Annotated in this window: 222 protein-coding genes, 1 tRNA gene and 1 riboswitch (1 of these 224 cut by a window edge); of the genes, 96 read left to right on the top strand and 127 right to left on the bottom strand. The window is 66.1% G+C overall.

The window, feature by feature from the left end:
• The 3 genes in view from ACQR2C_RS13425 to ACQR2C_RS13415 are tightly spaced (each overlapping or abutting the next) and all read left to right on the top strand, a layout consistent with a single transcriptional unit that may run on beyond the window.
• A protein-coding gene (locus ACQR2C_RS13425) for an ABC transporter ATP-binding protein (RefSeq protein WP_316217427.1) crosses the window boundary here: on the top strand, positions 1-288 show its final stretch. Its footprint begins 705 nt before the window's first position; 288 of the gene's 993 nt are visible here — the last part of the coding sequence; its start codon lies beyond the left edge, outside the window; its stop codon occupies positions 286-288.
• Positions 288-1,217 (top strand): ABC transporter permease, encoded by a 930-nt coding sequence (locus ACQR2C_RS13420; RefSeq protein ID WP_315803411.1) that lies wholly within the window; start codon positions 288-290, stop codon positions 1,215-1,217. Before ACQR2C_RS13425 ends, ACQR2C_RS13420 begins: the two co-directional genes overlap by 1 nt.
• Positions 1,214-2,071 carry an ABC transporter permease gene (locus ACQR2C_RS13415; protein WP_315803410.1) on the top strand — a complete coding sequence of 286 codons (858 nt, stop codon included), beginning with the start codon at positions 1,214-1,216 and terminating at the stop codon, positions 2,069-2,071. Before ACQR2C_RS13420 ends, ACQR2C_RS13415 begins: the two co-directional genes overlap by 4 nt.
• Before the next feature lie 6 nt (positions 2,072-2,077).
• Here ACQR2C_RS13415 and ACQR2C_RS13410 read toward each other — a convergent pair whose 3' ends face one another.
• The gene (locus tag ACQR2C_RS13410; protein WP_315803409.1) at positions 2,078-2,245 is read right to left on the bottom strand and encodes a hypothetical protein; all 168 of its coding nucleotides are present in this window, start codon (positions 2,243-2,245) and stop codon (positions 2,078-2,080) included.
• A gap of 109 nt (positions 2,246-2,354) precedes the next feature.
• Entirely contained in the window at positions 2,355-3,248 is an 894-nt protein-coding gene (locus ACQR2C_RS13405; protein WP_434881314.1) for an NAD(P)/FAD-dependent oxidoreductase, read from the bottom strand.
• 225 nt (positions 3,249-3,473) lie between these two features.
• Here ACQR2C_RS13405 and ACQR2C_RS13400 point away from each other — a divergent pair, with 225 nt between their 5' ends.
• Positions 3,474-3,635: a hypothetical protein gene (locus ACQR2C_RS13400; protein ID WP_315714266.1), complete on the top strand. Its 162-nt coding sequence runs from the start codon at positions 3,474-3,476 to the stop codon at positions 3,633-3,635.
• Positions 3,636-3,923: 288 nt separating this feature from the next.
• Here the strand turns inward: ACQR2C_RS13400 and ACQR2C_RS13395 are convergent, their stop codons facing one another.
• From ACQR2C_RS13395 to ACQR2C_RS13375, 5 genes are read right to left on the bottom strand one after another with little or no spacing between them, the layout of a single operon-like run.
• Entirely contained in the window at positions 3,924-5,411 is a 1,488-nt protein-coding gene (locus ACQR2C_RS13395) for an ABC transporter substrate-binding protein (RefSeq protein ID WP_315803407.1), read from the bottom strand.
• Between the two features lie 34 nt (positions 5,412-5,445).
• Positions 5,446-6,480 (bottom strand): ABC transporter ATP-binding protein, encoded by a 1,035-nt coding sequence (locus tag ACQR2C_RS13390; protein ID WP_315803501.1) that lies wholly within the window; start codon positions 6,478-6,480, stop codon positions 5,446-5,448.
• A 14-nt stretch (positions 6,481-6,494) separates the two neighbouring features.
• Complete coding sequence (locus ACQR2C_RS13385) at positions 6,495-7,505, bottom strand: ABC transporter ATP-binding protein (protein ID WP_434881313.1); 1,011 nt, start codon at positions 7,503-7,505, stop codon at positions 6,495-6,497.
• On the bottom strand, positions 7,502-8,368 hold the full coding sequence (locus tag ACQR2C_RS13380) for an ABC transporter permease (RefSeq protein ID WP_316182444.1): 867 nt from the start codon (positions 8,366-8,368) through the stop codon (positions 7,502-7,504). The genes ACQR2C_RS13385 and ACQR2C_RS13380 overlap by 4 nt, the downstream gene beginning before the upstream one ends.
• A gap of 8 nt (positions 8,369-8,376) precedes the next feature.
• Complete coding sequence (locus ACQR2C_RS13375) at positions 8,377-9,327, bottom strand: ABC transporter permease (protein ID WP_315803404.1); 951 nt, start codon at positions 9,325-9,327, stop codon at positions 8,377-8,379.
• A gap of 212 nt (positions 9,328-9,539) precedes the next feature.
• Between ACQR2C_RS13375 and ACQR2C_RS13370 the strand changes: the two genes are divergently transcribed.
• From ACQR2C_RS13370 to ACQR2C_RS13360, 3 genes are read left to right on the top strand one after another with little or no spacing between them, the layout of a single operon-like run.
• On the top strand, positions 9,540-10,892 hold the full coding sequence (locus ACQR2C_RS13370) for a GH1 family beta-glucosidase (RefSeq protein ID WP_434881312.1): 1,353 nt from the start codon (positions 9,540-9,542) through the stop codon (positions 10,890-10,892).
• Positions 10,893-10,894: 2 nt separating this feature from the next.
• Entirely contained in the window at positions 10,895-11,875 is a 981-nt protein-coding gene (gene glk / locus ACQR2C_RS13365; protein WP_316217435.1) for a glucokinase, read from the top strand.
• Between the two features lie 6 nt (positions 11,876-11,881).
• The gene (locus ACQR2C_RS13360) at positions 11,882-12,820 is read left to right on the top strand and encodes a 1-phosphofructokinase family hexose kinase (RefSeq protein ID WP_315803402.1); all 939 of its coding nucleotides are present in this window, start codon (positions 11,882-11,884) and stop codon (positions 12,818-12,820) included.
• Here the strand turns inward: ACQR2C_RS13360 and ACQR2C_RS13355 are convergent.
• Positions 12,780-13,907, bottom strand: a complete 1,128-nt coding sequence (locus ACQR2C_RS13355) for an SbmA/BacA-like family transporter (protein ID WP_315803401.1) — start codon at positions 13,905-13,907, stop codon at positions 12,780-12,782. The genes ACQR2C_RS13360 and ACQR2C_RS13355 overlap by 41 nt on opposite strands.
• 174 nt (positions 13,908-14,081) lie before the next feature.
• On the opposite strand from ACQR2C_RS13355, the gene ppsA reads away from it, so the two are divergent.
• On the top strand, positions 14,082-16,535 hold the full coding sequence (ppsA, locus tag ACQR2C_RS13350; RefSeq protein WP_434881311.1) for a phosphoenolpyruvate synthase: 2,454 nt from the start codon (positions 14,082-14,084) through the stop codon (positions 16,533-16,535).
• Positions 16,536-16,548: 13 nt separating this feature from the next.
• Here the strand turns inward: ppsA and ACQR2C_RS13345 are convergent, their stop codons facing one another.
• Together ACQR2C_RS13345 and ACQR2C_RS13340 are read right to left on the bottom strand one after the other, a co-directional pair.
• Positions 16,549-17,982, bottom strand: a complete 1,434-nt coding sequence (locus tag ACQR2C_RS13345) for a lysophospholipase (RefSeq protein ID WP_434881310.1) — start codon at positions 17,980-17,982, stop codon at positions 16,549-16,551.
• Positions 17,983-18,205: 223 nt separating this feature from the next.
• Positions 18,206-19,231 carry a histone deacetylase family protein gene (locus ACQR2C_RS13340; protein WP_315803398.1) on the bottom strand — a complete coding sequence of 342 codons (1,026 nt, stop codon included), beginning with the start codon at positions 19,229-19,231 and terminating at the stop codon, positions 18,206-18,208.
• Between the two features lie 437 nt (positions 19,232-19,668).
• Between ACQR2C_RS13340 and ACQR2C_RS13335 the strand changes: the two genes are divergently transcribed.
• Complete coding sequence (locus tag ACQR2C_RS13335; protein WP_434881309.1) at positions 19,669-21,006, top strand: MFS transporter; 1,338 nt, start codon at positions 19,669-19,671, stop codon at positions 21,004-21,006.
• A 137-nt stretch (positions 21,007-21,143) separates the two neighbouring features.
• On the opposite strand, the gene ACQR2C_RS13330 is transcribed toward ACQR2C_RS13335, so the two are convergent.
• Both ACQR2C_RS13330 and ACQR2C_RS13325 read right to left on the bottom strand, forming a co-directional pair.
• Positions 21,144-21,389 carry a hypothetical protein gene (locus ACQR2C_RS13330; protein WP_316217440.1) on the bottom strand — a complete coding sequence of 82 codons (246 nt, stop codon included), beginning with the start codon at positions 21,387-21,389 and terminating at the stop codon, positions 21,144-21,146.
• A 274-nt stretch (positions 21,390-21,663) separates the two neighbouring features.
• Entirely contained in the window at positions 21,664-22,077 is a 414-nt protein-coding gene (locus tag ACQR2C_RS13325; protein WP_434881308.1) for a hypothetical protein, read from the bottom strand.
• A gap of 107 nt (positions 22,078-22,184) precedes the next feature.
• On the opposite strand from ACQR2C_RS13325, the gene ACQR2C_RS13320 reads away from it, so the two are divergent.
• Positions 22,185-23,120: a LysR substrate-binding domain-containing protein gene (locus ACQR2C_RS13320; RefSeq protein WP_434881307.1), complete on the top strand. Its 936-nt coding sequence runs from the start codon at positions 22,185-22,187 to the stop codon at positions 23,118-23,120.
• A gap of 11 nt (positions 23,121-23,131) precedes the next feature.
• Here ACQR2C_RS13320 and ACQR2C_RS13315 read toward each other — a convergent pair whose 3' ends face one another.
• The 4 genes from ACQR2C_RS13315 to ubiT all read right to left on the bottom strand — a co-directional run bounded on the left by ACQR2C_RS13315 (position 23,132) and on the right by ubiT (position 25,773).
• Entirely contained in the window at positions 23,132-23,287 is a 156-nt protein-coding gene (locus ACQR2C_RS13315) for a hypothetical protein (RefSeq protein ID WP_434881306.1), read from the bottom strand.
• Positions 23,288-23,360: 73 nt separating this feature from the next.
• Entirely contained in the window at positions 23,361-24,251 is an 891-nt protein-coding gene (ubiV, locus tag ACQR2C_RS13310) for a ubiquinone anaerobic biosynthesis protein UbiV (RefSeq protein WP_434881305.1), read from the bottom strand.
• 35 nt (positions 24,252-24,286) lie between these two features.
• Positions 24,287-25,264, bottom strand: coding sequence for a ubiquinone anaerobic biosynthesis protein UbiU (ubiU, locus tag ACQR2C_RS13305; protein ID WP_434881304.1), 978 nt, complete (start codon positions 25,262-25,264; stop codon positions 24,287-24,289).
• Positions 25,255-25,773: a ubiquinone anaerobic biosynthesis accessory factor UbiT gene (gene ubiT, locus ACQR2C_RS13300; RefSeq protein ID WP_434881303.1), complete on the bottom strand. Its 519-nt coding sequence runs from the start codon at positions 25,771-25,773 to the stop codon at positions 25,255-25,257. The genes ubiU and ubiT overlap by 10 nt, the downstream gene beginning before the upstream one ends.
• A 143-nt stretch (positions 25,774-25,916) precedes the next feature.
• On the opposite strand from ubiT, the gene ACQR2C_RS13295 reads away from it, so the two are divergent.
• Together ACQR2C_RS13295 and ACQR2C_RS13290 are read left to right on the top strand one after the other, a co-directional pair.
• The gene (locus tag ACQR2C_RS13295; protein WP_434881302.1) at positions 25,917-27,443 is read left to right on the top strand and encodes a UbiD family decarboxylase; all 1,527 of its coding nucleotides are present in this window, start codon (positions 25,917-25,919) and stop codon (positions 27,441-27,443) included.
• Positions 27,440-28,072 (top strand): UbiX family flavin prenyltransferase, encoded by a 633-nt coding sequence (locus ACQR2C_RS13290; protein ID WP_434881301.1) that lies wholly within the window; start codon positions 27,440-27,442, stop codon positions 28,070-28,072. The genes ACQR2C_RS13295 and ACQR2C_RS13290 overlap by 4 nt, the downstream gene beginning before the upstream one ends.
• A 168-nt stretch (positions 28,073-28,240) precedes the next feature.
• On the opposite strand, the gene ACQR2C_RS13285 is transcribed toward ACQR2C_RS13290, so the two are convergent.
• The 11 genes from ACQR2C_RS13285 to ACQR2C_RS13235 form a co-directional block, all read right to left on the bottom strand.
• Complete coding sequence (locus tag ACQR2C_RS13285; RefSeq protein ID WP_434881300.1) at positions 28,241-28,555, bottom strand: metal-sulfur cluster assembly factor; 315 nt, start codon at positions 28,553-28,555, stop codon at positions 28,241-28,243.
• Positions 28,552-29,061 (bottom strand): DUF2249 domain-containing protein, encoded by a 510-nt coding sequence (locus tag ACQR2C_RS13280; protein ID WP_434881299.1) that lies wholly within the window; start codon positions 29,059-29,061, stop codon positions 28,552-28,554. The genes ACQR2C_RS13285 and ACQR2C_RS13280 overlap by 4 nt, the downstream gene beginning before the upstream one ends.
• Before the next feature lie 10 nt (positions 29,062-29,071).
• Positions 29,072-30,463 carry a hypothetical protein gene (locus ACQR2C_RS13275; RefSeq protein ID WP_434881298.1) on the bottom strand — a complete coding sequence of 464 codons (1,392 nt, stop codon included), beginning with the start codon at positions 30,461-30,463 and terminating at the stop codon, positions 29,072-29,074.
• A gap of 295 nt (positions 30,464-30,758) precedes the next feature.
• Positions 30,759-31,364 carry a DUF2478 domain-containing protein gene (locus ACQR2C_RS13270; RefSeq protein ID WP_316217446.1) on the bottom strand — a complete coding sequence of 202 codons (606 nt, stop codon included), beginning with the start codon at positions 31,362-31,364 and terminating at the stop codon, positions 30,759-30,761.
• Positions 31,365-31,409: 45 nt separating this feature from the next.
• Positions 31,410-31,703 (bottom strand): hypothetical protein, encoded by a 294-nt coding sequence (locus tag ACQR2C_RS13265; RefSeq protein WP_315803383.1) that lies wholly within the window; start codon positions 31,701-31,703, stop codon positions 31,410-31,412.
• A gap of 11 nt (positions 31,704-31,714) precedes the next feature.
• Positions 31,715-32,527, bottom strand: a complete 813-nt coding sequence (locus tag ACQR2C_RS13260) for a peptidylprolyl isomerase (protein WP_434881297.1) — start codon at positions 32,525-32,527, stop codon at positions 31,715-31,717.
• A 15-nt stretch (positions 32,528-32,542) separates the two neighbouring features.
• A complete protein-coding gene (gene narI / locus ACQR2C_RS13255; protein WP_434881296.1) occupies positions 32,543-33,265 on the bottom strand; it encodes a respiratory nitrate reductase subunit gamma in 723 nt (240 codons plus the stop codon).
• Positions 33,266-33,276: 11 nt separating this feature from the next.
• Positions 33,277-33,990 (bottom strand): nitrate reductase molybdenum cofactor assembly chaperone, encoded by a 714-nt coding sequence (narJ, locus tag ACQR2C_RS13250; protein ID WP_434881355.1) that lies wholly within the window; start codon positions 33,988-33,990, stop codon positions 33,277-33,279.
• The gene (gene narH / locus ACQR2C_RS13245; RefSeq protein WP_434881295.1) at positions 33,987-35,507 is read right to left on the bottom strand and encodes a nitrate reductase subunit beta; all 1,521 of its coding nucleotides are present in this window, start codon (positions 35,505-35,507) and stop codon (positions 33,987-33,989) included. The genes narJ and narH overlap by 4 nt, the downstream gene beginning before the upstream one ends.
• A complete protein-coding gene (locus ACQR2C_RS13240; RefSeq protein ID WP_434881294.1) occupies positions 35,504-39,256 on the bottom strand; it encodes a nitrate reductase subunit alpha in 3,753 nt (1,250 codons plus the stop codon). The genes narH and ACQR2C_RS13240 overlap by 4 nt, the downstream gene beginning before the upstream one ends.
• A gap of 11 nt (positions 39,257-39,267) precedes the next feature.
• On the bottom strand, positions 39,268-42,009 hold the full coding sequence (locus ACQR2C_RS13235; RefSeq protein ID WP_434881293.1) for a nitrate/nitrite transporter: 2,742 nt from the start codon (positions 42,007-42,009) through the stop codon (positions 39,268-39,270).
• A 197-nt stretch (positions 42,010-42,206) separates the two neighbouring features.
• Here ACQR2C_RS13235 and ACQR2C_RS13230 point away from each other — a divergent pair, with 197 nt between their 5' ends.
• Entirely contained in the window at positions 42,207-42,905 is a 699-nt protein-coding gene (locus ACQR2C_RS13230; RefSeq protein WP_315803377.1) for a helix-turn-helix domain-containing protein, read from the top strand.
• 350 nt (positions 42,906-43,255) lie between these two features.
• Here ACQR2C_RS13230 and ACQR2C_RS13225 read toward each other — a convergent pair whose 3' ends face one another.
• From ACQR2C_RS13225 to ACQR2C_RS13205, 5 genes are all read right to left on the bottom strand, one after another.
• Positions 43,256-43,585, bottom strand: coding sequence for a hypothetical protein (locus ACQR2C_RS13225; protein ID WP_315803376.1), 330 nt, complete (start codon positions 43,583-43,585; stop codon positions 43,256-43,258).
• Between the two features lie 11 nt (positions 43,586-43,596).
• Positions 43,597-44,010 carry a DUF302 domain-containing protein gene (locus tag ACQR2C_RS13220; protein WP_316182405.1) on the bottom strand — a complete coding sequence of 138 codons (414 nt, stop codon included), beginning with the start codon at positions 44,008-44,010 and terminating at the stop codon, positions 43,597-43,599.
• A 104-nt stretch (positions 44,011-44,114) separates the two neighbouring features.
• Positions 44,115-44,654 carry a c-type cytochrome gene (locus tag ACQR2C_RS13215; RefSeq protein WP_315803374.1) on the bottom strand — a complete coding sequence of 180 codons (540 nt, stop codon included), beginning with the start codon at positions 44,652-44,654 and terminating at the stop codon, positions 44,115-44,117.
• Positions 44,641-45,918: a sulfite dehydrogenase gene (soxC, locus tag ACQR2C_RS13210; protein WP_434881292.1), complete on the bottom strand. Its 1,278-nt coding sequence runs from the start codon at positions 45,916-45,918 to the stop codon at positions 44,641-44,643. Before soxC ends, ACQR2C_RS13215 begins: the two co-directional genes overlap by 14 nt.
• 93 nt (positions 45,919-46,011) lie before the next feature.
• Complete coding sequence (locus tag ACQR2C_RS13205) at positions 46,012-47,385, bottom strand: PLP-dependent aminotransferase family protein (protein WP_434881291.1); 1,374 nt, start codon at positions 47,383-47,385, stop codon at positions 46,012-46,014.
• A gap of 85 nt (positions 47,386-47,470) precedes the next feature.
• Between ACQR2C_RS13205 and ACQR2C_RS13200 the strand changes: the two genes are divergently transcribed.
• The gene (locus ACQR2C_RS13200; RefSeq protein ID WP_434881290.1) at positions 47,471-48,460 is read left to right on the top strand and encodes a helix-turn-helix transcriptional regulator; all 990 of its coding nucleotides are present in this window, start codon (positions 47,471-47,473) and stop codon (positions 48,458-48,460) included.
• Positions 48,461-48,480: 20 nt separating this feature from the next.
• On the opposite strand, the gene ACQR2C_RS13195 is transcribed toward ACQR2C_RS13200, so the two are convergent.
• A complete protein-coding gene (locus ACQR2C_RS13195; RefSeq protein WP_315803498.1) occupies positions 48,481-49,446 on the bottom strand; it encodes an MBL fold metallo-hydrolase in 966 nt (321 codons plus the stop codon).
• 238 nt (positions 49,447-49,684) lie between these two features.
• Between ACQR2C_RS13195 and ACQR2C_RS13190 the strand changes: the two genes are divergently transcribed.
• The 3 genes from ACQR2C_RS13190 to ACQR2C_RS13180 all read left to right on the top strand — a co-directional run bounded on the left by ACQR2C_RS13190 (position 49,685) and on the right by ACQR2C_RS13180 (position 52,335).
• A complete protein-coding gene (locus ACQR2C_RS13190) occupies positions 49,685-50,584 on the top strand; it encodes an AraC family transcriptional regulator (protein ID WP_315803370.1) in 900 nt (299 codons plus the stop codon).
• Positions 50,585-50,773: 189 nt separating this feature from the next.
• Positions 50,774-51,595 (top strand): alpha/beta fold hydrolase, encoded by an 822-nt coding sequence (locus ACQR2C_RS13185; RefSeq protein ID WP_315803369.1) that lies wholly within the window; start codon positions 50,774-50,776, stop codon positions 51,593-51,595.
• A gap of 107 nt (positions 51,596-51,702) precedes the next feature.
• Positions 51,703-52,335 (top strand): response regulator transcription factor, encoded by a 633-nt coding sequence (locus ACQR2C_RS13180; RefSeq protein WP_434848662.1) that lies wholly within the window; start codon positions 51,703-51,705, stop codon positions 52,333-52,335.
• 142 nt (positions 52,336-52,477) lie between these two features.
• Here the strand turns inward: ACQR2C_RS13180 and ACQR2C_RS13175 are convergent, their stop codons facing one another.
• Together ACQR2C_RS13175 and ACQR2C_RS13170 are read right to left on the bottom strand one after the other, a co-directional pair.
• Positions 52,478-52,807 carry a hypothetical protein gene (locus ACQR2C_RS13175; protein ID WP_316182395.1) on the bottom strand — a complete coding sequence of 110 codons (330 nt, stop codon included), beginning with the start codon at positions 52,805-52,807 and terminating at the stop codon, positions 52,478-52,480.
• 244 nt (positions 52,808-53,051) lie between these two features.
• On the bottom strand, positions 53,052-54,041 hold the full coding sequence (locus ACQR2C_RS13170) for an alcohol dehydrogenase catalytic domain-containing protein (protein WP_316217457.1): 990 nt from the start codon (positions 54,039-54,041) through the stop codon (positions 53,052-53,054).
• Between the two features lie 134 nt (positions 54,042-54,175).
• On the opposite strand from ACQR2C_RS13170, the gene ACQR2C_RS13165 reads away from it, so the two are divergent.
• Positions 54,176-55,027 (top strand): LysR family transcriptional regulator, encoded by an 852-nt coding sequence (locus ACQR2C_RS13165; RefSeq protein WP_434881289.1) that lies wholly within the window; start codon positions 54,176-54,178, stop codon positions 55,025-55,027.
• 76 nt (positions 55,028-55,103) lie between these two features.
• Here ACQR2C_RS13165 and ACQR2C_RS13160 read toward each other — a convergent pair.
• From ACQR2C_RS13160 to ACQR2C_RS13140, 5 genes are all read right to left on the bottom strand, one after another.
• A tRNA-Met gene (locus ACQR2C_RS13160) sits at positions 55,104-55,180 on the bottom strand.
• 239 nt (positions 55,181-55,419) lie between these two features.
• On the bottom strand, positions 55,420-55,770 hold the full coding sequence (locus ACQR2C_RS13155; protein WP_434881288.1) for a hypothetical protein: 351 nt from the start codon (positions 55,768-55,770) through the stop codon (positions 55,420-55,422).
• A gap of 76 nt (positions 55,771-55,846) precedes the next feature.
• Entirely contained in the window at positions 55,847-56,482 is a 636-nt protein-coding gene (locus ACQR2C_RS13150) for a class I SAM-dependent methyltransferase (RefSeq protein ID WP_315803363.1), read from the bottom strand.
• A 27-nt stretch (positions 56,483-56,509) separates the two neighbouring features.
• Positions 56,510-57,706 (bottom strand): tRNA 2-thiouridine(34) synthase MnmA, encoded by a 1,197-nt coding sequence (gene mnmA, locus ACQR2C_RS13145; protein WP_315803362.1) that lies wholly within the window; start codon positions 57,704-57,706, stop codon positions 56,510-56,512.
• Positions 57,707-57,848: 142 nt separating this feature from the next.
• A complete protein-coding gene (locus ACQR2C_RS13140) occupies positions 57,849-58,076 on the bottom strand; it encodes a hypothetical protein (protein ID WP_315803361.1) in 228 nt (75 codons plus the stop codon).
• Between ACQR2C_RS13140 and ACQR2C_RS13135 the strand changes: the two genes are divergently transcribed.
• The 8 genes from ACQR2C_RS13135 (at position 58,063) to flbD (ending at position 66,410) form a co-directional block, all read left to right on the top strand.
• The gene (locus ACQR2C_RS13135; RefSeq protein WP_434881287.1) at positions 58,063-59,667 is read left to right on the top strand and encodes a flagellar hook-length control protein FliK; all 1,605 of its coding nucleotides are present in this window, start codon (positions 58,063-58,065) and stop codon (positions 59,665-59,667) included. The genes ACQR2C_RS13140 and ACQR2C_RS13135 overlap by 14 nt on opposite strands.
• A 12-nt stretch (positions 59,668-59,679) precedes the next feature.
• Positions 59,680-60,378 (top strand): flagellar hook capping FlgD N-terminal domain-containing protein, encoded by a 699-nt coding sequence (locus ACQR2C_RS13130; protein ID WP_315803359.1) that lies wholly within the window; start codon positions 59,680-59,682, stop codon positions 60,376-60,378.
• Positions 60,379-60,627: 249 nt separating this feature from the next.
• Complete coding sequence (locus tag ACQR2C_RS13125) at positions 60,628-60,903, top strand: DUF1153 domain-containing protein (RefSeq protein WP_002714638.1); 276 nt, start codon at positions 60,628-60,630, stop codon at positions 60,901-60,903.
• Between the two features lie 335 nt (positions 60,904-61,238).
• A complete protein-coding gene (gene fliF / locus ACQR2C_RS13120) occupies positions 61,239-62,837 on the top strand; it encodes a flagellar basal-body MS-ring/collar protein FliF (protein WP_315803358.1) in 1,599 nt (532 codons plus the stop codon).
• 44 nt (positions 62,838-62,881) lie between these two features.
• On the top strand, positions 62,882-63,976 hold the full coding sequence (gene fliG, locus ACQR2C_RS13115) for a flagellar motor switch protein FliG (RefSeq protein ID WP_315714167.1): 1,095 nt from the start codon (positions 62,882-62,884) through the stop codon (positions 63,974-63,976).
• Positions 63,976-64,599: a FliH/SctL family protein gene (locus tag ACQR2C_RS13110; protein WP_315803357.1), complete on the top strand. Its 624-nt coding sequence runs from the start codon at positions 63,976-63,978 to the stop codon at positions 64,597-64,599. The genes fliG and ACQR2C_RS13110 overlap by 1 nt, the downstream gene beginning before the upstream one ends.
• Positions 64,600-64,629: 30 nt before the next feature.
• A complete protein-coding gene (gene fliN / locus ACQR2C_RS13105; protein ID WP_015669138.1) occupies positions 64,630-64,977 on the top strand; it encodes a flagellar motor switch protein FliN in 348 nt (115 codons plus the stop codon).
• Between the two features lie 53 nt (positions 64,978-65,030).
• Positions 65,031-66,410, top strand: a complete 1,380-nt coding sequence (flbD, locus tag ACQR2C_RS13100) for a sigma-54-dependent transcriptional regulator FlbD (protein ID WP_315803356.1) — start codon at positions 65,031-65,033, stop codon at positions 66,408-66,410.
• A 444-nt stretch (positions 66,411-66,854) separates the two neighbouring features.
• Here the strand turns inward: flbD and ACQR2C_RS13095 are convergent, their stop codons facing one another.
• From ACQR2C_RS13095 to ACQR2C_RS13070, 6 genes are all read right to left on the bottom strand, one after another.
• On the bottom strand, positions 66,855-67,010 hold the full coding sequence (locus tag ACQR2C_RS13095) for a hypothetical protein (RefSeq protein ID WP_284421132.1): 156 nt from the start codon (positions 67,008-67,010) through the stop codon (positions 66,855-66,857).
• Between the two features lie 80 nt (positions 67,011-67,090).
• Positions 67,091-67,666, bottom strand: a complete 576-nt coding sequence (locus ACQR2C_RS13090; RefSeq protein ID WP_315803355.1) for a flavin reductase family protein — start codon at positions 67,664-67,666, stop codon at positions 67,091-67,093.
• A 14-nt stretch (positions 67,667-67,680) separates the two neighbouring features.
• Complete coding sequence (locus ACQR2C_RS13085) at positions 67,681-68,541, bottom strand: ATP-binding cassette domain-containing protein (protein WP_316217463.1); 861 nt, start codon at positions 68,539-68,541, stop codon at positions 67,681-67,683.
• A gap of 10 nt (positions 68,542-68,551) precedes the next feature.
• Positions 68,552-69,358 (bottom strand): aliphatic sulfonate ABC transporter permease SsuC, encoded by an 807-nt coding sequence (ssuC, locus tag ACQR2C_RS13080; protein ID WP_316182359.1) that lies wholly within the window; start codon positions 69,356-69,358, stop codon positions 68,552-68,554.
• Complete coding sequence (gene ssuD, locus ACQR2C_RS13075; protein WP_434881286.1) at positions 69,355-70,530, bottom strand: FMNH2-dependent alkanesulfonate monooxygenase; 1,176 nt, start codon at positions 70,528-70,530, stop codon at positions 69,355-69,357. The genes ssuC and ssuD overlap by 4 nt, the downstream gene beginning before the upstream one ends.
• A 35-nt stretch (positions 70,531-70,565) precedes the next feature.
• On the bottom strand, positions 70,566-71,522 hold the full coding sequence (locus ACQR2C_RS13070; RefSeq protein ID WP_316217465.1) for an aliphatic sulfonate ABC transporter substrate-binding protein: 957 nt from the start codon (positions 71,520-71,522) through the stop codon (positions 70,566-70,568).
• Between the two features lie 373 nt (positions 71,523-71,895).
• Here ACQR2C_RS13070 and napE point away from each other — a divergent pair, with 373 nt between their 5' ends.
• From napE to ppk2, 7 genes are all read left to right on the top strand, one after another.
• On the top strand, positions 71,896-72,081 hold the full coding sequence (gene napE, locus ACQR2C_RS13065) for a periplasmic nitrate reductase, NapE protein (protein WP_315803350.1): 186 nt from the start codon (positions 71,896-71,898) through the stop codon (positions 72,079-72,081).
• A 16-nt stretch (positions 72,082-72,097) separates the two neighbouring features.
• A complete protein-coding gene (locus tag ACQR2C_RS13060) occupies positions 72,098-72,418 on the top strand; it encodes a chaperone NapD (RefSeq protein ID WP_315803349.1) in 321 nt (106 codons plus the stop codon).
• Between the two features lie 15 nt (positions 72,419-72,433).
• Positions 72,434-74,938: a nitrate reductase catalytic subunit NapA gene (gene napA / locus ACQR2C_RS13055; protein WP_434863809.1), complete on the top strand. Its 2,505-nt coding sequence runs from the start codon at positions 72,434-72,436 to the stop codon at positions 74,936-74,938.
• Positions 74,939-74,961: 23 nt separating this feature from the next.
• Positions 74,962-75,414: a nitrate reductase cytochrome c-type subunit gene (locus tag ACQR2C_RS13050; protein ID WP_316237569.1), complete on the top strand. Its 453-nt coding sequence runs from the start codon at positions 74,962-74,964 to the stop codon at positions 75,412-75,414.
• Positions 75,411-76,073 (top strand): NapC/NirT family cytochrome c, encoded by a 663-nt coding sequence (locus ACQR2C_RS13045; RefSeq protein WP_316182347.1) that lies wholly within the window; start codon positions 75,411-75,413, stop codon positions 76,071-76,073. The genes ACQR2C_RS13050 and ACQR2C_RS13045 overlap by 4 nt, the downstream gene beginning before the upstream one ends.
• A gap of 287 nt (positions 76,074-76,360) precedes the next feature.
• Positions 76,361-77,470 carry an ATP-dependent DNA helicase gene (locus ACQR2C_RS13040; protein WP_315803345.1) on the top strand — a complete coding sequence of 370 codons (1,110 nt, stop codon included), beginning with the start codon at positions 76,361-76,363 and terminating at the stop codon, positions 77,468-77,470.
• Between the two features lie 146 nt (positions 77,471-77,616).
• Positions 77,617-78,774: a polyphosphate kinase 2 gene (ppk2, locus tag ACQR2C_RS13035; RefSeq protein ID WP_434845624.1), complete on the top strand. Its 1,158-nt coding sequence runs from the start codon at positions 77,617-77,619 to the stop codon at positions 78,772-78,774.
• Between the two features lie 10 nt (positions 78,775-78,784).
• On the opposite strand, the gene ACQR2C_RS13030 is transcribed toward ppk2, so the two are convergent.
• The gene (locus tag ACQR2C_RS13030) at positions 78,785-79,036 is read right to left on the bottom strand and encodes a hypothetical protein (RefSeq protein ID WP_315803343.1); all 252 of its coding nucleotides are present in this window, start codon (positions 79,034-79,036) and stop codon (positions 78,785-78,787) included.
• Between the two features lie 159 nt (positions 79,037-79,195).
• Entirely contained in the window at positions 79,196-79,453 is a 258-nt protein-coding gene (locus ACQR2C_RS13025; RefSeq protein WP_316237571.1) for a hypothetical protein, read from the bottom strand.
• Between the two features lie 1,032 nt (positions 79,454-80,485).
• Here ACQR2C_RS13025 and msrA point away from each other — a divergent pair.
• The 3 genes from msrA to ACQR2C_RS13010 all read left to right on the top strand — a co-directional run bounded on the left by msrA (position 80,486) and on the right by ACQR2C_RS13010 (position 82,361).
• Entirely contained in the window at positions 80,486-81,199 is a 714-nt protein-coding gene (msrA, locus tag ACQR2C_RS13020; protein ID WP_434881285.1) for a peptide-methionine (S)-S-oxide reductase MsrA, read from the top strand.
• A gap of 70 nt (positions 81,200-81,269) precedes the next feature.
• Complete coding sequence (gene msrB, locus ACQR2C_RS13015; protein WP_315803340.1) at positions 81,270-81,680, top strand: peptide-methionine (R)-S-oxide reductase MsrB; 411 nt, start codon at positions 81,270-81,272, stop codon at positions 81,678-81,680.
• Positions 81,681-82,076: 396 nt separating this feature from the next.
• A complete protein-coding gene (locus tag ACQR2C_RS13010) occupies positions 82,077-82,361 on the top strand; it encodes a hypothetical protein (RefSeq protein WP_315733902.1) in 285 nt (94 codons plus the stop codon).
• A gap of 100 nt (positions 82,362-82,461) precedes the next feature.
• On the opposite strand, the gene ACQR2C_RS13005 is transcribed toward ACQR2C_RS13010, so the two are convergent.
• Both ACQR2C_RS13005 and ACQR2C_RS13000 read right to left on the bottom strand, forming a co-directional pair.
• Positions 82,462-83,013: a DUF4112 domain-containing protein gene (locus tag ACQR2C_RS13005; protein WP_434881354.1), complete on the bottom strand. Its 552-nt coding sequence runs from the start codon at positions 83,011-83,013 to the stop codon at positions 82,462-82,464.
• A gap of 63 nt (positions 83,014-83,076) precedes the next feature.
• Entirely contained in the window at positions 83,077-84,036 is a 960-nt protein-coding gene (locus ACQR2C_RS13000) for a helix-turn-helix transcriptional regulator (protein WP_316177641.1), read from the bottom strand.
• 260 nt (positions 84,037-84,296) lie between these two features.
• Between ACQR2C_RS13000 and ACQR2C_RS12995 the strand changes: the two genes are divergently transcribed.
• Both ACQR2C_RS12995 and ACQR2C_RS12990 read left to right on the top strand, forming a co-directional pair.
• Positions 84,297-84,542, top strand: a complete 246-nt coding sequence (locus ACQR2C_RS12995; RefSeq protein WP_434881284.1) for a hypothetical protein — start codon at positions 84,297-84,299, stop codon at positions 84,540-84,542.
• 32 nt (positions 84,543-84,574) lie between these two features.
• On the top strand, positions 84,575-84,823 hold the full coding sequence (locus ACQR2C_RS12990) for a GCG_CRPN prefix-to-repeats domain-containing protein (protein ID WP_315803337.1): 249 nt from the start codon (positions 84,575-84,577) through the stop codon (positions 84,821-84,823).
• A gap of 28 nt (positions 84,824-84,851) precedes the next feature.
• On the opposite strand, the gene ACQR2C_RS12985 is transcribed toward ACQR2C_RS12990, so the two are convergent.
• From ACQR2C_RS12985 to ACQR2C_RS12960, 6 genes are all read right to left on the bottom strand, one after another.
• Complete coding sequence (locus ACQR2C_RS12985; protein ID WP_434881283.1) at positions 84,852-85,289, bottom strand: DUF5413 family protein; 438 nt, start codon at positions 85,287-85,289, stop codon at positions 84,852-84,854.
• Between the two features lie 54 nt (positions 85,290-85,343).
• Entirely contained in the window at positions 85,344-86,993 is a 1,650-nt protein-coding gene (locus tag ACQR2C_RS12980) for a hypothetical protein (RefSeq protein ID WP_315803335.1), read from the bottom strand.
• A gap of 36 nt (positions 86,994-87,029) precedes the next feature.
• Positions 87,030-88,322: an adenylosuccinate synthase gene (locus ACQR2C_RS12975; protein ID WP_315803334.1), complete on the bottom strand. Its 1,293-nt coding sequence runs from the start codon at positions 88,320-88,322 to the stop codon at positions 87,030-87,032.
• Positions 88,323-88,669: 347 nt separating this feature from the next.
• A complete protein-coding gene (locus ACQR2C_RS12970; protein ID WP_434881282.1) occupies positions 88,670-89,353 on the bottom strand; it encodes an ABC transporter ATP-binding protein in 684 nt (227 codons plus the stop codon).
• Positions 89,346-90,572, bottom strand: coding sequence for an ABC transporter permease (locus tag ACQR2C_RS12965; protein ID WP_315803332.1), 1,227 nt, complete (start codon positions 90,570-90,572; stop codon positions 89,346-89,348). The genes ACQR2C_RS12970 and ACQR2C_RS12965 overlap by 8 nt, the downstream gene beginning before the upstream one ends.
• On the bottom strand, positions 90,569-91,837 hold the full coding sequence (locus ACQR2C_RS12960) for an efflux RND transporter periplasmic adaptor subunit (protein WP_434881281.1): 1,269 nt from the start codon (positions 91,835-91,837) through the stop codon (positions 90,569-90,571). The genes ACQR2C_RS12965 and ACQR2C_RS12960 overlap by 4 nt, the downstream gene beginning before the upstream one ends.
• A 210-nt stretch (positions 91,838-92,047) precedes the next feature.
• Between ACQR2C_RS12960 and mgtA the strand changes: the two genes are divergently transcribed.
• From mgtA to ACQR2C_RS12945, 3 genes are all read left to right on the top strand, one after another.
• On the top strand, positions 92,048-94,609 hold the full coding sequence (gene mgtA / locus ACQR2C_RS12955) for a magnesium-translocating P-type ATPase (protein WP_434881280.1): 2,562 nt from the start codon (positions 92,048-92,050) through the stop codon (positions 94,607-94,609).
• 147 nt (positions 94,610-94,756) lie between these two features.
• On the top strand, positions 94,757-95,680 hold the full coding sequence (locus tag ACQR2C_RS12950; protein ID WP_316217476.1) for a DMT family transporter: 924 nt from the start codon (positions 94,757-94,759) through the stop codon (positions 95,678-95,680).
• 114 nt (positions 95,681-95,794) lie between these two features.
• Positions 95,795-96,727, top strand: coding sequence for a DMT family transporter (locus ACQR2C_RS12945; RefSeq protein ID WP_316177627.1), 933 nt, complete (start codon positions 95,795-95,797; stop codon positions 96,725-96,727).
• A gap of 24 nt (positions 96,728-96,751) precedes the next feature.
• Here ACQR2C_RS12945 and ACQR2C_RS12940 read toward each other — a convergent pair whose 3' ends face one another.
• The 6 genes from ACQR2C_RS12940 to ACQR2C_RS12915 all read right to left on the bottom strand — a co-directional run bounded on the left by ACQR2C_RS12940 (position 96,752) and on the right by ACQR2C_RS12915 (position 105,767).
• Complete coding sequence (locus ACQR2C_RS12940; protein WP_434840264.1) at positions 96,752-98,437, bottom strand: methyl-accepting chemotaxis protein; 1,686 nt, start codon at positions 98,435-98,437, stop codon at positions 96,752-96,754.
• Between the two features lie 118 nt (positions 98,438-98,555).
• The gene (gene ftsH, locus ACQR2C_RS12935; protein WP_316177624.1) at positions 98,556-100,412 is read right to left on the bottom strand and encodes an ATP-dependent zinc metalloprotease FtsH; all 1,857 of its coding nucleotides are present in this window, start codon (positions 100,410-100,412) and stop codon (positions 98,556-98,558) included.
• Between the two features lie 130 nt (positions 100,413-100,542).
• Positions 100,543-102,210 (bottom strand): mucoidy inhibitor MuiA family protein, encoded by a 1,668-nt coding sequence (locus ACQR2C_RS12930; protein ID WP_434881353.1) that lies wholly within the window; start codon positions 102,208-102,210, stop codon positions 100,543-100,545.
• A 192-nt stretch (positions 102,211-102,402) separates the two neighbouring features.
• The gene (gene serA, locus ACQR2C_RS12925) at positions 102,403-103,992 is read right to left on the bottom strand and encodes a phosphoglycerate dehydrogenase (protein WP_315803325.1); all 1,590 of its coding nucleotides are present in this window, start codon (positions 103,990-103,992) and stop codon (positions 102,403-102,405) included.
• A gap of 167 nt (positions 103,993-104,159) precedes the next feature.
• Entirely contained in the window at positions 104,160-105,332 is a 1,173-nt protein-coding gene (locus ACQR2C_RS12920) for a phosphoserine transaminase (protein ID WP_434881279.1), read from the bottom strand.
• 144 nt (positions 105,333-105,476) lie between these two features.
• Positions 105,477-105,767, bottom strand: coding sequence for a hypothetical protein (locus ACQR2C_RS12915; RefSeq protein ID WP_315803323.1), 291 nt, complete (start codon positions 105,765-105,767; stop codon positions 105,477-105,479).
• Positions 105,768-105,873: 106 nt separating this feature from the next.
• Here ACQR2C_RS12915 and ACQR2C_RS12910 point away from each other — a divergent pair, with 106 nt between their 5' ends.
• On the top strand, positions 105,874-106,860 hold the full coding sequence (locus ACQR2C_RS12910) for an aldo/keto reductase (protein WP_434881278.1): 987 nt from the start codon (positions 105,874-105,876) through the stop codon (positions 106,858-106,860).
• Positions 106,857-107,708, top strand: coding sequence for an amidohydrolase family protein (locus ACQR2C_RS12905; RefSeq protein WP_434881277.1), 852 nt, complete (start codon positions 106,857-106,859; stop codon positions 107,706-107,708). Before ACQR2C_RS12910 ends, ACQR2C_RS12905 begins: the two co-directional genes overlap by 4 nt.
• Here the strand turns inward: ACQR2C_RS12905 and ACQR2C_RS12900 are convergent, their stop codons facing one another.
• The 4 genes from ACQR2C_RS12900 to glmM all read right to left on the bottom strand — a co-directional run bounded on the left by ACQR2C_RS12900 (position 107,709) and on the right by glmM (position 111,803).
• Entirely contained in the window at positions 107,709-108,164 is a 456-nt protein-coding gene (locus ACQR2C_RS12900) for a GNAT family N-acetyltransferase (RefSeq protein WP_434881276.1), read from the bottom strand.
• Positions 108,165-108,192: 28 nt separating this feature from the next.
• Positions 108,193-109,020 carry an outer membrane protein gene (locus ACQR2C_RS12895; RefSeq protein WP_315803319.1) on the bottom strand — a complete coding sequence of 276 codons (828 nt, stop codon included), beginning with the start codon at positions 109,018-109,020 and terminating at the stop codon, positions 108,193-108,195.
• Between the two features lie 190 nt (positions 109,021-109,210).
• The gene (locus ACQR2C_RS12890; RefSeq protein WP_316217483.1) at positions 109,211-110,053 is read right to left on the bottom strand and encodes an outer membrane protein; all 843 of its coding nucleotides are present in this window, start codon (positions 110,051-110,053) and stop codon (positions 109,211-109,213) included.
• 397 nt (positions 110,054-110,450) lie between these two features.
• Positions 110,451-111,803, bottom strand: coding sequence for a phosphoglucosamine mutase (gene glmM, locus ACQR2C_RS12885; protein WP_315803317.1), 1,353 nt, complete (start codon positions 111,801-111,803; stop codon positions 110,451-110,453).
• Positions 111,804-112,207: 404 nt separating this feature from the next.
• On the opposite strand from glmM, the gene ACQR2C_RS12880 reads away from it, so the two are divergent.
• On the top strand, positions 112,208-113,344 hold the full coding sequence (locus ACQR2C_RS12880; protein WP_316237586.1) for an alpha-hydroxy acid oxidase: 1,137 nt from the start codon (positions 112,208-112,210) through the stop codon (positions 113,342-113,344).
• 57 nt (positions 113,345-113,401) lie between these two features.
• Here the strand turns inward: ACQR2C_RS12880 and ACQR2C_RS12875 are convergent, their stop codons facing one another.
• The 8 genes from ACQR2C_RS12875 to ACQR2C_RS12840 all read right to left on the bottom strand — a co-directional run bounded on the left by ACQR2C_RS12875 (position 113,402) and on the right by ACQR2C_RS12840 (position 122,180).
• Entirely contained in the window at positions 113,402-113,980 is a 579-nt protein-coding gene (locus tag ACQR2C_RS12875; RefSeq protein ID WP_315803494.1) for a hypothetical protein, read from the bottom strand.
• Positions 113,981-114,124: 144 nt separating this feature from the next.
• On the bottom strand, positions 114,125-114,967 hold the full coding sequence (locus ACQR2C_RS12870; RefSeq protein WP_316177613.1) for a shikimate dehydrogenase: 843 nt from the start codon (positions 114,965-114,967) through the stop codon (positions 114,125-114,127).
• 117 nt (positions 114,968-115,084) lie between these two features.
• Positions 115,085-116,848 (bottom strand): SulP family inorganic anion transporter, encoded by a 1,764-nt coding sequence (locus tag ACQR2C_RS12865; protein ID WP_316177611.1) that lies wholly within the window; start codon positions 116,846-116,848, stop codon positions 115,085-115,087.
• A 93-nt stretch (positions 116,849-116,941) separates the two neighbouring features.
• A complete protein-coding gene (locus tag ACQR2C_RS12860; RefSeq protein WP_315757334.1) occupies positions 116,942-117,244 on the bottom strand; it encodes a helix-turn-helix domain-containing protein in 303 nt (100 codons plus the stop codon).
• Between the two features lie 206 nt (positions 117,245-117,450).
• Complete coding sequence (locus tag ACQR2C_RS12855) at positions 117,451-119,499, bottom strand: elongation factor G (protein WP_434881275.1); 2,049 nt, start codon at positions 119,497-119,499, stop codon at positions 117,451-117,453.
• A gap of 175 nt (positions 119,500-119,674) precedes the next feature.
• Complete coding sequence (locus tag ACQR2C_RS12850) at positions 119,675-120,148, bottom strand: DUF992 domain-containing protein (protein WP_315803312.1); 474 nt, start codon at positions 120,146-120,148, stop codon at positions 119,675-119,677.
• Between the two features lie 183 nt (positions 120,149-120,331).
• Positions 120,332-120,856 (bottom strand): DUF992 domain-containing protein, encoded by a 525-nt coding sequence (locus ACQR2C_RS12845; protein WP_315803311.1) that lies wholly within the window; start codon positions 120,854-120,856, stop codon positions 120,332-120,334.
• 121 nt (positions 120,857-120,977) lie between these two features.
• A complete protein-coding gene (locus ACQR2C_RS12840) occupies positions 120,978-122,180 on the bottom strand; it encodes a pyridoxal phosphate-dependent aminotransferase (RefSeq protein ID WP_316177606.1) in 1,203 nt (400 codons plus the stop codon).
• A gap of 192 nt (positions 122,181-122,372) precedes the next feature.
• Here ACQR2C_RS12840 and ACQR2C_RS12835 point away from each other — a divergent pair, with 192 nt between their 5' ends.
• The 5 genes from ACQR2C_RS12835 to ACQR2C_RS12815 all read left to right on the top strand — a co-directional run bounded on the left by ACQR2C_RS12835 (position 122,373) and on the right by ACQR2C_RS12815 (position 125,680).
• Positions 122,373-123,605, top strand: a complete 1,233-nt coding sequence (locus ACQR2C_RS12835) for a glycosyltransferase family 87 protein (RefSeq protein WP_434881274.1) — start codon at positions 122,373-122,375, stop codon at positions 123,603-123,605.
• Positions 123,606-123,798: 193 nt separating this feature from the next.
• A complete protein-coding gene (locus ACQR2C_RS12830) occupies positions 123,799-124,449 on the top strand; it encodes a glutathione S-transferase family protein (protein ID WP_315803309.1) in 651 nt (216 codons plus the stop codon).
• A 194-nt stretch (positions 124,450-124,643) separates the two neighbouring features.
• Complete coding sequence (locus ACQR2C_RS12825) at positions 124,644-124,895, top strand: hypothetical protein (protein WP_316237589.1); 252 nt, start codon at positions 124,644-124,646, stop codon at positions 124,893-124,895.
• Between the two features lie 67 nt (positions 124,896-124,962).
• Positions 124,963-125,157: a hypothetical protein gene (locus tag ACQR2C_RS12820; RefSeq protein WP_434840259.1), complete on the top strand. Its 195-nt coding sequence runs from the start codon at positions 124,963-124,965 to the stop codon at positions 125,155-125,157.
• Between the two features lie 61 nt (positions 125,158-125,218).
• The gene (locus ACQR2C_RS12815; RefSeq protein ID WP_434881273.1) at positions 125,219-125,680 is read left to right on the top strand and encodes a GNAT family N-acetyltransferase; all 462 of its coding nucleotides are present in this window, start codon (positions 125,219-125,221) and stop codon (positions 125,678-125,680) included.
• Between the two features lie 264 nt (positions 125,681-125,944).
• Here the strand turns inward: ACQR2C_RS12815 and ACQR2C_RS12810 are convergent, their stop codons facing one another.
• The 4 genes from ACQR2C_RS12810 to ACQR2C_RS12795 form a co-directional block, all read right to left on the bottom strand.
• The gene (locus tag ACQR2C_RS12810) at positions 125,945-126,388 is read right to left on the bottom strand and encodes an endonuclease domain-containing protein (protein ID WP_434881272.1); all 444 of its coding nucleotides are present in this window, start codon (positions 126,386-126,388) and stop codon (positions 125,945-125,947) included.
• A gap of 103 nt (positions 126,389-126,491) precedes the next feature.
• Entirely contained in the window at positions 126,492-126,812 is a 321-nt protein-coding gene (locus tag ACQR2C_RS12805) for an antibiotic biosynthesis monooxygenase family protein (RefSeq protein ID WP_316217492.1), read from the bottom strand.
• 135 nt (positions 126,813-126,947) lie between these two features.
• Entirely contained in the window at positions 126,948-128,171 is a 1,224-nt protein-coding gene (locus tag ACQR2C_RS12800; RefSeq protein WP_434881271.1) for a DUF1501 domain-containing protein, read from the bottom strand.
• The gene (locus tag ACQR2C_RS12795) at positions 128,168-129,688 is read right to left on the bottom strand and encodes a DUF1800 domain-containing protein (protein WP_434881270.1); all 1,521 of its coding nucleotides are present in this window, start codon (positions 129,686-129,688) and stop codon (positions 128,168-128,170) included. Before ACQR2C_RS12795 ends, ACQR2C_RS12800 begins: the two co-directional genes overlap by 4 nt.
• Positions 129,689-129,833: 145 nt before the next feature.
• Here ACQR2C_RS12795 and ACQR2C_RS12790 point away from each other — a divergent pair, with 145 nt between their 5' ends.
• From ACQR2C_RS12790 to ACQR2C_RS12775, 4 genes are all read left to right on the top strand, one after another.
• Positions 129,834-130,055 carry a cysteine-rich CWC family protein gene (locus ACQR2C_RS12790; RefSeq protein WP_315803301.1) on the top strand — a complete coding sequence of 74 codons (222 nt, stop codon included), beginning with the start codon at positions 129,834-129,836 and terminating at the stop codon, positions 130,053-130,055.
• Complete coding sequence (locus ACQR2C_RS12785; RefSeq protein ID WP_315803300.1) at positions 130,052-130,735, top strand: HAD family hydrolase; 684 nt, start codon at positions 130,052-130,054, stop codon at positions 130,733-130,735. Before ACQR2C_RS12790 ends, ACQR2C_RS12785 begins: the two co-directional genes overlap by 4 nt.
• 342 nt (positions 130,736-131,077) lie before the next feature.
• Complete coding sequence (locus tag ACQR2C_RS12780; RefSeq protein WP_316217496.1) at positions 131,078-131,575, top strand: hypothetical protein; 498 nt, start codon at positions 131,078-131,080, stop codon at positions 131,573-131,575.
• Between the two features lie 15 nt (positions 131,576-131,590).
• On the top strand, positions 131,591-132,073 hold the full coding sequence (locus ACQR2C_RS12775) for a hypothetical protein (protein WP_316217497.1): 483 nt from the start codon (positions 131,591-131,593) through the stop codon (positions 132,071-132,073).
• On the opposite strand, the gene ACQR2C_RS12770 is transcribed toward ACQR2C_RS12775, so the two are convergent.
• Positions 132,048-132,677 (bottom strand): TetR/AcrR family transcriptional regulator, encoded by a 630-nt coding sequence (locus ACQR2C_RS12770; RefSeq protein WP_434881269.1) that lies wholly within the window; start codon positions 132,675-132,677, stop codon positions 132,048-132,050. The genes ACQR2C_RS12775 and ACQR2C_RS12770 overlap by 26 nt on opposite strands.
• A 96-nt stretch (positions 132,678-132,773) precedes the next feature.
• Between ACQR2C_RS12770 and ACQR2C_RS12765 the strand changes: the two genes are divergently transcribed.
• On the top strand, positions 132,774-133,562 hold the full coding sequence (locus ACQR2C_RS12765) for a crotonase/enoyl-CoA hydratase family protein (RefSeq protein ID WP_434881268.1): 789 nt from the start codon (positions 132,774-132,776) through the stop codon (positions 133,560-133,562).
• Here ACQR2C_RS12765 and ACQR2C_RS12760 read toward each other — a convergent pair.
• From ACQR2C_RS12760 to ACQR2C_RS12750, 3 genes are read right to left on the bottom strand one after another with little or no spacing between them, the layout of a single operon-like run.
• Complete coding sequence (locus ACQR2C_RS12760; RefSeq protein WP_434881267.1) at positions 133,559-134,254, bottom strand: glutathione S-transferase family protein; 696 nt, start codon at positions 134,252-134,254, stop codon at positions 133,559-133,561. The two genes, ACQR2C_RS12765 and ACQR2C_RS12760, sit on opposite strands and share 4 nt — an antisense overlap.
• A gap of 30 nt (positions 134,255-134,284) precedes the next feature.
• Positions 134,285-134,524, bottom strand: a complete 240-nt coding sequence (locus ACQR2C_RS12755) for a hypothetical protein (RefSeq protein ID WP_316177581.1) — start codon at positions 134,522-134,524, stop codon at positions 134,285-134,287.
• Between the two features lie 7 nt (positions 134,525-134,531).
• Entirely contained in the window at positions 134,532-135,293 is a 762-nt protein-coding gene (locus ACQR2C_RS12750; RefSeq protein WP_434881266.1) for a sulfite exporter TauE/SafE family protein, read from the bottom strand.
• Positions 135,294-135,383: 90 nt separating this feature from the next.
• Here ACQR2C_RS12750 and ACQR2C_RS12745 point away from each other — a divergent pair, with 90 nt between their 5' ends.
• The 4 genes from ACQR2C_RS12745 (at position 135,384) to uvrB (ending at position 140,541) form a co-directional block, all read left to right on the top strand.
• Positions 135,384-136,307, top strand: a complete 924-nt coding sequence (locus ACQR2C_RS12745; protein WP_315803292.1) for a LysR substrate-binding domain-containing protein — start codon at positions 135,384-135,386, stop codon at positions 136,305-136,307.
• A gap of 66 nt (positions 136,308-136,373) precedes the next feature.
• A complete protein-coding gene (locus ACQR2C_RS12740) occupies positions 136,374-136,586 on the top strand; it encodes a hypothetical protein (RefSeq protein ID WP_315803493.1) in 213 nt (70 codons plus the stop codon).
• Between the two features lie 203 nt (positions 136,587-136,789).
• On the top strand, positions 136,790-136,972 hold the full coding sequence (locus tag ACQR2C_RS12735; RefSeq protein ID WP_315714095.1) for a hypothetical protein: 183 nt from the start codon (positions 136,790-136,792) through the stop codon (positions 136,970-136,972).
• Positions 136,973-137,136: 164 nt separating this feature from the next.
• Positions 137,137-140,541 (top strand): excinuclease ABC subunit UvrB, encoded by a 3,405-nt coding sequence (gene uvrB, locus ACQR2C_RS12730; RefSeq protein WP_434881265.1) that lies wholly within the window; start codon positions 137,137-137,139, stop codon positions 140,539-140,541.
• 79 nt (positions 140,542-140,620) lie between these two features.
• On the opposite strand, the gene ACQR2C_RS12725 is transcribed toward uvrB, so the two are convergent.
• The 5 genes from ACQR2C_RS12725 to ACQR2C_RS12705 form a co-directional block, all read right to left on the bottom strand.
• Complete coding sequence (locus tag ACQR2C_RS12725; protein WP_434881264.1) at positions 140,621-141,223, bottom strand: hypothetical protein; 603 nt, start codon at positions 141,221-141,223, stop codon at positions 140,621-140,623.
• Positions 141,224-141,249: 26 nt separating this feature from the next.
• A complete protein-coding gene (locus tag ACQR2C_RS12720; protein WP_434881263.1) occupies positions 141,250-141,843 on the bottom strand; it encodes a papain-like cysteine protease family protein in 594 nt (197 codons plus the stop codon).
• Between the two features lie 344 nt (positions 141,844-142,187).
• Positions 142,188-142,361: a hypothetical protein gene (locus ACQR2C_RS12715; protein ID WP_316217505.1), complete on the bottom strand. Its 174-nt coding sequence runs from the start codon at positions 142,359-142,361 to the stop codon at positions 142,188-142,190.
• Between the two features lie 757 nt (positions 142,362-143,118).
• A complete protein-coding gene (locus tag ACQR2C_RS12710; protein ID WP_434881262.1) occupies positions 143,119-143,511 on the bottom strand; it encodes a hypothetical protein in 393 nt (130 codons plus the stop codon).
• A gap of 153 nt (positions 143,512-143,664) precedes the next feature.
• Entirely contained in the window at positions 143,665-143,886 is a 222-nt protein-coding gene (locus tag ACQR2C_RS12705) for a hypothetical protein (RefSeq protein WP_315714380.1), read from the bottom strand.
• Between the two features lie 328 nt (positions 143,887-144,214).
• Here ACQR2C_RS12705 and ACQR2C_RS12700 point away from each other — a divergent pair, with 328 nt between their 5' ends.
• The 6 genes from ACQR2C_RS12700 to ACQR2C_RS12675 all read left to right on the top strand — a co-directional run bounded on the left by ACQR2C_RS12700 (position 144,215) and on the right by ACQR2C_RS12675 (position 147,615).
• The gene (locus ACQR2C_RS12700; protein WP_316217508.1) at positions 144,215-144,661 is read left to right on the top strand and encodes a nuclear transport factor 2 family protein; all 447 of its coding nucleotides are present in this window, start codon (positions 144,215-144,217) and stop codon (positions 144,659-144,661) included.
• A 134-nt stretch (positions 144,662-144,795) separates the two neighbouring features.
• Entirely contained in the window at positions 144,796-145,062 is a 267-nt protein-coding gene (locus tag ACQR2C_RS12695; RefSeq protein ID WP_315803283.1) for a hypothetical protein, read from the top strand.
• Positions 145,063-145,254: 192 nt separating this feature from the next.
• Positions 145,255-145,695 (top strand): nuclear transport factor 2 family protein, encoded by a 441-nt coding sequence (locus ACQR2C_RS12690; protein ID WP_316217510.1) that lies wholly within the window; start codon positions 145,255-145,257, stop codon positions 145,693-145,695.
• A gap of 130 nt (positions 145,696-145,825) precedes the next feature.
• Complete coding sequence (locus ACQR2C_RS12685; protein ID WP_434881261.1) at positions 145,826-146,755, top strand: hypothetical protein; 930 nt, start codon at positions 145,826-145,828, stop codon at positions 146,753-146,755.
• A gap of 151 nt (positions 146,756-146,906) precedes the next feature.
• Positions 146,907-147,320 (top strand): hypothetical protein, encoded by a 414-nt coding sequence (locus tag ACQR2C_RS12680; protein WP_434881260.1) that lies wholly within the window; start codon positions 146,907-146,909, stop codon positions 147,318-147,320.
• Between the two features lie 157 nt (positions 147,321-147,477).
• Entirely contained in the window at positions 147,478-147,615 is a 138-nt protein-coding gene (locus ACQR2C_RS12675; protein WP_434881259.1) for a hypothetical protein, read from the top strand.
• Between the two features lie 56 nt (positions 147,616-147,671).
• Here ACQR2C_RS12675 and ACQR2C_RS12670 read toward each other — a convergent pair whose 3' ends face one another.
• From ACQR2C_RS12670 to ACQR2C_RS12660, 3 genes are all read right to left on the bottom strand, one after another.
• Positions 147,672-147,821: a hypothetical protein gene (locus tag ACQR2C_RS12670; RefSeq protein ID WP_315714401.1), complete on the bottom strand. Its 150-nt coding sequence runs from the start codon at positions 147,819-147,821 to the stop codon at positions 147,672-147,674.
• 109 nt (positions 147,822-147,930) lie between these two features.
• Positions 147,931-148,410 (bottom strand): MaoC family dehydratase, encoded by a 480-nt coding sequence (locus ACQR2C_RS12665; protein ID WP_434847890.1) that lies wholly within the window; start codon positions 148,408-148,410, stop codon positions 147,931-147,933.
• On the bottom strand, positions 148,410-148,871 hold the full coding sequence (locus ACQR2C_RS12660) for a MaoC family dehydratase (RefSeq protein WP_315803278.1): 462 nt from the start codon (positions 148,869-148,871) through the stop codon (positions 148,410-148,412). The genes ACQR2C_RS12665 and ACQR2C_RS12660 overlap by 1 nt, the downstream gene beginning before the upstream one ends.
• Positions 148,872-149,092: 221 nt before the next feature.
• On the opposite strand from ACQR2C_RS12660, the gene ACQR2C_RS12655 reads away from it, so the two are divergent.
• The gene (locus ACQR2C_RS12655; protein ID WP_315714083.1) at positions 149,093-149,383 is read left to right on the top strand and encodes a DUF4282 domain-containing protein; all 291 of its coding nucleotides are present in this window, start codon (positions 149,093-149,095) and stop codon (positions 149,381-149,383) included.
• Positions 149,384-149,397: 14 nt separating this feature from the next.
• Here the strand turns inward: ACQR2C_RS12655 and ychF are convergent, their stop codons facing one another.
• The 4 genes from ychF to ACQR2C_RS12635 form a co-directional block, all read right to left on the bottom strand.
• Entirely contained in the window at positions 149,398-150,495 is a 1,098-nt protein-coding gene (gene ychF, locus ACQR2C_RS12650; protein ID WP_315803277.1) for a redox-regulated ATPase YchF, read from the bottom strand.
• 38 nt (positions 150,496-150,533) lie between these two features.
• Positions 150,534-151,139 (bottom strand): aminoacyl-tRNA hydrolase, encoded by a 606-nt coding sequence (gene pth / locus ACQR2C_RS12645; protein WP_316177557.1) that lies wholly within the window; start codon positions 151,137-151,139, stop codon positions 150,534-150,536.
• A 72-nt stretch (positions 151,140-151,211) separates the two neighbouring features.
• Positions 151,212-151,901 carry a 50S ribosomal protein L25/general stress protein Ctc gene (locus ACQR2C_RS12640; protein WP_315803275.1) on the bottom strand — a complete coding sequence of 230 codons (690 nt, stop codon included), beginning with the start codon at positions 151,899-151,901 and terminating at the stop codon, positions 151,212-151,214.
• Between the two features lie 195 nt (positions 151,902-152,096).
• A complete protein-coding gene (locus tag ACQR2C_RS12635; protein WP_315714079.1) occupies positions 152,097-152,387 on the bottom strand; it encodes an accessory factor UbiK family protein in 291 nt (96 codons plus the stop codon).
• Between the two features lie 256 nt (positions 152,388-152,643).
• Between ACQR2C_RS12635 and lgt the strand changes: the two genes are divergently transcribed.
• The 5 genes from lgt to ACQR2C_RS12610 all read left to right on the top strand — a co-directional run bounded on the left by lgt (position 152,644) and on the right by ACQR2C_RS12610 (position 157,291).
• Positions 152,644-153,501, top strand: a complete 858-nt coding sequence (gene lgt / locus ACQR2C_RS12630; protein ID WP_315803274.1) for a prolipoprotein diacylglyceryl transferase — start codon at positions 152,644-152,646, stop codon at positions 153,499-153,501.
• A complete protein-coding gene (locus tag ACQR2C_RS12625; RefSeq protein WP_434881258.1) occupies positions 153,498-154,625 on the top strand; it encodes a class I SAM-dependent methyltransferase in 1,128 nt (375 codons plus the stop codon). The genes lgt and ACQR2C_RS12625 overlap by 4 nt, the downstream gene beginning before the upstream one ends.
• Before the next feature lie 20 nt (positions 154,626-154,645).
• Positions 154,646-155,392, top strand: coding sequence for a peptidoglycan editing factor PgeF (pgeF, locus tag ACQR2C_RS12620; protein WP_434881352.1), 747 nt, complete (start codon positions 154,646-154,648; stop codon positions 155,390-155,392).
• Between the two features lie 126 nt (positions 155,393-155,518).
• Positions 155,519-156,151, top strand: coding sequence for a hypothetical protein (locus tag ACQR2C_RS12615; protein WP_434881257.1), 633 nt, complete (start codon positions 155,519-155,521; stop codon positions 156,149-156,151).
• Positions 156,152-156,337: 186 nt separating this feature from the next.
• A complete protein-coding gene (locus ACQR2C_RS12610) occupies positions 156,338-157,291 on the top strand; it encodes a ribose-phosphate pyrophosphokinase (RefSeq protein ID WP_315803270.1) in 954 nt (317 codons plus the stop codon).
• A 1,008-nt stretch (positions 157,292-158,299) separates the two neighbouring features.
• On the opposite strand, the gene ACQR2C_RS12605 is transcribed toward ACQR2C_RS12610, so the two are convergent.
• Positions 158,300-158,830: an REP-associated tyrosine transposase gene (locus ACQR2C_RS12605; protein WP_434881256.1), complete on the bottom strand. Its 531-nt coding sequence runs from the start codon at positions 158,828-158,830 to the stop codon at positions 158,300-158,302.
• Positions 158,831-159,071: 241 nt separating this feature from the next.
• Here ACQR2C_RS12605 and ACQR2C_RS12600 point away from each other — a divergent pair, with 241 nt between their 5' ends.
• The 5 genes from ACQR2C_RS12600 to ACQR2C_RS12580 all read left to right on the top strand — a co-directional run bounded on the left by ACQR2C_RS12600 (position 159,072) and on the right by ACQR2C_RS12580 (position 164,869).
• Positions 159,072-160,304 carry a benzoate/H(+) symporter BenE family transporter gene (locus tag ACQR2C_RS12600; RefSeq protein WP_434840238.1) on the top strand — a complete coding sequence of 411 codons (1,233 nt, stop codon included), beginning with the start codon at positions 159,072-159,074 and terminating at the stop codon, positions 160,302-160,304.
• Between the two features lie 124 nt (positions 160,305-160,428).
• Positions 160,429-161,748 carry an ABC transporter substrate-binding protein gene (locus tag ACQR2C_RS12595; protein ID WP_316177548.1) on the top strand — a complete coding sequence of 440 codons (1,320 nt, stop codon included), beginning with the start codon at positions 160,429-160,431 and terminating at the stop codon, positions 161,746-161,748.
• Positions 161,745-162,680: a carbohydrate ABC transporter permease gene (locus tag ACQR2C_RS12590; RefSeq protein WP_434881255.1), complete on the top strand. Its 936-nt coding sequence runs from the start codon at positions 161,745-161,747 to the stop codon at positions 162,678-162,680. The genes ACQR2C_RS12595 and ACQR2C_RS12590 overlap by 4 nt, the downstream gene beginning before the upstream one ends.
• Positions 162,677-163,501, top strand: coding sequence for a carbohydrate ABC transporter permease (locus tag ACQR2C_RS12585; RefSeq protein WP_434881254.1), 825 nt, complete (start codon positions 162,677-162,679; stop codon positions 163,499-163,501). Before ACQR2C_RS12590 ends, ACQR2C_RS12585 begins: the two co-directional genes overlap by 4 nt.
• Positions 163,502-163,774: 273 nt before the next feature.
• Positions 163,775-164,869: an HWE histidine kinase domain-containing protein gene (locus tag ACQR2C_RS12580; RefSeq protein WP_434881253.1), complete on the top strand. Its 1,095-nt coding sequence runs from the start codon at positions 163,775-163,777 to the stop codon at positions 164,867-164,869.
• Between the two features lie 6 nt (positions 164,870-164,875).
• On the opposite strand, the gene ACQR2C_RS12575 is transcribed toward ACQR2C_RS12580, so the two are convergent.
• The 8 genes from ACQR2C_RS12575 to ACQR2C_RS12540 form a co-directional block, all read right to left on the bottom strand.
• Positions 164,876-165,691: an XdhC family protein gene (locus ACQR2C_RS12575; protein WP_315803263.1), complete on the bottom strand. Its 816-nt coding sequence runs from the start codon at positions 165,689-165,691 to the stop codon at positions 164,876-164,878.
• A gap of 214 nt (positions 165,692-165,905) precedes the next feature.
• Positions 165,906-167,111, bottom strand: coding sequence for a vWA domain-containing protein (locus ACQR2C_RS12570; protein ID WP_434881252.1), 1,206 nt, complete (start codon positions 167,109-167,111; stop codon positions 165,906-165,908).
• Positions 167,108-167,977 (bottom strand): AAA family ATPase, encoded by an 870-nt coding sequence (locus ACQR2C_RS12565; RefSeq protein WP_315803261.1) that lies wholly within the window; start codon positions 167,975-167,977, stop codon positions 167,108-167,110. The genes ACQR2C_RS12570 and ACQR2C_RS12565 overlap by 4 nt, the downstream gene beginning before the upstream one ends.
• A gap of 280 nt (positions 167,978-168,257) precedes the next feature.
• Positions 168,258-170,678, bottom strand: coding sequence for an aerobic carbon-monoxide dehydrogenase large subunit (locus ACQR2C_RS12560; RefSeq protein WP_434881251.1), 2,421 nt, complete (start codon positions 170,676-170,678; stop codon positions 168,258-168,260).
• Positions 170,675-171,175, bottom strand: a complete 501-nt coding sequence (locus ACQR2C_RS12555; protein WP_434881250.1) for a (2Fe-2S)-binding protein — start codon at positions 171,173-171,175, stop codon at positions 170,675-170,677. Before ACQR2C_RS12555 ends, ACQR2C_RS12560 begins: the two co-directional genes overlap by 4 nt.
• Before the next feature lie 285 nt (positions 171,176-171,460).
• On the bottom strand, positions 171,461-172,324 hold the full coding sequence (locus tag ACQR2C_RS12550; RefSeq protein ID WP_434881249.1) for an FAD binding domain-containing protein: 864 nt from the start codon (positions 172,322-172,324) through the stop codon (positions 171,461-171,463).
• A 328-nt stretch (positions 172,325-172,652) separates the two neighbouring features.
• Positions 172,653-173,861, bottom strand: coding sequence for an MHYT domain-containing protein (locus tag ACQR2C_RS12545; RefSeq protein ID WP_316177536.1), 1,209 nt, complete (start codon positions 173,859-173,861; stop codon positions 172,653-172,655).
• 295 nt (positions 173,862-174,156) lie between these two features.
• Positions 174,157-174,762, bottom strand: a complete 606-nt coding sequence (locus tag ACQR2C_RS12540; RefSeq protein ID WP_316177535.1) for a 6,7-dimethyl-8-ribityllumazine synthase — start codon at positions 174,760-174,762, stop codon at positions 174,157-174,159.
• A 77-nt stretch (positions 174,763-174,839) separates the two neighbouring features.
• Positions 174,840-175,033: riboswitch (FMN riboswitch) on the bottom strand.
• 394 nt (positions 175,034-175,427) lie between these two features.
• Between ACQR2C_RS12540 and ACQR2C_RS12535 the strand changes: the two genes are divergently transcribed.
• Both ACQR2C_RS12535 and proC read left to right on the top strand, forming a co-directional pair.
• Entirely contained in the window at positions 175,428-175,928 is a 501-nt protein-coding gene (locus tag ACQR2C_RS12535) for a YbjN domain-containing protein (RefSeq protein WP_315714059.1), read from the top strand.
• 163 nt (positions 175,929-176,091) lie between these two features.
• Positions 176,092-176,919 (top strand): pyrroline-5-carboxylate reductase, encoded by an 828-nt coding sequence (gene proC / locus ACQR2C_RS12530; RefSeq protein WP_434881248.1) that lies wholly within the window; start codon positions 176,092-176,094, stop codon positions 176,917-176,919.
• Positions 176,920-176,938: 19 nt separating this feature from the next.
• Here proC and ACQR2C_RS12525 read toward each other — a convergent pair whose 3' ends face one another.
• Together ACQR2C_RS12525 and ACQR2C_RS12520 are read right to left on the bottom strand one after the other, a co-directional pair.
• Positions 176,939-178,255: a TAXI family TRAP transporter solute-binding subunit gene (locus tag ACQR2C_RS12525; protein WP_434881247.1), complete on the bottom strand. Its 1,317-nt coding sequence runs from the start codon at positions 178,253-178,255 to the stop codon at positions 176,939-176,941.
• A gap of 309 nt (positions 178,256-178,564) precedes the next feature.
• A complete protein-coding gene (locus tag ACQR2C_RS12520) occupies positions 178,565-179,803 on the bottom strand; it encodes an MFS transporter (RefSeq protein WP_315803254.1) in 1,239 nt (412 codons plus the stop codon).
• A gap of 169 nt (positions 179,804-179,972) precedes the next feature.
• Between ACQR2C_RS12520 and ACQR2C_RS12515 the strand changes: the two genes are divergently transcribed.
• The 9 genes from ACQR2C_RS12515 (at position 179,973) to ACQR2C_RS12475 (ending at position 189,069) form a co-directional block, all read left to right on the top strand.
• Positions 179,973-180,437, top strand: coding sequence for a hypothetical protein (locus ACQR2C_RS12515; RefSeq protein ID WP_434881246.1), 465 nt, complete (start codon positions 179,973-179,975; stop codon positions 180,435-180,437).
• A gap of 70 nt (positions 180,438-180,507) precedes the next feature.
• Entirely contained in the window at positions 180,508-180,798 is a 291-nt protein-coding gene (locus ACQR2C_RS12510; RefSeq protein WP_316177528.1) for a hypothetical protein, read from the top strand.
• A gap of 10 nt (positions 180,799-180,808) precedes the next feature.
• Positions 180,809-182,221, top strand: coding sequence for a TolC family protein (locus ACQR2C_RS12505; RefSeq protein ID WP_434881245.1), 1,413 nt, complete (start codon positions 180,809-180,811; stop codon positions 182,219-182,221).
• A 13-nt stretch (positions 182,222-182,234) separates the two neighbouring features.
• On the top strand, positions 182,235-183,569 hold the full coding sequence (locus tag ACQR2C_RS12500) for a multicopper oxidase family protein (RefSeq protein ID WP_434881244.1): 1,335 nt from the start codon (positions 182,235-182,237) through the stop codon (positions 183,567-183,569).
• Between the two features lie 43 nt (positions 183,570-183,612).
• Positions 183,613-184,074, top strand: a complete 462-nt coding sequence (locus tag ACQR2C_RS12495) for a cupredoxin domain-containing protein (RefSeq protein ID WP_434840226.1) — start codon at positions 183,613-183,615, stop codon at positions 184,072-184,074.
• 132 nt (positions 184,075-184,206) lie between these two features.
• Positions 184,207-184,503: a copper-binding protein gene (locus ACQR2C_RS12490; RefSeq protein ID WP_434840225.1), complete on the top strand. Its 297-nt coding sequence runs from the start codon at positions 184,207-184,209 to the stop codon at positions 184,501-184,503.
• 164 nt (positions 184,504-184,667) lie between these two features.
• Positions 184,668-184,961 carry a DUF1330 domain-containing protein gene (locus ACQR2C_RS12485; RefSeq protein ID WP_434881243.1) on the top strand — a complete coding sequence of 98 codons (294 nt, stop codon included), beginning with the start codon at positions 184,668-184,670 and terminating at the stop codon, positions 184,959-184,961.
• A gap of 356 nt (positions 184,962-185,317) precedes the next feature.
• Positions 185,318-187,549, top strand: a complete 2,232-nt coding sequence (locus ACQR2C_RS12480; RefSeq protein ID WP_316237623.1) for a tetratricopeptide repeat protein — start codon at positions 185,318-185,320, stop codon at positions 187,547-187,549.
• A gap of 350 nt (positions 187,550-187,899) precedes the next feature.
• Positions 187,900-189,069 (top strand): TAXI family TRAP transporter solute-binding subunit, encoded by a 1,170-nt coding sequence (locus ACQR2C_RS12475; protein ID WP_434881242.1) that lies wholly within the window; start codon positions 187,900-187,902, stop codon positions 189,067-189,069.
• A gap of 83 nt (positions 189,070-189,152) precedes the next feature.
• Here ACQR2C_RS12475 and maiA read toward each other — a convergent pair whose 3' ends face one another.
• Positions 189,153-189,824: a maleylacetoacetate isomerase gene (gene maiA / locus ACQR2C_RS12470; protein WP_434881241.1), complete on the bottom strand. Its 672-nt coding sequence runs from the start codon at positions 189,822-189,824 to the stop codon at positions 189,153-189,155.
• 33 nt (positions 189,825-189,857) lie between these two features.
• A complete protein-coding gene (locus tag ACQR2C_RS12465) occupies positions 189,858-190,205 on the bottom strand; it encodes a MerR family transcriptional regulator (RefSeq protein ID WP_316177507.1) in 348 nt (115 codons plus the stop codon).
• An 85-nt stretch (positions 190,206-190,290) separates the two neighbouring features.
• On the opposite strand from ACQR2C_RS12465, the gene ACQR2C_RS12460 reads away from it, so the two are divergent.
• Positions 190,291-191,301, top strand: coding sequence for a zinc-dependent alcohol dehydrogenase family protein (locus ACQR2C_RS12460; RefSeq protein ID WP_434881240.1), 1,011 nt, complete (start codon positions 190,291-190,293; stop codon positions 191,299-191,301).
• Between the two features lie 225 nt (positions 191,302-191,526).
• Here the strand turns inward: ACQR2C_RS12460 and ACQR2C_RS12455 are convergent, their stop codons facing one another.
• Entirely contained in the window at positions 191,527-192,042 is a 516-nt protein-coding gene (locus ACQR2C_RS12455) for a cytochrome family protein (protein ID WP_315803236.1), read from the bottom strand.
• Positions 192,043-192,124: 82 nt separating this feature from the next.
• Complete coding sequence (locus ACQR2C_RS12450) at positions 192,125-192,292, bottom strand: hypothetical protein (RefSeq protein WP_315803235.1); 168 nt, start codon at positions 192,290-192,292, stop codon at positions 192,125-192,127.
• Positions 192,293-193,297: 1,005 nt separating this feature from the next.
• Here ACQR2C_RS12450 and flhA point away from each other — a divergent pair.
• Positions 193,298-195,430 carry a flagellar biosynthesis protein FlhA gene (gene flhA / locus ACQR2C_RS12445; RefSeq protein WP_434863796.1) on the top strand — a complete coding sequence of 711 codons (2,133 nt, stop codon included), beginning with the start codon at positions 193,298-193,300 and terminating at the stop codon, positions 195,428-195,430.
• 361 nt (positions 195,431-195,791) lie between these two features.
• Positions 195,792-195,992, top strand: a complete 201-nt coding sequence (locus tag ACQR2C_RS12440) for a hypothetical protein (protein ID WP_315803233.1) — start codon at positions 195,792-195,794, stop codon at positions 195,990-195,992.
• 131 nt (positions 195,993-196,123) lie between these two features.
• Here the strand turns inward: ACQR2C_RS12440 and ACQR2C_RS12435 are convergent, their stop codons facing one another.
• The 4 genes from ACQR2C_RS12435 to fliI all read right to left on the bottom strand — a co-directional run bounded on the left by ACQR2C_RS12435 (position 196,124) and on the right by fliI (position 199,780).
• The gene (locus tag ACQR2C_RS12435) at positions 196,124-197,173 is read right to left on the bottom strand and encodes an anti-sigma factor (protein ID WP_316237628.1); all 1,050 of its coding nucleotides are present in this window, start codon (positions 197,171-197,173) and stop codon (positions 196,124-196,126) included.
• Positions 197,174-197,226: 53 nt separating this feature from the next.
• Positions 197,227-197,775 carry a sigma-70 family RNA polymerase sigma factor gene (locus tag ACQR2C_RS12430; RefSeq protein ID WP_315714037.1) on the bottom strand — a complete coding sequence of 183 codons (549 nt, stop codon included), beginning with the start codon at positions 197,773-197,775 and terminating at the stop codon, positions 197,227-197,229.
• 153 nt (positions 197,776-197,928) lie between these two features.
• Entirely contained in the window at positions 197,929-198,348 is a 420-nt protein-coding gene (fliJ, locus tag ACQR2C_RS12425) for a flagellar export protein FliJ (protein ID WP_315714036.1), read from the bottom strand.
• A 109-nt stretch (positions 198,349-198,457) separates the two neighbouring features.
• Positions 198,458-199,780, bottom strand: coding sequence for a flagellar protein export ATPase FliI (fliI, locus tag ACQR2C_RS12420; protein WP_315803231.1), 1,323 nt, complete (start codon positions 199,778-199,780; stop codon positions 198,458-198,460).
• A gap of 440 nt (positions 199,781-200,220) precedes the next feature.
• Here fliI and ctrA point away from each other — a divergent pair, with 440 nt between their 5' ends.
• On the top strand, positions 200,221-200,922 hold the full coding sequence (gene ctrA / locus ACQR2C_RS12415; RefSeq protein WP_012046382.1) for a response regulator transcription factor CtrA: 702 nt from the start codon (positions 200,221-200,223) through the stop codon (positions 200,920-200,922).
• 1,312 nt (positions 200,923-202,234) lie between these two features.
• Here ctrA and ACQR2C_RS12410 read toward each other — a convergent pair.
• From ACQR2C_RS12410 to ACQR2C_RS12385, 6 genes are all read right to left on the bottom strand, one after another.
• Entirely contained in the window at positions 202,235-204,319 is a 2,085-nt protein-coding gene (locus tag ACQR2C_RS12410; protein ID WP_434881239.1) for a phospholipase D-like domain-containing protein, read from the bottom strand.
• Positions 204,320-205,067: 748 nt separating this feature from the next.
• Entirely contained in the window at positions 205,068-206,471 is a 1,404-nt protein-coding gene (hydA, locus tag ACQR2C_RS12405; RefSeq protein WP_434881238.1) for a dihydropyrimidinase, read from the bottom strand.
• A gap of 19 nt (positions 206,472-206,490) precedes the next feature.
• Positions 206,491-207,219, bottom strand: a complete 729-nt coding sequence (locus tag ACQR2C_RS12400) for a maleate cis-trans isomerase family protein (RefSeq protein ID WP_434847915.1) — start codon at positions 207,217-207,219, stop codon at positions 206,491-206,493.
• Positions 207,220-207,559: 340 nt separating this feature from the next.
• Positions 207,560-208,330 carry an ABC transporter ATP-binding protein gene (locus ACQR2C_RS12395; RefSeq protein WP_434881237.1) on the bottom strand — a complete coding sequence of 257 codons (771 nt, stop codon included), beginning with the start codon at positions 208,328-208,330 and terminating at the stop codon, positions 207,560-207,562.
• A gap of 2 nt (positions 208,331-208,332) precedes the next feature.
• The gene (locus ACQR2C_RS12390) at positions 208,333-209,142 is read right to left on the bottom strand and encodes an ABC transporter permease (RefSeq protein ID WP_316177492.1); all 810 of its coding nucleotides are present in this window, start codon (positions 209,140-209,142) and stop codon (positions 208,333-208,335) included.
• A 1-nt stretch (position 209,143) separates the two neighbouring features.
• Complete coding sequence (locus ACQR2C_RS12385; RefSeq protein ID WP_434881351.1) at positions 209,144-210,145, bottom strand: ABC transporter substrate-binding protein; 1,002 nt, start codon at positions 210,143-210,145, stop codon at positions 209,144-209,146.
• Between the two features lie 204 nt (positions 210,146-210,349).
• Here ACQR2C_RS12385 and ACQR2C_RS12380 point away from each other — a divergent pair, with 204 nt between their 5' ends.
• From ACQR2C_RS12380 to ACQR2C_RS12355, 6 genes are all read left to right on the top strand, one after another.
• On the top strand, positions 210,350-211,105 hold the full coding sequence (locus ACQR2C_RS12380; protein WP_434881236.1) for a GntR family transcriptional regulator: 756 nt from the start codon (positions 210,350-210,352) through the stop codon (positions 211,103-211,105).
• A gap of 69 nt (positions 211,106-211,174) precedes the next feature.
• Positions 211,175-211,579 carry a DUF350 domain-containing protein gene (locus tag ACQR2C_RS12375; RefSeq protein ID WP_315757399.1) on the top strand — a complete coding sequence of 135 codons (405 nt, stop codon included), beginning with the start codon at positions 211,175-211,177 and terminating at the stop codon, positions 211,577-211,579.
• A gap of 2 nt (positions 211,580-211,581) precedes the next feature.
• Entirely contained in the window at positions 211,582-211,977 is a 396-nt protein-coding gene (locus tag ACQR2C_RS12370) for a hypothetical protein (RefSeq protein ID WP_434881235.1), read from the top strand.
• Positions 211,978-212,316: 339 nt separating this feature from the next.
• Positions 212,317-213,477: a glutathionylspermidine synthase family protein gene (locus ACQR2C_RS12365; RefSeq protein ID WP_434881234.1), complete on the top strand. Its 1,161-nt coding sequence runs from the start codon at positions 212,317-212,319 to the stop codon at positions 213,475-213,477.
• A gap of 108 nt (positions 213,478-213,585) precedes the next feature.
• Positions 213,586-213,978, top strand: coding sequence for a response regulator (locus ACQR2C_RS12360; RefSeq protein ID WP_434881233.1), 393 nt, complete (start codon positions 213,586-213,588; stop codon positions 213,976-213,978).
• 36 nt (positions 213,979-214,014) lie between these two features.
• Positions 214,015-215,148, top strand: a complete 1,134-nt coding sequence (locus ACQR2C_RS12355) for a DUF2252 family protein (RefSeq protein ID WP_434881232.1) — start codon at positions 214,015-214,017, stop codon at positions 215,146-215,148.
• Positions 215,149-215,179: 31 nt separating this feature from the next.
• Here the strand turns inward: ACQR2C_RS12355 and ACQR2C_RS12350 are convergent, their stop codons facing one another.
• The 8 genes from ACQR2C_RS12350 to ACQR2C_RS12315 all read right to left on the bottom strand — a co-directional run.
• Positions 215,180-216,667 carry an HWE histidine kinase domain-containing protein gene (locus tag ACQR2C_RS12350; RefSeq protein WP_434881231.1) on the bottom strand — a complete coding sequence of 496 codons (1,488 nt, stop codon included), beginning with the start codon at positions 216,665-216,667 and terminating at the stop codon, positions 215,180-215,182.
• A gap of 11 nt (positions 216,668-216,678) precedes the next feature.
• Positions 216,679-216,975, bottom strand: coding sequence for a circadian clock KaiB family protein (locus tag ACQR2C_RS12345; protein ID WP_315803219.1), 297 nt, complete (start codon positions 216,973-216,975; stop codon positions 216,679-216,681).
• Positions 216,972-218,726 carry a circadian clock protein KaiC gene (kaiC, locus tag ACQR2C_RS12340; protein ID WP_434881230.1) on the bottom strand — a complete coding sequence of 585 codons (1,755 nt, stop codon included), beginning with the start codon at positions 218,724-218,726 and terminating at the stop codon, positions 216,972-216,974. Before kaiC ends, ACQR2C_RS12345 begins: the two co-directional genes overlap by 4 nt.
• Positions 218,727-218,951: 225 nt before the next feature.
• Positions 218,952-219,821 carry a CheR family methyltransferase gene (locus ACQR2C_RS12335; protein ID WP_434881229.1) on the bottom strand — a complete coding sequence of 290 codons (870 nt, stop codon included), beginning with the start codon at positions 219,819-219,821 and terminating at the stop codon, positions 218,952-218,954.
• Positions 219,818-221,008 carry a protein-glutamate methylesterase/protein-glutamine glutaminase gene (locus ACQR2C_RS12330; protein ID WP_316177476.1) on the bottom strand — a complete coding sequence of 397 codons (1,191 nt, stop codon included), beginning with the start codon at positions 221,006-221,008 and terminating at the stop codon, positions 219,818-219,820. The genes ACQR2C_RS12335 and ACQR2C_RS12330 overlap by 4 nt, the downstream gene beginning before the upstream one ends.
• A gap of 74 nt (positions 221,009-221,082) precedes the next feature.
• The gene (locus tag ACQR2C_RS12325; protein ID WP_006613312.1) at positions 221,083-221,448 is read right to left on the bottom strand and encodes a response regulator; all 366 of its coding nucleotides are present in this window, start codon (positions 221,446-221,448) and stop codon (positions 221,083-221,085) included.
• A 68-nt stretch (positions 221,449-221,516) separates the two neighbouring features.
• Complete coding sequence (locus ACQR2C_RS12320; RefSeq protein WP_315714012.1) at positions 221,517-221,987, bottom strand: chemotaxis protein CheW; 471 nt, start codon at positions 221,985-221,987, stop codon at positions 221,517-221,519.
• A 26-nt stretch (positions 221,988-222,013) separates the two neighbouring features.
• Positions 222,014-223,651: hybrid sensor histidine kinase/response regulator (locus ACQR2C_RS12315; protein ID WP_434881228.1), on the bottom strand; the 1,638-nt coding region annotated here is incomplete at its 5' end.

Raw genomic sequence — 223,651 nt, 5'->3', positions numbered from 1 at the left:
TATGGCGACGCCGACGATCTGTTCGCGCGGCCACAGCACCCCTACACGCAGGCGCTGGTATCGGCCTCCCCTGCTCCGGGACGCCGCAGCACCAACCGAATCGTGCTGACGGGCGACCCGCCCAATCCGGCGGCGCGTCCCGCCGGCTGCGCCTTCCATCCGCGCTGCAGCCACGCGACCGCCCGCTGCGCCCACGAGGAGCCCGTGCTCACCGCGCTGGATCAGCAGCGCCAGGTGGCCTGTCATCTCGTCTCAGGGCAGCAATCGCAGACCCAGGACGCCGCGTGATGCTGCGCTATTTCGCCATCCGCCTGGCGCGTGCGCTGCTGACGATCGCGCTCGTCGTTACCTTTGCCTTCATCGTGCTCCGGCTGTCGGGCGATCCCGCGCTGATGATCATGGGGCCCGAAGCGCCGCCCGAGGTCATCGAAGCGTTCCGCAAGGCCTGGGGCCTCGATCATCCGATCTGGATGCAATATCTCGACTACTTCAAGGCGATCGGCCAGGGCGAGCTCGGCCGCTCGATGCGTGATGGCCGGCCCGCGATCCAGCTCGTCATCGAGCGCATCCCCGCGACCCTGGCGCTGACCGCCCCGGCGTTCCTGCTGAAAGTGCTGCTTGGCATTCCCGCTGGCGTCTACGCCGCGCTGCATCGGGGATCGGCGATCGACCGCGCCGTGATGATCACGGCGGTCGCGGGCTTCACGGTGCCGAGCTTCGTGCTGGCGCTGATCCTCGTGCTGATCTTCGCGGTGCAGCTCGGCTGGCTGCCCTCGGGCGGACAGGACTCGTGGCGTCATGCCATCCTGCCGATCGTGACGCTCGGCTTCGGCGGCGCCGCGGTGCTGGCGCGGTTCACGCGTAGCGCCATGCTGGAAATCCTCGGTCAGCCCTACATCAGAACGGCGTCGGCCAAGGGCGTGCCGTGGCGCCGGGTGATCACGAATCACGCGCTGCCCAACGCGGCGATCCCCACCGTCACCATTCTCGGCTTCATGGTCGGCAGCCTGATCGCAGGCGCTGTCGTGGTCGAGAGCGTGTTCTCCTGGCCCGGCGTCGGCCGTCTGCTGGTCGTCGCCGTCGCCAACCGCGACCTCGCGGTCGTGCAATGCATCCTGCTGCTGGTGGCGATGACGATGGTCACGTCGAACCTGATCGTCGATTTCCTTTACGGCCTGCTCGATCCGCGGCTGCGCAGCAAGGGAGCAGAGGCATGACCGACCTTGCATTGAAATCGCCCGCCGCGCGGCGGCCGCGCTGGCCGAATATTCCCGTCTCCGTGACCATCGCCGTCGGCTGGATCGTCGCGATGCTGTTGCTGGCGATCTTCGCCGATCAGCTCGCGCCATACGGCTTCACCAAGTTCGATCTGCGCAATCGCCTGTCCTTGCCCGGCAACCCGGCGCATTGGCTCGGCACCGACGAGCTCGGCCGTGACGTGCTGTCACGGCTGATCGTCTCGATCCGGATCTCGCTGCTGATTGCATTCGGCGCCACCGCGATCTCCGCCATCGCCGGCACCACGCTCGGCTTTCTCGCCGCGCATTTCCGCGGCCTCGTCGAGCAGGCGGTCCTGATGCTGGCGGACTTCCAGGCCAGCATGCCGTTCCTGATCCTGGCGCTCGCCGTGCTCGCCTTCTTCGGCAATTCGCTGCCGCTGCTGATTGGATTGATGGGCCTGTTCGGCTGGGAACGCTACGCACGCATCGCGCGCGGGCTCGCCATCTCCGCCAATGCGCAAGGCTACGCCGCCGCCGTGCGCCAGCTCGGCGCGACGCCGCAGCGGGTCTATCTCAGGCACATCCTGCCGAACATCGCCTCGACTCTAATCGTGTCGATGACGCTGGTGTTTCCGGAAGTCATCCTGCTGGAGTCCGGCCTGTCCTTTCTCGGGCTCGGCGTGCAGCCGCCGATGACGAGCCTCGGCAACATGGTCGGCTATGGTCGCGAGTATCTGACGCGCGCGCCGTGGATCATGCTGGCGCCGGCGGTCACGATCGTTGTGACGACGCTCGCCGTGTCCGTCATCGGCGACTGGCTGCGCGACCGGCTCGACCCGACGCTGCAATAGCTATGGTCAACGGCTAGCGTCGTGACGAGCCGCGGCACCATGCTCGCAGACGATCATGGCATGCCCCGCCTGCTCGCCCGCCAGCGCCATCCATTTCGACGCCTGCTGCAACCACTGATCGCGGCGGGCCGGATCGCGTTCGGCCTCCTCGCGACAACTCAATGCCGCAGTCATGCATGCCGATCTTCTGTCCATAAGATCATGGTCCGACACATCAACGCAAACGGCACTCACATGGGATATCGCGATTTCAGGTTGTGATCAATTCCACGCCGCCTTGCCGCTATGGTTCCGCATGGCGCATCGGCAATGAATGATGCGCGTGACAGGCGGCGACCGCGGCATGGCCGAACGCCACCGCGATCTGATGCAGGTCGGTGACGACGTCGCCGATGCCATAGAGTCCTGCGACGCCGCAGCGCTGCTTGGCATCGACCTCGAGAAAGCCCTCAGTCGTATGCCGCGCGCCGAGCCGGATGGCGAGGTCGGAGCGGACATCGGCCCCCATCGCAGGATACACGATCTCGAACCGCGCGCGGCTGCCATCGACGAACGACGCTTCGTGCGCACCGTCCCGGCGCTGCAACGCATGAAGCTGCGGCGTCACCCGAACGCCGGCGGCGGCAAGCTCCTGCCGCTTGGCCGCATCCTGCGCATCATCGATCGGGATCAAGGTGACGTCCGAACTGTAGACGCGCATGAACAGCGCCTTGCCGGCGGCATCGCCGAGCTCGCCCACGATCGCAATCTTGTGGCCGATGGTTTCGAAGCCGTCGCAGACGGGACAATAGCGCAGCTCGCCGTCACCGACCGCCGCTCGCCAATCGGCCAACGGCGGCTGCTTGTCGACAATCCCCGTTGCGAGGATGACGCGCTTTGCGGTGACCGTTCCGCGCTCATGAGTCGCAACGAGATCTGCATCGCGCGTGTCGAGAGCGCTCACCGTGCTCCGGATGATCGGAACGTGAAGTTCTTCGACCTGCCGCTGCATCCGTGCGAGCAGCTCGCTTCCAGGCATGCCGTTCGGAAAACCCGGCAGGTTATGGCTCCGGGGAATCAGCGCCGCCCGCGACGCGCCGCTGTCGACGATCACGACCCGGCGCCGGAACCGTGCGAGGTAGATCGCGGCCATCAGGCCTGCGGGACCGCCGCCGATGATAAGTACTTCGGTGTGCATTGTCGCTCTCGTTCAACTAACGGAACCAAATGTCGGGAGGCGGAACGGTTCCTGATCCTCTTGTCAACTGGCGGAGACGCCGGAACAAGAATGGAACCATTCACGGCCATCGAGTGTTAACTTATGTCGCTGCCGCGGCGGAAAAGCCGTGCAAACTTGGCAGCGAGGGGGATTTGTTGCGAGGGCGCGTGGATGCGATTTGTAAATTCGACCGATGAAAGCTTGATGGCGTACTACGAAAGTGTCCGAAAGCAGGTGGCCGCCGACAGCCGGATCGGGGGCCCCTACCGCCTGATCGGTGATCGGGCCAAGCAGTATGCGCAGGAGCTCCAGGCCGAGATGCGGCGGCGGCAGTTGCGCTTCACGCCGATCGATTGGCCGAACTGATTTGGACAAGGATCGTGTGGCTCATCGAAGCCACCAGACAATCATTTGCGACAGCACGGTGGCTGCTATTGCGCCCTCTCCCCTTTTGGGAGAGACAAGTAGGAAAGAGCGGCAAACGCGGTTGGGTGAGGGGTCTCTCGCCACGAGAGCCGTACTCGGAGCAATACCGCTAGCAATACCCCTCACCCCACCGCGCACGCGGATAGGCCGGCGATGCCCTCTCCCACAAGGGGAGAGGGCGCTGTATCGTGCAGCTTCACTGCGGTGTTATACGAAGAGCGGCAGCAATCATTCCCACGACCAGCTCGAGAAATCATTCTCGAACTGCGGCACGTCCTTCCAGACCCCCTTGAGCTTCTTGTTGATGATCGTGATCCACTGCGGCTGGAACAGGAAACCCGCAGCGGCATCGGTCGCCAGCATGCGCTGGGCGTCGCCGAGCAGCTTGGCACGTCCGGTCTCATCAGGGGTATCGACGATCTTCTGATAGAGCTTGTCGAAGGCCTCGGACTGATAGCCGAAATAGTAGTTCTTCTCGGTGAACTTCACGAGATCGAACGGCTCGACATGCGAGACGATGGTCAGGTCGAAATCATGCGGCCCGTTGAACACTTGTGACAGCCACGCTGCCCATTCGAGGTTCTCGATCTTGGCGACGATGCCGACCTTAGCCAACTGAGCCGCAAGCACCTCGCCGCCCTGGCGCGCATAGGCCGGCGGCGGCAGCCGCAGCGACAATTGCAGCGGCGTGGTCACGCCGGCTTCGGCGAGCAGCTTCTTGGCCTTCTCCGGGTCGTAAGGATTGATGTCGGTGGTGTCGACATAGCCGAGCGAGCCCGGCACGTAGAAGCTGCCGATCGGCGTCCCCAGACCGTCGACGGCGCCTTCGATCATCGCCTTGCGATCGATCGCAGCAAGGATCGCGCGGCGGACGCGGACGTCGTCGAGCGGCTTCTTCTTGTTGTTGATGGTGACGATGGTCTTCGCCTTGGAGCCCCCGATCAGCACGGTGAAGCGCGGGTCGGACTTGAACTGGGGCAAGGTGCGCGCCGTTGTGCCGCGCGGGAAGGCGTCCACGTCGCCGGACAGCAGCGCCGCGACCTGCGCCGCCGGATCGGAGATGAAGCGTATCGTCACCTTGGACAGCTTCACGGCTGCGGCGTTGCGATACTCGGGCCATTTGTTCAAGGTCAGCGATGAGCCCTTGGCCCAGGCGCCCAGCGTGTAAGGCCCGGTGCCGACCGGCTGCGTCGCGTTGGTCGGTGCGCTCTTCGGCTCGACGATCGATGCGGTGGCCTGTCCGAGCAGGAACGGCAGGTTGGGCTCAGAATATTTCAGCTTGACGACGATGGTCTCGGCGTCGGGAGCCGTCACGGACTCCATCGCCTGGAACAGCGCCTTGTCCTTGTTGGTGCTGTTGGCGGCGCCGGCGCGCTCGAACGAGAACTTCACCGCGGCGGAGTCGAACGCCTCGCCGTTCTGGAATTTCACACCCTTGGCGAGCTTGAAGGTGTAGCTCTTCAGATCGGACGAGGCCTGCCAGCTCGAGGCCAGCAGCGGCGAAACCGAGCCGTCCTCGTTGATCTTGGTCAGCGTCTCATAGACGTTGTAGAGCGTCACCTCGGCGATGGCCGCCGCGGCCGCGCTGGTCGGATCGAGCCCCGGCGGCTCCAAGGTCATGCCGACGACGACGCTGTCCTTCTTGTTCTGCGCGTGAGCCGGCGCTGCGGCCGCAACGAGCGCGGCCAAGACGATGATCGATAGTCTTTTCAACATTGTTTGTTTCTCCCTGAGGAAACCAAATTACGCGTCAAAGCGGCTTCGAGACAAGTGGCTGCTGTTCCGTTGCGACGAGCGCCGGCAGCGTCATCACGCTTTCCGCTTTATGGCAGGCGGCCGAATGCGCTCCCGTGAGCGTTCGCAATGCGGGGGCCGTCGTGCGGCACTGCGCATCGGCGAGCGGACAGCGCGGCGCATAGGCACACCCGGCGGCTCCCGATGACTGCGAGGCGATCGCAACGTCCGTACGCCGGCGCCTGACAGCGCCAGCCTGCGCGCGAGGCACGGCGTCGAGCAACGCGCGCGTATAAGGATGCGCGCATTGGCCGAACAGGTCCTCCGGCCGCCCGCGCTCGACGATGCGGCCGAGATACATCACCGCGACCTCGTCGCAGAGATAGTCGACGACCGCGAGGTCATGGCTGATCAGCACGTAGCTGAGGCCGTACTGCTCCTGCAGGTCCTGCATCAGGTTGAGCACCTGCGCCTGCACCGACACGTCCAGCGCGCTGACTGGCTCGTCGGCGACGATCAGCCTGGGCTGGGTGATCAACGCCCGCGCGATCGCGATGCGCTGGCGCTGGCCGCCGGAAAACTCGTGCGGATATTTGTCCATGTCGGCATCGCGCAATCCGACCTGCCGCAGCACCGTGGCCACGCGCGTGCGCAGGACTTCGCGATCAGGAGACTCCAGAGCGGTCAGCGGCTCGGCGACGATGCGCGCAATGGTCTGGCGCGGATCGAGCGATCCGTACGGGTCTTGGAACACCATCTGGAATTCGCGGCGGGCGCGCCGCAACTCATCCGCCGAAAGGCGGTGGAGATCGCGTCCAGCCATCAGCACCGATCCCGATGACGGCTTCTCCAGCGCCATGATCAGCCGCGCCAAGGTCGATTTGCCGGAGCCGGACTCACCGACGATGCCGAGACTCCTGCCCGCCATCAACGACAGCGACACGCCGTTCAACGCGAGCACCTCGCCGGGCGGCCGCAGCAGACTCTCGCGCGGCAGCGCATAGCGCTGCACGAGATCCGTGACCTCGAGCAGCGGCGTCTCGGCCGACATCTGCGCGGCGGTGCTCAAGCGACCACTCCCACCGGGTCACGCGCGAGCGCGGCATCGGCGCGGATGCAGCGGACGCCGTGCCCGGCGCCGATCTCGCCCAGACACGGCAGCGCGGTGCGGCAGGCGTCGATCACCAGCCCACAGCGATCTGCGAACGGACAACCGGCCGGCAGATCGGCCAGCTCCGGCACCGTGCCGGCAATGGTCGAGAGGCGCGTGCCCTTGCGGGCCCCGAGCCGCGGCCGCGCCCTGAACAGGCCCTGCGTGTAGGGATGACCCATGCGCGAGAACACCGCGTCCGTGGTGCCGCTCTCGACCACCGTGCCGCCATACATCACGATCATGCGCTGCACGTTCTCGGCGATCACGCCGAGATCATGCGAGATCAGGATCATTGCCATGCCGCGCTCGGCGACCAGATCGGCGATGAGATCGAGGATCTGGCGCTGGATGGTGACGTCGAGCGCGGTGGTCGGCTCGTCGGCAATCAGCACGTCGGGCTTGCAGGCAAGCGCCATCGCGATCGTGATGCGCTGGCGCTGGCCGCCGGAGAACTGGTGCGGATAGGCGTCGTAGCGTCGGGCGGGGTCCGGCAGACCGACGCGGTCGAGCAGCGCGATCGCCTGGCGCTTCGCCTCGGTCGTCGTGCAGCCGGTATGCCGCAGCAGCGGCTCGGCCACCTGATGGCCGATCGTGTGCATCGGGTTGAGCGCGGTCATCGGCTCCTGAAAGATCATGCTGATGCGGTTGCCGCGCAGCGTGCAATAATCGGCATCACCGAGACCGACCAGCTCTCGGCCATCAAGCTTGATGCTGCCGCTAACGACGGCGCTGTCGGGCAGAAGCCCAAGCAGAGCGAGCGCGGTGATCGACTTGCCGCAGCCGGACTCGCCGACGATGCCGAGCGTCTCGCCGCGCCGGAGCGCGAAGGAGACCTCGCGCACAGCTTGCGCCGAGCCGCGGCTGGTATTGAGCCGAATGCCGAGACCCGACACATCGAGCAGAGGCTGATCGCTCGCCATCATCGCTGCCTCGCCAGCCGTGGGTCGAGCAGATCGCGCAAGCCGTCGCCGAGCAGGTTGAGGCCGAGCACCGCGAGCGCGATGGCGGCGCCCGGATACACGGCGAGGCTCGGCGACTGGAACAGCAATGTCTGCGCATCGTTCAGCATCCGTCCCCAGGACGGCTGCGGCGGCTGGGTGCCCAAGCCGAGATAGGAGAGCGCCGCCTCAGCCAGGATCGCCAGGGCGAACTGGATCGTCGCCTGCACGATCAGGATCGACAGGATGTTCGGCAGCACGTGCTCGATGGTGATGCGGAAGCGGCCCTTGCCGGCGGCGCGCGCCGCCAGGATGAACTCGCGCGCCCAGATCGCGCCGGCCTGGCCGCGGGTGACGCGCACGAACACCGGGATCTGGAAGATGCCGATCGCGGCGATCGACGTCGCCATGCCCGGCCCGATCACCGCCGCCAGCATGATCGCCGACAGCACCGCGGGAAAGGCGAAGGTGAAGTCGCTGAAGCGCATGATCAGCTCCTCGGTCCAGCCGCGCCGGGCGGCCGCGACCAGGCCGAGGCAGACGCCGCAGGTGAGACCGATGCCGACGGCGATGACGCCGACCAGAATGGTCGCGCGGGCACCCACCAGCAATAGCGAGACGATGTCGCGGCCGAGCACGTCGGTGCCGAGCCAATGCGCTGCTGATGGCGGCCGCAATTTGGATGCGACGTCGATCTCATAGGCCGACCATGGCGTCCATACCAGCGACAGCAGTGCGGCGCCAAGCACCAGCAGACAGAGCAGCGCGCCGACCGTGAAGCTGCGATGGCGCAGCGCGCGGCGCCAGAACGCATTGGACGCAGGCGCAGCGCCCGTTTGAACGACCACGGCAGAACTCACAACTCGTGCACCTTGATGCGCGGATCGATCACCGCATACAGCACATCGACCACGAAGTTGACGATGATGACCATCGCCGCCAGCAGCATCACGCAGTTGCGCACGACGATCAGGTCGCGGTTGGCGATCGACTGGAAGATGAGGCGCCCCAGGCCGGGCAGATAGAACACGTTCTCGATCACGATGGTGCCGGCGAGCAGATTGGCGAATTGCAGCCCCATCACGGTGAGCACCGGGATCATCGCGTTGCGCAGCACGTGCTGCCACAGCACCTCGCGCTTGGTCAGGCCCTTGGCGCGCGCGGTGCGCACGAAATCCTCGCGCAGCACGTCGAGCACGGCCGAGCGCGTCACCCGCGCCAGGATCGCGGCCTGCACCACGGCCAGCGCCACAGCCGGCAACAGCAGCGCGCGCAGGCCCGGCCAGATGCCGTCCTCCCAGCCGGGGAAGCCGCCGGCCGACAGCCATTGCAGCTTCACTGCAAACAACAGGATGAGGAGGATCGCGAACCAGAAGTTCGGCAAGGCGATGCCGATCTGGGTCAGCGACATCACGCCGACGTCGCCGAGGCGGTTGTGATTGGCGGCCGTGTAGATGCCGGCCGCGAGCGCCAGCACGGTCGTGAGTCCCATGGCCAGGATCGCGAGCGGAATGGTCATCGCCAGCCGCTCGCGGATCAGTTCGGCCACCGGCGTTCCATAGGCGTAGCTGTTGCCGAGATCGCCGGTCAGCAGGCCGCCGATCCAGTGCAGGTAGCGCCAGGCCAGCGGCTGATCCAGCCCGAGCTTGACGGTCAGCGCCCTCACCGCATCGGGCGAGGCATCCGCGCCCATCAGCATCTGGGCGGCGTTACCCGGGAGCGCGTCGAGCACCAGGAATATGATCAGCGACGCGCCGACGAGGGTCGCCAGCAGGGTCAGGAAGCGCCGCAGCAGAAAAACGCTCATTCGCGCCGGGACTCCAGTTTTCGGCGGCCGCACGTTCCACAGCTTTCGGCTCCGATGCAAGCCCGTTGCCTGCATGATTGCCATTGCCCGACGCAGGCACCTTCGCACACCGCACCGGCCGGGGTATCGCCCGCTTGATCCCGGTCAACGGCGGAGCGCCGGCGACCGCCATCATGCGGCTGATCGCAACAACGCAAGGGCCCATCTCGATCATGACCATCCGTCCGAGCTTTCTCTGGGGCGCCTCGACCTCGGCCTTCCAGATCGAGGGCGCAGCGCACCTCGACGGCCGCGCCGACAGCATCTGGGATGTCTATCTGCGCGCCCCCGGCCGGGTGAGCCACAACGACACCGCCGAGACCGCCTGCGATCACTATCATCGCTACGCTGCGGACGTAGCGCTGATGCGCGATCTCGGCCTCAATGCCTATCGGTTCTCGGTCGCCTGGCCGCGGCTGCTACCGCAGGGCCGCGGCGCGGCCAACGAAGCCGGTCTCGCCTTCTACGACCGCCTCATCGACGCCCTGCTTGCCGCTGAGATAGAGCCGTGGCTCTGTCTCTACCACTGGGACCTGCCGCAGGCGCTGGAGGCGCTCGGCGGCTGGCAGAACCGCGACATCGCCGGCTGGTTCGCCGACTATGCCGCGCTGGTCGCGCGGCGCTATGGCGACCGGGTCAAGCGCTTCGCGACCTTCAACGAGCCGTGCGTGTTCACCCTGTTCGGCTACGGCCTCGGCTGGCACGCGCCGGGGATCGCCGATCGAGCGGCCCTGCACAAGGCCATTCATCACGTCAATCTCGGCCATGGCCGCGCCGTCGACGTGCTGCGCAGGGACGTGGCCGGCGCCTCGATCGGCGCCATCCACAATCGGCAGCCCTGCTACCCTGCGAGCGACAGTGCGGAGGACGCCGCGGCCGCCTTGCGGCTCGCCGCCTATTGGAACGATGCCTTCCCGTTTCCGCAGGCCTTTGCCTGCTACCCGCCGGAGCTCCAGGAGGCCGTCGCACCCTATATCGCAGCCGGCGACATGGCGCAGATCGCTCGCCCCGTCGACTGGTTCGGCCTCAATCACTATTCGCCGCATTACGTCAAGGCGGGCAGCAACCTGATGGGCGCCAGCTTCGGACCGCCTCCCGCGGAAGTGCCGCGCAGCGCAATCGGCTGGCCTGTCGTGCCCGAGGCGTTCCGCGATACGCTCCTGGACATCCACAGCCGGTTCCGGCTTCCGATCTACGTCCTGGAGAACGGAACGGCGGCCAATGACACCATCGATGCATCCGGCTGCATCCAGGACGACGGCAGGATCGGCTATCTCAAGGCGTATACGACCGCGATGGAACAGGCGATCGCGGCGGGCGCCGACGTGCGCGGCTATTTCGTCTGGTCGCTGCTGGATAATTTTGAATGGGGGGCAGGCTATTCGCAGCGCTTCGGCATTGTCTATGTCGATCGCGCCACCCAGCGCCGCATTCCCAAGGCGTCGGCGCGGTGGTATTCGAACATGATTGCGGCTCACCGGGCATCCGACGATCCCGCCGGGCGGCACAACCGGGCGGAAGAGTGAGGATGAGCGAACGCGTTCTTCTGGGCGACATCGGCGGCACCAATGCGCGCTTCGCGCTGCTTGACGGCGGCACCATCGGCGAGGTTGCTCATCTCAAGGTCGCGGATTTTCCGACCATCGCTGACGCGATCACCGACTTCCTCTCGCGCCAAGCAACCGGCGGAGCGCCCAACGCGGCCGTGCTCGACGTCGCCGGCCCGATCGAACGCAATCGCGGCATGCTGACCAACTCGACCTGGGTGATCGACGGCGCCGAGCTGGCGGAGCGGTTCAAGCTGCGCTCGGCCAAGCTCCTGAACGATTTCGAGGCGGTCGGCTGGTCGCTGCCAGCGCTACATCCCGACGACCTGTTTTCGCTTGGCGGAAGCGCCGCGGTCGACGGCGCGCCGATGCTGGTGATCGGCCCGGGCACTGGCTTCGGCGCCGCCTGCTATCTGCCGGGCGACGGCCACCCCATGGTTGCCGTGACCGAGGCCGGTCATGCCACGCTGCCGGCGACGACGGCGCGCGAGGCCACCGTGCTGGCGAAGATGCGCGAGCGCTTCGGCCATGTCTCGATCGAGCGCGCATTGTCCGGCATGGGCCTCGAGAATGTCTATCGAGCCGTCGCGGCGGTGGATGGCGTCGACGTGCCGCCGCGCGATGCCGCAGCGATTACCCACGCCGCGCTCGACGGCAGCTGCGCCACCAGCCGCGCGACGCTCGACATGTTCTGCGCCTGGCTCGGCGCTGTCGCCGGCAACCTCGCACTCACCTTCTGCGCCCGCGGCGGCGTCTACATCGCCGGCGGCATTCCGCCGCGGTTTCCGGACTACTTTGCCAGATCCGATTTCCGCCGGCAGTTCGAGAGCAAGGGGCGCTATGACAGCTATCTGCGTCCGATCCCGGTTCATCTCGTCACCAAGCCCGACATCAGCTTTCTCGGCCTCAAATCGTTCTTCGAGGCCGGCATCACCGCGAGCGGCGGCTCCCCGACGCACTGAGATCGAATGAGCGACATCGTCACGATCACGCCGAACCCGGCCGTCGACGTCTCGACGACCGTCGAGAAAATCGTGCCGGTGGCCAAGCTGCGCGGCACGACGCAACAGCGAGATCCCGGAGGCGGCGGCATCAACGTCGCCCGCGTCATCGCCCGACTCGGCGGCGACGTCACTGCGCTCTATCCGGTCGGCGGCCCGACCGGCCTGCTGCTGAAGCAACTCGTCGAGAAGGAAGGCGTCGCCAGCCACACCTGGGCAACGGCCGAGGACACGCGCGAGGATTTCTTCGTCCAGGAGCGCGTCAGCGGCCAGCCCTATCGCTTCATCCTGCCGGGTCCGACGCTGACCGAGGCCGAGTGGCAGGCCGGCCTTACCCTGCTCGCGGCCCAGGATCCGTTCCCCCGGTTCGTCGTCGGCAGCGGCAGCCTGCCGCGTGGCGTGCCGGCCGACTTCTACGCGCGCGTTGCGACGCTTGCACGATCACACGGCGCGCAATTCGTGCTCGACACCTCGGGACCAGCTTTGGCTGCGGCGGTTGCCGGCGGGGTCGACCTGATCAAGCCGTCGCTGCACGAGATGCAAGAGCTGGTCGGCGGCGCGCTGCCCGATGCAACGGCCTGGGAGAAAGCCGCCCACGCGCTGGTCGCGAGCGGCAAGGCCGGCGCCGTCGCGCTGACCATGGGTCATCTCGGCGCCCTGCTGGTCACCCGCCACCGCGTGCTGCGCGCTCAGCCGCTGACGATGGTGCCGGTCAACGCAGTCGGCGCCGGCGACAGTTTTCTCGGCGCGCTGGTCGCGAAGCTCGCCGCGGGCGAGCTGCTGGACGAAGCGTTTCGCTTTGCAGTCGCCGCAGGTGCGGCGGCGCTGCTGCGCACCGGCACCGCGCTGTCCGATCCCGCCGACGTCAGCCGTCTGCTGGCTGATGTGCGGCTCGAGACGGCGTGACATCGCTCGCCGTATCACCGTTGAGCCGATCCAGCGAGAGCAGCAACCCGCCGACGCGCTCCAGCGACGACATCCACTCGGCGAGGCGGTTGAAATTGTCCACCATCCAATTGAACGACCCCTGCACCAGCGTAAACGCGGCGGCAGCCTGGGTGAGTTCGCCCAGCGTCATCTGATCATCGAGGAACTTCGGCGCACACAGCACGAGACCGATGATCGGCGCGAGCAGCGAATTGAGATGAGACACCAGGGTATTGCGCATCAGCTGCCAGCACAGCCGCTTCCATTGCCGGATCGTGCGGTCGAGCGCCATCCACAGCCCAGCAATGACGCTGCGCTCTTCCTGCTTGGGCGCGATGCCTTCGCCGATGTCGCGCAAGTGATGCGCCGCGGTGATCAGCTCCGATTCGGCCTGGTTCTTGGTCTGGATGACGCGCGTGAGCGGCGAGCCGACCCACAGCATGGCCCCGGTCACCAGCCCGGAATAGATGACGACGCTGACCACCAGATAGCCTGGAATCCACAACTGGTGCCCGGCTACGGCAAAACCGATGGATCCGCCAACCTGCCACAGCACCTGGACGAACACGACCGCCGTCAGCAGCGAGGAGATCACACTGACCACGAAGTCGATCGGTGCATCGGTGGCGATGCGGATGTCCTCGGCAATGCGATACTCCGGAATCTTCAGATCGCCCTGCACCGTCGCGAGCCGCGCATAGCGATCGTTCTCGACCCAATAGTTGATCACCTTGGTGCTCAACCATTGCCGCCAGTTGCGTTGCATCACCATGCGGCCCCACACCGAGACGATCGCCAGCACGACGCTCGCCAGGCAGAGCGGAATGAGCAGAGTGGCCTGCTGCCGCAGCCGCGTCGGATCGCGGCCTTCCAATGCGTCGAAGAAATCCCTGTTCCAGTAATTGAACCGAAACTGCACGTAGAGCTGAAGCACCACGAGGACGATCAGGGCGACGCAGAGCAGCCAGACCCGCCATGCCGTCGATCCGAGCCAGAATTGCCGCGCCGTGAGCCAGAACCGCGACCATTCGCGATTGCCGTCCTCGTTCTCGTCGTCGGAGATCATTGGTGATCCGGATGGGTGCGATTGATGAGTCTTACCAAACATCCTTGCCTATGGTGGAACCGTTGTCATCTCGCGATTTAAGGGGCTCGCGGAGCGCCCTGCTTGATCTTGCGCAAGGCAGCCGCCGCCCGTCGCGACAAACTGAAGCTCGCGCTGCGATGCGGGAGATCACCGATGACGGCACCCGGCTACATCCGCTGGTTCAAGGACCTTCGTATCGAGGACGTGCCCGGGGTCGGCGGCAAGACGGCCTCGCTCGGCGAGCTGTATTCGGCGCTGGCGTCGCAGGGCGTGCGCGTACCCAACGGCTTCGCACTGACGGCCGCCGCCTATCGCGATGCCTTGCGCGCGACCGGCGCTGACGACGAGCTGCGCAAGCTGCTCGCAGGCCTCGACAAGCGCCGCATCGCCGATCTCGCCAAACGCGCGGCGAAGGCGCGCGCGATCGTTTTCGCGGCGACCAACCGTGACGACCTGCGCTACGAGGTCGCAGAGGCCTACAAGCAGCTGGAGCAGGAGTATGGCCGCGGCGTCGCGGTTGCCGTGCGCAGCTCGGCCACCGCCGAGGACCTGCCGAATGCGAGCTTCGCAGGCCAGCACGAGAGCTTTCTCAACATTCGCGGCGCCAAGGACCTGTTCGAGGCGTGCCGCCGCTGCTTCGCCTCGCTCTATACGGACCGCGCGATCTCCTACCGCATCGACAACGGTTTCGACCACGACAAGGTCGCGCTTTCGGTGGCGGTGATGAAGATGGTACGCTCGGACCGCGCCGCGAGCGGCGTGATGTTCTCGTTGGACACCGAGAGCGGCTTTCGCGACGTCGCCTTCATCACCGGGGTCTATGGCCTCGGCGAGACCATCGTGCAGGGCACGGTCGATCCGGACGAGTTCTACGTCCACAAGCCGACCTTCGCGGCCGGCTTCCGCAGCGTGCTGTCGCGCCGGCTCGGCGCCAAGGACAAGCGGATGGTCTATGCCAAAGCCGGCGTAAAGGCCGGCGCACGAAGCCGCGGCCCCACGACGCGCACCGAGACGACGCCGCCGGCCGACAGGGCGAAATTCTGCATCAGCGACGCCGACGTGCTGGAGCTGGCGCAGGCCACCATCGTCGTGGAGGCGCACTACTCGCAGAAGGCCGGCAGGCCGACACCGATGGACATCGAATGGGCCAAGGACGGCCGCGACGGTGCGCTCTACATCATCCAGGCGCGGCCGGAGACGGTGGCCTCGCAGCGGCGGCCCGAGGCGATCGAGACCTACGTTCTGAAGAAGACCGGCAGGACGCTGGCAACCGGCCGCGCCGTGGGCGAAAAGATCGCCACCGGTAAGATCCGCTTGATCCGCAATCCCAAGGATCTGAACGCGTTCCGCCCCGGCGAGGTGCTGGTCGCCGCGTCGACCAGTCCGGACTGGGAGCCGGTGATGAAGACCGCGGCGGCGATCGTCACGGATCATGGCGGCCGCACCTGCCATGCCGCGATCGTCGCTCGGGAGCTCGGCGTGCCGGCCGTGGTCGGCACGGAGGATTTCAGCAAGCGCGCGAAGACCGGAACGACGGTCACCGTCTGCTGCGCCGAGGGCGATGCCGGCCATGTCTACGACGGCGCACTGCCGTTCGATGTCGAGCGCCTGGCGATCGACAGACTGGAGAAGCCGCGCACCGAGATCATGGTCAATCTCGGCAACCCCGAACTGGCCTTCAAGACCGCGCTGCTGCCGAACGATGGCGTGGGCCTTGCGCGCATGGAGTTCATCATCAACCAGGCGATCGGCATCCACCCGATGGCGCTGGCGACGCCCGCAAAGGTAACCACGGCAAAAGATCGCGCGACGATCAAGCGCCTGACCGCGCGCTACAAGAAGCCCGCCGACTTCTTCGTCGAGCGGCTGTCGGAAGGCGTCGGCACCATCGCCGCGGCATTCTACCCGCGGCCGGTGATCGTGCGCCTCTCGGACTTCAAGACCAACGAATATGCCAGCCTGATCGGCGGCTCCGATTTCGAGCCGAAGGAAGAGAACCCGATGCTCGGCTTCCGCGGCGCCTCGCGCTATGCGCATCCCGCCTACGCCGCCGGTTTCGCGCTGGAATGCGCGGCGTTGCAGCGCGTGCGCGACACGATGGGGCTCTCCAATCTGAAGATCATGATCCCGTTCTGCCGCCGCGTGGAGGAGGCACGCAAGGTGATTGCGGCGATGGCCGGGCATGGCCTCGTGAGAGGCGAAAACGGGCTCGAGATCTACATGATGTGCGAGATCCCGAACAACGTCATCCTGATCGACGAGTTCGCCAAACATTTCGACGGCTTCTCGATCGGCTCCAACGATCTCACCCAGCTCACGCTCGGCGTCGACCGCGACTCCGACATCGTCGCCTTCGATTTCGACGAGCGTGATCCCGGCCTGCTGGCGATGCTGCGGATGGCGGTCGAGGGCGCGCACCGCAACCATCGCCATGTCGGCATCTGCGGCGAGGCGCCGGCCAACTATCCGGAAGTCGCGCGCTATCTGGCCGAACTCGGCATCGATTCGATCAGCGTCAATCCGGCGAGCGTCGTGCGCACCATGGAGATCGTCCGCACCGCCGAGCGGGAGCTCGCGACCCACAGGCCGCAGGCGCTGGCAAGCTGATCATCGCCGAAATTCAGGAACTGGTCTTGAAGAAGTCCAGCACGGTCGAAGCGCCGCCGATGACGTCGCCGCCGCCATAGAGGCTTGCCAGGAACGTGCCGCGATGGCTGGCGCCGGCGACCGCGATGCCTTGCGCAAAGCGGCCGTCGGCCGCCAGCGGCATCTTGACGAGGCTCGGCGGCAGCGCCTCGTCGAGAAGGCCGTAGTAGAACCGCATCGGGGCGTCATAGTCCCAATAGGTCGAGCTGTTGCCGGCCAGGCGGCGGAGGAAGCGGCTGTTGGTCTCGTGGGTGAAGCGCTCGAAGAAGCCGTCGACCAGCAGATCCGAGGGCTGCGGCACCGACTTGCCGAACGTCTCGTCCATGCTATAGCCGGCCCAGTATTTCTCGGCCAGCGCGACGTGCTGCGGCTTGATCGCAGTCTTGAACAGGTCGCCGAGCCGGTAATACTGGCGATAGCTGCCCAGGAGGACGATGACGCACGGCGTGATCCAGATCGGCTGCTTCGGATAGGTGCTGTCGGTCGACGCGCTGCCCGGTTGGGCGGACACCCAATAGCGCATCGAATCCGCAAGATTGTTGAACGGACTTTGCGTGGCGCTCGCCGCCACCGCGACGCGCCGCCGCTGCAGCTCCTGGCGCAGCCATTGCGTGTTCAAGGCACCCTGCGACCAGCCGTTCAGGAACAGCCCGGTCTTTCGCAGGCCAAGATGAGCGAGCGCGAGCAGACCCGCGTTCAACACGTCCAGGCAGCACTGCACGGTCGCGTCCTTCACCGCATAGGCCTCGCCTCGCCCCTGGCGATACGGTCCCTTGCCGAGATAGTCGGCCGCGATCAACGCAAACCCGTTGCCGACCAGGCGCTGGACGTTGAACAGCGTCTCGATCGAATCGACATTGTCGCGCGGCTCGTAGTTCGGATCGGCCAGCTTGACGAGATTGGACGGGACCTGGTCGAACGACAGGATGGTGCCGTGCTGCCACGACACGACCGGCAGTGCGCCCTTGTGATCGGCGGGCAGCGCGAGCAGGCCGCTGACCTTGACGCGCTCACCGGTGCCGGGGATGCGCGTGTAGGTCGTCAGCCGGCGCAGTTCGACGTCGACCCGCGCCCCGTGCTTGTCGGCCGAGAATGGCGGCAAGATATTCTGCTCATTGAATACGGCGTGGAGCTTCGCTGCGAGCGCATCGAGCCGATCCTTGCTGACGCGCACCGGCCGGCCGAGGCTTGCGCCGTCACGTGGCTGCGCGAAAGCCGGGCCAGCGGAGAACGATAATGCCGCAGCGCCGAGGCCGAGGCCGGCTGAGGCCAGCAGCCTTCGGCGGGATGGCCGGCCGGCCGAGGCTGCGGAGCTGAGCTCCGACGGGGTCAGCTTGGCCGTCGGCTGGGCCAATGCCTCTTCGGGTCCCCCGACCAGGGTATCCAGGCCGATCATTCGCCGCTTCATCACGTCCCTCCGAGCCGACTACAGCCGAGGGTAGTTCGCAAAGCCTAGCACTTGCTAAATGGTGCAGTAATTGGAGCCGGATGTTTCGCCAGTCACCTGCTCTGTCGAGCCTCGCGTGGTCGCGTCGCGGCTCGCCTCCGCACGTCAAGCGCAGCCATGCGAATGATTAGCGATGGCGTTCTGCAGGCACACCAGGAAGAGATCGCGAGGACGAGATGAAGGCCTACCGCGCCGCTTCGAAGCCTCCGAGCACCGCGGTCAGGTTCTGCCCGAGAATGTCCGAGAGATAGCCGCCCTCCTGCACGAACACCGTGGGAAGGCCGAGCCGCGCGATCGCGCCGCCGATGCGACGGAAACCTGGCGTGGTCACGGAGAGCCCCTTGAGCGGATCGTGCTCGGAGGCATCGAGGCCGAGCGCCACCACGAGCGCACCGGGCGCGAACGCATGGATCGTCTTGGCCGCGGTCTCGAACGCCTTGAGATAGGTGTCGTCGCCGCTCTTGAGCGGCAGCGGAATGTTGAGGTTGGCGCCAAGCCCGGCGCCTGCACCGCGCTCATGCGCATAGCCCCAGACGAACGGATAGTAATGCGTGGGGTCGGCGTGGATCGAGATGGTCAGCACGTCGGGCCGCTCGTAGAAGATGCCCTGCGTGCCGTTGCCGTGATGGACGTCGACGTCGAGGATGGCGACGCGCTCGTGGCGCTGACGCAGATGCGCGGCCGCGATGGCGGAGTTGTTCATGAAGCAGAAGCCCGAGGCCATGTCCCGATACGCATGGTGGCCCGGCGGCCGGCACAGTGCGTACATCGCATCCTCGCCGTCGAGCAGCAGTTGCGCTGCGGTCGCAGCCACGTCGGTCGCGGCGCAGGCGCCTTCCCACGTCCCCGGCCCGATCGGCGCTGAGGTATCGGTCGTGTGCCAGCCCAGCCGCCCGACGATGTGCGTCGGATAGGTGGCGGCATTGCGAACGGGATGAATGTTCGGGATCATTTCCGCACCGGCATCGCCGAGCGCGGCCCAGGCGTCCCACGCCTCTTCCAGGAAATTGAGGTATTCCGGACTGTGCACGCGCGCGCGAGCTTCCTGGCCGAAATGAAGCGGCGCGACCAACTCGTGATGGCCGGCCTTCAATCCCGCAAGCAAACGATCCGCCCGCTCGGGCTGCTCGGTGGTGCGCTTGACGACGCCACGCACCAGATAGAATTGCGGATCATGGCTGCGATGCAGCTCGGTGTAGACGGCCTTCACGCGCAATGGCTCCTGTTCGCTCGCACCGACGATTGTGCACGCAGTCACGACGGATACAAGCACGGATGGTTCGCACGTCGATCGGTCCGTGCCGGCAGCTTCCAACCGGCGGAACGGTACGCTGTGCATCGTATCTTCTCGGCAGCGAGTGCGTCGGGATCCAGGCGATCCGGCGCGTGAGGCGCGGTGGATGTGGGGAGAGATCCGCCGCGACGGCGGTCGACTGCGCCACGAAATCTGCAAAACCTCGGCGCGCAAGCCTGACCAGCTCATGCATCGCAAGCCGCGGCTGGTGACGAGCCCCAGGCTTCAACCGGCATGGAGACCCCGGGGATCGATCCAAAATTTGCATCGATTGATACAGGCTTCGGTTTGGACCCCGGCCCTCCCTCTCCTCTAGGACAGTCATCGAGGAACGTACAAGAGAGGTGGAGCGCATGAGCGCTATCGTAACCACGGCCGAATTGCGCCGATCACGCGTGCGGCTGTTTATCGTGACCATGCTGTTCCTGGTCACGACCGTGAACTACGCCGACCGGGCGACCTTGTCGATCGCAGGACCTTCGCTGTCCAAGGAGCTGCATCTCGATCCCGTCGCGATGGGCTATGTGTTCTCCGCCTTCGGCTGGTCCTATGTGCTCGCGCAGGTGCCGGGCGGCTGGCTGCTCGACCGCTTCGGTTCGCGCTGGGTCTATGCCTGCAGCATCGTGATCTGGTCGATCTTCACCATGATGCAGGGTTGGATCGGCTTCTTTTCCGGCGCCGCCGCGGTCACCGCGCTGTTCGCGTTGCGCTTCCTGGTCGGTCTCGCCGAAGCGCCGAGCTTCCCGGCCAATGCCCGCATCGTTGCCGCCTGGTTTCCGAGCAACGAGCGCGGCACGGCGTCGGCCTTCTTCAACTCGGGCCAGTATTTCGCGACCGTGATCTTCGCGCCGCTGATGGGCTGGATCGCGCATGCGTTCGGCTGGCGCCACGTCTTCACCGTGATGGGCGCGCTCGGCATCCTCATGGGCCTGATGTGGATCAGGACCATGTACGGACCGAAGGAGCACGCGAGCGTCAACCAGGCCGAGCTCGACTACATCAAGGACGGCGGCGCACTGGTCGACATGGAGGGCGCGAAGGACGTCAAGACCGCCTCCGGTGGTCCGACCTGGTCGCATATCGGACAGCTGCTGTCGAACCGCATGATGCTCGGCGTCTATATCGGCCAGTACTGCATCAACACGCTGACCTATTTCTTCCTGACCTGGTTCCCGGTCTATCTCGTCAAGGAGCGCGGCCTGTCGATCCTGCAGGCCGGCTTCGTCGCCACCCTGCCGGCGCTGTGCGGCTTCATCGGCGGCGTGCTCGGCGGTTTCATCTCCGACGCCATCCTGCGCAAGACGGGATCGCTGACCCTCGCCCGCAAGATCCCGATCGTCGGCGGCATGCTGCTGTCGATGGCAATCATCGGCTGCAACTATGTCGACGGCCAGGCGCTGGTGGTCGGCCTGATGGCGCTGGCGTTCTTCGGCAAGGGCATCGGCGCGCTCGGCTGGGCTGTGGTCTCCGACACCTCGCCGAAGGAAGCCGGCGGCGTCTCCGGCGGCCTGTTCAACACCTTCGGCAACCTCTCCAGCATCACCACTCCGATCGTGATCGGCTACATCCTGTCGGCCACCGGCTCCTTCAACGGCGCGCTGGTGTTCGTCGGCCTCAACGCCCTGGTCGCGGCGTGCGCCTACTTGCTGATCGTCGGCAAGATCCAGCGCGTCCAGCTCCGAGCCTCCTGAGCACCACGCTTAGCTTCGCGTGGTCTCGACTCCAACGGCGGCCCCCCCCGGGCCGCCGTTTTTTTCGGTGCCTCGCCGTCATTCCGGGGCGATGCGCGGCAGCGCGGCGGAAGGAACGAAGAATCGCAGGATAGCGTCTAATTGAGAATCCAGTCGTCGACATGCACGAGCACGGATGAGCTAATCCCTGCCATAACGAAAAATATGCAAAACCAGAATACCAACCCAAAAAAGTACATCTTAGGCTGCACCTCGCGATCGTAGACGGCTCCACGAGCGAGCAGCCGCCCGGTTCGCAGGGCGGTCCAGACAATTGGACCTCCGAACCAGAGCAGCACCAAGGGAAACACGGCAAAGCCGGCAAGTAAGATTTTCAGAGCCAACTGGAGCAATCCGGACCTGGTGGAAACGGACTCAGTCTCACCATCTCAACCTGCTGATCGACGCAGAGGCATATCACGCCAGCAAGGGAAATGCGAGGAAAGCGGGTAGCGGGGGTCCGCTACATCGCGAGACCCACTATTTTGGAAGCTCTGCTTCTTTGCCTGCGAACGGCCCAACTGGCCTCGCGGCGGTTGGATAGTCCGCCAATACCGCATTTGCGCGCGATCCAACCACGTCCTGAGATGCCAAATGAAGGCCGGCGCCCCGATGCGTTCACATCGCCTTGGCGAGCGCGAACAACCGGAAATCCTCGAGCGCCGCGTGCCGATGCGGGGCGACTTCGCGCTGGTAGGTCTCGGTGTCGACGATCGAGCGGAAGGCGGCGAAATCGCCGTATTCATTGATCGCCGCTTCGTCCCAGCGTTCGCCTTGCGGGCCGACGAGGCTCGCCAGGACCGGCACGGAAAACATCCGCACCAGCGGCTTACCGGCTGCGAGACGCCGGAAGGCCGGTCTATAACGTTCGTTGAAGGCTTCGCGGCCCGAACAGGGCGCGGCGTCGAAGCCGTCCTCGTAACGCGCATACGCGCGGTAGCGCAGCAGATTGAGCATGTAGACCGGCTGGCCGGGGGGAATCGCGCGCTCGGCGACGTCGAGGGATTGCAGCGTGATTTCGATGGGGTTCATGGGACTTCTCGCGGTTCTAGCGGCGCAGCATGCGCGCTGACGCTCCCCATTTGGTCCATCGGAACGGCCTCTTGTAGCGCCCCCGTCGCCATGACTATGTGGACTGGATGTCCACAACGGCCTTGCCTCCCGACCTCTCGCGCCTCCTCGCCTTCGTCCGCGTCGTCGAGGCGGGCTCCTTCGCCGAAGCCGCGCGGCGGGCGGGGACGACCACCTCGGCGATGTCCAAGGCGGTCGCCCGCCTCGAACATGCTCGCGGAATACGGCTCTTGCATCGCACCACCCATTCGCTGGCGCTGACCGAAGAGGGCGAGCGGCTGATGGCCGCGGGGCGCGCGCTGGCCGAAAGTCTCGATCGCGTCCAATCCGCGCTCGGCGAAGCCGCGCGTAACGATGGCGGACGGGTGCGAGTGACCGCCCCCGCCTCGTTCGCGCGTGCCTGCATCCTGCCGCGACTGCCTGCGTTCCTGCGGGAGCGGCCAGAAATCGAGATCGAGATCAAATTCCGCAACGAGATTCTTGATCTCGCGGCGGAAGGCGTCGACATCGCCATCCGCTCAGGCCCCCTCGATCGCGCGCCCGGTCATCTGGCGCGGCGGCTTTGCACGTTCTCCTGGATCGCTTGCGCCTCGCCCGCCTATCTGAACGCGCGCGGCGCGCCGGCGACTCCATACGAGCTTTCCGAACATGACCACGTCGGCTTCCGCAATCCCGCGAGCGGGCAGATCCTGACCTGGCGCTTCACCGACCCGCGCGGCAAAAAGCTCGTTCGCGTCGCGCCCAAGCCCAAGCACATTTGCGACGACGCGCACGCGTCGGTCGCTTTGATCGCGAATGGGTTCGGCATCGGCTGGGGGCCGGCGTGGCTCTTCCATGACGACCTGCGCACCGGCCGGCTGGTCGAAGTGCTTATGCCCTGGCGGGCGCCGGCGGAGCCCCTATGGATGCTGCGCACCTCCAACCGCCGGCCGCCCCTGCGCACGCAGCGCGTCATGGCGTTCCTCGCGACGCTTCCCGCCACGTTCAGCGACAAGTCGGGATGAGGCGCCGGCCGTCAGCTGGGCTCTGCGGTCGGCGTGTAGGACGTCAGCCGGCTCGGGAGGGGAAATCGGGGACAGACCACGATTTCCCCGGCTTCCTGGGCTTCCGCCTTGGCGCGGTCAGCAATCTGCAGCATGCCGGCAAGAACGGGCTGCGCGTCGTCTCGCAACGTCGTCCATCCGTGGTCAGTCAACATGCAGACTGAGCACATCTGAGTTCACCTCGAAAGGACGCGGTAGTCCCTACCCCGAGACGTAGGACGCCCCGGGGGCGCCGTGCAGGAAGCCGTTGGCGAATGGAACGTCCGGATAGATCTCGCGCAGGCGGCCCGTTGCGGCTTCGGCTTCCACGCGCCCCGCCAGGACCGCCTGGAAATGCTCGGACACCGCGACCATGTCGCAGGCCTGAGGTGATAGCCGCAGCGATGTCACGCCGCTCTGCTTCAGACGATCGAGATCGCCGAGCAGGTTTGAGCACCCATGCGACAGCGTCTGCACGCCGTTCATGGTGAGGAACGCCTCGTTGTCCAGCGTCGTCACGACGAGGCCGTCGGGGTCCTGCTCGCACACGAAGCGGCAATTGTCCTTGGCGAGCTTGTGCAGGCGGGCGTGATAGCAGCGCGCGGAGATCGCCAGCGGCACACGGCCGAAGGCGAATACTTCGATCGCCACCTCCGGCACGGCGCCGGCGATGGCGGCAACCGAGGACAGCGGCAGCTCCGGCGGCAGGCAGATCCGGGTGGCGCCCTTGGCGGCATGAAACGCGGCGCTGGCCTCGTTGTAGATGTTGACGAAGGGACCGATGGCATGCGGCCGGCCTGCAATCGATTTGAGGCAGGTGAGATCGTTGACTTCGACGAGACCGTCGCCGAACTCGGCGAGGCCTGCCGTCTGCCGGCGCTCGCGTCGCAACGACACCAGGACCAGCGAACCCAGCAGCACCTGCTTGCCGGCCGCGGCAAGCCTTTCGGTGACTTCAGGCAAATGGGGTTCAAAGAACGGCGCGCGCTTCGAGCACACGACCTCGCCGACCACGACGCGGTCGACCGGGGCCTCGTCGGCGATGCGAAAGTAGAAATCACGCCAGCGCTCCGGCTGCCAATTGTAGAGCACGGGTCCCAGAGTGAGTTGCATTCGCTCTACGCCTTGATCCGCCATTGTCATGTCGTCTAACGCCAGGTCTTGCGGTAGGCGCCCTGCGTGGTGGCCTGCCCTTCGGTGAATGCCGTGAGGTCGGCCGCCTCGGTGGACCTGCCGGCATCGAGCGCTGCCAGCACGCTGCGAAAATGCCGCACCACGCTGTCGACATAGGCGCGGCCGCGCTGGCGGCCCTCGATCTTGAGCGCGGTGACGCCGGCTTCGCGCAGACCCTCGAGCAGGGTCGTGGCATCGAGACTGACCGGATCCTCGAAGATGTAGCCGGCGCCTTGCGTGGTCGAGAAGCGGCCCTTGCACAGCGTCGGATAGCCGGCCGGCTCGTCGCGGCCGAAGCGGTTGATGGTGAAGCCGCCGAGCCGCGAGGTCGTTCCCTGTGGCGTCTCCTGATAGGCGACGTGACTGGGCGGCGAGCACACGCCCTGCATGTTCGGTGACTTGCCGGTGGCGTAGGAGGACAGCGAGCAGCGGCCCTCGGCCATCACACAAAGTCCGCCGAACACGAACACCTCGGTCTCGCAGTCCGTCTCACGGGTGATCTCGGCGATCTCGGGCACGCTCAGCACGCGCGGCAGCACCACGCGGCGGGCGCCGAAATTCTCGACGTAGAACGCGATCGCGTCGACATTCGCCGCCGCCGCCTGCACCGAGACATGCAGTCGCTGTTCGGGATGGCGCCGCGCGGCATGGTCCATCAGCCCGACATCGGCAAGGATCAGCGCGTCGGCCCCGGCCTCGACGGCATCATCGACCGCGCGACGCCACAGCTCGACGGCGCCGGCGCGCGGGAAGGTGTTGATCGCGACCAGCACCTTGGCGCCGCGCCGATGCGCGAACGTGATCCCTTCGCGCATCTGCGCGCGGCTGAAATTCAGCCCGGGAAAGTTGCGGGCGTTGGTCTCGTCGGCGAAGCCGCAATAGACGGCATCGGCACCGGCTTCGACCGCGCTCTTCAGCGCCGCCGGCGTCCCTGCCGGACAGATCAGCTCCATCGTCGCATCCCGCTTTCGTTCGTCGTTGATCTCAGCAGCGAGTCGCGCGCTGCCGCGAGCAGGCGTTGCGCGGGCACGCCGAACGGCCCCGAAAGCGTCGCGATCTCAGCGACCAGATCCAGACCAGCATCGTCGATCGCATTGCGGAGCGCCAGCACCGCCTCGATATCGCCTTCGATGACCAGCTGACGCGAAAACATCAGCGCATCGCCGTCGAGCCGGCCCTCGACCAGCGCCAGCAGGCTCACGGTCGACGCGGAGATGGAGGCATCGAGTCCGGTGGGCAGCTCGCGCACCGCCACGAGTTGCGGCTGCTGCGGGCCCGCCTGAATCACGAATGCGAACGGCAGATCGGTCGGCTTGATGCCAAAGCGCTTTCCGCGATGCGACCCGAGCCGGTCGAGCAGATGCGGATGCCGGCGCAAAAGCCCACGCAGGAAAACGCCGAGCGCAATCTGCAGCGGCAGCAACGGCAGCGGACGCAGCACCTGCCTGAGCAGCGGCGGCAACAGTGGCAGTGAGGTCGAAGACGCGTCCTGAAGAGAGCTCATGGCACAAGCTCTGGCCGGATCGGCGGGGGAAGTATTTGACCCGGAACAAAGATCACACTGATTGTTCCAGCTACGAGGCGTTTTTTGAACGGAGCCTATCGTTGCGACGTGATGTCCCTCGCTTCCGCGATCTGTCGGATTTCCTGCGCTTTCTCGACGAGCGGGGACAGCTGCGACGCATTCGCGACAGCGTCTCGGTCGTCCACGAAATCACCGAGATCCATCGCCGCGTCATCTCCGCCGAAGGGCCCGTGCTGCTGTTCGAACGGCCGATCAAGGCGTGCGGCTCGCTCTCGGCAATGCCGCTCGTCACCAATCTGTTCGGCACCGTGGAGCGGGTGGCCTGGGGCATGGGCGTGCAGCCGGAACGATTGGCGGAGCTCGGCGAGATGATGGCGGAGCTGCGCGCCCCGCAACCGCCGCGCGACATCAGGGAAGCGCTGCAGAAGCTCCCGCTGGTGCGGGTGGCGCTGTCGACCCGGCCGAGGCTGCGATCCGCCGCGCCGGTGCATGAATGCGTCACGATGGGCGACGACATCGACTTGACCATGTTGCCGGCCCAAATCTGCTGGCCGGGCGAGCCGGCGCCGCTGTTGACGTGGCCGCTCGTCATCACCGTGCCGCCGGACGCATCCACCGGCGAGCAGGAAAATGTCGGCGTCTACCGCATGCAGGTGCTCGGCCGCGATCACGCCATCATGCGCTGGCTCGCTCATCGCGGCGGCGCCCGCCACCACCAGCAGTGGCAGGCGCTGGGGCGCGACATGCCGATCGCGATCGTGATCGGCGCCGATCCCGCCACCATCCTCAGCGCCGTGCTGCCATTGCCCGAGACCATCTCCGAGCTGCGCTTCGCCGGCATCCTGCGCGGCGACCGCCCCGAGCTGGTCGAATGCCTCACCGTGCCCCTGTCGGTACCGGCGGCCGCCGAGATCGTGATCGAGGGCGTCGTGTCGGCCACCGAAACCGCGCCGGAGGGTCCCTATGGCGATCACACTGGCTACTACAACGCCGTCGAGAACTTTCCGGTGCTTCAGGTCACCGCGATCACCACGCGTCGAAGCCCGCTCTATCTGTCGACGTTCACGGGACGCGCGCCGGACGAGCCGTCTCGAATTGGCGAGGCGCTGAACACGCTGTTCGTCCCCTTGATCCGACGACAATTCCCGGAGGTCGTCGACTGTTATCTGCCACCGGAGGCCTGCTCCTACAGGATCGCCGTAGTAGCGATCAAAAAGCGCTATCCGGGCCAGGCCCGCCGCATCATGCTCGGCCTCTGGTCGATGCTGCCGCAGTTCAGCTACACCAAGCTCCTCATCGTGGTCGACCAAGACATCGACGTCCGCGACTGGCGCGCGGTGATGTGGGCCGTCGCGACGCGCTGCGACTCCTCGCGCGATCTCGTGCCGCTTGCCAACACGCCGATCGACTATCTCGACTTCGCCTCGCCAAAATCCGGCCTCGGCGGGAAGCTCGGCATCGACGCCACGACCAAGCTCGGTGTCGAGACCGACCGCGCCTGGGGCGAGGTGCTGGCGATGGACCCTGCTGTAGCCGCGCGCATCGACGCGATGTGGCCGAGCCTCGGCCTCGGCGACGCCATAGCCGACCGAACGGCCTCGGCATGAACGAGCGGCATCACGTCATCGTTGGCATCAGCGGCGCCTCGGGCGCCGCGATCGGTGCGCGCATCGTCGAACGGCTCGCCGAGCAGCCGCAATGCGCGGTTCATCTCGTGGTGTCGGACGCTGCCGTGCGCACCTTGCACGAGGAGGTCGGCCAGGGCGGCCTGGCGCGGCTGCGCGATCTGGCGGCGCATGCTCATGATGTCGCCGACATCGGCGCGAGCATCGCCAGCGGCTCGTTTTCTGCAGCCGGCATGATCGTGGCGCCCTGCTCGATCCGCACCCTCTCGGCGATCGCCTGGGGCCAGCTCGACAACCTGCTGGTCCGCGCCGCCGACGTTCAACTCAAGGAGCGCCGCCGGCTGATACTCCTGGTGCGGGAGAGCCCGCTGCATCTCGGTCATCTCCGCGCGATGACGCAGGCCACCGAGATCGGCGCGATCATCGCGCCGCCAATGCCGGCGTTCTACCTGAAGCCCCAGTCGCTCGATGACGTCATCGAGCAGATCGCCTGCCGCGCGATCAACCTGCTCGACGTCCCCGGGCTCCGCGCCAACGCACGGGAGTGGCTTCCGGACCGGACGACCGAAGCAAGCAATCTTGCTGAGGTAGCGAAGCAAGACAGACGATAGGACTTGAAGACAGAACACGACAGACGCACTCGGGCGATGAGCCGTAGGCGTCCGCGACGGTTGACGTGTTCTTCGACGAGCGGGAGCACCGACGCCGCCTCTCCGTGCTGCCGCGCGAACCTGGACTGTTCCCGGCCGAGCAGCCACCAGCTTTTCGCTTTCGTTCGGTCAATTGACGTTGTCGAAACCCAGCGCAGCACGAACGGCCGGATCAATTCTGGATGGGGTCCAAGGCGGATCGAATGTCATCGTCACGTCCACGGCCTCGACGTCCGCAATCTCCGCAATGCTGCATGCGACCCCTTCCTTGAGAAAACCTGTTGCGGGGCATCCGGGCGTCGTGGCCGTCATCGTGACATGCACAACGCCATCCGTCGCCGTGATGTCGTAGATGAAGCCGAGATCGACCACGTTTTCTCCCAGCTCCGGATCGATGACCACGCGCATGGCGTCGCGGATGCGGTCGATGACATCGCGGCTCATAGCGGAGCCCTCACCGACAGTTCGTAGGTCGATCCATCCGGCGTAAACCCGCCGAGCCAGCGAAAGCCACGTTTCTCAAGTTCAGGGAACAGGAACACCGGCTCGCGCCCCAGAAGTGCCGACAAGGTCTCTCCAGGGCCCAACTCCTCCGCGGCCGCAAGGATGCGCACCATCGGCTCGGGTGGGTCGAGCTCCCGGTTGTCGAGCGTGACCACGGGATCTGGCCATCGCTCGAATGCGAGGCTGGCACCAGCGTCTTCCTGACTGGCGTCCTCGGCAGCCAGCGGCGAAAACAGCACTTCCCAGTCGCCATCGTCGAGCGGTCGATCGGTGTGGGCGAAGCCCTTTTTTGCCATGACGGAGAGCAGCGGAATCGGCCTGAAGCTCGCGATCAGCCGCACGCCCTGGCCGGGCGCCAGCCGGCCAACCGCGTCCATGATGACGGAGAACGGCTCGCCTCCGGCCCTGAGAATCGGTCGGACGTCGACGTCAATGTACGCGATCATGGCTTCCCTCCTAGTTTCTGGCGAACAACAGGCTTGGCGCGATGGCTCCGGCCGGAAGCCTCCGGGAGCCCGCAACATCGGAAAGACGTCGGACTCGCACAAGCTCGTGTATGATTCCAATACTGCCCACGGCCATGACCGCCGCGGCGCCGCGAAACGCCTGGTCCTCGCCCATCATCAACATGATGGTCGCCGCCCAGACGCCTAGAAAATAGATGATGAACCACTTCTCGGACCGGCGTTCCACCGCCAGGTCCTGAACCCGTGGCGTCGGGCCGCGCCCCATCACGGGACCGTAGGTTTCGAGCCAGGTCAGAAAGGCGACAATCTTGTAGAGCTTCGCGAATATGAGACCAGACAGCCAGCCGAACACGGCCAAGAACGCGAACGCGCCGACATGAACGCCGACCTTTCCGGTGACGATGATGACGGTGCCGAGCGCCACCGTCGCCGCCAGATTGGCGAAAGACACGGTTGCCATCCGCATGTTCAGCTCGAGCTGGCGCCGTTTGCGGGAGCGATAGATCGTCGCGATGTCCCGTCCATAGAGCGCAAGCGAGATCACCCCAAGACCAGCAGCGAGGATGAGCACGGCTCCGAGCTCGGCTGCGAGGCCGATTGCAAACAATCCGCCCACGACTGCCACCGATAGCGCGAGCGCACCAAATTTCAGCGCGGATGTGCTCTGTCGATCGCCGAGGTCCGCCGAGAGCATGAACATGGCCAGCAGGCGATAGCTCACCCCCATGGCGGTCAGGGTCAGCCAGCCTCCCAGCCCGGCAATCGCATGGATCGGAATCGCCGCGGCCAGGAGCGCGGCGCCGAAGGCGCCCGCCGATCCGGCGAGAGCAAACGAGAACGCGGCGCCGAGCGCGACAGTCGCACATAACGAGCCAAGTCCGGCGATGACAAATAGAGCAGATCCCTTCGGCTGGCTGAAGAGCGTCAGGCCCAGATCGAGCGCGACCATCGCCAGACCGGCGCCGAGCACCACGCTGCCGGCCGGCAGAAGCCAAGCGGCTGGAGCAATTCGTCCGGCCAGTGAGAGGAAACCCGATATCAAGCAGACTAGACCGACGTTGATGAGGAACAAGGCCGGCAAGGCCCATTTGTCGAAGGGGAGCGGCCTTGCGACGAGAACGGGAACGAACTGGAACAAGGCGCCGCATACCGAGAGACTGAGCCAACCGATGCAGACCGCATGCACAACGACAAGCGTATCGGGAGCGCCGAGGTCTGCAGCGGGGTAACCGAGTCCGCCGACCAGCATTGCCAAGGCAACGAGCAGCCACCCCAGCGCTGCCGCGAAATAGCTCATCGTCCAGCGCGAGATTTTCGCTCCAATCATGAGCGGCTCCAGTTCTTGATCGCGGACGCAGCACTCGCGACGACGCTGCGCCATTCGGCAATTGCCGTGGCGCCCGGAGGAACACAGTCCCCTCACGCCCGAAGGAAGCGCGAGCAATGAGCTTGCGCCATACAATCTCCCGACCATCGGAAAGATGCTAGTCGGGCCCGACCGGCCATTCTTTGTCGGAGCGCAACATTTCGCGTCATCAGCGTCGTGATGACGACTCCAGCACGACCGGCGGACTCCCTGTCGCGTCGAGGAACATCCATGTCAGCCGGCAGATATCTTCGGCGGCCCGGCTCGGCAGTTCTGTGTCCCCCGACCCGTCGATTGCTCGCAATCGCGATCAGCGCAGCTGGCTGGCTGAGTTTATAGTTCGATCCTGCCGAACACTTTCCAGCCACCGCTCCACGTCTCCGCGGGCTTCGAGCTCAATCCCCATATCTCCGGAGAAATCTCTCCAGGCATCGATATTGCTGCGCGGCACGCCGACAATCGTCGGTATCGCGAGGTCCAGCGCGCGGGCAATCAGATCAAGCGTTCCGCGTCCCTCGCACTCTGCCTTGCCAAATTTGTTCAACACCAGGATGTTTGGACGCGCATCCAGGCTGGCGAGGACTCGAACCGTCACCTCTGCCAGCGCCGATTCATCCAGCCGGCAACCTCTCGCTCCCGATCCACGATCCTCGAAGATCGGGGTTTGATTGGCCGTGTCGATCTCCTCGAGCAGGACGTCGCACCGGCGATTTTCGTCGAGGAACAGCCTTCGCTGCAGTGCGCCGGCAACCTTCAATCGCACTCGACGCGAGTGATCCACGAGGTGATCGAACGTCTCGTAGGGATATTTCCCGTCGTCGTAGACGAGCGCCACGAGCGGCGCGGCCTCAACACCGACCTTCTCTACCATCTCATCGTGCATGCGAATCCCAACATCAGCTTGATGCTTCGACATGTCCAACCCACTCCTCCAGCACAGATAGCCTGTGGCGGACCCGGCCTAGGAGTGATCGATTTCATCCCTCTGCAGCGACCATTTGATCATGGACGTCAGACAGACGATCGCGGGATCGGCGGCTCTGTCGATGGCGCTCATCAACCCGAGCCAATCCTCGTTCTCGGCGAGATTTGCAAAGCGCCGGACAGCAGCCGACGCATACTCACCGACATCCTCGCCGAGGCGATCCGCGACAGAGCTGACGCGCACCAGGAGCGTAAGGTCGCCACACCCCTGCAACACCGCACTCGACTTCGCGTCGTCGCTGAGATCGTGAATGAGATCCCCGAGCAGCATGATCGCCCCCTCTACTGCGGCAGCGCCGATTGCGGCGCCGGCAAAGTCACGCCAACGATCGCCGCGCGGCCTGCCAGATCGGCGACATATTTCGCGAGCGCCTGGTGCCGGACACGCTCGGTGAGATATTGCGAAATGCGCGCCCTCGCCATGTCGAACGGCAGGACTTGTCCGGGGGCCCGCCGGTCAAGGCGCACGACATGGATACCAAAGCGTGTCTCAATCAGACCGACCTCTCCAACCGACATCCGGGCCAGCGCGGCGTCGAACTCGGCGGTCGTCTGCCCACGCGACAGCTGCCCGAGCCTGCCACCATTCTCCGCCGAGACCCTGCAGTCGGAGCGATCGCGCGCGATGGTCTCGAACACCTCCGGGCTTCTCCGCACGGCCTCCATGATCGTCCGCCCCTCGTCTCGCGCAGCCGATCGAGCCAGCGAATCGCTGCTCGGCGCGATCAGCAGGATGTGCGACGCTTCGTAGAGCTCGCCGACAAGGAACCGTTGCCTGTTCTGATCGTAGAAGCGACGGCACGTCGATTCGTCCGGCTCGTGTATCAGAACCTCGCGCGCGATCAGCGCCCGCATCGCCGCTTCTTCCTCGGTTTCGCTGCGACCTTCGGCATCACGCAGAGGGGAGGCCGTTACGCCGAGCCTCCTGACCTCCTGTCTCAGCAATTCGCGCACCGCAAGCGCGCGCGCCGCCGCTTGCCAGGCGAGGATCGGCTTGTCCGACGGATGGTTCTGAACTTCCCGGGCAATGACGTCGCGTTCGATCACGACCCCGTTCACACTGACCATCTTCGGCTTTGGAAGCGCCGCGCCCAATGAACAGTCCATCGGTTACTCCGCAGGCTGAATCGGTTGCACAAGATGACGGCGTCCGTCGCGGCTGCGCACTACCTGATAGCCGCGGCGGCCGAGATACCACACCGGCGCACTCCAGATGTGGACTAGGCGGGTGAAGGGGAAGAGCAGGAAGATGGTCATTCCCAGGACCAGATGCGCCTTGAAGATCGGATGGACGTCGACAATGTTGGCGGCGATTCCAGGCTGCAACGTGAGAATGCCCTGCGCCCAGGCCATGAACTTGACCATCTCGTGACCATCGAGATGACCGAGCGACACGGGGACGGTCGCCAAGCCAAGCAGCAGCTGGACGAACAGCACCAGAAGGATACCCGTGTCAGCAAAAGACGACGTCGCGCGGATCCTGGGATCGAAGAGCCTGCGATGCGCGAGGAGCGAAATGCCGACCAGGCACATCAGCCCGGCGCCGCCACCGGCGACGATCGCGAGCATCTGCTTGAAGCCGTGCGACACGCCGAGCATGTCAAACACCCAGATCGGCGTCAGCAGCCCGACGAAATGCCCCGCAAAAATGAAAAGGATCCCGACATGGAAAAGGTTCGAGCCCCAGATCAGTTGGCGCCGCCGAAGCAGCTGACTCGAGCCCGAGCGCCACGTGTACTGCTCGCGGTCGAATCGAATCAGACTGCCGATCAGAAAGACGGTCAGGCAGAGATAGGGATACCAGCCGAAGACGATGGCATTGAGCGTTTGCATGGCCAATCCCCTCATTGCAACTGTGACGGCGGCGCGTTGACCGCACGTTTGGCGTGGCGCAGTTTTGCGATCAGATTGTCGTGCCCACAGGCTGCCCGGTCGCCGCCTCCCGGGCCGAACCTGACCTCTTCGTCCTCCCAGGCCGCGTCGAGCGCGTGCAGGTCCATCGGATCCACGTCCGCCGCCTTCAGCAGCTCATCGACGATCTCCGCGCGGGGCTGGTCCGCGGCGATCTGGAGCAGCGCGTCGAACACCGCCCGATAGCTCGACTGCCGGCGCCCCAATCGTTCCGCGAGCGCGGCGATGATGTGGCTGGTCTGGCCGAGCAGCTCGCGCGCGTCCGCAAGCTCCCGGGTGGCGAGGAATTCGAGGAACAGCGGCAGATAATCCGGCAGCTCGTTGCCGGCGATGACGAGGTCGGCATTGTCATACATAGCGCGCAGGTCGACCATGGCCTGGCCGCGGTCGCGGCCTTCGCCATGGACGTGCTCGAACAGATGCAGCGCCAGGGTCTTGCTGCGGTCGAACAGCAGGCCGTAGCGCTCCTGCAGGTCGTAGACGTCGCCCGAGGCGATCTCCTGCAGCAGCACGTCGAGCTCCCGGCGAATGCCAGGCTGGACGAGGCCTTCCTGGTCGAGCACTCGCGCGAGCTCCGGGATGGCCGCGATCAATTCCCCGCTCGGATAGTTCAGCAACGCCGACAGCACCTTGAACGTCTTCATCAGGCGACCTCCATCGGATTCTTGGTCTTGCGCGGCGACCCGAACAGGTTGAGTTCGCTCTCGCCCCCGGAGCAGCCGTTGCCGAACGAGAAGCCGCAGGAGCCGCGGATATCAAACGCGTCGGCACCGAGCTCGCGGTGCGCGGTCGGGATCACGAAGCGGTCCTCGTAGTTGGCGATCGCCATGATGTGGTACATGTCGTCGATCTGCGCGCCGCTCAGGCCGACGCGCCTCGCGATCGCCTCGTCGACCACGCCATCGATGGTCTTGGCCCGCATATAGGCACGCATGGCCAGCATTCGCTCGAGCGCCAGCGTCACCGGCTTCTCGTCGCCCGCAGTCAGCAGATTGGCGAGGTACCGCATGGGAATGCGCAAGGACTTGACGTCGGGCATCTCGCCATCGTGCCCGATCTTGCCGGACGAAGCCGCCGACGTGATCGGCGACAGCGGCGGCACGTACCAGACCATCGGCAAGGTCCGGTATTCCGGGTGCAAGGGGAAGGCGACCTTCCATTCCATCGCCATCTTCCAGATCGGCGACCGGATCGCTGCCTCCAGCCAGGCATGCGGAATGCCCTGGCGCTCGGCCTCTGCAAGGACGTTGGGATCGTTCGGATCGAGAAAGACGTCGAGCTGGGCCTGGTAGAGATCGCCCTCGTCGGGCTTGGACGCGGCCTCGGCGATGCGGTCCGCGTCATACAGCACGACACCGAGATAGCGAATGCGCCCGACACAGGTCTCGGAGCACACGGTCGGCTGCCCCGCCTCGATCCGAGGATAGCAGAAGATGCACTTCTCCGATTTTCCCGAGGACCAGTTATAGTAGATCTTCTTGTAGGGACAGCCGGAGACGCACATTCTCCAGCCGCGGCACTTGTCCTGGTCGATCAGGACGATGCCGTCCTCCTCTCGCTTGTAGATCGCGCCGGACGGGCAGGACGCGACGCATGCCGGATTGAGGCAATGCTCGCACAGCCGCGGCAGATACATCATGAAGGTGTTCTCGAACTGGCCGTAGATCTCCTTCTGCACGCCGTCGAAATTGATGTCCTGGGAGCGCTTGGCGAATTCGCCGCCCAGGATCTCTTCCCAGTTCGGTCCCCACTCGATCTTTTCCATCCGCTCTCCGGAGACCAGCGAGCGCGGCCGCGCGGTCGGCATCGCAGATGCCTCAGGCGCACTCTGCAGGTGCTGATAGTCGAAGGTGAACGGCTCGTAGTAATCATCGATTTCGGGGAGGTCGGGGTTGGCGAAGATGTTCGCCAGAACCCGCCACTTGCCGCCGATCCGCGGCTGGATCGACCCGTCGCGGTTGCGCGACCAGCCGCCCTTCCAGCGGGACTGGTTCTCCCAATCCTTGGGATAGCCGACGCCCGGCTTTGTCTCGACGTTGTTGAACCACGCGTATTCCATCCCCTCGCGGCTGGTCCAGACGTTCTTGCAGGTCACGCTGCAGGTGTGGCAGCCGATGCACTTGTCGAGATTGAGCACCATGGCAATTTGAGCACGGATCTTCATTCTGCAGCCTCCGAGGGGGTCGTGGCCGACCGGTCAGCAGTCGGCTGGTCCAGCCAATCAATCTTCGACATCTTCCGGACGATGACGAACTCGTCGCGGTTGGCGCCGACCGTGCCATAGTAGTTGAAGCCATAGGCCTGCTGGGCGTAGCCCCCGATCATGTGCGTCGGCTTCGGAACGACACGCGTGACCGAATTGTGGATGCCGCCGCGCTGCCCGGTCTGCTCGGAGCCCGGTACGTTCACGATCTTCTCCTGCGCATGATACATCATGCACATGCCCTGCTTGACCCGCTGCGAGACGACTGCGCGCGCAACCAGCGCACCATTGCTGTTGTAGGCTTCGATCCAGTCATTGTCGGCGATGCTGGCGGCCTTTGCGTCGATCTCGCTGATCCACACGATGGGACCGCCACGCGACAAGGTGAGCATCAGGAGGTTGTCGGTATAGGTGGAGTGGATGCCCCACTTCTGATGCGGCGTAATGAAGTTCAGGACGACGGACGCATTGCCGTTCGGCTTGCGATCGATCACCGGCTTGACTGTCTTGGTATCGATCGGCGGCCGGTAGACGCAGAAGCCCTCGCCGAAAGCCCTCATCCACAGGTGATCCTGATAGAGCTGCTGCCTGCCGGTCAGCGTCCGCCAGGGGATCAGCTCGTGGACATTGGTGTAGCCGGCGTTGTAGCAGACCTTCTCCGACTCGAGCCCCGACCAGATCGGCGACGAGATGATCTTGCGCGGCTGCGCGACGACGTCGCGGAACCGGATCTTCTCATCCTCCTTGGGAATCGCGAGATGAGCATGGTCGCGGCCAGTGAATTGCTCCAGCGACGACCACGCCTTGACCGCGACCTCGCCATTGGTTTCCGGCGCCAGGCTGAGGATCACCTCGCAGGCGTCGACCGCACTGTCGATGCGAGCCAGCCCCTGGGTCGGCCCGTCCTCAGCGACGACGCCGTTGAGGCGCTTCAGGAGCTCGACCTCATGGTCGGTGTTCCAGGCCATCCCCTTGCCGCCGTTGCCGAGCTTGTTCATCAGCGGACCAAGCGAGGTGAAGCGCTTGTAGAGATTCGGATAGTCACGTTCGACCACCGTGACCGCCGGCATGGTCTTGCCGGGGATCGGGTCGATCTCGCCCTGCTTCCAGTCCTTGACGTCGAACGCCTGCGCGATTTCGCCTGGACTGTCGTGCATGATCGGGGTCAGCACGACGTCCTTCTCGACCCCGAGCACTTCGGGCGCGACCCTGGAGAAGGCCTCGGCGATGCCCTTGTAGATGTCCCAATCGCTGCGCGATTCCCACACCGGATCGATCGCCGCCGAGAGCGGATGGATGAAGGGATGCATGTCGGACGTATTGAGGTCGTTCTTCTCGTACCAGGTGGCCGTCGGCAGAACGACGTCCGAATACATGCACGTGGTCGACATCCGGAAGTCGAGCGTGACCAGCAGATCGAGCTTTCCTTCCGGGGCCTCCTCGTGCCAGGTGACCTCGACCGGCCTGTTATGGCCCTGGTCGCCGAGGTCCTTGCCGAGCACGCCATGCTTGGTGCCGAGCAGATGCTTGAGGAAGTATTCGTGGCCCTTGCCTGAGGCGCCGAGCAGGTTCGAACGCCAGACGAACAGGTTGCGGGGCCAGTTCTTCGGCTCATCGGGGTCCTCGCAGGAGAGCTTCAGCTCGCCCGACTTCAAGGCCGTCGCAACGTAGTCCTTCGGCTCCAGGCCGGCGGCGGCGGCGCGCTTCGATACCTCGATCGGATTGGCCTGCAGTTGCGGCGCCGACGGCAGCCATCCCATGCGCTCCGCGCGGACATTGTAGTCGATCAGCGCGCCATCCCAGGAGCCGGCCGGTGCGGTCGGTGAGAGAATCTCGCTGACATTGACCGTCTCGTAGCGCCATTGGTCGGTGTGGGCGTAGAACGCCGAAGTCGAATTCATCTGCCGCGGCGGGCGCCCCCAATCGAGCGCAAAGGCGAGCGGCGTCCAGCCCGACTGCGGCCGCAGCTTTTCCTGGCCCACATAATGCGACCAGCCACCGCCGGACTGGCCGACACAGCCGCACATCACCAGCATGTTGATGATGCCGCGATAGTTCATGTCCATGTGGTACCAGTGGTTCAGACCGGCGCCGACGATGACCATCGAACGCCCCCGGGTCTTCGACGCATTCGAGGCAAACTCGCGGGCCACCGCGATGATCTGGCCGCGCGGCACCCCGCAGATCGCCTCGGCCCATGCCGGGGTGTACGGCTCCAGATCATCGTAGCTCTTGCCGAGATGGTCGCCGCCGAAGCCGCGATCGACACCATAATTGGCGGCGAACAAGTCGAAGACCGTGGCCACGACCGCCTCACCATCGGCAAGACGAAGTCGCTTCACCGGCACGTTGCGGGTCAGCACGTCCGGATGATTGGTGCCGCTGAAGTGATCGTGCTGACGGTTGCCGAAATAGGGGAATCCCACCGGCGCGATCTCGTCCTCGATGCCGGCCAGAGACAGCCGCAGCCGGGTATCGTTGTTCGCCGAGCTCTTCTCTTCCAGGCTCCACTTGCCCTTTTCGCCCCAGCGGAAGCCGACCGATCCCTTGGGCACGACAATGGCCCCGCTGATCTCATCATAGGCAACGGTCTTCCATTCGGGATTGTTGGCCTCGTCGAGAGATGTGGCGAAATCCGAGGCGCGCACGAACCGCTCAGGAACGAGCCGTCCCTCGGATTTCACCAGCCGCACCAGAAATGGCATATCCGTATACTGGCGCGCATAGTCGTTGAAGTATGGCGTCTGCCGGTCGATGTGAAACTCCTTGAGGATCACGTGACCCATCGCCATCGCCAGCGCCGCGTCGGTGCCCTGCTTCGGCGACAGCCAGAGATCGGCGAATTTCGCAGCCTCGGAATAGTCCGGGCAGACAACGACGCTCTTGGCCCCCTTGTAGCGAACCTCCGTATAGAAATGCGCATCCGGCGTACGCGTCTGCGGCACGTTGGAGCCCCAGAGCATCAGGAATCCCGAATTGTACCAGTCCGCGCTTTCAGGCACGTCGGTCTGCTCGCCCCAGGTCTGCGGCGAGGCCGGCGGGAGGTCGCAATACCAATCGTAGAACGACATGCAGACGCCGCCGAGCAGCGACAGATAGCGCGCGCCGGCCGCGTAGCTCACCATGGACATCGCCGGGATCGGCGAAAACCCGAACACCCGGTCCGGACCATAGGCCCTGACCGTATAGGCATTGGCCGCCGCGATCAGCTCGTTGACCTCGGCCCAGCTCGCCCGCACGAAGCCGCCCAGTCCGCGCTTCTGCACGTAGTCCGAGCGCTTGTCCGGATTCTCGACGATCGACTTCCAGGCCGCGACCGGTGTCATCCGCGCCCGCGCCTCGCGCCACAGCCTGAGCAGCCGCGAGCGCACCAGCGGATATTTCACCCGGTTTCCGGAATAGAGGTACCAGCTGTAGCTCGCGCCGCGGGCGCAGCCGCGCGGCTCATGATTGGGAAGATCAGGGCGCGTCCGGGGGTAGTCGGTCTGCTGGGTCTCCCAGGTCACGATGCCGCCCTTGACGTAGACCTTCCATGAGCAGGAGCCGGTGCAGTTCACGCCATGCGTCGAGCGCACGATCTTGTCGTGCTGCCAGCGCTTGCGATAGCCCTCCTCCCAGGAACGGTCCTCGGTCGTCGTCACGCCGTGTCCGTCTGCGAACTCCTCCTTGGCCCGGGTGAAAAAGGTCAGCCTATCGAGAAAATGGCTCATCGTTTACGTCCTCATTCAGCGGGTTGGGCAGCGGTCGCGATCGCTCGGCGCCGTTCGACGTCGTGCAGGACGCCGCCCTTGCGGGTGTAGACGGCCCAGGTAATCAGCACGCAGGTGACGTAGAAGCCGAAGAAGCCCCAGAGGGCGGCCTGCACGCCGCCAGTGAGGTCAATCGAGGTGCCGTAGGATTTGGGAATGAAGAATGCGCCGAAAGCGGCAATCGCGGAGGTGAAGCCGGTGATGGCGGCGGATTCCTTCTCGGCCTGGCGCAGCCGCGTCTCCGCGTCTGCGGTCGGCATGAGCCGGGCCATTTCCTGGCGCATGATGTTGGGGATCATCTGGAAGGTCGATGCATTGCCGACACCGGTCGCGAAGAACAGCAGCAGGAACATCGCGAAGAAGCCCCAGAATGCACCGGGCTGATCCTTGATGCCGAGGAAGTAGAGCACCCCGAGCACGCCGGCCATCATCAGCAGGAACACCCCGACGGTCACCCGCCCGCCGCCCCATTTGTCGGCCATCCAGCCCGTCGCGGAGCGCGACAAGGCACCCACCAGCGGCCCGAGGAACGCGAACTGCAACGCGTCGACGGCCGGGAACTGGGTCTTTGCCAGCAGCGGGAAGCCCGCAGAATAGCCGATGAACGAGCCGAACGTGCCGGTGTAGAGCCAGCACATGATCCAGTTGTGCCGCCGCTGGAAGATGACGGCCTGATCGGCGAAGGACGCTTTCGCGGAGGCGATGTCGTTCATCCCGAACCAGGCGGCGAAAGCGCTGGCGACGATGAACGGCACCCAGACGAAGCCGGCATTCTGCAGCCAGATCGGCGTCGGCTGCGACCCACTCGTCATCGCCGGATCTCCGCCGAACCAGCCGAAGACTCCGACCGTGATAACGATCGGCACCACGAACTGGACGACGCTGACGCCGAGATTGCCGAGGCCGGCATTGAGCGCGAGCGCGTTGCCCTTCTCGGCGCGAGGAAAGAAGAAGGAGATGTTGGCCATCGACGAGGCGAAATTGCCGCCGCCGAAGCCGCACAACAGAGCCAGTATCAGGAACACCGGATAGGGCGTCGCCGGATTCTGCACCGCATAGCCGATTCCGATCGCGGGTATTAGCAGCGACCACGTGGCCAGCGTGGTCCACAGCCGGCCGCCGAAGATCGGCACCATGAAGGAATAGAAGATGCGCAGAACTGCACCGGAGATCCCAGGCAGCGACGCCAGCCAGAACAGTTCATCGGTCGTGAACTTGAAGCCGACCGAAGGCAGCTTCGCAACCACGACAGACCAAACCTGCCACACCGCGAAGGACAACAGCAGCGCCGGAATGGAGATCCAGAGGTTGCGTCGCGCGATGGCTCGGCCCTTCTCTCTCCAGAACGTGTCGTCCTCGGGCCGCCAGTCGGTGAGGATCGCGCCGGACAGGGCTCCGATGTGCTCGGGCCGGTGGATTTCCTCCATTTCCGGCAGTTCCGGCAGCCTCTTCAGCGCTTCGCCGGCGACGCCGCGCTCCATCTGCCGGATCGAGAGATGCATCCAGACCAGCGCGACCGCGACCAGCAGGAACAGCAGCATGAAGCAGCTGGTTCGCAGGCCGGTGAGATCCACCAGCGCGCCGAACGCGATCGGAAGCACAAATCCCCCGAGCCCGCCGATCATGCCGACCAGGCCGCCGACGGCTCCGACATTGTTCGGATAGTAGACGGGGATGTGCTTGTAGACGGCGGCCTTGCCGAGCGCCATGAAGAAGCCGAGCACGAAGACGATGACGACGAACGGGACGAGCCCCATCTCCAGATGGAAGCCGACCTTTCCGTTGACGGTCGTCACAACGTAGTCCGTCGGCGGGTAGGACAACAGGAAGGTCGCGACGACGGCGACCAGAAATGTCCAGTACATCACGCGACGGGCGCCGAACCGATCGGACAAGTGTCCGCCATAGGCGCGAAACACGCTGGCCGGAAACGAGAACATGGCGGCCATCATGCCGGCCGACTGGATTCCGACGCCGTAGACCTTGATCAGGTATTGCGGCAGCCACAGCGACAACGCGACGAAGGCGCCGAAGACGAAGAAGTAGTACAGCGCGAAGCGCCAGACCTGGATGTTCTTGAGCGGCGCGAGCTCGAGCCAGGCGCTGCCGGCCTTCTGGTTGCGCTGTCTTCGCGAGCGGACCACCGGGTCCTCCTCGGAGAACAGCCAGAAGACGATTCCCATGACGCCGATCGCGAGCGCCCAGACCTGGGCCACGGTCTGCCAGCCATAGGCGACCAGCACGAACGGCGCCACGAACTTCGTGACGGCGGCGCCCACATTGCCGGCGCCGAAGATTCCGAGCGCAGTGCCCTGCTTGGCCGTCGGATAGAACCGCGACACGTAGGCGACACCGACCGCGAACGAGCCACCGGCGATTCCTACGAAGAGCGCGGCGACGAGAAATTGCGGATAGGTATGCGCCGAGGTCAGAAGATAGGTCGCGACCGCGGCAGCGAGCATCACGACGGTATAGACGCGGCGTCCGCCATACTGATCGGTCCAGATGCCGAGCATCAGCCGGATCAGCGAGCCGCTCAGGATCGGGGTGCCGATCAGGAGGCCGAACTCGGTTTCGTTCAGATCGAGCTCTTGCTTGATCCGGATGCCGATGATCGAGAAGATCGTCCACACCGCGAAGCAGATCGTGAACGAGATTGTTGAGAGCCAGAGTGCTCGCGTTCGGTGCTCAGGGCTAGAATCTACGGCGTCCATGGTGGCCTCGACGTATGAATTCGACGCCACAGCAGTTATTCGGGGCACCCGGGAAAGGTTTTGCGATGCATCAACCGGACGGCCCGGTCGGCCACAATCTGCCAAATGCTCCAGATCGGATTATCAGACCGCACGTATGCAATTGACTTTTGTCACAGTTCGGGGCGATAGCAGATGAGTAACCGCTGGAGCTTCGCTTGCGCCCCGACGAACTCGCCCAGTTGAAGACGCTGCCGCTGTTCGCGGACCTCAGCGACGAGAATTTGAAGCGGCTGCTCGGCGCGGCTCTACTGCAGCAATTTCCGGCCGGAGTGCGGTTGGCTCGCGAGGGAGATCAGGCCGACTTCCTGCATGTGCTGATTGGCGGATTGGTGGAAATCTACACCGAGCAGGATGAGGCCGAGTGGGGCATCTCGCTGCTTCGTCCCGTGTCGACCTTCATACTTGCTGCAGTCGTGGTCGATCAGGCGTATCTGAATTCAGCCCGCACACTGACCGAGTCGCGGGTGCTGCTGATCCCGGCCCGCGATGTAAGGGCACTCTTCGACGAAGACATCGCATTCGCACGGATTGTCGCTCAGGAGTTGGCGTATGCCTATCGCGCTTCTGTCAAGAAGCTGAAGGGCAACCTGGCCCGGTCGAGCATCGAGCGCCTCGCCAACTGGATCCTTGCCGAAGCCCAGCGCGAACCGGCGCACCCGAATATCGTCATTCCATTCGACCGCGGCACGCTGGCCTCCCACATCGGCACGACGCGCGAAAACCTGTCACGCAGTCTTGCCCAACTGACGAGCCATGGGGTTCGCATCCGCGGACGAGAGATCGTCATCGACCGCAAGGAGAAGTTGGAGCTGTTTGCCCGGCCAAAGCCGCTGATCGACGATCCCGGCTCGTAGGCTCCTCTTGCGATCGGTCCTGCCCCTCTGTTGGGAACGGTCAATCAGCAGAGTCCGGAATCGGAGCCGTCGATATGGTTCTTCTCCGCCGCCACACCCACTCCGCATGGCAGTCGCTGAGACGGCCCGAAACCGATCGGCCGCTGCGTCGGTGATCTGGTTTTGCGCGATCGGCATTGCCAATGCCAGGGGTTCACCAGCCCTCCTCTAAACGTGACTGCTTTTAGATTTGACGAGGCCACTTCAGCATATCGGCGGGCTCAACGCCGAGCGCTACTGCCAGGGCTTGGACGTTGTCCAGAGTGAGGTTAATCAGCCCCGCCTCTATCTTGCCACGCCGCAACATCCGCCTAGACCAGGCCCGGCGGACCTGGCTGATCGTCGGCGTCCCGCGACACGATCGTCGGCGGCTCATCATAGCCGGCACGGCTGCTATAGAACACCAGCACCATCAGCCCGATGCCGCATACGAGCGAGAACAGCACGCCGATGGCCATCGCGGCATAGCCTGACGACGGCACGTCGGTGCCTTCTGCGGACGACCAGCCGAGAACCGCGACGACGATCACCGCAACCAGCATCGACAGCAATGCTGCGACGAGCAGATAGGCGCCGGCCCCCATGGTGCGGGCATCCGACGCCATCTCTCCCCACAGCGAACGCCAGGATATGCGCGGCATGGCATGCGCCCCTATTGCGGCGACGCTTCGGACGCCGCGGCTCCGGCAATCGCCTCGAGCGCGCCGCTCATGGCCCGCACGGCCGGCTCGGCCGCCGCCGGTCGGCCGTGACGCCCCAGCAGCCAGGCCGGGTCATTGTAGGACAACCAGGTGCGGCCCTCGGCGTCCTGCCACACGAGGACCTTCAGGGGCAGATCGATGCCGCTGGTCTGTGCGGCCTGCATCAGCGGCGTTCCCCCTTTGGGGCTGCCGAAGATCAGCAGGTCGGTCGGGCGCAGCGTCATGCCCGCCTCGACGGCGCCGGCCCGATGGTCGACATGAGCAAAGATCGTCAGTCCCCTCGATGTGACCGCGTCCTGCAGCTTCCGCATCGTGGTGCTCGGATCATTATGGCTTTGAATCGTGATCAGCCCGTTCGGGTCCATGGCTTGTGCTCCGATCGTTGTCGACAATGTCAGAAGGCCGAGCAGAGCGAGCGTCCACCCGATCACGAGGCCCCGGCCGGCGGATTGCCGGCAGCCTGATCCGCTCATTTTGGCGCCCGCACCCTGCTGAACTCCGGCACGGGAACGAAGCCGTCGCGGTTCGGCATTCTAACCTTCGGAAGCGAGGCCTGATCGAGACGGCCGTCCGGCGGCAGGATGCCGTTCAGGCTGAGGATGTAGGCCGACAATGCGTAGTAGTCGTCGACGCTGAGCGAGCCCGGAGCCTGGTACGGCATGGCGCGATGGATGTAGTCGAACAAGGTCGTGGCATAAGGCCAGAAACTGCCGACGGTCTTCACCGGATTGCCAGAGGCGAGCGTCCCCTGACCGCCCACCAGACGATCCTTGATGCCGCCCTGCCCGCCTTCGCCATGGCAGGCGGCACAGTTCTCGGCAAACAGCTCCCTGCCACGCGCGGCCGTGCCGCTGCCCTCTGGCAAGCCCTTGCCGTCGGGACGGACGTCGATGTCCCATAGCCTGATCTCCTGCGCCGTTGCCGGGCGTCCGAATTCGGCCGCATGTGCCGGACAGACGAGAAGCGCCGCGGCCAGCGCGGTAGCGAAAAGGCGCTCAGGCGAGAACATTGCTGACCTTCCCATCGCCGCTGATACTCCATGTCTGCTGGGCGCTGTAGTGGAACAGCGCGTTGGTCCCGGTCTTCGCGATGAACGATTTGCGATCGGGCTGCACATTGCCCTTCTCGTCGGTCGAGCGGCTGACGATCCTGGTGGGCTTGCCGTCCCACTGCCAGTCGAGCTGGAAGCGCGCCTGCGCCTTCGGCAGCACGGGATGGTTCAACCGGGCCTGCTGCCAGGTTCGGGCCGCGTCGGTGCTCACCTCGACCTTTGCGATCCGACCATGGCCGCTCCAGGCCAGGCCGGTGATGCGGTTGTAGCCGGGGCGGATCGTCATCGTCCCCGAGGGCGAGGTGATGACGGAATTGGTCTCCATCCTGAGCTGGAACTGCATCGCCTTGCCGTTGGCCAGCAGCTGGGTGTAGCGCGCGGTCTCCCAGCGCGTCATCCAGGGCGCGTCGCCGAACTTCAGGCGGCGCAGCCATTTGATGTTCAGATTGCCTTCGAATCCGGGCATGATGAGACGCAACGGGAAGCCATGGGCCGGCCGCAGCGGCTCGCCGTTCTGGCCAAAGGCGACGAACGCCTCGTCCATGATCTCATCCGTGAGCGGGATGCTTCGTGCAACGCCCGCCGCGTCGCCGCCCTCGGCCAGCATCCAGGCGGAGCGATGATCCTTGCCGACCAGCTCGATCAGATGGCGAAGCGGGACACCGGTCCATTCGTTGCTGCTGACGAGACCATGGGTATTCTGCACCGTCAGATTGGGGTCGGCCTTCTTCCAGTTCTCCCAGCCATTGCCGGTGCACTCGATGAAAACGACGCGCGAGATCGAGGGCATTCGCGCGATGTCATCGGGCGTCAGCACAAGCTGCTCGCGTGTCATGCCGTGGATGAGCAGCCTGTGCCTGGCCGGATCGATGTTCGGAACACCGGAATGGCTGCGCTCATAGTGCAGATCCGACGGGGTGATCGTGCCGACGAGCCTGTCGAGTGGCGTCTTAGAGTTGATCGCATCGGCGGGATCGACATTCCGCTTGCCGGGCGTCGCCTCCGGAATCCGTCCGATGTGAACATAGGGCGAGCGCGCGCTGAAGGCGGACAACGCATCACCCGGCTCCCGCGCCGGCACGTCGGCTAGATCGTCGGCGAGCGCTTCGCCGGCTATCGAGACGCTGACGGCGACCGCCGACGCCTTGACGAAGCGTCGACGCGAGATGCCGCCTCCCTCATCGGACCGGAGCCAGGTGTGAGACGGCTTTTCGATGCTCATGCGTGCCCTCAGGATGACGGAGGTCGCAGAGGCTTATCTGCAATTCGGTGGCGCCTCCATTATACCGGGGGATGTGAACGCCCGGGGATCGCGCTATACGATCTGTCTGACGGGGCGCGCGGTGACTGCGCGCGACAGCACCTGCAATGCCTGGCCGAGCTCGGCCCGGTTGCGTGCCGCTCCGAGAGAGAGACGCAGACCGCGCGGTGCCGGCTGGCCGACCGCGAACGCGACCTCACCGACGACGGCCAGGCCGTTCCGCATCAGATGCGACAGCAGGTCGGTGCCGTCGAGCTGCGGCGACAGCGGCATCCAAAGATGATGACTGGCGGGACGCGCGGCATAGGTCACTCCCTTCAGCAGACGCGATGCGAGCTGCTGACGGGCGGCGGCCTCGTTGCGGATGGCGCGGATGATCTCGTCGGCGACACCGGACTTCAGCCAGTGCGTGACCAGCGCAACCATCGGCGACGCCGGCATCTGCATCGTTGCCTGCAGGTTGACGCGCATCATCTGCTCGGCCTTGTCGTCGGGCGCCAGCAGATAGGCGGCACGCAGGGCCGGCGCGATGCATTTGGCGATGCTGGCCGCGTAATAGGTTCGCTCGGGGATCAAGGTCGCGATCGGCGCGACGCGCGGCTCCAGCGGGCCATAGGCATCATCCTCGATCAGCACGGTGTTGCGCTTGCGGATGATGTCGGCGATTGCCTGCCGCCGTCCGGCGCTCATCGTCGCGGTAGTCGGATTCTGCTGTGTCGGAACCAGATAGACCGCCTTCGGCCGGTGCTTGCGCACGGCGTCATCCAGCGCGTCGGGCCGGACCCCCTCCAGATCCATGGCAGCCCCGATGAGACGCACACCGAGCTGCGCAGCGGCTGCCTTGATTCCGGGAAAGGTGAGCGCCTCCGTCACGACGACATCGCCCGGCTGCGTCAGCGCCAGCAGAGCATTGAAGATGATCGCTTGCGATCCCGGATAGATCACGATCCGCTCGGGCGAGGCATGAGACAGCCGCGGTTGCAGCCAGAGGGCGGCAGCTTCGCGCTGGTCCACGCTGCCGCCCGGCGGCGCGTAGCTCAGAAACGCGCTCAAGCCGGCCTCCGTGCGAATGGTCGAAAGCCCCTGCTCGATCCGCCGTTCGAGCTGCGCCTCGACCGGCTGTGGCGGCAGGTTCATCGAGAGGTCGATGGTGACCGTGGCCGGCTGGTCCGGAGACGCACGCGCCGTGGTCTCGGACACGAACGTCCCCTGCCCGACGCGCCCCTCGATCAAGCCTCGACGACGCGCCTCGCTATAGGCGCGTGTGACCGTCGTCAGATCGATCCTCAGCTCCGCCGCGAGGCTGCGGTGCGTCGGCAGCCGCTGCCCACGCAGCAGCCGTCCGCTCGCGATATCCGCGGCGAGCGCATCGACGATGCGGACGAACAGCGGCCCTTGCCATTCGGAAAGTGTAGGGAGCCAATCCATGCAATTCTCCGCAATTCCTTTGATTGCATGCTTCTTCTGATAGATTGTATGGATCATCCCCCTCGGTCAAGGACGGAGGCGCGCAATGGACAACGAGGCCAGAGAAGCCAACACGGCGACGCGACTATCGCACACGGGCCGACATGTGCCGGCCCTGGTCACCTCGCTGCCAAGCCTGGCGCACATCCCTGCCGAACGACGCTGGCGCGAGCCACCGCACTCACCATCGCTGACCGCGGACGGCGGAGCACGACTCTCGGTCTCGATGTGGAGCGGAAGGATCGACAGAGCCGCACTCGAGGTGCAAGCCGATCTGGCCGACCTGCCCTACACGGTGTCTTACGCCGTGCGGTGCACGAACCTGTCGCTCTCCATTGCCGGACGGTCCGTGATCGATGGCGACGTCGTTCCAGGCACCATCGTCCTGACAGGGCCCGCGCTTCCCAATGCGCGGGCAATCTATCGCGAGGACTACGCGATCCTGCGGGCGTTCGTCTCTCCGGCCACCGTGACGGAATGTTACGAGGACATCAGCGGCAGGCCCGCCGACCCTTCGATGGAGTTGTTCGGCCCGCAGGAAGCGGACGACAAGGTGCTGCGTCACCTGATGACGTCGCTGATGCGCGCCTTCGCCGATGACGCCGCCCCGAGCCGGTTGTTCCTCGACAGCCTGAGCATCAGCTTCGCGGCCCACCTGATCGGGCGCTACCACCTGAAGCAGGAGCATTCGCCGAAGCGAAAGCTGTCGCCGCTGACACCGTGGCGGCTGAATCGGGCAAAGGCCTTCATTGATGCTCATCTTCAACAGCCGATCGCGCTGGCGGATCTGAGCGCCGCCGCGGGTCTCAGCCGCATGCATTTCGCAGCTCAGTTCAAGGCCTCCACCGGCATGTCGCCCCACATGTATTTCCTCCAGTGCCGGGTTCATGCGTCGAAGCGGCTGCTGCTCGATCCCGAGCGATCGATCCGGGATGTTGCCATCTCCGTCGGATTCAAGAGCGAAACGCATTTCATCAATGTGTTCCGGCGCCTGGTCGGAGAAGCGCCCGGACGCTGGCGCCGCGCTGTGCCATGATTTCGTCTCGGCCGCGGACGTCAGACGCCCTGGTAGACCAGTCGGGTAAAGAACGCCGGCGTGATCAGGAATTGGCCGAAGCGGCTGTCGAAGGCCGTGGTCGGCTTGGCCGCGATGGCCTCCTCCACCGAACGTCCCTGCTGCTTCAGCTTGGCGACATTGTCGCGGATGGCGGAGAGCATGTCCCGATAAACCGCGAGCTCTTTCCTGTTGCTCACGGGCGCGCCATGTCCGGGAACGACGATCGTCCTGTCGCCCGCCGCGGCCAGATTGGCATCGGCGGCCTTGATCATGCCGTCGATGCTGCCGCCGGTCGAATAGTCGATGAAAGGATAGATTCCGTTCCAGTACGTGTCGCCACAGTGCAGGACGTCGGCCTCGGTGAACGTGATCGACAAATCGGAATCGGTATGCGCAGCGCCGTAGGGCCGGAGCACAACCGTCGCGCCGCCGTGCTTCAGCGTCGTCTCGGCGCTGACGGTCTCGCTCGGAACTGCGGCGAGCGGCGATGTCGGGAAGTTGTAGTCCCAGTCCTCGACGCGCTGCGCTGACAACAGATGCTTGCGGGTGTTCGCGTGGGCGACGATCGCCGCTCCCTCGCCGTTCAACCACGCATTCCCGTCAGTATGGTCGAAATGCCAGTGCGAGTTGATCAGGCGCGTCACAGGGCCGCGGCCAATGGTATTCAGACTCTGCAGCAGCTTCGGACGCGACGCCGTAATGCCTGCATCGACAAGCAGCTTGCCGTCGCGTCCGGAGAGAACCGCGATGTTGCCGCCGGATCCTTCGAGAATGCTGACATCGCCGCGTAGCGCGTGGACCTTGATCGGCGCATGCGCCGCCGCGTCGCGGATCGTATCCACGATGTTGCGGGCTTCGGCAAACGCCTGCGATGGCGTGAGCCAGCCTCCCGCGGCAACTGCACCGGCTGCGGCGATACAGCAGATGCAGAACGTTCGGCGGGAATGGTTCTCAGCCAGTGTCATCTTGCGATCTCCCATTGCCCGTTCGGCAGCAACGTTTCCCGGCAGCCACCACAATCTGGCCTCGGCGCAGCGTTGCGACGGCTGGTCACGACATCTAGCGGACGAGAGACCATGCTTGCTTCCTGAAAGTGCGAATGACTTTCCAATTCGCACGTCAATCGATGGCGCTGCGGCCTACGGCCTCTTTCGCATCCGGTCGGCGCTGTCTAACTAAACGATTTCTCGACGAGGTCTCTCCATGCTGGTGCACGACGAAACTCAATGGCGCGCCAAGCCTGCCCCCGCCACGCTCGCAAACGGCCGCCATCTTCAAGTCGGCCTGTCGCGCTGGCGAAGCGAGCACAACGGTCCTATCGAAGTCTGCTCCGATTGCGAGGATGATTCACACGTCGTGACGCTGGTGCAGCGGCGCGCGCGACAAGAGTTGCTGATCTCCGGACGCAGCGTCTGGAGCGGCGGCGAGGAGCCGAATGCCATGCTGATCACCGGCCCGCGGCAGGGACGTTGGCGCGGGGTGGCCAGGGGCCGGCTCGACAATCTCAGGGTTTTTCTCTCGCAGGATCTGCTGCGCGAGTGCATGAACAGCGTGCTCGGGCGTTTGCCATCGGGCGACATCTGTCTGTTCGAGACCGACCGGATCGTCGACGACGGTCTCCGACAGCTTGCCTTGGCATTCAGGGCCGCGGACCTCTATGACGGAATCGCGGGACCCTCCTTCGTGGAAGGGCTCGCCTTGGCGTTCGGCTCGCGCTTGATCGAACGACATCATGGCCGCACGATCAGCGCCGGCGACGCGGCGAAGCCCGCGGCCGACCGTATCGGCCGCGCCCTCGACTATATCGATGCGCACCTTGGTAGGACGATCTCCCTGTCGCAACTCAGTGACATCGCTGGCCTTCCCCGATCTCGATTTGCCGCCCAGTTCAAGGCCGCCACCGGGCATCCGCCCCATGCCTATATCCTGCACCGCCGGATCGTCCGCGCCCAGGAGAGGCTTCGAGCGACGGAACAGCCAGTCGTCTCGATCGCCTTCGATCTCGGCTTCAGCAGTCAGGCCCATTTCACCACCGCCTTTCGGCGAATGACCGGAAACTCCCCGGCGCTTTGGCGGCTGGGCGCCCGCAATCGAACAAGCTGAACCGTAGCTCCATCCGCTGCAGCTGCCCAGCGCGTGCTCGTGCATTCTTTCAAGATTGGAAGTCCGCACGGAAGACTTCTCCGGTGGGTCTCTTTTAAGTCGTTGTCGAACGAATGCTCACGTCCGAGGCCGCGCCGTAGCCCGCGCTGCAATCGGAATCCTCGACGGGTCTCAACTGGAGATGCATCCATGCCCTTCATCACGACGACCGACGGAACCGAGATTTTCTACAAGGATTGGGGCAACGGACAGCCGATCCTGTTTCATCACGGCTGGCCGCTCAGCGCCGACGATTGGGACACCCAGATGCTATTCTTTCTGCATCGCGGCTATCGCGTGATCGCGCACGATCGGCGCGGTCACGGCCGGTCGAGCCAGTCCTCGACCGGCCATGACATGGACACCTATGCGGCCGACGTGGCGGAGCTCGCACGCGCGCTCGATCTGCGCAATACCGTCCACGTCGGACACTCGACCGGCGGCGGCGAGGTCACGCGTTACGTCGCCCGTCACGGCCAGGGGCGCGTTGCAAAGGCCGTTCTGGTCAGCGCGATCCCTCCGATCATGCTCAAGACGTCAGCGAATCCAGACGGCACGCCGCTCGCCGTATTCGATGATCTCCGCGCCCAGCTCGCGGCCAACCGGGCGCAGTTCTATCGCGATGTGCCGATTCCGTTCTACGGCTTCAACCGGCCGGGCGCGCGCCTCATCGAGGGTGTCGTCGACAATTGGTGGCGTCAGGGCATGATGGGCGCAGCCCACGCGCATTATGAATGCATCAGGGTGTTCTCGGAAACGGACTTCAACGAGGACCTCAAGCTCATCGATGTACCGACGCTGGTCATGCACGGCGATGACGATCAGATCGTGCCTTATCAAGACGCCGCGCTGCTGTCGGCCAAACAGCTCAAGCATGGCACCTTGAAGCTCTACAAGGGCTTTCCGCACGGCATGCTGACGATCCATGCCGACGTCCTCAACGCAGACATTCTCGCGTTCATCGCAGAATGACGGCAGAGCTTCCTCGCCGTCGAACATCCTCGCATTCGGCTGCGGACTCCCCTCTCCTGCAGCACGGTGCGCGGACGCGTGGCCGCGGCGAGTTGCACCATCTCAGGTTGGCCAGGCCGGAGATCCCACCACCTCATGTCGTCGCTGTCGTCGATGACGACACGACGTCGCGAGACGTACTCGATGCCATCTTGATGTCAGCGGGTCTCGAGTCCAGGTGGCACGATTCGATAGCTTCGCTGCTCACCAGGGGCGTTGATCGCGAAGTCGGCTGCCTCCTGATCGACGTCCGGTTGCCGGGCAAGAGCGGCTTGGCGCTGCAGCAGCATCTCTTTGCACGCAACGTCCGAACCCCGATCATCATGAGCGCCCGCGACGCGGATGTGTCGACCGCTGTCAGGGCCATGCGATCCGGCGCAATCAACTTCGTGGAGAAGCCATTCCAGCCGCGGAACCTCCTCACGGCGGTCGACGAAGCCATTGACATCGAGGCGCGACGGCAGAAGGAGGAGCGCGCGAAGGATCACTTGAGGGATCGCGCCACCCGATTGACGCCGCGAGAGATGGAGGTCCTGACGGCTCTCGATCGCGGCCTGGTCAACAAGCAGATCGCGGCCGAACTCGGGATCTCCCTCATCACGGTGAAGATGCATCGAAGCAATGCCTTCAGAAAGCTCGAGGCGACATCCGTGACGGACATGGTTCAGAAGGTCCGCGACCTCGAGCTCGGGCGGTGCTAGCGAGGGCGCCGTGGAGTTGTCGTCTGGGTGGTGTCGATAGAGAATAGGTCGAAGCCCGCCTTGCGCAATCCGGTGCGAGCGACACGTTCACCCGTGAATGTGCGGGCAACTGCAGGCGTGCTGCGCATGTCCTCGCTTGCGTTCAGATCAGGACGGCAGCGAATCTCCAGTCGACCGACTTGCCATCGACCATTGCGTGGAAGGGCGAGAACGCGGTCTCGGCCATTAGCCTTCTCGACGAATTCTGACCGTGCCGCTCAGACCTCCAGACGACGATGTCGGTGATCGAGCCATCCGCGTTGGAGATCATGAGCCGGGAGACGAAGCCGGGCTGCTGACGAAGCCAAGCATCGATGTCACGGCCGGCTTCGACGGCCTGCTTCGCCGCAATCCCCGGCTTCATGCGGAACGAGGTGACTTCCGCCGCCTGAGGCAAGCCCCGCGCGTGACGTGTCTCGCTGGCCGTCACCATGTCTCGCCTCTCAGATCTGGTCCCCACCGGAGACCTCGATCGAGGAAGAACGAACCCTTGAGATGCGTGGCGAGCAGGTTATCGAACATCTCGGGTGTCACCTGGTCGACGGTGGCGAAGAGGCCTGCTCCGGCTTTGTCGACAAGGTGGTCGAAGCGGGCGCGGCACCAGACTCTCATCGCGCGATCCCTTGGCGTTGCCATTTGCGAGTGAAACCTGTGCAGCCGTGATTGGTCGAGCAAGCTCACGCCGCCCCGATGTCGACCGCAATCTTGCCTGCGCCACCCCCCTTCTTGAGGGCGTCATAGGCCGCGCCGACGTCCTCGAGTGCGAACCGGCGCGGGTCGAGCAGCGGCGTGAGCTTGCCGGCCTCGACCATCTGCGCGGCCTTCTCGAGAATCTCGCCGTGGTGCCGCCGTCCTTCACCCTCGATCAGCGGCAGGAGGGTGAAAACGCCGGAATAGGTGCCGCCCTTGAACGAGAGAGGCGCGAGCGGATGGGTGCCCCACCCCAGCGATGAGGTCACGTGACCAAACCTCGCCACCGCGGCGAAGGCGACGTCGAGAGCGCCAACCGTATCGTACACGACGTCGAAGCCACGCCCTCCCGTCACGCGGCCGACCGCTTCGGCAATCGGCTCGTGCCGGTCGATGAAGGTCGCGCCAAGGCGCTCGATCACGGGCCTGCTCTCCGCGCTTCCCGTGGCATGGACCGTTGCACCGAATGCGAGCCCCAGCTGGACCACGATGTGACCGACGCCACCTGCTCCGCCCAGCACAAGGAGCGTCTGTCCTTGTCGAATGCCGACGCGATCGACAAGACCCTCCCAGGCCGTGATCGTCACGAGGGGCAGAACCGCGGCCTCGCGCATGGAGAGGTTGGCCGGCTTGGCCGCAAGCAGATCCTCATCGGCGCTGACATATTCGGCCAGCGTTCCGGGATGACCGCCGACGCCGCCGACCATGCCGTACACCTCGTCGCCAGGGCGAAACCGGGTGACGCCGGGGCCGACGACCTCGACCGTCCCAGCCATGTCCAGCCCGAGGATGGCGGGCGCGGGATGCTTGGCATGCGCGGCCTGGCCGTCTTGGATCTTGGCGTCCAACGGGTTGGTGCCCGCCGCGGCGATGCGCACAAGGACCTCACGGTGCCCCGGCGTCGGGCGGCTGATCGGGGTGACGCGGAGCGGCGCGCCAGTTTCGTGGAGGACGGCAGCCGTCATCGAATGGGTCATTGAGACCTCCTGCTGTGATGGCGGAGACCATGATCCCTCATTTTCTGAATGGACATCATCGAATTTGTACGTAATTCATTCAATTCTGAATAGGCGTCCAGCGATCCCGTCGGGCTGTTTTTGAAAGGACCGGCATGGAGTGGAGCGACCTGCGGATCTTCCTTGCCATTGCGCGCGAGGGCACGCTCGGTGCTGCAGCGCGTCGGCTCGGCCTGTCTCAACCGACCCTGGGACGCCGCCTCGCAGCCCTTGAGGCCGCCGTGAACCAGACGCTGTTCCAGCGGACGTCCGAGGGTTTCGTGCTCACACACGAAGGCACGGCCGTGCTGGCCCACGCCGAGCGCGTGGAGGAGGAAGCGCTCGCCTTCGAGCGACGCCTGGCCGGAACGCAGGCGCAACTCGACGGCTTCCTCAGGATCTCATCGTCGGACTGGTTTGGCCGCTTGATGCTGGCGCTTGTCCTTGCCGAGTTCGGCCGTCTCCACCCGCGCGTTTGTGTCGAGCTGCTGACCGATGCTCGGCTCTACAGCCTTCCCCGCCGCGAGGCGGACCTCGTGTTCCGCATTCGGTCGTTCGACGAGCCGGAGGTGATCTCGCGGCGGCTCTTGCACATTCCCTATGCTGTGTACGGCCCGGTTCACGGCCCCCGGAACGTCGGAGGCGACGGCGAAGGGATCAGGGTCGTCACCATGGACACGGCCTTCGCCGACATGCCCGACGCGCGCTGGCTGGCGAAGAAACTCCCGAAGGCGGAGGTCGCGATGCGGAGCAACAACCGGGACGTTCAGGCCATTCTCTGCACGCAGGGAGCGGGCCTTGCCGTCCTGCCCCGACCGCTCGGAGACGCTACGCCCGGCCTCCAGCAGGTCGACGTCGGCGAGCAGCCGCCGGGGCGGGACACCTATCTCGGCTATCATCGAGATCTGCGCCGGCTGGCGCGGCTGCGCGCTGTGCTCGATCTGGTGATCGCGCGGCTGGCATCGTAGGCCGCGCCGTGGCGTGGCGCGCCAGCCTTGCGGACCGGGAGAATGGGACGAAGCGTTCGGGTGGAGGGGTGACCGTTGGTAGCGGGGGAGGGACTCGAACCCCCGACCCCAGGATTATGATTCCCGTGCTCTAACCAGCTGAGCTACCCCGCCACGGTGTTCGATCAAGGCAAAACCGGTCGAAGCGGGCCGCCGGGCCTTGTGAACGGGCGGCATATAAGGAGGCGTCTCCGCCGCTGTCAAGCAAAGCTCGCGGGCAGCAGCGGTTTTCGCACGAGGGGATTTCCGGACGACTCTCCAAGGCCTTGCGCATGTATCCGCCGCTCGCCGAGGGTCACACGCCGACGTGTGCGACCAACAGCAGCTGCTCGGCAATGCGGATCACAAGAGGCTCACTTCGGCTGTACGTTCGGATTGCCGCCGGGGCTGCCGGGCGGCGGGATCACCGGGGTCGTGCCGCCCTCCGGGGTCGGCGCGTGCATCTCCGGATCGACCCCGCTCGGCGGACACAACACGCCGTTGGTCTTCGCCAGCTTGTCGCCGAGCAGCTCGCCGGCGCGGCCGGTGGTGATGCCGTCGGGCGTCGCCGTCGCGCGGGCATTCGGCGCACAGGCGGCATTCGCGTCGGCGGCCGGCGCCGTCGTCTGCGGCGGCGTGGCCGGCGTCGGCGGCGCCTGGGCATGGGCCGCAGCCCCGGCCGAGACCAGTGCGAACGAGAGGAACAAGGTTTGCCTGATGCTCATGGCGGGGCAACGCAAACCGCGCGTTCGCGTTCCGCGCGGATGGCCTGGCAAAGCGCACGGCCAGGGTATCCAGTGATCAGCCCTTGCGGTAGCGAATGAGCGAGAAGTGTCCGAGCGGTGGCATCGGCCGGCGCTCGGCCAAGGTGACGCCGCCATGCTTTGCGGCCCAGTTCACCAGCCGGGCCCAGGGGAACTCCGGCCGCCAGCCGAGTCGGCGCGCGATCGGCGCGAAGGCGAGCTCGAAGATTCGGCGCGGGCCGCTCTCGGCGCCGATATGGTTGACCAGGATCAGCTCGCCGCCCGGCTTCAGCACGCGGATGAAATCATCGAGCGTCGCTTCGGGATCCGGCACCGCAGTGATGACGTATTGCGCGACCACCGCGTCGAAGAAATTGTCGGGGAACGCGAGATGCTTGGCATCCATCACCGCGAGCGTCTCGACATTGAAGAGCTTCAGCTCGCGGACGCGGGCCTGCGCCCGCCGCAGCATCGGCTCGGAGATATCGACGCCGCAGATCCTCGTGGTCCGGGCGTAGTCCGACAAAGACAGACCGGTGCCGACGCCGACGTCGAGAATGCGGCCGCCGATGCGATCGGCTTCCGCGATGGTCGATTGGCGGCCCTGATCGAAGACCTTGCCGAACACCAGATCGTAGATCGGCGCCCAGCGCTCATAGGCCTTTTCGACCCCCGCGCGGTCGATGTCCCCCATGCCCCTGCCCTGAATGATGGATGCTGATCAGCCGCGGACCGGCTCGGCCACGCGCTGCGGCCTGATCGCGTTGCCGCCCAAGCTGCTGCTTTCCGCAACAGCGCTCTGGATGAAGCCGCCACCGAGCACGCGGGCGCGGCCGGACGCGGCATCGTAGAACACGCAGGCCTGGCCCGGCGAGACGCCCTCTTCGCCGGCGACGAGCTCGACCTCGTAACGGCCGTCCGCACCGCGCAGCCAGGCCGGCTGCGGCGGCCGCGTCGAGCGCACCCGCACGAACAATTCGAGGCCCTCGCGCGCGGCCGCGTCGAGCGCGCCATCACCGATCCAGTTGACCTCGCGGAGCGTGATGCGATGCGTGCGCAGCGCCTCGCGCGGGCCGACCACGACGCGGCGGGTGGCGACGTCCAGCTTGACGACGTAGAGCGGCGCGCCGGCAGCGATGCCGAGGCCCTTGCGCTGGCCGATCGTGTAGTTGGCGATGCCGTGATGCGCGCCGAGCACGCAGCCGCTGAGATCGACGATCTCGCCCGGCTCCATCGCGTTCGGGCGCAGCTTGCCGATGATGTCGGTGTAGCGGCCGGTCGGCACGAAGCAAATGTCCTGGCTGTCATGCTTGTCGGCGACCTCCAGGCCGAAGCGGCGCGCGAGTTCGCGCACCTCGGGCTTGGTCATGTCGCCGAGCGGAAAGCGCAGGTAATCGAGCTGCTCGCGCGTGGTCGCGAACAGGAAGTAGCTCTGGTCGCGATCGCTGTCCGCCGCGCAGATGAGCGCGCGCGATCCGTCCGCCAGCCGCCGCGAGGCGACGTAATGGCCGGTGGCGAGCACGGAGGCGCCGAGCTCGCGCGCGGTCTTCAGGAGATCGCCAAACTTGATCGCGCGGTTGCACTCGATGCACGGCACCGGCGTCTCGCCCGAAGCGTAGCTGGCGGCGAAATTGTCGATCACCGACTCGCGGAAGCGATCTTCGTAGTCCAGCACGTAATGCGGGATGCCGAGGCGCTCGGCAACGTTGCGGGCATCGTGGATGTCCTGGCCGGCGCAGCACGCGCCCTTGCGGTGCGTCGCCGCGCCGTGATCGTAGAGCTGCAGGGTGATGCCGACGACGTCGTAGCCTTCCGACTTCAACAGCGCGGCCGTCACCGAGGAGTCCACGCCGCCGGACATGGCGACGACGACCCTGGTGTCTTCGGGACGGCCTTCGAGATCGAGACTGTTGAGCATGATCCGGTCACTGCGATCGCGGCGTCAGGCAACGGGTTCCCGGCGCGGGAACGCCTCGCATGCGCCGTCTTTGCGGATGGCTTGCTTCGGGCGATCTCCGGACAGGATGTCCTGATCGGAAACAACACGAAAGCATCTGTCTCTAATATAGGCGCACTTCCTGCGAAGCAATTGCGCCGGTCGCAGATGCCGGCGGCAAATCTTGCCGGCCGGGCAGAAATGGCGAGGACGAGGGCTGCGGCCCGCGCCCCGATTGATTCCATAAGAACCTGAATTTGTTGGCGATTTTCTGCAACCCCGGCTTGGCCCGCTCCTTGCTGAACTGCTTGGTCGAGTTCATCGCGAGAGGGTCCAAGGTGTTCAGCGTCACGTCAGACATCCAGGCAGGCACGGTTCTCAAGACCACGGCGCCGAGACAGTCCCGTCAGGACGCTCCGCAGCCGTCCGACAGCTTCTCGGCGCTGGTCGACGCCGCGACTCCGGATCCGTCGACAGCGTCGCCGCCCACCTCGGCGTCGCCGTCGCCGCGCGCCGCCAGCGCTTCCACCCCGAGCCGCGAGCCGGCGCGGGCCGGCGACGCCGATCGCACCACCCAGGCCAGGTCGCAGGACAAGCCGGCGGACAAGGCCGACGGCAGCACCGCGCGCGCCGACGACAGCGGTTCGGATACCCCGGCCGACGCGACCGCCGGCACGTCGACCAAAACCGATGCGGCTGGGACCGCCGACGACAAGACCAGCGACGGCAAGACGGGCGACAAGAAGGACGGCGATCAGGCCGGCACGGATGCGAGCGCCGCGACGACCGCTGTAGCCGGGCCGACCGTGGCCGTGCCGACGCCGGTCGCCGTCGCCATCCAGCCGGAGATCACCCTCGCCAACCCCGCCAGCGGCGATGGCACGGCGGACGGCGACGGCAAAACCAATGCGCCCGGTGCGGCCGCTCCCGTCGGAGTGCCCGGTGTTGGCCCGCAGGGCTCGGTCGATGCCGCGGCAGGCCTGCTGGCGGCCGCAGCCAAATCCTCCGCGGCGGCCAAGGATGCCGACGGAGCCGGATCCACCGCGACGACGCCCGAGACGGCAGCGGCGGCCTCCGGCGACGCTGCCGCATCTGCCGAACAGAGCTTCGCCGCCGCGCTCGATGCGGCCGTTCCCGGCAGCACCAAGACGACGGGCAAGCCGGGCACCCAGACCAAGACGGGGCTCGCCGACGGCGCAGCCGGCAAGGTCACCGAAACTGGCAATGGCAACGTCCAGTCCACTCAGCAGCCGGGCCATGGCGCGCTCGCGCAACAGCCCGCTGTTGCAGCCAAGCCGGACTCCGTCGAGGCCGGCGATGGGAAGGCGAATGGCAACGTGCAGGCACCGGCCTCACATGATCGCAACACCGCGCCGACGACCAGCCAGACCAACGGGCCGGCGCCGGATCCGAGCGCACAGGCCACGGCCGCGTTGCAGCCCCAGCTGTCGACGCCGGCCGCATCGACCAGCCAGATCACCTCGGCCAACCTGACCGCGACAGCCGCCACGGCGGCCGCTGTGCCGCTTCATGGGCTTGCCGTCGAGATCGCAGCCTCCGCGCTCAACGGCAAGAGCCGCTTCGAGATCCGACTGGATCCGGCCGAGCTCGGCCGCATCGACGTCCGCATCGACGTCGACCGCAATGGCCAGGTGACCTCGCATCTGCGGGTCGAGAAGCCGGAGACGCTGGCGATGCTGCAGCAGACGGCGCCGCAGCTCCAGCAGGCGCTGCAGGACGCCGGCCTCAAGAGCAACAACAGCGGATTGCAGTTCTCGCTGCGCGACCAGAACTCGTCCGGCCAGAATGGCGGCGATTATCAACAGAATGGCAACGCACAACGCCTGATCGTGACCGAGGACGAAAACGTCCCGGTCCAGCTCGCCGGACGGTCCTATGGACGGATGTTCGGCGCGCAAGGCGGCGTGGATATCAGGGTTTAACAGGAGGCTTCCATGGCAATCGGCGACGCGATCACGGCACCCCCGCCGGTCTCGGGCACGACCAACACCAATTCGTCAACCGGCAACAGCAGCCTCGGCTCGAGCGCAGGCTCGACCATTGCCGGCAATTTCCAGACCTTCCTGACGCTGCTGACGACGCAGTTGCAGAACCAGAATCCGTTGGATCCGCTGGACACCAACCAGTTCACCCAGCAGCTCGTGCAGTTCGCCGGCGTCGAGCAGCAGCTCAAGACCAACGACCAGCTCGCATCGCTGCTCACGATGCAGCAGACGACGCAGGCGACCCAGGCGCTCGCCTTCGTCGGCAAGACAGCGGTGGTGAACGGCTCGACGACGACCATGACCAACGGGCAAGCGAGCTGGGATCTCAGCATTCCGAAGGACAGCAACCTGACGGTGAGCATCACCAACAGCGTCGGCCAGACCGTCTTCAGCGGCAAATATTCGGCGAGCGCCGGCGACAACCAGACCTATAATTGGAACGGCCAGGGCAATGACGGCACCCAATGGCCGGACGGGCAATACAAGATCACGGTGGTCGGCACCGATGCAACGAACGGTTCGCCGGTGGCCATCTCGACCCAGGTCAAGGGCACCGTATCCTCGGTCGACCTGACCCAGCAGCCGCCGCTGCTGTCGATCGGCGGCCAGACCTATACGGTGAACCAGATCCAGCGGATCGTGAGCTAGCTCCCGCCCCGTCTGAACCGATCCCGGCTGAGCTCGAACAAGCTCAGCCGCCGCGGCGACATGTCAGCGTAAGCGCCGGAAATTCTTAACCAATCATTTACCACGATTCCGCTCCCGGGGCGCAGCGCCACCGGAAGTGGCGGCGTTCGCGCATAGCGCCGGATTCGCGCCCTTCGCTTAGGCAAATTTTAAGCGAGGCGGCGTAGGGTCTTACCGTGAGTTCAGTGGTTAAGAGTTTGTGAGTACGCCATGACAGAACCCCATCGCCCGAGGGTGAAATACGTCATCGGGCCTGACGGCAGCCCGCTCACCATCGCGGATTTGCCTGCGCCAGGCACCAAGAGGTGGGTCATTCGCCGGAAGGCTGAAGTCGTTGCCGCCGTTCGCGGCGGCTTGCTGTCCCTCGAGGAAGCGTGCAGCCGCTACACCCTGACCGTCGACGAATTCCTGTCGTGGCAGTTCTCGATCGACCAGCATGGTCTCGCCGGCCTGCGCACCACTCGAATTCAGCAATATCGCCAATAAGACGTTACCGACGCGACGGGATTTCTTCGAAAATCGGCTTGGCCCCGCCAAGCCGATTTTTTGCATGTCTACACTTTGTTAGGACCCTTTAACCATCGTTAACCATATCGAAACCTTCCCATAGGCAATAATTGCCCAGCGGTTCGATCCAACCTCCGCGCCCCCTCTGCGACTGGCGGACGCGTCGGCTGACATCGGATCGCCACCTGGAATGCGGGTGCTGGTGAAGGTTAAGGATTGAATTTCGCGATCTATGCAACCGGCCGTAAAGGCCCGCGAAGCTCACATCACCTTTCAGCGGCCACCCGTCGAATGCCGAACTATGGGGCAGTTGCTTGCAAGGTCTCTTGGACTTCCTGAAGGGTTTGGGCGCCGCGCGGCTCACCGCCATGATCGCGGTAACCGCTGCTTTGATCGGCTTCTTCGGCTTCGTCATCATGCGCGTGACCGCGCCGCAGATGACCACCCTCTTCACCGACCTGACGATGGAGGACTCCTCCAGCATCATCAAGGATCTGGAGCGGCAGGGCATTCCCTTCGAGATGCGCAATGAAGGCAGCGTCATCCTGGTGCCCAAGGACAAGGTGACCCGGCTGCGCATGAAGCTCGCCGAGGGCGGCCTGCCCAAGGGCGGCGGCGTCGGCTACGAGATCTTCGACAAGTCGGACGCGCTGGGCACCACGAGCTTCGTCCAGAACATCAACCATCTCCGCGCGCTCGAAGGCGAGCTCGCCCGCACCATCCGCGCCATCGACCGTGTCCAGGCCGCGCGCGTCCATCTCGTCCTGCCCGAGCGGCCGCTGTTCTCGCGCGAGACCCCGGAGCCGTCCGCCTCGATCGTCGTGCGCGTGCGCGGCACCCTCGAGCCGGCGCAGATCCGCGCCATCCGCCACCTCGTCGCCTCCGCCGTCAACGGCCTGAAGCCGCAGCGGGTGTCGATCGTCGACGAGGCCGGACAGTTGCTCGCCGACGGCACCCAGACCGACATCGACCAGCAGGTCGGCGACGAGCGTCGCAACGCCTTCGAGAAGCGGATGCGCAAGCAGGTCGAGGACATCGTCTCCTCGGTGGTCGGAGCGGGCCGCGCCCGCGTCCAGCTTTCCGCCGATTTCGACTACAACCGCATCACCCAGACCTCCGACCGCTACGATCCGGAAGGCCGCGTGCTGCGCTCGAGTCAGACACGCGAAGAGCAGTCGGCGACCAACGAGAACAACGGCCAGGTCACGGTCAACAACGAGCTGCCGGGCAACCAGCAGAACCAGCCGCCGCAGCAGCCGCGGGACCAGAGCAAGAAGACCGAAGAGACCAACAATTACGAGATCTCCCGCACCACCAAGACCGAGGTCACCGAGGCCGGACGGGTCAACCGCATCTCGGTCGCGGTTCTGGTCGACGGCGCCTATTCCAAGAACGAGAAGGGCGAGCTGGTCTATCAGGAGCGCAGCAAGGACGAGCTCGACCGCATCGCCGCCCTGGTCCGCTCCGCCATCGGCTTCGACCAGAAGCGTGGCGACCAGGTCGAGGTGGTCAACCTGAAATTCGCCGACGCTCCCGCGGTGCCGCAGATCAACGAGCCCACCGGCTTCCTCGGGATGCTCCACTTCACCAAGGATGACGTCATGTACGTCATCGAGCTCGCGGTGATGATGCTGCTCGGCATCGTGGTCGTGTTCATGGTGGTGCGGCCGCTGGTGAAGAAGATCATCGCCACCGAAGAGATCGCCGTCCCGGGCGGCGGCCTGCCGGCGCTCACCGACGAAACCATCCAGGCAGCCGCTCACGCCCAGCAGACCGCCAACATGATCGACGTCGCCCAGGTCCAGGGCCAGGTCCACGCTCAGTCCGTCCACCGGGTGGGCGAGCTGGCCGACCGCAACCCGGGCGAAGCCGCCGCCATCATCCGCCAGTGGCTCGCCGAGCCGCAGAGCTGACCCGATCGACGTGAACCGCCTGAACTGAAAAGAACGTAGACGCCATGTCGCTGCCGCAGACCCAGAACGCCAACGCCAACAACAACGACATTTCTACGGTCATCGCGACCTTGGCGAGCCGCCAGGCGCAGCGCGAGAAGACCGAGCCCTTGAGCGGCCCGCGCCGCGCCGCGGTGATGATGCTCGCCCTCGGCGAGCAGTACGGCGGCAAGATCTGGCAGCAGCTCGATGACGACGAGGTGCGTGAACTGTCGCTGGCGATGTCGACGCTGGGAACCATCGAAGCCGACGTGGTCGAGGACCTGATGCTCGAATTCGTCTCGCGCATGTCGGCCTCCGGCGCGCTGATGGGCAATTTCGACGCCACCGAGCGCCTGCTGCAGCAATACCTGCCGCCGGAACGCGTCAACGGCATCATGGACGAGATCCGCGGCCCCGCCGGCCGCAACATGTGGGAGAAGCTCTCCAACGTCCAGGAAGAGGTACTCGCCAACTACCTCAAGAACGAATATCCGCAGACCATCGCGGTCGTGCTGTCCAAGCTGAAGCCGGAGCATGCCGCCCGCGTGCTCGCGATCCTGCCCGAGGACATGGCGCTCGACGTCATCGGCCGCATGCTGCGCATGGAAGCGGTGCAGAAGGAGGTCATCGAGCGCGTCGAGCAGACCCTGCGCGTCGAGTTCATGTCGAACCTGTCGCAGACCCGTCGCCGCGACGCCCACGAGGTGATGGCCGAGATCTTCAACAATTTCGACCGCCAGACCGAGACCCGCTTCATCACGTCGCTCGAAGAAGAGAACCGCGAATCGGCCGAGCGCATCAAGGCGCTGATGTTCACCTTCGACGACCTGATCAAGCTCGATTCCGCCTCGGCGCAGACCCTGCTGCGCAATGTCGACAAGGACAAGCTCGGCGTGGCGCTCAAAAGCGCCAACGAGGAGGTCCGCAACTTCTTCTTCGGCAACATGTCGTCGCGCGCCGCCAAGATGCTGCAGGACGACATGGCCGCGATGGGGCCGGTGCGGCTGCGCGACGTCGACGAGGCGCAGGCCCTGCTCGTCAACCTCGCCAAGGATCTCGCCGCCAAGGGCGAGATCATGCTCAGCAAGAACCGCGCCGACGACGAACTGGTGTATTGATGGCTCAGCCCGCGAAATTCCTGTTCGATACCGACTTCGCCGCGCCGGAGAAGGCGACGCGGGAGCGCGCTGCCGCCACCTCTGCCGAGATCGCACAGAAGGTCGCGGCCGCCGAAGCCGCCGCCTATCGCAACGGCTACGAGGCGGCGCAGCGCGAAGCCAAGGTCGAGGCCGACCGCCGCGTCGCCTCGGCGCTGGAGCAGATCAACATCCAATTGCAGGGCATCTCCGCACGCTTCGAAGGCATCGAGCAGCGGATGGAAACCGAGGCCGTCGATGTCGCGGTCGCCGTCGCCCGCAAGCTATGCGCGGCGCTGGTCGAGGCGGAGCCGCTCGGCGAGATCACCGGACTCGTGCACGACTGCTTCGCGCATCTGGTGGCGACGCCGCACCTCGTGCTGCGCATCAACGACGCGCTGTACGAGCTTGCCCGCGAGAAGATCGAGAAGCTCGCCAAGCAGAGCGGCTTCGAGGGGCGCCTCGTCATCCTCGCCGAGCCGGAGATCGCGACCGGCGACTGCCGTATCGAATGGGCCGATGGCGGGGTCGTGCTGGAGCGCGCTGCGATCGACGCCAAGATCAACGAGCTGGTCGGACGCTACATGGCGTCCAAGAAGAACTAGGCCGCCGTGGTGGCCGAGGGAGTTTAAGTCATGAGCGACAACGAGATCCCGCTTCCCGACCTCAATGCGGCGGACGCGCCTCCGCTGGGCGGCGACGTCGGCTACAATGAAGAAGAGCATGCCGCGCGCATCGCGGCCGACCTCGAGGCGGTGTTCGACGTCCCGGTTCAGGTCTCGGCCGTGCTCGGCCGCTCCAAGATGGATGTCGGCGAGCTGCTGAAGCTCGGGCCCGGCACCGTGCTCGAACTCGACCGCAAGGTCGGCGAAGCCATCGACATCTACGTCAACAACCGGCTCGTGGCACGCGGCGAGGTGGTTCTGGTCGAAGACAAGCTCGGTGTGACGATGACCGAAATCATCAAGTCCGACCGCAACTGACAGACATGACCTGCGTGCCGATCGAGAGCGGCACGGCCGAATAGGAGACCAACATGCGGCTTCTCATCGTCGGAACGCTGAAGGGCCAGCTGACGACGGCCACCAAGATCGCCATGGAAAACGGCGCCACCGTCACCCATGCCGAGGACAACGAGCAGGCGATGCGGGTGCTGCGCGGCGGCAAGGGCGCCGACCTGCTGCTGGTCGACGTCGCGCTCGACATCCGCGACCTGGTGATGCGGCTCGATGCCGAGCACATCCACGTGCCGATCGTCGCCTGCGGCATCACCAGCGATGCCCGCGCCGCGGTCGCCGCCATCCATGCCGGCGCCAAGGAATACATTCCGCTGCCGCCGGATCCTGAGCTGATCGCGGCCGTCCTCGCCGCTGTCGCCAACGATTCGCGCGATCTCGTCTATCGCGACGAGGCGATGGCCAAGGTGATCAAGCTTGCCCAGCAGATCGCCGGCTCCGACGCCTCGGTGATGATCACCGGCGAGTCCGGCACCGGCAAGGAGGTGCTGGCGCGCTACGTCCACACCCGCTCGGCCCGCGCCAAGCGTCCTTTCATCTCGATCAACTGCGCCGCAATCCCTGAGCACCTGCTGGAGTCCGAGCTGTTCGGCCACGAGAAGGGTGCCTTCACCGGTGCCGTCGCCCGCCGCATCGGCAAGTTCGAGGAGGCCAATGGCGGCACGCTCCTGCTGGACGAAATCTCGGAGATGGACGTGCGGCTGCAGTCGAAGCTGTTGCGCGCGATCCAGGAGCGCGTGATCGACCGCGTCGGCGGCACCCGTCCCGTCCCTGTCGACATCCGCATCATCGCGACCTCCAACCGCAACCTGGCCGACGCCGTGCGCGAGGGCACGTTCCGCGAGGACCTGCTGTTCCGGCTCAACGTCGTCAACCTCAAGATCCCGCCGCTGCGCGAGCGCCCCGCCGACATTCTCGAACTGGCGCAGCATTTCGCGCGCAAATATTCCGAGGCCAATGCCGTTCCGCTGCGGCCGATCTCGGCGGAGGCCAAGCGCATCCTCACCACCAACCGCTGGCCGGGCAACGTGCGCGAGCTGGAGAACACGATGCATCGCGCGGTGCTGATGGCACAGGGCGACGAGATCGGGCCGGATGCCATCCTCACGCCCGACGGCGCCCGCCTCGACATCGGCAAGACCCAACCTGCCGTCGCGCATGCTACGATGGCGGCGGAACAGGTCACGCGCGCCCTGGTCGGCCGCACGGTCGCCGATGTCGAACGTGACCTGATCCTGGAGACCCTGAAGCACTGCCTGGGCAATCGGACACATGCGGCCAATATCTTGGGCATCTCGATCCGCACGTTGCGCAACAAGCTCAACGAATATGCCGACGGCGGCGTGCCGATCCCGCCGCCGGGCTCCGGCGACACGCCGCGCATGCCGAGCCCCGTATAATCTGCCCATCCGGATCGTTCTCGGCGGCGCGCTGGCCCTCGGCGCGCCGCTTGCCGTTTCGCCGGCCGGTGCCGCCACGCGCGGCGTGCTGTCAGGCTGCTGGGAGCAGACGTCGCACGCACCGCTCGTCACCCCATCGTCGGGTCAGGAATGGGGCGTCAGGAGCTGGTGCTTCGCAGGAAAAGGCAAGCTGATCTCGCGAACCATCGCCTGTGGCAGGGAGGGCTGCGACGGCTGGGACAATGAACGCAGCTATCGCTGGCGGCCGCCCACGCTGTCGCTATCCGACGTCGAGACGTCGCCGGATGGCGGACACATCAAAGTGTGGCGCCGCTGCCGCGTGCAGTTTCTGACCGACGATTGGATGCAGCTACAGGACTGTGAACAGTCCGCGGATCCGTGGGTTCGCGAGAATACGCCGGCGCGGCGTCGCCGGGCACAGCCTCACGAATAGTTCGGCGCCTCGGGATTGCGGAAGATGTGAATGGGATCGCCGGGCGTGAACTCGCGCTGCGTCAGGACCGCGTACGCATACAGCGCGAGATAGAGGATGGCGACCGTGCCGATCGCATACAGAGCCCAGGTTCCGATCCGCTTCATGATTTCCGCTGCTGACGCCGACAGCGGCTTTTAAGGCGTCCGCAGGAAAGTTGCCAGCTCGCCCCGGGAGCGTCGGAACGTTACGGCGTCAGCCGCGGATCCGGGACGCTGAAGGCCGCGAGCCGACCGTGACCGTCGTCGCGATCAACCCCGACATAGCTGCCATGCCAATACGCCAGGGCCGCCGACTGCGGCGCCACATCGATATGGACCACTTTGCCGATCACGATGGCATGGGAGTGCCGCTCGATGATCTCCTCGACCTCGCAATCCAGCGTCGCGAGCGCTCCGACGAGGAGCGGCACACCGGTGACCCGTTTGCGCCACTCCGCCCCTGCGAAACGTTCGACGCCGCGCAAGCCACCCTTACCCGCAAACCGTTCGGCCACGCCGATCTGATCCGCCGCCAGCAGATTGGCGCCAAAAACGCCCTCCCGCTGCAGAATTGGCCAGGACGAGGCGTTGCGGTTGAGGCTGACGATGATGGAGGGAGGCTCGACCGCAAGTGACGACAGCGAGCTCACCGTCATGCCGGTGACCTCATCGCCGCGTCCGACCGTGATGACGCTGACGCCTCCGACCAGTTGGCGCATCGCAGAGCGGAAATCCGGCTGGAGCGCCGTGGCATCAGGCATGTGACGGACGATGGAGTTCATTGCGTTGACCTTTCCTACCCCGTCGTGCCCGGTCCAAGCAACTGGCCCAGGATCGAGCCTTCCAGCGCCGCAAGCTCGGCGGAGCCGCGCTGGCGCGAGCGCGGCAGATCGACGCTGATGTCCTCGGCGATCCGGCCGCTCTCGATGACGAGGACGCGATCAGCGAGGGCCACGGCTTCCGCAACGTCATGGGTGACCAGGATTGCGGTGAAGGTTTGATCGGCCCAGACCCGCTCCAGCAGCCGCTGCATCGCGATCCGCGTCAGCGCGTCCAGCGCGCCGAGCGGCTCGTCGAACGCCAGCAGGCGCGGACCGCTGACCAGCGCGCGCGCCAGCGCGACGCGCTGCTTCTGACCGCCGGACAGCACCGCCGGCCATTGGTCGCGCTTGTCGGCGAGACCCACCTCCTCGAGCGCCCGCCGCGCCCGCTCATGCGCACCGGCGGCCTTGCGCTCGCGGCCGAGCCCGACCTCGACATTGGCGAGCACCCGCGCCCATGGCAGCAGCCGCGGCTCCTGGAACATGACGCGGACGTCCTCGGGCCGCGCGGCCGCTTCGCCGAAGCTGATCGTGCCCGACGTCGGCTTGTCGAGGCCGGCAATCAGCCGCAGCAGCGTGCTCTTGCCGCAGCCGCTCTGGCCGACGATGGCGACGAACTGGCCGGCCGCGATCTCCAGGTCGATGCCGCGCAGCACCTCGTTGTCGCCGAACGCCTTGCGGAGATCGCGGATCACGAGCGGCAGGCCGCGTGTCTCGGGTTTGGCCGGACTCACGCTGTGCTTCCTCACGGGGCGGAAAGCCTCAGCATGCCCGATCACATCGGGGCCGTCGATCGCCTCCACACCGGAGACGGGAATTCGGAGCGCTTGCTGCATTTCCAGAACCTCAATGCTTGCTGAAGGCCGGATGCCAGGACAGCGTCAGCCGCTCCAGCACCCGCGAGGCGCTGTCGGCGACCTTGCCCAGCAGGGCGTAGATCAGGATGGAGAGCACGACGACATCGATCTGCATGAACTCGCGCGCCTGCATCGCCATGTAGCCGAGGCCCGAGGACGCCGCGATCGTCTCGGCGACGATCAGGGTGAGCCACATGATGCCGAGCGCGAAGCGCAGGCCGACGAAGATCGACGGCAGTGCGCCGGGGAAGATCACCCGGCGAAACAGCTCGCGGTCGGACATGCCGTAGACGCGGCCCATTTCAATGAGTTGCGGATCGACCGTGCGAATCCCGTGCAGCGTATTCAGGTAGACCGGAAAGAACACGCCGAGCGCCACCAGAAACAGCTTGGCGCTCTCGTCGATGCCGAACCACAGGATGACCAGCGGGATCAGCGCCAGATGCGGCACGTTGCGGATCATCTGCAGAGTGGTGTCGGTCAGCTTCGCCGACAGTTGCGACAGGCCGTTGGCCAGACCGAAGGCGAAGCCGATGCCGCCGCCGATCAAAAAGCCGATCGAGGCGCGCCAGAAGCTGACCCAGATGTTGCGGCCGAGCTCGCCCGACCACAGCAGCTTCCAGCCGGCGCGCGCCACGTCGCTCGGCGCCGGCAGCACGCGTGGCGAGACCAGGCCGGCGGCCGAGGCCGCCTGCCAGATCAGGATGATCGCGAGCGGCACCAGCCAGGGGATCAGCCCATCCGCGCGCGGCACCGCCAGCCTGCGGACCTTGGGAACACTTTCGATCAGACTCATGATTGCGAGGCCCTCTGCAACGGACGGTGCTCGTTGGCGATGGTCTCGCCGAACGGGCCGGTATTGGTGCGGAGCCTGGTGACGTTGCCGGTCCGCTCCGACACATTCAAGCCAAGCTTGGGAAACACCAGCTCGGCGAAGCGGTAGGCTTCCTCGAGATGCGGATAGCCCGAGAGGATGAAGGTATCGATGCCGAGATCCTGGTACTCGCGGATGCGCGCCGCCACCGTGTCGGGATCGCCGACCAGCGCCGTGCCGGCGCCGCCGCGGACCAGGCCGACGCCGGCCCACAGGTTCGGGCTGATCTCGAGCTTGTCGCGTCGGCCGCCGTGAAGCTGCGACATCCGCTGCTGCCCGACCGAATCCATGCGGGCAAAAATCTTCTGCGCCGAGGCGATGGTGTCGTCGGTGACGTGCTTGATCAGGTCGTCGGCGGCCGCCCACGCCTCGTCATTGGTCTCGCGCACGATCACATGCAAGCGGATACCGAACGACAGCTTGCGGCCGCGACTGTCGGCGACGGCCTTCACCTTGGCGATCTTGGCCGCGACATCGGCCGGCGGCTCGCCCCAGGTGAGATACTTCTCGACGGTGTCTACCGCGACGTCGATGCCGGCATCCGACGAGCCGCCGAAGAACAGCGGCGGCCGCGGCGACTGCACCGGCGGGAACAGCAGCCGGCCGTCCTCGACCGTGATATGCTTGCCGCTGAAGTTGACCGCCTCGCCTTCGAGCAGCGCGTTGTAGACGGTCAGGAATTCGCGCGTGACCTCGTAGCGCTCCTCATGCGACAGGAAGATGCCGTCGCCCTTGTTTTCGACCGGATCGCCGCCGGTGACGACGTTGACCAGCAGCCGGCCGTTGCTGACGCGGTCGAGCGTCGCGGTCATGCGCGCGGCCACCGCCGGCGATTGCAGGCCGGGTCGCACCGCGACGAGATAGCGCAGCCGCTCGGTGAACGGCGCCACCGCCGAGGCCACGATCCAGGAATCCTCGCAGCTCCGTCCTGTCGGGATCAGCACGCCGTAATAGCCGAGCTGATCGGCGGCCTGCGCGACCTGGCGCAGATAGTTGAAGTTGACCTCGCGGCCGCCCTGCGAGGTGCCGAGATAGCGGCCGTCGCCATGGGTCGGCAGGAACCACAGCACGTTGGGCTTCGAAGCGTTACTCATGTCAGTCTCTTTCGGATTGGGATGGCGATCAGGCGTCAGGTTGACGGCGTCCACTTCCAGACGATGTCGCTGACGTTGACCTGTTTCGGAATGAGGCCGACGCGGGCGAACCGATCCGCCACCGCCTGCTGGCTCCTGATGATGTCGTCGTCGAGCGGCACGACGCTGTAGACCGAACGGTCGACGAAGCGCCTGACCGCCGCGATGTCGACGCCGGTCGCCTCGGCCTGCGCCTTGGCCACCTCGTCGTGATGGCTGTTGGCCCAGATGCCCTCGGCGGCGAACGCAGCGTTCAGCCTGGCGACGATGGCGGGATACTTCTCAACGAAGTCGGAGCCCACGATGTAGAACGAGTTCGGCTTATGCACGTCCTTGTCCCACGCGATCACCCGTGCATTCTCCTTCAGCTCGGCGAGCGCGAGGTACGGGTCCCAGATCGACCACGCGTCCACCGAGCCCTTGACGAAGGCCGCGGTGGCATCGGCCGGCGCGAGCGGCGCCGGCGTGATGTCGCTCCACGACAGGCCCGCCTTCTCGAGTGCTGCGACCAGCAGATTGTGCGCGCTCGAGCCCTTGCCGAAGGCTACGCGCTTGCCCTTGAGATCGGCAAGCGTTCTGATCGGCGAATCCTTCTGCACCACGATCGCCTGGCTGCTGCCGTTCTGCTTGACGGCGGCGGCGTAGCGGATCTTGGCGCCCGCGGCCTGCGCGAAGATCGGCGGCGCGTCGCCGACATAGCCGAAATCGACGCTGCCGACATTGATGGCCTCAAGCAGCGGCGGACCGAACTGGAAATCGACCCAGACGATCTCGATGCCGAGAGGCTTGAACGTCTCCTCGATGGTGCGGCGCGCCTTCACGGCGGGGAAGAAGCCGCCCTTCTGGGTGCCGATGCGGATCTCCTTCGGCCTGTCCTCGGCGCGCAGCGGCGCCGCGCAGCTCATCACCGCAGCTGATGCCAATGACAGTTTGAGAAAATCGCGACGCTTCATTGCCCTCTCCGACCCTTGCGCATCCGCATTGATGCGATGCAAGGGATGATGGTGGCGGGCGAAACGCGTGTCGAGCACCCCGGAAAAATAGCGATGCCGGTCCTGTTTCGTCACACGGCGAAGGGATGTTCGTATCGAGACGCCCGTGCAAAGCAGCGAGAATTTCTCACGATCGACAACGCGATCACGGGTCTTCACAGACCATCAACCACGATCGCACCGGCATGCTCGCCGATCCGCGACCAATTGTCCCCGCGGTCCGCCGCTTGATCCAGGTCAAGCCTTTGGCAAGGCTTCCTTGCTTAACGTTGGAACAGGCGCGGCCCGGATGCCGCAACCCCTCCTGAACCTCCCCCTAGCCGAGAATTCTCTCATGTCGCTCGTTGGCGGCGATGCGAACGCGCGTGCGCGTCGCAGACGCATGGAAATTTTTGCCTTCCTGTTTCTCACTGCCGTGCTGATGCCTGCGCTCGCGGTCGCCACTGTCGGCTCCTACGGACTCACGGTGTGGGTCTACCAGATGATGGCCGGACCGCCCGGGCCGCCCGCGGCGCACTGATCGGAAGGACCCCGCCGTGCTCTCACACCGCACCTCCCTCGACCGGCGCGCGCTGATCACCGGCCGCGTCCTCACCGCCGATCCCGTCGTCGCACCAGCCAAGGGCGAGATCGCCTCGATCATCGTGCAGACTCGGCCCGAGCAGCTCGACCGCGTCGCAGCCGACATCCTCGCGCTGTCCGGCTGCGAGATCCACGGCCGCGACATCAGAGGCAAGCTGATCGTCGTCGTCGATGCGCCCGATGCCGGCGCGCTCGGCGCCACCATGAACCGGATCGGACTGCTGCCGCACGTGCACTCCGCCTGCCTCGTCTTCCACGCCATCGACGCCGGCTAATCACACGAGACTCCAATGACCGACATGAAGATCGATCGCCGCCAGATGCTGAAGCTGGAAGCCGCCGCGATTGCCGCGGCCGCCGCCGGCATGCCGAGCGCCTCGCTCGCGGCGAACCTCGTCACCGAGCGCGAGCAGAGCGAGCTGAAATGGGACAAGGCCGCCTGCCGCTTCTGCGGCACCGGCTGCAGCGTGATGGTCGCGACCAAGGACAACCGCGTCGTCGCCACCCATGGCGACATCAAGGCCGAGGTGAATCGCGGCCTGAACTGCGTCAAGGGCTATTTCCTGTCCAAGATCATGTACGGCCATGATCGCCTGACGCACCCGATGCTGCGCAAGACCAACGGCAAGTACGACAAGAACGGCGAGTTCACGCCGGTCACGTGGGACGAAGCCTTCGACATCATGGCGCAGAAGTACAAGGAGGCGCTGAAGAAGCGCGGGCCCTCCGGCGTCGGCATGTTCGGCTCGGGCCAGTGGACGATCTGGGAAGGCTATGCGGCCTCCAAGCTGTTCAAGGCCGGCTTCCGCTCCAACAACATCGATCCCAATGCGCGGCACTGCATGGCGTCGGCCGTGGCCGGCATGATGCGCACCTTCGGCATCGACGAGCCGCCCGGCTGCTACGATGACATCGAGGCCACGGACGCGTTCGTGCTGTGGGGCTCCAACATGGCGGAGATGCATCCAATCCTGTGGACCCGCGTGACCGATCGGAGACTGTCGACGCCGCATGTCAAGGTCGCCGTGCTCTCGACCTTCGAGCACCGCTCGTTCGACCTCGCCGATATCGGCATGGTGTTCAAGCCGCAGACCGACCTCTACATCCTCAACGCCATCGCCAACCACATCATCACGACAGGCCGCGTCAACAAGGACTTCGTCCAGGCGCACACGGTGTTCAAGAAGGGCCAGACCGACATCGGCTATGGCCTGCGGCCGGAGCATCCGCTGCAGAAGAAGGCCAAGGGCGCCGCCAACCCGAACGACGCCACCGACATCTCGTTCGACGAGTATGCGAAGTTCGTCTCGGACTACACGCTGGAGAAGGCCGCCGAGATGTCCGGCGTGCCGCTGAACCGGCTCGAGGCGCTGGCCGAGCTCTATGCCGATCCGAAGACCAAGGTGGTCTCGTTCTGGACCATGGGCTTCAACCAGCACACCCGCGGCGTCTGGTGCAACAACCTCGTCTACAACATCCATCTTCTGACCGGGAAAATCGCCGAGGCCGGCAACAGCCCGTTCTCTCTGACCGGGCAGCCCTCGGCCTGCGGCACCGCGCGCGAGGTCGGCACCTTCTCGCACCGTTTGCCCGCCGACATGGTGGTCACCAACAAGGAGCACCGCGCCAAGGCCGAGCACATCTGGCAGCTGCCGGAAGGTACGATCCCGGACAAGCCGGGCTATCACGCGGTGCTGCAGAGCCGGATGCTGAAGGACGGCCTGCTCAACGCCTATTGGGTGCAGGTCAACAACAATTTGCAGGCCGGCCCCAACGCGAACGAAGAGACCTATCCGGGCTTCCGCAACCCCGACAATTTCATCGTCGTCTCCGACGCCTATCCGTCGGTGACCGCGCTCGCCGCCGATCTCATTCTGCCGACGGCGATGTGGGTGGAGAAGGAAGGCGCCTATGGCAATGCCGAGCGCCGCACCCAGTTCTGGCACCAGCTCGTCTCGGCGCCGGGCGAGGCGCGCTCCGACCTCTGGCAGCTGATGGAGTTCTCCAAGCGCTTCAAGATCGAAGAGGTCTGGCCCGAGGAGCTGATCGCCAAGAAGCCGGAGGTTCGCGGCAAGACGCTGTTCGACGTGCTCTACAGGAACGGCCAGGTCGACAAATTCCCGGTCGACCAGATCGAGCCGGGCTATGCCAATGACGAATCCAAGGCGTTCGGCTTCTACGTCCACAAGGGCCTGTTCGAGGAATACGCCTCGTTCGGCCGCGGCCACGGCCATGACCTGGCGCCGTTCGAGGCCTATCACAAAGAGCGCGGCCTGCGCTGGCCTGTCGTCGACGGCAAGGAGACGCGCTGGCGTTTCCGCGAGGGCTCCGACCCTTACGTCAAGTCCGGCACCGGCGTGCAGTTCTACGGCTTCCCGGACGGCAAGGCGCGCATCTTCGCCCTGCCCTACGAGCCGCCGGCGGAATCGCCGGACAAGGACTATCCGTTCTGGCTGTCGACCGGACGCGTGGTCGAGCACTGGCATTCCGGCACGATGACGCGCCGCGTGCCCGAGCTCTACAAGGCGTTCCCCGAAGCCGTCTGCTTCATGCATCCGGACGATGCCGAGGCCGCGAACTTGAGGCGCGGCGACGAGGTCAAGGTCGCCTCGCGGCGCGGCTTCATCCGCGCCCGCGTCGAGACCCGCGGCCGCGACAAGCCGCCCCGCGGGCTCGTCTTCGTGCCGTGGTTCGACGAGTCCAAGCTGATCAACAAGGTGACGCTCGACGCCACCGACCCGATCTCGCTGCAGACCGATTACAAGAAATGCGCCGTGCGCATCGAGCGGGTGTGACGATCATGATCAAGAGACTTGCCATGATGCTGCTCGCGGCCAGCCTTGCGGCCGGCTCGAGCGCCCTGCTCGCCCAGAGCGTCTCCTCGTCGCTGCGCGGCCCCACGCCGCTCAATGACGAAGGCCCGGCGCCGCCGATGCAGCCGACGAAGAACACCGCCGAGAAAGAGGTGCGCAACTATCCGGAGCAGCCGCCGGTGATCCCGCATTCGATCGACGGCTATCAGGTCGACATGCAGGGCAACAAATGCCTGTCCTGCCATGCCCGTGCTCGCATCGCGGAGTCGAAGGCGCCGATGCTGTCGATCACCCACTTCATGGACCGCGACGGCCAGTTCCTGGCGTCGGTGTCGCCGCGCCGCTACTTCTGCACCCAGTGCCACGTGCCGCAGAGTGTCGCCAATCCGCCTGTCAGCAACGACTTCGTCGACATCGACACGCTGCTGGCGCACGACAAGCCGGGTGGCAAGCGATGAGCAGCGCCGACATCCCGGAGGGCGCCAAGGCACCCGTCCCCGAGCAGCAGCTCGGCCTTGCCGGCCGCGCCTGGCAGTTCATTCTCGACCTCATCGACGTGCTGCTGAAGCCGAGCTCCGTGTTCGGGCTCGGCGTGCTGGTGCTCGCCGGCTTCCTCGCCGGCGTGATCTTCTGGGGCGGCTTCAACACCGCGCTGGAGATCACCAACACCGAGAAGTTCTGCACCGGCTGTCACGAGATGAAAGACAACGTGTTCGCCGAGCTGAAGTCGACCGTTCACTTCTCCAACCGCTCCGGCGTGCGCGCCAGTTGCCCGGACTGCCACGTGCCGCACAACTGGACCGACAAGATCGCGCGCAAGATGCAGGCCTCCAAGGAGGTCTGGGGCCATCTGTTCGGCTCGATCAACACCCGCGAGAAGTTCACCGACCGCAGACTGGAGCTCGCCTTGCATGAGTGGGCGCGGTTCAAGGCGAACGACTCGCTCGAATGCCGCAACTGCCACAGCTCCCAGTCGATGGACATCACCAAGCAGTCGCCGCGCGCCGTCGAAGCGCATCAACGCTTCCTGTTCACCGGCGAAAAGACCTGCATCGACTGCCACAAGGGCATCGCGCACCACCTGCCGGACATGCGGGGCGTGCCGGGCTGGCAGTAGTCGACTTCTCTGAATGGCCGAGCCGTCGCCGCGCGCGCAGTCGGCTCCCCTCCCCCTTGTGGGGAGGGGTTGGGGAGGGGGCCCACACGGGCGGCGTCGCCCGGAGCCCCCCCTCCCCAACCCTCCCCCACAAGGGGGGAGGGAGCACACCGCACGCGCCGCACGCTTTCGGCCTCCATTCTCTGAAGCGAGGCACCCCTGCCTTAGCTAGCGCTTGATCTCCCCGCATCAGCCCTTAGGTTCACGGAATGTCCCCGAGTCGCCGCGCGGCTCCATCCCTGTGAGCCATGACCACCTTCTCCCCGCATCAGGATTCCGCGCTGAAGGCCGTCGGCGATTGGCTGAAGGCCAAGCCCGGCCAGAGCGGCACGCCACAAGTGTTCCGGCTGTTCGGCTATGCCGGAACCGGCAAGACCACGCTGGCCCGCCACATCGCCGAAGGCGTCGACGGCGAGGTCAAGTTCGCGGCCTTCACCGGCAAGGCGGCGCTGGTGATGCGCAGCAAGGGCTGCGACAACGCCTCCACCATCCATTCGCTGATCTATCGCGCGCAAGAAACCGGCGAGGAGCAGCCGAACTTCGAATTGTGGGACGACGCGCCGGCCTCCAAGGCCAAGCTGATCATCATCGACGAATGCTCGATGGTCGACGCCGATCTCGGCCGCGACCTGCTGTCCTTCGACTGCCCGCTGCTGGTGCTCGGCGATCCCGCGCAGCTGCCGCCGGTCAAGGGGGGCGGCTTCTTCACCGACAGCGAGCCGGACGTGATGCTGACCGAGGTGCATCGCCAGGCCAAGGACGATCCGATCGTGCGGATGTCGATGGACGTGCGCGAGGGCAACACGCTCGACGTCGGCCGCTACGGCGAGAGCGAGGTGGTCGAGCGCCGCGAGCTCGATCCGTCCCGCGTCATGGAGGCCGACCAGGTGCTGGTCGGCCGCAACGCCACCCGACGCGCCTACAACAACCGCTTCCGGCAGCGCCTCGACATCGAGGACGCGCTCCCTGTCGCCGGCGACAAGCTGGTCTGCCTGCGCAACAACCGCAAGAAGGGCCTGTTCAATGGCGGGCTGTGGCGGGTGAAGTCGCGCGCGACCTCGAAGTCCAAGATCGTCACCATGCGGGTCGCGCCCGACGAGGATCTCGGACGCAAGGTCACGAAAGTCTCGGTGCGCGGCGAATGCTTCGCCGGCGGCATCGAGGACATCCCGTGGGAGCAGCGCAAGCCCTATGACGAGTTCGACTACGGCTACGTGCTGACCGTGCACAAGTCGCAGGGCTCGCAATGGGACGACGTCGTGCTGTTCGACGAGAGCTTTGCCTTCCAGGAAAGCCGCGCCCGCTGGCTCTACACCGGCATCACCCGCGCCGCGAAGCGGCTGTCGATCGTGGTGTAACGCCGGCTTTACCGCGCGAGACGATTTTGCTCGCCTCGCTGGTACCCACCTGCGGCAGGTTGATCCACGTCAACCTGACGCAGGGTCCTTGGCGGATAAAGATCGATTCACATCTCTGTTAAACCAGCAGCAGGCGGCGGGATCGTATGGCAAAGTCCAACACCACGAAAGGCAAGACCACGAAAGGCGAGTCGACGAAAGACAAGGCTTCCAACGGTCAGCGCAGCAAGCGCGCGAGCGCCACGGCGCGTGTCGCGCGCCGGCAGTCCGCAGCCAAGCTCGATCCGATCGGTCAGTCGCTTGTGGACGAATCGATGCAGGCCGCGCAGATCACCGAGCTGTCGGCGTTCGAGACCGTGCTCAACGGTCCGCCGGCCCTCGACCCCAACTCCGCGCCGGTCAGGGCGATGCTGGACGGCGCCGCGCCGGACGATGCCAGGCTGATGAAGGCGCTGATCGAGGGCAAGGCCAAGCCCGACAAGCGCCACACCTCCGACGAGCTCGCCGACAATTGGCGCCAGGGCGGCTACCCCTACAAATTCCGCATGTACCGCAAGGACTATGAGGAGCAGAAATTCATCCTGCAGACCGAGCTGTTGAAGCTGCAGAACTGGATGAAGGATGCGCGCCAGCGCCTGGTGCTGCTGTTCGAAGGCCGCGACGCCGCCGGCAAGGGCGGCACCATCAAGCGCTTCATGGAGCATCTCAATCCGCGCGGCGCCCGCGTGGTGGCGCTGGACAAGCCGAGCGACGTCGAGCGCGGCCAGTGGTACTTCCAGCGCTATGTCGAGCATCTGCCGACCGCGGGCGAAATCGTGCTGTTCGACCGCTCCTGGTACAACCGCTCCGGCGTCGAGCGCGTGATGGGCTTCTGCTCTCAGGTCGAGTACGACGAGTTCCTGCGCCAGGTGCCGGAGTTCGAGCGCAACCTCGTGCGCAGCGGCATCCACCTCATCAAGTTCTGGTTCTCGGTCAGCCGCGACGAGCAGCGCCGCCGCTTCAAGGAGCGCGAGGCGCATCCGCTGAAGCAGTGGAAGCTGTCGCCGATCGACACCGCGTCGCTCGACAAATGGGACGACTACACCCGCGCGAAGGAGGCGATGTTCTTCTCCACCGACACCGCCGACTGCCCGTGGACCGTGATCAAGTCAGACGACAAGAAGCGTGCGCGGCTGAACGCGATGCGCTGCGTGCTGCATTCGCTGCCCTATGCCGGCAAGGACGTCTCGCGCATCGGCCAGGTCGACGACCTCATCGTCGGCCGCGCCAGCGTGATCCACGAGCGCGAGGAGCACGCGAGCTGAGCCACCCCGCTCAGCGCCGATGACGCCGGTGCGGCCTCGCCATATCGGCCGGCCGCATCGCTGCATTGGCATTCGGAAGGCCCGGCGCGCCGCGACGGGCCAACTCCGCCTGTGCCGCCGGCGTCAGCGTGCCGCCATTGAGCACGTCGCGTTCGGGATGCATGGCCTCATAGGCCGCCGGCTCGGAGAATTGCGCCGATGCCGCGGTCACCGCCAGCGTCGACATCAGCAGAGCTGCCGCCAGGCTCCTGAATATGATCATGATCGGTCTTCCCTCTGTGGTGCATCAATTCACGCTTGCGATCATGTAGGCGGGCGAAGGCTGCCCCCCTATCACGACTGCGCGAGCCGGTAACCCTTCGTGAGCGCGCTCATGTCTCAGAGCTGGCGAAGGGATCATTCGTGCCGACGGTCCGACGCGTCACCGCCGCAGCGGCAGCCGATCATACGGGCTGAGACGGGCCCGCGGCGGAAACACGAGCACCGCGCCGGAGGCGCGCTCCATGCCCATTTTCCCCGCCGGCGTCAGCGCGCCGCCGTTGAGCACGTCGCGATCAGGATACATCGCCTGAAACGCCCCGGGCTCCTGCTCGCCGAAAAACCAGCCCTGCGCCGATGCTGGCGCAACAGTGGCCATCGACAGCAGCAAGGCTGCCGCCTTTGATTTCCAGGATGTCATGATTGTTCTCCAGGTTCTCAGGATGCGGAGATCACGCACGCGATTGATGACCTGGTCAGAGCCGTCATCAGTGAGGCGCGACCGCCTCTGTATTGACCGCGGCGGAAACGAAATATTCGCGGCGTTGTCGCCTTGCCGGGATCACGACCGCGAGACCTGAACCACACCATCATTCGAGGATCGACGAAGCGTGACGTCATCGTGAGTTCGTGAACGAGATGGCGCGCATCCGATGACCTCACCCCGTCGTTGCGAATTTGATGGCTGCCGACGATGCAGGATCGGTTACCGCGCCCAGCACCGCCCTGCAGCCCGTCGGGCAAATCGGCCGGCGACGACAAAAAGCTGTCAAGGTATTCTGAAAAACATAAATCATTTCGCGCTCTGCCCAAATCAGGCTTATGATGCCTGCGTTTCGTTGCACGGCAGGGGACGTATCGCGATCGTCACGGACGTTGGCAGCGGAATGCGATGGACGCGACATGTTGCAGCGGGTCCTGGACCTGCCGACGAACGGCATGGCACGGACGGCGAAAGCGTGTGGTCCTGGCCTCCCGACGCTGAGGCCAAGCTGGCGGTGATGATCCGCCGGCGACGGGGGCAAGACAGCCGGTCCCCGGGGAGAGCACGTATAAGCGTTAAAACCGTCGCGCAGGGAGGGCCGGATCTGTCCGGCTGAACCTGTGGTACCTGCCGCCTGCATTTTTTTAAGCAGGCGGGCCACGGGCCTCAGTCGAGGTCCGGCCTTCCCTGCGCCCTCCACTTCGGAGGGCCGATGAACCTGCATCCCTCGGGCAATTCGGGCCGCGAGACCACATCGTCATGCCTGGAACGGTCTCGCCACAACTCCCAGCGTCGTCCCGGCACCCATCGGGCGATTGCGCACGTGCCGCCGCCCCCCGCCTGTTCACGCAGTCGTGTCACGTCCCCCGTAACGCCGGACGGGCACGGACGTATCTTGCAGCAGAGGCCGGGCCGGGCCAGTGTTTCCGGCCGGCGAGACGAGACAAGCCCCCTCACGAGGATTCGAAGATGCGCCTCACCCGCTCCCTTTTCGTCAAGACAGCCGTGCTCGGTGCGATGGCGGCAGGCATCCTGGCCTGGCAGCCGCTGCATGCCGCCGAGCAGGCCGTTGTGATCCCGCCGCCGGCCCAGGACCAGCCGGCCTCCGACGGACTGGAAAACGCTGTGGTCGCCGGCGGCTGCTTCTGGGGCGTCCAGGGCGTCTACCAGCACACCGCCGGCGTGGTCAGCGCGGTCTCCGGCTATGCCGGCGGCACCAAGGCCACGGCCGACTACCGCACGGTGTCGAGCGGCACGACCGGCCACGCGGAATCGGTCCAGATCAAATACGATCCGAAGAAGATCTCCTACGGCAAGATCCTGCAGATCTTCTTTTCGGTCGTGCACGATCCGACCCAGTTGAACCGCCAGGGCCCGGACAGCGGAACCCAATATCGCTCGGCGATCTTCACCACCTCGGAGGCGCAGAAGAAGGTCGCCGAGGCCTATATCGCGCAGCTCGACAAGGCCAAGGTGTTCGGCAAGCCGATCGTCACCAAGATCGGCAAGCTCGAGGCGTTCTATCCGGCCGAGGACTATCACCAGGACTACCTGACGCTGCACCCCAGCCAACCCTATATCGCCTATAACGACCTGCCGAAGATCGACAATCTGAAGAAGATATTTGCCGAGAACTACATCGACAAGCCGACGCTGGTCCGGGACGCCAAGGCGACGAACTGAGGCGTCGCGTTCGGCCCGACCAGCGCCATGACAGGGGCGGACCATACGGGTCCGCCTGGAGGACCACAGGATGAGCGACACCAAGACGAACAACAAGGTCGTCAAGAGCGAGGCGGAATGGCGCAAGGAGCTGACGCCGATGCAGTACGCCGTGCTGCGCGAGAAGGCGACCGAGCGCCCCTTCTCGGGCGAGTATGAGCACGAGCACCGCGCCGGGACCTATGTCTGCGCCGGCTGCGGCCAGACCCTGTTCGAGTCCGACGCCAAGTTCGATTCCGGCTGCGGCTGGCCGAGCTTCACCCGGCCGGCAACGGAGAGCCACGTCGACGAGGAGACCGACACGACCCATGGCATGGTTCGCACCGAGGTGCTGTGCTCGAAATGCTCGGGCCATCTCGGCCACGTCTTTCCCGACGGCCCGGGGCCGACCGGCCTGCGCTATTGCATCAACTCGGCGGCGCTGAAGCTGAAACCGCGCTGATGGCACGCCCGGCCCCGGTCCCGTCATCGACGGTACTCGGGGCCGCTGGCTTGCGGCGGGCGAGGCGCGGGCGGTCAAAACCGGCCACAAGGGGTGAGATTTTAGCCGTGCAGATCGGGCTCTCCTGCATTCACAAGTTGCGGATCAATTAAGCTACTGAAAAGACAGCATGTTTCAAGGCGGCCCACAGCGGGCCGGATTTACGATGTGAGCGTGCAGGATTCGCATTTCTGCCAAATCGGCCTATATTAGGGGTCGTAACTGACTATGCAGGGCCGGGCCGCCTGGAGCGGCAAATCCCGCCCTCCACCCCCGCAATCGCTGGCGTCATTGCCAAGCTGAATGTTTTGAAAGCTCGCGTCAGCGCTTCCAGCCGACAAGAAGAGGTCTCAGACCATGCGTCCACTGCGTCCGTTCAACTTCAACACCTCTGCCGAACTGTTTCCCGCCGCCATCCGCAAGAAGAAGCGGGCGGGTTTCGCCTATCGGCGGTTCGGCACCGCGGCCGAAGCCGTGCGGTTCGCCATGGAGGAGTTGCCTGCGGATTCGCTGAATGGCGCCTACCTGCAGGTCGAGGAGGCCCGCTTCGACCAGAACGGCATCCGCACCCTGTATGAGAGCGAGGCGTTTCCGCTGCCGCGCCGGGTGGTCGACAAGGCGCCGGACGCCGATGCGGCCTGACGGCTGCCAGAGCATTCTTCGATACCCTGCCCCGCCTCGTGCGGGGCAGTTTTTTTATGGGGGTCTGTTTGTTCGTTTGTTGCCCCGGTCCCGCCGCACGTCAGCGCGGCTGGGTATCCAGCCACCGCCGCAGGATCTTGGCGTTGCGCATGTTGGCGCGGAACAGCACGTCGAAGGCGTCGCCCGCCACCGGCACCATGCCGATCACGCCCTCGACCGCGACATTGCCCAGCATCCGCGTGATGACGTGCCAGGGCGCGCCCAGCGCCCGGGCCTCGCGCACCAGCCACAGCGACAGCGCGGTCGCGATGAGGTCGCCGACCACCGGGATGAGGCCGATGATGCCGTCGATGCCATAGCGGATGTTGGTGCCGGGCAAGACGAAGGCGACGTCGAGCAGCTTCGCCACCGCCTCGAGCCGCGCGATGCGCTGCTCGCGGGTCAGGTTGCCGAACGGATTGGCGGTGTTGAAATCGAACCGCACGCCATCCGGGCCGACGAAGGCGCCATTGAACGAGGACCGGAACGCCCCTTGCGGGAGCTCTCGTCCGTCCTGGTCGATGATCGGTCCGCGCGCCTCATCGGCGTTGAAGCGCGCCTGCGAGGCGCGTCCCGATGCGCGGCGGGGCGAGGTGGACATCTGGTCTTGCATACCCATGAGATGGCAACGCGCGGGGCCCGGCACAAGTTGCGTCGAACCGCCGCCTTGTCTCGCCTAGCGGCCCCGTGCGCCGGTCGGCGTCAGCCCGAAGCGGCGCCGGAAGCAGCGGTTGAAATAGGACAGGTCGTTGAAGCCGCAGGCAAACGCGATATCGCTGATGCGGCGTCCGCCACCGGCCAGCAGGTCCATGGCCTTGCGCAGGCGCAGCTCATTCAGCCGGGCCGAGAAGCCGGCGCCGGCCTCGTGCAGCAGGTCATTGACGTAGCGCTCGGACAGGCCCGCCGCGGCCGCAAGCTTCTGCGCCGAAAAGTCCGGCTCGGCGAAGCGGCTGTTCAGAATGGTCAGCAGTCCCGCGAGGCGAACGCTGCGCAGGCCGCCGCGACCCGCCTTGCGCATCGCGTCGCCGCGCACACCAAGCCCGAGCGCCACCAGATCGAGCAGATGCTGCGCGACCGCCGGGCCGGCTTCGTCGGCCGCGGCGGGATGGGCGAGCAGCAATTCGCTGTAGTCCATCGCGAGCGACAGCGCGCCGCCCGGCGCCAATTCGCGCCCGACCAGGTCATCGACACCGGAGACCATCGAGCGCAGCGTCATCATCGGCAGATGCACGTTGACGAAGCGCTTGTGATTGGCGCCATCGGCGCTGAAGAACGGCTCATCGAGCTTGAGCAGCACCATCGCCCCCGGCCGCAGAGCGAACTCGCGTCCGCGATGAACGACCATCGCCTCGCGACTGCCGGCGTTGCGCGCCAGGCAATAGCGGTCGTCGTTGGTCGCGAGCACCTGGCGCCGTTCGCGCCTGACACGGGTGAAGGTGCCGTCGCAGCGCCCGAGCAGGGTGGTGCCGATGTGGATGGCGTTCATTACGGCGCGAAACGGCACGTCCTCGGCCGGATCGAGCTCGCCCGTGTTGGAGAAGTGCTCGAACAATTCCGCAAAGCACAAGAAGCGCTGCCTGTCGTCGAGCCCTTTCGGCAGCATGTCGGTCGACAGCATTTTCCTGACGATGGTCATCGAAATCGGATCCGAGGCAAAGGAATTTCCGAAGCAACGCGATCAATGTGGCAGCGGCGGGATGAACGGCCGCTGAAGTCGGCAAAGCTCATCAGGACGGATCGGGAGCGCCGATCAGTCCAAGTCGCGCGACCGTTCATGCCGATGAGTCCAAGACAGCCGCAACGGGTTCAACTAGCGATGCGGATGGACGCACGCCGACATGCGTTGCGGCCTGCATCCTCCAAGTCGAACAGCCATGAGTCCGAGGAGAGATTAAAATGACCATGTCTTCCGCGGCCCGCAAGCTCGGCCTCGGCGCCGCCCTCGCGGGTTGCATCGGGATCGGCTACGCGCTCGGCGCGCAGCCGCACATGACCGCGACCGTCACCATGCTGCAATCGGCCCGGGCCGAGCTGGCTCAGGCGACACCGAACAAGGGCGGCCATCGCGAGCGCGCGCTGGCGCTGATCGATCAGGCCATCACCGAGGTGCGTGCCGGCATCGCGTTCGCGGCGGGCGGCTGACCAATTCGCAAATCAAACCAGGGAGACCATCGATGCGAACCATCCTCACCAGCACGCTCTTGTTGGGAATTCTGACCGTCGGCGCATCTGCGATGCCGCTGGCTTCGATCGACGCCGGATCCAAGCCGGAGGTGATCCAGGTCGCCGGCGGCTGCGGCCCCGGCTGGCACCGCGGTCCGTATGGCGGATGCCTGCGCAACTATGCCAATCCGGCGGCGCACGCCTGCCCACGCGGGTTTCACATCGGCCCCGGCGGCCGCTGCCGCGGCAACGGCAGGTAGGGACGAGCTGCTCGTGTGTTCAGCTTGCTTACGCAGTCGGCGGCTCGGTGGCGACCGCCGGCTGCGGCTCCTCGACGAATTTGTGCACCAGCCACGATGACACCGTCGCCGGGATGAAGCCGACCAGCCCGTACAGGATCCACTGGATGATGCCGTATTCGGAGCCGTGCGAGGCGTAGTTGAAGGCCGCGAGCAGGAAGGCGATGGCTCCCACCAGCAGCATCCGCAACGTCGGCCCGATGCGCCTGACGTGGAACAGGATGTCGTCGATCGCGCACATCATCAGCGCCGGCAGGAAGCCGAACAGATAGCTGTATTGCAGCGAGGTGACGAAGACCTTGAACAGCTTGGCCACTTCGCCCGGATTGGTGTTTGTCCAATAGCCGGACATGTAGGTCGTGACCAGGAGCAGCGCGAAGCCGCCCAGCGCCGGGCCTACGGCAACGAAGATGAGATATCGCTTCATGCCCAATCTCCTGCCTCACCGGCCCGCCGACCGGGCCAAGCCCGTGCTGATTCCTCAGTCACCCCACAGCGCGAAAGCGTCATTGAAGGCGCGCTCGCCCGGGGCGCCCTTCTCGATCGCGATGATCGCCCGGCGCTGATTGGTGTAGACCAAGGGAACGTCGAACCAGGAGCGCTCCTTGAGGAGCTGCACGTTGCGGGCGCGATCGGCATCGACGTTGGACAGGCCGACCAGGAAGAAGCCGTCGGTGACCTTGACCGCGAGGCCCGCCAGCGGCGTTCCGCGCGACTGTTCGTTGGACTTCATCAGGATGCCCGGCACGTTGCCGACGCCGCCGCCGTTGAAATCCTGCGGCAGGATGAAAGTGAGCTCGGCGGTGTGGCTCGCCGGCAGCGACGTATCGGTGTTGCGGCGGAACGACATCGTCATCTTGAACTTGCGATCGGGAATCTCGATGTCGGCGCGCACCGCGATGTCGGCCTTCTGCGTGGCCGTCGCCTTGATCTGCTCGGTGCGCCAGACGACCGAGCCGATATATTGCTTGCCCTTCGGATCGGACGGATCCTCGTCGTACAGCACGACGCGCTGCGCGACCGGCGCGATCTGGTCCGAGGACGGCGACTGGCCGACGCGGTCGGTGATCTTCGGCTTGCTCAGCGGCGCGCCGGTGTCCTTCGGCGCCTCGACCGTCGAGGAAGATTTGAACAGGCCGTTGACCATGCCGACCAGCGGCCGGCCCCACAGAATTCCGGCGCCGATCAGGATCAGCACGATCCCGGCGGCGATGGCGGCCTTGAACGGAAAGGTCGAGCCGCTGCGCTCCGACTTCTTCTTGCCCTCGCGATCCGGAGCGGCGCCACGCTGACGGGTCGAGGTGGCCGGCAGCGCGTAGCGCTCGGCCTCCTGGACCGACTCGTCATAGGAGTACGGCGCTTCGGGCAGCGGCGGCCGGTCATCGTCGTCGCCCTCGAGCCGGTCGAGATCGGTGGCCGGAACGTTGGCGTAGGTCTTGCGCGCCGCGCGGTTGGCCTGAGCGGTGGCCTTGCCGAGATCGTCGACATCAGCGGTGATGTCGCGGAAGCCGCGCATGGCGGGCGGCGTTGCCGGATTGCCGTTGTCCTGAGCACCGCGGCGAGCGGCAGCCGGACGTTCGCGCACGGGAGGCGCCGCCCCATCCTGTGGAGGCGTTTGAGGCGGCTGGGGCCGCGGTGGCACGGCTGGTGCGCCAGCCGCAGCCGGCGGCGCTTCCGGTCGCTGATTGCGCGCCGGACGCAGCTCGGCCGTCTCGCCGGCGAGCGGCGGCCGGTCGGCCCGGGCAGCAGCCGGGGCCGCCGGTCGCGGCCGGGGGGCGGCCGTGGCGGCCTGGTCTGGAGTCGGAGTGGGCTGAGCCGAGGGGGGTGCCGGAGCATCCGAACTCCGCGCACCGGCCCGCCGGAGCGCATCACCTGGGCGAGCGGCGCCACTGGACGCCCGCTGCGCCTCGCGGGCACGCTGGGCTGCTTCCGCCTCGACCTTGCGCACGGCCTCCTCGAGCGACAGCCGCTCGCGCGTGATCTCGGACTCGCTGAGCGGCGGCTGGACGCTGCGCAGCTGCGCGATCAACGCCGCCCGCGCCCGCTCGTAAAGCGCACGCCGGCTTTCCCCGGGAGCGTTGGGGTCCAATCCGGCAATGGCACGGGCTATCAGCGGGTAGTAGTCGGCCATATCAACTCAATTCGCGCGCTCAGCTGTCGGGTCCCGTCATGCCTCGAAGGGATTCTGGACCAGAATAGTATCCTCGCGTTCGGGGCTGGTGGAAAGCAGCGCGATCGGGCAACCCACCAGTTCCTCGATGCGCCGGACGTATTTGATGGCCTGAGCCGGCAGATCGGCCCAGGAGCGCGCGTTCGCCGTCGGCTGCTTCCAGCCTTCGATCGTCTCGTAGATCGGTTCGACCCTGGACTGCGCGCCCTCACCTGCCGGAAAATGATCGATCTCCTTGCCGTCCAGCCTGTAGCCGGTACAGACCTCGATGGTGTCGAAACCATCGAGAATGTCCAGCTTGGTCAGCGCAAGACCGTTAATGCCGCAGGTCCGCACCGCCTGGCGAACCAGCACCGCATCGAACCAGCCGCAACGACGCGGCCGGCCGGTATTCGTTCCGAATTCGCGGCCGCGCTCGCCGATCTTGCGGCCGGTCTCGTTGTCCTGCTCGGTCGGAAACGGCCCCTGTCCGACGCGGGTCGTGTAGGCCTTGCACAGGCCGAGCACGTAGCCGATCGCGCCCGGTCCGAGGCCGGCGCCGGTCGCCGCCTGCGCCGCCACCGTGTTGGACGAGGTCACGTAAGGGTAGGTGCCGTGGTCGACGTCGAGCAGCGCACCCTGGGCGCCCTCGAACAGCATGCGCTTGCCTTCGCGGCGCTTGATGTCGAGCAGCCGCCACACGGTCTCCGCGTAGGGCAGCAGCTTCGGCGCCAGCGCCGTCAGCTCGCGCAGGATCTGCTGGCCGTCGATCGGCTCGAGGCCGAGACCCCGGCGCAACGCGTTGTGATGGGCGAGCAGGCGATCGATCTTGTGCGGCAGCGTATCGAGATCGGCGAGGTCCATCAGCCGGATCGCGCGGCGGCCGACCTTGTCCTCATAGGCCGGGCCGATGCCGCGGCGGGTGGTGCCGATCGCGGTCGCCGCGCTCGCGGACTCGCGCAGCGCGTCGAGCTCGCGGTGCAGCGGCAGGATCAAGGTGACGTTCTCGGCGACGCGCAGATTGTCCGGGCTGATGGCGACGCCCTGCGACTGGAGCTTGCCGACCTCGTCGAGAAAGGCCTGCGGATCGAACACGACGCCATTGCCGATCACCGACAGCTTGCCGGTGCGCAGCACGCCCGACGGCAGCAGCGCCAGCTTGTAGGTCGCGCCGTTGATGACGAGGGTATGACCGGCATTATGGCCGCCCTGGAAGCGCACAACGATGTCGGCCTGCTCCGACAGCCAGTCGACGATCTTGCCCTTCCCCTCGTCACCCCATTGGGCGCCGACGACGACCACGTTAGCCATTCGCAGCTCTTTCCTCTGCCAAGATCCAAAACAGCACGATCGGTTCGGACGAAATCGCTTCCGATGCGGGGCCAGCCTGGCCAACCATGCGCCCAGCCCAAATCGCGGCCAGGACCGCTCGCTTGCGAGGCGATCCACCGGATAAAGGAAGCCGCCGGGCTAGGCAAGCGAGAACGGGCCTTCGGAGCACACAACAGCGCCACCAAGCCTTTGATAAGCCCCAAAATTTCAAGCCGCCCCGGCTGCGGATCGGGCGACCCGGCCGTGCGCTTCTGGCGGCGCATCGAGCCGGGCAGTTCCATTGAGCACCCGAACGGCGGCGAATCTACGATCGAAGCGGCCAGCTCTCAGCTCTGGATGCGGCCGTCGACAACCTCGATGATGCGATCGCAGCGCCGGGCCAGATCAAGGTTGTGGGTGACGAGCAGGAAGCTCGTGCCGACCTCCCGATTGACGTCGCGCATCAGGCCAAAGACCGCCTCGGCAGACTTGGTGTCGAGGTTGCCGGTCGGCTCGTCCGCCAGGACCAGATCGGGGTTCATCGCCAGCGCCCGCGCCACCGCGACGCGCTGCTGCTGGCCGCCCGACATGTTGCTCGCGAGATGGTCGGCGAATTTCGCCAGCCCGACCTGGTCGAGCAGCTTCGACGCCTGCGCCTCGATCTCGGGACCCGGGAAGCCGCGATCGACCAGCAGCGGCATCATCACGTTCTCCTTGGCCGTGAAGGCGGAGATCAGGAGATGAGACTGAAAGATGAAACCGATGGTATGGCCGCGCAGATGGGTGAGCTCGGTATCATTGAGCGATGCCGTATCCTGACCCTTGATCGTCAGCCGGCCGGAGGTCGGCCGGTCCAAGAGACCGACGATGTTCAGCAGAGTGCTCTTGCCGGAGCCGGACGGGCCGATCAGCGCGACGAACTCGCCTCGGTCGACCTCGATGTCGATATCGTGCAGCACCTCGGTCTCGGTCGGCTGCCCGACATTGTAGGCCTTGCAGACCTTTTCCAGTCGCAGCAGGACCTCAGCCACGGATCGCCACCACCGGATCGAGCTTGGCCGCGCGCAGCGCCGGCGCGGTCGCGGCGAGCAGGCCCGTCACCGTCGCGAGCAGGGCCGTGATGACGAACAATCGGCGTTCGAGGATCAACGGAAACAACTCCGAGCCATCGGCCTGACGCTGCACCGCATGCCAATAGATCAGCGCACCCGCGCCCATCGCCGCGCCGAACAGCGAGCCGACGAAGCCGAGCAGCCCGCCCTGCAGCAGGAACACGCGCAAGATCTGTCCGCGCGAGGTACCCATCGCACGCAGGATCCCGATCTCCTTGGAGCGCTGGATTACCGAGACGATTAGCACGGCCGCGATGCCGAATGCGACCGAGAGCGCGACGAACACGCGGATCAGCGTGTTGGATGTCGCCTGCGCGCGCACCGCCGTGAAGAACTGGGCATTGGTCTTGATCCAGCTGTCGGCCTTGACGCGATTGGCGGCCTGGATGCGCTGCGCAATGTCCTCAGCGGCATAGATGTCCCGTACCGTCATGTCGATCGTGGTGACGCCGCCGACCATGCCGAGCAGCGACTGCGCCGTGCGCAGCGCGACATAGGCGGAGCGCTGATTGGCGCCCTTGCTGCCGAGGTCGACGAGGCCAGTCACGATCAGCACGCGGTTGGCGCCGGAGGCGGCCTGAACATTGAGCTTGTCGCCGACGATGGCGCCGAGATCCCTGGCGAGCTCGGTACCGATGATGATGTCCTCGCTGGTCAGCCGCGGCTCGCCGGCGACGATGTAGTCCGGCACGCGCACGATTCTGAAGTAGCTCTCCGGCTCGATGCCGGACAGCGTCACGGCGCGGCTGGCGTCGCCGCGAATGGCGAGGGCGGAGCCGGAGATGGTCGGCGACACCGCCGAGATCTCCGGCATCGCCAGCATCTGATTGCGGATCTTCGGCCATTGATCGATCGAGATCACGCGCTGGCTCGGACGCTGCACGATGGCATCCTCGATCACGCCATTGTCGTTGCGCAGGGGACGCGCAACCTGATCCGGCGTCAGCAGCTGGATCTGCGGCTGCGAGGTCAACACCCGCTTGATGAAATTGGCCTCGAGGCCGGCCAGCATCGCCGACATGAACACGATGACGCCGACGCCGATCGCGATGCCGCCGATGATGAACAAGGTCTGCAGCCGGCCCTCGCGCAGGAAGCGTACCGCCGCGATCCACTCGAAGGGCAGCCAGCGGTTCACGGCAGCACCGGACGGAAGCGCTGGCCGGTCAAGATGCCGGAACTCTGCGGCACGGCGATGTCACCGGCATTCAAGCCGTCGACGATCTCGACATGGCTGTTGCCGCGGATGCCGACACGCACCGGCTGCTTGGCGGCGCGGCCGTCCTTCATCCCGAGCACCCAGGGCTGTCCCGAGGTGATGTCGTGAACCGAGCGCACCGGCAGCTCCAGCGTATCCTTGCGGGAGGCGACCTCGATGTCGACAGACACCGTCATGTCCTGGCGCAGATAGTCGGGCGGGTCCTTGACGATCAGCTTGACCTGGACGGACGCGCGGGAAATATCGATGCCGGGGTTGATGTAGCTGACCACGGCGGGGAAGCGCTTGTCGGGATAGGCATCGGCCGACGCCAGCGCCGTCTGGCCGAGCGCCAGCTTGCCGAGATTGCGCTCGTCGATCTGCAGGACAAGCTGGAGATCGCCGGCAGGTGCCAGGACGAGCAGCGTCTTGCCGGGTTGCGCCACGGTGCCGCGCTCGACACTGCGCGTGATCAGCACGCCGTCGCGTGGCGCCGAGATCGTCGCATAGCCGAGACGCGACTGCGCGGTGTCGAGATTGGCGCGCGCCTGGTTCAGCTGCGTCTCGGCCATGACGTAGTCGCTGCCGCCGGGGCTCGCCGTGAAGACCTGGAATTCGGCGGCACGCTTCTGCGCCAGCGCAACGTCGAGCGTCTTCTGGGCCTCGTCGAGCGCAGCGCGCGTCGCATAGCCGTTGCCGGTCAGCTGCGACGTCCGGTCATAGGTCTGCTGGGCATTGAGCAAGGTCGCCTGCACCTGGCGCAACGCCTCCTTCGCCGACGGCAAGGTCAGCTCGGCGAGCTGGCGCATCCGCGCCTCGGCCTGCGCCACCTGCCCTTGTGCCTGCACCACCGCGGCCTTCAGTTCGCGCGACTCCAGCGAGATCAGCGGCTGGCCCTTGGTGACATGCTGGCCTTCCAGCACCAGCACCTCCTCGACGGTGCCGGTGATCTGGCTGCCGATCTCGACGCGGAACGGCGTCTCGACGTGACCGCTGGCGACGACAGTCTCGACGAGGTCGCCGCGCCGGACCTGATCGACCACGATGGCAGGCCCAAGCATGACGCGGACGCTTTGCCAGCCGCCAAGGCCGAGCAGCACGATGATGGCGAGAGCGAACCAGCGATGCGCCCAGACCGCCGCCAGGACGGTCGGACCAGCGGCGGCTTTGGTGGGGGATGGGAGAGCTGCGGCTTGTTCGGCCATGGTCCTCAATACAAACTCGTCAATGCGGATGATGCCCGGCGACGGGCGCCATCCATTCCTCGGGTGCGGCCGTCAGCCCGCGGCGCATTGCCCGCAAAGCTAGGGGATCGCGGCAGCAGGATGTTGCGCTAGGTCAACCGGCGCACGATCCTTCATGCAAATCAGACAAGATGACCATCACCAATCATCCACGAACATGAACGGATGCATGTGAGCACCGATACGAGCCCCGGCCTGCACCGGTTCTGGCGGCTGTCGCCTGCGCAGGCAGCCGCAGCGCTGGGCTGCGACCTGAACGGCCTCGGCGGGGCCGACGCCGGGCAGCGGCTGCAACGCTACGGCCGGAATGCCGACTCCCCATCCCATGTCGTGGGGCCGATGCGCGCCGTGCTTCGCCGCCTGCTCGAGCCGCTATCGCTGATCCTGCTGGTGGCCGGCATCATCTCGATGGTGACGGGCGACGTGATCGGCGGCGCCATCATCGTCCTCATCCTCACGCTGTCGATCGGGCTCGATACGGTTCAGGAGGGGCATGCCGTCAAGGCGGCCGAGGAGCTCCGCCGCTCCGTGGCCCTGAAGGCCGAGGTCAAGCGGGACGGCGCCTATCGCGAGATCGACGTCGACGCCGTCGTTCCCGGAGACATCCTGCGCGTCCGCGCGGGCGACATCGTTCCTGCCGATGCGCTGATCACCGAAAGCAAGGCCTTCACTGCCGGCGAGGCGGCGCTGACGGGAGAGCCCTATCCCGTGACGAAACAGGCCGGCATCCCCGGCGATGAGAACGACACGTCGAATGTGCTGTTTCGCGGCTCAGTGGCCCAGACCGGAGAGGCCGTCGCGATCGTCGTCAACACCGGGCCGAACACGATGTTCGGCGCTGCCGCCTCGGCGCTGGCCGAAGCGCAGGCCCGCACGCCGTTCGAGCGCGACCTGCACGAATTCGGCCTCGTCATCGCGCGGCTGACGCTGGCCCTGGTCGTGATCGTGCTCACGGTGCGCGTCGTATTCGGACGCGATGTGCTCGACTCGCTGTTGTTCTCGGTGGCGCTGGCCGTCGGACTGACGCCCGAGCTGCTGCCGATGATCACGACCGTGACGCTGTCGCGCGGCGCGCTCCGGATGGCCAAGCGCAAGGTGATCGTGAAGCGGCTCGCGGCGATCCATGATCTCGGCGCGATGTCGGTGCTGTGCACCGACAAGACGGGAACATTGACCTCAGCCGAGATCACGCTGGCCCGAAGCATCGCGCCCGACGGCAGCGACGACCCGCGAGCCGCGGAGCTCGGCGCGATCGCTGCCGCACTCGGCGGTGATCGTGGTTCGCTCGACACCGCGCTCATCGCCGGCGCGGACCTTGAGGTGGCAGGATGGACACTGGGCGGACAGCAGACCTTCGACTTCTCGCGCCGGCTCGGCTCGGTGCTGGCGACCCGCGGGGCAGAACAGATCCTGATCGTGAAGGGCGCGCCGGAGGCGGTGATCGAACTGTGCACGCAGCAGCGGCAGGGCAGCACCGTCGCGCCGCTCGACGACAGCGGCCGCACCGACATGCGCGAGCGCGTCCACGCGCTGGCGCGCGAGGGCCTGCGCACGGTCGCCATCGCGTCACGGCCCTGGACCGGCGTGCCGCGCGAGATCGAGACCGATGACGAGCAGGAGCTGATCTTCGAGGGTCTGTGCGCGTTCGCCGATCCGCCCAAGCCGACCGCAGCCGCGGCCATCGCGCAGCTTGCGCGCGCCGGCATCGCGCTGAAGATCCTGTCCGGCGACGATCCGGTCGTGGTCAAGCGACTGGCCGGGCTGGTCGGGCTGAGAGCGGATCGCGTGCTGTCCGGCAGCGACATCGCCGAGCTCAGCGACGATGCGCTTGCGGTGCAGGTGCGTTCGGCCGATGCGTTCGGCCGGCTCGCCCCCGATCAGAAATCGCGCATCGTCAAGGCGCTGCAGGCCTCGGACCACGTCGTCGGCTTCCTGGGTGACGGCATCAACGACGCGCCGGCACTGAAGGTGGCCGACATCGGCCTGTCGGTCGACGGGGCGACCGGCGTGGCGCAATCGGCCGCCGACATGATCCTGCTCGCCTCCGATCTCGAGGTGGTCGCCGACGGCGTGGAGGAAGGACGGCGCACCTTCGCCAACATCCTGAAATACGTGCGGATGGGCGCGAGCTCGAATTTCGGCAACATGCTGTCGATGGCGGTCGCCTCGATCATGCTGCCGTTCCTGCCGATGCTGCCGACGCAGATCCTGCTCAACAACCTGCTCTACGATCTCTCCGAGCTCGGCATCCCGTTCGATCGTGTGAGTCCGCAGGCCACCGCGCGGCCGCAGCGCTGGGACATGAAGCGGCTGCTGCGCTTTGCCGCGATCATGGGCCCGCTGTCATCGCTGTTCGATTTTCTCACCTTCGGCGCACTGCTGTATTTGTTCCACGCGACGCCCGACGAGTTCCGGACCGCCTGGTTCCTCGAATCGATGGCGACCCAGATCCTCGTCATCTTCATCATCCGGACCAACGGACGGCCATGGAGCAACCGCGCCGATCCGATGCTGACGGCGTCGTCACTGACCGCGCTCGCCGTCGCGCTGGTCGTGCCCTTCACCCCGGCCGGCGCCTGGTTCGGCTTCGTTGCGCCGCCTGCCATCGTCTTGGCCGCCATCGCCGCTCTCGTCATCGTCTATCTGCTGAGTGCGGAGCGTCTCAAATCCGTCGCGGTCCAATCCGGACCCCGGCGACGGCACCGTGGACATGCCCCGCATGCCGGCTCCTGAAGACGATCATCGCTGCATGGTCGCGATGCATCTGCCCTCTTGATAGGCAGCTGCAATTGGTGTCTGTCGACCCAGCCGGGGAGAAACTTCGGCCTGGGATCGCCGGGCCGATTGCCGCGGCGCATCAACCGGGTCCTACAGCGCCGCATGTCTGCCGCCGACCGCACCGCGTCCGCCGCGCCCGGCTGGATCGCCAACCAGCCCTACGTATTGCTGAGCATCACGGCGCTGTGCTGGGCCGGCAACTCGATCGTCGGCCGGCTCGCCGCCGGCCACATCCCGCCGGTGACGTTGTCGTTCCTGCGCTGGTCGTTGGCCTTCCTGCTGATCCTGCCGCTCGCCTGGAAACAGCTGCGCCAGGACTGGCCCGCGATCCGGTCGCGGCTCGGCATCATGATCGCATTGTCGGTGACGGGCATCGGCGCCTTCAACACGCTGCAATACTGGTCGCTCGAATATACGCAGGCCCTCAACACCCTGCTGCTGCAGTCGGCTGGTCCGCTCATCGTGGCAATCTGGTCGATGCTGCTGCTGCGCGTGCACCTGACCCTGGCGCAGGCCATCGGCATCGTGCTGTCGCTCGTGGGCGTGCTGCTCATCCTGACCCGCGGTCACCCCACCGCGCTGGCCGACATCAGCTTCAACAGAGGGGACCTGATCTTCCTGCTGGCGATGGCGGTGTTCGGCTTCTACTCGGTGCTGACGATCAAGCGGCCGCAGATCCACGGCCTGTCGATGGTCGCCTTCACCTTCGGCTGCGGTGCAGCCAGCCTCATTCCGCTGCTGATCTGGGAACTCCACGCGCGGCCGGTCATGGCGTTCGACGCGCAGAACCTGTTGTCGCTGCTCTACGTCGCGATCTTTCCTTCGACGATCGCCTATCTCTGCTTCAACCGCGGCGTGCTCCTGATCGGCGCCAACCGCGCCGCGCCGTTCTTTCACGTGGTGCCGGTGTTCGGCTCGATCATGGCCTTCGTGTTCCTCGGCGAGCAGCCGCAGATCTTCCACGTGATCGGCTTTGCCCTGGTGCTGGCCGGCGTGTTCGTGGCGTCGCGCAAACAGGCGACGTGAGACGCTGCTCCCGGGCGACGGCGCCTGCATGGCACCAATCCCCGGCGGCGCATTGCGCAGCGCCGCGATTTGGCCCACCTTGCGTCCTCCCCCCGCCAGAGCGTCCCGCCTCCCTTGCCCGCCGACGACATCAAGCCATCATCGCCGCTCGCCTGGCTCAACAACCAGCCTTACGTGCTGCTCACGCTGGCTTCGCTGTTCTGGGCCGGCAACATCGTGCTCGCGCGCTACGTCGCCGGGCACGTGCCGCCGCTGACGCTGTCGTGCATCCGCTGGATCGGGACCTTCCTGATGCTGTGGCCGTTCGCACGCACGCACCTGGCGCGCGACTGGCGCACACTGCTCGCGCACTGGCCGCTTCTGCTGCTGCTGGCGCTGACCGGATTCGCGATCAACAACGCGCTGTCCTATTGGGCCATGCAATACACCCAGGCGCTCAACGGGCTGCTGATCCAATCGTCGACGCCGCTGTTCGTGGCGCTGTGGTCGTTGCTGCTGTTCGGCGTCAGGCTGAGCCTGGCCCAGTTCGCAGGCATCGCGATGTCGCTGAGCGGCGTGCTGGTGATCCTGACGCGCGGCGATCTCGGTGCGCTCGCGGGCATCCAGTTCAACCGCGGCGACCTGATGTTCGCGGGCGCATTGCTGGTGTTCGGCCTCTACTCCGCCGCCATGACGCGGCGGCCGGCGGTGCACCAGTTGTCGCTGATCTCGTCCTGCACGGCGCTTGGCGCCGTTCTGCTGCTGCCGCTGGCGGTCTGGGAATATTCCTCCGGGTTCGTGCTCGCGCCCGACCTGCTCTCGATCGCGACGCTCGGCTACGTCGTCGTCTTCGCCTCGACGCTGGCCTATCTGTTCTTCAACCGCGGCATCAGCCTGATCGGACCGAACCGCGCCGCGCCGTTCCTGCACCTGGTCCCGTTGTTCGGCTCGGTGCTGGCGATCCTGCTGCTCGGCGAGGAGCTCAGGCTGTTCCACCTCATGGGCTATGCGCTGGTCATCGCGGGCGTGATCATCGCCTCGCGCACGGGCGGCCCCAAGATGGCCTGAGCGTGGGGTCCGTTCCAAGCCGCCTCAGGCCGTTCGCACCTTTGCCATGAAGCCATCGACGGCCTGCTGCAGCAGGCCCGACTGGCTGTCGAGCTCACGTGCGCTCGACAGCACTTCCGAGGCGGCCATGCCCGTCGCTTCCGCCGCCTTGGTGACGCCGCCGATATGGGCGCTGATCTCGTTGGAGCCGGCCGCGACCGACTGGATGTTGCGCGCGATCTCGCGCGTCGCGTCGCCCTGCTGCGCGATCGAGGTCGAGATCGAATTGGTGATCTCGCTCATCTGCGCGATGGTCTGGGTGATGCCGCTGATGGCGGTGACCGCATCCTGGGTCGAGGTCTGCATCGCCGCGACCTGCGCCGAAATCTCCTCGGTCGCCTTCGCCGTCTGGTTGGCGAGCGCCTTCACCTCCGAAGCGACGACCGCAAAACCCTTGCCGGATTCGCCGGCGCGGGCGGCTTCGATCGTGGCGTTCAGCGCCAGCAGGTTGGTCTGCGCTGCGATCGAATGGATCAGCTTGACGACCTCGCCGATCTTCTCGGCACCGGTCGACAACACCTGAACGGTGGCATTGGTGCGCTCCGCGTCGCCCACGGCTTTACTCGCGATCTCGCTGGAGCGGGCGACCTGGCGCGAAATCTCGTTGACCGAGCTCGACAGCTCCTCGGCCGCGGCGGCAACCGTGCCGACATTGTCGTTGGCGCTCTGGGTGGCGGCGCTGACGGTCGAAGCGCGCGAGCTGGCATCGCTCGCGGTCGAGGTCATCGACTGCGCGGTGTGCTGCATGCCCTCGGCCGCCGACGCCACCGAGCGGACGATGCCGTTGACGCTGCGCTCGAAGTCGGCTGCGAGGTTCTGCATGGCCGCGGTCCGCTCGGCGGCCGCGCGCTGCTGGGTGGCGGCCTCGGCCTGCTCGAGCTCGCGCATCCGCAGCGCGTTGTCCTTGAAGATCTGGACGGTCGCGGCCATCCCGCCGATCTCGTCGCCGCGGCCGACACCGGGAATCTCGCCCTCGAGCCGGCCGTCGGCGATCTCGCGCATGCGGACGCCGAGACGATCGAGCGGCACGCTGATGCTGCGGCTGATCAGCCAGGCGATCCCGCCGGCGACGACCGCGATGCCTGCGCAGGCCATCCAGATCAGCCATTTCAACGGCTTCATCTTCGCGTCGAGATCGTCGACATAGACGCCGGTGCCCACGAACGTATTCCAGCCGGGAATCATCACCGCATAGGAGATCTTGCGGGTCGGCTGCTCCTGACCGGGACGCAGATATTCGTAGTGCAAGGTGACTTCGCCATCCTTGGCAACGCCGTCGCGCAGCTCGACGACGAGCTTGCGGCCGTTGAGCTCGAAATCGATCACGTTCGAGCCGCGCTGCTTCGGATCCTGGGACAGCACCACATTGCCGTCCATCGTATAGGCGAACAGATAGCCCGTGCCCTTGTCGAAGGTCATCGTTCTCCCGCGATTGACGAACTCGTCGAGCGCAGCCTCCTTCGTCAATTTGCCGGCTTCGACATCCTTGATGAGGCCGAGGGCCATGTTACGCGCGGTCTCGACGATCGCCCGGCACTGTTCGATGCGGGCATTGACCATCTCCTTTTGCATCAGAGTGCCGGCAAACGTACCGGCCGCGGCAAGGCCCAGCATCGCGACGCCGACGACGATGGCGAGCTTGGGGGCAATCTTCAGGTTGTTCAGCAGCACGCAAAGAACTCCGCCCGGTCCCCGATCGACGGCCTCGATCTGTCAAGGTGAGCTGCCGGTTAACTGATCAGGTGATGGTTAGGGTTCGGTTGCGAACGCGCCCCCGTAGAAACCCGGATCAGCTCGGGACAACGGCATCCGGGGCCGGGACCGCGGCGGAGGCGGGCCGCAATGGCGCGAACTCCTCGGCGGTCAGCGTCTCCTTGGCGATCAGGAGGGCGACGCCGCGCTCGAGGTCCGGGCGATGGCTTTCGAGAATCGCCCTGGCACGGGCATCGCCGTCTGCGATCAGATCCCGCACCGCGAGGTCGATCTCGCGCCCGGTCTCCTCGGCCGCCGACACGATCTGATCCTGCGGCTGCAGGAACGAGATCTGTGGACGCGGCGCGTAAGTGCGCTGCCCGACAGTCGCATCCATCCCGTATTTGGTGACCATCTCGATGGCGATCTCGGTCGCGCGCTGCAGATCGTCGGCGGCGCCGGTCGACACGTCGCCGTCGAAGATCAACTGCTCCGAGGCGCGGCCGCCCATCAGGACGGCGATGCGGTTCTTCAGCTCGCTGACCGCGAGCAGAAAGCGATCCTCGGTCGGGCGCTGCATCGTGTAGCCGAGCGCGCCGACGCCGCGCGGAATGATCGAGACCTTCTGCACCGGATCGACGCCGACGAGATTGGCCGCGACCAGCGCGTGGCCCATCTCGTGATAGGCGACACGGCGGCGCTCGGCGGGACTGAGCACGCGGCTCTTCTTCTCGATGCCGGCGACGATGCGCTCGATCGCCATCGTGAAATCGTCGAACGTCACCTCGTGACCCTTGCGGCGGGTCGCCGCGATCGCCGCCTCGTTGATCAGATTGGCGAGGTCGGCGCCGGTGAAGCCGGCCGTCAGTGCCGCGACCTTGTCGAGATCGACGCTGTCGGCGACCGTGATCTTGCGGACATGCACCTTGAGAATTGCGAGCCGCCCGCCCCTGTCAGGACGGTCGACCAGCACCTGGCGATCGAAGCGGCCGGCGCGCATGAGCGCGGGATCGAGGATCTCCGGCCGGTTGGTGGCGGCGAGCAGGATGACGCCGGAGCTTGGGTCGAAGCCGTCGAGCTCCGCCAGCAATTGATTGAGCGTCTGCTCCTTCTCATCGTAGCCGCCGAGTTGGCCACCCGCGGTTCGGCTGCGGCCGAGCGCGTCGAGCTCATCGATGAAGATGATGCAAGGCGCGGCCTTGCGGGCCTGCTCGAACAGATCGCGCACGCGGGCAGCGCCGACGCCGACGAACATCTCCACGAACTCGGATCCGGAGATCGAGAAGAACGCCACCCCCGCTTCGCCCGCCACCGCGCGCGCGAGCAGGGTCTTGCCGGTGCCGGGCGGGCCGACCAGCAGGATGCCCTTGGGGACGTGTGCGCCGAGCCGGCCATAGCTCTTCGGATCCTTCAGGAACTGCACGACCTCCTGCAGCTCGAACTTGGCCTCGTCGACCCCTGCGACATCGGCAAAGGTGACCTTGGTGTCGGTCTCGACATAGACCTTGGCGCGCGACTTGCCGATCGACATCAGACCGCCGAAGCCTTGGCGGTCCATCACCTTGCGGCCGAGGAACACCCAGATGAGATAGAACATCAGCGCCGGCACGACCCAGGACAGCAGCGTCTGGATCAGCCCGCCCGAGGGCACGCCGGTCACCTTCACGCCCTTCGCGGCGAGCTTCTCGGCCAGCGGCGGATCGACGCGCGCGGTGATGAACGACGTCTTGCCGTCGGACTGCTTGTCCTTGAACTTCCCCTGGATGGTGTCCTGGCTGACCGACACCTCGGAGATCTTGCCCTGCTCGATCAATTGCTCGAACTGGCTGTATGGAATGGTCTCGACCGTGTTGTAGGTCGTCAGCAGCCACTGCAGCAGCAGCATGCCGACGCCGGCGAGGAAGATGTAGCCGACGGCGACGGCCTGCTTGCGGGTGTTCGGGTCGGATTCCATGTCGGCGCTCTCGGTCGAGATCGATCACGGCCGGACAGGACGTGATCAACGGGGTTCCACTCGCGCATAACAGGACCGGGACCGGGCAGCTTGTCATGGATCAAGCGGCACCAGTCCCCCCGCCCGGCACTCAGCCCGACGGCTGCATCACGATCGACTTGTCCTTCGGCCAGCGCACGCGCCAGGCGAAGGCGATATCCTTGGTCTCGCCGGGTTTGGCGTCGATCACCCATTCGACGACGCCACGCCGGTCGCGGACGTTGGTCGAGACCGGCGGCGTGGTCGCAGGAAGCATCTCGACCGTGATCTCTTCGTTCTCGCTGACCGGCAGCTGATCCTGGATCGCGACCTTGACCGGGAAATCATGCGCGTTGCGGACCGTCGTCTTGAAGGCGCGCTCGTCGATCTTCGCCGTCGTCACGATCAGGCCGGCCGAGCCTTCGTTGCGCTTGACGACACTACGCTCGACCTTGACCTTGTCGTCGGCCCCGAAGCCGAGACGAACGGGCTCATCCTTGCCCGCGGCGGCCAATTTGCTGGTGCCGACGAACATGCCGTCGCGATAGATCGAGACCTTGCCCGGCAGCAGCGGCGCGTCCTCCGCCTGTGGGAAGCTCGCTTCGAGATAGGCGGTGGGATCGATGACGGGCGCGGAACGGATCGTCAGTTCGGGCGTGATCGTCGCGGTGGAGATGCGCAGGCTCTTCGCGCCATCATTGGCACCGACGCTGACGCGTCCGGGAAGACGGAAGACGGTCTGGAAGGCGCTGATCTCCGCGACCGTCTGCTGCTCGACGGCCTTGTCCGCGACATCTCCGAACGTCGTCCCTCCGTTAAAGCGAAACTCCTGCCGGCTCTCCATGAGTCCTCGTGCCGCGCTCACGGCGGCCGGCTTCGGCGCTGGCGGTGGCGGCGGCGGATATTGCGCGATGATCGTCCTGAGCTCGGGCGCACTGCCGCCGCGTCCGGTCCGCACCGTCGAAACCGTGAGCGCGACCTCGGGCCAGTCCTCGCTGGTGGCCTGCTGGATCTCGGCGCGTCGCACCAGCTCGAGAGCCGGTTTGTGGTCCTTCGCCGACGTGTCAAGACGCGCGTCATAGAGCGGCACCCAGCGGGCATTGCGCACCGCGTAGGTCACGCGCAAGGTCGCCTTGGTCGCTGCCGCCGCCGACAATTCGATCCGCACCTCCAGCTTGCTCGGGGGCTTCGTCGTGAGATTGTCCTGCAGGCGCGCGATCTCGCGATCGATGTCGCGCTGCTTGCGCTCCGCATCACGGATCGCCGCGTCGGCCTGTCCGACCTCGTCGGCAACGGCGGCGAACGCGGCACGCCATTCCGTGATCGGACGCGCCTCGCCCTTCTCGCCGAGCCCGGCCGGCGATGCCTCGGCAAAACGCTCGGCAAATTTCTTGCGCGCAACAGCCGCTGCAATCGCGCCGTCGAGATTGGCACGCTCGTCCTGCAGCGCTTCGATGCGCTTGTCGATGTCGGGCAGGTTGACGGGCGGCGCCGCACGCGGCGGCTTGGCGTCGACGGTGCCGATCACGAGCTTGGTGCCGGCCTCGCCTTCCACGCGCAGCGAGGACGCATCGAGGCCGAGCGGGAAGTCCTTGGCGATCGCGGTGCTGTCACCTGCGGGGAGGTCGAGCGAGATGACCCGGGTCACCGTCGCGCCATCCGGATAGACCGTCACGGCATCGACGGTGGAGGTCGTATCGACGTTTGCCGCATGGCCGGGCACCGCCGTCAGCGCAGCACCCAGGACGAGACCCGTGGCAAGCAGGCCCTTGTTTCGCATGGTCATCACTTTCTCCGCAGCCCAACGCCCACGGGACCGGATCAGCCGGTCCTTCATCGGGCGTTAGACGCAGGGAAAGAAAGCCGGGTTCAATCGACGGCTTGAAGGGCCGGTCGCTCGATGGCCCTTCAGAGTCGCAACGGCGACAGGGCCAGAGGCCGCGCCGCCGTTGCAACTCATCTCATCGGACGATCAGAACGCCAGCGCCTTGGCCTGCTTGACCTGCGGCAGCGCCTGGATCTTGGCGAGCAGATCGGCCGGCACCGCACCGTCGACCTCGACCAGCGCGATCGCGTCGCTGCCCGGCGCGACGCGGCCGAGATGGAAGGTCGCGATGTTGATCTTGGCATCGCCCAGGAGGCTTGCGAACTTGCCGATGAAGCCCGGCTTGTCCTCGTTGGTGACGTAGATCATCGACTTGCCGAACTCGGCGTCGACACGGATGCCCTTGATGTCGACGAGGCGCGGCTTGCCGTCGGCGTAGACCGTGCCCGACACCGCGCGCTCCTGGTGCTCGGTGGTGACCGCGACCGTGATCAGGCTCTCATAGTCGCTCTCGCCGGCGCGCAGCACCTCGTCGACGATCATGCCGCGCTCCTTGGCGATCACCGGCGCCGACACGACGTTGACCTCGCCCAGCATCGGCCGCAGCAGCCCGGCCAGCACCGCCGAGGTCAGCGCCCGGGTCTTCATCTCGGCGACGTGGCCTTCATAGGTGATCTGGATCTTGGTGATGCTGCTTTCGGTGAGCTGGCCCGCGAACGAGCCGAGTTTCTCGGCAAGAGCGATGAACGGCTTCAGCTTGGGCGCTTCTTCCGCGGTGATCGACGGGAAGTTGATCGCGTTCGAGATCGCGCCGGTGAGCAGGTAGTCCGACATCTGCTCGGCGATCTGCAGCGCGACGTTCTCCTGCGCTTCCGTGGTCGAGGCGCCGAGATGCGGCGTGCAGATCACGTTGGCATGACCGAACAGCGGATTGCTGGTCGCCGGCTCCTCGGCGAACACGTCGAGCGCGGCACCCGCGACATGCTTGCTGTTGAGCGCCGCGAGCAGCGCCTGCTCGTCGATCAGGCCGCCGCGGGCGCAATTGATGATGCGCACGCCCTGCTTCATCTTGGCGATCGCCGCGGCATCGATGATGTTGCGGGTCTTGTCGGTCAGCGGCGTGTGCAGCGTGATGAAATCGGCGCGCTTCAGCAGCTCCTCGAGCTCGACCTTCTCGACGCCGAGATCGAGCGCGCGCTCCTCGGTGAGGAACGGATCGAAGCCGATCACCTTCATGCGCAGGCCCTGCGCACGGTCGCAGACGATCGAGCCGATATTGCCGCAGCCGATCACGCCCAGCGTCTTGCCGGTGATCTCGACGCCCATGAAGCGGTTCTTCTCCCACTTGCCGGCCTGGGTCGAGGCGTCGGCCTGCGGGATCTCGCGCGCCAGCGACAGCATCATCGTGATCGCATGCTCGGCGGTCGTGATCGAATTGCCGAACGGCGTGTTCATCACGATGATGCCCTTGGCGGTTGCCGCGGGGATCTCGACATTGTCGACGCCGATGCCGGCGCGGCCGATCACCTTGAGCCGCTTGGCGCGCTCGATGATCTTGGCCGTGGCCTTGGTGGCGGAGCGGATCGCAAGGCCGTCATAGTCGCCGACGATGTCGGCGAGCTTGTCCTTGTCCTTGCCGAGATTGGGCTGGAAGTCGACCTCGATGCCGCGATCCTTGAAGATCTGCACGGCGGCGGGCGAGAGCGCATCAGAGATGAGAACTTTGGGTTTGGTCATGACGATGTTCCTTCACGCCTCCGTCTCGGAGGGGCGGCGCACGGCGCCGGAATGAGGTGAAAGCTGCAGGGTGGGCAAAGCGAAGCGTGCCCACCGCTCTCTCGCGTCAGGTGAGATAATTGGTGGGCACCGCGCGTTGCGCCTTTGCCCACCCTACGCGGAGCGCCTCAGGCGGCCTTCGGCAGCGCGGCCTTGGCCTCGGCGAACGCCCAGTCGATCCACTGCGTCAGCAGCGCGACGTCGCTGGCTTCCACCGTGGCGCCGCACCAGATGCGCAGGCCAGCCGGCGCATCGCGATAGTGTGCGAAGTCGAAGCCGGCGTTTTCCTTCTCGACCAGCGCCACCAGCTTCTTGGCGAACTCCGCCTGGGCATCGGCCGACAGCGATGTGATCGCGGGATCGATGACCTTGAGGCACACCGAGGTGTTGGAGCGGATCGCGGGATCCTGCGCCAGGAAGTCGATCCACGGCGTCCGCGCCTTCCAGTCGGCCAGCACCTTGGTGTTGGCGTCGGCGCGGGCGATCAGCGCCTTCAGGCCGCCGATCGACCTGCCCCAAGTGAGCGCATCCAGATAGTCCTCGACGCACAGCATCGACGGCGTGTTGATGGTCTCGCCCTCGAAGATGCCGGCATTGAGCTTGCCGCCCTTGGTGAGGCGGAAGATCTTCGGCAGCGGCCAGGCCGGCTTGTAGGTCTCGAGACGCTCGACTGCGCGCGGCGACAGGATGAGCATGCCATGCGCGGCCTCGCCGCCGAGCGCCTTCTGCCAGGAGAAGGTAACGACGTCGAGCTTCGGCCAGTCAAGCGGCTGCGCGAATGCAGCGGAGGTCGCATCGCAGATGGTCAGGCCTTCACGCGTCGCGCTGATCCAGTCGGCGTTGGGAACGCGGACGCCCGAGGTGGTGCCGTTCCAGGTGAAGACGACGTCGCTGGCCGGATCGACCTTCGACAGATCCGGAATCTCGCCATAGCCGGCATGCAGCTTGGTGACATCCTTGAGCTTGAGCTCCTTGATGATGTCGCTGACCCAGCCTTCGCCGAACGATTCCCAGGCGATCGTGGTGACGGGCCGCGCACCGAGCAGCGACCACAGCGCCATCTCGACCGCACCCGTGTCGGACGCGGGCACGATGCCGATCTTGTAGTCGGCCGGCACTTCGAGAACGTCGCGCGTCAGCTCGATCGCCTGCTTGAGCTTGGCTTTGCCGACCTTCGCGCGATGCGAGCGGCCGAGGGGAGCGTCCTTGAGATTTTCGGAGGTCCATCCGGGACGCTTGGCGCAGGGGCCGGAGGAGAAATGCGGCACAACAGGCCGCTGCGAGGGCTTCGCTGCAGTCATCGTCTATCCTTCCAGATAGTAAGCCTCCCGTTGGGGGGAGGTGTCCCGCCCCGGTGATTACGGGAAGGGTCGTTCCGCGTCAAGGAACTTCGCGCGCTCGCGCCGGCGTTCACGCAGTCGTGCTGGCATGCAAGCGAATGCAATTCATTCCGGCGCGGCACCGACGGGCGACTGGCCAGCCGGAGGACGATGCAGGAAGGTCATCGAGGCGTAGGCGCCGATCCAGGAGCCGACCGCAGCGAACGCGACGTAGATCCAGTTCTCCGTGTAGCTGATCACGGCGAATGACGAGAGCATGTACCAGATCGAGCTCCAGGTCGCGGCCGATACGCGCCGCTTGGCGACGACCGCCGACGTGAACATCACGTAGACCGCGTCGGTCGCCGCCGTCGCCAGCACGACTCCGAAGGCCGTCAGTGGATTGATCGCCGACATCGTCCCCTCCTCTTCGTTGTGCTGCACCATGCGACGTCATTGTTTCGTCGAACGCATCCATGCACAATGACGCGATCTGCACGCGCCGAACAACAAGGATAGAAGAATGGAACGCGTCCGTCTCGGGAGGAGCTCGCTCGACATCACCCGTCTCGGCCTCGGCACGGCGCCGCTCGGCGGCCTGTTCGCGCCGGTCAGCGATGGCGATGCCGAAGCCACGATCGCCGCGGCGTGGTCGCGCGGCGTGCGCTTCTACGACACCGCGCCGCTGTACGGCTTCGGCCTCGCCGAGCAGCGGCTCGGCGCGTTCTTGCGCCGGCAGCCGCGCGACAGCTACGTGATCTCGACCAAGGTCGGCCGGCTGTTGCGGCCGGACCCGACGGCCTCGGGCGAAGACCCGCACTACAAGGGCACGCCGCCGCTGCGGCCACAATTCGACTACTCCCATGACGGCGTGATGCGTTCGGTCGAGGAGAGCCTGGTCCGGCTCGGCCTGGATCGCATCGACATCCTGCTCGTGCACGATCCCGACGATCACTACGACGAGGCCGTGGCCGGCGCCTTTCGCGCGCTGCAGCGGCTGCGCGACGACGGCAGCATCAAGGCGATCGGCGCCGGCATGAACCAGTCCGAGATGCTGGCGCGCTTTGCCGAAGCCGTTCCGGTCGACTGCTTTCTCCTGGCGGGCCGTTACACGCTGCTCGACCAGGGCGCGCTGACGGCGCTGTTTCCGATCTGCGAGAGGCAGAACATCGCCATCATTCTCGGTGGCATCTACAACAGCGGCATCCTCGCCAACCCTCATGGGCCGGCGAAGTTCAACTACGAGGATGCCGATGCCGCCCTGGTGGCGCGGGCGCGCCAGCTCGATGTGCTGTGCAGGCAGCACGGCATCGGGCTCAAGGCGGCCGCGATCCAGTTCTGCCTGGCCCATCCCGCGGTGACCGTCGGCCTGCAGGGCGCGCGCAATGCGCAGGAGGCGGCCGACAACATCGCGCTGGCGCACGCGCCGATCCCGCCCGCGTTCTGGCGCGACCTGCGCGCCAGCGACCTGGTCGACGCCCGCGCGCCGCTGCCGGGAGAGGCGCCATGAGCCGCGTCATCGATGCGCATCAGCACTTCTGGGATCCCGGTCGCGCCGACTATCCATGGATGGCCGGTGACGCGCTGGCGCCGATCCGCCGGCCGTTCGGTCCCGCCGATCTCGCCACGCTGCTGGCCGAGAACGGTCTCGACGCCAGCATCCTGGTGCAGACCCGGTCGTCGCTCGACGAGACCGAGGAATTCCTGCGCATTGCCCATGCGACGCCGTTCGTCGCCGGTGTCGTCGGCTGGGTCGACCTGACCGATCCATCGGTGGGACCAACGATCGACCGGCTGCGCGGCCTGCCCGGCGGGGACAGGCTGGTCGGCATCCGCCACCAGGTCCATGACGAGGCCGACCCGGCATGGATCTTTCGCGGCGACGTCAGGCGTGGCCTCGACGTCGTGTTCGCGCACGACCTGACATACGATCTGCTGGTGCGCACGCGGGAGCTGCCGGCGGCGATTGCGACGGTGCGCGCTTTTCCGAGAGCGCGCTTCGTGCTGGACCACGCGGCCAAGCCGCCGATCGCAACCGGCTTCGATCAGGACTGGGCCGATCGCATCGTCGAGCTCGCGGCCTGTGGCAATGTCTGGTGCAAGGTGTCGGGGCTCGCCACGGAAGCCGTCTGGACCGACTGGGACGCGGAGCGGCTGCAGCCCTATGTGACACATGTGGCGCGCTGCTTCGGCGCCGACAGGCTGATCTTCGGCTCGGACTGGCCGGTGTGCCTGCTCGCCGGCGGCTACGGCGAAATCAAGCAGGCGCTGGAGCAGTGCCTGATGCGGCTCGGCTCGGACATCCGCGACAAGGCGTTCGGCCCGAACGCCGTCGCGGCCTACCGCCTGCCGCGCTGATCAGAACCGCATCACCATGCCGAAATGGCTCTTGGCGAAGCCGAGCCGCTCGTAGAAGCGCTGCGCGTCGGTGCGACTCTGATGCGTCATCAGCTCGACCAGATTGCAGCGCTGCTTGCGCGCCTCGGCGATCGCCCATTGCAGCAGCTGCTCGCCGATGCCGCGGCTGCGGCGGTCGGTGGCGACGCGGACGTCCTCGACCAGCGCGCGCGACGCACCTTGCGAGCTGAGCCCGGGCAGGATGCAGAGTTGCAGGCAGCCGACCACCCGGCCCGCCTCCTCGGCAACGATCAGGGTGATGTTCCCATCCCGCGCGATCGTCTCGAACGCGTCGTAGTAGGACTGCGGCAACGGCTGCTCGAGGCGCTCGCGCGCCCGGCCGAGATGATCGTCGGCGAGCATGGCGACAATGGCAGCGACGTCGTCGCGCTGCGCAGGACGGATGCTGATGGACATCGGCATACAGGACAGGCTTGCAATCAGCTCAGAACTTGTAGCCGAGGCCCGCGCGCACCGTATTGATGCTGGTGTCGACCGTCGAGGTGAAGCGGACGTATTCGTATTCGGCCCGCGCAAACAGGCCGCCGACCAGATTGACGTCGACGCCGAGACCGGCGCTGTAGCCGTAGATCAGGTGATTGTGCTGAAGGTTGTTGGCGCTGAGCGGCGCAAGCGGCGTGTAGGTGCCGAGAAAGGTCGTGCTGACCCGGTCCTGAACCGTCACGGACTGGCCGATATCTGCGTTGCCGAGTGCAAGGCCGAAAAATGCGTAGGGCAGGAAGCAGCCCATCGCATAGCCGGCACGACCGCGGATCGTCGCCATGTCGGTGATCGAGATCTGCGAGGACTGCGTCGACGTCACGGCGTGGAAGTTGCCGTCGGTCAGTGCGGCCGTGCTGACGAGCGTGCGGCTCGAAGAGGCCATGCCGCCGTATTTGCCGTGCAGATAGCTCGCCTCGACGCCGAGCACGACGTCGTCCCACTGACTGTTGTAGCCGACGAAGGCGCCGAAGCCCGATGCGCGCGAGGATTGCTTGCCGAGGTTCGGGTTCCAGGACGAGACCTGCATCTGGCTCTCGATCAGCGTGTTGGCCAACACCGCCGCCGTCATGTTCTTGGTCGAGCCGTTGAAATTCTCATCGGACGAGCCGTAGCCGCCCTGGACGCCCACATAGTAGCCGTCCCAGTTGACCCGCGAATTGTTCAGGCCCTCGGTCAGGCCGCCGCGCAGGATCGGAAGGTCGGACAAGTCCGCGGCCTGGGCCGCGGAGATCATGCCGCACACCGAAACCGCCACCACCAGGCTACGCATCGCAACGCTCCAATCAGCACTTGACTCTCTGTTCCGATCATCGCGCGTTAACCTTAATCATTCGTTGTCGCAGCGCTCTGCACGGAAATTCTTTCAGCGAAAACGCGCGCGCTTCGCCCGATCAGAAACGCGAAACGGCGCGGGACGCCCGCGCCGTTCGTTCGATTTGCAGTGAGGGCGACCGCTCGGCTCAGCCCTTGCGGATCAGGGCCGGCATCGGCGGCGGCGGCGGCTGGTCGAAATTCCAGCGCACGCCGAGCTTCAGGTCGTGCGAGGTGATGTCCTTGAACTTGAATACGTTGCCGGTGGTGTTCCCGACGTAGTCGGACAGGACGCCGGTCTGGCCTTGGCCTAGATCGACATAGCTGTAGGCCAGCTCCAGCACCAGGTTCGGATTGACGTTGTAGGCCAGACCGGCATGGGCCGCCCAGGCGAAATTCCATTTCGAGGAGGTCGGCGCCGTCGCGAAACTCGTGGTCGTGAACGGCAGGTTGTTGATGCCGGTGTCGGTGAAGTTCGAGACCGTCACCCGCGCGCCGCCGACGCCCGCGCCGATGAACGGCGTCACGCACCACCAGGTGCCGAGATCGACATAGGCGTTGGCGAGCACCAGCCATTCCGACTTGCTGCCGCTGTAATTGTCGATGCCGCTATAGGGCACGCCGCCCGCGGTCGCGTTGAAGCGGTCGGTGGCCTTGAAGTTCGAATTGCCGCGATACTGTCCGGTGACGTCGGCGCGGAACCAGCTGTTGAAGCGATAGCCGACGCCGACGCCGTAGATGCCCGCGGTATCGAACGCCGAGGTCTGGTTGAACGACGTCATCGGCGTGTAGGCGGATTCGCGCGAATAATGGACGTCCTTGACCTTCTGATTGCTGAAGCCGATGTCGCCGCGCAGATACCAGCCGCCGAAATCGGCCGCCGGCGGCGGCGCGTAGACCGGAGGCGGCATGATGGGCATGTCGGCCGCAAAGGCCAGAGTGGAAAACAGAGAGGCCGCTCCGGCGGCGATCAAAGACATAACGCTACGCATTGGCTTCGTCCCTTTGGCCGGTGAGGCAATCGAGAACCAGGCCCCACATCACAACTGACGGCCGTACAATCGCACCAAATGCTTAAGCGGCGCTTAACCCTAATAATTAAGGTTGATTTTCCATGAGCGAGCGGGAACCGTTAACGGCCGGACAACTCATCCTAACAGATCGTTAGCGGCTGCGCCGGGCGATGCAGGCAATGCGAACTAATTAGTCGACCGGCCCGGCTCATGGCGAAGCCATGCCTTCCAAATACCGATCCGTCGTACGAAATGGTTGAACGACGCGATCAGAAGCATCCTGGCGACGTACTCGGACGCGAGAAGATCGTGAGCCAGCAAAAAGGCCTGCCATCTGACGATGACAGGCCATGATCGAAAATATGATCGCCGGCGATCAGGCGGCAGCAGCCGCCGCATTGCCCACCGCGGCCACGATCTCGTCGACGACCTCCTCGACCAGGTCGCGGTCGTCGCCCTCGCCCATCACGCGGATCACCGGCTCGGTCCCGGAGGAGCGCACGAGCAGTCGGCCATGACCGTTGAGGCGCTTCTGTCCGGTATCGATCGCCGACTTCACCTCGTCCGCGTCGAGCGGCTTGCCGCTGCGATAGCGCACATTCTTGAGGATCTGCGGCAGCGGATCGAAGCGGTGGCAGACCTCGGACACCGGACGGCGCAGCCTCTGCACCGTCGCCAGCACCTGCAGCGCAGCGACGAAGCCGTCCCCCGTGGTCGCGTAGTCCGAGAGAATGATATGGCCCGACTGCTCGCCGCCGAGATTGTAGCCGTCGGCCAGCATGCGCTCGAGAACGTAGCGGTCGCCGACCGGCGTGCGCACCAGTTCGAGCCCCTGCCCCTGCAGGAAGCGCTCGAGACCGAGATTGGACATCACGGTCGCGACGATACCGGCGCGCGCCAGGCGGCCGTCCTCCTTCCAGCTCTGCGCGATGACCGCGAGCAGCTGGTCGCCATCGACGATGTGGCCGCGCTCATCGACCAGGATCACGCGATCCGCGTCGCCGTCGAGCGCGATGCCGATGTCGGCGCGCATCTCACGCACCTTGCGGCACAGCGCCTCCGGCGAGGTCGAGCCGCATTCCTTGTTGATGTTGAAGCCGTCCGGATCGACGCCGATCGAGATCACGTCGGCGCCGAGCTCCCACAGCGCCTCGGGCACGACCTTGTAGGCCGCGCCGTTGGCGCAATCGACCACGACGCGCAGGCCGTCGAGCGAGAGGTCGCGCGGCAGGGTGCGCTTGGCGAATTCGATGTAGCGATCGTGCACGCCGTCGATGCGGCGGGCGCGGCCGAGGCTCGCGCTCTGCGCCAGCTTCTTGTCGAGCGATTCATCGAGCAGTTGCTCGATCTGCCTCTCGACATCGTCGGACAGCTTGAAACCCTGCGGCCCGAACAGCTTGATGCCGTTGTCCTCGAACAGATTGTGCGAAGCCGAGATCATGACGCCGAGATCGGCGCGCATCGACTTGGTGAGCATCGCGACCGCCGGCGTCGGCATCGGGCCGACCAGCAGCACGTCCATGCCGACCGAGGTGAAGCCGGCCACCATGGCGTATTCGATCATGTACCCGGAGAGGCGCGTATCCTTGCCGATCACCACGCGGTGGCGGTGCTCGCCGCGCTGGAACAGAAGACCTGCGGCCTGCCCCACCTTGAGCGCGAGTTCCGGCGTGATCAGGCCGTTGGCGCGGCCACGAATCCCATCGGTCCCGAAATAGTTACGGCTCATATGACCCCCAGCAACGGCTTCTGGATTTCGTTACCGGCGGGTGCGAATCACGGGAGCCGCCCTGCCGGTCAGCCCGCGGGTTATAGTCGCCTTAAGGCTAAGATGGCTTCAAAAAATATGATGAATCATTACCACGAAACCGCCATAGCCTCTGTAAGCCGTTGTTAAGGCTAATTTTTCATTCGACCTGACGGCTCCGGAGGGCTCGCCCGCCGGAGCCCGCCGCAGCCGGAATGTGCTCGCTCCGGCAGCCCCGACGTCGTGTTGCGTGACGCGCGCAGTTTGCCCTGCCTTGCCCAGACGCCGTTGCGGTTCCCAAGTTGGATTTGGCAGGCGCCGCAAAGATGCTAGATGACTGCCCCAGCCTTAAGAAACGAGACGCCGGTGGGGAGCCGAAGACCGCGATGAAACACGTCACCTGCATTGAAGACCTGCGCCTGCTGCACAAGCGCCGCGTGCCCAAAGCCTTCTTCGACTACGCCGATCGCGGCTCCTATGCCGAGGAGACGCTGCGCGCCAACCGCGACGATCTGCAGAAGATCAAATTCCGCCAGCGCATCCTGGTCGACGTGTCCAAGCGCGATCTGTCGACGACGATCCTCGGCGAGCCCGCGTCGATGCCGCTGATCCTGGCGCCGGTCGGCCTCCTGGGCATGCAGCATGGCGACGGCGAGATTCACGCCTGCCGCGCGGCGCAGGCCGCCGGCATCCCGTTCACGCAGAGCACGATGTCGATCTGCTCGATCGAGGACATCGCTGCTAGCGTCGAGAAGCCGTTCTGGTTCCAGCTCTACGTCATGAAGGACCGCGGCTTCATCAAGGCCCTGGTCGAGCGCGCGATCGCCGCGAAGTGCAGCGCACTATGCCTGACCGTCGACCTGCAGGTGATCGGCCAGCGTCACCAGGACATCAAGAACGGCATGAGCGTGCCGCCGGAATGGACGCTGTCGAAGCTGTTCGATTTCGCGATCAGGCCGGCCTGGGTGCAGGGCGTGCTGCAGGGCAAGCGCCGGACGTTCGGCAACATCGCCGGCCACGTGAAGAACACCGAGGACCTGACCAAGCTCTCGGCCTGGACCGCGGCGCAGTTCGACACCTCGCTGAACTGGAAGGACGTCGACTGGATCCGCTCGATCTGGCCGGGCAAGCTGATCATCAAGGGCATCCACGACATCGAGGACGCCAAGCTCGCGGTCGAGACCGGCGCGCAGGCGATGGTCGTCTCCAACCACGGCGGCCGCCAGCTCGACGGCGCGCCGTCCTCGATCCACGTGCTGCCCGGCATTGCGGAAGCGGTCGGCGACAAGATCGAGATCATGTTCGATGGCGGCATCCGCTCCGGCCAGGACGTGATGCGTGCGCTCGCGCTCGGTGCCAAATCCTGCATGCTCGGCCGCGCCTATGCCTACGGCCTCGGCGCCGGCGGCCAGGCCGGCGTCGCCAAGGCCATCGACATCATCCGCAACGAGCTCTTGACGACGATGGGCCTGTGCGGCGTCAACACGGTGGCCGAGATCGACCGCAAGGTGCTGGCGGATTAGGCGGAGTTGGGTCGAGGGTCTAAGGGGAGAGGGAGCGCACCGTGCTCGCGGCGCCGCCTACATCGGCGGCGTCAGCCCGTCGCGGCCGACGCTGACGCGGCTGGTCTCGAGCGAACCGTCAGGCAACGGCTTGACGATCGCGATCACCTTGGCGCCGGCTTTCAGCTCGGACTTGTCGCCCGGCACGAAGGTGACGATCGGCGTGTCCGGCGCGATGTCGACGCGCTTCTCGCCGCCCTTGTACTTGACCAGCAACGTATGACCGTCGGTCGAGACCGAGCTTTCGGATACGGTGGCGTTGGTCATGCTCGAGTTCGGCTTCAGGTCCCACGACCGCGAGCCTTCGCCCGTGCCGCGCATGTCCTCGGGAAAAATGTGGATCTCGACCGCCTTCGGCGCGCCGTCCGGGCCGGGCACCGTGGTGGCGCCGATGAACGAGCCCAGCTTGATGTCGGAAAGCTGCGCCTTGACGACACCCGAGACGCGCAGATCACCGGCCATGCGGAGCTTGAAGATCTCGCCGCTGCGGGCTTTCACCGTCATGGTATCGGCGTCGACGCTTTCGATGGCGCCGCGCACGCGCGTCGGCACTGGCGCCTGCTGCGCGATGGCGGTCAGCGACGCCGCCGCAACCATTGCGAGCGCGGCGACCGGACGGATCAGAACGAGACGGGCAGACATGCTGAAAACTCCGAGGGCTCGAGAGACGCGTTCCGCGCTCGTATCGGAGACGCGGGCATCTGACGAGTGAAACGCCGGAGAGGGCCGCTCATTCCACACTCAAGCCCTTGTGAGATCAGCCTCGACCAACGCGCGCAGTTCGGGCGTGACCTGGGGGCGGCGGTGGAACCACAATTCGAAGCCGCGCACCGCCTGGTGCAGCAGCATGCCGAGCCCATCGGCGGTGCGCAGGCCCCGCGATCGCGCGGCGCCGAGCAATCGCGTCTCCAGTGGCACGTAGACGAGGTCGGCGACCACGGCGTGCGGCGACAGCAGATCGACGTCGAGCTCGAGCGGCGGCTGGCCGTGCATGCCGAGCGAGGTGGTGTTCACGAACAGGCCCGCGCGCGGCAGTAGCGCGCCGACGCGATCCCAGCCTTCGGCAACGACCCGGTCGCCGAACTGATCGGCCAGCGCCTGCGCGCGCGCAGCGGTGCGGTTGACCACATGGACGCGGCCGATGCCGCGCTCGAGCAGACCGAACACGACGGCCCGCGCCGAGCCGCCGGAGCCGAGCACCAGCGCCTCGTCGGTGCGGTCCCAGCCCGGGGCGGCGGCATCCAGGTTGCCGATGAAGCCTTCGACGTCGGTGTTGGTGGCCCGCAGGATGCGGTCCTCGTACCACAACGTATTCGCGGCGCCGACGGCACGGGCGCGCGCGTCCGGCTCGGTCAGCTCCAGCACGCGCTCCTTGTGCGGAATGGTGACATTGGCGCCGACGAAGCCGCGGCGGTCGAGATGCGTGACGAAATCCGCAAGCTCTTCCGGCGGCACCGCCTCGATGGTGTAGCCGCCGGCAATGCCGAGCTCGTGCAGCCAATGATGATGGATCAGGGGCGAGCGCGAATGCGCGGCAGGCCAGCCGATCAGGCACGCGGCGCGGGGTTTGGCGGCGACGGTCATGGCCGTGACATCGGACAAGCTCCGGCCGGAGTCAATGCTGCGGGCCGGTCGAACCGGCCGCGACGACGAAGCCGGCCGTCGGTGCGCCTCGGTGGGGACCGGCGCGCGAGGCCGGACTCAGCTCGCCGCCAGCCCGTCGGAGATGTCCTCCTGCGGCGTCTCCTTGCCCTTGATGTCGGCGACCGCGCGCTCGATGGTCTCGCGAAAGCGCACCAGCGGCGGCCGCACGCCGTGGGTCAGCAGCGCCCGGCGCACGGTCGGTGATGCGCCGGTGATGAACAGGCGGATGCCCTGGCGCCTGGCCTTGGCGGCGACGCGGCTCATGGCGTTGGCGGCTGTCGAATCCAGGAACGGCACCGCTGCGAAGTCGACCACGAAGGCCTTGCGGCGGTCGGCGATCGAGTCGAGCACGGTGCCGACGGTCGAGGCGGCGCCGAAGAAGAACGCGCCGGTGATGCGATAGACCAGCACGTCCTTGTCGGCGCTGAGCTTCGGATTGTACGGTACCCGCGCCTCATCCTCGAAGTCGGCGCGGTCCTTTGCGGCCAGAGGCGACCCGCCCTCGACGCCGGTCATCTGCGCCATGCGGTTGATGAACAGCACGGCGCCGAGCGCGAAGCCGACCAGGATGCCCTCGGTGAGATCGCGGAAGATCGTCAGCCCGAAGGTTGCGAGCAGCACCGTGGCATCGCCCCAGGACGATCGGATCAGGGTGGCGAACTCGTGCTTCTCGGCCATGTTCCAGGCGACAACGACGAGCACCGCGGCAAGCGCCGAGAGCGGGATGTAGCTCGCCAGCGGCGCTGCGATCAGCATGAACACCAAAAGAAACAGCGAATGCAGCATGCCCGACACCGGCCCGCGCGCGCCGGCGCGGACGTTGGTCGCGGTGCGCGCGATGGTTCCGGTGACGCAGATGCCGCCGAACAAGGCCGAGCCGATATTGGCAAAGCCCTGCGCCACCAGCTCGCAGTTGGAGCGATGGCGGCGGCCGGTCATGCCGTCGGCGACCACGGCCGAGAGCAGCGACTCGATCGCCCCGAGCAGCGTGAAGGCAATCGCATCGGGAAACACCGCCTGGATCTTGGCAAGCGAAAACGCCGGCAGCGCCGGTGCCGGCAGCTCGCGCGGGATGCCGCCGAAGCGGGTGCCGATGGTCTCGACGGGAAGCTGCAGCGCGTAGGTGATGATGGCGGCGACCACGACCGCGATCAGGATGCCGGGCCAGGTCGGCCGCAGATGCTTGAGGCCGACGATGATCGCGATCGACAGCGCGGCCGTCGCGACCGCAGGCATGGTCGCGGTCGGCGCACCATGCGCGAGCGCCGCGAGCTTCGGAATCAGCTCGCCCGGCTCCTTGCCCGCAAGCGTGATACCGAACAGATCCTTCAGCTGGCTGGCAAAGATGATGACGGCGATGCCCGCGGTGAAGCCGACCGTGACCGGATAGGGAATGAACTTGATGTAGGTGCCGAGCCGCAGATATCCGGCGATCACCAGCATCACGCCGGACATCATCGCCGCGATCAGCAGGCCATCGAGACCCTGGCGATCGACCGTCGCAGCGACCAGCACGATGAAGGCACCCGCGGGACCGCCGATCTGAAAGCGGCTGCCGCCGAGCAGCGAAACCAGGAAGCCGCCGACCACGGCGGTGTAGAGGCCGCGCCCCGGCGAGACACCGGAGGCGATCGCGATCGCCATCGACAGCGGCAGCGCCACGATCGCTACCGTCAGGCCCGCCAGCGCGTCGGCACGAAAGTCGCTGAGGCCGTAGCCCTCGCGCAAGACCGTCAGGAGCTTGGGGGAATAGAGCTCGGCGAAGGTCGGCTCATGATGTCCGACCCGCCCGTGCGAACGGTGTTCGTTTGCGATGCTCATGCCGACCACGCTCCCGTCGCCTCATCGGACCGCGGCGCAGCCGACGATGCGTCCCACACGAAGCGCTCAGGAGCCCCGTGGCGCGCGATGAGCCTAGCTCGCGTCATCGCGCACAATGTCAGTTTGACGGCCCATGCGGCGAGGCGGCCCCGGGTCCTTCAGGCGAACACCACGCCCGCCATTCTCACTGCGGGAATGCTCACCGATCAGATCCACGCCCGCACGATTGAGCGCATCGACGACCTTGGTCAGCGAGTCCACCACGCCGCGGACGTTGCCCGTGGAGGCTTCCATCCGCTGGATCGTCGGCAGCGACACGCCGGCCAGCTCGGCCAAGGTTCTCTGATCTATCCCGAGCAGCGCTCGCGCTGCCCGCATCTGGAACGACGTGATCACGATGGCCTCACGTGGCAGACACCATAAATGATGTCTGAGACAAAGACAATGATGTAAAATACATCATAAACTGAGCTCGGATGCAAGCTGGAACCCGGCCCTCGCCGTCCGTCCCCTGCGCGCGCGAGCGACGGCCATGACGCGATCCGGCCCGCCATCCCGAGCGAGGATGACGGGCCGGTGTTACTCGGCGCGGAGCGTTCGGCTCAGGCGGCGTCGCGGTGGGAGGCGATGATGTGGTCGGCGGCGCGGCCGGTCACCTCAGCCATGTGGTCGAACTGGCGGGTGAAGCTGCCGGCGCCCGCCGTGGCCGAGCGCAGTTCGACGATCAACTCGCCGATCTCCGCCTCCGGCATCATCGCCCGCACGCAGTCCCAGCCCGGCCAGCCGTCACGGGTATCGAAGGACAGGATCTGGCCGCGCCGCGCCGACAGGATCGCGTTGATCCTGGCGGTCGCTTCCGTCGGGCAGACGATCTCGACGGTATGGATCGGCTCCAGCAGCACCGGCGCGCATTGCGGCAGGCCTTCGCTGACGCCGGCCCGCGCCGCGGTGCGGAACGCGAGGTCGGACGAATCGACGCTGTGATAGGAGCCGTCGGTGAGCGTCACCTCGACGTCGATCACCGGAAAGCCCAGGGGGCCGCGGGCCATTGCGTCGACGACACCCTCCTCCACCGCCGGGATGTAGTTGCGCGGCACCGCGCCGCCGACCACCTTCTCGGCGAAGCGGAAGCCTTCGCCGCGCGGCAGCGGCTTGATGTCGAGCACGACGTCGCCGAACTGGCCGTGCCCGCCGGACTGCTTCTTGTGGCGGCCGCGCTGCGTGATCGGCTTGCGGATGGTCTCCTGATAGCCGATCGCGGGCTGGTGCGATTTGACGTTGACGCCGAAACGGTCGCGCAGCCGCTCCAGCGCAACGCGCAGATGCATCTCGCCCTGCCCCCACAGCACGGTGTCGTGGGTGCGCGGGTTCTGCACCATGGTCAGCGACGGATCCTCCTCATGCAGCCGCTGCAAGGCCTGGCCGAGCTTGACGTCGTCCTTGCGGTCCACGGCGGCGATCGAGAGCGCCAGCACCGGCGGGCACGCCTCCACCTTTGCCAGCGGCGATGGCGCCGTCTTGCCGGTCGCAACCGTATCGCCGGTCTTGACCGCATCGAGCTTGCCGAGCGCCACCGTGTCCCCGGCCTCGGCGCCCGCGCGCTTGCTGTCATAGGCGCCGGTGGCAGCCAGGATGCCGGACACGCGCGCCGCCTCGCCCGAGGCGGCATGCAGCGTCGCGCCGTCATCGAGATGGCCGGACAGCACCCGCGTCAATGACAGCTTGCCGCCATGCTGCAGATGCAGCGTCTTGAAGACATAGCCGAGCGCCTCCTTGGTGTCCTTCACACCGAGCCGCCGCGCGGTCTCGGCGATTCCGGGCGCCTCGTGGCGCAGCGCCTTCATCAGCCGCAGCACGCCGTTCTCGCGCAGCGCCGAGCCCAGCAGCACCGGGCAGATCAGTCCCTCGCGCAATTCGCGCGCGAGATCATCGAACACGGCGTCGCGCGGCGGCGGGATGTCCTCCAGCAGCTGCTCCATCAGCGAATCGTCGTGATCGGCGAGCTTCTCCAGCATCGAGAAGCGCGCCTCCTTCTCACGGTCGAGATCGCCGCCTTCGAGCGCGATCACCTCGCTGGCCTTGTGCTCGCGATAGATGAAGGCGCGCTCCAATGCGAGGTCGACGAAGCCCTCGATCAGCTCGCCGTTCCAGATCGGGATCTGGCGCAGCACCAGCGGCACGCGCGAGGCCGGCTGCAAGGTCGCGAGCGTCTCCCTGATGCGCGCATTGGCGCGGTCGATCTTGTTGAGGAACAGGAAACGCGGGATGCGCAGCTCCTCGAGCTCGCGCAGGATGATCTGCAGTTGCGGCAGCTTCTTCTCATCGGCCTCGCAGACCACGATCGCGGCATCGACCGCCGGCAGCGCGGCGCGCATGTCGTGGATGAACTCGATCGAGCCGGGACAGTCGAGGAAGGTGTAGCTGTCGCCCATGAAGGTCGTCGTCGCCGCCGTCATGGCGACGCTCATCTTGTGCTGGCGCGCCTCCGGGCTGGCATCGCCGACAGATGTGCCGGCGTCGACGCTGCCCGCGCGCGGGATCGCGCCCGTCCGCGCCAGGATCGCCTCCAAGAGAGTGGTTTTACCGCTTTGGAAAGGGCCCACCAGCGCGATGCACCGTGGACCTCGGGGACTTCTCAGGTCTTGTCCCATTCGCCGCCTCCTCGTTGTGGAGCTCGGCCCTTGATTGGGTCGGCAAAGCCGAATGCTCTGCCTCGGCTGCCGCTTTGGCAAGCAGGCGGCCTGCCAAAAACGTTGCTGCAGTGCGGGGATCCCACCGTCTTCCCGCACGATGGCGGGAAGAGCGCTGTTCACGGCAAAGGGAAGATCACCGACCCGGGCGCAATTCGAGGCTTTGCAGCCCCGCCGCGACGCTGATGCCGACCTGGCCCTGGACGCTGAGCGGCTGCAGCGCGATCGAGTTGGCGGAGCCGCCGACGAGCACGTTGCCGCCGACTCCGACGCCGACCGCGGCCGATCCTTGCGCACCGGCATAGTCGCCGGAGAGATCGCCCGGCCCGAGCCGCGCGACCGGGGCATAGACCACCCAGGCCAGCAGCGACTCCTGGGTGATGCCGAGATCGAGGCCGACCTTGCGGATGGTCGCGACGTAGCGATCCTCCGGCAACCCGTCGGCGCGCAGCACGCAGCCGAGATGGGTGACCGAGCCGACGATGAAGCCGACGCTGGCGCCGCCGCGGCATTCGAGGACGCCGACCCGCACGCGATCTTGCGCCTGGGCAGCGCCGCCGATGCAGAGGACGGCCGCAGCGGTGAGCCCGGCGAGGATGGTCGAGCGCATGAATAAAACTCCGGCTGAAATGAACATGTGATGCGGCGCTCGGTGATCGGGACTGATGATCACGAGCCATCACATCTATGCCACAAGGCTTACAGCCGCACCAGAAGCGGCGCGCCGTTCATCTGGCTGAACGACTCACGGCCTCGACCAGCGCAGCGCGGCTGCGAGGCATTGTCGCCGTGCTCAGCGATAGTAGCGCGAGAAGTAGGACGAGGGCTGGCTCGGGCTCGGATGGATCGGCAGCAGCGGCACCAGCTCGACCTCGGTGATTCCCGCGGCGAGGTTCATGCCGGTCTGCCCCTGCAGGCTGATCGGCTGCAGTTGGGTGGCGCGATCGGTGTCGCGCACCAGGAAGCTGCCGCCGAAGCCGACCAGCGCGGCGGCGTTGGCCGACAATCCGCCATAGCGCCCGCGCAGCTCGCTGCGGCCGAAATCGTTGACGGGCGCGTACACCGCCCACGCCATCCGGGTCTGATCCGTCAGTCCGAGATCGAGACCGTAGCGGCGGACCTTGGCGACATAACGCTCCGGCGCGCGGCCCTGGCTGCGGAAGACGCAGCGCAGACGGGCCTGTGACATCACGAGCTTGCCGGCCGTCCGGCGGCCCTCGCACTCCAGAACCCCCGCACGCATCGGGCGGCCCTGATGGGCCTGCGCGAGCGGCACGAGCATCACCATCGCCACGATCGACAGCACAAGCAGCCGCATCGAACTCCAACCTTACGCCACGCAACTTGATCCCGGACAAAAGAAAGGCGCCATGTTCAAAACATGGCGCCTTTCTGTGCGGAAATTGACCTTTAGAGATTCAAAGGTCGCTGTTGCCCGATTACCTCAAATTGCCGCAGAAGCGCTGGATGCGCTTGCAGGCGTCCTCGAGGTCGGAGGTCTTGGTCGCGTAGGAGATGCGGAATGCCGGGCCGAGGCCGAATGCCGAGCCGTGCACCACCGCGACGCCCTCGGTCTCCAGCAGCTCGGTGACGAAGGCCTCGTCATTGTCTATCACCTTGCCCGACGGCGCGGTCTTGCCGATCGTGCCGGCACAGGACGGATAGACGTAGAACGCGCCCTCGGGGCGTGGGCATTCGATGCCGCTGGCCTGGTTCAGCATCGAGACCACGAGGTCGCGGCGCTCCTTGAACACCTTGTTGTTCGCCGGGATGAAGTCCTGCGGACCATTCAAGGCTTCGACGGCAGCCCATTGCGCGATCGAGCACGGGTTGGAGGTCGACTGCGACTGGATCGTCGCCATCGCCTTGATCAGCTGCGCCGGGCCGCCGGCATAGCCGATGCGCCAGCCGGTCATGCAATAGGCCTTGGAGACGCCGTTCACGGTCAGCGTGCGGTCGTACAGCGACGGCTCGACCTGCGCCGGCGTGGTGAACACGAAGTCGTCATAGACGAGGTGCTCATACATGTCGTCGGTCATGATCCAGACATGCGGATGCTTGACCAGCACCTCGGTGAGCGCCTTCAGCTCGGCCTTGGTGTAGGCCGCGCCCGTCGGGTTCGACGGCGAGCACAGGATCAGCCACTTGGTCTTCGGCGTGATCGCCTTCTCCAGCGCCTCCGGCTGCAGCTTGAAGCCATGCGCGGCTGTGCAGACCACCGGCACCGGCTCGCCGCCGGCGAGCGCCACCATCTCGGGATAGCTGACCCAGTACGGCGCCGGGATGATCACCTGGTCGCCGGGATTGATGGTCGCCATCAGCGCATTGTACAGCACCTGCTTGCCGCCGACGCCGACGATCACCTGGTTCGGCTTGTAGGTCAGGCCGTTCTCGCGCTGGAACTTGCCGATGATGGCTTCCTTCAGCTCGGGGATGCCGTCGACCGCGGTATACTTGGTCTTGCCGTCCTGGATCGCCTTGATCGCGGCCTGCTTGATGTTGTCGGGCGTGTCGAAATCCGGCTCGCCGGCGCCCAGCCCGATGACGTTGCGCCCCGCCGCTTTGAGGACGCGCGCTTTGTCCGTGACCGCGATGGTCGCGGACGGCTTCACACGGTCGAGCGCAGCGGCGAGAAAGGACATCATCAGCTCCTATGCAGGCGTCGTGGATCACCCTTTTCGGGCCACGACCAGTCATGTCAGGGAAACGCTTGCTTTTAAGGCCCCGGGCGCTGCATCGCAAGAAGCTTGGGCACATGGCTCCCAAGACTTTAGGGAACGTTAAAGCGGCCCCGCTAGCGTGGCCCCCACGATTGTCCAGAGTTTCAGGCCGAAATGACCAATATCGGGTACGCCCTGCGATCCGGCGACTGGCTGACGGCCACGCGGATCAAGTCCTACAGCTGGATCCTGCTCGCGGTCACGATCGTGGCCATCGCCGGCTGGATCGCGCTGTCCGATGGCCTGATCGACCGCAACGGCAAGCCGATCGGTACCGACTTCTCCAACGTCTATGCGGCAGGCGTGCTGACCCTTCAGGGCAAGGCGGCCGACGCCTATGATCCGCCGCTGCAGCATGCGATGGAAAAGGCCGTGTTCGACGGCCGCGACGTGCCGTTCTTCGGCTGGCACTACCCGCCCTTCTTCTTCGCGATCGCCGCCATCACCGCCCTGCTGCCCTATGCCGGCGGGCTCGCGCTCTGGGTCGTGTCGAGCCTGCTCGCGTACCTCGCGGTCATGCGCGCGATCCTGCCGCGTTCCGAGACCCTGCTGGTCGCGACCGCCTTTCCCGCCGTGTTCGTCAACATCGGTCACGGCCAGAACGCGTTCTTCACCGCGGCGCTGCTCGGCGGCGCGCTGTTGCTGATGGAGCGCAGCCGGCCGTGGACGGCCGGCATCCTGATCGGCCTGCTCGCCTACAAGCCGCAATTCGGCGTCCTCATTCCCGTGGCGCTGCTCGCAGGCGCTCGCTGGCCGACGATTGCTGCGGCAACCGCCACGGTGGCCGCGCTGGTCGCGATCAGCTTCGCCGCGCTCGGCAACGACGTCTGGCACGCCTTCTTCCAGTCGATGACCTTCACACAGAGCGTCGTGCTCGAGCAAGGCGGCACCGGCTGGGAGAAGATCCAGTCGGTGTTCTCGGCCGCGCGTCATTGGGGCGCCGATATCAGATCCGCCTATGCGCTGCAGAGCCTGCTGGCGCTGTCGCTCGCGGCCGGACTTGCCTGGCTGTGGCAGAGCGAGGCTGCGTTCGATCTCAAGGCGTCGGCACTGGCGAGCGCGAGCCTGCTGGCGACGCCCTATGTGCTCGACTACGACCTCGTCGTCGTTGCGGTCGCGATCATCTTCTTCGTCCGGCACGGCTTCGCGAACGGCTTTCGCGACTACGAGCTCAGCGTGCTCGCGGCCGCCTGGATCGTGCCGCTGCTCTCGCGCAGCGTCGCCGGGCTGACGACGATACCGCTGGGCCTCATCGTTCTGATCACCCTGTTCGCGCTGACCTTGCGCCGCGCACTCACCGATCGCGCCGTCGAGATCGGTGGACAGGCGCGCATCGCGCAGGCGTGATCTCGATTGTTTGAATCTATTGGAAAGTTGTTATTCGAGAGTGCAGTGCAGTAGCGCATTTCGACTTTTTCCATCCGCCGGCTCTTGCAGCCTGCGCTCATCGGCATCATTGTCTGGCCGCATTGCGGGACGATCTGGCGTCCGGATGCGCGATGCGTCCAACCCTTGATTCCTCGAACTCGAAACCGGCCGGATGTACAAGCTCTATTCGATGCAGCGGTCAGGCAACAGCTACAAGGTCCGCCTTGCGCTCGCGCTTCTGAACGCGCCCTATCAGGCGATCGAGATCGACATCCTGCGCGGCGAGAGCCGCACGCCGGATTTTCTCGCCAAGAATCCCAGCGGCCAGGTGCCGCTGCTGGAGGTCGGCGAGGACCGCTTCATCGCCGAATCGAACGCGATCCTCTGGTATGTCGCCGGCGGCACGCCGCTGGTGCCGGAGCAGCGCATCGAGCGCGCCGAAGCGCTGCAGTGGATGTTCTTCGAACAGCATGCGCTCGAGCCGAACATCGGCGCCGCCTATTTCTGGCTGCTGCTGGTCAAGGGCGGCCGCGACCTGCAGACCCATGCGCTGGAGGACTGGATGGAGCGCGGCTATGCCGCGCTGCAGGTGATGGAGAATCATCTCAAGAGCAACGACTACTTCGCCGCGAAGCAGCTGACGGTCGCCGACATCGCGCTCTACGGCTACACCCATGTCGCCGATCGCTGCGACTTCGATCTGTCGACCTTCCCGAAGATCCGCAGCTGGCTGCGCCGTGTCGAGCAGACGCCCGGCTTCGTCGCGATGGACTGGCAGCCGGCGCTGATCGATTCGGCAGGCATTGCTGCCGACTACGGCTGACACGTTCACCGTAAGACTACCGACTATCCGTAGAACAGCGGGGAAAATACACGCGATGGCGGGAACGATCACCGCCGACGCCATGTTTCTGCCCTTTTTTCTGATTTGCCGCCGCAATCCTGCCCAGCGCGACCTTAGAATTTACCTCTGCGAGTGATTCGCTCGCGGATGTATGGGTAAGGGATTTCGACTTCATGTCCGGGTGGCGTCTTGCTTCCGTTCCGAAGTTCAGTTGGGTTCGCGGCCAGGCATGGCCGCTAGCGCCGGACCTCCGCCGAGAGCTCCCGGCGCCCGTCAGCGGCTTTCACGACGACGCGACGCTCACCCTGTCGCCGAGCCTGACCACCGCCGTGGTCGCGACGATCGCGGCCAGCACGCTCTCATTGGGTGTCAGCGTCACCATCGCGGTGGTGTCGATCCGCGCCCTCTTGTCGATGCCCGCTTAGCAGGAAGCCATTTTGACAACCCTTCGCGGTTTTCGCGACAACAGGCGATGATTGTCTCGCGCACAAAATGGCGATGAAATCAACGGTCGTAATCGTTGCCGTGACCCTGGCACTCGCGATCCTGCTGGCGGCGTCACTGCTGATCCTGATCGAGCGGCGGGGCGAGCTTTCGTTCTCGCCGCTGACCGAGGAGGATCGGTCTGTCTATGTCGAGCTGGTGCGGCCGCCCGCCACCGAGCCGGTGCCGCCCGTCCCGGATTGATCGCGAGCGCGGCTGCGCGTATCGAAGGTCCGTCGAGATTCAAACGGACGGCGAAGCCTTCATGCACGAAGCCCTCACTGTGCGCGCCATCGCGCGCGACGATCATGATCGCTGGTTGCCGCTCTGGGACGGCTACAACGCCTTCTACGGCCGTTCGGGGCCGACGGCGCTGCCGAGCGAGGTGACCGCCGTGACATGGTCGCGCTTCTTCGATGCCGACGAGCCGGTGCATGCCCTGGTCGCCGAGAGCGGCGGCGAGCTGATCGGCCTGGCGCACTACCTGTTTCATCGCGCCACCACCACGATCGGGCCGCTCTGCTATCTCAACGACCTGTTCACGAGCGAGGCCGCCCGCGGCAAGGGCGTCGGCCGGGCGCTGATCGAGGCGGTCTACCGCGAAGCGCGACAGGCCGGTGCGCCCCGGGTCTATTGGCAGACGCACGAGACCAACACCACGGCACAGCCGCTCTACGACAAGATCGCCGAGCGCTCGGGCTTCATCGTCTATCGCAAGGCGCTGTGAACGGGCGGTGTCACGCCGCCGTCACGGGGCAGGCCTACGCTCCATTGAGCGCCTGATCATCCCCCGTCACCGGTCACGCGTTTCAGCGGTCCCCGTCAGTCGCCGTCTCTGACCGGGGCCGCATTTTTTTGGCGTGGCCACCTCTGAGAGCGGAAAGCGAGATGCTGCCGTGCGATCGGTGGGCTCCCTCTCCCCGTTCTTCACGGGGAGAGGGCTGGGGTGAGGGGCAGCGGATCGGGCGGTGCAGCCTTGCCAGAGCGCCCACTACTCACGCGTCAGCTCATCTTGAATCAGCGTCAGAACGCCTTCGATATTTCCTAGGACATCGTTGTTCCAAAAGCGAAGAACCCGATAGCCTTCCTCCGCTAAACGGCGATCGCGAACAACATCCTGCTTAGACTCGCTGTGTTGTCCCCCGTCAATTTCAACGATGAGGCGCCTCTCTCGACAAATGAAGTCGCAGATATATTCTGCGACCGGGAGCTGCCGAACAAACTTGTGACCATCCAGCCGACGGCTGCGTATCTTATCCCACAGCGTGTTCTCCGCGTTCGTCTGGGCAGTGCGGAGCCGCCGAGCAAGACCGACGGATTTCAGATCTGGTCCTCGCATGTGCCGTACCTCATCGCAGGTCTTCATCGTGCTGAAGCCGTTGAGACTGCAATACAGCACGAGCTGACGAGACCGGGCGAGCGCGACGACCACCACCCGTGCCGCTGCCCCTCACCCCAACCCTCTCCCCGTGAAGAACGGGGAGAGGGAGCATACCGGCTACGCAGCGGCAGCTCGAATCCAAATCCCGAGCAACGTCCTACTTCTTCCCACCCACCGTCTGCCTCACCTCGAAGCCCTCGAACTGCGGCGGGCCGAGATAGAGCGGCTTGTTGTCGCCGGCGCCCTTGTGGGCCATGCGGAAGGCTTCGGACTTGGTCCAGTCCTCGAACGCCGCCTTCGACGCCCAGATGGTGTGCGAGGCGTAGAGCGTATGGTCCTCGGCTTCCGGTCCCTTCAACAAGTGAAACTCGACGAAGCCCGGCACCTTGTCGAGATGGCTGTCGCGCGACAGCCAGACCTGCTCGAAGGCGGCCTCCGAACCCTTGGCAACGCGAAAACGATTCATGGCGATGAACATGCTGATCTCCTGAGGGATGAATGCCGCAGGCCAGGGAGTAGCAGACTTCGCGATGCAATGCGCCTGCGGCAATCGCCGCTGATGCCGCGACATTGAACGCTACGGGACCCGATCAGGACAGGGCGCAAGCGATCCCTACGCCACGAGCCCCTTGATCGGCTTCACGGCCGCGCTGTCCGGAAACACCGCGCCGCCGAGGGCGTGCTCACCGATGCCGAGATGATCGGCGAGCACGCCCTTGAACACCGCGCGCAGATCCGCGGTCGGCGCAAGATCGCGTCCCTGATAGAGGCTCGCCAGCTTCAGCGTCGGCCAGTCCGCGATCACTCGCCCGCCCCTGACCGCACCGCCGGCGAGCAGGGCGACGGTGCCGGTGCCATGATCGGTGCCTTGCGTGCCGTTGATCTTCGCCGTGCGCCCGAACTCGGTTGCGACCATCACGACCGTATCGCGCCAGCTCGGGCCGAGCCCGCTCTCGAACTCGGCGAGCGCACCATCGAGACCCGACAGGAGTTGCGCCAGCCGGCCGACCGCGCCGCCTTCATTGGCATGCGTGTCCCAACCGTCGAACGCCAGCGCCGCGATGCGCGGACCATCATCCGCCGCGATCAGCTTCGCCGCGCCGCGCGCGACCTGGCGCATTGCCGCAATCTGGTTGCCGCCCGGCTTCGGCTTCATGTCGTCACCGAACGCGACCTTGTCGAGCTTGAGGCCTTGCGCCAGCGCAGACGCCAATGCGGGATCGCGATGCGCATAGAGGTCGACCAGCCGCGTCGCGGTGTCGTCATCGGCCTGCGGCAAGGTTACCGGCGCCCAGCCGACGGTGGGTGCTGCGCCGCGCAGCACCAGCGGCGCCGTTGGGCCGACCGCGAGCGCGCCCGAGACGCGGGGGCCGCGTGGCAGAGCCTCGACTGCGCGGTTCAGCCAGCCCGATTGCACGCGGCCGGGACCGGCAAAGCCGCTTTCGAGCACGTCCTGGCCATCGAAATGCGAGCGCTCGCGATACGGTGTCGCGACCGCGTGAATCACCGCCGCCTGCTTGTCGCGATACATGCGCGCGAATTCCGGCATCGCCGGATGCAGCGCAAAGAACGAGTCGAGCGGCAGCGCCGGATTTGGTCCCGCCGTCGTCAGCGCGATCGCGCCATGCAGCCCGGCGTAGTCGGGATCGCCGACCGGCGCCACGGTGGCGAGCCCATCGAGCGCGCCGCGCAGGATCACGACGATCAGCCGTGGATCACGCCGATCGGCGGCCCGCGCGAATTTCGGCAGATAGCCCCAGGCGGCAAAGGACGCGCCTGCCAGCAGCAGGTGGCGACGCGAGGTCAACAGCGAGGTCGCGATCCGGTCCATCGTCATCTCCTCTGGAATTCCGGCGACATCAGCAGCAGCGCCAGCGCCTGCTGGCGCGATTCCGCACGCTCGATCGTGCGCCGCGTCTCCGTCGAAGTCGCGTCTCCCGCGGCGAGATCGAGCAGATCACGGGGATCGAGATTGTTGCCGAGACGCGCGGCGAGTTGCGCCGAGATGTCCAGCCGCAGCTTCATGCCCTCGGGGGCGGCCCACATCGCGATGGTATCGGCGAATCCGTTCGGCCCTGCGGGCGCCCACAGCGGCTGTCCCAGCATGTTCAGGGAATTGAGATAGAAGCCGGGATCCTCGGGCACGCGCGCCAGCAGCCGGCCGCCCGCGACCAGGAACTCATAAGGCGAGCGGATCTTGGTCAGCGCTGCCGACCAGGCTTCATCGGCATCGACGAGCGCCAGCGTCACCGCTCTCAGATCGCCGTCGCTCTTCTTGAATACGGCCTCGAGCCGCGCGACCAGCGCGGGCGGCGGATCATCGGCGACGAAATGGCGCGCGAGCTTGGTGGCGATGAACTTCGCAGTCGACGGATGCCGCGCGATGTCGGCGAGCGCAGCCTCGCCCTGGGCGAGGCCATCATCCCCGTAGACCTTGCCGAGCAGAGTCTGCGGCCCCGGCTGATGCGCATTGGCATTGAACACGAAGCTGCCGGGCGCCGCGTTGCGGGCGTTGCGGCCGGCGAAGCTCCAGCCGGTGATGATGCGCGCCAGCGACGTCACGTCCTCCTGGCTATAGCCGCCGCCGACACCCAGCGTGTGCAGCTCCATGATCTCGCGCGCGAGATTCTCGTTGAGGCCGCGCTTGCGGTTCTGGCCGGCGCGCGAGTCCGGTCCGAGCGATTCCTGGTTGTCGAGAAAGAACAGCATCGCCGGATGCTGCTCGACCGCCTTCAGCATGTCGGCGAAGCGCCCGAGCACGTGCGGCCGGATCGCCTCGCGCTCGAACGCGCCAGCCCACATCCGCGCCAGTTCGCCCTTGCCCGCTGAGATGCAGAAATGATTCGACCAGAACGCCACCAGGCGCTCAGTGAAGCCGCAATCGGCGAGCACGGCGCGCTGCAGCCGCGCCAGCGCTTCGGCACGGAACGTCTTCTGGACGACGTTGGGCGGCTGCTGAGCCTGCGCGGGCTTTGCCGGCGCTCCCTGCATCGCGGGTGCGGGGTCGGCACCGGCCGCCGGGGCTGCCGAGGGCGGCGCGGCCATGGCTTTGTCCGCGCCGCTCGTGGACAGGCCGCGCGTCTGACTGGATGGCTCCTGCGGCGCGGCCTCGGACTTCGCGGCCTCACGCGCCCGCTTGACCTCGTCCTGATAGGCGAAGACGGCAGCGGCGAGTGCGGGCGTCGACTGCAAGCCCGGCGCCTCCAGCAGCGCTCCATTGGGACGGCCGAGTTCGGCCTTGACGAAGCCGCGCGGGTCCGACGCCGCATTGACGAGATCGCCCGAGGCGCCGCCACGCGCGCCGAAGCCGAAGCGATTCAATGCGACAAGAGCCGCCTGGGCATCACGCGCCATGCCTCATCCTCACCAACGGCCCGTCATCACGGGAGCTCCCGAAGCAGTTTGCTGCCGCGACCGCAGACTGCGATGGCGCGGCAGATTGTCACGCACTATACTTGCCCGCGCAGATGAACCGGACATGAAAAGAGGTGGATCGGACGTGGTTCCGAAGGTGACAAATCGTTTAGCAGACGTGGCCGCGCGGCAACTCATCTGCGAGTCGTGCGGCGCGGAGTTCAGCTGCGATCCCGGCGGCTCCTGCTGGTGCTTCGAAGAGGCCGTGCGCCTGCCGCTGCCCGAGACCGGACAGACCCGGTTCAAGGACTGCCTGTGCATCAATTGCCTCAAGAGGCTGGCCGGCGAACCGGAGCCGGGCTCGTGACACGCTGGCACGTCGAAGCCGTCCTGCTCGACATGGACGGCACGCTGCTCGACACCGAGAAGGTCTATCTCGAAGCGGCAATCGCAGCGCTGAATGCGCTCGGCTATAGTGATGGCGTCGTCGAGCTCTGTCACGCGATGATCGGCATTCCCGGACCCGACAACGAGCAGACCCTGCGCGACCATTTCGGCGACGATTTTCCGCTGCTCGAAGTCAACCGCCTGTTCGCGGCCAAGACCATCGAAATCCTGCAGGCGGGCATGCCGCTGAAACCCGGCGTCATCGCGCTGCTCGACGCGATCGACGCGGTCGGGCTGCCCAAGGCCGTCGTGACCTCCTCCTCGCGCCGCACGGCGGCGGAACACCTTGGCCTCGCCGGCATCGACCACCGCTTCGATGCGGTGCTGACGCGCGACGACGTGACCCGTGCCAAACCGCATCCGGACCTCTATCTGCTCGCCGCGGAACGGCTGCGGACGCGCGCGCCAGCCTGCGTCGCGATCGAGGATTCCAATCCCGGCGTCGCCTCGGCGTACGCCGCCGGCGCGATCACCTTGATGGTGCCGGACATCGTGGCGCCGAACGATCATTCGCGGGCGAATGCGGCGGCCGTGCTGCCGGATCTCGACGCCGCCATGGCGCTGCTCGCGCGCCGTTCGGTGCTGCCCGCCAGGATGTGACGTCAGATCCGCGGCCTGTGAAGCGGCCGTACAGCTTTGCCATTGTCTTCAAACGCGACCGAACATGGTCACAATCGGTTCACGTCGTTGCGCCGGTGCCCACGGCCCTATCGGATGCATTAACCCGCACGCCCTACCGTGCACGGCGTTGGTGGATGGGCTTATTTCATGTTGCGATTCATTGGCGCCGCAGGTGCGGCATTCTTGGCTGCGTTCGCTGGTGTGAGTTGGGCGGTCAGGGGGTTTCCGCTTCCGGATGGACCGTGGCGGGGCATGATGCAGACAGCTTCGATTGAAGCCGCATCAAATCTCGCTGCGCCGACGCCCGGGACCGTGGCGGTCGTGGCTCCCCTCTCCCCGACGGTCGACAGGACCTTCGGCGGCCCAGAATCGAAGGAGTTCGAGCGCAAGGCGTGGCTCGCGCAGCACACCTCGCAGAGCGACAAGAATCCCAAGCTGGACGTTTTACGCATGGACGCGTTGCAGGCCGCGACGGCCTACAAGCTGTCGCCCTGCGACACAACCATGAAGCAGAACCTGGTCGACGCACTGACGGCCTACACGCGGGCCTATGTTGCCAAGCTGGACTGCAAGCGGCAGTTCTGGGGCGCGAAAATCTGCACCGACAAATCGCTTCGGGAGGCGGCCGACAGCGTCGGCACGCCGCTCGATCAGCGCGTGAAGGAGGCGTTGTTCGAAGCCTTCGAGGAGAAGGGCATCACCAAGGCGGACTTTCCGGCTGATGTGCGCGAGGAGGTCCCGCACTTCGCCGGACCCGCTTTCTGGTCCGACGAGTCGGCGGTGTGCCGGACGAGGCAGGCGCAACGGGACCGGCGATAGCAAACGGGCGCTGCCATGAACCGGCTGATCTTCATCATTGCGGCCATCGTCGTCTGGCAGGTCGGCGGACGGCTGTTCCTGACAGACGCGCCGACCACGGCGGCGTTTCCGCCCGTCACCGGCGCGGAGTTTCAGGACCACGAGAAATACACCGAGGACGCCCGGCGCTCGCAGCGCGAAGACGCGCTGAAGTCGCTCGACCTCGCCTGGAGCGACCGCTGCGGCGCCAAGCGCGACAACTTCATCAGCGGTCTCAACCACTACTACTATCATCGGCAGAACCAGAGCGAGCGCTACCCCGAGACCTATGGTCCGGCCGGCGCCGCCTATATCGCCGGCGTATGGACGACCGCCGAGGATCGAAGGATCGAACGGCTCACGCAGGAAGCCTACGCCGCCGGCTACATCAAGCCATCCGATTTCGACGGCATGGCGAGCCAGATGGTCGCCACGGTCGTCCGCGGCGAACAGGTCAGGGGACGCGGCTGCGCCGGCTGAGGGTTGCGCGCGACGCGGACCGCTTGCCCTTCGGCAGGGCCGCGGCGACCAGCGTCCGTGCCGCCGCGCCCGCGGTTTCCATGTAGCTGGGGTCGCGATGCAGCAGCACGACGGCGAACGCGCCGTCGAGCAGCAGCAGCATCTGGCGGGCGAGCACGCCCGCTTCGGCAATTCCCTGCTCTGCGAAGATCGCCTGCAGCCAGGCCTCGAACTTCTTCTTGTGGGCGGCGCCGATCCTGATGGCGGGATGGCCGGGCAGATTGGCGAGCTCCGCGGTGGTGCGCAGGAAGCCGCAGCCGCGCCATTTCGGATGCCGCGCGGCGCGCGCGAGCTGGTTGAAGATCCCGGCGATCTTGTCGGGCAGCGCACCGTCCGTCTCGTCGAACCAGCGCTTGAACAGCGCCAGGTTCGGCTGGTCGCGCGCGGCGAGATAGGCCGCGACGAGATCGTCCTTGCTGCGGAAATGATAGTACAGCGTCTTCTTGGTGACCCCGGCCTTCTCCGCCACCGCATCGACGCTGACGGCGCGGATGCCCTCGGCATAGAACAGCCGGCTCGCGGCGGCGACGATGCGGGCGGGCGTGGGATCGGAGGAACGGGGCATGGCGGCGCTCGGTCAATGTATACTGACCAGTGAATATACCTCGGCGGCCGCGGCGCCTAGTCTCCGCCTGCTCCACCCTTCAGCCTGCGAGACGCCATGACCGACCTCATCCTGCTCGACATCTCCGACCGCATCGCACTGATCACGCTGAACCGGCCGCAGCGGCTGAACGCGCTCAGCTACGCGCTGATCGATCGATTGATGGCCGCGCTCGACCGCATCGAGACCGATGCCGGCGTCAGGGCCGTGATCCTCACCGGCGCCGGGCAACGCGCCTTCTCAGCCGGCGCCGACATCGACGAATTCACCGCGAGCGTCCGCCAGGGGCGTGCCGCGGCGCTGCGCGACTTCGTCCGGCGCGGCCAGGCGATGACGGCGCGGCTTGAGGCGTTCCGCAAGCCGGTCATCGCGGCGGTCAACGGGCTCGCCTTCGGCGGCGGCTGCGAGATCACCGAGGCGGTGCATCTTGCGGTGGCGAGCGAGCGCGCCAGCTTCGCCAAGCCCGAGATCAGGCTCGGCATGCCGCCGACCTTCGGCGGCACGCAGCGGCTGCCGCGGCTGGTCGGCCGCAAGCGCGGCCTCGAACTGCTGCTGACCGGCGACGCCTTCCCGGCGCAGCGCGCGCTGGAGATCGGCCTCGTCAACGCCGTCGTGCCGCACGACGGGCTGTTGCCGGCGGCGCGGGCGCTGGCACAGCGCATCATCCGCCATGGGCCGGACACGGTCGGGAGCATCGTCACCGCCGCGACGCGCGGGCTCAACATGACGATCGGCGAAGGGCTGCAGGTCGAGGGCGAGCAGTTCGCCGGCCTGGTCGGCAGCCGCGATCTCGCCGACGGGCTGGCGGCCTGGCGCGAGCGCCGGCCGCGGCGGCTCCCTAGCTAGACCGGGTGGCCGGGCGACTTGCGCGCCAGCCCGTCGAACGCATCGAGCAGCCGCTCGCGCCAGGCATGGACGCTGTCGCTCTCCTCGAGCAGCCGGAACGGGCTCACCACGCGCGCCCATTGGAAGCCGCCGAACACGATGTAGTCGGCATAATCGGGCGCAGCGCCGCCGATGAAGGCCTGCGTCTTCAAGGTCTGGCGCAGCGGCTCCAACGACCTGCGGAAGCCGATGACGGCCTGGTCGCGCGCGGCCATGACCTCTTCGAGGCTCTTGCCGAACCGCGCCTCGCGCGATTTGCGGAAGTAGTCGGCATCCGCGGCGGCGAGGTTCTTCGGGATGTCGGCGATGATCAGCGGGAAGATGCCGCCGACGATGGCGATGTCGCCCCAGGCATTCATGAAGCGCGCCATCGCGCGGCCGCCGGCGCCGCCGAACAGCGACGGCCGGTCCGGATAGCTGTCCTCGAGGTAGTTGGCGATCGCCCAGGAATCGGCCACCGCGCGGTCGCCGTCGAGCATGACCGGCACCTTCTCCGAGCCATGCGGGGCGATCGCGCTCTTCTCGGTGAAGCGCCACGGAATCGTATCCGCGCTCAGCCCCTTGTGCGCCAGCGCCATCCGCGTGCGCCAGCAGTACGGGCTGAACGGGCGGCCCGCATCGGTCCCGACGAGTTCATACAGCTTCACGGCCATTCCCGGTCCTTCCTCCACGTCCGGACCGTTCTAGCGCACCACGCGGCCGTTGTCGCGCAGCAGCTGCGCGCCGGCGTCGGTGACGACGATGAAGATGCCGACGCCCGCGATCGCCTCGCGCGTGACATAGCCGAGATCGGCGGCATCTTCCCACACCGTCAGCCGCGGGCAGCTCGTCCGCCACGTCGCCACCACCTCGGCGTGGCGGCGCGGCGCGCGCGCGATCCACTCGACGAAGTCCAGCACCAGGGGATCTGCCGATACGGCCATGCTCGCCTTACTCCGCCGCCGCGCTCTGCGCGGCCAGCAGCAGCCAGCCGCCATAGAGGATGTAATAGCTCGCCACCGCCGTGATGATGCGGGTGGCCCAAATGCGGAACTGCTGCTCGCTCATCGCCTCCAGGAGCCGCCGCGCCAGGCTGGTGCCGAGCATCGACGCCGCCACCGCAACGAGCGCGAGCACCGGATCGAGGCCCGCGGCCTGGTCGATGATGCCGCCGAAATAGATCAGCTTGGTGAGATGACTCGCGACCTGGCACGTCGCCTTGGTGGCGACGATCGCGCGGCGGTCGAACCGCGCGCCGAGAAAGAACGTGTCGAGCAGCGGCCCGGACACGCCGGTCATCAGCATCAGCCCCATGCAGATCGTGCCGTAGATCGCGCCCTGCCAGACACTGTCCGGATCGGGCTTCAGGCCGGGCGGCATCAGCCGCGCCATGAACGGCGTGATGCCGAGCAGCAGCAGCGCCATCGGCGTGTCCGGCACGTAGCGGATCAGCGACCACAGGCCGAGCGCCAGCGCGCAGCCGACGAGATACACCGCGACCGGCCGCCAGCGGATGTGCCGGCGCCACAGCACCGCGCGCCAGCCGTTCGACGCCATCTGCGTCGCCGCGTGCAGCACCATCGCCGCCGGCAGCGGCATGATCGCCAGCAGCACGCCGATCAGGATCAGCCCGCCCGCCATGCCGAACAGGCCCGACAGGAACGCCGTCGCCACCATCAGCAATCCGAGCGCTGCAATCAGGGCGGGTGTCATGGCTGAGCTCCTCGCCATGCAATTTGTCGCACTGGCGATATCGGCACAAACCGAGTTATCTTGCCCTCCATCAGTTTTCCTGAGGGCGCGATGAGACGGCTGCTGTTCCTCAACGGCATCAAGGCGTTCGAGGCGGCGGCGCGCACCGGCAGCTTCGCCGCGGCAGGCAGCGAGCTCAACGTCTCCGCGGCTGCGATCAGCCGCATGGTCAACCTGCTCGAGCAGCGGCTCGGCGTGGTGCTGTTCGAGCGCAAGGCCAACCGGCTGGCGCTGACCGCCGCCGGCCGCGCCTATCAGAGCGGGCTGACGCCGATCTTCGACGCGCTGTCGAGCCTGACCGCGCAGATCATGGCGCCGTCGTCGATGCGGGTGCTGACGCTCGGCGTCGGGCCGACCTTCGCGATGAAATGGCTGATCCCGCGGCTCGCCGATTTCAGCACCGAGCAGCCGGACATCGAGGTCCGCATCACCACCGGCGGAGCGGCGGTGCCGTTCGGCGACGATTGGAGCTGCGGCATCAAGCTCGGCGACGGCGCCTGGCCGGGCCTCGTCGCCGAGCCGCTGTTCGCCGCCGATCTCGTGCCGGTGTGCACGCCGCGGCTCGCCGCGACCTTGAAGAAGCCGGCGGATCTCAAGGGACCGAGCCTGCTGCGGGTGTCGCACGCCGCCGAGGACTGGGCGCTGTGGCTGAAGGCCGCGGGCATCACGCGCGTCAGCGCGCGCGGCACTGAGTTCCAGTACTATGGACATGCGCTGCAGGCCGCAATCGACGGTCTCGGCGTCGCCATGGGCATCCGGCCCTATATCGACGACGATCTCGCCGCGGGACGCCTGGTTGCACCGTTCGCACTGACCGTCCCGAAAGGCGAGCGCTGGTATCTTGTCTACCGACATTTCCAGGCCGGCCAACGTGATTTCGCCGCGTTCCGGCGCTGGATCATGCGCGCGGCGTCACAGCCCGCGACCCGGAATTCTCAACGCAGGGACGCGATCAAAAAAGACGCGGACGTGTGAACCTGTTCACAAATGATCGGACCAATTCATGCTGTCGTTGCCGTTCGGGACATCCAGGACTGCGCAATGACGTATTTGTACGAGGACTTCGCCATCGAGCCGTTCGAAGCAGGACGCGGCTTGTGGCACGCGCGGATCCGCCGCGCGGACATGACCCCGGTGGTGATCAATGGCGTTTCGTTCCCCTCGCTCGAAGTCGGCTTCGCCTGGTCCGATGCGGACATGGCGATTGCCGACGCGAAAAGCCATATCGACCGCTTTCGCAAGCGGTGGGGCTGACACCTGCAAACCGATTCGGCGCACTTTGAGGCACGCGACGGAGGATATCGACCGAACCCCGGGAAAAGACGGATAGCGCGACGTGGAACAATCTCCGAGAGTGAAGTCCCCGAGAGTCCACCCGCGCGGCCAGACGGTTCCAAGCCAACATTCCAAACGCCAATTCGAAATGCCGAGTGTATTCGTAATGCGGACTGCAATTCATGGCTGAGCCTGCCGTCAAACACCTCGCTTTTTCGGTGCGTACGCGATGCCCGGACTGCGATGCAGAGCTGAGCGTCCTGAGCGTCATCAACGGCCGCGGCGGTTCCGAGTACTGGGCCCTGCAATGCGTCGCCTGCCACGGCGTGCATCTCGACATCGTCGAGCAGCCGACCCGGCATTGACCATCGGCACGGCGTCGCGGGAACGCCATCGCGCTCATTGAACGCGCGTGGTCGTCCGCGCGCATGCGCATCGCGGCGTCCTGCTGCCACCATGCTGTCAGCAGGGCTGGAGGGGGCGCCCGATCACTCTTTCAAGTCGGCCTCATCCGTCCCATATTCGGGCGATGGCGAAGACCCCCGACACCCCCAAGAAGCCCGGCCGAACTCCGAAATCGAAAGCGCACCGGCCCGACGTGCAGCCGATCGGGCCCGCGCTCGCCGAGCTGCTCAATCCCGCCATCAACCGCGGCGAGAGCGGCATCGGTTCCTCAACGGGACTGCAGCCTCCGCCGGACAATTCCTGGGACCGCCGCAGCGGCGGCGAGGCCGCCGCGCATCGCGCGCGGGCGTCGACCAAGGGCAGGAGCGCGGATGTCGCGACCGGCGACGCGTCGGCGCGGCCCATGCCGCTGCGGCCGAATCCGCAGCCGGCGGGGGAGCGGTCGTCCGTCCGTGACACGTCACGAGCTTCAGCCCAGCAGGACGCTGCGCTCCCTCCCCCCTTGTGGGGGAGGGCTGGGGAGGGGGGTGCCCCAAGCAACACTGCCCGTGAATCCACCCCCGCCTCCTCCCCGCAAGGGGGAGAGGAGGAGAGCGTGGCAGCGCGACCTGCGCCGCCTCCCGCGCTGGCTGACGACTCAGACGCAGCTCGTGCCGGAGTACCCCCCTCCCCACCCCTCCCCCACAAGGGGGGAGGGAGCGCCGCGGCGCAAGCGGACGCGCCCTCTGACAACACTGGCGCTTCCGGCCTCGCCGAAGCGCCGCAGGCCAATTACGGCACCGCCGCCACCATCCCGACGCTCGATCCGGAACTGGCGCGGCAGCTCGGCCTGCCCACCGCCGAGGACGACGAGGAAGCGCTCGCCCGTCCGCCGCGCAGCAAGATGGAGGCGCTCGGCGTCAAGGCCACGGCGGAAGCGCTGGAGTCGCTGATCCGCGAGGGCCGTCCCGAGTTCCGCAAGGACGACGGGTCGCTCAAGATATGGACGCCGCATCGTCCGCCGCGCCCGGAGAAGTCGGAAGGCGGCGTCCGCTTCGAGATCAAGTCCGCCTACGAGCCCAAGGGCGACCAGCCGCAGGCGATCAAGGAATTGGTCGAGGGCATCCAGCGCAACGACCGCACCCAGGTGCTGCTCGGCGTCACCGGCTCCGGCAAGACCTACACCATGGCGAAGGTGATCGAGGCGACGCAGCGCCCGGCCATCATCCTGGCGCCGAACAAGACGCTGGCCGCGCAGCTCTATGGCGAGTTCAAGAGCTTCTTTCCCGACAACGCGGTCGAGTACTTCGTCTCCTATTACGACTACTACCAGCCCGAGGCCTACGTCCCGCGCACCGACACCTATATCGAGAAGGATTCCTCGATCAACGAGCAGATCGACCGCATGCGCCATTCCGCGACGCGCGCGCTGCTCGAGCGCGACGACGTCATCATCGTCGCCTCGGTGTCCTGCATCTACGGTATCGGCTCGGTCGAGACCTACACCGCGATGACCTTCGCGCTGAAGAAGGGCGAGCGCATCGACCAGCGCCAGCTGATTGCCGACCTGGTCGCACTGCAATACAAGCGCACGCAACATGACTTCACCCGCGGCACCTTCCGCGTCCGCGGCGACGTCATCGACATCTTCCCGGCGCACTATGAGGACCGCGCCTGGCGCGTGAACCTGTTCGGCGACACCGTCGAGAATATCGAGGAGTTCGATCCGCTCACCGGCCACAAGCAGGACGAGCTGGAGTTCATCAAGGTCTACGCCAATTCGCACTATGTGACGCCGCGCCCGACCCTGGTGCAGGCGATGAAGTCGATCAAGTCCGAGCTGAAGGTGCGGCTCGACCAGTTGCACGCGCAGGGCCGCCTGCTCGAGGCGCAGCGGCTGGAGCAGCGCACCACCTTCGACTTGGAGATGATGGAGGCCACGGGGAGCTGCGCCGGCATCGAGAACTACTCGCGCTATCTGACCGGACGCCTGCCCGGCGAGCCGCCGCCGACCCTGTTCGAATACGTCCCCGACAACGCGCTGGTGTTCGCCGACGAGAGCCACGTCACGGTGCCGCAGATCGGCGGCATGTTCCGCGGTGACTTCCGCCGCAAGGCGACCCTGGCCGAATACGGCTTCCGCCTGCCGTCCTGCATGGACAACCGCCCGCTGCGGTTCGAGGAGTGGGACATGATGCGGCCGCAGACCGTGGCGGTGTCGGCGACCCCCGGCGGCTGGGAGCTGAACGAGGCCGGCGGCGTGTTCGTCGAGCAGGTCATCCGCCCCACGGGCCTGATCGATCCGCCGGTCAACATCCGCCCTGCCCGCACCCAGGTCGACGATCTCCTCGGCGAGGTCCGCGCCACCGCGCAGGCGGGCTATCGCTCGCTGATCACGGTGCTGACCAAGCGCATGGCCGAAGACCTCACCGAATATCTGCACGAGCAGGGCATCCGCGTCCGCTACATGCACAGTGACATCGACACCATCGAGCGCATCGAGATCATCCGCGATCTCCGCCTCGGCGCGTTCGACGCGCTGGTCGGCATCAACCTGCTGCGCGAGGGCCTCGACATTCCCGAATGCGCGCTGGTCGCCATCCTCGACGCCGACAAGGAAGGTTTTCTGCGCAGCGAGACCTCGCTGATCCAGACCATCGGCCGCGCCGCGCGCAACGTCGACGGCAAGGTGATCCTCTACGCCGACCAGATGACCGGCTCGATGGAGCGCGCCATCGCCGAGACCAACCGCCGCCGCGAGAAGCAGGTCGAGTACAACACCATCAATGGCATCACGCCTGAGAGCGTCAAGAAGTCGATCGGCGACATCCTCAACTCGGTGTACGAGCGCGACCACGTGCTGATCGAGACCGGCGGCGGCACCACCACCGACGACGTCATCTCGATCGGGCACAATTTCGAGGCCGTCCTGGCCGACCTCGAAACCCGCATGCGCGAAGCCGCCGCCGACCTGAACTTCGAGGAAGCGGCCCGCCTCCGCGACGAGGTCAAGCGCCTCCGCGCCACAGAGCTCGCCGTCGTCGACGACCCCACCGCCAAGCAGCGCACCGTCCAGGGCAAGGCCGGCGCCTACGCCGGCACCAAGAAATACGGCGACGCCGCCAATTTGCCGACGGCGGCCTTGAAGGGCCGGGGTGGCTCCAGCCGCAGTTCATCAAGCCGCGCCGGCGGTCCCTCCGTTCCCTCCCCCCTCGTGGGGGAGGGTCAGGGAGGGGGGCCCGCGAGTCGCGGCGGTCGTGGCGGCGCAAAGTCTCGCGACCACGATCCACTGCTGCCCTCGGTCGACGAGATCACCGGCGGCGCCTCACGCAGCACCAGCTCCAAAGTCCACAAGCCCCATCTCGACGAGATGCACGGCCCGGAATCCCTGCCCTACCGCCCCAACGCCAAGCTGCCGGCAAAGCCGTTCGGCAGCAGCAGCAAGATCATCCAGCCGACCAACTCCCGCGAGTCCGGCCCCGAATTCGGCCCGGCCCCACGCTCGACCGGCGGCGCGCCGGGGAAGCGGGGCGGGTGGAAGAAGCGGTGAACACAAACCTTACGGAAAGCCACACTGATTAAACGAGATCATCAAATCATGCGCGACTATTGAGTCGACCGCAACAATTCTAGAAACCGCGTCGATGAGGAGAAGACGGGACGGCGATAGCGAAGCGATCTTGTGCCGCTTCTTTCAGTCGATCGAGGAAATGCGGATCATCTTCTATACTTCTGCCATCTATGCTTGGCTCGATTTTGCCTTCTGCTATTGGAAAGAAAATATCCTCAAACCCGCGAGCCTCATGTAGCCATAGTGCCGTCACATACATTGCAGGCACCTCCAGCGCTCTGACCTCATACTCTTTACTCGAGGATTCATACTCCCGCTTCACTATCTCCGTCGCTTTGAAAAAGCGCTCGGCCACAGGTCCGCGAATAAGCGCTGAGAGATTTGGAGGAGCTTTATCGGCTCGGACATCAGCCAAGGCTATGCCGCCTGCCCAAACGATCGGATATCGCCACGCCGTGGGATCGCTCTTGTGCAGAAAATCAGATTTTAGTGCGTCTGCTGGACTAATCAGAAAAAGCGGGATCGCACCTTTGTTATGAACTTTCTTGGCGCCGCCGAGCGTAGAACTGCTGCTTCGAGGGCCCCTGGACAACAAATGCGGGAGAGCGGCGTTCACCGCAGCCACCCCGCCAGACGGACCAAGACGACTGACAATAGTCATATCGGGAGTCCCTTTTTACGATCCCATTACGCCGAAAGCGGAGCGTCCGCGACAGGGCCGCCGGCCACGGGGCTAGGAGTTGCAGAAGTAAAATACGTATGCGTCCATGTGTCTCCGGGAGAACGGTAAGACGAGCAAAAATCGTTGTATGCGATTTGAACGAAGCCGTAAAATGGATCGTGAACCTCCACATACTCCAGGCCCGTACCATCCCGGGACCATCCGCCCACTCCGACAAAGTGGGCGCCAAAGCCGCCGGCCCACTGTATCCGGCAACCTAATGGCCGATCAGCATTCATTTCGCTCACGAGGTCCGCGAAGGATATGTCGGAGAGAATGAGACCGGCAAAGTGACCAACGCGAGTGAGCGCGCGGTCCAGGTACCACGCCCGATTGCATGCACCGCTCGCATCCACCCCACAGCAATCCAAAGGTGCCAGTTCACCTGAAGCAACTTCGCATTGTGTCCGATTGACCGCACCGTAGAAGATGGCGACGCTCGCGCTCACGGCAGCCCAGCACCAGAACTCTTGTTCCTGCATCTGAACCGCGAAGCCACTCAATGATTTCGAACCAGCGCCTCCACCGGTGGATCCCGACGATACCGTCTGCATAGACATCCGTTAGTCCTTCGCCAGTATTCATTCCTGAAAATCAATAGGACGTGGGTGCATCAGACCGACGCTGTCATCTCAGAACAGCCTCGGCGGCCCTTTACAACTTCAAACGTCCGAAATCTATCATAGATTGTAGATTTTTAAAATCAAACTATCCGAGTAGTCGGGGGGGGGGGGGAGAGGCGCCTAACTGTTGAGGCGATTTCCTCGCCGTGACCGACGAAGCCTTACATTGTAGATATAGGCGAGGATTTCAGTCGGCAGACCGCTTGCCGCCAGTGGCCATAACGCCAGCAAGACGGTTGCCCTCGCGAGAAGGCTGCAGAGGGCTGCTCGGCACGAGGCAATCACTTCAGCGACACTCCGCCCTCAAATCGAGACAGCGATTTTTTCATTGGCCTCAGGATGCCGAGCGGTCCTGAGGCAACCGAACCAGCTCCGCCAGATAACCGGCCTGACAAGCGAAAGACCCAGCGCTTATTCCGAAAAATAAAAACATATTGCGTTTTATCGGAAATCATGATTATCTCCGCGCATCCCGCCTCACCGCAGAGGGGCGTAGCGCGCGATCGTCACGACACGCGAGGTGGGGATGCGATGGCCGCGATCAAGTCGCAGCGTGTCTTCGGATGCGCCGACGAACGGCTTGGCACGGACGTGAAGTCGCAGCGTCCTGATACCCCGACGCTGGTATCAACCTGGCGCAATGCTAGCGCATTGCGCTGGGGATGGTGGCCAACAAGCCCGGCGCACCAGGGAGACTGCGTATAAGCGTGAAGACCGTCGCGCAGGGAATGCCGGTTGAATCGGCTTTGCCTGTGGTACCTGCCGCCTGCACTTTTTTCGCAGGCGGGCCATGGGTGAGGCCTTCACCCGGCATTCCCTGCGCCCTCTGCATGATTTGCGAGGGACGTGTTCGATGCATCACTCGGGCGAATCTCGCCGCGAGATCACGTCCTCATGTCTTCAACTCGATCGCTGTTTGAATCGTAAATCCGCCAAACCCACCGCTGTCGTCCCGGACAAGCCGTGACGCGCGCCAGCGCGTCGCGGCGCCGATCCGGGATCCATACGCCGCGGCGGACGTGATGGGCAAAATGCCCATGACCAATTTGCCTCAAACCGCTCCCTGGGGGTATGGGTCCCGGCGTTCGCCGGGACGACGATGGAGTTGGTTGAGACAGACACCCGCCATCCTCGCCGACGTGTCGGACGAGCCGCGGCGCACACGAGCGCTGCGCCGAAGCTGACGCCATGCTTCGCGGGACGGCGCCCGCCTCACCCCATCGCCAGCACCGCGACCGACAGCAGCGCCAGCATCACCGTCGAGCTCAGCAGCTGCAGCGATCCCTCCGGCTTGATACGCCAGCGCAGCACATTGTCGGCGAGGCCGAGCGTCGCCTCGTAGAACTCCGCCGCGTAGGCCTGCCTGAGCATGCGCTGAAAGCGCGGGCCTGCCGCCGAGGTCATGAGCACGTGGATGATGGTCGCGCTCGCGACGAAGCCGATGATCCCCGGCCGCAGCGCGGTGCTGTGCGCGAGCTTGAGGATCAGCGCGGCGCCGGCGTAGGTCGGAATGGCCTGGAACAGCGCGGTCAGCGCCATGCCTTCGAGCAAATTGAGCAGCGCCGCCTTCGGCGCGGAGGTGCTGGGGGAGGCGACGGTGAGCATGGCCTGGACATCCGGTTGCGGCGGCCCTCGTCGAGGACCAGACCGCTCCCGTCTAGCCGCCACGTCCGGCGCGGACCGTGAGACCTGTCAGGCGGGGCACCGTCTCCGGGCCGAGGCGGAGGCACGCCGCAGACGAGCGGCGCGCCGCATCGACTAGGTCCGGCCCTGCCCGTTGACCTGGCCCTGCTGCTGCTGACGCTCCTGCTCCTTGGCGCGGTGACGGCCGTAGAGACAGCCGGCGGCGGCGCCGAGCACGCCGTGATGACCGGCATAATGGCCGGCGACGCCGCCGACGATGGCGCCCTTGATGCACCCCTTGGCCTCGGCGGCCTGCGTCGACAGCAGGGCCAGCGCTGCGACCGAGGCGGCCAGCATGGTCTTCGTGATCGACATCGTCATGATCGAGCTCCGCTTGGATTGGTGCGGGGTAACGGCGACGCCGCGGGCCGGTTCCCGGCTCGCAACCGGCATGACGCGTTGCGCGAACCTTGTCGCGCGCGGTGATGACCCAGAAGCTGAGAGATCAGCTGGATGAGCTGAGAGACGCCCCCCAGACATGATCGTGACGCGATCACCCGCCAAGCTTCCGTTCACCGTACCGGCGCATAGAGCTGGCCGACGGTTACACAGGTGGTTGACGGCCGCGCGCCGGCATCTCCAGAACGACATCGCCGACGCGGGTAGTCCCGTCAGTGGAGACAGGATGATCGAGCACATCAACAAGCAGCGTGTGCGCAGGCTGCTCGAGGCCCATGCCGCCGGTGATTTCGACAGCGTGCTGGCGCATTGCACCGACGACCTCGAGCACTTCGCGTCCGCGCCGATCGACATCTTTCCCCATCTCGGCGGCCGCCGGGGCAAGGCCGAGGTGCGGCAGATGTGGGAGACCGCGCGCAGCCGCTATGCCGACGTCCGGCATGAGATCAAGACCATGATCTGCGAAGGCGACCAGGTCGCCGTGGATCTGCGCATCTTCCTGCGCAAGCGCGACAACGACCGCATCGTGCAGTACGACCTCGCGGCGTTCTATACGCTGCGCGACGGCCGCGTCGCCCGCATCCGCGAGATCATGGACACCTACGACCTGGTGCAGCAGGTGCTCGAATGCGATCTCAGCCGGCTGCTGATCGCGGGTGCCGCCCGGCCCTGAGGCCGGCACGGCCGTCGCGGACTAGCGCCCGGACCGGCCGATCACGCAAACGTCACCGACGGCGGCCTCATTGCCTTGAACCTGTGGCCCCGGCTCCGCACCCCATCAGCGGTGGTATACGGGGCATTGGTGACATGAGAATAGCATTCCTGGCGATGGCCGGACTGGTGATGGGCGTCGTCGGCGGCGCGACGATCGGCATCGGGCTGGGGCTGGCCTGGATCGAGCTGTTCAACACCAGCGAATTCGAAGGCTATGCGGGCATGCTGGTGTTCTTCACCTTCATGCCGCTCGGCGCCCTGATCGGCGGTCTCGCCGGCGCCACCCTGTTCGGCCTGGCCGCCTTCCGAGAGCACGAGGTCGCGATCGCGCAGCAGCGGTTGCAGCACGAAGGACGCTGAGGGCCCCGGCGCCCGCGCGCGGGACCGGTAGCGGCGCGCATTTGTGCAATGCAAAAACAACCGTTGCGCGCGCAGGTGGTTGATTTATGTGAGGCGTAAGAGAGATAGATTCGGCGCCCCGGCGCGACGTCGTTTCGACGTCGCCTCAAGGCCGGCGCGCCCCCTCGCAAGCCAGTTCAGGATCCCGACCCGATGACGGAGCACAGCCTCTGGCGTCTGTCGCGCGCATTGCATGGCGCGATCAACGACCGCCATTTCGACGATTTCGCCGCGCTTCTCGACGACGACATCGACTGGGCCATCTACGGCCCGATCGACATGTTTCCCTTCCTCGGCGCCCGGCACGGCCGCGCCGCCGTGCTCGACGCCGTCAGGCAGATCGCCGACCATGTGAGCATCCGGCGGCTCGAGCGCGAGACCCTGATGCTGGACGAGACCAGCGCGGCGACCATGGTCCGCTGCGCGATGACAGCGCAGGATTCCGACAAGCCGATCACGGCGCGGCTCGCGCAATTCATGCAATTCCGCGCCGGCAAGCTCGCCCGGCTGCGGATCCTGATCGATACGTTCGACCTGGTCGAGCAGACGCTCGGCCGCCCGATCGACCTGCCGCGCATCGGCAGCTTCGCCTGAGCCGCCCTGCCTGTTGGATTGTGGTCACAGTCACCGGCAACCCAACACATCGTGACTGGCGCAGCCATAATTTTGCGCCAAGATTCCACCATATTCCGGCACACAGGTTCGGGCGGCGGGGGTTGCTCTCATGACATCGTATGGTTGCGCGCTGGCGGTTTTCACGGCCGGCTTCGGGCTTCTTGCGTCCGCCGCCGATGCGCAGACGCTGATGCAGGCGCCGCAGCCGCTGCAGATCGCGCCGTGGCAGCAGATCGCGCCGGAGCCCGAGGACGAGGACAAGTCCGAGGACCAGGTGGCGGCAGCCGACCCGATGCAGGACATCGACGTCGAGAAGCTCGACTGGAGCCAGCTCGCGATCGACGACACCACCTTCCTCGACCGTCCCGAGGCCGCTGCCGCGGCGAAGCGCAAGGCCGCCGCCGAGACGGCCGCCGCGCTCGACTGGTCGAACCAGAACAAGGGCAGCCTTGCCTCGGGCGTGTCGGTCAAGCAGTCGGTGTCGCCGTTCTGGGACGCCCGCGTCGGCGCCGACATGACGGTCGCGCGGCAGCCGACGACGATGTCGGAATTGCTGGCGGAGAAGGCCGAGAACGGCGGCAATGCTCCGGAGTCCGGCGGCTCGGCCTGGGCGGCCGTCACCGCGCCGGGCGCCGGCGCGATCTGGGACAAGACCGCCATCGAGGCCCGCGTCGATCCCGGCTCGGATCAGAGCCGGCTCGGCACCACCATCACCAAGGCGGTGCCGATCGATCATTACAATCTGACCCTGCAGAACGGCTACAACGTCACCCAGCAGGGCATGGTGCCGATTCCCGGCGCGGCGCCGAAGACCAGCCGCAGCTTCGACACCGAGCAATCCGCCAGGCTCTCGATCGGCGACACCGGCACCAGCGTCACCGCCGGACAGACCTTGTCGTCGGGCGACGACAAATGGCTGCGCAAGGTCGGCGCCGAGCAGAAGCTGTCGGATGGTCTCAGCGTCTCCGGCTCGGTCAGCGAGACCGCGCAGGGCGGCACCAGCAAGAGCATCTCGGCCGGCTTCAAGCGGAGCTGGTGACGTTCACGATTGCGGCAACCCGCCACGAATGATCGAACCATCGCCGCAGCTTCGCCGCGGTGCGGCCCAATTTGGCCGCACTGATAGGCTTTGAGAAGTTCGTCGTGCGGGGACACCGCGCTCGCTTGAACGCGAAATGAGGAATTAGCCGATGAATGTCATTCGTCCGGACAAGATCGAAGGAACTGAAGCCGAGCTGGATACGGATCTGGCCGCGGTCTCCGAAGTCGAGGCCGGCATTCGTGATTTCGTCCGTAACGATATCGCCTATCTGCGCCGCCCCAATGCGGCCGCCACGGCCGAGGCCTCGATCGACGCCGATGCAGCGGTGAACAGCGTCACCACGCTGATCCAGCGCGTCGCCGGCACCTCGCTGTCGGAGATCGAGAACCTGATCGGGGAGCTCGAGAGCCTGCGCGAGCTGCTGCATGCCGAGGGCCAGCGGGTGCAGCGCGAGATCGCGAGCTATGCGCAGCTCAGCCAGGCGGCGATGAAGTCGACCCGGGCCATCGCCGAGAACGTGACGCAGTGGAAGCGCGCCGCCGACGGCCTGCGCAGCAGCTGATCGTTCTTTCCGGAGCTTGAAGCGGACCGCCGTGCGAGCCATCGCGCGGCGGTTTTCGTCTTTGCAGCGCCACGTCCTTAAACGCGCCGCGGCCCTCCCGCGACCAACTCCCGCCGCTCTCGTGGCGGGCAGCTTGCGTCAGGGGGATGTCGCTTTCATGGAAACGATCCGGCCAGACAACACCGATCCGATTCCCCTGAGGCCTGAGCCTCATCGGATCGGGATCATCATGGTCCGCTTCGTCGGATTGCTGCTGGTGGCCATGGCGGTCATGGTGCTCATCTGGAGCCGCTAGACCGCCTCTGCGAACAGGACCGCCCGGTCCGTTCTGGTTAACGAGTAGTTAAGCCGTCACTCGTTGATCGTCGCAGACGTCTCGAGCGAATACGAGCCGTCGGCATAGCCCTTCACGACCATCCCCGTCGCAAGCATCACCGCGAGCGTCACGCTGGCAAAGATAAAGCCGAGGAGTTTCAGACCACCGCGATCTGCCATACTCATCCCCCACATCCTGATCCCTGATTGGCTGTCTTATAGAGTCCGAGTTCAGAATGCGTTAGCGCGAACTTCGTTCCGTGCCGACAATCCTACGAAGCGTGACCTTTTCGCCTCAACCGTTGTTCCGCCTCGGGACAAAGGCCGACGCAAGCACCGAGAACACCAGCTCGCCGCGCTGATTGATGCCGGTGTTGCGCGCTTGCAGGATGCCCCATTCGGGGCGCGAGGCCGACTCGCGAAGCGAATCAATCTCGCTCGAGAAGCTGATCGTATCGCCTGCAAGCACCGGCTTGTGCCAGCGCAGCTCACGAAAGCCGGGAGAAGGACCTCCGAGAACGACCGGCTCGCCGCGCGAGCGCGCGATCTCCAGGAGACGCTGGTTGTCTGCGACGATCAGCTTCATGCAGACGGAGCCGACGTGCCATCCCGATGCCGCGAGCCCGCCGAACAGCGATCGGCGCCCCTCTTCCTCGTCGAGGTGAAAGCGTTGCGGATCGAATTGAACGGCGAAGCGCTTAATCTCATCGGCCGTGAACGTGTAGGAGCCGAGCTCGCGGCGCTGGCCAACCTGAAGATCCTCGAAGAAGCGCATCAGCCCACCTGCTCGCGGCTCTCGCGGCGCTCGACGATGATCGGAGAGACCATCTCGCAAAGTCTCAAGCCCGCCTCGTTGCGCACGCTGCACTTGAAGGTGACGATCCCCGTCGACGGCCGGCTCCGCGACACCCGCGCTTCCAGAACCTCCACATCGAGCATCAGCTCATCGTCAGGACGCAACGGCGACAACCACCTGACCTCGTTGACGCCCGGCGAGCCGAGCGAGGCGGTGCGGCCGATGAAGCCGTCGAACATCATGCGCATCATCAGCGAGCAGAGGTGCCAGCCCGAGCCGGACAGGCCCTTGAGCATCGACTGCGAGGCGGCCAGTTCGTCCAGATGCATCGGCTGCGGATCAAACTCAGACGCGAAGGCGATGATCTCATCGCGGGTGACGTGTCGCGGGCCGAAGCTGCCGAACGGGCCTTGCGGAAAATCTTCGAAGGTGAGGGTCATGAGGTTGGGAATGGCTGAAAGAAGCCCGATTGTGGCCGCACTTTGCAGCAATCACAACCGGGCCGCTCGCATGGCTGACGCCCGGTCCAGTCGCAAGAGAGTGCCAGAAGGCGCCATATACCGGAATGAATTCGGCTGCCGCCGATGCCGTCTGGCGCGCAATTCGAGCACGACTTAAAGACGGATTTGACGACCGATTCGGACGTGGCCGGGGGATCAGGATGTTGGAATTTCGCGATTTGTTCCAGTGGGACCGCTTCATCACGCCCACCATTATCAAGACGTTCTATTGGCTCGTGATTGCGCTGATCATCCTGTCGGGAATTCGCGGCATTTTCACGGGCCTCTCCGAAATGGCGATCAGCCCGTTCGGCGGTTTTCTGATGCTGCTGTCGTCGCTCGCCGGCATCATCGTCGGCATGGTGTTCTCGCGCATCATCGCCGAGTTCGTGCTGATCGTCTTCCGCATCAACGAGCACCTCGGCGCAATCCGCGAACAGGGGCGGATGTAGCCGCCCATGCGGCCTTAGTTGTTGAAGCGGAAGTGCATCACGTCGCCATCGGCGACGACATACTCCTTGCCTTCGAGGCGCAGCTTACCGCCCTCGCGCGCGCCAGCCTCACCGCCGAGCGCGACATAGTCGGCATAGGCAATGGTCTCAGCGCGGATGAAGCCTTTCTCGAAGTCGGTGTGAATGACGCCAGCCGCCGCCGGCGCCTTGGTGCCGCGGTGAATGGTCCAGGCGCGCGCTTCCTTCGGACCGACGGTAAAGTAGGTGATCAGGTCGAGCAGCTGATAGCCGGCGCGGATGAGCCGATCGAGACCAGCCTCTTCGAGCCCGAGCGTCTCCAGGAAATCCACCCGCTCCTCGCGCGACAGCGTCGCGATCTCGGATTCGATCTTGGCCGAGATCACGACCGCGACCGCCCCCTCTTCCTTGGCGCGCGCGAACACCGCCTGTGAGAAACTGTTGCCGTCCTTGGCCGAGCCTTCCTCGACATTGCAGACGTAGAGCACGGGCTTGGAGGTGAGCAGTCCGAGCATGCCGAAGGCGCGCTCCTCCTCGGGCTTGCGCTCCAGCAGCCGCGCCGGCTTGCCGTCGCGCAGCAGCACGAGAGCACGGGTAACGAGCTCGTACTGCTCCTTGGCGTCCTTGTCGCCGCCCTTTGCCTTCTTGGAGAGGTTGTCGACCCGCTTCTCGAGGCTGTCGAGATCGGACAGCATCAGTTCGGTCTCGATGGTCTCGATGTCGGCGAGCGGGGCGATCTTGCCCTCGACGTGGGTGATGTCGGAATCCTCGAAGCAGCGCACCACATGGGCGATCGCATCGACCTCGCGGATGTTGGCAAGAAACTGGTTGCCGAGGCCCTCCCCCTTGGAGGCACCGCGCACGAGGCCTGCAATGTCCACGAACGTGAGCCGCGTCGGAATGATCTGGCCGGACTTGGCGATCGCCGCGAGCTTCTCGAGCCGCGGATCGGGCACAGCGACCTCGCCGACATTCGGCTCGATGGTGCAGAACGGATAGTTCGCCGCCTGCGCGGCCGCCGTCTCCGTCAGCGCGTTGAACAGCGTCGACTTGCCGACGTTGGGCAACCCGACGATCCCGCATTTGAATCCCATGACCCGTCCCGCATCCTTTTGGACAACGCCCGAAGCGCTCACGCGGCGCCGGCGTCGCCCTTGTCCAGAAAACCTTTGGCCTGCAGCGCCAGATGCACCTTGTTGGCGAAGGTGGAGTCGCGCTTGCCGGTCAACAATTCAGCATTGTCGGCCACCGCCTCGCACAACGCCTCGACCCACGGCATGTCGGACTTGGCGAAGTCCGACAGCACGTGCCCATGCACCAGCTCCTTGACGCCGGGATGGCCGATGCCGAGCCGGACGCGGCGGTAGTCGTTGCCCAGATGCGCCGAGATCGAACGCAGTCCGTTATGACCAGCAATGCCACCGCCGACCTTCACGCGCAGCTTGCCCGGTTGCAGTTCGAGCTCGTCCTGAAACACGGTGACGTCGCCGACGCCGAGCTTGAAGAAGCTGGCCGCTTCCTGCACCGCGCGGCCGGATTCGTTCATATAGGTGGTCGGCTTCAGGAGAATGACGCGCTCGGAGTCGAGTGTGCCTTCGGACGTCTCGCCCTGAAACCTGCGCCGCCACGGCGAGAAGCGGTGACGCCGCGCGATCTCGTCAACGGCCATGAAGCCGATATTGTGCCGGTTGCGCGCATATTTCGCGCCGGGATTGCCGAGGCCGACAAACAGCAGCATGACGCGGCATCCGCACCCGCCGTCGCTTCGGGAAGCACGGGACCCGCCCGCGCTTCCCAGAAGCGGAACGGCTTACTTCTTCTTGTCGCCGCCAGCCGGCGCCTTGGCCGCGGCCGCGGGAGCCTTCGCAGCGGCAGCCGGAGCAGCAGCGGCGGGAGCCGCGGCAGCGCCAGCAGCAGCCTTCTGCTCCTCGCCATAGCCCGACGGCGGCACGATGGTGACGAGCGTCGCGTCGTCGCGCGACAGCGTCTTCACGCCAGTCGGCAGCTTGACGTCGGAGATGTGCAGCGAGTGGTTGATCTCGAGCGCGCTGACGTCGGCCTCGATGAACTGCGGGATGTTCTCCGCGAGGCACTCGAGGTCGAGCGTGTGGGTCACGATGTTGACCGTGCCGCCACGCTTCACGCCCGGCGCGCCTTCCGAGCCCACCACGTGCAGCGGCACGCTGACGCGAATGGTCGCGCCCTGGCCGAGCCGCATGAAGTCGACGTGGATCGGGAAGTCCTTGACCGGATCGAGATGGAAGTCGCGCGGGATCACCCGGTGCTTCTTGCCGTCGAGGGTGACGTCGAAGATCGTGGTCAGAAACCGGCCTGCGAGGATGCGCTGGCGCAGCTCGCGGTCTTCCACCGAGATCGGCAGCGGGGGCTGGTTGTCTCCATAAATCACTCCGGGCACTCTCCCGGCGCGACGCTCTGCCCGTGCGGCCCCCTTGCCGACTGACGGACGGGCGGTCGCCTTCAGTTCTCTGACGGTCGCCATCGTGTTAAGTCCTTGTTTTAAAAAGTTAAAGGCCGCGATGCGGCCCGTTGCTGGACGTCCTTCGGCAAGCCTCCAGGGGTGCGGGGGCCGCGGACGTGGCGGCGTTCTAGCGGCAAACTGCGGAAATGACAAGGAAATGAAGGGACCGGCGGCCCCTTCATCCCACCAACTCTCCGGAGGTATTTCGCGCGCGGGTCAGCCGTCCGCGCTGCCGGCGCCCGGCGGCGTGCCGGCCGCGCCACCCAGCTTGGCCTCCAGCGCCGCGATCCGCGCCTTCAGCGCCTCGTTCTCCTCGCGGGCGAGCCGGGCCATGTCCTTGACCGCCTCGAACTCCTCGCGCTTCACGATGTCCAGATCGTTCAGGATCTTTTCCGCCTGGTTGCGGATGACGGAATCGACCTCCCGCTTCATGCCCTGGGCGGCACCTGCGGCATCGTTCATCAGGCGGCCGAGTTCGTCGAAAAACCGGTTGTTGGTCTGAGTCATGTGAGAAACTCCGCGTCCCGCGACGAGCACGATGATGGAAGACAGAATGGCGATCCCTGTCGCCGCCCGCAAGATGGGCCGTCTTGTCATGCCTTGGTTTCCTTGTCATCGTACTTGTTGCGCCGGCCCGCGGCGCTGGTATGAGCAGCCCTGAGATCACATCGCGCCGCGCCCGTTCATGTGGCGGAGCTCGTTCGAAGCCCGCATCGCCCGCGGGCTTCCGGAAGCGGGACGCCGTGCCCACGAAAGCCAGTGAATGACGCCTCTCCTCATCGATTTCCCCGTGTTCGATCCGGTTGCGATCGCCATCGGCCCGTTCGCGATCCGCTGGTACGCGCTGGCCTATATCTGCGGCATCGTCATCGGCTGGCTTTACGCGCGCTCGCTGCTCAAGAAGGAGCGGCTGTGGGGCGGCCCGGCGCCGGTGTCGCTGGTCCAGCTCGACGACTTCATCCTGTGGGTCACGATCGGCATCATCCTCGGCGGCCGCACCGGTTACGTGCTGTTCTACAACCTTCCGTTCTTCATCGAGCACCCGCTGGAGATCTTCCAACTGTGGAACGGCGGCATGTCGTTTCATGGCGGCTTCATGGGCTGTGTGCTCGCCGTGATCTGGTTCGCCCGCCGCAACGGCCTGCCGATCATCTCGCTCGGCGACGTCACCACCGCGGTCGCGCCCATCGGCCTGCTGCTCGGCCGCATCGCCAATTTCATCAATGGTGAGCTGTGGGGCCGTGCCGCCGATGCAAGCGTTCCCTGGGCGATGATCTTCCCGCGCGATCCGACCCACCTCCCGCGCCATCCGAGCCAGCTCTACGAGGCCGGCCTCGAAGGCATCGTGCTGTTCATCGTGCTGGCGATCATGATCCGGTTCGGCGCGCTGAAACGGCCCGGCCTGATCCTCGGCAGCTTCATCACCCTCTACGGCGTGGCGCGCATCACCAGCGAGCTGTTCCGCGAGCCCGACAAGCAATTGGGCTTTCTCTGGGGTGGCCTGACCATGGGCATGGTGCTGTCGGTGCCGATGCTGATCATCGGCGCCATCCTGGTGGCGCGGGCGCTCCGCAGGCCTGAGAGTCGTCAAGCCACTCCCCCGCTGCAGGCCAATCCGTGATCGAAACCTCTCCGCTCCACACCGAGATCAAGCGGCTGATCAAGGCGTCCGGCCCGATGCCGGTCTGGCGCTACATGGAGCTGTGCCTGATGCATCCGGAGCACGGCTACTACGTCTCGCGCGATCCGCTCGGACGCGAGGGCGACTTCACCACCTCCCCCGAAGTGAGCCAGATGTTCGGCGAGCTGCTCGGGCTGTGGGCGGCCTCGATCTGGAAGGCGACGGGATCGCCGCAGCAATTCCGGCTGATCGAGCTGGGACCCGGCCGCGGCACCATGATGTCGGATGCCCTGCGGGCGCTGCGCGTGCTGCCGCCGCTGTACCAGACGATCTCGGTCCACCTGGTCGAGGTCAATCCTGTCCTGCGCGAAAAGCAGAAGGCGACGCTGACCGGCCTGCGCAACATCAACTGGCACGAGAGCTTCGACGAGGTGCCGGAGGGCCCCAGCGTCATCTTCGCCAACGAGTATTTCGACGTGCTGCCGATCCACCAGATGATCAGGCGCGAGACCGGCTGGCACGAGCGCGTGGTCGAGCTCGACGACGAGGAGAACTTCGTCTACGGCGCGGCTGCGGATCCAACGCCCGGCTTCGAGCTGCTGCTGCCGCCGCTGGTGCGCGCCGCGCCGGCCGGCGCGATCTTCGAATGGCGGCCGAACATGGAGATGATGGCCATCGCCAGGCGCATCCGCGACCAGCGCGGCGCCGCCGTCATCATCGATTACGGCCATGTGCGCAGCGACGTCGGCGACACCTTCCAGGCCATCGCCCGCCATAGCTTCGCCGATCCCCTGAAGACACCGGGGCTTGCCGACATCACCGCCCATGTCGATTTCGACGCGCTGGCGCGGGCCGCGGAAGCCGTCGGCGCGCGCGTTCACGGCCCGGTCACGCAGGGCGAGTTCCTGCAGCGGCTCGGCATCGAAACCCGCGCGCTGACCCTGATGCAGAAGGCCTCGCCGGAAGTCTCGGAGGACATCGCGAGCGGGCTGAAGCGCCTGACCGGCGGCGGCCGCGGCGGAATGGGGTCGCTGTTCAAGGTGCTCGGCATCTCCGATCCGGCCATTCCGGTGCTGGCGGGCATCAGCGACGAGCACACCAACGAGAAGACGGGAGGCGCGTGATGCTGGTATCATCGGATGTGATGTCCGCGGTCCCTGGCCTGCGCCACGCCTTCTTCACCCGCGAGGGCGGCGTCTCCGACGGCATCTATGCCGGCCTCAATGGCGGGCTCGGATCGAATGACGTGCCGGAGAACGTCCGGGAAAACCGCCGCCGCATGGCCGCCCATCTCGGCGTCGCGCCCGACCAGTTCCTCAGCGTGCACCAGATCCATTCGCCCGACGTCGTGGTTGCGACCGGGCCCTGGGACGGCCCCGTCAGGCCGAAGGCCGATGCTCTGGTGACCGCGACGCCGAATCTCGCGATCGGCGTCACCACGGCCGATTGCGGGCCGATCCTGTTCGTCGACCCGCATAAGCGCGTCATCGGCGCGGCCCATGCCGGCTGGAAAGGTGCGCTCACCGGCGTGCTCGAAGCCACGCTGCAGGCGATGGAGGAGCTCGGCGCAGAGCGCGGCCGGATCATTGCCGCGATCGGCCCCCTGATCCGCCAGCCGAGCTACGAGGTCGGCGCCGAGTTCGTCACGCGCTTCCTCGACGACGACGCCGAGCACGCGCGCTTCTTCCTGCCGTCGACGCGCGACGGCCACGCGATGTTCGACCTGGCCGGCTTCATCCGGATGCGGCTGGAAAACGCCGGCGTACTGCTGATCGACGATATCGGCCTCGACACCTATGTCGACGAGCGCTTCTTCAGTTACCGCCGCTCGGTCCATCGCAACGAGCCGGACTATGGCCGGCACGTCCATGCCATCATGCTCGAAGGCTGAAGCTGGGCGCGATTGTGGCCGCATGTGGATTGCTTAACCCTTTCTGTACAACTGAATGCACTCTGTCCCAATCTGTGGCAGCCGCGACCTAGACGTTAATCGATTTTAACGATATCGCTCCCGACGATGAGGGGAGCGCCGACACCACTTCGACGGATCAGCCGCGCTGCGCAGCACGCCTGCGTTGCCGTTTTGCTGATCACGTCCGCTGCAGCGCTCGGCGGCTGCGCGACCAGCGGCGGTCCGTCCAACGCCTACGCGATGGCGCCTGCATCGGATAACGCCACGATCGCCTTCGAGCAGATCGACGGCCCGCCGCCGCAGATCTTCGACCGCATGGTCAGCGTGCTCGACAGCGAGTCCAAGCTGCGCAGCCTCGCCATCGTGTCGCGCGAGGCTCCTGCAGCGTATCGTGTCCGCACCTATCTCTCCGCCCAGGTCGTCGGCGGCAAGGGCGTGATCGCCTGGGTGTTCGACGTCTACGATCGCAATCAGCAGCGCGCGCTGCGGCTGTCGGGCGAAGAGCCGGTCGGACGCAGCGGCCGCGATCCGTGGAACAATGTCGACGACATGGTGCTTCGGAAAATCGCGCAGGCCGGCTTCAGCGGACTTTCGAACATGCTGAACGGCACCGCGCCCGCCGACGGCGCGCCACCGGCGGCACCGGCCACCCGCGGCCCTGCGGTCGCCGTGGCCGAGCCCGCATCGCCGGCGTCCGGCGGCACCAGCGTCGCCGCCCTCGGCTACACCGACCATTAGGCAAGGAGGCGCATTTTGCGCCGTTTTTGACCGGGAAAAACAGCCGTTTGACCGGGAAAAACACTTGCGGCGGGTTGCCATGCGCGCGGTGTCCTTGATATCACCTCGCCCGTGCAAAACTGCCGGTTCCATGGATCGCCCGATATGCTGAACAAGGTCTCCAGCGAGACGCGAGGAGAATTCACGATGTCGGCCAAGAACGGCTCCATCAAACTCGTCGCCGGCAACTCCAATCCGGCTCTCGCCGCCGGCATCGCCGCTGAGCTCGGGCTGCCGCTGACGAAGGCGGTGGTCCGGCGCTTCGCCGACATGGAGATCTTCGTCGAGATCCAGGAGAACGTCCGCGGCTCCGACGTCTTCATCATTCAATCGACGTCCTATCCGGCGAACGACCTCTTGATGGAGCTCCTGATCATCACCGATGCGCTGCGCCGCGCCTCCGCGCGCCGCATCACCGCCGTGGTGCCCTATTTCGGCTATGCGCGGCAGGATCGAAAATCTGCCTCGCGCACGCCGATCTCGGCCAAGCTCGTCGCCAACCTGATCACCCATGCCGGCGTCGACCGCGTCATGACGCTCGACCTGCATGCCTTGCAGATCCAGGGCTTTTTCGACATCCCGGCCGACAATCTCTATGCTTCGCCGCTGATGGTGCGCGACATCAAGGATCGGTTCGATCTCTCCAACCTCATGGTCGTATCGCCCGACGTCGGCGGCGTGGCGCGCGCGCGTGGCCTCGCCAAGCGCATCAACACGCCGCTCGCCATCGTCGACAAGCGCCGCGAGCGTCCCGGCGAGTCCGAGGTCATGAACGTGATCGGCGAAGTCTCCGGCCACACCTGCATCCTTGTCGATGACATCGTCGACTCCGGCGGCACCCTGGTGAACGCGGCCGATGCGCTTCTCAAGCACGGCGCCAAGGACGTCTACGCCTACATCACCCACGGCGTGCTCTCCGGTGGAGCGGCGAGCCGCATCACCTCCTCGCGCCTGAAGGAGCTCGTCATCACTGACTCCATCATGCCGACCGAAGCCGTCCGCAACGCGCCGAACATCCGCACGTTGCCGATCGCGCCGCTGATCGCCGAGGCGATCGGGCGAACCGCTGCCGAAGAGTCGGTGTCGAGCCTGTTCGACTGATATCGTCTCTCGTACGGCAAGAACGTCATCATCAAATTCCACTGTCATTCCCCGCGAAAGCGGGGAATCCAGTACGCCGCGGCGCCTCGATCAATCACAGCCATCTCCCTTTACTGGATCGCCCGGTCCCGTCTTCGCCTTCGGCTTTGACGCGGCCAAGAGCACTTTGGGCGCGCCGCAGCTTCAGCGAAGGCGGCAAGCCGGGCGATGACGCTGGTGTTTGGGCAAAGGGCCTGCCCCACACTCCCGTCATTGCGAGGAGCGCAGCGACGAAGCAATCCAGACTGCCTCTCTGAAGGATCCTGGATTGCTTCGCTCCGCTCGCAAATGACGCCTGTGGTATCTTTCATCAGGACAACATCCGACAGGACTTCCGCATAAGCCTACGCGATCTCGCGGCGCGCGTTGCGTCCGAGCTTTGATCACAGCATCGCCCTCTTGGTGGAGGGCGCAGGGAAGGCCGGGCGCTGGCCGCGCCCGTGGCCCGCCTGCGAAAAAAATGCAGGCGGCAGGTACCACAGGTCTGGCCGAACACACCCGGCCCTCCCTGCGCGATGGCTTTACGGCTGCTTCGCAGTCTCCCCGGTGCACCGGGCTTTCTGGCCACCGTTGCCCGCGCGGCGCGTGAGCGCCGGCACAGGCGTGACACCAGCGTCGGGGTGTCAGGACCGTGCGACTTGACCGTGCGTGCCGGATCGTTCGTCGGCGCGGCATCCGCCACGCTGCGACCCGACCCGCCCATCGCATTCCGCTGCCGACGTCCGTGACGACCGCGATACGTCCCCTTCCGACGCAACGGAACGAGCGGGACCATACTGCTGATTTTGCGAAACCTCCAGCGATTTATTTTTATCCGAAGGGCTGGACAGGATTTGCGGAGAGAAGCGTGATTTGGGCGACGGGCACGCGCTGGACCGAACGGACACTGACGCGGAGAGACGCGGCGGATTACGGCTTCGCGTAATCCGCCCTTGTCCAGCGCGAGAGTTTCATGACAGCCTGATCCGGTCAACGCTCGCCGTAAGTCCCGTTCACATCGACATCGCCAGCCCAATCTGCCGGAAATACTCCTTCACGCACGTCTCGGTGGAAGGACGAATGCGGCCAGTCCTCCACTCGACTTACCAGGCGATGCTTCACCGGATTGATGTAACAATACTCCACGTGCCGGGCATAATCTTCCTCGTCGCGAATGAGATGCTCCCAAAACCGGCGCTGCCAGATGCCGCGTTCCTCCTTGGCGGTGCGACGTGGAGTGAGGTCCTCTGTCTTCGGGAGTGCTCGCGCAAAACGGTTCTTGATCAGCCGCCAACGTGTTGAGAAGTCGGCATCGTCAGGTGGCAGGGTCCAGACCGCATGAAGATGATCCGGCATCACGACAAAGGCATCGATTTCGAACGGAAAACGGCGCCTGGTAGCGGCGACGGCAGACCGCAGGACGTCGATGTGCTCGATCAGCAGAGCTTGGCGTCGGTCGAGAAGGTTCACGGTGAAGAACCAGGATCCGCCCGGAACGAATGCGCGTCGATAGTTGGGCATGGAGCATGGTCCGCGTCGAGATGACCGACGTAAGCCTACTCGCTGAGGATGTATGGATTCAAGATTTGCGGCGGATTACGGCTTCGCCTAATCCGCCCTACGCTCAAAACCCGTAGGGCGGATTAGCGCAGCGTAATCCGCCGATCAGCCCAACGCCTTGCACAGCTCGTCCCGTTCGGCCAAAACATCCCCTACGACGCCAAGGACAACAACAAGAACACACACCGAGCCCCGCCCCTCCATGTTCAGCGCCATCGAACGCCCCGCGGCCCCGCCGCCCGGCCTCGGCCAGATCATCAGCGATTTCGGCCCGCTGTATGCCTCGCACGGCTTCATCGGCTGGCTGTTCGCGATTACCGGGCCGGTCGCCATCATCCTGTCGGTCGGCGCCAATGGCGGGCTGTCGCAGGCGGAGATCGCGTCGTGGATCTTCGGCGTGTTCTTCATCAACGGGCTGATCACGCTCGCGCTGTCGTGGCGCTATCGCGAGCCGTTGGTGCTGTTCTGGACCATTCCGGGCACCGTCCTGGTCGGCCAGTCGCTGACGCATCTGAGCTTCCCGCAGGTGGTCGGCGCCTTCTACGGCACCGCGCTGTTGATGCTGGTGCTCGGGCTCACCGGCTGGGTCAAGCGCGCGATGCAACTGGTGCCGATGCCGATCGTGATGGGCATGGTCGCTGGCGTATTCCTGCGCTTCGGCCTCGATCTCGTCCGCGCCGTGTTCACCGACTTCGCCATCGCCGGGCCGATGGTCGTGCTCTGGCTGCTGCTGACCGCACTCCCTGCGCTGGGCCGGCGCTGCCCGCCGATCATCGGCGCGCTCGTCGTCGGCACGCTCGCGGCTCTCCTGTTCGGCAAGTATGATCAGAATGCCTCGCTGCAGATCGCGCTGATCCATCCGGTGATCCCGACGCCATCCTGGTCGCTCGCGGCCATGATCGAGCTGATCGTGCCGCTCGCGGTCACCGTGCTGGTGGTGCAGAACGGCCAGGGCTTTGCGGTGCTGACCGCTGCCGGCCACAAGCCGCCGGTCAATGTGGTGACCGTCGCCTGTGGCATCGGCTCGGCGCTCGCGGCGATCGTGGGCGGCGTGTCGACCTGCCTGACCGGGCCGACCAACGCCATCGTCGTCTCCGGCGGCGAGCGCAAGCGCCACTATACCGCGGCGATGGTCGTCGGCGTGCTGGCGCTCGGCTTCGGCCTGCTGGCGCCGACCTTCACCACGCTGCTGCTGATCGCGCCGAAATCATTGATCACCGCGCTGGCGGGCCTCGCCATGCTGCGCGTGCTGCAGACCGCGTTCGTGACCGCGTTCAGGACCAACTTCTCCCTCGGCGCGCTGATCGCCTTCCTCGTCACCGTGGCCGACGTGCCCCTGCTCAATATCGGCGCGGCGTTCTGGGGACTCGTGGCAGGCTTTGCAATCTCGTGGCTGCTGGAGCGGGCGGATTTCACCGCCGCATCGGGCGCATAACGGATTGCCGCGGCGCACCACGCGCTGTCGTCGCATCCCCAGCCGAACGGGCACCATGCTGTTGCAGCGTCGCTGGATCGCGCTACACTTCACGACCAAACAAAAAGTCTTCTGGGAGGATATGATGACCGCGATCACGCGCCGCAACATGCTTGCGGGTACGGCAGCAGCAGGCGCGCTTGCGCTTACCGGCCAGCCCGCCTGGTCGGAGCCGCAGTGGAAGAAATATGCCGGCACCAGGCTCGAGGTGATCCTCGCCAAGGGGCCGCGCGGCGACAATCTGCAGAAGAACATCAAGGAATTCACCGCACTGACCGGCATCGAGGTGGAATCCGAGCAAATCCCGGAGCAGCAGCAGCGGCAGAAGGTCGTGATCGAACTGTCGTCGGGCAAGCCGAGCTTCGACGTCGTCCATCTCAGCTATCACGTGCAGAAGCGGCAGTTCGAGAAGGCCGGCTGGCTCGCCGACATCACCGACATGATGAAGGATCCGAACCTCACCGCGCCGGACCTCGTGCAGAGCGATTTCTCCGCCGCCGGCCTGAGTTACGCCAGCAACGACAAGGGCCGCATGTTCTCGCTGCCGTGGTCGGTGGACTACTTCATCCTCTACTACAACAAGGAGCTGTTCGCGAAGAAGGGCGTCGAGGTGCCGAAGACGCTCGACGAGATGGTCACGGCGGCGCAGAAGCTGACGGATGCCAAGGACGGCATCTTCGGCTTCGTCGGCCGCGGCCTGCGCAACGCCAACATGACGTTGTGGACCAACTTCTTCCTCAACTATGGCGGCGAGTTCCTGGACGCCAAGGGCAACATCCTGACCGACGGCCCGGAAGCCATCGAAGCCACCAAGCTTTATCAGAAGCTGCTGACGACCTGCGCGCCTCCGGGCGTCGCCGGCTTCAACTGGATGGAGTCGATGGCCTCGTTCACGCAAGGGCGCTCGGCGATGTGGATCGACGGCGTCGGCTGGGCGCCGCCGCTGGAGGATCCCAATGCTTCGCGCGTGGTCGGCAAGGTCGGCTACACCGTGGTGCCCGCCGGACCGAAGGGACAGTACTCGGCGACCTATGGCGACGGCATCGGCATTGCGGCTGCGAGCAAGAACAAGGAAGCCGCCTGGCTGCTGTGCCAGTGGCTGGTGTCGAAGCCGCAGGGCGCCCGCCTGGTGCAGGCCGGCGGCGGCGTGCCGTTCCGCAACTCGGTGCTCAACGACCCCGGGGTGCAGGGCGGCGTGAAGATGCCGAAGGAGTGGCTGCAGTCGGCGATCGACTCCGGCAAGATCAGCAAGCTCGGCCTGCCTGTGATCATTCCCGTCGCCGAATTCCGCGATCTCGTCGGTGCGGCGCTGACCGCCACGCTGTCGGGCGCCGATCCCGCGACCGAGCTGAAGAAGGCGCACGAGCAGTTCCGCCCGATCCTGGAGCGCAGCGAGAAAGCGTGAGCACGATCGTCGAACAGGCCGGCGCGGCAGCGGACACTGCTGCGCCGGAACGTGCATTGCGACCGCCGTCCTACTGGCCGTTCGTGGTGCCGGCGCTGGTCACCGTGCTCGCGGTGATCATCTTTCCCTGGCTGTTCACGATCTGGATGAGCTTCCAGGAGTGGAAGGTCGGTTCGCCCACGACCTTCGTCGGGCTGTCGAACTATATCCGGCTGCCGGCTGACCCGCGCTTCGTCGAGTCGGTCGGGCACACGCTGTCCTACACGGCTCTCTCCGTGCTGCTGCCGCTGGTGCTCGGCACCTTCGCGGCGGTGATCTTCCATGCGCGTTTCCCCGGACGCGGGCTGTTGCGCGCGCTGTTCATCATGCCGATGATGGCGACACCGGTCGCGATCGCGCTGGTGTGGACGATGATGTTCCACCCGCAGCTCGGCATCCTGAACTATCTCTTGTCGCTCGTCGGCCTGCCGCCGCAGCTCTGGGTGTTCCATCCGGCCACCGTGATTCCGTCGCTGGTGCTGGTCGAGACCTGGCAATGGACGCCGCTGGTGATGCTGATCGTGCTCGGCGGCATCGCCTCGCTGCCGACCGAACCTTACGAGAGCGCACAGATCGACGGCGCCAGCACCTGGCAGATGTTCCGCTACATCACCCTGCCGCTGATCATGCCGTTCCTGTTCATCGCCGCGATGATCCGCGCCATCGACGCGATCAAGAGCTTCGACATCATCTTCGCGATCACGCAAGGCGGTCCGGGCTCGGCGTCGGAGACCATCAACCTCTACCTCTACAGCGTCGCCTTCGTCTATTACGACCTCGGCTATGCCTCGGCGATCGCGGTGGTGTTCTTCGCGCTGATCGTGGCGCTGACCGCACTGTTGCTGGTGCTGCGCCGGCGCGCACAGTGGAATGCGCTGGGGAGCGACACATGAGCGCGCAGACCATCCTCGGCCGGCTCGCCCTTGCGCTCGGCGTCTTCCTGATCGTCTCGCCGGCGATCCTGTTCTTCCTCTGGATGATCTCGCTGTCGGTCAAGTTCGAGGTCGACAACGCCGCCTATCCGCCGGTGTTCTGGCCGGAACACTTCGCCTGGAAGAACTATACCGACGTGCTGTCGTCCAACCGCTTCTTCACCTACTTCAAGAACAGCCTGCTGGTGACCGGCGGCGCGACGGCGCTGGCGATGCTGGTCGGCGTGCCCGCCGGCTACGGCATCGCCCGCATGGCCGCGCACAAATCGGCGATCGTGATCCTGATCGCGCGCATCACGCCGGGCCTGTCCTATCTGATCCCGCTGTTCCTCTTGTTCCAGTGGCTCGGCCTGCTCGGCACGCTGTGGCCGCAGATCATCATCCATCTCGTCGTCACCGTGCCGATCGTGATCTGGATCATGATCGGCTATTTCGAGACCACGCCGATCGAGCTCGAGGAAGCCGCGCGTATCGATGGCGCGACGCGCTGGCAGATTTTCCGCCACGTGGCATTGCCGGTGGCGAAGCCCGGCCTCGCCGTCGCCTTCATCCTCGCGGTGATCTTCTCCTGGAATAATTTCGTGTTCGGCATCGTGCTGGCCGGGCGCGAGACCCGCACCCTGCCGGTCGCGGTCTACAACATGATCTCGTTCGATCAGCTCTCCTGGGGGCCGCTCGCGGCGGCCGCGCTGATCGTGACCCTGCCGGTGCTGCTGCTGACCGTGTTCGCGCAGCGGCAGATCGTGGCCGGCCTGACGGCGGGGGCGGTCAAGGGCGGCTGACGGGTATAATGCATACCAAAGAGAACCGCGACGGAATGCCAAACTTGCCTTGGTCAGGCCATAGTCTGTCACTTGGTTACCTGCGTGGAACCGGGATTCGCCCCGCGCCTGCGGCGCGGCGGTGGCCGCGTTGACGGTTTCATCTCGTCTCCGTGCCGGCTTCGTTCCAGCCGAATACCACTGCGCCGCACGATCGACCGGCTCCGGATCTGCGCTCCGCCCGGCCCGTCGTGCAATCCATCACCGGCTGAACGCCAGACCGACGAAAGCTGCATGACGTCCGATCGCGACGCCTCCGCGCCAGACCGATTGACTGCCCTGTTGCAGACCGAGCTGCTCGACTCGCCGCCGGAGCCGGGCTTCGATCGCGTCACCCGTTTGACCTCGCGGCTGCTGCAGGCCCCGGCGGCGATCATCGCGCTGGTGGATCGCGACCGGCAGTTCTTCAAGAGCTCGGTCGGCCTGTGCGAGCCGTGGGCGTCGCTGCGCGAGACGCCGCTCAGCCACTCCTTCTGCCAGCACGTCGTGACCTCGGCGCAGCCGCTGGTGATCAGCGACGCCAACGAGCATCCGCTGGTGAGGGACAATCTCGCGGTGCCGGTTCTCGGCGTGATCGCCTATCTCGGCGTCCCCTTGCGGCTGCCGAGCGGCGAGGTGATCGGCGCGCTCTGCGCCATCGATCACGAGCCGCGGCCGTGGAGCGACGACGACATCGCCCAGCTCACCGAGCTCAGCGAGATCGTGATGGACGAGATCGCGCTGCGCACCGAGAATGCACGGCGGCGAACGATCGAGCAGCATCATCGCGTGCTCGTCCATGAGCTCAATCACCGTGTCAAGAACACGCTGGCGCTGGTCGACAGCGTGATCGCGCTCAGCATCCGCGCCGATTCGGCGCTGGCCGAGTTCGGAGAGGTGCTGCGCGGCCGCATTGCCGCGCTGACGCGCAGCCACGCGCTGGCGCTGGATCGCGGCCGGGAGGCGATCGCGCTCGATGAGCTGGTCTGCGCCGAGCTGGCGCCGCTGCAAGGCGACCGTGTCGCGGTCGACGGCCCGGCCGTGCCGCTTCCGCCGGGCGTCGCGCTGTATCTGTCGATGGGGCTGCACGAGCTCGTCACCAACGCGGTGAAATACGGCGCGCTGTCGAACGATGCAGGACAGGTGACGCTGAGCTGGACCCATGCCGACGGACGGCTCAAGCTGTCCTGGGAGGAGAACGGCGGGCCGCAGGTCTCCCCACCTGCGAGCAACGGCTTCGGCTCGCTGCTGTTCGAGCGCATTCTCGGCGCCGCGCTGAAGGGCGAGGTCACGCGCGACTTCGCGCCGGATGGGCTCAGGGTCTCGTTCGACCTGCCGCTCGCGCCATGACGGAATTCAGCCGCGCTGGCCGCGCCGGCGCACCTGCGTGATCTCGGCCAGGATCGACATCGCGATCTCCTCCGGCGTGATGGCGCCGAGATCGAGGCCGGCGGGCGCCTTGACCTCGTCGAGCAGCGCGGCGTCGATGCCGTCCTTGATCAGCTTGTCGCGCAGGCTGTCCATCTTGCGGCGGCTGCCGACGAAGGCGTGGTAGGCCGCATCGCAGGCGAGCGCGGCGCGCAACGCCGCCTCGTCGCCCTTGCCTTGCGTCGACACGACCACGAAGCGGCTGCTCCCGGCCGGTTGGCCTAGCGCGAAGCCATCGATCAGCACATCGGCCTGCGGTGTCGTGACGAGATCGGACGCCGGCGCCGCCAGCGTCACGTGATAGCCGAGCGGCCGGGCCTGCGCGGCAAGCGCGACCGCGACCGGGCTCGCGCCGAGAATGACCAGCGCGGGATGCGGAAGCACCGGCTCGACGAAGATATCCATGGTGCCCTTGCTCGGGCACATGTTGGCGGCGAAGCGCACGCCTTCCTTGGTTTCGCCCGGCTTGACGCCGAGCTCGGCGAGCAGGTTCTCAGGCTGCACCGAGACCATGCGAGGGATGCCGTCGGCGAGCGCCTCACGCGCCGCCTTCAGCACCGCGCCGCGGGCGCAGCCGCCGCCGATCCAGCCCGCGACGATGCTGCCGTCGGGGCGGATGATCGCCTTGGCGCCGGCCTTCGCGGCCGTCACCGACACCGTGCGGACGACGGTGGCGAGCACGAAGCTTTCCTCGGCGGCCTTGAGCTGCGCGGCGAGATCGAGCAGTTCGACAGTTGCCGTCATGATTGCCTCCTGTGTCGTCGTGAGAGGCGCGGTGCAACCGCGAGGGCAGTCTGTTCCCTCCCCCCTTGTGGGGGAGGGCTAGGGAGGGGGGCGGCTGGCACCGGTGCCCGTGGTACCCCCCTCCCCAGCCCTCCCCCACAAGGGGGGAGGGAGCGCACTGCCGATGCCGTAGCAGAGTGCCTTATGGTCAGATCGATCAGGCTATTCGCCATCCTCACAACCTCGCCAGATACGGCTCCAGTGCGGCCAGCGAATTCAGCGTATGCGCGGGCGCGTAGAGATCGACGAACGGCAGCGCGGCCTTGATGCCGCGTGCGTCCGGCGCGTAGCCGTCCCAGCCGAGCATCGGATTGAGCCAGACGATGCGGCGGCAGCGGCGGCTCAACTGTGCCATCTCACGGCCGAGCAAGGCGGGATCACCGGTGTCGTAGCCGTCGGAGACGATCATCACGCAGGTCCGCGAATGGATGACGCGCGGCGCGTGCCAGCGATTGAAGGTCTGCAGGCTCTCGCCGATCCTGGTGCCGCCACCGGCGCCCTGCGCCATCATCGAGAGACGGTCGAGCGCCCGCGCGGCGTCCTTCTCCTTCATGGCGTCGGAGACGTAGGCGAGCCTCGTGTGAAACAGGAAGGCCTCGGCCTCGCGAAAGGCGTCGAGCACGCCGTGGATGAAGCGCAGAAACACCGCGGTGTAGGGGCTCATCGAGCCGGAGGCGTCCAGCAGCACCACCAGCCGCAACGGCTTGTGCTTGCGTCGCCGGTGCACCAGCGCAATCGGCACGCCGCCATGGCTGATATTGCGGTGGATGGTGCGGCGCAGGTCGAGCCGCTCGCCCGACTTCCGCTGCTGATCACGCCGGGTCAATCGCGTCCGCATCGCCTTGGCGAGCCGCGCCGCGGCCTCATGCGCCAGCGCGACCTGGTCGGGCTCGGCGAGCTTGCGGAAGTCGGTATCGCTGATGGCGGCGACGCGCGAGGCGCCTTCGCGCACGCCCTCGCCGCCCGCGTCGCGCGGGGTTTCGTCAGAGGGAATCTGATCGGTCGCGCCGTGAGGCTCCGGCTGAGCGGCATTCGCATCCTGCAGACTCTTCAGGGACGGGCTGTTCGCTCTCGCCGTCGAGCCGGAGACCAGTGAGCGCGAGCGCACGCGCCTGCCGAGCCAGAAGGCGTCGAACAGGCCGTCGAAGCGATCCCACTCGCTCTTGCGTGCCGAAAACAGATGCTTGAACGCGGAGCGCAGCAGGCCGGGCTTGTCGGCATAGCCCGCACTCATCACTGCCGCCGCGTCCTGCCCTTCCGCCAGGCCGACCGCAAAGCCGTTGTCGCGCAACGTCTTGAGAAACGCACCGAGGCGGCCCGCGACGAGCCGCGCCACCGCGTCCATGTCCTCGTGGTCGGGTGTGGCGCCACAGCAGCTCATGCGACCTTCCCCAACAGCCGCGCCGCGACCTCGCGGGTGATGCGCGCGCGGTCCTCATGCGTCTTGAGGAGGCACATCAAGGTGTCATGCACCATCTCCGGCTGGTCCTTGAGATCGCGTACGTCGAGCCCGACCAGTGCCGCCGCCCAGTCCAGCGTCTCGGCGACGCCGGGCACCTTGCGCAGCTCCTCCTTGCGCAGGGATTCGACCATGCGCGCGATCTGCAGGGCGAGCGAGGCGGAGGCACCGTCGATCCTGGTCAGGATGATGCGCGCCTCGCGGTCGACATCGGGATAGTCGACGTAGTGGTAGAGGCAGCGCCGGCGCAGCGCATCCGATAGCTCACGGGTTCCGTTCGAGGTCAGCACCACATGCGGAATGCTGATCGCCTTGATGGTGCCGAGCTCGGGGATCGAGACCTGGAAGTCGGACAGCAGCTCCAGCAGGAACGCCTCGAACTCGTCGTCGGCGCGATCGATCTCGTCGATCAGCAGCACCGGCGGCATGGCGCGGCGGATCGCCGCCAGCAGCGGCCGCTCGAGCAGATATTTCTCGGAGAAGATCTGATCCTCGATGGTGTCCGGCTGGCCGCGATGCGCCTCGATCGCCAGCAGCTGGCGCTGGTAGTTCCACTCGTAGAGCGCGGAGCTCTGGTCGAGGCCTTCATAGCATTGCAGACGGATCAGCTCGGTGCCGTGCACGCAGGCGAGCGCCTTGGCGACCTCGGTCTTGCCAACGCCGGCTTCCCCCTCCAGCAGCAGCGGCCGCTTCAACAGCTGCATCAGCGCGATCGCGGTCGCCAGCTCGCCATCGGCGATATAGCCGCAGGCGGCGAGAGATCGGGCGATGTCGTCGCGGGTTTTCATACCGGTTTGTTTCTCGATCTCGCCGCGAAGTCGGTGTGTTCCCTCCCCCCTTGTGGGGGAGGGTTAGGGAGGGGGGTGCCCCCGCGCGAGACTGCCGCCGGAGACCCCACCCCCGACCCCTCCCCGCAAGGGGGAGGGGAGCGCACCGGCGATGCGGTTACAGCGCCGTCTCTCTCGGCGTCATTGCGAGCGGAGCGAGGCAATCCAGGGTGATGGACGGGACTCTGGATTGCTTCGTCGCTTCGCGCCTCGCAATGACGAAGGTGCTCTTGGACTTCGTCTATGCAACCGCGCCCAAATTCTTCGCGGCCTGCCAGTTGCGCCAGAAGTCGTGGGGCATCTGGATGTGCGTCGCGCCGAGGAACGAGAACGCGTCGTTCACCGCGTTGGAGAACGCCGGCACGCCACCGACATTGGGGCTTTCGCCGACGCCCTTGGCGCCGATCGGATGATGCGGCGAGGGCGTGACCGTGAAGTCGGTCTCCCAATGCGGCGTCTCGACCGCGGTCGGCATGAAGAAGTCCATGAACGAACCGGTCACGACATTGCCCTCGGCATCATAGCGGATCTCCTGCCCCATCGCGATGGCGAAGGCTTCCGTGAGGCCGCCATGCACCTGGCCCTCGATGATCATCGGGTTGATGCGGGTGCCGCAATCGTCCAGCGCGTAGAAGCGCCGGACCTTGTACACGCCGGTATCCACGTCGATGTCCATCACGCAGAGATAGGCGCCGAACGGATAGGTCATGTTGGGCGGATCATAGTAGCTCACCGCCTCCAGCCCCGGCTCCATGCCCGGCGGCACGGAGTTGTAGGCCGCCCAGCAGATGTCCTTCATCGACATCGCCTTCTCCGGCAGGCCCTTGACCCGGAAGCCGTCGATGTCCCATTCGAGATCGTCCTCGTGGACCTCGAGCTTGTAGGCCGCGATCATCTGCGCCTTCGCCTTGATCTTGCGCGCGGCCATCGCGATGGCCGCGCCTGCGACCGGCGTCGAGCGCGAGCCGTAGGTGCCGAGACCGTAAGGCGCGGTGTCGGTGTTGCCCTCCTCGACCATGATGTTATCGGCGGGTATGCCGATCTCGCTGGCGATGATCTGTGCCCAGGTGGTCTCGTGGCCTTGGCCCTGGCTCTTGGTGCCCATCCGCGCGATGCCGGCTCCGGTCGGGTGCAGGCGGATCTCGCAGGAGTCGAACATCGCGATGCCCAGGATGTCGCAATTTTTCGACGGACCGGCGCCGACGATCTCGGTGAAGAAGGAGACGCCGATGCCCATGATCTCGCGGGTCTCGCCGCGCTTAAACGCGGCGCGCTTCTCGGCTTGCTCCTTGCGCAGCCCCGCGTAGTCCACGCTCTCCATCATCTTACGCATGGCGGTGTGATAGTCGCCGGAATCGTATTCCCAGCCGAGCGCCGAGTGATAGGGAAACTGCTCCGGCTTGACGAAATTCTTCAGCCGCAGCTCGGCCGGGTCCATGCCGAGCTTCTGCGCGAGAATGTCCATGCCGCGCTCGATGCAATAGGCCGCCTCGGTGACGCGGAACGAGCAGCGATAGGCGACGCCGCCCGGTGCCTTGTTGGTGTAGACGCCATCGACCGAGAGATGCGCGACCGGGAAGTCGTAGGAGCCGGTGACGATGTTGAAGAAGCCGGCCGGCCATTTCGACGGGTCGGCGCAGGCGTCGAAGCCACCGTGGTCGGCGAGCACATGGACGCGCAGGCCGGTGACCTTGCCATCCTTGGTCGCCGCGATCTCCGTGGTCATGTGATAGTCGCGCGCGAACGCGGTGGCGGTCAGATTCTCGATGCGGTCCTCGACCCATTTCACCGGCTTGCCCGTCACGATGGAGGCGACGGCGGCGCAGATGTAGCCGGGATAGGCGCCGACCTTGTTGCCGAAGCCGCCGCCGATGTCGGGCGCGATGACGTGGATCTTCTGCTCGGGGAGTTTCGCGATCAGCGACACCACGGTTCGGATGACATGCGGCGCCTGGAACGTGCCCCAGATCGTCAGCTCGCCCTTGATCTTGTCGAACGAGCAGACGCACTGGCAGGTCTCGAGCGGCGACGGATGGGTGCGGTGATAGGAGATCATCTCCTTGATCGTCACATCCGCCTTCTTGAACGCCGCGTCGGTCAGCTCCTTGTCACCGACGCTCCATTCGAAGATGTGATTGTGATGCTTGCGCGGGCCGTGTGCGCCAGAGGTCTTGCCGGCGAGGTCCTCGCGCAAAACGGGAGCGTCCGGGTCCATGGCCTTGAACGGATCGACCAGCACCGCCAGCGGCTCGTACTCGACGACCACCTTGGAGACGCCGTCATCGGCGGCGTAGCGGTCGGTCGCGACGACGAACGCGACCTCCTGGTTCTGGAACAGCACCTTGCCGTCGGCGAGCACCATCTGCACGTCGCCGGCCAGGGTCGGCATCCAGGCGAGGTTGACCGTCTTCAGCGTCTCGGCGGTGATCACCGCCAGCACGCCCGGCACCTTCAGCGCCTCCTCGGTGTGGATCGCCTTCACCCGCGCATGCGCATGCGGCGAGCGCACGAAGTCGCCGTGCAGCATGCCAGGCAGCTTGACGTCATCGACGTAGTTGCCCTTGCCTTGCGTGAAGCGAATGTCCTCGACGCGCTTGCGCCGGCAGCCCATGCCTTCGAGGGCGGCTTCGCGTTGTTCCCGCGTGGGAGTCATGTCGTTCATTCCGCGGCCTCCTGGAATTCCACGCCGTTGATCTTGGCGGCGGCGTATTGGATCGCCTTGACGATGTTCTGATAGCCGGTGCAGCGGCAGATGTTGCCGGAGATGCCGGCGCGGATCTCGGCTTCCGTCGGCTGCGGATTCTCCTTCAACAGCCGATGCGCGCGCAAAATCATGCCGGCCGTGCAGAAGCCGCATTGCAGTCCGTGCATCATGCGGAAGCCTTCCTGCAGCGGCGACAAGGTGCCGTCGGCATTGGCCATGCCCTCGATCGTGGTGATCTCGGCGCCATTGGCCTGCACCGCGAGCATGGTGCAGCTCTTCACGCTCATGCCGTCGATGTCGATGGTGCAGGCGCCGCAGTGGCTGGTCTCGCAGCCGATATGGGTGCCGGTGAGCTGCGCCTGCTCGCGCAGGAAATGGACCAGCAAGGTGCGCGGCTCGGCGAGGCCTTCGACCTCGCTGCCGTTCACCTTCATCGTGACGTGGGTTTTGGGCATTCGGTGCTCCCTGAAGAACGTCTTTGAATTTTCGGCCGAGCTATCAACCGCGATCTCGATGCGCTCCCCTCCCCCTTGCGGGGAGGGCAACCGGCCGCATTCGCGGCCGGCTTTTTTGAAGAACGCCGAAGCAAAGCTTCGGCTGCGGGTGGGGGTCCACGGCGGCAGTCTCGCCTGGGGCTACCCCCCTCCCCGCCCCTCCCCCACAAGGGGGGAGGGAGATGAGAGAGCTCGCCGCATGGCGAGGTTGCACGGCGTGCGGGGCCGCGGCGTCAGCAAACGCGGCTACTTCGCCCGGCTCGCCGCGCGCTGCAGGGCGCGCATCACCATGATGCCACCGACATGCTTGCGGTACTCGGCCGGGCCGCGCGCATCGGACGCCGGCTGCATGATCGCGCGCGCCGCCGTCGCGGCGGCCTTTAGCGCGGCATCGTCGAGCGCCGTGCCGATCACGGCGTTCGCCGCGTCGGTCGCGAGCAGCGGCGTCTCGTGCAGATTGGTGAGCGCGATCACGCAGCTCGCCACCTTGCCGCCGGCCATGGTCAAGACGACGGCCGCCGCGGCGGTCGCGTAGTCGCCGACCTTGCGCTTCAGCTTCTCATAGGCGTAGCCGTGGCCCGCAGGCGGAACGGGAATGCTGATTCCGGTCAGGATCTCGCCCGGCTCCAGCGCGGTGAAATAGGCCCCCTGGTAGAACTCCCGCGCCGCGACCTCGCGGGCGCCGTTCGGCCCCTCCAGACGGTACCTTGCATCGAGCGCCAGCATCAGTGCCGGCATGTCGTTGCCAGGATCGCCATTGGCGACATTGCCGCCGAGCGTGCCGCGGTAGCGCACCTGCGGATCGGCGATCAACAGCGCGGTCTCGTGCAGGATCGGCAGGCTGGCTCCGATCTCAGTCGAGGCCAGCAGCTCGGCCTGCGTGGTCATCGCGCCGATGACGATGCGGTCGCCGTCGCGGCGGATGCCCTTGAGCCCGGCGATGCCGTGCAGATCGATCAGATGCGCTGGCGTCGCCAGCCGCAGCTTCATCATCGGCAGCAGGCTGTGGCCGCCGGCGAGCGGTCGCGCATCGTCGCCGAGGTCGGCAAGCAGCTTGATCGCATCGCCGACGCTCGCCGGCCGGTGATAGTCGAACGGGCCAGGAATCATGACGTGTCCTCTCCTGTGCTGGCCTGCCTTGCCGGCAAGGCCGTCGCGTTGTTGCGGCGGGCGTTCGTGCTGCGAGAGCGAAGTGCGAACGCGGACGCATCGCGGATTGGCGCGGAGCGTCGATCGTGACAGCCGGCCGCGCAACGAAGCCGGCACGGAGAGCGGCGAAATCGCACGAAATGCGGCTGGCCGCGCACGAATTGCGTCAGCGAGCGCGACCCAATCGCGCGAGTGACGGCATGCGCGGCCGCGCGAGACGCGCGCCCGGTGTTGGATGCGTTGCGAAGAATGGCGGCGCTCTGTTGCGGCCGCGAAATGAACGCTGAGCTCAGGCCGGCCGCCGCAGCCCGAGCCGCGCCTTGACCTCGGCGACCTTGGCGCGGCTCACCGGCACGCGCGGCTTCGAGGGGCCATCGAGCTCGATGATCGCGCCCTCGCCTTCCCGGCCGACATAGATCACATGCTCGATCGCGACGATGTGGCTGCGGTGCACGCGGATGAAGCGGCCGGGATCGAGCTGCGCCTCAGCCTCGGAGATCGACCAGGGGCACATCCGCTCGCGGGTGCCGTCGTGGATCCGGGTGTAGTGCGCATCGGCGCGCACGCTGCGCACGTCCCCGGCATCGATGAAATGGGTGCCGTTGGCGCCCTCCAGCGGCAATCGCGCCGCGGTCGCGCGCGGCGGCTGGCCGATGCCCCCCAGCGGCGCGGCCGTTGCCCGGCTCATGGCGGCGACCTCGACCACCGACTCGGCCGCCGGCGCGGCCGGTTCCGGCGCCAATTGCGGCGCAGCCTCGGCAACGGCCGGCATCGGCTGCGATTGACGGCGCGGGTCCGGCACCAGCGACAGCAAAAATCCGGCGGCGATGACGAAGCACAGCACGGCGACGACGATCGCGAGCGCTTGCGGCGACGCAGCAAGTCCTGGTGCGGCGTGATGATGTCCCTCGCCCATCGGCACGACATGCATTCCCAGCATCGCCGTGTAATGCATGCCGGACACGGCGATGCCGAACGCAACCGCACTGATGGCGAGCCGCAGGCCGTCCTGCCGCGCCAGGAAGATGCGCAGGCCGCCATAGGCGGCGCCGATCGCAATCGCCACCGACAGCGCCACCAGCGCCGGATCATGCGTCAGCCCGAACGAGCCGGACAGGCCGTGCATGCCGACATAATGCATGCTGGCGATGCCGGCGCCGAGCAGCAGCGCGGAAGGAACGACGCGCCGGGGCGAGGGATCGCCGATGCTGACGAAGAACAGCGAGATGCCGATCACGAGCGCGCAGATCAGGAACGAGATGATGGTCGGCAGCACCAGATAGACGGCATCGGCCGGCAGCGGCGCCGCCATCATGCCCACGAAATGCATGGTCCAGATGCCCACGGCCAGAATGCCGGCGGCGCCGGACAGCAGCACGCGCGCGTTCTCTCCCGGCCCGCTGCGGATGCGCGCGGTGAGACTGAAACCGGTATAGCCACCCAGGCTCGCGATCACGACCGAGAGCGCGACGAGATAAGGATCGTATCCTTCGATCATCCTTGCCGGCCGCCCGTCGCCACGGGCCAGCCTCCTCCCGCGGATGTTTTACAGGTGCGGCGAGGAAATTGACAACACAAGGCGGGGAGCGGGAGGGGGCGTGATGTCGCTGGGGTTGCGTGAGCGCTGAGCGCCTAGCGACCCTTCCGCGACAGTGAGATGCGGGACTCTTACCGCAACGGCGGTGGGCCCCCTCCCCCTTGCGGGGAGGGGAGCCGACTGCCGTCGCGGTAAGAGCTGAGTTCGAACGTCGAATCAGGTGTGGCCGGCGTCAACCGGCCACACGTCGTCAGCCTCAGATGATCCCCGCCGCGACCTGGCCGCGCAGCCGCTCCAGGCTCAGCAAGGTCTCGGCACAGGCGGTCGCCACCTCGATGCCCTTGGTCGCAAAGTGCTTGCGGAAGAACTCGAAATGCGCCTGCGTCTCGTGGAATTGCTGCGGCGTCAGCACCGCGGAGAACACCGGCACCTCGGTGCGCAATTGAACGTCCATCAGCGCCTTGATGACGGTGTCGGCGACGAACTCGTGGCGGTAGATGCCGCCGTCGACGACGAGACCGGCCGCGACGATCGCGGTGTAGCGCCGCGTCTTCGCCAGCAACTGCGCATGCAGCGGGATCTCGAACGAGCCCGGCACCTCGAAGATGTCGACGCGGTCGCGCGGGATATTCCGTGCTTCGATCTCGTCGAGGAACGCCACCCGGCATTCGGCGACGACGTCGCGATGCCAGGCCGATTGCACGAAGGCTATGCGCTGCGGCTTGCTGAAGCGCGGATGCGACGGCGCCGGTGGCGACTCGTCGGGCGGCGACGCGGCCGACATGTCCGCCGGCGGCGACGTGGCTGCGGTGAGGGTGTCGGTGGGAGTATCGGTAGGCGCGTCTTGCAACATCTGATTCATGGTTATCCTCGTCAGAGACCAGAATCAGGGCATACGGAACGACGACGCCCCCACGCTGACATGCGCGGGGTGCCGGGACCCGTTCTCTTTCATCCGGACTGTGACCGTCGGCTTCGGAATCGCACCGAATCTGCTGACCCTTCTCTGCGCGGCGCGTTCCGGAGAACAGAATTCTCCAGACCGAGCCTTGCCGACAAGGCGCTCGCGGGCTCGCGCTCGACCGGGAACGCTTACCGCCGGTGGGGAATTTCGCCCCGCCCTGAGAACATCGGCCGCCCGGGATGGACGGCCTGAACGAACTATGCAGGCGGCCGGCGGCTGCGGCAAGGCCTCACGCCCGCAGTCCGCGACGGGCGGCCATGCAGTCGCCCGCGGCCGTTCCCACGGCCGGATCGGCCCGGACGGAGCGGCTGCGGCGAATCCGATTCCGTTTTGTTCTCATTCGGCGATGATTCCACAGGCCGGACAGGAGTTGTGGACGAAGCGGTGTTTGGCTGTGGACGGACTCGCCCCCCCGTTGCGCAGATTCCGCAAATCACATCAGTTTGTCCTCGCACGCCCGGGTTACCTCCGGGACTGCAAGCCGGGTCTCGAAGCGCCGCGAGGGCGTGGGCCGGGTCGCCGCGTATGTACCAACGAGATCAAGAAGACGAGGTCGAGACGGCATGTCCCTGCTCGAAAGCACTATCGATTCCGCCGATCATCCGCTGAGCGTGGTCGAGACCATTGCGGCCGACAACAACTGGATGTTCGAGCGCTCCGGCGAGGACGAGATCACGATCGCCTCCAAGGGCCAGTGGACCGACTACCAGCTCTCCTTCACGTGGATGGCGGAGATCGAGGCGCTGCATCTGGCCTGTGCCTTCGACATGAAGATTCCCGAGGCCCGCCGCGCCGAGGTGCAGCGGCTGATCGCCGCGATCAACGAGCAGCTCTGGCTCGGCCATTTCGACATCTGGACCCACACCGGCATGGTGATGCACCGTCAGGCCCTGGTGCTGCCGGGCGGCATCACCGCGTCGGGACTGCAATGCGAGAGCATGCTGGCCGGCGCCATCCACGCCTGCGAGCGCTATTTCCCGGCCTTCCAGTTCGTGGTCTGGGCCGGCAAGTCGACCCAGGAGGCCATGGCCGCGGCGCTGTTCGATACGGAAGGCGAGGCGTAAGCCGCCGTGGCCTCGACACACTCGGTGTCGTCCCGGCGAACGCCGGGACCCATACCGCGTGATGCATGTGTGAGCCGAGACGCTTGTCGCTCTGCCCTCGCCCCACTAGAACCGCCGGTGGTTATGGGTCCCGGCGTTCGCCGGGACGACAGCGGAGTGCGTCGTGACATCAGCGGACAACAACCTGCTTCATCAGCTCACCGGCACCATCGTGCTGGCCGGCGCCGGCAAGATGGGCGGGGCGATGCTGACCGGCTGGCTGGCCGGCGGGCTCGATCCGAAGCGCGTCGTCATCATCGAGCCGATGCCCTCGGCCGAGGTCACCGCGCTCGTCGCCAAGGGCGTGCGGCTCAATCCGGCCAGCAGCGCGCCAGCCGAGGTCGTCATCGTCGCCGTCAAGCCGCAGATGTTTCCCGACGCCGCTCCGGCCCTGAAGCCGTGGGTTGGCGACGGGGCGCTGGTGCTGTCGATCATGGCCGGCACGACGATTGCGAGCCTGCAGCGGGCCGTCGGCGGCGCCGTTGTGCGCGCGATGCCGAACACGCCGGCCGCGATCGGCCGCGGCATCACGGTGGCTGTGCCGGCCGGCAATGTCAGCGCCGCGCAGCGTACGCTCGCCGACGCGCTGCTGCGCGCCACCGGCGCGGTGGAATGGGTCGATGACGAGGCGCTGATGGATGCGGTGACCGCCGTGTCCGGCTCGGGTCCCGCCTATGTGTTCCTGCTCGCCGAGGAGCTCGCCCGCGCCGGCGTCGCCGCCGGCCTGCCCGAGCCCCTGGCGACGACGCTCGCGCGCCACACCGTGTCGGGCGCCGGCGAGCTGCTGCGCCAATCGGACCTGCCGTCCGCCACGCTGCGCCAGAACGTCACCTCGCCCGGCGGCACCACCGCCGCGGCGCTGTCGGTGCTGATGGCAGCCGACGGATTCCAGCCGCTGCTGACCAAGGCGGTCGCCGCGGCCACGGCGCGCTCGAAAGAGCTCGCGAAGTAGACAACGGCGAGCTGACAGCTCAGCGCGACGGCGTCGGCGGCCCGCCATGCTGCTGGCGCCATTGCAGGAACTGGCGGAACAGGGCACTGCGCTCGGTTGGATCGTTCGACAGCTGTCCGCCGCTCTGGCGCACGAAGCTTTCGAACTGGGTCTGCTGCACGTCGGCGACCTGCGGCCGCGGCACCATGTTGTGCGCCAGCAGCCAGTCTTCCGCGGCCTTGAACCGCTTCCAGTTCGGGATGGCGGCGACGATGCTCGACTCCCGCCATTTCGGATGCCGCGGCGGCTTCATGAACTCGTCGTAGTTGGCGAAGAACGCGTCGACGAAGCGCGCCACCTTGCGGTAGCGCTCGGTATGCTCCGGCCAATTGTAGCTGACGAGCAGCATGCCGATCGCCACCGTCTCGATCGTCTCGCCGGGGTTGAGCAGGTTCGGATATTCCTCGGAGGACAATGTCGTCGGCAGATAGAGGTCCTGCAGCCGGCGGTCGTAGGGGATCGTCACCAGGTGCAGCGCGCGGTTGTCGTTCCTGATGTTGCGGGCGAGCTGGAACACCTTGCCGGTGGAGACGATGTAGGCGTCGGCGTCGCCATCGATCAGCTTCTGGATCGATTTGGCGTCGTCGGTCGCGTAGTCGAACGACGCCGTGAGGCCGAGACGGTGGAAGATCACGCGCGCGGAATAGAAGCCGACATCGGTCGGCGCGATGATGCGCTTGCCGTTCAGATCGAAGATCGAGCGGATCGAGGACCGCGCGATGACATGGACCTCGTTGTGATAGAGCCGCGCGATGTAGCGGAGCTGCGAGGTGATGTCGGGGATGCCGTATTGCAGGCGGTAGAATTCGGGCACGTCGGCGGCGACCGCGCCCATGTCGATGCTCTTCAGGAATAGAATATCGGAGACGTTGCGCACCGGTCCTTTGCCGAGCACCGGCAGAACGCGGACGTTGGTCTGGTCGTCGAGGACGCGCGCCATGTCCGAGCCGAACACGGAGGTGGCGCCGCCGGCCGGCGCCGTGATGATGGTGACGGTGCCGTCGTTGACGTCGGTCGGGTTGGGCAGCCGCCACACGTCCGGCCCGCTGCCGGGCGCGGGCGACAGCGACGCCGGCAGGCCGGCGGGACGTGGCGGCGCCGGAATCACGGGCGCGCCGTTCGGCCGGGCGGCCGGCGCCACTGGCACGATGATGGAGCGGGTCGCTGCCGGGCGCGGCGGCTGCGGCGGTTGTTGTTGGAGCTGCGGCCACGCCTGCGCGGACACCTGGCTCATCATGAGTCCGGCTGCGAGCGCGGCGAGCGCGACTTGCGAAGCTGCCTTCGAAACGATGGACATAGCGCAACGGCCTCCTGCACCATCGCGATGCCGCCGCAGCGTTCTCGACCGGTCCGGAGCATTCACCTCGAGGCCTGCCTGCGTCAGGCATGCGACGGGCGACCGCGGCCTCGGCTGAGACCTCGCGACAACCAACCTCGCGATGCGGAGCGCGCCCGAGGCCAAACGGCCACGATCGGCTCCGATCGAGGTCGATAGTTGCGGGAGGTGATTCGATGGATTTGCGGCAGCCGCCGGGATTTTGTATGACGACGTGCATATAAACCGGATATCGGACTCCGGCTGTGGCTCCCGTGCAACGCGTTGCGTTCAGGCCGCCAACCGGTGTTGCCGCCGCGCCAGGATCAGCAGCGTCACGACGATCGCGAGGTTCAGGCCATTCCACGCGATGCCGTTGGCGAAGGCCGCTGAATAGGACCCCGTGGCGTCGAAGATGACGCCCGAGACCCAGCCGCCGAACGACATGCCGAACACCGAGGCGAAGATGATGATGCCGACCCGCGTGGCGGCCTCGCGCGCCGGCATCGCCTCGCGCACGATGATCGCATAGCTCGGCACGATGCCGCCCTGGAACAGGCCGAACATGCCCGAGATCAGATAGAGCGACGTCAGGCCGTCGAAGAACAGATAGAACAGAAGCGCAAAACCCTGCGCCAGCGAGCCGATCAGGAGCGTGCGCATGCCGCCGATGCGATCGGCGAGAAAGCCGGAGCCGATCCGGCTGACGATGCCGAGCGCCATCATCAAGGACAGCATCTGCGCGCCGACGGCGACGCCGTAACCGAGATCGCCGCAATAGGCGACGATGTGCACCTGCGGCATCGCCATCGCCACGCAGCAGGCGATCGCGGCGATGCTGAGCAGGACGGTCAGCGCATTGGTCGAGATCGGCAGCTCCAGTTGCGGCGGCGCCGCACCGGCATGGTTCTGTGCGCCCGCACCGTCCATGCGGGCGCGCAGCACCAGCAGCAGCGCGCTCATCGTCACCGCGCAGAAGACGCCGAGTGCGACATGGCTGGCGCGCCAGCCGATCTGCTGCACGCCCCAGTTCACCAGCGGCGGCCACACCGTGCCGGCGACGTAGTTGCCGGAGGCGACGATGGTGACGGCGAGGCCGCGATAGCGCACGAACCAGTGCGACGCCTCCGCCATCAGCGGCGCGAAGGTGACGGACGAGCCGAGCCCGATCAGGAAATACACCGCCTGGAACTGCCACAGCGTCACCGACGCGCCGGCGAGCAGATAGGCCGCGGCGGTCGTCGCGATGCTGAGCGCCATCGCGGTGACGATGCCGAAGCGGTCGGTGATGCGGCCGACGATGACGCCGCCGAGGCCGAAGCCGAACATCGTCAGCGTATAGGCCAGCGAGACGGCGCCGCGGCTGGCGGCGAACTCGGCCTGCACGACCGGCAGCACGACCACCACCGTCCACATCCCGGCGCCGCCGATGGAGCCGATGACGAGCGCAAGCGCCAGCCGCGCCCAAGCCTGGCGCGAGTCCGGAATGAAGTGAGGCGCTTCCTCGAATCTTGTCTGGGGTCCGTGCACGATGCCTGCAACTTCGTTGCCGCACCGCATCAGGTCAAGCCACATTGCTGCGGCATTGGGCATGCAGAAGCAGCGCAGCAGGAGGGACCTGCACGATCACGGTTCGGCCCTCTTGGCGGCGCGACACTTTGTCATTAGGTTGCGCCGGGTTGGAGAGATTTGGGCACGCATGTCCCTGGGACTGACACGAAAGATGCTGATGGTGGCAGGACGGCTGCTCGTCCTTGCCTACATCATCTGCGTGGTCAGCCCGGGTGTGGCGCTCGCGCTCGGCAGTGGGGCGCCCTGTCTCGACGAGCCCGTCGTTGCCGCTGTTGTCTCCCCTCATGACGCGGCTCGCCACGGGATGGTCATGACGGCGATGCCGCAGACCATGGCGGCGCACGCCCATCATCATGATCACCCTGTCGCCGACGTCGCGATGCACACTCCAGCTCCCGCGCCGTCGCACCACGATCATGACAAGATGCCAGGCCCCTGCTGTGCCATGATGTGCGCGGTGGGTCTGGCTGCCGCGCTGCCGGCGGTCGCCCTCCCCGCCTCGCTCGCCGCCACCAGCGTGACGCCGCGCGACGAAGGCCTGCCCGGTCGCACGCCGCAGCGCCTGTATCGCCCCCCCATCGTCCTGGCCTGAGCGAAAAACGCCGGCTTCGCGCCCAGGTGGCGCGGCCGCTCGCGATTCATCGACAGACCAAGGATACCTCATGTTGTCGCAATCCATGGCGACGCCCGCTGCCGCATGTCCGGCGCGGCGCATCCTGCCATTCTCCATCGTCGCCAGCGCATTGACACTGCTTGTCGCGACGAGCCTCGCCGCCTGCCAGCCGCGCACGATCGCATTGGCCGGGGCTGATCCGGCCGATCCGGCGGCGAGCGTCGCGCCGGTGCGCGTGTCGGGCGTCGTCGGACCCTACACGCCGCTGCGCCCGGCCGCGCCGGCCGCCTGGGGCCAGCGCACCGACCCCGGCGCATCGCGCCCCGAGCCGAGCCGCTAGGGAGCGCCACATGCAGGGTATCATCAGGCTCGCGGCGCTCGCTGCAGCACTTGCGCTCGCAGGCTGTGCCTCGTTCTCGCCGGACGGCGGCATGGGCGCGGTCGCGGACATCACCGGCCATACCACCGGCAAGGAGGTCGCCTCCGTGAGAGGCGATGACGACGCCGAGCGCGCCCGCGCTGCGACGCGCCGCCTGCTCGCCCGGCCGTTGTCGGCCGATGCCGCCGTGCAGGTCGCGCTGTTCAACAACAAGGGCCTGCAGGCCGCCTACAACGCGCTCGCGCTCAGCGAGGCTGACATGGTCGAGGCCAGCCTGCCGCCGAACCCGACCTTCTCCCTGATGCGCATCAGCGGCGACGGCGCGCTGGAGGCCGAGCGCCAGGTCGCCGGCGACATCCTGGCGCTCGCCACCTTGCCGCTGCGCTCGGAGATCGCGCGCGAGCGCTTTCGCCAGGCCCAATTGAAGGCGGCGCTGGCGACACTGCGGCTCGCCGCGGACGTGCGCCGCGCGCATGTGCGCGTCGTCGCCGCCAACGAGCTGGTGTCGCTGCTGGTCGAGGCGCAATCGGCTGCGGAGGCGACCGCGAAGCTCGCCGCGAAACTCGGCGAGACCGGTGCGCTCAACCGGCTCGATCAGGCGCGCGAGCAGGTGTTCTATGCCGAGACCACGGCCGAGCTCGCCACCGCGCGCCGCGCGGCAGGAAGCGCCCGCGAGCGGCTGATCCGGCTGATGGGGCTGTGGGGCGACGATCTCGCTTTCCGCCTGCCCGACCGGCTGCCGGCGCTGCCGCGCCGCCCGTTGAGCCAGCCCTTCGTCGAGGCCGATGCCGTCGGCCATCGCATCGATCTGCAGATCGCCCGCCTCGAGCTCACGGCGCTCGCCGCCTCGCTGCAGCTCACCGACGCCACACGCTTCGTCACGCTGCTCGATCTCGCCGGCGTCGACCGCAAGACCGTCGAGCCGGACGGCCGCATCATCCGCGAACGCGGTTACGACGTGCAGTTCCAGATCCCGATCTTCGACGGCGGCGAGGTGCGCGTGCGGCAGGCGGCCGAGACCTACAACATCGCCTTCAACCGCCTCACCGAGCGCGCCGTCACCGTCCGCTCCGAGGCGCGCGACGCCTATCGCAGCTATCGCGCGGCCTTCGACATCGCCGGTCACTACGCCCGCGAGGTGCTGCCGCTGCGCCGGATCATCAGCGAGGAGATGCAACTGCGGTACTCCAGCATGCAGGTCGACATCTTCGCCCTGCTGCTCGAGGCGCGGCAGCGGCTGGCGTCGCGCCGGGCCGCGATCGACGCCGTCAGGGACTTCTTCCTTGCGGAAGCCGAGCTGTCCGCCGCCGTCAATGGCGGCGGCACCGGCGGCGAAGACACGACACAGCAGACCGCGAGCGCGCTGGCGCCGGGCAATGACTGACAGGAGAGCCAACATGTTGTCACGCCGAACCCTGCTCGGCTCCGCGGCGCTGGCCGGCGCCTCCGCCGTCTCCGGCCGCGTCCAGGCCGCCGCCATTCCCGAGGCGCCGACCATGGACAAGGCGGTGATGCAGCCGCCGCTGCATCCCGCGGCGGGGCCGGACTATCAGCCGGTGGTCACGCTCAACGGCTGGTCGCTGCCGTTCCGCATGAACGGTGACTGGAAGGAATTCCATCTCGTCGCCGAGCCGGTCACGCGCGAGTTCGCGCCCGGCATGACCACGCATCTGTGGGGCTACAACGGCCAGTCGCCGGGCCCGACCATCGAGGCGGTCGAGGGCGACAAGCTCCGCATCTTCGTCACCAACAAATTGCCGGAATACACCACCGTGCACTGGCACGGCGTGATCCTGCCCTGCGGCATGGATGGCGTCGGCGGCCTGACGCAGCCGCACATCAAGCCCGGCAAGACCTTCGTCTACGAGTTAGAGATGAAGCATGCCGGCACCTTCATGTACCACCCGCACGCCGACGAGATGGTGCAGATGGCGATGGGCATGATGGGCATGATCGTCGTGCATCCGCGCGACCATGTGCCGCCTCCGGTCGACCGCGACTTCGTGTTCGTGATGTCGACCTACCGCATCGAGCCCGGCAGCTATCTGCCGAAGGTCAACGAGATGACCGACTTCAACATGTGGACCTGGAATGCGCGGGTGTTTCCCGGCATCGACCCGCTGCCGGTGCGGCTCGGCGATCGCGTCCGCGTCCGCATCGGCAATCTCACCATGACCAACCACCCGATCCATCTGCACGGCCACAAGTTCAAGGTGATCGGCACCGACGGCGGCTGGCTTCCGGAAACGGCGCAATTGCCGGAGACGACCACCGACGTGCCGGTCGGCGCGGTGCGCGTGCTCGACTTCACCGCCGACAATCCCGGCGATTGGGCGTTCCACTGCCACAAGTCGCACCACACCATGAATGCGATGGGCCATGACATGCGCAACCTGATCGGCGTGCCGCGCAAGGAGCTGGCCGCCGCGGTCGGCAAGCTCGCGCCCGACGGCATGGTGATGGGCAACACCGGCATGGCGATGGGCAACATGGAGATGCCCTCGCCCGACAACACGCTGCCGATGATGACCGGCAGCGGCCAGTTCGGGCCGATCGAGATGGGCGGCATGTTCACGACCGTGAAGGTGCGCGAGGGCCTCGCCCGCGACGACTACCGCGATCCCGGCCCTTATCAGTTCCCCAAGGGCACCGTGGCCTACGAGGTCGCGAACGCGCCGGAGCCGCCGCCACGAACCGGGAGTGCCGCGACGCAGATCCGAACACAACGCTGACGACAGATGCACTAAACGCCACACAACGAGCTGGAGACTACGAATGAAGATTCCGATCGCGATCAGCGCGGCGCTGGCCACCGCCGTGATCATCGCCGCACCGGCTGATGCCCATGAGGCGCACGGATCGCGCGGCTATTCCGCCGGCGAGCCGGGCGATCCCAAGCAGCCATCGCGCACCATCGAGGTGCTGCTGAGCGAGATGGAGTTCACGCCGGCGCGCATCGAGGTCAAGCGCGGCGAGCAGATCCGCTTCGTGCTGCGCAATACCGGCAAGGAGGATCACGAGTTCCTGCTCGCCACCAAGGCCGAGAACCTGAAGCACGCCGCGGTCATGAAGAAGCACCCGCACATGGAGCACGACGAGCCCAACGGCACCCGGCTCGCGCCGAACAAGACCGCCGAGCTGCTGTGGCGGTTCACCAGGCCCGGCACGTTCGAATATTCCTGCCTGATCCCCGACCACCGCGAGTTCGGCATGACCGGCCACGTCACCGTCAAGTGACGGCAGGTTCGTAGTTCGTAGGGCGGATCAGCGAAGCGTAATCCGCCATTCGGCACCGCCTCAGAAACGCGGCGGATCACGCTTCGCTGATCCGCCCTACGCATCGAGTCAATTAAGCAGAAGGAACGACACATGAAGACATTCGCTCAGCTCACGACCGCTGCCGCGCTGGCCCTTGCGCTTGTTGCCCCCGCCTTCGCCGCCGAGGCGATCAGCGGCGACGTCAAGAAAGTGGACGAGGCCAACGCCAAGATCACGCTCCACCACGGCCCGGCCAAGAGCCTCGGCATGGACGAGGCCATGACCATGGTCTACCGCGTCAAGGACGCCGCGCTGCTGAAAGGCCTCAAGGCCGGCGACAAGGTGAAGTTCGAGGCGGTCGAGGACGCCTCCGGCTACACGGTGACCAAGATCGAGAAGGGCAAGTAGGCGGCAGCGATTCGAGCCATCCCTCTCTCCACCGCCATTCCGGAGCGCGCGGCAGCGCGAGCCCGGAATGGCCTGCGGAGGGATCCGGTCACGCACCGGCGGGCGGATGGGTTTGCACTCCAAGTTTGGATCGTATGATCGCAGCTCCCTGCGTGGAGCATGTCATGAAAGCCTATCTCGTCCTCGATCTCGCCGTTCACGACTTCCCGGCGTTCAAGACCTACATGGAGAAAATCCCCGCCTTCATCGCCAGGCATGGCGGCCGCTACATCGTCCAGGGCGCGGTGCCAACGCCGGTCGAAGGCGGCTGGATGCCAGAGCGCATCGTGATCCTGGAATTCCCGTCGCGCCAGCACGCCACCGACTTCCTCGCTGATCCGGAGATCCAGGACCTGTTCGCGATCCGGCACCGCACCACGACCAGCCGGTTGTTGCTGGTCGATGGGTGCACCGAGTGAGCGCGCGTTGCAATGTTGTGCCGGACGGCAGTGCCCGGCTAGGGCGGCGCCTTCTCGTCGGCGTGACATCGGCAGCGGGCGGATGACGCGGCGCTGATCCGCCCTGCGCGACCTGCCACCGTCGTTCTCCGGGCATTCGCGGGCGCAAAGGCTCCTCCCCGCCACCCCGTTAACCATTTGCTAACCATGGCGCGGGCAAGCTTTGCCGCGTCGCGCCTGCGCGTGGCCGGCGACCGGACGACCACAGGACATCCTGGGCTTTGCTGCCGCCGGGCATGGCGGCGGCCCGGTTGCCGGCCGCAGCGCGTCGCTGCATCCGACGCCCTGCCGTCCTGTCTGTCCGGAGACCCAAGTCCTTGAGCACCGTCGGTTCGCGCGCCTTCCAGAAGGCACGGCAGGAAAAGAAGCAGAAGAAGCTCGTCGAGACGCAGTTGGCGGCGGCGTACAAGGCGTTCCAGGCCGGGCGCCAGGCGGAGACGCAGGCGCTGTGCGCGCAGCTGCTGCAGGAAGTCCCCGGCTGCTTCGATGCGATGCATCTGCTCGGCGTGTCGCTGGTGTCGTCGGCGCGCTTCGCCGAGGCCACCGCCTTCCTGACCCAGGCCGTGGCGATGGAGCCGAATTCCGCCGACGCGCAGTCCAATCTCGGCTGGGCGCTGATCAATTGCGAGCGCTACGCGGAGGCGCGCGCCGCGCTGGAGCGATCACTGGCGCTGCGGCCGAACGCGCCGATCACCCTGCGCAACCACGCCATCGCGCTGCTGCGGCTCGGACAGGGCGAGGCCTCGCTCGCCGCCGCGACACGCGCCCTCGAGCTCAAGCCCGACGACGTCGACGCCTGGTGCAATCGCAGCGTCGCCGAGCTGATGCTGCGGCGCTGGGACGCCGCCGCCGCCAGCGCCGAGCGCGCGCTGGCGTTCAATCCGAACCATTTCGAGGCCACGGTCAACAAGGGTCTCGCGCATCTCGAGTTGCACCATTACGAGCTGGCGGAAGCGACCTTGAATGCGGCGCTGGCCGCACGCCCGGCCCATGCCGAGCTGCGGGCGCATCGCGGCCGGCTCTACATGATCTCCGGCCGCACGGCGGAAGCCGAGGCCGATTTCGATGCCGCCGTGACGCTCGATCCTCATCTGCAGATCGGATGGCAGGGCAAGGCGCAGATCTGCATCCTCAACGGCAACGTCGCGCAGGCGATGGCCGCCTGCAAGCGCGTGCTCGACACCAATCCGAAGGCGCAGGTCGCGCTCACCCTGCTCGGCGCCTGCCGCGGCCGGCTCGGCGACGTCACCGGCGCCATCGCGCAATTCGACCAGGCGCTCGCGGTGCAGCCCGACTATGACGAGGCGATCACCAAGAAGATCTTCTATCTCGACTTCCTGCCCGGCGCCGATTTCGCCGTCCAGCAGGCGGCGCGGCAATATTGGTGGATGGCGGTCGGCTCGAAATTCCCCCGCCGCAAGCTTGCGCCGCGCTCGCTCGATCCCGACAGGCGCATTGTCGTCGGCTACGTCTCGGCCGATTTCCGCATGCATTCGGCGGCCTTCGCCTTCCTGCCCGTGCTGCGCGGCCACGACAAGACGCAGGTCCAGGTCAACTGCTACTCGACCTCGCCGCGGCACGATTCCTACACCGCGACGTTCCAGTCGATTGCCGACGTCTGGGTCGAGGCCTCCAGCCTCTCCGACGACGAGCTGGCCGACCGCATCCAGGCCGACGGCGTCGACATCCTGGTCGATCTCTCCGGCTACACCACGGGCACGCGCATGCCGGTGTTCGCGCGCAAGCCGGCGCCGATCCAGGTCACGGCCTGGGGCAGCGGCACCGGCACCGGCCTCGCCACGATGGACTACTTCTTCGCCGATCCGGTCACGGTGCCCGAGAGCGTCCGGCCGCTGTTTGCCGAGCACGTCCACGACCTGCCCTCGGTGATCACGATCGATCCGGTGCGCGACGTTCCGCCGTCGCCGCTGCCGATGCTGACGAACGGCCACGTCACCTTCGGCGTCTACAACCGCATCGACAAGATCTCGGACGCGGCGATCGCGCTGTGGGCACGGCTGCTCGCCGAGATCCCGGACGCGAAGCTCGTCATCAAGCATCTCGCGCTGAACGATCCCGCGGTGCGCGACGGGCTGCTCGCCCGCTTCGTCGCCCAGGGCGTGCCCGAGGCGCGCATCCTCTGCCTCGGCGCCAGCGAGCGGATCGAGCATCTCAAATCCTACGAGCGCATCGACATCTCGCTCGATCCGTTCCCGCAGAACGGCGGCATCTCGACGTTCGAATCGCTCTACATGGGCGTGCCGGTCGTCGCCAAGCTCGGCGCCGGCGCGGCATCGCGCGCCGCGGGCGGCATCCTGACCGCGGCCGGCCTCGCCGACTGGGTCGCCGGCGATGACGACGGCTACATCCGGATCGCCAAGCGCTTTGCCGCGCAGCCCGAGCTGCTGGCAAAGCTGCGGCCCGAGCTGCCCGGCCTGGTCGCGCGCTCGCCGGCCGGCGACGTCGCCAACTACACGCGCTGCGTCGAGGCCGGCTACCGGCAGTTCTGGCGGGACTATTGCGCCAAGGCCGGCAAGACCGGCGCCTGATCGCGCCGGCATCGCCGAGGTCGGCATCTCGCAGCAGGCCGGGAAGCTCCGCCGCACGAACGTCCAGCGACAAACGGCCCCACAACCGCAAGCTGCACCGGTTTCCACTGTGCCATTTCGGCCGGGTGCGATCAGGCGACGACTCGCGGACTGATACCGCGGCGTTTCTCCGTCCAGACCGAGGCGCAATCAAGCCTATGGCTTTTTGGTGGCGATGATGCGCCTCGCAGCAGACCCGGCTGCGACCAACCGGCGAGTAGTAGACCTCATTCGTCAACCAAGGAGATAATGCGCGAAAATCGGCCGTGCCTCACGATCGCCGTGTGGCCGGCAACGGAGGAATTTGGGGCATGCGGGTCGCGGTGTTGAGTTGCGTCGTTGCGGCGGGATTGAGTCTGGCGGCACCTTTGCTGCCAGCCACGGCACAGACGGCGCGGACCGGAAGGCCGGCGGCGGCGACGGCCGTCGCGGCCGGCGAAGGCGGCAAGCTGCAGGAGTCCAACGAATGGACGGTCGGCATCGCCGGCGGCCTGCTCGAAGGCACCAACATCCGCTTCGCCGCCGAGATGGCCAAGGTGCTCGACGACCGGCCGAACCTGCGCGTGCTGCCGATGGTGACCTACGGTGCGCTGGGGAACATCGAGGACCTGCTCTATCTGCGCGGCGTCGACGTCACGATCACCTCGGCCGACGTGCTCGACGAGTTCGTCCGCAACGGCACGCTCGCCAACATCAAGAGCCGGATCCGCTACATCTGCTCGTTCTACATCAACGAGATGCATGTCTATGTCCGCCCGGAGATCAGGACGCTGGAGGATCTCGCCGGCAAGAAGGTCTCCTTCAACACCGTGGGCAGCGCCGCCAACCTCACCGGCGGCATCGTGTTCGACCGGCTCAAGATCGGCGCGGAGAAGGTGTTCATCAACAATTCGCTGGCGCTGGAGAAGATGCGCAGCGGCGAGATCGCCGGCGTCGTCCACGTCACCGGCAAGCCGACCGATCTGTTCGCCAAGTTCAAGCCCGAGCCGGGCTTTCACTTCCTGCCGATTCCGTTCGCGCGCAGCCTGCAGGACTACTACGTGCCGACCAAGCTGACCTCGCAGGACTATCCCAATCTGCTCAAGCCCGGCGAGAGCGTCGAGACGATCGGCGTGCCGCAAGTCCTGGCGGTCTACAACTGGCCGCCGGAGACCGAACGCTACCGCCGCGTCGCGCGCTTCGTCGATTATCTGTTCAAGCGGTTCGACCAGTTCAAGCAGCCGCCGTTCCACCCGAAATGGAATGAGATCAACCTCGCCTCCTCACTGCCCGGCTGGACCCGCTTCCGCGCCGCGGAGGAGCTTCTGGCCAGCACGCGCCCGCCGCAGGCCGACGGCGCCGCCGTCAAGCAGCAGTTCGACGCGTGGATGAGCACGCGGGCGCCGACCGGCGGCCGGCGGATGAGCGAGGACGAGACCAGGGTCCTGTTCGAGCAGTTCCGCGACTGGATGAAACGGGACGGCAGCCAGCCGGCGCGATAGCGCTGCTGGTGGTGGCGTAGAGCATGATCCGGAAAAGTGGAAACCGGTTTTCCGAAAGGATCATGCTCAACAAAGAGAGGAGGCTACGACGCCGCCGGCTTGCCGCGCAGCGCTGCCGGCGTGTCCGGCTGCGCCAGCGGATGGGCGGAGGCGAAGGCCGGCAGCGCCATCGCCGCCTCGAACACGCGCTGCACCGTCGGCGTCGCGCCGAGGTCGAGGCCTTGATTACGCGCGAAGACGGCGTGGCCGGCGAGGCAGATGTCGGCCATCGTCGGCGCATCGCCATGGCAGAACCGGCCGGTCGCGGCATGGCCGGCGAGCTGGGCCTCGACTGCGGCCAGCATCTCCGCGGCCCAGTGCCTGAGCCAGGCCGCGCGCGCCGCGTCGTCCACGTGCAGCACCTCGGTGAGATAGCGCTGCACCCGCGGCGTCGTCAGCGGATGCGCATCGCAGGCGATCATCGCCGCCAGCGCCCGCACCCGCGCGCGCCCCTTGGCGTCGCCAGGCAGCAGCGCAGCGCCAGGACAGGCCTCGTCGAGATAATCGAGGATCGCCAGCGACTGCGTCAGCACCGTGCCGTCATCGAGCACCAGCGCCGGCAGCGCCATCTGCGGGTTGAGCGCGGCATAGCCGCCGCCACGATGCTGCTGCCGGTCGATATCGACCGCCACCTGCTCGTAGGCGACGCCCTTCAGGTTGAGCGCGATGCGGACGCGAAAGCTCGCGAGCGACCGCCAGAACGAATAGAGCTTCATACGGGCTCTCCTGGGCAGGCGGGTGAATGGCGATCAGTTCACGCTCGATAGAAAGCCTGCGAGGACCGTCCGACTCTGGCTGAGCGCCGCGATGCGTTGATCGATGAGGCCGACCTGCTGCGCCAGCACGCGTCGCAGATTGTCGCAAGGCCGGAAGTCCGGACGGGTGTTGCGCACGCACGGGAGCAACTGCTTGATCGTCTCGAGGGTCAACCCGGCGGCGCCGAGCAGTTTGATCCGGCGCACGGCTTCTTCGTCCGCCGGCCCGTAGTCGCGATAGCCGGACGCGGTCCGTTGCGGCGCAAGCAAGCCCTCGTCCTCGTAGTATCGCAGCATCCGGATGCTCACTCCCGTCCTCCGGGAGAGTTCGCCGATCTTCATCTGAAACCCTCTTGACCCTGACAGTGCTGTCAGACCTTACAGATCGTGCTCATGCAAGTGGAGTCCACTTGTGAAGGGAGCAACGATGAAAGCCTATCATTTGAACGGCCATGCGGGCGCGGGTCGCCTGGTGCGCACCGAAATCATCAAGCCCGAACCCGCCAGCGGCGAGGTCCGCATCCGGGTCGAGGCGGCAAGTCTCAACTACCGCGACCTCCTGATCCTGGACCGAGCGGGTGAAGGCGGCTTCGACGGCCGCGTTCCGCTGTCCGACGGCGCAGGCGTCGTCGATGCCGTCGGCTCCGATGTGGCTCAACGGCGCCCCGGCGACCGCGTGGCCGCATCGTTCTTTCGCGATTGGATCTCCGGGCCGTTCAAGGCAAGCTATGTTCCGTCATCCCTCGGCGGCAGCACGATGGATGGCACGCTGGCAGAGTACGTGGTGCTGCCGGCGACGGCGCTGGTCGCGGTGCCGGCTCACCTGACGTCGATCGAAGCCGCGACCCTGCCCTGTGCCGCCGTGACGGCCTGGCACGGCCTCGTCACCCGCGGCGGAATGGGCAAGGACGCCACGCTGCTGGTCCAGGGCACCGGCGGCGTCGCGCTGTTCGGCCTTCAGTTCGCCGCGGCGCTGGGCGCCCGCGCCATCGTCATCTCGTCCTCGGATGAAAAGCTCGCCCGCGCCAGGGCGCTTGGCGCCTCGATCCTGATCAACTACCGCGACACGCCCGATTGGGATGTCGCCGTGATGACAGCGACCGATGGCGAAGGCGCCAGTCATGTCCTCGAGCTCGGCGGACCCGGCACCTACGACCGCTCGCTGCGGTCGGTCGCGTCAGGTGGCAAGATCGTCCAGATCGGCGTCTTGACGGGGTTCGGCCCGAAGCCCGACTTGGCCCGCCTGCAATGGGAGAATGCCGATATCATCGGCGTCACCGTGGGTTCGGTCGAACATTTCACGGCGATGAATCGATTCCTGACCGACCACACGATCCATCCGATCGTCGATCGGGTCTACGACTTCGATGACGCTCCCGAAGCGTTTGCCCATCTCCGGTCCGGCTCGCATTTCGGCAAGATCGTTTTGAAACTATGAGCGAGAGGATGTGAGCGCTGCGCCGATCTGCGACGCCGGAAAGCGCATCGCCGCGGAGTTGCCACCTGCCGACAAAGACCGGCCGGAAATCTCTTCCGGTCAGCCTCAACCCAGGCGACAAACCGAGAGGGGGATCACGCTTCGCTGATCCGCGCGCGCGTCCCTTGGTCCCCGGCCGGCAGCAACGCCGGACGACTCTGATCCTGTCTCACCGTCCGCCCGCGATCACTCCGAGCCGGGCGTGAAATCCTGGTCGGCAACGCTGGCGGTCTGCGGCACCTTGATGACCACGGCGGCGCGATTGAGCGCCTGGTGGCACGAATTGCAGGCGGCCGTCAGGTCGGCATAGGAGCGCTCGAAACGGCCGATGTCCTTCTGCTTGATGGCCTGCGCCAGCTCGTCGAACGGCTGCTGCGTCACGGCCGTCGTCATGTCGGCGAACGAATTGCCCTCGACCAGCGGCTGCGCCCGGCCGACCCGGTTGAACGCGCCCTTGAGATTGCCGAGCTCATAGGCACTGAACGCCCAATTGCCGCTATGGCCGGCGATCCAGAGCCTGAGATGACGCGGCTGGATGGTCGCGATCATCAGGTCGCTGATGGTCGGGAGGTAGGCCGGCGCTGGGGGAGGTGTCGGCGTCTCCGCCTTGGGCGCAGCGACCCCGATGAGCGATGCAAGCCCGACGAGGCCAGCGGCTGTCACTGTAAGCCGCAGACGACGGCGGAGCTTCGTTGGATGCATCTTCGGTTCTCCTGGATTTAATTTAGAAGACTTCTAAAGAGCGACGTGCCTCACCGCCAATCGCAAACGCTGATCGCAGCGATCAGAAAAGTTTGATGCCGCCCGCCGTGCCACCCGCACGATACGGCCACATTGCTTTGCGCGACGCGCGCAGCCGTCCCACGCGCGAGCGCGGAGCTCTACCGGGTGAACCCGAAAACCTGAATTTCGATTTGACGAAATATTCCTCTTTCATTTTTTCCGAAATCATGTATATCTCTCCCCGTCCTGCTTCCGCCGGAGGGGCGTGTCGCGACCGTCACGAGACGTGGGAGGTGGGATGCGATGGGCGCAGCGAATCGCAGCGTGGCCTCGTGCCGCGCGGACGAACGGTTCGTTGCGCACGGCGAAATCGTGCGGTCCTGATACCCCGACGCTGGTATCAACGTGGCGCAATGCAAACGCATTGCGCCAGGGATGGTGGCCAACAAGCCCGGCGCACCAGGGAGACCACGTATAAGCCGTTCCAACCGTCGCGCAGGGAAGGCCGGGTGTTCCGGGCCAGACCTGTGGTGACTGCCGCCTGCTTTTTTTCTGCAGGCGGGCCACGGGCGCGGCCAGCGCCCGGCCTTCCCTGCGCCCTCCATTTGTTTCGAGGGCGGACCTGATGCACAGCTCGGGCGCGATGCGCCGCGGGAGACGATCGCTCATGTCTGCGAGAACACGCTCATTCGTGCAGCTTGGTGTCGGGCGCGGCGGGGGCCTCATGGTTCGAGACGCCGCTGCGCGGCTCCTCACCATGAGGGTCTGGCACCAAAGGCGGTGCTGCACATTGACCATGAACACGCTCACAGCATCTTCATGGAGAGGGGTGAGCTCCGAGAGCGGCGCTGGACATCGACCGTGCTCAGCGTGCGCTTGGACCGGAGCTTGTCGGCGGGCGTGCAGCCTGACAGCGCCTCCCCTCACCCTGAGGAGCCCGCCGAAAGGCGGGCGTCTCGAAGGGCGAGGCCCCCGACCGCGGCGGCCCATCGAAGATGCGGCGGGAGAGCCCATCCCCTCCCGCAACCTTTTGTTAACCGCCATTAACCGAACGCTAACCATACACCGGGCAAAAATTGCCGGGTGGAACGTGCGTGTCGTGGGCGGGTGCAGTTGACGGAGGAGAGCTTCCGTGGACGCCGGCGCGGTACCTCAGGTTCGGAACGGCGGCCCATCGGCCGCCGCGCAGTCGTTTGGGGCCGGCAGACGCGGCCCGCGGGAAGGGGCGAAAGCCATGGTCGACGTCACGGCGGGTCAAGGCGCGGGGTCTCCGGCCGGCGGGTTCTCATTCGCTGACCTCAAGACAGCAGTCCTGCGCGGCGACATCGCGCTGGCGCTCGGCATCCTCACCATCCTGGTGGTGCTGATCCTGCCGCTGCCCTCGCTGGTGCTCGATCTTTTCCTGGCGATTTCGATCACCCTGTCGATCCTGATCCTGATGACCGCCCTGTTCATCCAGGCGCCGCTGGAATTCTCGTCCTTCCCGACCATCCTGCTGATCTCGACGATGCTGCGGCTGTCGCTCAACCTGGCCTCGACCCGGCTGATCCTGTCGCGCGGCCACGAGGGCACCGATGCCGCCGGCCACGTCATCGAGGCGTTCGGCAACTTCGTGATGGGCGGCAATTTCGTCATCGGCATCATCGTGTTCGCGATCCTGGTGACGGTGAACTTCGTCGTCATCACCAAGGGTTCGGGCCGCATCGCCGAAGTCGCGGCGCGCTTCCACCTCGACTCGATGCCCGGCAAGCAGATGGCGATCGACGCCGACCTCTCCGCCGGCCTGATCGACGAGAAGGTCGCCAAGGTCAGGCGCAAGGAGCTGGAGGACGAAAGCGGCTTCTTCGGCGCCATGGACGGTGCGTCGAAGTTCGTCCGCGGCGACGCGGTCGCCGGCCTGCTCGTCGTCTTCATCAACATCATCGGCGGCATCATCATCGGCGTCGCCCAGCAGGGCCTGGGTTTTGCCGAGGCCGCCCGCACCTACACCACGCTGACCGTCGGCGACGGCCTCGTCACCCAGGTGCCGGCGCTGATCGTCTCGACCGCCGCAGGCCTGCTGGTCTCCAAGGCCGGCGTCAGCGGCGCTGCCGACAAGGCGCTGATCAAGCAGTTCTCCGGCTATCCGCAGGCGCTCGGCATGTCCGCTGCGGTCATGCTGGTGCTGGCGGCGCTGCCGGGCATCCCGACCCTTCCGTTCCTGGCGCTCGGCGGCGGCGCTGCGGTGCTCGCCTTCCAGGCGCGCAAGCAGAAGGACGTGGCCAAGGCGGAGGAAGCCGCCGCAGAAGCTGCGGCCCCTGCCGCCGCCGCGGCCGCGGCCGCAGCCGCCGAAGAGCCGATCTCCGCCGCGCTCAAGATCGACGACCTCAAGATCGAGCTCGGCTACGCGCTGCTGCCGCTGGTCAACGCGCCCGACGGTACCGACCGACTCACCGACCAGATCAAGGCGCTGCGCCGGTCGCTGGCGATCGAGATGGGTTTCGTGATGCCGTCGGTCCGCATCCTCGACAACGTCCAGCTCGAGGCCAACACCTACATCATCAAGATCAAGGAGGTCGACGCCGGCTCCGGCAAGATCTGGCCGAGCCAGTTCATGGTCATGGACCCCGGCGGCAACCAGGTCGCGGTGCCCGGCATCCACACCACCGAGCCGACCTTCGGCCTGCCCGCCACCTGGGTCGACGCCGGCCTGAAGGAGGAGGCGACGCTCAAGGGCTACACGGTGGTGGACGCGGCGACCGTGCTGTCGACGCATCTGACCGAGCTGCTGAAGGCCAATATGAGCGACCTGCTCTCCTACGGCGAGGTGCAGAAGCTCCTGAAGGAGCTGCCGAAGGAGCAGAGCGAGCTGGTCAAGGACATCGTGCCGACCCAGATCACGATCTCCGGCATCCAGCGCGTGCTGCAACTACTGCTGTCGGAGCGGATCTCGATCCGTGATCTCTCGACCATCCTCGAAGGCATCGCCGACGCGCTCGCCTTCTCGCGCAACCCGGCCACGATCGTCGAGCATGTCCGCGCCCGCTTGGCACGCCAGATCTGCGCGCAGAACACCTCGCCGATGGGCTACCTGCCGCTGATCGCGCTGTCGGCGAAATGGGAGCAGGCGTTCGCGGAATCGCTGATCGGCCAGGGCGAGGAGCGCAGCCTCGCGATGCAGCCGTCGAAACTGTCGGAGTTCATGACCGCCACGCGCGACGCCTTCGAGCGCGCCGCACGCGAAGGAGAGTCGCCGGTGCTGGTGACGTCGGCGGCGATCCGGCCCTTCGTCCGCTCGCTGGTCGAGCGCTTCCGCGCCCAGACCACGGTGCTGTCGCAGGCGGAGATTCATCCGCGGGCGCGGCTGAAGACGGTGGGCAGCGTGTGACGGAACCGAGGATTCCCGAGCGCGTTTCATCCGGGGAGCCGGCGCTAGGCGCCGGCTTGTGCCGTTTTTACCGGCAGGACCACCCCTTGCTTTACCGCCACAGGCAAACGTTTTCTTAATTTTGCGTTAGGTGGCCGAAGTTTCATCCGTACACCGAACAACCATTTAAATTATTGATATAGCTATAAAAAGTGACATTTCAGCGATTTTCGATCGCGAGACATCACGCATTATCACACACTTGTGATGCGGTCTACGAAACAGAATTGAGGTTTCCTACGTTAGTTGACGCGAGACGATGAACCGGAACGCTCCCGGCTCACACGAATCAGCGAAGGACGGAAGACGGCAGGAGGCTTCCATGAACCACTCGATTTACAGCGCGGATCGGACGACCCACCTCAAGATCGTGGTGGTTGCGCTCGTGGCTGGCATCGCGGTGGCCGGCCTCGGCATCTCGGCCCGTCTCAACGCGGAGCCGAACTACACGCAGACGGCAAAGGTCATCAAGGCCGGCAAGCCGATTGCGGTGACAAGCTCGGAGACCTCGCTGGTTCGCTGACAGGAATTCCCGGAATTCACGCGGTTCTCACAGCCCCCCAACTGGCCGCGTGGATATGTAGTAGACCCAACCCCAAGTCGACTACTGAAAACGCCCGCTCCCCACGGGCGTTTTCTTTTTGGTCGTTGGCTTCAGCGCGCCGGCGGCACGGTCTCGATCAGCTTACCGGTAAACACGATCGGCCCGGTCGCCTGCCCGGTCGGCGACCCGCCCTCCGGCTCGACCGTAACCGCGTAGGTCGCGCGACTCACTGTGTCGGCATCGTAAGACGAGAGGACGGGACGGCTGGTGAAGTCGCTGCCGCCGATCACGCCGAGCGAGCGCGGCTTCTGCAGCTTGTCGGACACGAGCCACAACTCGAAGCTCTTGCCCGGCTCCGGCGCGGCGCCGACCCGGCGCACGGTGTAGCTCTTGCTGGCGGCATCGACGGTCAGAATGAACGCCGGCGATGCCGCGTCCTTTTGCAGGAGGGCAACGAACTGGGCCGAGGGCTGCACGGCCGGCACCTTGACCTCGACGGTCTGGATTCGCGGCTTAGGCTGCAATGGCCGCGGCAGCAGGTCGGGGCGGTAAACCTGGACACCGACCAGCGCAAGCAGCACGGCGGCGATCGCGGTCATGATGTTGGCGACCGCGCGCAACTGCCGGACCTTGGACGAGAGGCGAACGATGTTCGCGTTGTCGTTCGCAACCTCGTCCGTCGCAGGCGCATTTCGCCGGGCTGCGATGGCCGGGGCTTCGACACCGATGTCTTGCGGAGCGACCTGAATCGCGGGAGCGCCGATCTTCGCGGCTTCGATCTCGGCAACCTCGACGGTTGGCGCCTCGAGCTTGGGTACATCGGCCGGCGGAGCTTCGGCGACGAGCGCTGGAGCCTCGGCAGTTTCCGGCTCCGGCGGAGCGACGACGACCGGAACCTCGACAACCGCCGCAGGCTCGGCCGCGGCGTTCGCGCGCAACCGCGCGATCTCGGCCTTGATGCGCTCCCACAGTTCGGGGCGCGGCTCGACCAGCCCGACCATCTGGTTGAGCGGACCGAGACGGAATTCCCACGCCTGGACCAGCGCGACAAAATCGGTGTCGACCGCCATCATGGTCTCGACCTGCGCCCGTTCGGCGGCGTCGAGCGTCCCGAGCGCATATTCCGCCGCCAGCGCGATATGGTCTTCGCTATACGCCATCACAGGTCCAGATCACGTCACCTACAAGATCTCTCGCCGGCTCGGACAGCACCTCATCCGAGACCGAGACATTGGCGGATGTCCATCATGCTCCGCCGCAGCCAGGTCTTCACCGTGTTCACCGGCGCCTCGAACTTGGTCGCCAATTGCTCGCGGCTCCAGCCGTTGTAGTAGGCAAGCAGCACGAGCTTCTGGCGGTCGGGCTCGAGCTGGCCGACGCATTCCAAAAGACGCTTGAGCTCCTCCGACATCTCGCGGCGCGCCAGCGGGTCCGGCGTCTCGGCAGCCACCTCGAGCGCGGAGGGCTCATCCTCCAACGACAGCTCGCCGCGCTTGCGCACCAGATCGATGGCGCGGTTGCGGGCGATGGCGGCCATCCAGGTGATCGGGGACGACACGGCCGGGTTGAACTGCGCGGCGTTGTTCCAGACCTTCACATAGGTCTCCTGGACGACCTCCTCGGCGAGGTCCTGTCGGTGCAAGATACGGAGCACGACGCCATAGAGTTTCGCGCGCGTCGCCGCGTAGAGGCGCTCGAAGGCGGCCTCGTCCCCCTTGGCAACAGCGGCAAGCAACCAGACCAGCTCTGCCGGCGTCAGCATTCAGCGTCCCCGAAAATCGCCCCACTCCCTCGTTCGAGCCTACGTCCTCCCGTAGCACAAGTCCTGGGCAACTCTCCACCGGGGCGGGCGCGACGAAAAACCCGGACCTCGCGGCCCGGGTTTTCGAAAGCGAAAGCCGTGACGGCGACAGGCTCAGGCGATGACGCCGAGCCGGGCGCGCATCAGGCCGATCGAATCCATGTCCGCCTGCTCGCGGGCGCTCTCCTCGGCCTTCTCGCGGGCCTGGTCACGCTCGTCGAGCAGCTCGACCTTCTTCATCTCCTCGAACGCTTCGGACAACGCGGCCTTGGCGTCCTCGAGCTGGGTGCGCAGCTCGTCGGCCGAGCGCGTCAGGTTTTCCCGGCGCTGGATCGCGGCCTTGGCGTAGGTCGGATAGGCAAAGTGGGTCGGGTCGTTGATGCCGGCCCGCTCCTGCTCGGTCTGGATCTCCCGCTCGAGCTCGGCCGACATGCGCTGGAAGTCAGCGATCATGCCCTCGATCTGCGTCACCCGGCGGCGTTTCTCATCCACCTGAAATTTCTTCAGACGGATCAGCGTTTCGCGCGACTTCATCGACTCATACTCCCCAGAAGTCCCGTATACGGCGCGGGACAGGGCCGGCCGCCCGTGCTGGGCTCGCCGACTAGGCTCGTTACATGGAGGGGATGATTACCCGACAAAGTTAGCTTTCCGTTTCCAAGCGCCCCAGGATCTGTTCCAGCTCCCGATACCCGCTCTGCAGCGTCGAGACCTCGTCCTTGCGCTGGCGCAGGAACGCCTCCAGCGGCTCGTGCAGCCGGATCGCCTCGTCGACCTCCGGGCTGGAACCGGCGCGATAGGCGCCGAGCCGGATCAGCTCCTCCATGTCGGCATAGGTCGCCATCACCTGGCGCGCCCGCATGATCGTCGGCAAGAATACGGGGTCGGCCGATTTCGGCATCGTCCGCGACACCGATTTCAGGACGTTGATCGCCGGATAGCGGCCGCGTTCGGCGATCGAACGCTGCATCACGACGTGGCCGTCGAGAATGCCGCGGACCGCATCCGCCACCGGCTCGTTGTGATCGTCGCCATCGACCAGCACCGTGAAGATTCCGGTGATGGTACCCTCGCCGCTGCCCGGCCCCGCCCGCTCGAGCAGTTTCGGCAGCTCAGTGAACACCGTCGGCGTGTAGCCCTTCGCGGTCGGCGGTTCGCCGGCCGACAGCCCGATCTCGCGCTGCGCCATCGCAAAGCGCGTGACCGAGTCCATCAGGCAAAGGACATCCTTGCCCTCGTCGCGAAAATATTCGGAGATCGCGAGCGTCAGATACGCCGCCTGCCTTCGCATCAGCGCCGGCTCGTCCGAGGTCGCGACCACCACGACGGAGCGCGCGAGGCCCTCATCGCCGAGATCGTCCTGCAGGAACTCCTGCACCTCGCGGCCGCGCTCGCCGATCAGTCCGATCACCGACACCGCCGCGTCGACGTTGCGCGCCAGCATCGACAGCAGCACCGATTTGCCGACGCCGGAGCCGGCGAAGATGCCGAGCCGCTGGCCGCGGCAACAGGTAAGAAAGGTGTTGAGTGCGCGAACGCCGAGATCGAGCGGCGCACCGACACGCCGTCGCGAATGCGCCGGTGGCGGATTGTTCCGATAGGGAACCGGCGAGGCGCCCTGCGGCAGCGGCCCCTTGCCGTCGATCGGCTCGCCCATCGCATTGATGACGCGGCCGAGCCAGGCCGGCGACGGCCGCACCTGATTGGCGGCATTGGCGATCACGGCACGGCAGCCGCGGCGCACGCCCTCCAGCCCGGCGAACGGCATCACCACGGCGTTCTTGCCGGAGAACCCGATCACTTCGGCAGGGATGTAATTGTTGCCGGTCTCGATCACGATGCGCGCGCCGACCGACATCGCATGAATCGGCCCGGCGATCTCCACCATGAGTCCCTTCACGCCGACGACACGCCCATAGGTGTTCACGGCGTCGATGTCGCTGATCTGCTCGGCCAGAGCCTTCATTGCGGAAGAGCCTTCATTGCCAAAGCGCCTTTATTGCGAGAGAGAGGGCATTGCACCAGAGCCTTCATTGCGAAAACCTTAAGTAGGGGCAGATTCGCGTCGTCGGTTTAACTCTGTGTTTACTCGCATCATTAATCATTACGTCATGGTCTGGAGTGACTGACGTGCTTCGCTTTGCCGCCCTCAAAAAGCGGTGAGATCCGAGAGTCGGTTAGGTCCATCTCTTAACATGGAGCTTGAACGAGAGCGGCTAAGAAAAACTGCTTCATCGCAACACCTTACGGCGATTCGATAAAAATTGCACGGATAGAGCTTGCGGAGGGGAATCAGGATTTGTTAACCATCTCTCGTCAGGATCCGAATCAGTTGTTCAAAGGCGTTTTGAGTGCCGCAGATGGCGGCCGACCTGACGCCCGGAGCGGCGACTATGGGGAACTGGCATGCGCGTTTTGCTGATTGAGGATGACAGCGCCGTCGCGCAGTCGATCGAACTGATGTTGAAGTCCGAAAGCTTCAACGTCTACACGACTGACCTGGGCGAGGAAGGCGTCGACCTCGGCAAGTTGTACGACTACGACATCATCCTTCTCGACCTCAATCTGCCCGACATGTCCGGCTACGACGTGCTCAAGCAGCTGCGCGTGTCGAAGATCAAGACGCCGATCCTCATTCTGTCCGGCCTCGCCGGCATCGAGGACAAGGTCAAGGGTCTCGGCTTCGGCGCCGACGACTACATGACCAAGCCGTTCCACAAGGACGAGCTGATCGCCCGCATCCACGCGATCGTCCGCCGTTCCAAGGGCCACGCCCAGTCGGTCATCCAGACCGGCGACCTCGTCGTCAACCTCGACACCAAGACGGTCGAAGTCGGCGGCCAGCGCGTGCACCTGACCGGCAAGGAATACCAGATGCTGGAGCTGCTTTCGCTCCGCAAGGGCACCACCCTCACCAAGGAGATGTTCCTCAACCATCTCTACGGCGGTATGGACGAGCCCGAGCTGAAGATCATCGACGTCTTCATCTGCAAGCTGCGCAAGAAGCTCGCCAACGCCTCCGAAGGCCGCAACTTCATCGAAACCGTCTGGGGCCGCGGCTACGTGCTGCGCGAGCCGCACGACATGGACGAGCGCATCCCCGCCTGAGCTTTCACTGGGTCCTCCGGCAGGCCTCACGGCTTGCTCCTCCCAGACTGGGCCCCGCCGCAAATGGCGGGGTTTTTGTTTGTGGGGGTGGTTGTTCATGGAGCGGGCGCCTCCGACGGAACGAGCGCCTCGCGCCTGGCAATCGGCGATGGAGCCAAGCTCTCGCCACGCGCCCGCTGCGCTCCCCTCCCCCTTGCGGGGAGGGCGATCGCATTTGGTGAAAGAGGCAGGGCGCGCAGTCTTTCCGCGACCATCCTTCGAGACGCCCGCCTTCGGCGGGCTCCTCAGGATGAGGGCCTTCTCCGCCGCAAAGCTGTTGATCCTCATGGTGAGGAGCGTCGCTCTTGCGACGCGTCTCGAACCATGAGGCCATGAAAGGTCCACCCAGGAAAACCATATGCGATCGCCCTGCCGCAAGGGGGAGGGGAGCGCGCCGCGCTCGCACGCCTCAAACGACCGGACACGGCCGCCCTCGCCTTTCATCAGGCAAAGGGCGCCTGGTCCCCGTGCGCCATCGCCCGCCATCGATCTCTCCAAAATCCATCATCCCATGTCATCATCCCATGTCATCATCCCATGTCATCGCGATCTCGCAGCGCCCCGCGCCCGAGTGATGTGCCATTCTGACCGCCCTCTACCTAACTGAGGGCGCAGGGAAGGCCGGGCGCTGGCCGCGCCCGTGGCCCGCCTGCAGAAAAGAAAGCAGGCGGCAGTCACCACAGGTCTGGCCGAAACACCCGGCCCTCCCCGCGCGATGGCTTTACGATTTATACGCGATCTCCCTGGGGACCGGCTGTCTTGCCCCCATCACCCGCAGGCTGCGCTTGACCGCAACGCCCACGCGCTTGGCCTCAGCACCGGGAGGCCAGGACCACGCGATTTCACCGTGCGCCAGGGATCGTTCGTCGGCACGGCCAAGCCATGCTGCGATCTCCAACGCCCATCGCATCCCACACCCGACGTCCGTGACGACCGCGAAGCGTCCCCTCGTTGGGGCGGGACGGAGCGAGTAAAACACAAATTCTGCAAAAGCGAAAGAAGAATTTTTGAGAAGCCGAAATTCGTCCGGTCGAGCACGAACTGACAGGCTTGCGTTGGGGTCAGCGCAGACCGCAAGCCGTGTCCGCGAAAGTTTCCTGCCGGTTTTCGCTGCATCGGCCCATGTGCAGAAGACTCATCGGCGTCGGAAGCAACCTTTCACCCGACGCCGAAGTGGGAACAGCTTACGAGAAGGCCGACGGCAGCATCGAAGCCAAGGAGCCGGTCGCAAGGATCGAGATGGTCGGCACCTCGCAGCGCAGGCCGAGTGCCATCAGCGCCCCTTCCTCGCCCCGCTCTTCGTTGCTCGCTTAGCGCTCTTTGCCGTCTTCTTCTTGGCCGCCTTCTTGCTCGCCTTCGCTTTGGCCTTCTTTCCAGCGACCTTCTTCGTCGCCGTCTTTGCGGCTTTTTTCTTCGTCGTCTTTTTGCCGCCTGCCACGGTCTTCGCTGCAGCGGCAGCCTTCTTCGCGGTCTTCTTGACGGGCTTGTCGGACGTCGTCGAAGGGTTCGTCTTTGCAGCCGGCTTCTTCGCCGGCACCGTCCCCGCGGCTGGAGCCCCACTCCCACCCGCCGCCGACAGCCAGAACCGCAGCTCCGGTGACTTCTCCTCGGCGCCCTTGATGTAGCGGTCCTGCCAGGTGTCGTCGCCTTGCAGCGGCTTGCCGAAGATGTCGGGGTGCTGCTGCAACAGGAAGCGCCAGGCGTAGTGGTCGTAGAGGTCGAGGACGTGGCAGGCATAGGCCTCGGCGAGACCGCGGTGGCCGCGGATGATCAGCATGTTCTCGTCGTTGTTGTGCGAGGCGCGGAAGCCGAGATTGTGCGAGCCGGTGACGACGACGCAGTCGTCGCTGAACGGATCGATCACCACGATCTTGCTGTGGATGATGGCGAAGCCGTATTTGCCGAGCTCCCGCTCCCATTTGCCGAACGCGTCCTGCACCGCGCCGGCCGGCACCGCACGGAAGTCGATGCTGCCCTTGGCGCCCGGCTGCTTCGGCTTGCCGGCCTCGCCGACCACCGTCACCTGGGGCGCGGTATCCTCCACGCCCGCCTCCGCCGGACGTTCCGAATGACCGCCGGAATGCAGCGCGGCGGAGAAGTTGGTCGCGCGCACCGGGCTGGTCAGCGCGCCCCGCACGAACAGATCTGGCTTGTCCTTGAGCAACTGGCCGGCGACGTCGAGGATCGAGTTATTGCCGGGATCGAAGGCCAGGAACAACACGGCGTGCTTGGCGCCCTTCATCAGTTCGAACACGCGGCCCATGTCACCGGGCGTATCGGGATTTTTGCCGAGCTTGCCGTGGGTGTTGGGCGAGAACATCGGCTCGACGGTGACGCCGTGGCCTAGGTCGACCGGCGCCTGGATCGCGTCGGCATTGTTGGCATGGGCGAAGTCGCGCAAGGTCTGCGACTGCAGCGCCGCCTTGTTGCCGGCGGCGGCGGCGACGTCGGCCTTCAGCGCGTTCCAATAGCCGAGATAGCGCTGCGCCAACACGGGGCTTTCCACCACCAGCGCATTGTTGGTCTGGGTGCACAGGCCGGTCGAGGTCCAGTTGGTCGAGCCTGAGAGCACCGCGCTCGGCTTGCCGTTCTCGGTCAGCACCATGAACTTGTTGTGCGGGATGCTGCCCTTGCCGAGGATGCGGTCGATCACGGCGACGCCGGCCGCCTTCAGATTGGCGCGGTTCTCGGCATCGGCATCGTCGGAGTCCTTGCCCTGCTCGTTGCCGAGGATGACGCTACGGCTCGCCGGGTTCTGGTGGAGCTGCTTCTCCAGGCCGTCGGGATCGTTGAGCTCGTAGAGCGCGGCATGAATGGTGCCGCCGCCGGCATCGGCGCGCGCCAGCAGTGAGGTCAGGCCGTCCTGGAGCTGGCCCATCAGGCGGATGCGAATGGGATCGGCGGGATCGAGGATGTGCGGCGCCAGCGCCGACACGCTCGGCTTGTCGTTCAGCTCATGGCTCAGCGCCTGGGTCGCGGTGATGCCGCGGTTGAAATAGACGTGGAACGGCGGCCGCTCCGGCGTCAGCGTGACCGCATTGCTCTCCAGCGGAGCGACGCCGGCGAGCGGCGTCAGCGTCTGGCCGGGCGTGCCGCCCATCGGCACGATGCGATATTTGTAGGTGCCGCCACGCCTGGCATACAGGTCCTTCCACCAGAACTTCTGCACTGGCGCCTGGTCGGTGGCGAGCTTGTCGGCGGTCTGCCCGGCAAACCGCGCCAGCGCCGGCAGCACCGTGTCGGTGTTATCGGCGCTATCGATGCGATGAATGGCGAAGCCCAGGCAGCCGTCGAGGCGGCGGTCGAAGGTCCAGGCGACGACGGCGATATCGTTGTTGGAAAATGCAAGCGCGGGCATGGCGGCACTCCTCGTCTGACAAGGATATGTCGCCGGGTTGCATCAATGGTTCGATGCATCCGGGGCAGGAAAGGGAAATCGAGGGCACGGCAGTGCGGTGCGGGAGGGCGAGGATCGTGACCTGCGAGCTCACGCGGCACGCGAGGTCAGCTCCCCTCCCCCTTGCGAGGAGGGCGATCGCATATGGTGAAAGAGGCTGGGCGCGCAGTCGTTTCGCGACCATCCTTCGAGACGCCCGCCTTCGGCGGGCTCCTCAGGATGAGGGCCTTTCTCCGCCGCAAAGCTGCCGATCCTCATGGTGAGGAGCGTCGCTCTTGCGACGCGTCTCGAACCATGAGGCCACGAAAGGTCTGCCCGGGAAAACCATATGCGATCGCCCTGCCCTTGCGGGGAGGGGTTGGGGGTAGGGATCCGCCAGCGCTGAAGGTCGTGGGACGCGCTGATGGATCCGGGTGTTCATGTGGAATGCTGACGGCGCTTGCACGACACGTGCTCTCACCGAGAGAGCGGAATGCGTGGACCCCCACCCTCGACCTCTCCCCGCAAGGGGGGCGCACCGACGCTGCCGCGAGAGTTTGGCGCCAGACGGCGATGAGTTCGGCGCGATCCATCCTCGCGTCATTGCGAGGAGCGAAGCGACGAAGCAATCCAGGGCTACGCCCGCGACACTGGATTGCTTCCGCCTTCGCTCTGCGAGCTACGGCCCACAAATCGCTTCGCTCGCGACGACGCGAGGATCGAGCGTGCGTTAGGCCACGGCGCCGGGCTTGCCGCGGCTGACGTAGCGGCCGTCGCCCTTGGCGCCGACCAACTCGCCGTCGCGCACAACGAACTTGCCGCGCAGCATGGTCGCGACCGGCCAGCCGGTGATCTCGATGCCTTCATACGGCGTGTAGTCGGAGCCGTGGTGCAAACCAGCCTGGCTGATGGTCGCCGTCTTTTTCGGGTCCCACAGTGCGATGTCGGCGTCGTAGCCGATGGCGATGGAGCCCTTGCCTTTCAGGCCGTAGGTCTTGGCGTGGTTGGTGGCGGTGAAGGCGACGAACTGGTTGAGGGTGATGCGGCCCTTGCTGACGCCCTCGGAGAACAGGATCGGCAGCCGGGTCTCGACGCCGGGAATGCCGTTCGGCACCCAGCGGAAGCTGGTGCGGCCCTTGGGCGTCAGCTTGCCCGCCTCGTCGTCGTAGCGGAACGGGCAGTGATCCGACGAGAACAGTGAGAACACGCCCCGCTGCAGGCCCTCCCAGCAGGCCTCCTGGCTCGCCTTGTCGCGCGGCGGCGGCGAGCAGACATATTTGGCGCCTTCCATGTTGAGGCCCTGCATGTCCTCCTCGGTCAGCACCAGATATTGCGGGCAGGTCTCGCCGTGGATCTTCAGGCCGCGCGCCTGCGCGCGACGGATCTCCTCCATCGCCTCGCGGTTGGAGACGTGGACGATGACGATGGGAACGTCGATCAGCTCGGCCAGCGAGATCGCGCGATGGGTCGCCTCGCGCTCGACCGGAATTGGCCGCGACTTGCCGTGATAGTATGGCGCGACCTTGCCGGCGCGCTCCAGCCGGTCGGTGAGGAAGCGGATGGCGTCGTAGTTCTCGGCGTGGATCTGCACCAGGGCGCCCTGCTCGCGCGCGACCTGCAGCACGCCGAGGATCTCGTAGTCGTTCAGTGCGAGACCCTCATATGTCATGAAGATCTTCAGCGACGAATAGCCGTCGGCGACCAGCGCCGGCAGCTCCTGGCCGAGCACGGACTCCGAGGGATCGGCGATGATCAGGTGGAAGGAGTGGTCAACATAGCAGGCCTGGTCGGCCAGCGCGTGATAGTCCTTCAGCGCCGCGCGCAGCGGCTGGCCCTTCTCCTGCAGGCAATAGGGCATCACGAAGGTGTTGCCGCCGAAGGCGGCCGCGCGCGTCGCGCTCTCGAAATCGTCGGCCATGACAATGCCGGGGCCGGAAGGCTGTGAGATATGGACGTGGCTGTCGATGCCGCCGGGCAGCACCAGCAGGCCCGTGGCATCGACGATCTCGTCGGCATCCGTGATGGCTTCGCCGATCGCGGCGATACGGCCCTGCCGGATGGCGACGTCGGCCTGATACGTGTCGCTCGCGGTGACGACGGTGCCGTTGCGGATGACGGTGTCGAATGCAGCCATGTGACGCGCTCTCCCAATCTCAGGCGAATCTCTGAAATAGCGATCCCCACCCGCTGACGCCGCGGGGATCCGTACCCGCCAGTTTCAGCGACTTCCATACCACGGTGGCGATGGTGTCGAGAATCGGAATGCCGGTCTCCAGCTCCAGCCGCGCCACAAGCGGCGCGGCCCGCATGTTGGTGCAGACCACCGCGATCGCATCCGGCTTCTCGCGCGCGACCTCACGGATCATGGTCTCGATCTCCGCGGGCGTCACCTCGGCGAAGGAGAAATTGTCCTGCAGATTGAGGTGCCGGTCGCCGCGGCAGGCAATGCCGAGCGTCTCATAGTTGGCGATGATGCGCGCCTGCACGTCGTCGCGATAGGGCGTGACGAGACCGAGCGACGTGGCATTCGATGACGCCAGGATCTCGTTCAGCGCCAGCATCGAGGTGGTCGCGGGAATGCCGGTCGCGGCGGTGATCTGCTCGCAGAGGCGCATGTCGGTCTCGAAGCCGAGCCAACCCGAGGATGTGCCGTTCCAGCCGATGACGTCGACCTTGGCATGGGCGAGCAGCTCGGCGGCACGCAGGATGTTGCTGATGTCGAACTGCGCCAGCGCGTCGGTCGACAGCGCAATCTCAGTGACCTTGAAGCGGGAGAAATGCGCCGAGACGTTGGGCAGGCTCGCGACCATCGCCGAGGTGATCGGCTCCAGCGCGGTGTTCGACGACGGCGTCAGCATGCCGAGAAGCGTGCGTTTGGTCATGGGTGAGTGAATCCCTTTGCCATAGCCAACTCCGGCCCATCGGGAAATACTTGAACAGCAGAAGCGGGCGATCCGCCGGTGACTATGCCCTCTCCCCTTGTGGGAGAGGGCATGCACGAACGTGCAGCGGCCTCGCTCGGGTGAGGGGTCTGCCTCGACAGATGAGACCGCGGAGAGAGACCCCTCACCCGGTTTCTCACTTCGTGAGAAACCACCCTCTCCCACAAGGGGAGAGGGTGCACCGCCCGTGCCGCGACAGCACGCGTCATCGGTGATGCGGCGGTTCGGCGCCACTGTGAGAGTAGGTTCAGAATCTCCGCACCATGGAGACAGGCGCCAATCATGCCAGCGCCCTCTCCCGCTCCCCACGCAGCAACGCGAGAATATGCCGCTTGAGCGCGTTGAATTGCGGGCTGGTGATATCCCGCGGCCGCGGCAGATCGATCGGGATGATCTCGACGATGCGCCCGGGGCGGGCGCTCATCACCGCCACATGGGTGCCCAAGGTCAGCGCCTCGTCGATGCCATGGGTGACGAACACGATCGTGCCCTGGTGCTGCTGCCAGATCCGCACCAGCTCGGTCTGCATGTCCATGCGGGTCTGCTCGTCGAGCGCACCGAACGGCTCGTCCATCAGGATGACCTGCGGGTTCATCAGCAGCGCCCGCGCGATGCCGACACGCTGGTTCATGCCGCCCGACAGCTCGGACGGATAGTGGTTCTCGAAGCCGGTGAGCCCGACCATGTCGATATAGACCTGCGCCCGCGCGCGGCGCTCGGCCTTCTGGCCGCCGCCGAGCAGGAGGTGAAAGGCGACGTTCTCCCACACCGGCAGCCACGGCATCAGATTGGCATGCTGGAACACGACGCCACGGTCGGCACCGGGCGCGGTGACGGGTCGGCCGTCGACCTCGACGCTGCCCGCGCTCGGGTGCTCGAATCCGGCGATCATGTTGAGCAATGTCGACTTGCCGCAGCCGGAGGGCCCGAGCAGGCAGACGAGCTGGTTGCGGGCGATGGACAGATTGATCTGGCTAAGCGCGGTGACGTCGGCGTTGCGCTTCCTGTCGGTGAAGATCTTGGAGACGCCGGAGATCTCGATCGTGGCCATCATTACTCTCCGCCGCGAAGCGTGGTGTTGCGCTGCCAATGCAGCACGCGCGCCATCACGGTGCGGATGGCGAGATCGCTGCAGAAGCCGAGCAGGCCGATGCTCGCCATCGCCGCCAGCACCAGATCGTAGCGCAGGAAGTAATAGCTGTCCCACAGCACGTAGCCGAGCCCGCTCTTCACCGCGACCATTTCGGCGGTCACCGTCAGCATCCAGGCCGAGCCGATGCCGATGCGCAGACCTGCAAAGATGCTCGGCATGGCCGCTGGGACCACGATGTAGCGCAGCAGCTTGCGCTCGCTGCCGCCGACCATGGCGCCGGCGCGGATGAGGTTGCGGTCGCAGGTCTTCACGCCGTGGATGGTGTTGAGCAGGATCGGAAAGAACGCGCCAAGGAACACCAGGAAGATCGCCGGCTTGTTGGCGATGCCGAACCAGATGATGGCGAGCGGGATCCACGACACCGGCGGGATCGGCCGGAGCATCTGCAAGGTCGGCTCGATGATGAGCTCGGTCTTGCGCGACCAGCCGATGGCGACGCCGAGCGCGACGCCGAGCACCGTGGCGATGGCGAAGCCGGCGGCGACGCGCGACAGGCTGGCCAGCATGTCGGCCAGCCAGTGCGCGCTGTAGGTCTGGGTGTTGCCGTCGGTGCCGACCAGCCAGTCCGCCCACGCCCACACCACCGTCGACGGCGCCGGCAGCAAGGCTGCCGGCAGCGCCCCCGAGCGCGAGAACGCCTCCCAGCCGGCGAGCACCAGCACGGGAACGATGGCGCGGTCGAGCTTCCTGAGCTGGGCGAGCGCCGTCATCTCAGTAGCCGAGCTCGGTCTTCGGCTTGCCGGTGGCCGCTTCCAGGAAGCGGTAGTCGAGATTCTTCTCGACGGCGGCCGTGACGTCCGAGTTGATGTATTTCAGGTCGCGCATCATCGATGCGATCGCGAGCGCCGAGGCGCGGTACATCTTCGGATCGGGATCGAGGTTTTCGACCGCGCCGGTGGCGATCGCCTTGTCGAGGCCGGTGACCTTGGAGATCACCTCGATCAGCGCCGGCTTGTCGGCGGCGATGTGCGCGTCGACCTTGACCACCGCGCGCACCACGCCTTCGAGCGCCTTCGGATTGGAGGCGATGACGTCGGAGCGGGTCAGGATCAAATTAGTCAGCTTGCCGGCGGCCTGATCATAGGGGAAGCCGAAGAACTTCGCCGCCTTGGCCTGCATGATCTGGGTGGCGAACGGCTCGACGGTGCAGATCAGCTCGACCTCGCCGCGGCGCAGCGCCTGCAGATGATCGGACGGATTGGGAATGTTGACGAACTGCACGTCCTTGTTGATGTCGATGCCCTGCTTGGCGAAGGCGCCGCGCATGTGGATGTCCTGCGCATTGCCGCGCGAGGCGGCGACGCGGAACGGCTTGCCGTCGGCCTTGTACTTGGCAATCAGCGCCTTCAAGGCGCCCCAGTCGCCCTGCGGAATCTCGATGTCGTTGGCGAGCAGCATCGCCGAGCCGCCATTGACCTGGCCGGAGATGGCGACGACGTCGAAGCCTTTGTCGAGCGCGATGGCGTAATGCAGATAGGTCACCTGCGCGACGTCGATATTCTTCGACACCAAGGCGGTCAGCGCGTCCGTGCCGGTGTTGAAGCTGACGGCATCGATCGCGACGCCCTCCGCGAATTGCGGCGTCAGCGACATCGGCGTGCAATGCGCGCATTTGGCGTAGCCGAGTTTGATCTTGGGGGCGTCGTCGGCGAAGCTGAGCGAGGGCAGCGCCAACAGGGCAAGAATGAGCAGCACGAAACGTTTCACATCCATCTCCAGGGCAGGTCGATCCACGGGCTTGTCTCTCATGGCTTGGGCTCTCATCAGCAAGCGACGTGCCAGCTGGATGCGATATGCAATGTTGATTTTATACAATAAAATCAGTATGTAATGACACTCAAATTTTGAAGAACCTGCCTGATCCGCGGGCGCATCGCCCGAATTTCAGGCATCTCGCAGCGGAGCAGCCGCGCCCCCATGACCCCACCGGCACCCCGGCCCAGACTGAAGACGCGCTTCAAGCCGGCCCGGCTGAAGCTGTCGTCCGACCACTCCAAGCGGCCGCTCGAGCGGCTGTCGCTGCACGATCAGGTCGTCGCCAGGGTGCGCGAGATGATCGTGGACGGCGAGCTCGCCGCCGGCGCTGCCTTGCCCGAGCGCATGCTGTGCGAGACCTTCGGCGTGTCGCGCACGCCGCTGCGCGAGGCCTTCAAGATCCTCGCCGCCGAAGGCCTCATCGAGCTGCGGCCGCATCGCACGCCCGTGGTGACGCCGATCGACGCAAACGAGATTGCCGAGATCTTCGACGTGATGGTGTCGCTCGATGCCGCCGCGGGCCGCGCCGCGGCCGCGCGTGCGACGGCGGACGACCTTGCCAGGCTCGACGCCCTACATGCCGAGCTGGTGGCGCTGCATCGTGCCGCCGAGCGCGCCGCCTATTTCCGGCTCAACCAGCAGATCCATGCCGAGATCACCAGGCTCGCCGGCAACGCCGTGCTGCTCAACATGTGGAGCACGCTGCACGCGAGCGTCTTCCGCGCCCGGGCCGTGGCCAATTACGATGCGCGGCGCTGGGACGAGTCGATCCGGGAGCACGAGGCCTTCATGGCGTTGCTGCGGGCCCGAGACGGCGCCGGCTTCGCGCAGGCGCTCTCCGAGCACACCCGCAAGACCGGGGATTCGGTGCTGCAGATGCTGGACCAGGCCAGGCAGGACCAGGCGAAGGGCGGATAGACTTTGTTCACGTCGAACCGGGCATGCTGGCATCGCGACAGATGAGAGCTCCTCACGCCTGGCCCGATCATGATCCTGCAATCGCTCGCCGGCCTGCCGGCCTTTCTGGTGTACTTCTGTACCGCGCTGGTCGCGGTGACGGCCTACCTGTTCGTCTACACCCGCGTCACGCCCTACAATGAATTCCAGCTGATCCGGGACAATCACCCCTCGGCCGCGATCGCGCTCGGCCTCAGCCTGCTCGGCTTCACCCTGCCGCTGGTCAGCGCCATCGCCCATTCCGCCAACGTGCTGGACTGCCTGATCTGGGCGCTGGTCGCGCTGATCGTCCAGGTGATCGTCTACTACCTCGTCCGCATTCCGGTGCCGGATCTCGCCCAGCGCATCGTCGCCGGCGAGTTGGCGTCGGCGATCTGGCTCGGCCTCGCGTCACTCTCCGCCGGCGCGCTGAACGCCGCCTCGATGATCATCTGACCATGGCCGAGAAACGCCGCGAATTCGGCAAGCGCCGGCCGATGCCGCCCCCGCCCGCGACGCCGCCGGTGAAGCGCTCCGGCCATGTTGCGCTGCTCTTGATGGGCACGCTCGCCGTCGGCAGCACGGCCTATGCGCTGATGCCGCGGCAGCAGAGCTGCCCGCAGCCAGGCGCCGAGACGCCGACGATGGCCGGCCAGCCGCAGACCGGCGAATGCACGACACGCCGCTCGAGCGGCGGCGGTAGCGGCGGCAGCGGCTCCGGCCGCTGGGGATTCTCCAGCAGCGACGGTGATTCCAGAAGCAGCGGCTCGGGCCATGTCGCCGAGGCCTCCTTCACCCATGTCTCGCGCGGCGGCTTCGGCTCGTTCGGGCACGGCTTCGGAGGCGGCGGCTGATTTTCGTCGCGCCGGCGCCGTGAAAACACCGCGTTCATGCTGCTATCTTGGATTCGGATCTTTGACACAGACTCAAAATCATAAAAAACTGGCCTACCGACTCATCGGAAATGATCCGATGCAACGTCCGCACCGGGTGGTGCGGGCGACGATCAGGGCCGCGGTGACCGCCGCCGCCTTGCATCATCTTGCTGGCAAGCGATCGCGTGGTCACCGACGCGGGACGGCGCCGGGACCGCGCGGGCGTGATCATGGCCGCATCATCGATGACGGCCGCGGCCGTGCTGCGCCCTGTTGCAATGGGCACGGCATGCCTGCCGATGCCCGGGGCTGACGCCGATGCAGCGCATCTCCTGTCCCGAGCGTGACGACTGGCGCGAGACGGCGGCGCGGTGCGGATTCGACTTCTGCGAGCTCGGCGGCGAGCGCTATTGGGACGAGCGCGCCTACTACGCATTCACGATCGCCGAGATCGAGCTCGGCATCGAGGAGCCGACGGCAGAGCTCGAGCAGATGTGCCTCGCGCTGGTCGCGCGCGTCGTCGGCGACGAGGCGCTGCTGCGCCGGCTGAAGATCCCGCAAGCGGTCTGGCCCCTGCTGGCGGAGAGCTGGCGCCGGAGGGACGGCAGCCTCTACGGGCGGTTCGACCTCAGCTATCAGGGCGGCCGTACGCCGGCGAAGCTGCTCGAATACAATGCCGACACGCCGACCTCGATCTTCGAGGCCGCGGTCTTCCAATGGACCTGGCTCGAGCAGGCGATCGAGCGCCGCATCCTGCCGGGGCGCGCGGACCAGTACAACTCGATCCATGAGCGCCTGATCGAGCGCTGGCGCGCCCTCGGCAAGCGGCGCCGCGTGCATCTGGCCGGGCTGACCGCCAACGCCGAGGACGCCACGACCCTGGCCTATCTGGCCGACACGGCAGCCCAAGGAGGCCTGACGACAACCATCCTTGACGTCGCCGACATCGGCTGGCGCGAGACCGGCGGCTTCGTCGATCTCGACGACGAGGACATCGCGCTCGCCTTCAAGCTGTATCCCTGGGAATGGATGTTTCGCGATGCGTTCGGCGCCAAGCTCGCGCAGGCACCGACGCAATGGATCGAACCGCCGTGGAAGGCCATCCTGTCCAACAAGGGCATCCTGCCGCTGCTCTGGCAGATGCACGAAGGCCATCCGAACCTGCTGCCGGCCTATTTCGAGGACGATCCGAAGGCCGCCAGCCTCGGCCCGAGCTTCGTGTGCAAGCCGATCTACTCGCGCGAGGGCGCCAATGTCAGCCTGGTGTCCGACGGCGTCGCCGTCTCTGCGCAGGACGGGCCCTACGGCGCCGAAGGCTTCATCCGCCAGGCGCTGGCGCCGCTGCCGGATTTCGGCGGTGTGTTCCCGGTGATCGGAAGCTGGCTCGTCGACCATCAGCCCTGCGGCCTGTCGATCCGCGAGGACACGAGCCCGATCACCGGCAACCGCTCGCGCTTTTTGCCGCACGCCATCCTGTAGGATATTAACGACAGCCGGCGAAAACGCCTCGACTCGCCGGTCGAGAGCATTAGATAGGACCGAGGGCGAATTCCCTGCGCGATTGGGCGCGCATGGCCGGGACGAGGCATGGCGACGGACAAGACCGAACTCGAAGGCTTGCGCATCCTGGTCGCCGAGGACGAGGGCCTGATCGCGCTCGAGCTGGAAACGGTGCTGCAGGGGTTCGGCTGCGAGGTGGTCGGTCCCGTCTCGCGCGTCGGCGACGTACTGCGCGAGGCCGAGCGCGGCGGCCTGGACGGCGCGCTGCTCGACGTCAACCTGCGCGGCGAGCAGATCTTCGCCGTGCTGCCGCAGCTGATCGCGCGCGAGCTCAAGATCGTCATCACCTCCGGCTATGACGACGCGACGCTGTTTCCGCCGGAGTTCCGCGGCCTGGCCCGGCTCGCCAAGCCGTTCGACGAGCGCGCGCTGCGCGCGATGTGCGAGGCCACGTTCGTTCGGCGTCGACGCAACTCATAACGCTTCGCTCACGCCCGGCGCATCGGGAGGCATCGCGTGTCCATCATCGAAGATACCGCGGCCTACGAGGCCTGGCTTCGCAGCCAATGCAAGGTGGTCGAGGACGACCTTCTCACCAAGCACCAGCGGATGCGGAAGTCTCCATTCGCCCTGCTGCGCGCCACCTATTATCGCTGGGCGCGGCGCATCGAGGAAATCTGCCCCGAGCTGGCCGAGGCGCCGGTCGCGCTGTGCGTCGGCGACATCCATCTGGAGAATTTCGGCACGTGGCGCGACGCCGACGGGCGCTGGGTGTGGGGTGTCAACGATTTCGACGAGGCCGCGAGGATGCCCTACGCCTTCGACCTGGTCCGGCTCACGACTAGCATCGAGCTCGCGCCCGACATGGCAATCGACAGCCGCGACGCCGCGGACGCGATTCTCCAAGGCTATCGCGACGGTCTCGAGAACCCGCGGCCGGCGCTGCTCGACGAGCACGAGAGCTGGATCAGGCGCTACGTCAAATGCTCGGATGATTGCCGCCGCGCATTCTGGGAGGAGATCGACGGCCTCGCGGCCGCCGATGCAATTCCAGCCGCGGTGCGGAAGCTGCTCACCGCCAGCCTTCCGGAACAGGTGGAGACTGCAGCGTTCTTCCGCCGCTTCGCCGGCGGCGGCAGCCGCGGACGTCCGCGCTACGTCGTCGTCGCGACATGGCGCGGCGGCCGCATCGTCCGCGAGGCCAAGGCGCTGGTCCCTTCGGCCTGGACCTGGGCCAAGAACAGGACGGAGAACAGGACGAAGAGCGGGACGCAGCCGAAGCCGGCGCCGCCGCACAGATTCGTCGCGCTGTCGACCGGGACCTATCGCGCACCCGATCCATTCCTGCACGTTCACAGAACCAACGACGGGGACTACGTGGTCCGGCGCCTGTCTGCGGACTCGCGCAAGATCGATCTCGGCAAGGAGGCCGGTGCCGATCTCAAGCTCGAGCTCCTGCGCGGCATGGGCACCGACCTCGCCTCCATCCATGCCGCCGACCGCCGCGCCGGCGCCGAGATCGCGGCGGACCTCGGGAAGCGCGGTTCCGGCTGGCTGCGTCGAGCTGCGCGCGCCGCGCGTGAGGCGACGGAAAGGGATCACGATGTATGGCGCCGCAAGGCGCCAGGCTCGATTCCGACCGCGCGCTGAGGCAGGGATCCGGACGCGACCGCTCAGGTCATCAGTCCGGCTGCACGGCCGATGCCGGCAGATGTTCGGGGGTCGTCTCCGCGGTCAGCGCAAAGGTCAGCGAGCAGCGAATTCCGGCGGGCTCGAAGTCCAGCAGCGCTTCGCCATCGAGGTCGAAGCGGACGACGCGGTCGATCAGCGTGGTGCCGAAGCCCCGCGCGCCGCCGCCTTCGATCAGCGGTCCGCCGCGCTCCAGCCAGACCAGCTCGAGCCGGCGGCGATCGTCGCGCAGGCGCCAGGAGATCGTGACCCGGCCGTGGGGCGCGGACAACGCGCCATATTTGGAGGCGTTGGTCGCAAGCTCGTGCAGCACCATCGAGAGCGGCAGCACGAGCCGTGCCTCCAGCAGAACCGGCGGGCCGTCGATGGCGATCCGCCCTTCGCCGATGCCATAGGGCGCCAGCACGGTCGTGAGCAGCTCGTTCAGCCCGATGCCGATCCAGCGGGTCTGCGTCAGGATGTCATGCGCGATCGAGACCGCCTGGATGCGCCCGGAGAACGCCTTGTTGAAGGCCGGCAGCGACGGCGAGGTCCGCAAGGTCTGCCCCGCCACCGACTGCACGATCGCCAGGATGTTCTTGACCCGGTGATTGAGCTCGGCGACCAGCACGGTCTGCTGCTCTTCCGCGCGCTTGCGCTCGGTGATGTCGGTCAGGGTGACGATCGAGCCGACCGTCTCCTTGAGATCGTTCACCAGGGGTCCGCCGGACAGCAGGAACGACCGTCCCGACGCCTGCGGATTGCGCAAGGCGACCTCGACGCCATGGAAGGGCTTGGTCGCCAGCGCCTGATCCAGGCTCTCGCGCGAGAACCGCGTCAACGTACTTTCCTGGCTGGCGCTCTGCCCGTCGAGCGGAAACGCCTCCGAAAACAACTGACCGACCGGCGGCCGTTCCGCGAGTTGCTCGGCGACCCAGCTCGCATGGGTGATCCGGCCGTCGAGCGCCAGCACCACGACCGCATCGGTCGCCTGCTCCAGGATCGAGCGCGCGAAGCGCTCGGCATTGGCCACTTCCTCGGCGCGCCGCTGAATCGACATGTCCGTCAAGGTCACGAGCGTGGCGACGACGCCGCCCATCGCCATCTGCCGCATCCAGACCGACACCGGCAGCTGGCCGCCATCGGCGCGGCGCAGCTGCGCGTCGGTCATGGCATCGTCGGCGCGCTGCTCGGGCACTGCTCCCGCGAACAACGAGGCGAAGCTGCGTCCCACCAGCTCCTGGGCGTCGAGGCCGGTCAGCGCGCACAGCCTGGAATTGACATAGACGATGCAGCCGTCGGCATCGAGCGTCAGCGCGCCGTCGCTCATGCGCTCGACCAGCACATGATAGGGCGCGTCCGCGCCCTGCAGCATGATGACCTGGGGTCCGGTCGGGCCCTGCACCACCACGGCGTCGACGTTGCCGCGATGAATGGCCTCGACCGTCTCTTCCGCCTCGTTACGCGGCCGTCCCGCCTGCATCGCGTCTGTTGATGCCACGCGTCCTCCGTTCAGCTCGGTGCGATGTCCAGACCAACCAGCACCTTCTCCGCATTGGAGAGATCGCCGATGATTCGCTTGAGGGGCTCGGGCAGTTGACGGATCAAGGTCGGGATCGCGACGATCTGGTCACGTTGCGCGAGGGCCGGATCCTTCATCAGGTCGATCACCTCGATGGTATAGCGGCCCGGCAGATGCGTCTCGCACAGCTTCTTGAGATTGGCGAGCGCCGCCAGCGATTTCGGGGTCTGGCCGGCAACATAGAGCCGGAGATTGTAGCCATCCTGTTCCATCGGAGCGGCCATCATTTGCTGGATCTCAGCGGGTTGGCTGGGGAGCTTGGAGCGGGCCTGGACGAGCGGCTTTCGACCTGCGCCCGGCGAGCGGCTTCACGCTGATCGTCGCGAGCCGCACCTTCCAGATTGATGAGCTCCATCTCGCTTTCCTCGTTGGCCAGTTGAGCCTTGAGCGTCTCGATCTGCGCCGCGAGGTCGCGGCGGCGGCGCTCGCTCTCGCGTGCGTGGCGTTCCAGATCCTGCATGCGCAGCAGGCGTTCGGCGCGGTCTCGCGCCTCCTGCGCCACCCTCGCCGATCCCGTGAGCACGCCGTCCGGCCCGACATAGACCTCGCGCAGCGAGATGCCGTCGCTGCTCATCAGGAATTCGCGGACCTGGTTGGAATGCGCCATGCCGCGCGATTTCAGCAGATAGAGCTGGCGATTGTGCTCACCATTGCTCTCGCGGTTGTAGAGCAGCAGCCAGGTGTCGGTCAGCGACGAGATGTGCATCTCCGTGGTCGCCGTCTCCGCCGTGCCCGCGCCGAGATTGGTGAACAGCGCCGTGACGCCGCGCGCCTTCAGGAAATCGATGAGGCGCAGCGTCATCGAATGCACGTCGCCGGCAAGGCCGGCGCCCATGAGCGCCGAGATGGGATCGACCACAACGGCCGCGGGATCGAACTCCTTGACCTCGCGATGCATCGCGGCGAGGTGGGTTTCCAGGCCGTAAAGATTGGGCCGCCGCGCCGAGAACCGCAGCAGGCCGCGATCGACCCATTGCTGCAGGTCGAGACCGACCGACTTCATGTTGCGGACGATCTGCTGCGGCGATTCTTCCATCGCGAAATAGATGCAGCGTTGTCCGCTCTTGCAGATCGAATTGGCAAAGTGCGCCGAGACCGTCGACTTGCCGGCGCCGGCCATGCCCGAGATCAGGATGCTCGACCCCTTGTAGTAGCCCTGGCCCTCGAGCATCTGGTCGAGATCGGCGATGCCGGTCGACACCCGCTCGGTCCACGCATCATGCGCGAGGCCTGACGAGGTGATCGGCATCACCGTGATGCCTTCCTGGTCGATGATGAAGGGGTATTCGTTGGTGCCGTGCGCCGTGCCGCGGTACTTCACCACGCGCAGCCGCCGCGTCGAGAGCTGGTCATGCACGCGGTTGTCGAGCAGGATGACGCAGTCGGCGACGTATTCCTCGAGGCCGTAGCGCGTCAGCGTGCCGTCACCGCGCTCGCCGGTAATGATGGCGGTGACGCCCTTGCTCTTCAGCCATTCGAATAGCCGGCGCAGCTCGGAGCGCAGCACCGCCTGGTTGTCGAGGCCGCCGAACAAGGTTTCGATGGTATCGATCACGACGCGCTTGGCGCCGATCGAGTCGATCGCGAAGCCGATGCGAATGAACAGGCCGTCGAGATCGTAATCCCCCGCCTCCTCGATCTCGTTGCGATCGAGATGGATGTGGTCGACCACGAGCTTCTTCTGCTCGATCAGCCGCTCGACGTCGTAGCTGAGCGAGCCTACGTTCTTGATCAGGTCCTCGGGCTGCTCCTCGAAGGCAATGAACACGCCCGGCTCGTCATAGACGACCGCGCCATTGTAGAGAAACGTCATCGCGAACAATGTCTTGCCGCAACCGGCCGCGCCGCACAGCAGCGTCGGCCGCCCCTGCGGCAGGCCGCCGAAGGTGACCTCGTCGAGACCGTCGATGCCGGTCGGCGATTTGGCGATGACAGGAAGATCCCGCGTCACGATCCGAGGACGCACACTCGTTTTCATCCAGTCCCCCGCCATCAAACCAACAGACATGAGCCCACACCGAGGCCTGAGTAGACGCGGCGGGCACGGAGAAGTTCCATCGCCTGGCGAGATTTATTTCGCTGCGGGTGCAGAAGCGGCTCTTTTAAGGTAGCGGGAGCCGCGAGGGGCCGGATGCGGGACGGAGGGACGGACCGCCGCCACCGGTCGACGCGCCGGCGGGCCGGGGACGATAGCCCGAAGGCCTCAGCGCGCCGCGACCACCTTGAGGCCGGGCAGCAGCGCCGCGCCGCCGCGCGGGCTGCGCACCGGATTGATCTGGTACAGACCGCGGCGCTCCTGGTTCGGCCGGAACGCGTCGGTGATGCCGACGACCGATTCGGCGGCTCCCAGCAACAGCGTGCCGTCCGGCTCCATCACCTTGGCCATCCGCTCGAAGATCGAGGCCTTGGTGTCCTGGTCGAAATAGATCAGCACATTGCGGCAGAAGATGATGTCGAACTTGCCGAGATGCGAGAAGTCCTGCAGCAGGTTGAGCTGGCGATGCTGGACCATGCCGCGAATGTCGGCGCTGAGCTGCCAGAGCTCGCCGAGCTGCGTGAAATATTTCACCAGCAGCTGAATCGGCAATCCACGCTGCACCTCGAACTGGCTGTAGAGGCCGGCCTTCGATTTCTCGAGCACCTCCTGCGACAGGTCGGTGGCGACGATCTCGATGCGCCAGCCGGCCAGCGCCGCGCCGTGCTCCCGCAGGCACATCGCGATCGAATACGGCTCCTGCCCGGTCGAGCAGGCGGCCGACCAGATGCGCAGGGTACGACGATTGGCGCGCGACTGGATCAGCGCCGGCAGGATGCCCTCGCGGAGATGATCGAACGGAATCTTGTCGCGAAAGAAGAACGTCTCGTTGGTGGTCATCGCCTCGACCACCTGCGTCGTGAGCTGCTCTGCGCCGCTCTTGATCTTCTGCACCAGCTCCGTGATGCCCGGCAGGTTGGAGCGGCGGGCCAGCGGCAGCAACCGGCTTTCGACCAGGTACTGCTTGTCGGCCGACAGATCGAGGCCGGAGCGATCCTTCAGGACCTTACGCAAGAACTCATAGTCCAGGGGTGTCACGAACGGTCTCCAGCAAACAGACGAACCAGCTTCGGTCCAATCTGATTCAAGGGAAGGACGGCCGCGCAGATGCCGGCATTGGCGGCTGCGCCCGGCATGCCCCAGACCACGCTGGTCGCCTCGTCCTGCGCGATCACGCTGCCGCCGGCGGCGACGATGTCCTTGCCGCCGCGCATGCCGTCGGATCCCATGCCGGTGAGGATCACGGCGAGGGTCGAGCCCTGCCAGACCTCGATCGCCGACATGAACAAGGGATCGACGGCGGGCTTGCAGAAATTGACCGGAGGACCGTTGTCGAGCGCGATCACCACATCGGCGCCATGGCGCGCCACACGCATGTGGCGGCCGCCGGGGGCAAGGTAGATCTGACCCGGCTTCACCACTTCACCGTCGACGGCCTCGTGGGCCGGCCGGCGGCTCGAGCGCGCCAGATGCTCGGCGAGGATGGTGGTGAAGGTCGGCGGCATGTGCTGGGTGATCAGCACCGGAAAGCGGTCGATCACGGGACCGAGCTCGGTCACCAGCGACATCAGCGCCTGCGGGCCGCCGGTCGACGATCCGATCAGCAGCACCTTCGGCATCTGCGAGCTGAATGAGCGGCGCGCCAGCTGGGTCGGCACGGCGGGCGCCACGGGGGCGACCATCGGCCGCGCCGTGGGCGCAGGCCGGAGCCCCTGGACTTGCGGGACGATCGGCGAGGCGGCCGGCGCATGCGGAGCGGGAGCGGCGCGGCGCGCCTTGGCGCCGAGATTGCGGATCTTCTGAATCAGATCGTAGTGGAAATTGTCGGCCGCCGAGGCCTCGCGCGTGCTCTCGGGCTTCGGGATGTAGTCGGCCGCGCCGAGCGACAGCGCCTTGAAGCTGATCTCCGCGTTGCGGCGGGTCAGCGTCGACGCCATGATGACGGCGAGGTTCTTCTTCTTGGCAAGCAGCTTCGGCAGGGCGGCGATGCCGTCGAGCTCGGGCATTTCGATGTCGAGCACGGCGACGTCGGGATTGACGCGATCGATCTGGTTCACGGCTTCGAGGCCGGTGCGCAGCGACGCCGCCACGACCATGTCGGGCTCAGACGCGATCCAACGCGAGATCATGCCGCGGATGACCACGGAATCGTCCACGACCATCACCCGGAGAGGTTCCTGCCTGGTCGAACTTGGGATCGAAGAACTGGCCAACGCGACGCTCATAGTTCACCAACAGGACAGAGGCACGGGGTGACGGCAAGCCCGGATGACCACGGGACCGACGCACGCGACGGAGATCAGATCAGCCCGACTTCCTGAAACTTCGCGGTCACGATGTCCTTGTCGAAGGGCTTCATGATGTACTCGTTGGCCCCGGCGTGCAGCGCGCGCGCGATGTGCGCGACATCGTTCTCGGTCGTGCAGAACACCACCTTCGGCGCGTCGCCGCCCGGCATGCGCCGGAGGTTGCCGAGGAACTCGTAGCCGTCCATGACGGGCATGTTCCAGTCGAGCAGCACCGCATCCGGGAGGCCCCGCTTGCAGATCTCCAGCGCCTGCTCGCCGTCCTCCGCTTCCACGATCTGGAAATCCAGACCTTCCAGAATGCGGCGCGCCACCTTTCGAATGACGCTGGAATCGTCAACTACCAGACAAGTTCTCATTTCAGCCTCACGAGATCAGGGTCCAATGCAACGACGCCTGATGCGCCGCTGCCCTCACGTTGCAGTGTTCAGGCCGCCATCTTGTCGGCGGCGAGCTCGAGCACGCGATCGACGTCGAGAATGACCATCAGCTGGCCGTCGAGGCGGTGCACGCCGCCGGCAAGCTTCGCCATGCGCGGGTCGAGGTTGACGGGGTTCTCCTCCCGGCCCTCCTCGGGCAGCCGCAGCACCTCGCCGATCTGGTCGATCAGGAGACCATAGGACTCGCCGCGCAGATCGACGCCGACCGCCATCGGCGGCTTGCCGTCCTCGGCGCGGGCAAGGCCGAGCCGCGCCCGCATGTCGACGACGGTCACGATGCGGCCGCGCAGGTTCAGGACGCCTGCGATCTCCGCCGATGACAGCGGCACCCGCGTCACCCGCTCCGGCATGAACACGTCCTGGACCCGGGAGATCGGCAGGCCGAACAGCTGGCCGCCGATCATCGCGGTGACGTATTCGACGGCGGCGCCCTCGGTGGTTTCGATCTTGCTGCTCATCGCACGCTACTCCTGTCCGCTTGCTGTCACGCGGCCCGCCGGTTGGCTTCGGCGCGGGCCCGTTCCTCGATCTGTTCCTTCAGCGCCGCGATCAGGCCGGGCCGGTCGAACTTGGCGATGTAGTCGTAGAGCCCGGCCTGGCGGCCGCGCTCGATCGCCGCCGGCGACACCAGCGACGACACCGCGATGACCGGCATCTGGTTCAGGTTCTGGTCGGCGCGGATCGCCTCGGTGAACTCGAAGCCGTTCATCTCCGGCATCTCGATGTCGGTGACGACGATGTCGAAGCTGTGCCCGGAGCGCAGCGTGGCCAGGCCCTCGAGCGCCGAGGCCGCGGTGCGCACCTTGTAGCCGGCCGACTTCAACACCGGCGCCAGCATGTTGCGGAAGAACGGGGAGTCGTCGACCAGCAGCACCGACTGCGTCTGCGACTCGGTGGCCATCTCCTTGCGGATGAACCAGTCGGCGAACGCCATCGGCAGGAAGTGGCCGACGTCGATCACCTCGGTCGCCTGGCCCTTGATCACCGCCGAGCCGAGGATGCCGTCCTTGGCGCCGGAGACCTGGATGTTGAGCCGCTCCTCGACGATGTCGATGATCTCGTCGACCACGAGGCCCATCGCGCGGGTCTCGTCGGCGAACACCAGGATCGGCTGCGAGCCCGACGTCTGCACCGACACGCCTTCCATCTGCACCAAGGGCATCAGCTGGTCGCGGTACTGCACCATGTAGCGGCCGTTGGAGATCTCGATCTTGTCGGCCGCGATCTCCTCGAGCCGCGTGACCAGCGCCAGCGGCACCGCCTTGGGCTGCGCCGTGCCGGCGCGGAACACCAGGAGCGAGGTGAGCTGCTCGCCGCCGATGGCGTGATGCGCGGCGTGCTCGTCGGACACCGCCTGCGAGGCCGAGCCGGCGGCGCCCAGCGCCTTCGCAATGCCGTTCGGATCGATGATCATGATCACGGCGCCGTCGCCCAGGATCGTGTTGCCCGAGAACATGTCGATGTGACGCAGCTTGGTCGACATCGGCTTGACCACGATTTCCTCGGTGTGGAACACGCAGTCCACCACGATGCCGAAGGTCTGGTTGCCGACCTGCGTCACCACGATGAAGCCGTTCTCCGGATCGGTCGACGAGCCGTCGTCGATCTTCAGGAGCTTCTTCAGATGCATCAGCGGCAAGAGCTTGTTGCGCAGGCGCAGGACCGCGGTGTCCTTGATGCGCTCGATGCGGTGCTCGGAGTTGGCGCGCGCGCGCACCAGCTCGACGACCGACAGCTGCGGGATCGCGAAGCGGTCGCCGCCGGCTTCGACGATCAGCGCCGAGACGATCGCGAGCGTCAGCGGGATCTTGATGGTGACCGAGGTGCCCTCGCCGACCACCGACTTGATGTCGATGGTGCCGCCGATCTGGTCGATGTTGGTGCGCACCACGTCCATGCCGACGCCGCGGCCCGAGACCGAGGTGACGGCGGCCGCGGTCGAGAAGCCCGGCTCGAAGATGAACTTGTGGATCTGCGCTTCGGTCATCTTCTCGAGCTCGGCCTCGGTGACGAGGCCGTTCGCCAGGGCCTTGGCCTTGATGCGCTCGGTGTTGAGGCCGCGGCCGTTGTCGGCGATGCAGATGATGATATGGCCGCCTTCATGATAGGCGGAGAGCCGGAT

The organism is Bradyrhizobium sp. HKCCYLRH3061 (assembly GCF_051168015.1).
In the GTDB taxonomy this organism is placed as follows: domain Bacteria; phylum Pseudomonadota; class Alphaproteobacteria; order Rhizobiales; family Xanthobacteraceae; genus Bradyrhizobium.
The sequence above is the reverse complement of the archived record's forward strand: the minus strand, read 5'-3'. Positions and strand labels throughout refer to the sequence as shown.

What these genes read in the sequence shown, in the direction of transcription:
- ACQR2C_RS12665 (WP_434847890.1), bottom strand. Translation starts at nt 148,410, where the DNA reads ATGCGCTTCTTCGAGGATCTTCAGGTTGGCCAGCGCCGCGAGCTCGGC.
- ACQR2C_RS13175 (WP_316182395.1), bottom strand. Translation starts at nt 52,807, where the DNA reads ATGGTGACGGCCAGCGAGACACGTCACGCGCGGGGCTTGCCTCAGGCG.
- ACQR2C_RS12980 (WP_315803335.1), bottom strand. Translation starts at nt 86,993, where the DNA reads ATGGCCGACTACTACCCGCTGATAGCCCGTGCCATTGCCGGATTGGAC.
- ACQR2C_RS13235 (WP_434881293.1), bottom strand. Translation starts at nt 42,009, where the DNA reads ATGGACGCCGTAGATTCTAGCCCTGAGCACCGAACGCGAGCACTCTGG.
- ACQR2C_RS12485 (WP_434881243.1), top strand. Translation starts at nt 184,668, where the DNA reads ATGAAAGCCTATCTCGTCCTCGATCTCGCCGTTCACGACTTCCCGGCG.
- ACQR2C_RS13200 (WP_434881290.1), top strand. Translation starts at nt 47,471, where the DNA reads ATGGACAACGAGGCCAGAGAAGCCAACACGGCGACGCGACTATCGCAC.
- ACQR2C_RS12720 (WP_434881263.1), bottom strand. Translation starts at nt 141,843, where the DNA reads ATGTCTATGCAGACGGTATCGTCGGGATCCACCGGTGGAGGCGCTGGT.
- ACQR2C_RS12715 (WP_316217505.1), bottom strand. Translation starts at nt 142,361, where the DNA reads ATGATTTCCGATAAAACGCAATATGTTTTTATTTTTCGGAATAAGCGC.
- ACQR2C_RS13355 (WP_315803401.1), bottom strand. Translation starts at nt 13,907, where the DNA reads ATGATCTCCGACGACGAGAACGAGGACGGCAATCGCGAATGGTCGCGG.
- ACQR2C_RS12685 (WP_434881261.1), top strand. Translation starts at nt 145,826, where the DNA reads ATGACATCGTATGGTTGCGCGCTGGCGGTTTTCACGGCCGGCTTCGGG.
- ppsA (WP_434881311.1), top strand. Translation starts at nt 14,082, where the DNA reads ATGACGGCACCCGGCTACATCCGCTGGTTCAAGGACCTTCGTATCGAG.
- ACQR2C_RS12380 (WP_434881236.1), top strand. Translation starts at nt 210,350, where the DNA reads ATGACCCCACCGGCACCCCGGCCCAGACTGAAGACGCGCTTCAAGCCG.
- ubiV (WP_434881305.1), bottom strand. Translation starts at nt 24,251, where the DNA reads ATGCAACTCACTCTGGGACCCGTGCTCTACAATTGGCAGCCGGAGCGC.
- ACQR2C_RS12430 (WP_315714037.1), bottom strand. Translation starts at nt 197,775, where the DNA reads ATGCTGACGCCGGCAGAGCTGGTCTGGTTGCTTGCCGCTGTTGCCAAG.
- ACQR2C_RS13155 (WP_434881288.1), bottom strand. Translation starts at nt 55,770, where the DNA reads ATGAGCATCAGGCAAACCTTGTTCCTCTCGTTCGCACTGGTCTCGGCC.
- fliN (WP_015669138.1), top strand. Translation starts at nt 64,630, where the DNA reads ATGAGCGACAACGAGATCCCGCTTCCCGACCTCAATGCGGCGGACGCG.
- ACQR2C_RS12660 (WP_315803278.1), bottom strand. Translation starts at nt 148,871, where the DNA reads ATGACCCTCACCTTCGAAGATTTTCCGCAAGGCCCGTTCGGCAGCTTC.
- ACQR2C_RS12375 (WP_315757399.1), top strand. Translation starts at nt 211,175, where the DNA reads ATGATCCTGCAATCGCTCGCCGGCCTGCCGGCCTTTCTGGTGTACTTC.
- ACQR2C_RS13215 (WP_315803374.1), bottom strand. Translation starts at nt 44,654, where the DNA reads ATGTTCTCGCCTGAGCGCCTTTTCGCTACCGCGCTGGCCGCGGCGCTT.
- ACQR2C_RS12745 (WP_315803292.1), top strand. Translation starts at nt 135,384, where the DNA reads ATGAGACGGCTGCTGTTCCTCAACGGCATCAAGGCGTTCGAGGCGGCG.
- ACQR2C_RS13390 (WP_315803501.1), bottom strand. Translation starts at nt 6,480, where the DNA reads ATGTCGGCCGAGACGCCGCTGCTCGAGGTCACGGATCTCGTGCAGCGC.
- lgt (WP_315803274.1), top strand. Translation starts at nt 152,644, where the DNA reads ATGACGCCTCTCCTCATCGATTTCCCCGTGTTCGATCCGGTTGCGATC.
- serA (WP_315803325.1), bottom strand. Translation starts at nt 103,992, where the DNA reads ATGACCAAACCCAAAGTTCTCATCTCTGATGCGCTCTCGCCCGCCGCC.
- ACQR2C_RS12500 (WP_434881244.1), top strand. Translation starts at nt 182,235, where the DNA reads ATGTTGTCACGCCGAACCCTGCTCGGCTCCGCGGCGCTGGCCGGCGCC.
- ACQR2C_RS12845 (WP_315803311.1), bottom strand. Translation starts at nt 120,856, where the DNA reads ATGCGGCTGCTTGTGCTGTCGATCGTGGCGATGGTGATGCTCGTGCCG.
- ACQR2C_RS12490 (WP_434840225.1), top strand. Translation starts at nt 184,207, where the DNA reads ATGAAGACATTCGCTCAGCTCACGACCGCTGCCGCGCTGGCCCTTGCG.
- ACQR2C_RS13220 (WP_316182405.1), bottom strand. Translation starts at nt 44,010, where the DNA reads ATGGACCCGAACGGGCTGATCACGATTCAAAGCCATAATGATCCGAGC.
- ACQR2C_RS12825 (WP_316237589.1), top strand. Translation starts at nt 124,644, where the DNA reads ATGTCCGGGTGGCGTCTTGCTTCCGTTCCGAAGTTCAGTTGGGTTCGC.
- ACQR2C_RS13040 (WP_315803345.1), top strand. Translation starts at nt 76,361, where the DNA reads ATGACCACCTTCTCCCCGCATCAGGATTCCGCGCTGAAGGCCGTCGGC.
- ACQR2C_RS13170 (WP_316217457.1), bottom strand. Translation starts at nt 54,041, where the DNA reads ATGACCCATTCGATGACGGCTGCCGTCCTCCACGAAACTGGCGCGCCG.
- ACQR2C_RS12610 (WP_315803270.1), top strand. Translation starts at nt 156,338, where the DNA reads ATGTCGGCCAAGAACGGCTCCATCAAACTCGTCGCCGGCAACTCCAAT.
- flbD (WP_315803356.1), top strand. Translation starts at nt 65,031, where the DNA reads ATGCGGCTTCTCATCGTCGGAACGCTGAAGGGCCAGCTGACGACGGCC.
- ACQR2C_RS12325 (WP_006613312.1), bottom strand. Translation starts at nt 221,448, where the DNA reads ATGAGAACTTGTCTGGTAGTTGACGATTCCAGCGTCATTCGAAAGGTG.
- ACQR2C_RS12575 (WP_315803263.1), bottom strand. Translation starts at nt 165,691, where the DNA reads ATGACGGCAACTGTCGAACTGCTCGATCTCGCCGCGCAGCTCAAGGCC.
- ACQR2C_RS13275 (WP_434881298.1), bottom strand. Translation starts at nt 30,463, where the DNA reads ATGGCGCAGCGTCGTCGCGAGTGCTGCGTCCGCGATCAAGAACTGGAG.
- ACQR2C_RS12365 (WP_434881234.1), top strand. Translation starts at nt 212,317, where the DNA reads ATGCAGCGCATCTCCTGTCCCGAGCGTGACGACTGGCGCGAGACGGCG.
- ACQR2C_RS12765 (WP_434881268.1), top strand. Translation starts at nt 132,774, where the DNA reads ATGACCGACCTCATCCTGCTCGACATCTCCGACCGCATCGCACTGATC.
- ACQR2C_RS12440 (WP_315803233.1), top strand. Translation starts at nt 195,792, where the DNA reads ATGAACCACTCGATTTACAGCGCGGATCGGACGACCCACCTCAAGATC.
- ACQR2C_RS13400 (WP_315714266.1), top strand. Translation starts at nt 3,474, where the DNA reads ATGGCGTACTACGAAAGTGTCCGAAAGCAGGTGGCCGCCGACAGCCGG.
- ACQR2C_RS12705 (WP_315714380.1), bottom strand. Translation starts at nt 143,886, where the DNA reads ATGCTGGCCGCCTCGGTCGCAGCGCTGGCCCTGCTGTCGACGCAGGCC.
- ACQR2C_RS12655 (WP_315714083.1), top strand. Translation starts at nt 149,093, where the DNA reads ATGTTGGAATTTCGCGATTTGTTCCAGTGGGACCGCTTCATCACGCCC.
- ACQR2C_RS12900 (WP_434881276.1), bottom strand. Translation starts at nt 108,164, where the DNA reads ATGTCCATCAGCATCCGTCCTGCGCAGCGCGACGACGTCGCTGCCATT.
- ACQR2C_RS12795 (WP_434881270.1), bottom strand. Translation starts at nt 129,688, where the DNA reads ATGGCGCGTGATGCCCAGGCGGCTCTTGTCGCATTGAATCGCTTCGGC.
- ACQR2C_RS12395 (WP_434881237.1), bottom strand. Translation starts at nt 208,330, where the DNA reads ATGGCCACGATCGAGATCTCCGGCGTCTCCAAGATCTTCACCGACAGG.
- ACQR2C_RS12915 (WP_315803323.1), bottom strand. Translation starts at nt 105,767, where the DNA reads ATGTCGGCGATCAATCCACTGACGGCCTTCGGAGTCGTGCTGGCGACG.
- ACQR2C_RS12820 (WP_434840259.1), top strand. Translation starts at nt 124,963, where the DNA reads ATGGCGATGAAATCAACGGTCGTAATCGTTGCCGTGACCCTGGCACTC.
- ACQR2C_RS13190 (WP_315803370.1), top strand. Translation starts at nt 49,685, where the DNA reads ATGCTGGTGCACGACGAAACTCAATGGCGCGCCAAGCCTGCCCCCGCC.
- uvrB (WP_434881265.1), top strand. Translation starts at nt 137,137, where the DNA reads ATGGCGAAGACCCCCGACACCCCCAAGAAGCCCGGCCGAACTCCGAAA.
- ACQR2C_RS12890 (WP_316217483.1), bottom strand. Translation starts at nt 110,053, where the DNA reads ATGCGTAGCGTTATGTCTTTGATCGCCGCCGGAGCGGCCTCTCTGTTT.
- ACQR2C_RS13290 (WP_434881301.1), top strand. Translation starts at nt 27,440, where the DNA reads ATGAACGAGCGGCATCACGTCATCGTTGGCATCAGCGGCGCCTCGGGC.
- ACQR2C_RS13110 (WP_315803357.1), top strand. Translation starts at nt 63,976, where the DNA reads ATGGCTCAGCCCGCGAAATTCCTGTTCGATACCGACTTCGCCGCGCCG.
- ACQR2C_RS12565 (WP_315803261.1), bottom strand. Translation starts at nt 167,977, where the DNA reads ATGAAAACCCGCGACGACATCGCCCGATCTCTCGCCGCCTGCGGCTAT.
- ACQR2C_RS12995 (WP_434881284.1), top strand. Translation starts at nt 84,297, where the DNA reads ATGACCATGTCTTCCGCGGCCCGCAAGCTCGGCCTCGGCGCCGCCCTC.
- ACQR2C_RS12465 (WP_316177507.1), bottom strand. Translation starts at nt 190,205, where the DNA reads ATGAAGATCGGCGAACTCTCCCGGAGGACGGGAGTGAGCATCCGGATG.
- ACQR2C_RS12605 (WP_434881256.1), bottom strand. Translation starts at nt 158,830, where the DNA reads ATGCCCAACTATCGACGCGCATTCGTTCCGGGCGGATCCTGGTTCTTC.
- ACQR2C_RS13420 (WP_315803411.1), top strand. Translation starts at nt 288, where the DNA reads ATGCTGCGCTATTTCGCCATCCGCCTGGCGCGTGCGCTGCTGACGATC.
- pgeF (WP_434881352.1), top strand. Translation starts at nt 154,646, where the DNA reads ATGTCCGCGGTCCCTGGCCTGCGCCACGCCTTCTTCACCCGCGAGGGC.
- ACQR2C_RS12950 (WP_316217476.1), top strand. Translation starts at nt 94,757, where the DNA reads ATGTCTGCCGCCGACCGCACCGCGTCCGCCGCGCCCGGCTGGATCGCC.
- ACQR2C_RS13270 (WP_316217446.1), bottom strand. Translation starts at nt 31,364, where the DNA reads ATGTCGAAGCATCAAGCTGATGTTGGGATTCGCATGCACGATGAGATG.
- ACQR2C_RS12755 (WP_316177581.1), bottom strand. Translation starts at nt 134,524, where the DNA reads ATGGCCGTATCGGCAGATCCCCTGGTGCTGGACTTCGTCGAGTGGATC.
- ACQR2C_RS13320 (WP_434881307.1), top strand. Translation starts at nt 22,185, where the DNA reads ATGTCCACAACGGCCTTGCCTCCCGACCTCTCGCGCCTCCTCGCCTTC.
- ACQR2C_RS12815 (WP_434881273.1), top strand. Translation starts at nt 125,219, where the DNA reads ATGCACGAAGCCCTCACTGTGCGCGCCATCGCGCGCGACGATCATGAT.
- ACQR2C_RS13085 (WP_316217463.1), bottom strand. Translation starts at nt 68,541, where the DNA reads ATGCAGCAAGCGCTCCGAATTCCCGTCTCCGGTGTGGAGGCGATCGAC.
- ACQR2C_RS12800 (WP_434881271.1), bottom strand. Translation starts at nt 128,171, where the DNA reads ATGACGATGGACCGGATCGCGACCTCGCTGTTGACCTCGCGTCGCCAC.
- ACQR2C_RS13370 (WP_434881312.1), top strand. Translation starts at nt 9,540, where the DNA reads ATGACCATCCGTCCGAGCTTTCTCTGGGGCGCCTCGACCTCGGCCTTC.
- ACQR2C_RS12880 (WP_316237586.1), top strand. Translation starts at nt 112,208, where the DNA reads ATGAAACACGTCACCTGCATTGAAGACCTGCGCCTGCTGCACAAGCGC.
- ACQR2C_RS12905 (WP_434881277.1), top strand. Translation starts at nt 106,857, where the DNA reads ATGAGCCGCGTCATCGATGCGCATCAGCACTTCTGGGATCCCGGTCGC.
- ACQR2C_RS12505 (WP_434881245.1), top strand. Translation starts at nt 180,809, where the DNA reads ATGCAGGGTATCATCAGGCTCGCGGCGCTCGCTGCAGCACTTGCGCTC.
- ACQR2C_RS12435 (WP_316237628.1), bottom strand. Translation starts at nt 197,173, where the DNA reads ATGGCGTATAGCGAAGACCATATCGCGCTGGCGGCGGAATATGCGCTC.
- ubiU (WP_434881304.1), bottom strand. Translation starts at nt 25,264, where the DNA reads ATGGAGCTGATCTGTCCGGCAGGGACGCCGGCGGCGCTGAAGAGCGCG.
- ACQR2C_RS12560 (WP_434881251.1), bottom strand. Translation starts at nt 170,678, where the DNA reads ATGAACGACATGACTCCCACGCGGGAACAACGCGAAGCCGCCCTCGAA.
- ACQR2C_RS12330 (WP_316177476.1), bottom strand. Translation starts at nt 221,008, where the DNA reads ATGAGCGTCGCGTTGGCCAGTTCTTCGATCCCAAGTTCGACCAGGCAG.
- ACQR2C_RS13010 (WP_315733902.1), top strand. Translation starts at nt 82,077, where the DNA reads ATGCGTCCACTGCGTCCGTTCAACTTCAACACCTCTGCCGAACTGTTT.
- ACQR2C_RS12700 (WP_316217508.1), top strand. Translation starts at nt 144,215, where the DNA reads ATGATCGAGCACATCAACAAGCAGCGTGTGCGCAGGCTGCTCGAGGCC.
- ACQR2C_RS12570 (WP_434881252.1), bottom strand. Translation starts at nt 167,111, where the DNA reads ATGAGCTGCTGTGGCGCCACACCCGACCACGAGGACATGGACGCGGTG.
- ACQR2C_RS12695 (WP_315803283.1), top strand. Translation starts at nt 144,796, where the DNA reads ATGAGAATAGCATTCCTGGCGATGGCCGGACTGGTGATGGGCGTCGTC.
- ACQR2C_RS12735 (WP_315714095.1), top strand. Translation starts at nt 136,790, where the DNA reads ATGGCTGAGCCTGCCGTCAAACACCTCGCTTTTTCGGTGCGTACGCGA.
- ACQR2C_RS12535 (WP_315714059.1), top strand. Translation starts at nt 175,428, where the DNA reads ATGTCCCTGCTCGAAAGCACTATCGATTCCGCCGATCATCCGCTGAGC.
- ACQR2C_RS12320 (WP_315714012.1), bottom strand. Translation starts at nt 221,987, where the DNA reads ATGAGCAGCAAGATCGAAACCACCGAGGGCGCCGCCGTCGAATACGTC.
- napA (WP_434863809.1), top strand. Translation starts at nt 72,434, where the DNA reads ATGACCGACATGAAGATCGATCGCCGCCAGATGCTGAAGCTGGAAGCC.
- ACQR2C_RS12725 (WP_434881264.1), bottom strand. Translation starts at nt 141,223, where the DNA reads ATGACTATTGTCAGTCGTCTTGGTCCGTCTGGCGGGGTGGCTGCGGTG.
- fliJ (WP_315714036.1), bottom strand. Translation starts at nt 198,348, where the DNA reads ATGAAGTCGCGCGAAACGCTGATCCGTCTGAAGAAATTTCAGGTGGAT.
- ACQR2C_RS13410 (WP_315803409.1), bottom strand. Translation starts at nt 2,245, where the DNA reads ATGACTGCGGCATTGAGTTGTCGCGAGGAGGCCGAACGCGATCCGGCC.
- ACQR2C_RS12475 (WP_434881242.1), top strand. Translation starts at nt 187,900, where the DNA reads ATGCGGGTCGCGGTGTTGAGTTGCGTCGTTGCGGCGGGATTGAGTCTG.
- ACQR2C_RS12495 (WP_434840226.1), top strand. Translation starts at nt 183,613, where the DNA reads ATGAAGATTCCGATCGCGATCAGCGCGGCGCTGGCCACCGCCGTGATC.
- ACQR2C_RS12760 (WP_434881267.1), bottom strand. Translation starts at nt 134,254, where the DNA reads ATGGCCGTGAAGCTGTATGAACTCGTCGGGACCGATGCGGGCCGCCCG.
- ACQR2C_RS13265 (WP_315803383.1), bottom strand. Translation starts at nt 31,703, where the DNA reads ATGCTGCTCGGGGATCTCATTCACGATCTCAGCGACGACGCGAAGTCG.
- ACQR2C_RS12515 (WP_434881246.1), top strand. Translation starts at nt 179,973, where the DNA reads ATGTCCCTGGGACTGACACGAAAGATGCTGATGGTGGCAGGACGGCTG.
- ACQR2C_RS13335 (WP_434881309.1), top strand. Translation starts at nt 19,669, where the DNA reads ATGAGCGCTATCGTAACCACGGCCGAATTGCGCCGATCACGCGTGCGG.
- ACQR2C_RS13360 (WP_315803402.1), top strand. Translation starts at nt 11,882, where the DNA reads ATGAGCGACATCGTCACGATCACGCCGAACCCGGCCGTCGACGTCTCG.
- msrA (WP_434881285.1), top strand. Translation starts at nt 80,486, where the DNA reads ATGCGCCTCACCCGCTCCCTTTTCGTCAAGACAGCCGTGCTCGGTGCG.
- ychF (WP_315803277.1), bottom strand. Translation starts at nt 150,495, where the DNA reads ATGGGATTCAAATGCGGGATCGTCGGGTTGCCCAACGTCGGCAAGTCG.
- ACQR2C_RS12600 (WP_434840238.1), top strand. Translation starts at nt 159,072, where the DNA reads ATGTTCAGCGCCATCGAACGCCCCGCGGCCCCGCCGCCCGGCCTCGGC.
- ACQR2C_RS13030 (WP_315803343.1), bottom strand. Translation starts at nt 79,036, where the DNA reads ATGATCATATTCAGGAGCCTGGCGGCAGCTCTGCTGATGTCGACGCTG.
- ACQR2C_RS12975 (WP_315803334.1), bottom strand. Translation starts at nt 88,322, where the DNA reads ATGGCTAACGTGGTCGTCGTCGGCGCCCAATGGGGTGACGAGGGGAAG.
- flhA (WP_434863796.1), top strand. Translation starts at nt 193,298, where the DNA reads ATGGTCGACGTCACGGCGGGTCAAGGCGCGGGGTCTCCGGCCGGCGGG.
- ACQR2C_RS12775 (WP_316217497.1), top strand. Translation starts at nt 131,591, where the DNA reads ATGAACCGGCTGATCTTCATCATTGCGGCCATCGTCGTCTGGCAGGTC.
- ACQR2C_RS12390 (WP_316177492.1), bottom strand. Translation starts at nt 209,142, where the DNA reads ATGACGGCGCTCGCCCAGCTCAGGAAGCTCGACCGCGCCATCGTTCCC.
- ACQR2C_RS13150 (WP_315803363.1), bottom strand. Translation starts at nt 56,482, where the DNA reads ATGGGGGACATCGACCGCGCGGGGGTCGAAAAGGCCTATGAGCGCTGG.
- ftsH (WP_316177624.1), bottom strand. Translation starts at nt 100,412, where the DNA reads ATGGAATCCGACCCGAACACCCGCAAGCAGGCCGTCGCCGTCGGCTAC.
- ACQR2C_RS13005 (WP_434881354.1), bottom strand. Translation starts at nt 83,013, where the DNA reads ATGCAAGACCAGATGTCCACCTCGCCCCGCCGCGCATCGGGACGCGCC.
- ACQR2C_RS12830 (WP_315803309.1), top strand. Translation starts at nt 123,799, where the DNA reads ATGTACAAGCTCTATTCGATGCAGCGGTCAGGCAACAGCTACAAGGTC.
- ACQR2C_RS12710 (WP_434881262.1), bottom strand. Translation starts at nt 143,511, where the DNA reads ATGCTCACCGTCGCCTCCCCCAGCACCTCCGCGCCGAAGGCGGCGCTG.
- glk (WP_316217435.1), top strand. Translation starts at nt 10,895, where the DNA reads ATGAGCGAACGCGTTCTTCTGGGCGACATCGGCGGCACCAATGCGCGC.
- ACQR2C_RS13045 (WP_316182347.1), top strand. Translation starts at nt 75,411, where the DNA reads ATGAGCAGCGCCGACATCCCGGAGGGCGCCAAGGCACCCGTCCCCGAG.
- ACQR2C_RS12385 (WP_434881351.1), bottom strand. Translation starts at nt 210,145, where the DNA reads ATGGATGTGAAACGTTTCGTGCTGCTCATTCTTGCCCTGTTGGCGCTG.
- ACQR2C_RS13280 (WP_434881299.1), bottom strand. Translation starts at nt 29,061, where the DNA reads ATGATCGCGTACATTGACGTCGACGTCCGACCGATTCTCAGGGCCGGA.
- ACQR2C_RS13395 (WP_315803407.1), bottom strand. Translation starts at nt 5,411, where the DNA reads ATGTTGAAAAGACTATCGATCATCGTCTTGGCCGCGCTCGTTGCGGCC.
- ACQR2C_RS12585 (WP_434881254.1), top strand. Translation starts at nt 162,677, where the DNA reads ATGAGCGCGCAGACCATCCTCGGCCGGCTCGCCCTTGCGCTCGGCGTC.
- ACQR2C_RS12875 (WP_315803494.1), bottom strand. Translation starts at nt 113,980, where the DNA reads ATGGTTGCGGCGGCGTCGCTGACCGCCATCGCGCAGCAGGCGCCAGTG.
- ACQR2C_RS12580 (WP_434881253.1), top strand. Translation starts at nt 163,775, where the DNA reads ATGACGTCCGATCGCGACGCCTCCGCGCCAGACCGATTGACTGCCCTG.
- ACQR2C_RS12895 (WP_315803319.1), bottom strand. Translation starts at nt 109,020, where the DNA reads ATGCGTAGCCTGGTGGTGGCGGTTTCGGTGTGCGGCATGATCTCCGCG.
- ACQR2C_RS12370 (WP_434881235.1), top strand. Translation starts at nt 211,582, where the DNA reads ATGGCCGAGAAACGCCGCGAATTCGGCAAGCGCCGGCCGATGCCGCCC.
- ACQR2C_RS12855 (WP_434881275.1), bottom strand. Translation starts at nt 119,499, where the DNA reads ATGGGACAAGACCTGAGAAGTCCCCGAGGTCCACGGTGCATCGCGCTG.
- ACQR2C_RS12410 (WP_434881239.1), bottom strand. Translation starts at nt 204,319, where the DNA reads ATGCCCGCGCTTGCATTTTCCAACAACGATATCGCCGTCGTCGCCTGG.
- ACQR2C_RS12545 (WP_316177536.1), bottom strand. Translation starts at nt 173,861, where the DNA reads ATGATCGAAGGATACGATCCTTATCTCGTCGCGCTCTCGGTCGTGATC.
- ACQR2C_RS12770 (WP_434881269.1), bottom strand. Translation starts at nt 132,677, where the DNA reads ATGCCCCGTTCCTCCGATCCCACGCCCGCCCGCATCGTCGCCGCCGCG.
- soxC (WP_434881292.1), bottom strand. Translation starts at nt 45,918, where the DNA reads ATGAGCATCGAAAAGCCGTCTCACACCTGGCTCCGGTCCGATGAGGGA.
- ACQR2C_RS12675 (WP_434881259.1), top strand. Translation starts at nt 147,478, where the DNA reads ATGGAAACGATCCGGCCAGACAACACCGATCCGATTCCCCTGAGGCCT.
- ACQR2C_RS12510 (WP_316177528.1), top strand. Translation starts at nt 180,508, where the DNA reads ATGTTGTCGCAATCCATGGCGACGCCCGCTGCCGCATGTCCGGCGCGG.
- ACQR2C_RS13050 (WP_316237569.1), top strand. Translation starts at nt 74,962, where the DNA reads ATGATGCTGCTCGCGGCCAGCCTTGCGGCCGGCTCGAGCGCCCTGCTC.
- ACQR2C_RS12920 (WP_434881279.1), bottom strand. Translation starts at nt 105,332, where the DNA reads ATGACTGCAGCGAAGCCCTCGCAGCGGCCTGTTGTGCCGCATTTCTCC.
- ACQR2C_RS12540 (WP_316177535.1), bottom strand. Translation starts at nt 174,762, where the DNA reads ATGAATCAGATGTTGCAAGACGCGCCTACCGATACTCCCACCGACACC.
- ACQR2C_RS12690 (WP_316217510.1), top strand. Translation starts at nt 145,255, where the DNA reads ATGACGGAGCACAGCCTCTGGCGTCTGTCGCGCGCATTGCATGGCGCG.
- ACQR2C_RS12750 (WP_434881266.1), bottom strand. Translation starts at nt 135,293, where the DNA reads ATGACACCCGCCCTGATTGCAGCGCTCGGATTGCTGATGGTGGCGACG.
- fliG (WP_315714167.1), top strand. Translation starts at nt 62,882, where the DNA reads ATGTCGCTGCCGCAGACCCAGAACGCCAACGCCAACAACAACGACATT.
- narH (WP_434881295.1), bottom strand. Translation starts at nt 35,507, where the DNA reads ATGAAGATCCGTGCTCAAATTGCCATGGTGCTCAATCTCGACAAGTGC.
- ctrA (WP_012046382.1), top strand. Translation starts at nt 200,221, where the DNA reads ATGCGCGTTTTGCTGATTGAGGATGACAGCGCCGTCGCGCAGTCGATC.
- ppk2 (WP_434845624.1), top strand. Translation starts at nt 77,617, where the DNA reads ATGGCAAAGTCCAACACCACGAAAGGCAAGACCACGAAAGGCGAGTCG.
- ACQR2C_RS12455 (WP_315803236.1), bottom strand. Translation starts at nt 192,042, where the DNA reads ATGCATCCAACGAAGCTCCGCCGTCGTCTGCGGCTTACAGTGACAGCC.
- ACQR2C_RS13345 (WP_434881310.1), bottom strand. Translation starts at nt 17,982, where the DNA reads ATGAAGCGGCGAATGATCGGCCTGGATACCCTGGTCGGGGGACCCGAA.
- ACQR2C_RS12840 (WP_316177606.1), bottom strand. Translation starts at nt 122,180, where the DNA reads ATGTCCTTTCTCGCCGCTGCGCTCGACCGTGTGAAGCCGTCCGCGACC.
- ACQR2C_RS13130 (WP_315803359.1), top strand. Translation starts at nt 59,680, where the DNA reads ATGGCAATCGGCGACGCGATCACGGCACCCCCGCCGGTCTCGGGCACG.
- ACQR2C_RS13125 (WP_002714638.1), top strand. Translation starts at nt 60,628, where the DNA reads ATGACAGAACCCCATCGCCCGAGGGTGAAATACGTCATCGGGCCTGAC.
- ACQR2C_RS13325 (WP_434881308.1), bottom strand. Translation starts at nt 22,077, where the DNA reads ATGAACCCCATCGAAATCACGCTGCAATCCCTCGACGTCGCCGAGCGC.
- ACQR2C_RS13095 (WP_284421132.1), bottom strand. Translation starts at nt 67,010, where the DNA reads ATGAAGCGGATCGGAACCTGGGCTCTGTATGCGATCGGCACGGTCGCC.
- ACQR2C_RS12360 (WP_434881233.1), top strand. Translation starts at nt 213,586, where the DNA reads ATGGCGACGGACAAGACCGAACTCGAAGGCTTGCGCATCCTGGTCGCC.
- ACQR2C_RS13185 (WP_315803369.1), top strand. Translation starts at nt 50,774, where the DNA reads ATGCCCTTCATCACGACGACCGACGGAACCGAGATTTTCTACAAGGAT.
- ACQR2C_RS13285 (WP_434881300.1), bottom strand. Translation starts at nt 28,555, where the DNA reads ATGAGCCGCGATGTCATCGACCGCATCCGCGACGCCATGCGCGTGGTC.
- mnmA (WP_315803362.1), bottom strand. Translation starts at nt 57,706, where the DNA reads ATGCTCAACAGTCTCGATCTCGAAGGCCGTCCCGAAGACACCAGGGTC.
- fliI (WP_315803231.1), bottom strand. Translation starts at nt 199,780, where the DNA reads ATGAAGGCTCTGGCCGAGCAGATCAGCGACATCGACGCCGTGAACACC.
- ACQR2C_RS12870 (WP_316177613.1), bottom strand. Translation starts at nt 114,967, where the DNA reads ATGACCGTCGCCGCCAAACCCCGCGCCGCGTGCCTGATCGGCTGGCCT.
- ACQR2C_RS12450 (WP_315803235.1), bottom strand. Translation starts at nt 192,292, where the DNA reads ATGATTTCGGAAAAAATGAAAGAGGAATATTTCGTCAAATCGAAATTC.
- ACQR2C_RS12805 (WP_316217492.1), bottom strand. Translation starts at nt 126,812, where the DNA reads ATGTTCATCGCCATGAATCGTTTTCGCGTTGCCAAGGGTTCGGAGGCC.
- ACQR2C_RS12550 (WP_434881249.1), bottom strand. Translation starts at nt 172,324, where the DNA reads ATGATTCCTGGCCCGTTCGACTATCACCGGCCGGCGAGCGTCGGCGAT.
- ACQR2C_RS12930 (WP_434881353.1), bottom strand. Translation starts at nt 102,210, where the DNA reads ATGCGAAACAAGGGCCTGCTTGCCACGGGTCTCGTCCTGGGTGCTGCG.
- msrB (WP_315803340.1), top strand. Translation starts at nt 81,270, where the DNA reads ATGAGCGACACCAAGACGAACAACAAGGTCGTCAAGAGCGAGGCGGAA.
- ACQR2C_RS12985 (WP_434881283.1), bottom strand. Translation starts at nt 85,289, where the DNA reads ATGAAGCGATATCTCATCTTCGTTGCCGTAGGCCCGGCGCTGGGCGGC.
- ACQR2C_RS13000 (WP_316177641.1), bottom strand. Translation starts at nt 84,036, where the DNA reads ATGACCATCGTCAGGAAAATGCTGTCGACCGACATGCTGCCGAAAGGG.
- ACQR2C_RS13090 (WP_315803355.1), bottom strand. Translation starts at nt 67,666, where the DNA reads ATGAACTCCATCGTCCGTCACATGCCTGATGCCACGGCGCTCCAGCCG.
- narI (WP_434881296.1), bottom strand. Translation starts at nt 33,265, where the DNA reads ATGCAAACGCTCAATGCCATCGTCTTCGGCTGGTATCCCTATCTCTGC.
- ACQR2C_RS13225 (WP_315803376.1), bottom strand. Translation starts at nt 43,585, where the DNA reads ATGCCGCGCATATCCTGGCGTTCGCTGTGGGGAGAGATGGCGTCGGAT.
- ACQR2C_RS12595 (WP_316177548.1), top strand. Translation starts at nt 160,429, where the DNA reads ATGACCGCGATCACGCGCCGCAACATGCTTGCGGGTACGGCAGCAGCA.
- ACQR2C_RS12615 (WP_434881257.1), top strand. Translation starts at nt 155,519, where the DNA reads ATGAGGGGAGCGCCGACACCACTTCGACGGATCAGCCGCGCTGCGCAG.
- maiA (WP_434881241.1), bottom strand. Translation starts at nt 189,824, where the DNA reads ATGAAGCTCTATTCGTTCTGGCGGTCGCTCGCGAGCTTTCGCGTCCGC.
- ACQR2C_RS12400 (WP_434847915.1), bottom strand. Translation starts at nt 207,219, where the DNA reads ATGACCAAACGCACGCTTCTCGGCATGCTGACGCCGTCGTCGAACACC.
- ACQR2C_RS13375 (WP_315803404.1), bottom strand. Translation starts at nt 9,327, where the DNA reads ATGAGCGTTTTTCTGCTGCGGCGCTTCCTGACCCTGCTGGCGACCCTC.
- ACQR2C_RS12670 (WP_315714401.1), bottom strand. Translation starts at nt 147,821, where the DNA reads ATGAGTATGGCAGATCGCGGTGGTCTGAAACTCCTCGGCTTTATCTTT.
- ACQR2C_RS12635 (WP_315714079.1), bottom strand. Translation starts at nt 152,387, where the DNA reads ATGACTCAGACCAACAACCGGTTTTTCGACGAACTCGGCCGCCTGATG.
- ACQR2C_RS12990 (WP_315803337.1), top strand. Translation starts at nt 84,575, where the DNA reads ATGCGAACCATCCTCACCAGCACGCTCTTGTTGGGAATTCTGACCGTC.
- ACQR2C_RS12960 (WP_434881281.1), bottom strand. Translation starts at nt 91,837, where the DNA reads ATGGCCGAACAAGCCGCAGCTCTCCCATCCCCCACCAAAGCCGCCGCT.
- ACQR2C_RS13405 (WP_434881314.1), bottom strand. Translation starts at nt 3,248, where the DNA reads ATGCACACCGAAGTACTTATCATCGGCGGCGGTCCCGCAGGCCTGATG.
- ACQR2C_RS12345 (WP_315803219.1), bottom strand. Translation starts at nt 216,975, where the DNA reads ATGATGGCCGCTCCGATGGAACAGGATGGCTACAATCTCCGGCTCTAT.
- ssuD (WP_434881286.1), bottom strand. Translation starts at nt 70,530, where the DNA reads ATGAGTAACGCTTCGAAGCCCAACGTGCTGTGGTTCCTGCCGACCCAT.
- ACQR2C_RS13415 (WP_315803410.1), top strand. Translation starts at nt 1,214, where the DNA reads ATGACCGACCTTGCATTGAAATCGCCCGCCGCGCGGCGGCCGCGCTGG.
- ACQR2C_RS13165 (WP_434881289.1), top strand. Translation starts at nt 54,176, where the DNA reads ATGGAGTGGAGCGACCTGCGGATCTTCCTTGCCATTGCGCGCGAGGGC.
- kaiC (WP_434881230.1), bottom strand. Translation starts at nt 218,726, where the DNA reads ATGAAAACGAGTGTGCGTCCTCGGATCGTGACGCGGGATCTTCCTGTC.
- ACQR2C_RS13025 (WP_316237571.1), bottom strand. Translation starts at nt 79,453, where the DNA reads ATGACATCCTGGAAATCAAAGGCGGCAGCCTTGCTGCTGTCGATGGCC.
- ACQR2C_RS13070 (WP_316217465.1), bottom strand. Translation starts at nt 71,522, where the DNA reads ATGAAGCGTCGCGATTTTCTCAAACTGTCATTGGCATCAGCTGCGGTG.
- ACQR2C_RS12680 (WP_434881260.1), top strand. Translation starts at nt 146,907, where the DNA reads ATGAATGTCATTCGTCCGGACAAGATCGAAGGAACTGAAGCCGAGCTG.
- pth (WP_316177557.1), bottom strand. Translation starts at nt 151,139, where the DNA reads ATGCTGCTGTTTGTCGGCCTCGGCAATCCCGGCGCGAAATATGCGCGC.
- ACQR2C_RS12865 (WP_316177611.1), bottom strand. Translation starts at nt 116,848, where the DNA reads ATGAGCATCGCAAACGAACACCGTTCGCACGGGCGGGTCGGACATCAT.
- ACQR2C_RS13240 (WP_434881294.1), bottom strand. Translation starts at nt 39,256, where the DNA reads ATGAGCCATTTTCTCGATAGGCTGACCTTTTTCACCCGGGCCAAGGAG.
- ACQR2C_RS12910 (WP_434881278.1), top strand. Translation starts at nt 105,874, where the DNA reads ATGGAACGCGTCCGTCTCGGGAGGAGCTCGCTCGACATCACCCGTCTC.
- ACQR2C_RS12460 (WP_434881240.1), top strand. Translation starts at nt 190,291, where the DNA reads ATGAAAGCCTATCATTTGAACGGCCATGCGGGCGCGGGTCGCCTGGTG.
- ssuC (WP_316182359.1), bottom strand. Translation starts at nt 69,358, where the DNA reads ATGAGTCTGATCGAAAGTGTTCCCAAGGTCCGCAGGCTGGCGGTGCCG.
- napE (WP_315803350.1), top strand. Translation starts at nt 71,896, where the DNA reads ATGTCGCTCGTTGGCGGCGATGCGAACGCGCGTGCGCGTCGCAGACGC.
- ACQR2C_RS12850 (WP_315803312.1), bottom strand. Translation starts at nt 120,148, where the DNA reads ATGCGCTCGACCATCCTCGCCGGGCTCACCGCTGCGGCCGTCCTCTGC.
- ACQR2C_RS13205 (WP_434881291.1), bottom strand. Translation starts at nt 47,385, where the DNA reads ATGGATTGGCTCCCTACACTTTCCGAATGGCAAGGGCCGCTGTTCGTC.
- ACQR2C_RS12740 (WP_315803493.1), top strand. Translation starts at nt 136,374, where the DNA reads ATGACGTATTTGTACGAGGACTTCGCCATCGAGCCGTTCGAAGCAGGA.
- ACQR2C_RS12640 (WP_315803275.1), bottom strand. Translation starts at nt 151,901, where the DNA reads ATGGCGACCGTCAGAGAACTGAAGGCGACCGCCCGTCCGTCAGTCGGC.
- ACQR2C_RS13195 (WP_315803498.1), bottom strand. Translation starts at nt 49,446, where the DNA reads ATGACACTGGCTGAGAACCATTCCCGCCGAACGTTCTGCATCTGCTGT.
- hydA (WP_434881238.1), bottom strand. Translation starts at nt 206,471, where the DNA reads ATGGCTGCATTCGACACCGTCATCCGCAACGGCACCGTCGTCACCGCG.
- glmM (WP_315803317.1), bottom strand. Translation starts at nt 111,803, where the DNA reads ATGAGCCGTAACTATTTCGGGACCGATGGGATTCGTGGCCGCGCCAAC.
- ACQR2C_RS12555 (WP_434881250.1), bottom strand. Translation starts at nt 171,175, where the DNA reads ATGCCCAAAACCCACGTCACGATGAAGGTGAACGGCAGCGAGGTCGAA.
- ACQR2C_RS13385 (WP_434881313.1), bottom strand. Translation starts at nt 7,505, where the DNA reads ATGATGGCGAGCGATCAGCCTCTGCTCGATGTGTCGGGTCTCGGCATT.
- ACQR2C_RS12525 (WP_434881247.1), bottom strand. Translation starts at nt 178,255, where the DNA reads ATGTCCATCGTTTCGAAGGCAGCTTCGCAAGTCGCGCTCGCCGCGCTC.
- ACQR2C_RS12835 (WP_434881274.1), top strand. Translation starts at nt 122,373, where the DNA reads ATGACCAATATCGGGTACGCCCTGCGATCCGGCGACTGGCTGACGGCC.